Annotated in this window: 201 protein-coding genes, 4 pseudogenes and 1 riboswitch (2 of these 206 running past the window's edge); of the genes and pseudogenes, 99 read left to right on the top strand and 106 right to left on the bottom strand. The window is 72.4% G+C overall.

The annotated features are described in order from the left end of the window. Together ACIP8Z_RS02835 and ACIP8Z_RS02830 are read right to left on the bottom strand one after the other, a co-directional pair. On the bottom strand, positions 1-1,352 hold the 5' portion of the coding sequence (locus tag ACIP8Z_RS02835) for an acyl-CoA dehydrogenase (RefSeq protein ID WP_402077860.1). 25 nt of this gene lie to the left of the window's left edge; 1,352 of the gene's 1,377 nt are visible here — the first part of the coding sequence; it begins with the start codon at positions 1,350-1,352; its stop codon lies off the left edge, out of view. 216 nt (positions 1,353-1,568) lie between these two features. Next, positions 1,569-2,024 (bottom strand): Rrf2 family transcriptional regulator, encoded by a 456-nt coding sequence (locus tag ACIP8Z_RS02830; protein WP_073902335.1) that lies wholly within the window; start codon positions 2,022-2,024, stop codon positions 1,569-1,571. 437 nt (positions 2,025-2,461) lie between these two features. On the opposite strand from ACIP8Z_RS02830, the gene ACIP8Z_RS02825 reads away from it, so the two are divergent. Further along, a complete protein-coding gene (locus tag ACIP8Z_RS02825) occupies positions 2,462-3,322 on the top strand; it encodes a glutathione S-transferase C-terminal domain-containing protein (RefSeq protein WP_319312050.1) in 861 nt (286 codons plus the stop codon). Between the two features lie 74 nt (positions 3,323-3,396). On the opposite strand, the gene ACIP8Z_RS02820 is transcribed toward ACIP8Z_RS02825, so the two are convergent. Beyond that, entirely contained in the window at positions 3,397-4,434 is a 1,038-nt protein-coding gene (locus ACIP8Z_RS02820) for an NAD-dependent epimerase/dehydratase family protein (protein WP_402077856.1), read from the bottom strand. A 78-nt stretch (positions 4,435-4,512) separates the two neighbouring features. On the opposite strand from ACIP8Z_RS02820, the gene ACIP8Z_RS02815 reads away from it, so the two are divergent. Further along, complete coding sequence (locus ACIP8Z_RS02815; protein WP_402077854.1) at positions 4,513-4,824, top strand: DUF5133 domain-containing protein; 312 nt, start codon at positions 4,513-4,515, stop codon at positions 4,822-4,824. 253 nt (positions 4,825-5,077) lie between these two features. After that, positions 5,078-7,456: an ATP-binding cassette domain-containing protein gene (locus ACIP8Z_RS02810; RefSeq protein ID WP_402077852.1), complete on the top strand. Its 2,379-nt coding sequence runs from the start codon at positions 5,078-5,080 to the stop codon at positions 7,454-7,456. Positions 7,457-7,499: 43 nt separating this feature from the next. Here ACIP8Z_RS02810 and ACIP8Z_RS02805 read toward each other — a convergent pair whose 3' ends face one another. Both ACIP8Z_RS02805 and ACIP8Z_RS02800 read right to left on the bottom strand, forming a co-directional pair. Beyond that, positions 7,500-8,264, bottom strand: a complete 765-nt coding sequence (locus ACIP8Z_RS02805; protein WP_402077849.1) for a DUF6058 family natural product biosynthesis protein — start codon at positions 8,262-8,264, stop codon at positions 7,500-7,502. A gap of 218 nt (positions 8,265-8,482) precedes the next feature. Then, positions 8,483-9,775: a D-alanyl-D-alanine carboxypeptidase family protein gene (locus ACIP8Z_RS02800; protein WP_402077847.1), complete on the bottom strand. Its 1,293-nt coding sequence runs from the start codon at positions 9,773-9,775 to the stop codon at positions 8,483-8,485. A 333-nt stretch (positions 9,776-10,108) separates the two neighbouring features. Between ACIP8Z_RS02800 and ACIP8Z_RS02795 the strand changes: the two genes are divergently transcribed. Both ACIP8Z_RS02795 and ACIP8Z_RS02790 read left to right on the top strand, forming a co-directional pair. Beyond that, positions 10,109-12,043, top strand: a complete 1,935-nt coding sequence (locus tag ACIP8Z_RS02795; RefSeq protein ID WP_402078892.1) for an NAD-binding protein — start codon at positions 10,109-10,111, stop codon at positions 12,041-12,043. Positions 12,044-12,300: 257 nt separating this feature from the next. After that, the gene (locus tag ACIP8Z_RS02790; RefSeq protein ID WP_402078890.1) at positions 12,301-13,506 is read left to right on the top strand and encodes a cytochrome P450; all 1,206 of its coding nucleotides are present in this window, start codon (positions 12,301-12,303) and stop codon (positions 13,504-13,506) included. 70 nt (positions 13,507-13,576) lie between these two features. Here ACIP8Z_RS02790 and ACIP8Z_RS02785 read toward each other — a convergent pair whose 3' ends face one another. The 5 genes from ACIP8Z_RS02785 to ACIP8Z_RS02765 all read right to left on the bottom strand — a co-directional run bounded on the left by ACIP8Z_RS02785 (position 13,577) and on the right by ACIP8Z_RS02765 (position 18,616). Next, positions 13,577-13,828 (bottom strand): hypothetical protein, encoded by a 252-nt coding sequence (locus ACIP8Z_RS02785; RefSeq protein ID WP_319312056.1) that lies wholly within the window; start codon positions 13,826-13,828, stop codon positions 13,577-13,579. A 62-nt stretch (positions 13,829-13,890) separates the two neighbouring features. Next, the gene (locus ACIP8Z_RS02780; protein ID WP_402077844.1) at positions 13,891-14,370 is read right to left on the bottom strand and encodes an NUDIX domain-containing protein; all 480 of its coding nucleotides are present in this window, start codon (positions 14,368-14,370) and stop codon (positions 13,891-13,893) included. 37 nt (positions 14,371-14,407) lie between these two features. Next, positions 14,408-15,664: an FAD-dependent oxidoreductase gene (locus tag ACIP8Z_RS02775; protein ID WP_402077842.1), complete on the bottom strand. Its 1,257-nt coding sequence runs from the start codon at positions 15,662-15,664 to the stop codon at positions 14,408-14,410. A gap of 40 nt (positions 15,665-15,704) precedes the next feature. Next, positions 15,705-17,132, bottom strand: a complete 1,428-nt coding sequence (locus tag ACIP8Z_RS02770) for an FAD-dependent oxidoreductase (RefSeq protein ID WP_402077839.1) — start codon at positions 17,130-17,132, stop codon at positions 15,705-15,707. After that, positions 17,129-18,616: an FGGY family carbohydrate kinase gene (locus ACIP8Z_RS02765; RefSeq protein ID WP_402077836.1), complete on the bottom strand. Its 1,488-nt coding sequence runs from the start codon at positions 18,614-18,616 to the stop codon at positions 17,129-17,131. The genes ACIP8Z_RS02770 and ACIP8Z_RS02765 overlap by 4 nt, the downstream gene beginning before the upstream one ends. A 302-nt stretch (positions 18,617-18,918) precedes the next feature. Here ACIP8Z_RS02765 and ACIP8Z_RS02760 point away from each other — a divergent pair, with 302 nt between their 5' ends. Beyond that, on the top strand, positions 18,919-19,893 hold the full coding sequence (locus ACIP8Z_RS02760) for a hypothetical protein (protein WP_402077835.1): 975 nt from the start codon (positions 18,919-18,921) through the stop codon (positions 19,891-19,893). Between the two features lie 106 nt (positions 19,894-19,999). Continuing rightward, a complete protein-coding gene (locus ACIP8Z_RS02755; protein WP_402077832.1) occupies positions 20,000-21,535 on the top strand; it encodes an amino acid permease in 1,536 nt (511 codons plus the stop codon). 65 nt (positions 21,536-21,600) lie between these two features. Here ACIP8Z_RS02755 and ACIP8Z_RS02750 read toward each other — a convergent pair whose 3' ends face one another. Next, positions 21,601-22,359, bottom strand: coding sequence for a GntR family transcriptional regulator (locus tag ACIP8Z_RS02750; RefSeq protein WP_402077829.1), 759 nt, complete (start codon positions 22,357-22,359; stop codon positions 21,601-21,603). 184 nt (positions 22,360-22,543) lie between these two features. Between ACIP8Z_RS02750 and ACIP8Z_RS02745 the strand changes: the two genes are divergently transcribed. After that, the gene (locus tag ACIP8Z_RS02745) at positions 22,544-23,884 is read left to right on the top strand and encodes a DUF2252 domain-containing protein (protein WP_402077827.1); all 1,341 of its coding nucleotides are present in this window, start codon (positions 22,544-22,546) and stop codon (positions 23,882-23,884) included. Positions 23,885-23,972: 88 nt separating this feature from the next. On the opposite strand, the gene ACIP8Z_RS02740 is transcribed toward ACIP8Z_RS02745, so the two are convergent. The 13 genes from ACIP8Z_RS02740 to ACIP8Z_RS02680 form a co-directional block, all read right to left on the bottom strand. Beyond that, on the bottom strand, positions 23,973-25,364 hold the full coding sequence (locus ACIP8Z_RS02740; protein WP_402077825.1) for an FAD-dependent oxidoreductase: 1,392 nt from the start codon (positions 25,362-25,364) through the stop codon (positions 23,973-23,975). Between the two features lie 599 nt (positions 25,365-25,963). Next, a complete protein-coding gene (locus ACIP8Z_RS02735) occupies positions 25,964-26,500 on the bottom strand; it encodes a PadR family transcriptional regulator (protein ID WP_402077823.1) in 537 nt (178 codons plus the stop codon). Between the two features lie 32 nt (positions 26,501-26,532). After that, positions 26,533-28,548, bottom strand: a complete 2,016-nt coding sequence (locus ACIP8Z_RS02730) for an FAD-dependent oxidoreductase (RefSeq protein WP_402077820.1) — start codon at positions 28,546-28,548, stop codon at positions 26,533-26,535. A 120-nt stretch (positions 28,549-28,668) separates the two neighbouring features. Beyond that, on the bottom strand, positions 28,669-29,547 hold the full coding sequence (locus ACIP8Z_RS02725) for an energy-coupling factor ABC transporter ATP-binding protein (RefSeq protein ID WP_402077818.1): 879 nt from the start codon (positions 29,545-29,547) through the stop codon (positions 28,669-28,671). Beyond that, positions 29,544-30,293, bottom strand: coding sequence for a cobalt ECF transporter T component CbiQ (gene cbiQ / locus ACIP8Z_RS02720; RefSeq protein ID WP_402077816.1), 750 nt, complete (start codon positions 30,291-30,293; stop codon positions 29,544-29,546). The genes ACIP8Z_RS02725 and cbiQ overlap by 4 nt, the downstream gene beginning before the upstream one ends. 6 nt (positions 30,294-30,299) lie before the next feature. After that, the gene (locus tag ACIP8Z_RS02715) at positions 30,300-30,734 is read right to left on the bottom strand and encodes an energy-coupling factor ABC transporter substrate-binding protein (protein ID WP_402077813.1); all 435 of its coding nucleotides are present in this window, start codon (positions 30,732-30,734) and stop codon (positions 30,300-30,302) included. Next, complete coding sequence (locus ACIP8Z_RS02710) at positions 30,731-31,429, bottom strand: energy-coupling factor ABC transporter permease (RefSeq protein ID WP_402077811.1); 699 nt, start codon at positions 31,427-31,429, stop codon at positions 30,731-30,733. The genes ACIP8Z_RS02715 and ACIP8Z_RS02710 overlap by 4 nt, the downstream gene beginning before the upstream one ends. Before the next feature lie 28 nt (positions 31,430-31,457). Next, positions 31,458-31,665: riboswitch (cobalamin riboswitch) on the bottom strand. A gap of 128 nt (positions 31,666-31,793) precedes the next feature. After that, a complete protein-coding gene (locus ACIP8Z_RS02705; protein ID WP_402077808.1) occupies positions 31,794-32,072 on the bottom strand; it encodes a hypothetical protein in 279 nt (92 codons plus the stop codon). 195 nt (positions 32,073-32,267) lie between these two features. Then, on the bottom strand, positions 32,268-32,651 hold the full coding sequence (locus tag ACIP8Z_RS02700) for a PTS-dependent dihydroxyacetone kinase phosphotransferase subunit DhaM (protein ID WP_402077805.1): 384 nt from the start codon (positions 32,649-32,651) through the stop codon (positions 32,268-32,270). A gap of 134 nt (positions 32,652-32,785) precedes the next feature. Next, entirely contained in the window at positions 32,786-33,421 is a 636-nt protein-coding gene (gene dhaL, locus ACIP8Z_RS02695; protein ID WP_402077803.1) for a dihydroxyacetone kinase subunit DhaL, read from the bottom strand. 26 nt (positions 33,422-33,447) lie between these two features. After that, positions 33,448-34,440 (bottom strand): dihydroxyacetone kinase subunit DhaK, encoded by a 993-nt coding sequence (gene dhaK / locus ACIP8Z_RS02690; protein ID WP_402077800.1) that lies wholly within the window; start codon positions 34,438-34,440, stop codon positions 33,448-33,450. Between the two features lie 543 nt (positions 34,441-34,983). Continuing rightward, complete coding sequence (locus tag ACIP8Z_RS02685) at positions 34,984-36,090, bottom strand: serine/threonine-protein kinase (protein ID WP_402077797.1); 1,107 nt, start codon at positions 36,088-36,090, stop codon at positions 34,984-34,986. Then, positions 36,072-37,778 (bottom strand): serine/threonine-protein kinase, encoded by a 1,707-nt coding sequence (locus ACIP8Z_RS02680; protein WP_402077794.1) that lies wholly within the window; start codon positions 37,776-37,778, stop codon positions 36,072-36,074. Before ACIP8Z_RS02680 ends, ACIP8Z_RS02685 begins: the two co-directional genes overlap by 19 nt. A 1,193-nt stretch (positions 37,779-38,971) precedes the next feature. Here ACIP8Z_RS02680 and ACIP8Z_RS02675 point away from each other — a divergent pair. The 3 genes from ACIP8Z_RS02675 to ACIP8Z_RS02665 all read left to right on the top strand — a co-directional run bounded on the left by ACIP8Z_RS02675 (position 38,972) and on the right by ACIP8Z_RS02665 (position 41,247). Then, entirely contained in the window at positions 38,972-39,514 is a 543-nt protein-coding gene (locus ACIP8Z_RS02675) for a hypothetical protein (RefSeq protein WP_402077792.1), read from the top strand. A gap of 1 nt (position 39,515) precedes the next feature. Next, positions 39,516-40,061 carry a hypothetical protein gene (locus ACIP8Z_RS02670; protein ID WP_402077789.1) on the top strand — a complete coding sequence of 182 codons (546 nt, stop codon included), beginning with the start codon at positions 39,516-39,518 and terminating at the stop codon, positions 40,059-40,061. 451 nt (positions 40,062-40,512) lie between these two features. Then, a complete protein-coding gene (locus tag ACIP8Z_RS02665; protein WP_402078888.1) occupies positions 40,513-41,247 on the top strand; it encodes a VOC family protein in 735 nt (244 codons plus the stop codon). 407 nt (positions 41,248-41,654) lie between these two features. Here the strand turns inward: ACIP8Z_RS02665 and ACIP8Z_RS02660 are convergent, their stop codons facing one another. Together ACIP8Z_RS02660 and ACIP8Z_RS02655 are read right to left on the bottom strand one after the other, a co-directional pair. Next, complete coding sequence (locus ACIP8Z_RS02660; RefSeq protein ID WP_402077787.1) at positions 41,655-42,545, bottom strand: SDR family oxidoreductase; 891 nt, start codon at positions 42,543-42,545, stop codon at positions 41,655-41,657. Positions 42,546-42,672: 127 nt separating this feature from the next. Further along, on the bottom strand, positions 42,673-43,005 hold the full coding sequence (locus ACIP8Z_RS02655) for a plasmid stabilization protein (RefSeq protein WP_402077785.1): 333 nt from the start codon (positions 43,003-43,005) through the stop codon (positions 42,673-42,675). A gap of 175 nt (positions 43,006-43,180) precedes the next feature. Here ACIP8Z_RS02655 and ACIP8Z_RS02650 point away from each other — a divergent pair, with 175 nt between their 5' ends. After that, complete coding sequence (locus ACIP8Z_RS02650; protein ID WP_402077783.1) at positions 43,181-44,218, top strand: YihY/virulence factor BrkB family protein; 1,038 nt, start codon at positions 43,181-43,183, stop codon at positions 44,216-44,218. 916 nt (positions 44,219-45,134) lie between these two features. Continuing rightward, the gene (locus tag ACIP8Z_RS02645; RefSeq protein ID WP_402077781.1) at positions 45,135-46,181 is read left to right on the top strand and encodes a fatty acid desaturase family protein; all 1,047 of its coding nucleotides are present in this window, start codon (positions 45,135-45,137) and stop codon (positions 46,179-46,181) included. A 176-nt stretch (positions 46,182-46,357) separates the two neighbouring features. On the opposite strand, the gene ACIP8Z_RS02640 is transcribed toward ACIP8Z_RS02645, so the two are convergent. The 6 genes from ACIP8Z_RS02640 to ACIP8Z_RS02615 form a co-directional block, all read right to left on the bottom strand. After that, a complete protein-coding gene (locus ACIP8Z_RS02640) occupies positions 46,358-47,542 on the bottom strand; it encodes an alcohol dehydrogenase catalytic domain-containing protein (protein WP_402077778.1) in 1,185 nt (394 codons plus the stop codon). 251 nt (positions 47,543-47,793) lie between these two features. After that, on the bottom strand, positions 47,794-48,018 hold the full coding sequence (locus ACIP8Z_RS02635; RefSeq protein WP_402077777.1) for a DUF6480 family protein: 225 nt from the start codon (positions 48,016-48,018) through the stop codon (positions 47,794-47,796). A 245-nt stretch (positions 48,019-48,263) separates the two neighbouring features. Beyond that, positions 48,264-49,808, bottom strand: a complete 1,545-nt coding sequence (locus ACIP8Z_RS02630; RefSeq protein WP_402077775.1) for an FAD-dependent oxidoreductase — start codon at positions 49,806-49,808, stop codon at positions 48,264-48,266. A 620-nt stretch (positions 49,809-50,428) separates the two neighbouring features. Further along, the gene (locus tag ACIP8Z_RS02625; protein WP_402078885.1) at positions 50,429-50,827 is read right to left on the bottom strand and encodes a DUF2267 domain-containing protein; all 399 of its coding nucleotides are present in this window, start codon (positions 50,825-50,827) and stop codon (positions 50,429-50,431) included. Between the two features lie 148 nt (positions 50,828-50,975). Further along, positions 50,976-51,374 (bottom strand): DUF2267 domain-containing protein, encoded by a 399-nt coding sequence (locus ACIP8Z_RS02620; RefSeq protein ID WP_402077773.1) that lies wholly within the window; start codon positions 51,372-51,374, stop codon positions 50,976-50,978. A gap of 99 nt (positions 51,375-51,473) precedes the next feature. Then, on the bottom strand, positions 51,474-51,908 hold the full coding sequence (locus tag ACIP8Z_RS02615) for an Hsp20/alpha crystallin family protein (protein ID WP_402077771.1): 435 nt from the start codon (positions 51,906-51,908) through the stop codon (positions 51,474-51,476). Positions 51,909-52,040: 132 nt separating this feature from the next. Between ACIP8Z_RS02615 and ACIP8Z_RS02610 the strand changes: the two genes are divergently transcribed. Further along, positions 52,041-52,685, top strand: coding sequence for a type III effector protein (locus ACIP8Z_RS02610; protein WP_402077768.1), 645 nt, complete (start codon positions 52,041-52,043; stop codon positions 52,683-52,685). 422 nt (positions 52,686-53,107) lie between these two features. Then, positions 53,108-54,190, top strand: coding sequence for a magnesium/cobalt transporter CorA (corA, locus tag ACIP8Z_RS02605; protein WP_402078882.1), 1,083 nt, complete (start codon positions 53,108-53,110; stop codon positions 54,188-54,190). A 230-nt stretch (positions 54,191-54,420) separates the two neighbouring features. Here the strand turns inward: corA and xdhC are convergent, their stop codons facing one another. The 3 genes from xdhC to ACIP8Z_RS02590 are packed head-to-tail and all read right to left on the bottom strand — an operon-like array spanning position 54,421 to position 59,106. Further along, positions 54,421-55,224 (bottom strand): xanthine dehydrogenase accessory protein XdhC, encoded by an 804-nt coding sequence (xdhC, locus tag ACIP8Z_RS02600; RefSeq protein ID WP_402077765.1) that lies wholly within the window; start codon positions 55,222-55,224, stop codon positions 54,421-54,423. Position 55,225: 1 nt separating this feature from the next. After that, positions 55,226-57,634, bottom strand: a complete 2,409-nt coding sequence (xdhB, locus tag ACIP8Z_RS02595; protein ID WP_402077763.1) for a xanthine dehydrogenase molybdopterin binding subunit — start codon at positions 57,632-57,634, stop codon at positions 55,226-55,228. Then, positions 57,631-59,106 (bottom strand): xanthine dehydrogenase small subunit, encoded by a 1,476-nt coding sequence (locus tag ACIP8Z_RS02590; protein ID WP_402077761.1) that lies wholly within the window; start codon positions 59,104-59,106, stop codon positions 57,631-57,633. Before ACIP8Z_RS02590 ends, xdhB begins: the two co-directional genes overlap by 4 nt. Positions 59,107-59,962: 856 nt before the next feature. Between ACIP8Z_RS02590 and thrS the strand changes: the two genes are divergently transcribed. Both thrS and ACIP8Z_RS02580 read left to right on the top strand, forming a co-directional pair. Next, positions 59,963-61,189, top strand: a complete 1,227-nt coding sequence (gene thrS, locus ACIP8Z_RS02585) for a threonine--tRNA ligase (protein WP_402078879.1) — start codon at positions 59,963-59,965, stop codon at positions 61,187-61,189. Positions 61,190-61,347: 158 nt separating this feature from the next. Beyond that, positions 61,348-61,547, top strand: a pseudogene (locus ACIP8Z_RS02580) (short-chain fatty acyl-CoA regulator family protein); the annotation flags it as partial. Between the two features lie 51 nt (positions 61,548-61,598). Here the strand turns inward: ACIP8Z_RS02580 and ACIP8Z_RS02575 are convergent. The 7 genes from ACIP8Z_RS02575 to ACIP8Z_RS02545 all read right to left on the bottom strand — a co-directional run bounded on the left by ACIP8Z_RS02575 (position 61,599) and on the right by ACIP8Z_RS02545 (position 66,630). Further along, positions 61,599-62,369: an alpha-ketoglutarate-dependent dioxygenase AlkB gene (locus tag ACIP8Z_RS02575; RefSeq protein WP_402077759.1), complete on the bottom strand. Its 771-nt coding sequence runs from the start codon at positions 62,367-62,369 to the stop codon at positions 61,599-61,601. Next, the gene (locus ACIP8Z_RS02570; protein ID WP_402077756.1) at positions 62,353-63,591 is read right to left on the bottom strand and encodes a hypothetical protein; all 1,239 of its coding nucleotides are present in this window, start codon (positions 63,589-63,591) and stop codon (positions 62,353-62,355) included. The genes ACIP8Z_RS02575 and ACIP8Z_RS02570 overlap by 17 nt, the downstream gene beginning before the upstream one ends. Before the next feature lie 175 nt (positions 63,592-63,766). Further along, positions 63,767-64,360: a snapalysin family zinc-dependent metalloprotease gene (locus ACIP8Z_RS02565; RefSeq protein ID WP_402077754.1), complete on the bottom strand. Its 594-nt coding sequence runs from the start codon at positions 64,358-64,360 to the stop codon at positions 63,767-63,769. 268 nt (positions 64,361-64,628) lie between these two features. After that, complete coding sequence (locus tag ACIP8Z_RS02560; RefSeq protein WP_402077752.1) at positions 64,629-64,997, bottom strand: PRC-barrel domain-containing protein; 369 nt, start codon at positions 64,995-64,997, stop codon at positions 64,629-64,631. Between the two features lie 198 nt (positions 64,998-65,195). Then, positions 65,196-66,020 carry a ribonuclease BN gene (locus tag ACIP8Z_RS02555; protein ID WP_402077749.1) on the bottom strand — a complete coding sequence of 275 codons (825 nt, stop codon included), beginning with the start codon at positions 66,018-66,020 and terminating at the stop codon, positions 65,196-65,198. A 57-nt stretch (positions 66,021-66,077) separates the two neighbouring features. After that, positions 66,078-66,233, bottom strand: a complete 156-nt coding sequence (locus ACIP8Z_RS02550; RefSeq protein WP_402077746.1) for a DUF6131 family protein — start codon at positions 66,231-66,233, stop codon at positions 66,078-66,080. Positions 66,234-66,474: 241 nt separating this feature from the next. Further along, on the bottom strand, positions 66,475-66,630 hold the full coding sequence (locus ACIP8Z_RS02545) for a CsbD family protein (protein ID WP_402078877.1): 156 nt from the start codon (positions 66,628-66,630) through the stop codon (positions 66,475-66,477). Between the two features lie 259 nt (positions 66,631-66,889). On the opposite strand from ACIP8Z_RS02545, the gene ACIP8Z_RS02540 reads away from it, so the two are divergent. Beyond that, on the top strand, positions 66,890-67,168 hold the full coding sequence (locus tag ACIP8Z_RS02540; protein ID WP_402077743.1) for a hypothetical protein: 279 nt from the start codon (positions 66,890-66,892) through the stop codon (positions 67,166-67,168). A 17-nt stretch (positions 67,169-67,185) separates the two neighbouring features. On the opposite strand, the gene ACIP8Z_RS02535 is transcribed toward ACIP8Z_RS02540, so the two are convergent. Then, positions 67,186-69,093, bottom strand: coding sequence for a propionyl-CoA synthetase (locus ACIP8Z_RS02535; RefSeq protein ID WP_402077740.1), 1,908 nt, complete (start codon positions 69,091-69,093; stop codon positions 67,186-67,188). A gap of 197 nt (positions 69,094-69,290) precedes the next feature. Here ACIP8Z_RS02535 and ACIP8Z_RS02530 point away from each other — a divergent pair, with 197 nt between their 5' ends. Continuing rightward, positions 69,291-69,992: a 2-phosphosulfolactate phosphatase gene (locus ACIP8Z_RS02530; protein ID WP_402077738.1), complete on the top strand. Its 702-nt coding sequence runs from the start codon at positions 69,291-69,293 to the stop codon at positions 69,990-69,992. A 223-nt stretch (positions 69,993-70,215) separates the two neighbouring features. Continuing rightward, positions 70,216-70,419, top strand: coding sequence for a cold-shock protein (locus ACIP8Z_RS02525; RefSeq protein WP_030213732.1), 204 nt, complete (start codon positions 70,216-70,218; stop codon positions 70,417-70,419). A gap of 133 nt (positions 70,420-70,552) precedes the next feature. Here the strand turns inward: ACIP8Z_RS02525 and ACIP8Z_RS02520 are convergent, their stop codons facing one another. After that, on the bottom strand, positions 70,553-71,353 hold the full coding sequence (locus ACIP8Z_RS02520) for a TSUP family transporter (protein WP_402077736.1): 801 nt from the start codon (positions 71,351-71,353) through the stop codon (positions 70,553-70,555). 121 nt (positions 71,354-71,474) lie between these two features. On the opposite strand from ACIP8Z_RS02520, the gene ACIP8Z_RS02515 reads away from it, so the two are divergent. Together ACIP8Z_RS02515 and ACIP8Z_RS02510 are read left to right on the top strand one after the other, a co-directional pair. Then, positions 71,475-71,840 carry a DUF1801 domain-containing protein gene (locus ACIP8Z_RS02515; RefSeq protein WP_402077733.1) on the top strand — a complete coding sequence of 122 codons (366 nt, stop codon included), beginning with the start codon at positions 71,475-71,477 and terminating at the stop codon, positions 71,838-71,840. Positions 71,841-71,977: 137 nt separating this feature from the next. After that, the gene (locus tag ACIP8Z_RS02510) at positions 71,978-72,346 is read left to right on the top strand and encodes a hypothetical protein (RefSeq protein WP_402077731.1); all 369 of its coding nucleotides are present in this window, start codon (positions 71,978-71,980) and stop codon (positions 72,344-72,346) included. A gap of 7 nt (positions 72,347-72,353) precedes the next feature. Here ACIP8Z_RS02510 and ACIP8Z_RS02505 read toward each other — a convergent pair whose 3' ends face one another. Together ACIP8Z_RS02505 and ACIP8Z_RS02500 are read right to left on the bottom strand one after the other, a co-directional pair. Next, on the bottom strand, positions 72,354-73,325 hold the full coding sequence (locus tag ACIP8Z_RS02505) for a LysR family transcriptional regulator (protein WP_402077728.1): 972 nt from the start codon (positions 73,323-73,325) through the stop codon (positions 72,354-72,356). A 139-nt stretch (positions 73,326-73,464) separates the two neighbouring features. Then, positions 73,465-74,160: a type 1 glutamine amidotransferase domain-containing protein gene (locus ACIP8Z_RS02500; RefSeq protein WP_319312131.1), complete on the bottom strand. Its 696-nt coding sequence runs from the start codon at positions 74,158-74,160 to the stop codon at positions 73,465-73,467. Between the two features lie 490 nt (positions 74,161-74,650). Here ACIP8Z_RS02500 and ACIP8Z_RS02495 point away from each other — a divergent pair, with 490 nt between their 5' ends. Next, on the top strand, positions 74,651-75,001 hold the full coding sequence (locus tag ACIP8Z_RS02495; RefSeq protein ID WP_402077725.1) for an SAV_915 family protein: 351 nt from the start codon (positions 74,651-74,653) through the stop codon (positions 74,999-75,001). 14 nt (positions 75,002-75,015) lie between these two features. Continuing rightward, on the top strand, positions 75,016-76,359 hold the full coding sequence (gene lysA / locus ACIP8Z_RS02490) for a diaminopimelate decarboxylase (protein WP_402077724.1): 1,344 nt from the start codon (positions 75,016-75,018) through the stop codon (positions 76,357-76,359). Between the two features lie 222 nt (positions 76,360-76,581). Here lysA and ACIP8Z_RS02485 read toward each other — a convergent pair whose 3' ends face one another. Then, a complete protein-coding gene (locus tag ACIP8Z_RS02485) occupies positions 76,582-76,764 on the bottom strand; it encodes a hypothetical protein (protein ID WP_402077722.1) in 183 nt (60 codons plus the stop codon). 230 nt (positions 76,765-76,994) lie between these two features. On the opposite strand from ACIP8Z_RS02485, the gene ACIP8Z_RS02480 reads away from it, so the two are divergent. Both ACIP8Z_RS02480 and ACIP8Z_RS02475 read left to right on the top strand, forming a co-directional pair. Continuing rightward, the gene (locus ACIP8Z_RS02480; protein WP_402077721.1) at positions 76,995-77,822 is read left to right on the top strand and encodes a maleylpyruvate isomerase family mycothiol-dependent enzyme; all 828 of its coding nucleotides are present in this window, start codon (positions 76,995-76,997) and stop codon (positions 77,820-77,822) included. 154 nt (positions 77,823-77,976) lie between these two features. After that, the gene (locus ACIP8Z_RS02475; RefSeq protein WP_402077720.1) at positions 77,977-78,276 is read left to right on the top strand and encodes a DUF1876 domain-containing protein; all 300 of its coding nucleotides are present in this window, start codon (positions 77,977-77,979) and stop codon (positions 78,274-78,276) included. A 166-nt stretch (positions 78,277-78,442) separates the two neighbouring features. Here ACIP8Z_RS02475 and ACIP8Z_RS02470 read toward each other — a convergent pair whose 3' ends face one another. Next, positions 78,443-79,084 carry a CBS domain-containing protein gene (locus ACIP8Z_RS02470; protein ID WP_402077717.1) on the bottom strand — a complete coding sequence of 214 codons (642 nt, stop codon included), beginning with the start codon at positions 79,082-79,084 and terminating at the stop codon, positions 78,443-78,445. Positions 79,085-79,330: 246 nt separating this feature from the next. Between ACIP8Z_RS02470 and ACIP8Z_RS02465 the strand changes: the two genes are divergently transcribed. Continuing rightward, a complete protein-coding gene (locus ACIP8Z_RS02465) occupies positions 79,331-80,620 on the top strand; it encodes a YncE family protein (RefSeq protein WP_402077714.1) in 1,290 nt (429 codons plus the stop codon). 61 nt (positions 80,621-80,681) lie between these two features. On the opposite strand, the gene ACIP8Z_RS02460 is transcribed toward ACIP8Z_RS02465, so the two are convergent. The 3 genes from ACIP8Z_RS02460 to ACIP8Z_RS02450 form a co-directional block, all read right to left on the bottom strand. Beyond that, a complete protein-coding gene (locus tag ACIP8Z_RS02460; RefSeq protein WP_402077711.1) occupies positions 80,682-82,745 on the bottom strand; it encodes a discoidin domain-containing protein in 2,064 nt (687 codons plus the stop codon). Between the two features lie 134 nt (positions 82,746-82,879). Beyond that, positions 82,880-83,473, bottom strand: a complete 594-nt coding sequence (locus tag ACIP8Z_RS02455; RefSeq protein WP_402077708.1) for a TetR/AcrR family transcriptional regulator — start codon at positions 83,471-83,473, stop codon at positions 82,880-82,882. 49 nt (positions 83,474-83,522) lie between these two features. Then, positions 83,523-84,101, bottom strand: a complete 579-nt coding sequence (locus tag ACIP8Z_RS02450) for an exonuclease domain-containing protein (RefSeq protein WP_402077705.1) — start codon at positions 84,099-84,101, stop codon at positions 83,523-83,525. A gap of 39 nt (positions 84,102-84,140) precedes the next feature. Here ACIP8Z_RS02450 and ACIP8Z_RS02445 point away from each other — a divergent pair, with 39 nt between their 5' ends. Further along, entirely contained in the window at positions 84,141-84,569 is a 429-nt protein-coding gene (locus ACIP8Z_RS02445; protein ID WP_402077702.1) for a VOC family protein, read from the top strand. 36 nt (positions 84,570-84,605) lie between these two features. On the opposite strand, the gene ACIP8Z_RS02440 is transcribed toward ACIP8Z_RS02445, so the two are convergent. Beyond that, complete coding sequence (locus tag ACIP8Z_RS02440) at positions 84,606-85,277, bottom strand: GntR family transcriptional regulator (protein ID WP_402077700.1); 672 nt, start codon at positions 85,275-85,277, stop codon at positions 84,606-84,608. A gap of 81 nt (positions 85,278-85,358) precedes the next feature. Then, entirely contained in the window at positions 85,359-86,555 is a 1,197-nt protein-coding gene (locus ACIP8Z_RS02435) for a CaiB/BaiF CoA transferase family protein (RefSeq protein ID WP_402077697.1), read from the bottom strand. A 136-nt stretch (positions 86,556-86,691) separates the two neighbouring features. Between ACIP8Z_RS02435 and ACIP8Z_RS02430 the strand changes: the two genes are divergently transcribed. Continuing rightward, positions 86,692-87,900 (top strand): acyl-CoA dehydrogenase family protein, encoded by a 1,209-nt coding sequence (locus tag ACIP8Z_RS02430; RefSeq protein WP_402077694.1) that lies wholly within the window; start codon positions 86,692-86,694, stop codon positions 87,898-87,900. Positions 87,901-87,945: 45 nt separating this feature from the next. On the opposite strand, the gene ACIP8Z_RS02425 is transcribed toward ACIP8Z_RS02430, so the two are convergent. The 3 genes from ACIP8Z_RS02425 to ACIP8Z_RS02415 form a co-directional block, all read right to left on the bottom strand. Next, the gene (locus ACIP8Z_RS02425) at positions 87,946-88,449 is read right to left on the bottom strand and encodes an FBP domain-containing protein (RefSeq protein ID WP_402077692.1); all 504 of its coding nucleotides are present in this window, start codon (positions 88,447-88,449) and stop codon (positions 87,946-87,948) included. A gap of 79 nt (positions 88,450-88,528) precedes the next feature. Further along, positions 88,529-89,998 (bottom strand): PLP-dependent aminotransferase family protein, encoded by a 1,470-nt coding sequence (locus ACIP8Z_RS02420; RefSeq protein ID WP_402077691.1) that lies wholly within the window; start codon positions 89,996-89,998, stop codon positions 88,529-88,531. Between the two features lie 218 nt (positions 89,999-90,216). Then, the gene (locus ACIP8Z_RS02415; protein ID WP_402077689.1) at positions 90,217-91,623 is read right to left on the bottom strand and encodes a DUF6777 domain-containing protein; all 1,407 of its coding nucleotides are present in this window, start codon (positions 91,621-91,623) and stop codon (positions 90,217-90,219) included. Positions 91,624-91,848: 225 nt separating this feature from the next. Between ACIP8Z_RS02415 and ACIP8Z_RS02410 the strand changes: the two genes are divergently transcribed. After that, positions 91,849-93,210 (top strand): streptophobe family protein, encoded by a 1,362-nt coding sequence (locus tag ACIP8Z_RS02410; protein WP_402077686.1) that lies wholly within the window; start codon positions 91,849-91,851, stop codon positions 93,208-93,210. A 156-nt stretch (positions 93,211-93,366) separates the two neighbouring features. Here the strand turns inward: ACIP8Z_RS02410 and ACIP8Z_RS02405 are convergent, their stop codons facing one another. Together ACIP8Z_RS02405 and ACIP8Z_RS02400 are read right to left on the bottom strand one after the other, a co-directional pair. Continuing rightward, entirely contained in the window at positions 93,367-94,515 is a 1,149-nt protein-coding gene (locus ACIP8Z_RS02405; protein ID WP_402077684.1) for a hypothetical protein, read from the bottom strand. A gap of 216 nt (positions 94,516-94,731) precedes the next feature. After that, positions 94,732-95,127, bottom strand: coding sequence for a RidA family protein (locus ACIP8Z_RS02400; RefSeq protein ID WP_402077681.1), 396 nt, complete (start codon positions 95,125-95,127; stop codon positions 94,732-94,734). Positions 95,128-95,283: 156 nt separating this feature from the next. Between ACIP8Z_RS02400 and ACIP8Z_RS02395 the strand changes: the two genes are divergently transcribed. Both ACIP8Z_RS02395 and ACIP8Z_RS02390 read left to right on the top strand, forming a co-directional pair. Beyond that, positions 95,284-96,258: a helix-turn-helix transcriptional regulator gene (locus ACIP8Z_RS02395; RefSeq protein WP_402077678.1), complete on the top strand. Its 975-nt coding sequence runs from the start codon at positions 95,284-95,286 to the stop codon at positions 96,256-96,258. Positions 96,259-96,422: 164 nt separating this feature from the next. Beyond that, a complete protein-coding gene (locus tag ACIP8Z_RS02390) occupies positions 96,423-98,411 on the top strand; it encodes a hypothetical protein (protein WP_402077676.1) in 1,989 nt (662 codons plus the stop codon). On the opposite strand, the gene ACIP8Z_RS02385 is transcribed toward ACIP8Z_RS02390, so the two are convergent. The 4 genes from ACIP8Z_RS02385 to ACIP8Z_RS02370 all read right to left on the bottom strand — a co-directional run bounded on the left by ACIP8Z_RS02385 (position 98,395) and on the right by ACIP8Z_RS02370 (position 103,054). Then, positions 98,395-98,556, bottom strand: coding sequence for a hypothetical protein (locus tag ACIP8Z_RS02385; RefSeq protein ID WP_402077674.1), 162 nt, complete (start codon positions 98,554-98,556; stop codon positions 98,395-98,397). The two genes, ACIP8Z_RS02390 and ACIP8Z_RS02385, sit on opposite strands and share 17 nt — an antisense overlap. Before the next feature lie 166 nt (positions 98,557-98,722). Further along, positions 98,723-99,706, bottom strand: a complete 984-nt coding sequence (locus ACIP8Z_RS02380) for a serine/threonine-protein kinase (RefSeq protein WP_402077671.1) — start codon at positions 99,704-99,706, stop codon at positions 98,723-98,725. Next, positions 99,706-100,524 (bottom strand): hypothetical protein, encoded by an 819-nt coding sequence (locus tag ACIP8Z_RS02375; protein ID WP_402077669.1) that lies wholly within the window; start codon positions 100,522-100,524, stop codon positions 99,706-99,708. The genes ACIP8Z_RS02380 and ACIP8Z_RS02375 overlap by 1 nt, the downstream gene beginning before the upstream one ends. Before the next feature lie 4 nt (positions 100,525-100,528). Next, positions 100,529-103,054, bottom strand: a complete 2,526-nt coding sequence (locus ACIP8Z_RS02370; RefSeq protein ID WP_402077667.1) for an FHA domain-containing protein — start codon at positions 103,052-103,054, stop codon at positions 100,529-100,531. A gap of 102 nt (positions 103,055-103,156) precedes the next feature. On the opposite strand from ACIP8Z_RS02370, the gene ACIP8Z_RS02365 reads away from it, so the two are divergent. Next, entirely contained in the window at positions 103,157-103,900 is a 744-nt protein-coding gene (locus ACIP8Z_RS02365) for a TetR/AcrR family transcriptional regulator (protein ID WP_402077664.1), read from the top strand. Here the strand turns inward: ACIP8Z_RS02365 and ACIP8Z_RS02360 are convergent. Both ACIP8Z_RS02360 and ACIP8Z_RS02355 read right to left on the bottom strand, forming a co-directional pair. Continuing rightward, entirely contained in the window at positions 103,864-104,670 is an 807-nt protein-coding gene (locus ACIP8Z_RS02360) for a class II aldolase/adducin family protein (RefSeq protein ID WP_402077662.1), read from the bottom strand. The genes ACIP8Z_RS02365 and ACIP8Z_RS02360 overlap by 37 nt on opposite strands. Positions 104,671-104,815: 145 nt before the next feature. Beyond that, on the bottom strand, positions 104,816-105,655 hold the full coding sequence (locus ACIP8Z_RS02355) for a DUF3626 domain-containing protein (protein ID WP_402077660.1): 840 nt from the start codon (positions 105,653-105,655) through the stop codon (positions 104,816-104,818). A 123-nt stretch (positions 105,656-105,778) separates the two neighbouring features. On the opposite strand from ACIP8Z_RS02355, the gene ACIP8Z_RS02350 reads away from it, so the two are divergent. Continuing rightward, positions 105,779-106,519 (top strand): ThuA domain-containing protein, encoded by a 741-nt coding sequence (locus ACIP8Z_RS02350; RefSeq protein ID WP_402077657.1) that lies wholly within the window; start codon positions 105,779-105,781, stop codon positions 106,517-106,519. Positions 106,520-106,758: 239 nt separating this feature from the next. Continuing rightward, the gene (locus ACIP8Z_RS02345; protein ID WP_402077655.1) at positions 106,759-108,156 is read left to right on the top strand and encodes an NADP-dependent succinic semialdehyde dehydrogenase; all 1,398 of its coding nucleotides are present in this window, start codon (positions 106,759-106,761) and stop codon (positions 108,154-108,156) included. A 68-nt stretch (positions 108,157-108,224) separates the two neighbouring features. Here ACIP8Z_RS02345 and ACIP8Z_RS02340 read toward each other — a convergent pair whose 3' ends face one another. Both ACIP8Z_RS02340 and ACIP8Z_RS02335 read right to left on the bottom strand, forming a co-directional pair. Further along, entirely contained in the window at positions 108,225-109,250 is a 1,026-nt protein-coding gene (locus ACIP8Z_RS02340; protein WP_402077652.1) for a PHP domain-containing protein, read from the bottom strand. 101 nt (positions 109,251-109,351) lie between these two features. Further along, positions 109,352-111,433 (bottom strand): SpoIIE family protein phosphatase, encoded by a 2,082-nt coding sequence (locus ACIP8Z_RS02335; protein WP_402077649.1) that lies wholly within the window; start codon positions 111,431-111,433, stop codon positions 109,352-109,354. A 140-nt stretch (positions 111,434-111,573) separates the two neighbouring features. Here ACIP8Z_RS02335 and ACIP8Z_RS02330 point away from each other — a divergent pair, with 140 nt between their 5' ends. Continuing rightward, entirely contained in the window at positions 111,574-114,927 is a 3,354-nt protein-coding gene (locus ACIP8Z_RS02330; protein ID WP_402077647.1) for an AfsR/SARP family transcriptional regulator, read from the top strand. Positions 114,928-114,991: 64 nt separating this feature from the next. Here ACIP8Z_RS02330 and ACIP8Z_RS02325 read toward each other — a convergent pair whose 3' ends face one another. Continuing rightward, on the bottom strand, positions 114,992-115,255 hold the full coding sequence (locus tag ACIP8Z_RS02325) for a hypothetical protein (RefSeq protein WP_402077645.1): 264 nt from the start codon (positions 115,253-115,255) through the stop codon (positions 114,992-114,994). Positions 115,256-115,572: 317 nt separating this feature from the next. Between ACIP8Z_RS02325 and ACIP8Z_RS02320 the strand changes: the two genes are divergently transcribed. Then, positions 115,573-115,773 (top strand): hypothetical protein, encoded by a 201-nt coding sequence (locus ACIP8Z_RS02320; RefSeq protein WP_402077644.1) that lies wholly within the window; start codon positions 115,573-115,575, stop codon positions 115,771-115,773. A gap of 219 nt (positions 115,774-115,992) precedes the next feature. Then, positions 115,993-117,183 (top strand): acyl-CoA dehydrogenase family protein, encoded by a 1,191-nt coding sequence (locus ACIP8Z_RS02315; protein ID WP_402077641.1) that lies wholly within the window; start codon positions 115,993-115,995, stop codon positions 117,181-117,183. Positions 117,184-117,462: 279 nt separating this feature from the next. On the opposite strand, the gene ACIP8Z_RS02310 is transcribed toward ACIP8Z_RS02315, so the two are convergent. From ACIP8Z_RS02310 to ACIP8Z_RS02300, 3 genes are read right to left on the bottom strand one after another with little or no spacing between them, the layout of a single operon-like run. Beyond that, positions 117,463-118,197, bottom strand: coding sequence for an ATP-binding cassette domain-containing protein (locus ACIP8Z_RS02310; protein ID WP_402077639.1), 735 nt, complete (start codon positions 118,195-118,197; stop codon positions 117,463-117,465). Next, a complete protein-coding gene (gene pstC / locus ACIP8Z_RS02305) occupies positions 118,185-120,017 on the bottom strand; it encodes a phosphate ABC transporter permease subunit PstC (RefSeq protein ID WP_402077636.1) in 1,833 nt (610 codons plus the stop codon). The genes ACIP8Z_RS02310 and pstC overlap by 13 nt, the downstream gene beginning before the upstream one ends. A gap of 2 nt (positions 120,018-120,019) precedes the next feature. Next, positions 120,020-120,931 carry a phosphate ABC transporter substrate-binding protein gene (locus ACIP8Z_RS02300; protein ID WP_402077633.1) on the bottom strand — a complete coding sequence of 304 codons (912 nt, stop codon included), beginning with the start codon at positions 120,929-120,931 and terminating at the stop codon, positions 120,020-120,022. Positions 120,932-121,799: 868 nt separating this feature from the next. Between ACIP8Z_RS02300 and ACIP8Z_RS02295 the strand changes: the two genes are divergently transcribed. The 5 genes from ACIP8Z_RS02295 to ACIP8Z_RS02275 all read left to right on the top strand — a co-directional run bounded on the left by ACIP8Z_RS02295 (position 121,800) and on the right by ACIP8Z_RS02275 (position 126,826). Beyond that, a complete protein-coding gene (locus tag ACIP8Z_RS02295) occupies positions 121,800-123,050 on the top strand; it encodes an RCCLKC-tail radical SAM protein (RefSeq protein ID WP_402077630.1) in 1,251 nt (416 codons plus the stop codon). A gap of 30 nt (positions 123,051-123,080) precedes the next feature. Then, a complete protein-coding gene (locus ACIP8Z_RS02290; RefSeq protein WP_402077627.1) occupies positions 123,081-124,340 on the top strand; it encodes a GNAT family N-acetyltransferase in 1,260 nt (419 codons plus the stop codon). Between the two features lie 37 nt (positions 124,341-124,377). Beyond that, positions 124,378-125,484, top strand: a complete 1,107-nt coding sequence (locus ACIP8Z_RS02285; RefSeq protein WP_402077625.1) for a GTP-binding protein — start codon at positions 124,378-124,380, stop codon at positions 125,482-125,484. 19 nt (positions 125,485-125,503) lie between these two features. Next, positions 125,504-126,292: a methyltransferase domain-containing protein gene (locus ACIP8Z_RS02280; RefSeq protein ID WP_402077622.1), complete on the top strand. Its 789-nt coding sequence runs from the start codon at positions 125,504-125,506 to the stop codon at positions 126,290-126,292. Positions 126,293-126,490: 198 nt separating this feature from the next. Then, positions 126,491-126,826 carry an ArsR/SmtB family transcription factor gene (locus ACIP8Z_RS02275; protein WP_402077620.1) on the top strand — a complete coding sequence of 112 codons (336 nt, stop codon included), beginning with the start codon at positions 126,491-126,493 and terminating at the stop codon, positions 126,824-126,826. A 223-nt stretch (positions 126,827-127,049) separates the two neighbouring features. Here ACIP8Z_RS02275 and trxB read toward each other — a convergent pair whose 3' ends face one another. Together trxB and ACIP8Z_RS02265 are read right to left on the bottom strand one after the other, a co-directional pair. Continuing rightward, positions 127,050-128,048 (bottom strand): thioredoxin-disulfide reductase, encoded by a 999-nt coding sequence (trxB, locus tag ACIP8Z_RS02270; RefSeq protein WP_402078874.1) that lies wholly within the window; start codon positions 128,046-128,048, stop codon positions 127,050-127,052. A gap of 5 nt (positions 128,049-128,053) precedes the next feature. Then, complete coding sequence (locus ACIP8Z_RS02265) at positions 128,054-128,473, bottom strand: arsenate reductase ArsC (RefSeq protein WP_402077618.1); 420 nt, start codon at positions 128,471-128,473, stop codon at positions 128,054-128,056. Between the two features lie 71 nt (positions 128,474-128,544). Between ACIP8Z_RS02265 and ACIP8Z_RS02260 the strand changes: the two genes are divergently transcribed. The 4 genes from ACIP8Z_RS02260 (at position 128,545) to ACIP8Z_RS02245 (ending at position 131,537) form a co-directional block, all read left to right on the top strand. After that, complete coding sequence (locus tag ACIP8Z_RS02260) at positions 128,545-128,853, top strand: ArsR/SmtB family transcription factor (RefSeq protein WP_402077616.1); 309 nt, start codon at positions 128,545-128,547, stop codon at positions 128,851-128,853. Further along, positions 128,850-129,935, top strand: a complete 1,086-nt coding sequence (arsB, locus tag ACIP8Z_RS02255; protein ID WP_402077614.1) for an ACR3 family arsenite efflux transporter — start codon at positions 128,850-128,852, stop codon at positions 129,933-129,935. Before ACIP8Z_RS02260 ends, arsB begins: the two co-directional genes overlap by 4 nt. A 74-nt stretch (positions 129,936-130,009) precedes the next feature. Next, complete coding sequence (locus tag ACIP8Z_RS02250; protein ID WP_402077612.1) at positions 130,010-131,101, top strand: ArsO family NAD(P)H-dependent flavin-containing monooxygenase; 1,092 nt, start codon at positions 130,010-130,012, stop codon at positions 131,099-131,101. A 55-nt stretch (positions 131,102-131,156) separates the two neighbouring features. Next, positions 131,157-131,537, top strand: a complete 381-nt coding sequence (locus tag ACIP8Z_RS02245; RefSeq protein ID WP_402077610.1) for an ArsR/SmtB family transcription factor — start codon at positions 131,157-131,159, stop codon at positions 131,535-131,537. Between the two features lie 10 nt (positions 131,538-131,547). On the opposite strand, the gene ACIP8Z_RS02240 is transcribed toward ACIP8Z_RS02245, so the two are convergent. Next, the gene (locus tag ACIP8Z_RS02240) at positions 131,548-131,961 is read right to left on the bottom strand and encodes an arsenate reductase ArsC (protein WP_402077608.1); all 414 of its coding nucleotides are present in this window, start codon (positions 131,959-131,961) and stop codon (positions 131,548-131,550) included. A gap of 88 nt (positions 131,962-132,049) precedes the next feature. Between ACIP8Z_RS02240 and ACIP8Z_RS02235 the strand changes: the two genes are divergently transcribed. The 7 genes from ACIP8Z_RS02235 to ACIP8Z_RS02205 all read left to right on the top strand — a co-directional run bounded on the left by ACIP8Z_RS02235 (position 132,050) and on the right by ACIP8Z_RS02205 (position 138,124). Then, the gene (locus ACIP8Z_RS02235; RefSeq protein WP_402077606.1) at positions 132,050-132,358 is read left to right on the top strand and encodes an ArsR/SmtB family transcription factor; all 309 of its coding nucleotides are present in this window, start codon (positions 132,050-132,052) and stop codon (positions 132,356-132,358) included. A gap of 582 nt (positions 132,359-132,940) precedes the next feature. Continuing rightward, a complete protein-coding gene (locus tag ACIP8Z_RS02230) occupies positions 132,941-134,203 on the top strand; it encodes an ATP-grasp domain-containing protein (protein ID WP_402077603.1) in 1,263 nt (420 codons plus the stop codon). A 38-nt stretch (positions 134,204-134,241) separates the two neighbouring features. After that, positions 134,242-135,267, top strand: coding sequence for an S-methyl-5-thioribose-1-phosphate isomerase (mtnA, locus tag ACIP8Z_RS02225; RefSeq protein ID WP_402077601.1), 1,026 nt, complete (start codon positions 134,242-134,244; stop codon positions 135,265-135,267). Next, positions 135,264-135,956 carry a methylthioribulose 1-phosphate dehydratase gene (gene mtnB, locus ACIP8Z_RS02220; RefSeq protein ID WP_402077599.1) on the top strand — a complete coding sequence of 231 codons (693 nt, stop codon included), beginning with the start codon at positions 135,264-135,266 and terminating at the stop codon, positions 135,954-135,956. The genes mtnA and mtnB overlap by 4 nt, the downstream gene beginning before the upstream one ends. Next, entirely contained in the window at positions 135,953-136,528 is a 576-nt protein-coding gene (locus tag ACIP8Z_RS02215; protein ID WP_402077597.1) for a 1,2-dihydroxy-3-keto-5-methylthiopentene dioxygenase, read from the top strand. The genes mtnB and ACIP8Z_RS02215 overlap by 4 nt, the downstream gene beginning before the upstream one ends. Further along, positions 136,528-137,310, top strand: a complete 783-nt coding sequence (gene mtnC / locus ACIP8Z_RS02210; protein WP_402077595.1) for an acireductone synthase — start codon at positions 136,528-136,530, stop codon at positions 137,308-137,310. Before ACIP8Z_RS02215 ends, mtnC begins: the two co-directional genes overlap by 1 nt. Next, complete coding sequence (locus tag ACIP8Z_RS02205) at positions 137,303-138,124, top strand: S-methyl-5'-thioadenosine phosphorylase (protein WP_402077593.1); 822 nt, start codon at positions 137,303-137,305, stop codon at positions 138,122-138,124. The genes mtnC and ACIP8Z_RS02205 overlap by 8 nt, the downstream gene beginning before the upstream one ends. A gap of 80 nt (positions 138,125-138,204) precedes the next feature. Here ACIP8Z_RS02205 and ACIP8Z_RS02200 read toward each other — a convergent pair whose 3' ends face one another. Both ACIP8Z_RS02200 and ACIP8Z_RS02195 read right to left on the bottom strand, forming a co-directional pair. Then, positions 138,205-138,717 (bottom strand): GNAT family N-acetyltransferase, encoded by a 513-nt coding sequence (locus tag ACIP8Z_RS02200; RefSeq protein ID WP_402077590.1) that lies wholly within the window; start codon positions 138,715-138,717, stop codon positions 138,205-138,207. A gap of 117 nt (positions 138,718-138,834) precedes the next feature. Further along, entirely contained in the window at positions 138,835-139,956 is a 1,122-nt protein-coding gene (locus ACIP8Z_RS02195; protein WP_402077588.1) for a permease, read from the bottom strand. Between the two features lie 398 nt (positions 139,957-140,354). Here ACIP8Z_RS02195 and ACIP8Z_RS02190 point away from each other — a divergent pair, with 398 nt between their 5' ends. Together ACIP8Z_RS02190 and ACIP8Z_RS02185 are read left to right on the top strand one after the other, a co-directional pair. Further along, a complete protein-coding gene (locus tag ACIP8Z_RS02190; protein WP_229902042.1) occupies positions 140,355-140,684 on the top strand; it encodes a metalloregulator ArsR/SmtB family transcription factor in 330 nt (109 codons plus the stop codon). Between the two features lie 11 nt (positions 140,685-140,695). Next, positions 140,696-141,091, top strand: coding sequence for an ArsR/SmtB family transcription factor (locus tag ACIP8Z_RS02185; protein ID WP_402077585.1), 396 nt, complete (start codon positions 140,696-140,698; stop codon positions 141,089-141,091). Positions 141,092-141,221: 130 nt separating this feature from the next. On the opposite strand, the gene ACIP8Z_RS02180 is transcribed toward ACIP8Z_RS02185, so the two are convergent. The 3 genes from ACIP8Z_RS02180 to ACIP8Z_RS02170 all read right to left on the bottom strand — a co-directional run bounded on the left by ACIP8Z_RS02180 (position 141,222) and on the right by ACIP8Z_RS02170 (position 142,589). Further along, on the bottom strand, positions 141,222-141,734 hold the full coding sequence (locus ACIP8Z_RS02180; protein ID WP_402077582.1) for a GNAT family N-acetyltransferase: 513 nt from the start codon (positions 141,732-141,734) through the stop codon (positions 141,222-141,224). A gap of 104 nt (positions 141,735-141,838) precedes the next feature. Next, entirely contained in the window at positions 141,839-142,201 is a 363-nt protein-coding gene (locus tag ACIP8Z_RS02175; protein ID WP_402077581.1) for an ArsR/SmtB family transcription factor, read from the bottom strand. Positions 142,202-142,205: 4 nt separating this feature from the next. Next, positions 142,206-142,589 (bottom strand): hypothetical protein, encoded by a 384-nt coding sequence (locus ACIP8Z_RS02170; protein WP_402077579.1) that lies wholly within the window; start codon positions 142,587-142,589, stop codon positions 142,206-142,208. 180 nt (positions 142,590-142,769) lie between these two features. Between ACIP8Z_RS02170 and ACIP8Z_RS02165 the strand changes: the two genes are divergently transcribed. From ACIP8Z_RS02165 to ACIP8Z_RS02155, 3 genes are read left to right on the top strand one after another with little or no spacing between them, the layout of a single operon-like run. Next, on the top strand, positions 142,770-144,134 hold the full coding sequence (locus ACIP8Z_RS02165) for an NAD(P)-binding domain-containing protein (RefSeq protein ID WP_402077576.1): 1,365 nt from the start codon (positions 142,770-142,772) through the stop codon (positions 144,132-144,134). A 38-nt stretch (positions 144,135-144,172) separates the two neighbouring features. Then, entirely contained in the window at positions 144,173-144,640 is a 468-nt protein-coding gene (locus tag ACIP8Z_RS02160; RefSeq protein ID WP_402077575.1) for an ArsI/CadI family heavy metal resistance metalloenzyme, read from the top strand. Between the two features lie 7 nt (positions 144,641-144,647). Next, positions 144,648-145,910: an MFS transporter gene (locus ACIP8Z_RS02155; protein ID WP_402077573.1), complete on the top strand. Its 1,263-nt coding sequence runs from the start codon at positions 144,648-144,650 to the stop codon at positions 145,908-145,910. Positions 145,911-146,095: 185 nt separating this feature from the next. Here ACIP8Z_RS02155 and ACIP8Z_RS02150 read toward each other — a convergent pair whose 3' ends face one another. Continuing rightward, the gene (locus ACIP8Z_RS02150) at positions 146,096-146,377 is read right to left on the bottom strand and encodes a pyrimidine/purine nucleoside phosphorylase (RefSeq protein WP_319312257.1); all 282 of its coding nucleotides are present in this window, start codon (positions 146,375-146,377) and stop codon (positions 146,096-146,098) included. A gap of 209 nt (positions 146,378-146,586) precedes the next feature. Between ACIP8Z_RS02150 and ACIP8Z_RS02145 the strand changes: the two genes are divergently transcribed. From ACIP8Z_RS02145 to ACIP8Z_RS02110, 8 genes are all read left to right on the top strand, one after another. Continuing rightward, entirely contained in the window at positions 146,587-147,957 is a 1,371-nt protein-coding gene (locus ACIP8Z_RS02145; RefSeq protein ID WP_402077571.1) for an FAD-binding oxidoreductase, read from the top strand. Positions 147,958-148,039: 82 nt separating this feature from the next. Continuing rightward, positions 148,040-148,903 carry an oxygenase MpaB family protein gene (locus ACIP8Z_RS02140; protein WP_402077569.1) on the top strand — a complete coding sequence of 288 codons (864 nt, stop codon included), beginning with the start codon at positions 148,040-148,042 and terminating at the stop codon, positions 148,901-148,903. A 25-nt stretch (positions 148,904-148,928) separates the two neighbouring features. Further along, complete coding sequence (locus ACIP8Z_RS02135) at positions 148,929-151,247, top strand: tetratricopeptide repeat protein (RefSeq protein ID WP_402077566.1); 2,319 nt, start codon at positions 148,929-148,931, stop codon at positions 151,245-151,247. 183 nt (positions 151,248-151,430) lie between these two features. Beyond that, complete coding sequence (locus tag ACIP8Z_RS02130; RefSeq protein WP_402077564.1) at positions 151,431-153,023, top strand: phytoene desaturase family protein; 1,593 nt, start codon at positions 151,431-151,433, stop codon at positions 153,021-153,023. Positions 153,024-153,211: 188 nt separating this feature from the next. Further along, positions 153,212-154,246: an L-threonine 3-dehydrogenase gene (gene tdh / locus ACIP8Z_RS02125; RefSeq protein WP_030314723.1), complete on the top strand. Its 1,035-nt coding sequence runs from the start codon at positions 153,212-153,214 to the stop codon at positions 154,244-154,246. Positions 154,247-154,249: 3 nt separating this feature from the next. After that, on the top strand, positions 154,250-155,449 hold the full coding sequence (locus tag ACIP8Z_RS02120) for a glycine C-acetyltransferase (protein ID WP_319312267.1): 1,200 nt from the start codon (positions 154,250-154,252) through the stop codon (positions 155,447-155,449). 37 nt (positions 155,450-155,486) lie between these two features. Beyond that, positions 155,487-156,395, top strand: a complete 909-nt coding sequence (locus ACIP8Z_RS02115) for a LysR family transcriptional regulator (protein WP_402077562.1) — start codon at positions 155,487-155,489, stop codon at positions 156,393-156,395. Positions 156,396-156,474: 79 nt separating this feature from the next. Further along, positions 156,475-157,251 (top strand): alpha/beta fold hydrolase, encoded by a 777-nt coding sequence (locus ACIP8Z_RS02110; protein WP_402077560.1) that lies wholly within the window; start codon positions 156,475-156,477, stop codon positions 157,249-157,251. 173 nt (positions 157,252-157,424) lie between these two features. Here ACIP8Z_RS02110 and ACIP8Z_RS02105 read toward each other — a convergent pair whose 3' ends face one another. Beyond that, a complete protein-coding gene (locus ACIP8Z_RS02105; RefSeq protein WP_402077558.1) occupies positions 157,425-159,245 on the bottom strand; it encodes a serine hydrolase in 1,821 nt (606 codons plus the stop codon). 172 nt (positions 159,246-159,417) lie between these two features. Between ACIP8Z_RS02105 and ACIP8Z_RS02100 the strand changes: the two genes are divergently transcribed. Together ACIP8Z_RS02100 and ACIP8Z_RS02095 are read left to right on the top strand one after the other, a co-directional pair. Then, positions 159,418-160,527, top strand: coding sequence for an NAD(P)H-dependent flavin oxidoreductase (locus ACIP8Z_RS02100; RefSeq protein ID WP_402077555.1), 1,110 nt, complete (start codon positions 159,418-159,420; stop codon positions 160,525-160,527). Beyond that, positions 160,524-162,080 (top strand): acyl-CoA synthetase, encoded by a 1,557-nt coding sequence (locus tag ACIP8Z_RS02095; protein ID WP_402077552.1) that lies wholly within the window; start codon positions 160,524-160,526, stop codon positions 162,078-162,080. The genes ACIP8Z_RS02100 and ACIP8Z_RS02095 overlap by 4 nt, the downstream gene beginning before the upstream one ends. A 37-nt stretch (positions 162,081-162,117) precedes the next feature. Here the strand turns inward: ACIP8Z_RS02095 and ACIP8Z_RS02090 are convergent, their stop codons facing one another. Next, positions 162,118-163,611, bottom strand: a complete 1,494-nt coding sequence (locus ACIP8Z_RS02090) for an MFS transporter (RefSeq protein WP_402077549.1) — start codon at positions 163,609-163,611, stop codon at positions 162,118-162,120. Positions 163,612-163,836: 225 nt separating this feature from the next. Here ACIP8Z_RS02090 and ACIP8Z_RS02085 point away from each other — a divergent pair, with 225 nt between their 5' ends. Beyond that, entirely contained in the window at positions 163,837-164,541 is a 705-nt protein-coding gene (locus ACIP8Z_RS02085) for a GNAT family N-acetyltransferase (protein WP_402077547.1), read from the top strand. Between the two features lie 29 nt (positions 164,542-164,570). Here the strand turns inward: ACIP8Z_RS02085 and ACIP8Z_RS02080 are convergent, their stop codons facing one another. Then, on the bottom strand, positions 164,571-165,467 hold the full coding sequence (locus ACIP8Z_RS02080; protein ID WP_402077544.1) for a nitroreductase/quinone reductase family protein: 897 nt from the start codon (positions 165,465-165,467) through the stop codon (positions 164,571-164,573). A 153-nt stretch (positions 165,468-165,620) separates the two neighbouring features. On the opposite strand from ACIP8Z_RS02080, the gene ACIP8Z_RS02075 reads away from it, so the two are divergent. Together ACIP8Z_RS02075 and ACIP8Z_RS02070 are read left to right on the top strand one after the other, a co-directional pair. After that, positions 165,621-166,025, top strand: a complete 405-nt coding sequence (locus ACIP8Z_RS02075; protein WP_402078872.1) for a MarR family winged helix-turn-helix transcriptional regulator — start codon at positions 165,621-165,623, stop codon at positions 166,023-166,025. Between the two features lie 41 nt (positions 166,026-166,066). Continuing rightward, on the top strand, positions 166,067-167,164 hold the full coding sequence (locus ACIP8Z_RS02070) for a calcium:proton antiporter (protein ID WP_402077541.1): 1,098 nt from the start codon (positions 166,067-166,069) through the stop codon (positions 167,162-167,164). Between the two features lie 70 nt (positions 167,165-167,234). On the opposite strand, the gene ACIP8Z_RS02065 is transcribed toward ACIP8Z_RS02070, so the two are convergent. Beyond that, positions 167,235-169,700, bottom strand: a complete 2,466-nt coding sequence (locus tag ACIP8Z_RS02065) for a penicillin acylase family protein (RefSeq protein WP_402077540.1) — start codon at positions 169,698-169,700, stop codon at positions 167,235-167,237. Between the two features lie 156 nt (positions 169,701-169,856). Here ACIP8Z_RS02065 and ACIP8Z_RS02060 point away from each other — a divergent pair, with 156 nt between their 5' ends. Next, positions 169,857-171,383: a fatty acyl-CoA synthetase gene (locus ACIP8Z_RS02060; RefSeq protein WP_402077537.1), complete on the top strand. Its 1,527-nt coding sequence runs from the start codon at positions 169,857-169,859 to the stop codon at positions 171,381-171,383. Here ACIP8Z_RS02060 and ACIP8Z_RS02055 read toward each other — a convergent pair. Then, positions 171,362-173,011, bottom strand: a complete 1,650-nt coding sequence (locus tag ACIP8Z_RS02055; RefSeq protein WP_402077535.1) for a protein kinase — start codon at positions 173,009-173,011, stop codon at positions 171,362-171,364. The genes ACIP8Z_RS02060 and ACIP8Z_RS02055 overlap by 22 nt on opposite strands. Before the next feature lie 259 nt (positions 173,012-173,270). Next, positions 173,271-174,560 carry a phenylacetate--CoA ligase PaaK gene (gene paaK, locus ACIP8Z_RS02050; protein WP_402077532.1) on the bottom strand — a complete coding sequence of 430 codons (1,290 nt, stop codon included), beginning with the start codon at positions 174,558-174,560 and terminating at the stop codon, positions 173,271-173,273. Positions 174,561-174,823: 263 nt separating this feature from the next. On the opposite strand from paaK, the gene ACIP8Z_RS02045 reads away from it, so the two are divergent. Both ACIP8Z_RS02045 and ACIP8Z_RS02040 read left to right on the top strand, forming a co-directional pair. Then, the gene (locus tag ACIP8Z_RS02045) at positions 174,824-175,600 is read left to right on the top strand and encodes a GNAT family N-acetyltransferase (protein ID WP_402077529.1); all 777 of its coding nucleotides are present in this window, start codon (positions 174,824-174,826) and stop codon (positions 175,598-175,600) included. Positions 175,601-175,704: 104 nt separating this feature from the next. Beyond that, complete coding sequence (locus tag ACIP8Z_RS02040; protein ID WP_402077526.1) at positions 175,705-177,588, top strand: serine/threonine-protein kinase; 1,884 nt, start codon at positions 175,705-175,707, stop codon at positions 177,586-177,588. Position 177,589: 1 nt separating this feature from the next. Here ACIP8Z_RS02040 and ACIP8Z_RS02035 read toward each other — a convergent pair whose 3' ends face one another. Further along, positions 177,590-178,405, bottom strand: a complete 816-nt coding sequence (locus tag ACIP8Z_RS02035; RefSeq protein WP_402077525.1) for a pentapeptide repeat-containing protein — start codon at positions 178,403-178,405, stop codon at positions 177,590-177,592. 103 nt (positions 178,406-178,508) lie between these two features. Here ACIP8Z_RS02035 and ACIP8Z_RS02030 point away from each other — a divergent pair, with 103 nt between their 5' ends. Next, entirely contained in the window at positions 178,509-180,029 is a 1,521-nt protein-coding gene (locus ACIP8Z_RS02030) for an alpha/beta fold hydrolase (protein ID WP_402077522.1), read from the top strand. Between the two features lie 45 nt (positions 180,030-180,074). On the opposite strand, the gene ACIP8Z_RS02025 is transcribed toward ACIP8Z_RS02030, so the two are convergent. Then, the gene (locus ACIP8Z_RS02025; protein ID WP_402077520.1) at positions 180,075-180,425 is read right to left on the bottom strand and encodes a winged helix-turn-helix transcriptional regulator; all 351 of its coding nucleotides are present in this window, start codon (positions 180,423-180,425) and stop codon (positions 180,075-180,077) included. A 76-nt stretch (positions 180,426-180,501) separates the two neighbouring features. Between ACIP8Z_RS02025 and ACIP8Z_RS02020 the strand changes: the two genes are divergently transcribed. After that, positions 180,502-181,170 (top strand): NADPH-dependent F420 reductase, encoded by a 669-nt coding sequence (locus ACIP8Z_RS02020; RefSeq protein ID WP_402077517.1) that lies wholly within the window; start codon positions 180,502-180,504, stop codon positions 181,168-181,170. 140 nt (positions 181,171-181,310) lie between these two features. Then, positions 181,311-181,724, top strand: a complete 414-nt coding sequence (locus tag ACIP8Z_RS02015) for a VOC family protein (RefSeq protein ID WP_402077514.1) — start codon at positions 181,311-181,313, stop codon at positions 181,722-181,724. Positions 181,725-181,742: 18 nt separating this feature from the next. Here the strand turns inward: ACIP8Z_RS02015 and ACIP8Z_RS02010 are convergent, their stop codons facing one another. Then, entirely contained in the window at positions 181,743-183,386 is a 1,644-nt protein-coding gene (locus ACIP8Z_RS02010) for an acyl-CoA synthetase (RefSeq protein ID WP_402077511.1), read from the bottom strand. Positions 183,387-183,550: 164 nt separating this feature from the next. Between ACIP8Z_RS02010 and ACIP8Z_RS02005 the strand changes: the two genes are divergently transcribed. From ACIP8Z_RS02005 to ACIP8Z_RS01970, 8 genes and pseudogenes are all read left to right on the top strand, one after another. Beyond that, entirely contained in the window at positions 183,551-184,360 is an 810-nt protein-coding gene (locus tag ACIP8Z_RS02005) for a crotonase/enoyl-CoA hydratase family protein (RefSeq protein ID WP_402077508.1), read from the top strand. Between the two features lie 229 nt (positions 184,361-184,589). After that, positions 184,590-185,549 carry an OB-fold domain-containing protein gene (locus ACIP8Z_RS02000; protein ID WP_402077506.1) on the top strand — a complete coding sequence of 320 codons (960 nt, stop codon included), beginning with the start codon at positions 184,590-184,592 and terminating at the stop codon, positions 185,547-185,549. Further along, the gene (locus ACIP8Z_RS01995) at positions 185,546-186,616 is read left to right on the top strand and encodes a thiolase domain-containing protein (protein WP_402077503.1); all 1,071 of its coding nucleotides are present in this window, start codon (positions 185,546-185,548) and stop codon (positions 186,614-186,616) included. The genes ACIP8Z_RS02000 and ACIP8Z_RS01995 overlap by 4 nt, the downstream gene beginning before the upstream one ends. Beyond that, on the top strand, positions 186,606-187,790 hold the full coding sequence (locus tag ACIP8Z_RS01990; RefSeq protein ID WP_402077500.1) for a thiolase domain-containing protein: 1,185 nt from the start codon (positions 186,606-186,608) through the stop codon (positions 187,788-187,790). Before ACIP8Z_RS01995 ends, ACIP8Z_RS01990 begins: the two co-directional genes overlap by 11 nt. A 36-nt stretch (positions 187,791-187,826) precedes the next feature. Beyond that, positions 187,827-188,240, top strand: coding sequence for an ACT domain-containing protein (locus ACIP8Z_RS01985; RefSeq protein WP_402077498.1), 414 nt, complete (start codon positions 187,827-187,829; stop codon positions 188,238-188,240). 592 nt (positions 188,241-188,832) lie between these two features. Beyond that, positions 188,833-191,674: pseudogene (locus tag ACIP8Z_RS01980) on the top strand (ATP-binding protein). 56 nt (positions 191,675-191,730) lie between these two features. Continuing rightward, positions 191,731-192,231, top strand: a complete 501-nt coding sequence (locus ACIP8Z_RS01975; RefSeq protein ID WP_024757478.1) for a hypothetical protein — start codon at positions 191,731-191,733, stop codon at positions 192,229-192,231. A 17-nt stretch (positions 192,232-192,248) separates the two neighbouring features. Then, positions 192,249-192,614 carry an RNA-binding S4 domain-containing protein gene (locus ACIP8Z_RS01970; protein WP_030314775.1) on the top strand — a complete coding sequence of 122 codons (366 nt, stop codon included), beginning with the start codon at positions 192,249-192,251 and terminating at the stop codon, positions 192,612-192,614. Positions 192,615-192,660: 46 nt separating this feature from the next. Here the strand turns inward: ACIP8Z_RS01970 and ACIP8Z_RS01965 are convergent, their stop codons facing one another. From ACIP8Z_RS01965 to ACIP8Z_RS01955, 3 genes are all read right to left on the bottom strand, one after another. After that, entirely contained in the window at positions 192,661-194,859 is a 2,199-nt protein-coding gene (locus tag ACIP8Z_RS01965; RefSeq protein ID WP_402077495.1) for a germacradienol/geosmin synthase, read from the bottom strand. 159 nt (positions 194,860-195,018) lie between these two features. Beyond that, complete coding sequence (locus tag ACIP8Z_RS01960; protein WP_402078870.1) at positions 195,019-196,950, bottom strand: N-acetylmuramoyl-L-alanine amidase; 1,932 nt, start codon at positions 196,948-196,950, stop codon at positions 195,019-195,021. 349 nt (positions 196,951-197,299) lie between these two features. Beyond that, positions 197,300-198,427 carry an aminoglycoside phosphotransferase family protein gene (locus ACIP8Z_RS01955; RefSeq protein WP_402077492.1) on the bottom strand — a complete coding sequence of 376 codons (1,128 nt, stop codon included), beginning with the start codon at positions 198,425-198,427 and terminating at the stop codon, positions 197,300-197,302. A 234-nt stretch (positions 198,428-198,661) separates the two neighbouring features. Here ACIP8Z_RS01955 and ACIP8Z_RS01950 point away from each other — a divergent pair, with 234 nt between their 5' ends. After that, positions 198,662-200,155: a hypothetical protein gene (locus ACIP8Z_RS01950; protein WP_402077489.1), complete on the top strand. Its 1,494-nt coding sequence runs from the start codon at positions 198,662-198,664 to the stop codon at positions 200,153-200,155. A 286-nt stretch (positions 200,156-200,441) separates the two neighbouring features. Here the strand turns inward: ACIP8Z_RS01950 and ACIP8Z_RS01945 are convergent, their stop codons facing one another. Together ACIP8Z_RS01945 and ACIP8Z_RS01940 are read right to left on the bottom strand one after the other, a co-directional pair. Next, on the bottom strand, positions 200,442-201,911 hold the full coding sequence (locus tag ACIP8Z_RS01945; protein WP_402077487.1) for a PP2C family protein-serine/threonine phosphatase: 1,470 nt from the start codon (positions 201,909-201,911) through the stop codon (positions 200,442-200,444). A gap of 169 nt (positions 201,912-202,080) precedes the next feature. Continuing rightward, the gene (locus ACIP8Z_RS01940; protein WP_402077484.1) at positions 202,081-202,635 is read right to left on the bottom strand and encodes a hypothetical protein; all 555 of its coding nucleotides are present in this window, start codon (positions 202,633-202,635) and stop codon (positions 202,081-202,083) included. Between ACIP8Z_RS01940 and ACIP8Z_RS01935 the strand changes: the two genes are divergently transcribed. Then, positions 202,634-203,641, top strand: a complete 1,008-nt coding sequence (locus ACIP8Z_RS01935; protein ID WP_402077482.1) for a hypothetical protein — start codon at positions 202,634-202,636, stop codon at positions 203,639-203,641. The two genes, ACIP8Z_RS01940 and ACIP8Z_RS01935, sit on opposite strands and share 2 nt — an antisense overlap. 30 nt (positions 203,642-203,671) lie before the next feature. On the opposite strand, the gene ACIP8Z_RS01930 is transcribed toward ACIP8Z_RS01935, so the two are convergent. Then, the gene (locus ACIP8Z_RS01930) at positions 203,672-204,349 is read right to left on the bottom strand and encodes an NADPH-dependent F420 reductase (protein WP_402077480.1); all 678 of its coding nucleotides are present in this window, start codon (positions 204,347-204,349) and stop codon (positions 203,672-203,674) included. Positions 204,350-204,455: 106 nt separating this feature from the next. Here ACIP8Z_RS01930 and ACIP8Z_RS01925 point away from each other — a divergent pair, with 106 nt between their 5' ends. Next, positions 204,456-204,965, top strand: coding sequence for a GNAT family N-acetyltransferase (locus ACIP8Z_RS01925; protein WP_402077478.1), 510 nt, complete (start codon positions 204,456-204,458; stop codon positions 204,963-204,965). Positions 204,966-204,984: 19 nt separating this feature from the next. Here the strand turns inward: ACIP8Z_RS01925 and ACIP8Z_RS01920 are convergent, their stop codons facing one another. Then, positions 204,985-205,536, bottom strand: a complete 552-nt coding sequence (locus ACIP8Z_RS01920) for a YdeI family protein (RefSeq protein ID WP_402078867.1) — start codon at positions 205,534-205,536, stop codon at positions 204,985-204,987. A gap of 186 nt (positions 205,537-205,722) precedes the next feature. On the opposite strand from ACIP8Z_RS01920, the gene ACIP8Z_RS01915 reads away from it, so the two are divergent. Then, positions 205,723-206,661 (top strand): carbohydrate kinase, encoded by a 939-nt coding sequence (locus ACIP8Z_RS01915; protein ID WP_402077475.1) that lies wholly within the window; start codon positions 205,723-205,725, stop codon positions 206,659-206,661. Here the strand turns inward: ACIP8Z_RS01915 and ACIP8Z_RS01910 are convergent. The 3 genes from ACIP8Z_RS01910 to ACIP8Z_RS01900 form a co-directional block, all read right to left on the bottom strand. After that, on the bottom strand, positions 206,639-207,928 hold the full coding sequence (locus tag ACIP8Z_RS01910) for an ATP-binding protein (protein ID WP_402077473.1): 1,290 nt from the start codon (positions 207,926-207,928) through the stop codon (positions 206,639-206,641). The two genes, ACIP8Z_RS01915 and ACIP8Z_RS01910, sit on opposite strands and share 23 nt — an antisense overlap. 300 nt (positions 207,929-208,228) lie before the next feature. After that, on the bottom strand, positions 208,229-208,582 hold the full coding sequence (locus tag ACIP8Z_RS01905) for a DUF805 domain-containing protein (RefSeq protein WP_402077470.1): 354 nt from the start codon (positions 208,580-208,582) through the stop codon (positions 208,229-208,231). 192 nt (positions 208,583-208,774) lie between these two features. Continuing rightward, a complete protein-coding gene (locus tag ACIP8Z_RS01900) occupies positions 208,775-209,134 on the bottom strand; it encodes an SPW repeat protein (protein ID WP_402077467.1) in 360 nt (119 codons plus the stop codon). A 372-nt stretch (positions 209,135-209,506) separates the two neighbouring features. Between ACIP8Z_RS01900 and ACIP8Z_RS01895 the strand changes: the two genes are divergently transcribed. After that, complete coding sequence (locus tag ACIP8Z_RS01895; protein ID WP_402077464.1) at positions 209,507-209,875, top strand: cupin domain-containing protein; 369 nt, start codon at positions 209,507-209,509, stop codon at positions 209,873-209,875. A gap of 23 nt (positions 209,876-209,898) precedes the next feature. Here ACIP8Z_RS01895 and ACIP8Z_RS01890 read toward each other — a convergent pair. Then, positions 209,899-210,045 (bottom strand): annotated as a pseudogene (locus ACIP8Z_RS01890) (TauD/TfdA family dioxygenase); the annotation flags it as partial. On the opposite strand from ACIP8Z_RS01890, the pseudogene ACIP8Z_RS01885 reads away from it, so the two are divergent. The 3 genes and pseudogenes from ACIP8Z_RS01885 to ACIP8Z_RS01875 form a co-directional block, all read left to right on the top strand. Beyond that, positions 210,045-210,848: pseudogene (locus ACIP8Z_RS01885) on the top strand (sulfatase-like hydrolase/transferase); the annotation flags it as partial. The pseudogenes ACIP8Z_RS01890 and ACIP8Z_RS01885 sit on opposite strands and share 1 nt — an antisense overlap. 69 nt (positions 210,849-210,917) lie before the next feature. Then, on the top strand, positions 210,918-211,427 hold the full coding sequence (locus tag ACIP8Z_RS01880; protein ID WP_402077462.1) for a DinB family protein: 510 nt from the start codon (positions 210,918-210,920) through the stop codon (positions 211,425-211,427). A gap of 4 nt (positions 211,428-211,431) precedes the next feature. Next, a complete protein-coding gene (locus ACIP8Z_RS01875; RefSeq protein ID WP_402077459.1) occupies positions 211,432-211,845 on the top strand; it encodes a DUF4440 domain-containing protein in 414 nt (137 codons plus the stop codon). On the opposite strand, the gene ACIP8Z_RS01870 is transcribed toward ACIP8Z_RS01875, so the two are convergent. Next, a complete protein-coding gene (locus ACIP8Z_RS01870) occupies positions 211,836-212,201 on the bottom strand; it encodes a hypothetical protein (RefSeq protein ID WP_402077456.1) in 366 nt (121 codons plus the stop codon). The two genes, ACIP8Z_RS01875 and ACIP8Z_RS01870, sit on opposite strands and share 10 nt — an antisense overlap. A gap of 49 nt (positions 212,202-212,250) precedes the next feature. Next, positions 212,251-213,225 (bottom strand): LysR family transcriptional regulator, encoded by a 975-nt coding sequence (locus ACIP8Z_RS01865; RefSeq protein ID WP_402077454.1) that lies wholly within the window; start codon positions 213,223-213,225, stop codon positions 212,251-212,253. A 150-nt stretch (positions 213,226-213,375) separates the two neighbouring features. Here ACIP8Z_RS01865 and ACIP8Z_RS01860 point away from each other — a divergent pair, with 150 nt between their 5' ends. The 3 genes from ACIP8Z_RS01860 to ACIP8Z_RS01850 all read left to right on the top strand — a co-directional run bounded on the left by ACIP8Z_RS01860 (position 213,376) and on the right by ACIP8Z_RS01850 (position 218,740). Continuing rightward, positions 213,376-214,611 (top strand): MFS transporter, encoded by a 1,236-nt coding sequence (locus ACIP8Z_RS01860; RefSeq protein WP_402077452.1) that lies wholly within the window; start codon positions 213,376-213,378, stop codon positions 214,609-214,611. A 58-nt stretch (positions 214,612-214,669) separates the two neighbouring features. Continuing rightward, positions 214,670-216,172 carry a carboxylesterase/lipase family protein gene (locus ACIP8Z_RS01855; RefSeq protein ID WP_402077450.1) on the top strand — a complete coding sequence of 501 codons (1,503 nt, stop codon included), beginning with the start codon at positions 214,670-214,672 and terminating at the stop codon, positions 216,170-216,172. A gap of 321 nt (positions 216,173-216,493) precedes the next feature. Beyond that, positions 216,494-218,740 (top strand): sulfatase-like hydrolase/transferase, encoded by a 2,247-nt coding sequence (locus ACIP8Z_RS01850; RefSeq protein WP_402077449.1) that lies wholly within the window; start codon positions 216,494-216,496, stop codon positions 218,738-218,740. Positions 218,741-218,817: 77 nt separating this feature from the next. Here ACIP8Z_RS01850 and ACIP8Z_RS01845 read toward each other — a convergent pair whose 3' ends face one another. Together ACIP8Z_RS01845 and ACIP8Z_RS01840 are read right to left on the bottom strand one after the other, a co-directional pair. Further along, positions 218,818-219,234, bottom strand: coding sequence for a universal stress protein (locus ACIP8Z_RS01845; RefSeq protein WP_266974444.1), 417 nt, complete (start codon positions 219,232-219,234; stop codon positions 218,818-218,820). A 1-nt stretch (position 219,235) separates the two neighbouring features. Continuing rightward, positions 219,236-220,735 (bottom strand): APC family permease, encoded by a 1,500-nt coding sequence (locus tag ACIP8Z_RS01840; protein ID WP_402077446.1) that lies wholly within the window; start codon positions 220,733-220,735, stop codon positions 219,236-219,238. A gap of 324 nt (positions 220,736-221,059) precedes the next feature. Here ACIP8Z_RS01840 and ACIP8Z_RS01835 point away from each other — a divergent pair, with 324 nt between their 5' ends. Continuing rightward, on the top strand, positions 221,060-221,761 hold the full coding sequence (locus ACIP8Z_RS01835; RefSeq protein ID WP_402077444.1) for an RraA family protein: 702 nt from the start codon (positions 221,060-221,062) through the stop codon (positions 221,759-221,761). A gap of 19 nt (positions 221,762-221,780) precedes the next feature. On the opposite strand, the gene ACIP8Z_RS01830 is transcribed toward ACIP8Z_RS01835, so the two are convergent. The 3 genes from ACIP8Z_RS01830 to ACIP8Z_RS01820 form a co-directional block, all read right to left on the bottom strand. Next, positions 221,781-222,218 (bottom strand): OsmC family protein, encoded by a 438-nt coding sequence (locus ACIP8Z_RS01830; protein ID WP_073902499.1) that lies wholly within the window; start codon positions 222,216-222,218, stop codon positions 221,781-221,783. Positions 222,219-222,487: 269 nt separating this feature from the next. Further along, positions 222,488-223,327: a type 1 glutamine amidotransferase gene (locus ACIP8Z_RS01825; RefSeq protein WP_402077442.1), complete on the bottom strand. Its 840-nt coding sequence runs from the start codon at positions 223,325-223,327 to the stop codon at positions 222,488-222,490. A 517-nt stretch (positions 223,328-223,844) separates the two neighbouring features. Next, on the bottom strand, positions 223,845-224,498 hold the full coding sequence (locus ACIP8Z_RS01820) for a class I SAM-dependent DNA methyltransferase (RefSeq protein WP_402077439.1): 654 nt from the start codon (positions 224,496-224,498) through the stop codon (positions 223,845-223,847). 230 nt (positions 224,499-224,728) lie between these two features. On the opposite strand from ACIP8Z_RS01820, the gene ACIP8Z_RS01815 reads away from it, so the two are divergent. After that, positions 224,729-226,458, top strand: partial view of a molybdopterin cofactor-binding domain-containing protein gene (locus tag ACIP8Z_RS01815; RefSeq protein WP_402077437.1) — the 5' portion only. Its footprint extends 670 nt past the window's final position; the window shows 1,730 of its 2,400 coding nt (coding positions 1-1,730); it begins with the start codon at positions 224,729-224,731; its stop codon lies beyond the right edge, outside the window.

Here is a 226,458-nt window from a genome sequence, read left to right as displayed (position 1 = left end):
TGGGTGCCGTTGAGGTAGTGGTCCCCGATGTCGCGCAGCCGATGGGCCGCCTGGGTGGGGGCGGTGAGCGCGCGGGCGTTGCGCCAGAAGCGGTCGAAGCCGGGACCGCCGGCCCGGGCGTCGGCGCCCGCCGTTCCGTCGACGAGTTCGAGGATGCGGGTGGTGATGTGCACGGCCGCCCGGCCGGTGACGGTCTCGGCGGCCGCCACCAGGACGGCGATGTCGGCGCGTTCCTCCACGCCGAGCGACCAGCCGGCGAGCAGACCGTGGGTCAGCGCGTCCGTCGCCCGCTCCACCACGGCGGCGGCGGCGTGCGCGGCCGTCGCCAGCTCCCCGTACGCGAGCAGGAGGTACGGGTCGTCCCCGGCGCCGCCCGGTGCGGAGCCGTCGGAGGCGCCGCCGGAGCGATCGGCCGGTGCCGGTGCTGCGTGACCGGCGCGGCTGATGTCCCTGGCCTCGGCGAGCGCCCCCTCGGCGATGCCGAGTCCGACGTGGACCAGGAGCAGGCGCAGGGCGAGCGGGGCGAGGGTGGAGAAGGGGGCGACGGCGTGCTCGTCGTGGGGGAGCGCGCCCAGGACGTCCTCGGGTGCCACGGGGACCCGGTCGAAGGTGACGGTGCCCGCGCCGGCGAGCCGCTGGCCGACCCGTTCCGTCCCGGCGTCGGTGAACACCCCGGGGTCGGCCGGGTCCACCAGGACGACGAAGAGGTCGCCGCTGCCGCCGGGGCGGGCCCCGACGACGAGCCGGTCGGCGACCGTCACGGCGGACGCGAAGGTACGGCTCCCGTCGAGGATCCAGCCGCCGCCGGAGTCGGCGGGGGTGAGGGTGAGGCCGGCGCCGGTCTCCGGGCGCGGTGCCTCGATGCCTCCGGCGAGCAGCCAGCGTCCCTCGGTGGTGCGGACGTCGAGCGGGTGGCCGTTCGCGAGGGGGGCGCGCGCGTCCCGCGCGGGGCCGCCGAAGAAGCGGCTGCTCCAGGACAGCGCGTAGTGGTGGGCGAGGAGTTCGCCGACCGAACTGTCGGAGGCGGAGATCTCCCGTACGACCGCACACGCCGCCTGCCAGTCGGCGCCCCGCCGGTTCGGGCCCGGGGCCGTCAGGAGGGCGGGCAGGCCGGCCTCCTGGAGCCGGGCGACCTCGTCGAACGGTGCCTTGCCCGCCCGGTCCCTGGCGAGGGCGTCCACGGCGAGGTCGTCGGCGATCTCGCGGGTGACGCGGGGCCAGATCGCGTCGTCGGCGGGCCGGTCGACCGGGCTTTCGCCGGGCCGTTCGGCGGGTCGTGCGACAGGGCCCGCGGCCGGTGCGGAGGCGGTGCGTATCGCTGGTCTCTTCGGCGATTTCCTCGGCGTACTCACGTCACCTCACATGGTTCCTCGTATCCCCACTGGAATAGTAGGGATAGTGGCAGAGGGGAGGCCGTTGCCCCAAGGGGCGTCCGTAAGCTGGACAAGGTCGTCTCGGGAAGTGAGAACGGGTCACATTGCCGCAGGTCGTGCGGGGTTGGCCCGAGGGGGTGCCCTGTCGAACACACCGCGAGCCCTGGCGGATGGGCACGCCACCCCCCCCAGGGGTCAGGGGTTGGTCCAGGCCTCCGGGTCGTCCGCGAGCGCGACGATCGTGTCGGGCAGCCGGGCAGCCGCGACCTCCGCGAGCGACACCCCGAGCACCTCGCGGACGCCCGCCCGGAGCGCGATCCAGAGAGTCAGCAGCGACTCGGCCGGACCGGTGTACGACAGGTCCGGCGGCCGCTCCCCGCGGACCGAGACCAGAGGTCCCTCCACGCAGCGGATGACCTCCGCCACCGAGATCGACTCCGCGGGCCTGGCCAGCCAGTAACCGCCGTTGCCGCCGCGCTGGCTCTGGACGAGACCGCCCTTGCGCATGTCCCCGAGGATGCCTTCGAGGAACTTGTGCGAGATGCCCTGGCCCTCGGCGATGGCCTCGGCCTTCAGCGGACCCGCGTCCTGGGCGGCGGCGAGCTGGAGGGCGGCACGCACCGCGTAGTCGGCCCTGGCTGAAATGCGCATGCGCGCATTATTCCGCACGCTTCCGGTAGGTGGCCCGTACCGCACCCTTGACGTCGTCCTGGGGCGGTCGGACACTCAGGACGGGGAAGCCGAGCGAACAGGTAGGGAACCATGGGACGCAGCGGTCGACGCGACACGCCACTCGCCGCACCCCTCCCGCGCTCCCTGCCCCTCACGTCCCGCCGGCACATCGACCTGCTGCGCGTCTGCAGCGCGGCGAGTCGCGGGCACCGCCGGGTGGTTCACCCCACCCGCTGAGGGTCTGTCCGCCGAGGGGGCGTCGCCCCCGCGGGCGCAGCGCCGCGCCCCTCTCCTCCTCTTCCCGTACCTCTGCTGCCTCCGGGCCTCGTGGGGCCGGTGCCGTGGTCGCGCTGCCGCGACCGGCGCCGCGCCGCGCGCCGCCCGGACCCAGCACCGAGCACCCTCAAGGGAGAAGCATGTCCGTCGTCCCCTCCTCGCTGCTGCCCGGCTCCGCCGTGCCCGCCTTCCGGGGCCGGATCGGCCGCGACGTACACAGCGGCCACTACGCCGTACCGCACCGCTACCGCCTCCATGTCGCCCCGTACGACCCCGGCTGTCTGAGCATCGCCCTGACCCACAGCCTGCTCGGACTCGACGACACGCTCCCGCTCTCGGTACTGCCCGAGAGCCCCGACACGCCCGACGGCGGGTACGCGGCCCTCCGCCCGCTGTACGAGGCGAGCGCGCACCTCTACGACGGGCCGGCCGCGGCGCCCGTCCTCAGCGACGGGTGGACCGGACGGATCGTCAGCACCCACGTCCCCGACATCCTGCGCGACCTCGCCCTCCGCTTCCGCGGCGAAGGCCCCGAGCTGCTGCCGGAGGAGCACCGCGGCGACATAGAGGCGATCACCGACCTGTGCGAGCGGAGCATCAACCGGGCCGCCCAGCGCGCCGGTGAGCTCGGACTCGACGGCGAGGCCGCCCACCACGACCCCCTCACGGTCCTCTTCGCGGCCCTCGGCTCCCTGGAACGCCGCCTCGCCCGCCACCCGTACGTGCTCGGCGACGCGCCGACCGCGGCCGACGTGCAGGTCTGGGTCACCCTGGTCCAGCTCGACACCGTCCACCGCTGGCACCTGGACGCCGCCGCGATGGACCGGGTCGCCGGATACCCGGCCCTCTGGGCCTACGCCCGACGCCTCGCCGCGCGCCCCGAGTTCGCCCACCGCCTCGACATCGACGGCATCCTGCGCCGCCACCGCACCCACTGCCGGGGCCGCGAGGCCGCGGGCGCCGGCATCCGCCTCGTCGACTGGTCCGGCCCGACCGACTGACGCCCGGCGCGCGGGCGCAGGACCACCGGACGCGACGCGGGGTGGCCGGGGAGCAGGGCTCCTGGCCACCCTGGTCAGCCGATGCGGTGACCGGCGAGGGGGCCCGTGTCGTCGCCCGCGCCCGCACGGACGCCGCGCAGGAACGCCTCCAGGGCCTCCACGGAGCTTCTCGACGGCTCCCAGCCCAGATCCTTCCGGGCCCGCTCCGTCGCGAGCAGCGGCATGTGCCGCATCGCGTCGAAGAGGCCGGGGGACGCGGGGGCGAGCCTCAGGCGCCAGGCCGCCGCCAGCGCGCCCCGCACCGCGCCCGCCGGCACCCGCACGGGCTTGGCGTCGAGGAGTTCGCCCAGGACCGCGCCGTCGATCACCGGCTCCGCGGCCAGGTTGAACGCGCCGCGGACGTCCCGCAGCAGCGCCCGCCCGTAGGCGTCCGCCGCGTCCTCGGTGTGCAGGACCTGGAAGCGGAGCCCGTCGAACTCCGGGAGCAGCGGCAGCAGATCGGGCCGCATCAGCTGCCCGGGGAAGAAACGCCCCGCGAAGATCCGTCGCTGCCCGCTCGCCGACTCCTCCTTGAAGAGGAACGCCGGACGCATCCGGACCACCCGGATCAGCGGATGGTCCCGCTCGAAGGTGTCCAGGACCCGCTCCAGATAGGCCTTCTCCCGCGTGTACGCCGCACCCGGCCAGCCGTGCGTCGGCCACGCCTCCGACACCGGGGCACCGCCGGCCGGCCCCGGCGAGTAAGCCCCCACCGAGGAGGCGTGCACCAGGACCGGCACCCGCGCCGCCGCGACCGCCTCGAAGACACGCACCGCGCCCAGCACATTGGTCCGCCACGTCTCCACCGGATCGTGGGTCGGCCCGAACCGCCAGGCCAGGTGCACCACCGCGTCCGCGTCGGCGACGTGCCGCGCGAGCAGCGGCTCGTCGCCCTCCCGGGACAGGTCCACCTCGGCCCACTCCACCCCGGGCAGTTCGAGGCCCGGCCGGCGCCGGGCGAGACCGAGGACCGAGCCGACGCGCGGCTCGCGCGCCAGGAGCCGTACCAGACTGGTGCCCACGTTGCCGGTGGCGCCGGTGACGACCACCCGCGAGATCTCGCTCGGGTTCATGTCTCCGACCCTCCGCCATGGGCGTCGGAACCGCACTCCGGGGGCGTCCCGGACACCCGTCCGTCACCCAGCGTGTCCGTGTCGGTCGCGATTGTGGCCGACGACCGGGAGTATGGAGCGACTCAGGAGAAGGACAAGGAGGACGCGATGCTGCTGCCCGACAGGAACACGGTCGACCGGCTGCTCCGGCACTACCGCGCCCAGGAGCGGACCGTGCTGGCCAGGCCGTGCGACCTGTCGGCACGTCGGCGCTTCGAGGACACGGCGTACACGCTGTGCGTGCTGATGGGGGAACGGACCGCACGCGAGGCCGTCCATGCGGCCGAGCACTATGTGGCCGGAACCCGCCCGGCGTCGCGCCATTCCCTGGAGGGCCTGCCGGGGGCCTGATCGGGGTCGTCGATCGGGTCGTCGATCAGGACTGCCCGTCAGGGCCACGCGGTCGGGACCGCTCGGTCAGGGCCACGCGGTCAGGACCGCTCGGTCAGGACCGTTCGACCAGGATCATTCGATCAGGATTTGAGAAGCGTCCGCATCCGGCCGCCGCTAGCGTGGCTGCCATGGACCTCGCGATACGGCCGCCGTCGCTCACGCCGCACCGCGCCGGTCCGTTTTTCAGCCCCGCGCGACAGCTGGAGAGACGATGAGCAAGGCCCCCAGGGCGGACAAGCAGCCGCACCCGGCCGACCGGCACGATCTGATCCGTGTGCACGGCGCGCGGGAGAACAACCTCAAGGACGTCAGCATCGAGATCCCGAAGCGCCGGCTCACGGTGTTCACGGGCGTCTCCGGCTCGGGCAAGAGCTCGCTCGTCTTCGACACGATCGCCGCCGAGTCCCAGCGGCTGATCAACGAGACGTACAGCGCCTTCGTCCAGGGCTTCATGCCGACCCAGGCGCGGCCCGAGGTCGACGTGCTCGACGGCCTGACGACCGCGATCATCGTCGACCAGCAGCGCATGGGCGCCGACCCCCGCTCCACCGTCGGCACCGCCACCGATGCCAACGCGATGCTCCGCATCCTCTTCAGCCGGCTCGGCAAGCCACACATCGGCCCGCCCAGCGCGTACGCCTTCAACGTCCCCTCGGTCACGGCGCGCGGCGCCATCACGGTCGAGCGCGGCGACAAGAAGACCGTCAAGGCGACCTTCAACCGCACCGGCGGCATGTGCCCCCACTGCGAGGGCCGGGGCACGGTCTCCGACATCGACCTCACCCAGCTCTACGACGACTCCAAGTCCCTCGACGAGGGCGCGCTCACCATCCCCGGCTACACGCCCGGCGGCTGGAACTACCGCCTCTACACCGAATCCGGCCTCGTCGACCCGGCCAAGCCGATCCGCAAGTACACGAAGAAGGAACTCCAGGCCTTCCTCCACCACGAGCCCACCCGCATGAAGATCGCGGGCATCAACATGACGTACGAGGGGATCGTCCCGCGGATCCAGAAGTCGTTCCTGGCCAAGGACAAGGAGGGCATGCAGCCCCACATCCGGGCTTTCGTGGAGCGGGCCGTCACCTTCACCACCTGCCCCGAGTGCGACGGCACCCGCCTCGCCGAGGGCGCCAGGTCGTCGAAGATCAAGCGGATCAGCATCGCCGACGCCTGTGCCATGCAGATCAGCGACCTCGCCAAGTGGGTCCGCGGCCTGAAGGAGCCCTCGGTCGCGCCGCTGCTCACCGCGCTCCAGCTGACGTTGGACTCCTTCGTGGAGATCGGCCTCGGCTATCTCTCCCTCGACCGGCCCGCCGGCACGCTGTCCGGCGGCGAGGCGCAGCGAGTCAAGATGATCCGCCACCTCGGCTCCTCGCTCACCGACGTCACGTACGTCTTCGACGAGCCCACCGTCGGCCTGCACCCGCACGACATCCAGCGGATGAACGAGCTGCTCCTGCAGCTGCGGGACAAGGGCAACACCGTGCTCGTCGTGGAGCACAAGCCGGAGACCATCGCCATCGCCGACCACGTCGTCGACCTCGGCCCCGGGGCCGGTACGGCGGGCGGCACCGTCTGTTTCGAGGGCACCGTGGACGGGCTGCGGACCGGCGGCACCGTCACCGGCCGGCACTTCGACGACCGGGCCAGCGTCAAGGACACCGTGCGGGAACCCACCGGCAGCCTGGAGATCCGCGGCGCGACCACCCACAACCTGCGCGACGTCGACGTCGACATCCCGCTCGGCGTCCTCGCCGTCGTCACCGGCGTCGCCGGCTCCGGCAAGAGCTCGCTGGTGCACGGCTCGATCCCCGCGAGCGACGACGTCGTCTCCATCGACCAGAGCCCCATCCGGGGCTCGCGCCGGAGCAACCCGGCGACATACACCGGACTGCTCGACCCGATCCGCAAGGCCTTCGCCAAGGCCAACGGGGTGAAGCCCGCCCTGTTCAGCGCCAACTCCGAGGGCGCCTGCCCCACCTGCAACGGCGCGGGCGTCATCTACACCGACCTCGGCATCATGGCCGGCGTCTCCTCGACCTGCGAGGACTGCGAGGGCAAGCGGTTCCAGGCCTCCGTGCTCGAATACCTCCTCGGCGGCCGTGACATCAGCCAGGTGCTCGCGATGTCGGTGACCGAGGCCGTGGAGTTCTTCGGCTCGGGCGAGGCGAGCACCCCGGCCGCGCAGCGCATCCTCGCGCGCCTCGCGGACGTCGGTCTCGGGTACCTCAGCCTCGGCCAGCCGCTCACCACGCTGTCCGGCGGCGAGCGCCAGCGGCTCAAGCTGGCCACGAACATGGGCGAGAAGGGCGGCGTCTACATCCTCGACGAGCCGACCACCGGTCTCCACCTCGCCGATGTCGAGCAGCTGCTCGGCCTGCTCGACCGGCTCGTGGACTCCGGAAAGTCGGTCATCGTCGTCGAGCACCACCAGGCGGTCATGGCCCACGCCGACTGGATCATCGACCTCGGCCCCGGCGCCGGTCACGACGGCGGCAAGATCGTCTTCGAGGGGACGCCCGCCGACCTGGTGGCCGCGCGGAAGACGCTCACGGGCGAGCACCTGGCGGCGTACGTGGGCGCCTGACGGCGAGTTCCGACGTCCGATGGCGGCCCGGCGGCCCGTGTTCTCAGGCTGCCGGGCCGACGCGTGGAAACAGGGCGCGCGGCGCGTCCACGCAGGTGTCCCGGGAGGTTGGCCCGCCGAAGCGCAGCCGGTCGTACGCCGTGAAAGCGGGCTCCAGCGCGTCGAGCTCGTCCACGCGCGCGTGGAGCGCGGCGCGCCACTCGGGGGAGGGGCCGACCCCGTCCGTCCATCCGGCCGAGACCCCGCCCGCCGATCCGGCCGAGACCCCGCCCGCCGATCCGGCCGAGACCCCGCCCGCCGATCCGGCCGAGACCCCGCCCGCCGATCGGGCCGAGGTCCCGTCCGCCGTTCGGGCTGTCGCTGTCGCTGTCGCCGCGGCCAGCGCCTCGGTGATCTCCGCCGTCAGCTCGTCCTTGCGCCGTATGTGCGCCGGCGTCACCGTGTGCAGACAGACGTACTGGCCGCTCAGATACGCCTCCCACTCGGCCTCCCCCCGCGCCCGGTCCTCCCAGTGGGCGGTGAACCAGGCGTGCAGCCGCTCGGAGCCGCCCGCCGCCTCGGTGAGGCGGAACAGATCGCGCGGCACCATCTCGGCACCGTCGGAGCGCAGATAGCCCGGCAGCGGAAGCACGCGCCCGAGCATCAGCCGCCGGGCCGCGTCGGAGTCCCGCCCGAGCGAGCCGCACAGGGCCTCCAGGGGAACGAACTGCGCGGTGACGTACGCGTCGTCGGCCGCGGTCATCGGATGGTCGCCGTTCACCTCGCGGAACCGCTCGGCGATCCGCCGTACCAGCGTCGTGTCCGCCATCACATCACTCCCTGGGGAAGCCGTCCGAGCGTGCCCCGGACGGCGTTCCCGCAGGTTAGAAGCGGGATCGTGCGGCGCCCACCGAACGGTCGCCGACAGGCTGGGACGCGGTCCGGTCCGGCCTGACCAGGCTCGGTCCGGTCTGGTCCGGCTCGGCGTGGCCGGCCCCGGCCCCGGTCCGGCCAGGCTCGGCCCGCCCGGTCTGGCGCGCCCTTACGTCAGCCCGTCCGGGGGTGGGCCGTCCTGCGCCGCCATCCCCACAGTGCGAGTGCCGCCGCGCAGGCCGAGCCCACCAGGGCCAGCGGAAGACCGGCCGACGCGCCCGACGGCTCCTCCCCGCGCGCGGGGTCCTCGGCGGGCGCGGCCGCGGCCGCGGCCTCCGCTCCGGCCCGGGGCACCCGGACGTCCGCCCTCGCGTCTCGGTTCTCACGGGCCACCGCCACCGCACGATTGCCCGAAACGGCCGCCGCCTTCGTCCGTACGGGGAGCAGCGAGCCCACCGGCTGGACCCGGTCCGCCGCCTCGAAGCCCCAGTCCAGGAGTTCGCGCGCTTCCTCGTACACGGCGAGTCCGCCGCCCCTCTGCGGGTTCATCACCGAGACGACCAGCGTCCGGTCGCCGCGCCGGGCCGCCGAGATCAACGTGTTGCCCGCGTTGCTCGTGTAGCCGTTCTTGATCCCGATGAGTCCCGGGTAGCGGTCGACTCCGTTCGCGCCCGTCAGGAGCCGGTTGGTGTTGGCGATGCCGTACGACCAGGAGCCCGCCGGGAAGTCGGCGTACCGGGTCGAGCAGTACCGGACGAACGCGGGGTCCTGGAGCCCGGTCCTGCCGAACACCGCCAGGTCGTACGCGGAGGACACCTGCCCCGGGGCGTCGTAACCGTCGGGGGACACCACCTGGGTGTCCAGGGCCCCCAGTGACCTGGCCTTCTCCTGCATCTGCCGGGACATCGACTCCCAGCCGCCGTTCATCGCGGCCAGGACGTGCACCGCGTCGTTCCCGGAGCTGAGGAAGACGCCGTTCCACAGGTCGGAGACCTTGTACGTGTACCCCTCCTTCACCCCGACCAGGCTGCTGCCGTCCCCGATCCCGGTCAGCTCGGAATCGGCCACGGTGTGCTGCTCGGAGGGTTCGTGGTGGGGGAGCGCCGTGAGGGCGAACAGCGCCTTGAGGGTGCTGGCCGGCGGCAGCTTCCGGTGGGCGTCGCGCGCGGCCAGCACCTCGCCCGAGGACGCGTCCGCGACCACCCACGACAGCGCGGACAGCGAGGGCACCTCGGGCGCGCCGGGCAGTGGCTGCACCTGGGTGCCCTTCCGGTCGAGCCGGGCCCGGTCGAGGTACTGGTGCGAGGGCGGCGTGGGCTCCCGGAGGGAGGTCCCCGGAGACCCCGAGGAAGAGGTGACGGTCGCGGTCGAGATGACGGGAGATGCCGTGGCCGACGGAGCGGGCAGCACGAGCAGCACCGCCGCGGTACCGGCGGCAGCATGACGGACAGCTGACGTGACGATCATTCAGTAACCGTAGGAAGGAGGCGCGGAACGCGCAGATCGGAGTGCGCCGACCGGCGTAGCGGGCGTGGCGTACGGCGGCGAGTCGTGAGCCCGGCCGGGTGGTGACGCCCTCCCCGGCCCGCTGTCGGTGGCGCAGGGCATGCTTGTGACGTGCCCTCACACCCGTACCAGAGCAACGGCGTTCCGGCCGAGAGTGCCGGAGCGTCTCCCGCCGAACCGGTCGCCCGGTCCGTTCCCGGCCCCGCCAGGTCCGCGGGGACCTCCGGCGGCGGTCCCTTCGGCGCGCCCGCCTTCCGCGCCGAGCGGCAGCCGCGTCAGGCCGCCGCCGGGCACATGATCGTCTGTGGGGACGACGCCCTCGCCCACCGTCTCGCGGGCGAGCTGCACGAGGTGTACGGGGAGCGGGTCACCCTCCTCGTGCCGGTACGGCCCGACGCGCCGCGCACGCCCGCCGCCCGCAGCGGCCGGGCGCTGGCCCTCTTCGGACGCGTCACGGCCGCCGTCATCCGCACCACGGGCACCACCGCACCTGCGGGCGCTCCCGGCACCTCCGTCCCGGCCGCCCCGACGGCTGCCGGCGCGGACGGCGGTGAACCCACCGGCACCCTGCGCGTCGTCGAGTCCGCCGAGGCCGACGACCGGGCCCTGACGGACGCCGGCGTGGAGCGGGCCGCCGCGCTCGCCCTCGTCCACGAGGACGACGAGACCAACATCCGGGCCGCACTCACCGCCCGCCGCCTCAACCCCCGGCTGCGCCTCGTCATCCGCCTCTACAACCGCAAGCTCGGCCAGCACCTGGAAACCCTCCTCGACCAGGCCGCCGCCGTCGCCGAACCGGGCCTCGACCCCGCGCAGTTGGACGCCGCCACCACCGTCCTCTCGGACGTCGACACCGCCGCCCCCGGCCTCGCCGCGGCCGCGGTCGCGGGCACCAGCAAGGTGGTCCAGGCCGGCGGACTGCTCCTGCACGCCGTGGAGAGGCTGCCGGCCGCCGGAGAGGCCCCCGATCCGGGCCTGTGCACCCTGGCCCTGCTCTCCGCCACGGCCGGCGACCCGGCGGGCTGCGAGGGCTCCGAGCGGAGTGGCGACGCGGGCCCCCGGCTGCTGCCGGACGACCGCACGGTGGCCGCCGCCACCGGCCGCGCCGCCGTCACCCTCGAAGCGGTCACGGCGGCGGGCCCCGCCCTGGCGTCCGCGCGGCTCGCGGCCTCCGCGCTGCCCGTCGCCTCGCTCTTCTCGCGCCGGCTGCGCTGGTCCCTGGCCGGGGCGGCCGCCGCCGTCCTCGCGCTCGCCCTGGCCTCCACCTTCACCACCGGCGACCACCCGCTGCACGCCGCCTATCTGACGCTTCTCGACATCTTCGCCATCGGCGACCCGGCCGTGGGGGAGTCGACCAGCCGCCAGGTCCTCCAGATCCTCGCCGGGTTCGTCGGACTGCTCCTGCTGCCGGTGATCGTCGCCGCCCTCATCGAAGGCCTCGGCACCTTCCGTACGGCGACCACCCTGCGCCGCCCGCCGCGCGGACTCTCCGGGCATGTCGTCCTGCTCGGCCTCGGCAAGGTCGGCACCCGCGTCCTCGCCCGGCTCCGCCGGCTGAACATCCCCGTGGTCTGCGTCGAGTCCGATCCGGAGGCCCGCGGCATCGCCGTCGCCCGACGGCTGCGCGTCCCCACCGTCATCGGCGACGTCACGGAGGAGGGCGTCCTGGAGGCCGCCCGCATCGACCGCGCCCACGCCCTGCTCGCCCTGACCAGCGTCGACATCACCAACCTGGAGGCGGCGCTCTCCGCCCGCGCCGTCAGCCCCGACCTGAGGGTCGTCCTGCGCCTGTACGACGACGACTTCGCCACGGCCGTCTTCCGTACGCTCCGTACGGCCCACCCGGCGGCCCTCACCCGCAGCCGCAGCGTCTCCCACCTGGCCGCACCCGCCTTCGCGGGCGCCATGCTGGGCCGTCAGGTGCTCGGCGCCGTACCGGTCGAGCGCCGGGTCCTGCTCTTCGCCGCGGTGGACGTCGCGGCCCACCCGCTCCTGGACGGCCTGACCGTGGCGGAGGCCTTCCACCCGGGCAAGTGGCGCGTCATCGCCCTGGACGGCGGCGGCACGAGATCCGGTACGGGCCAGGCCTGGCGCCTGGACCCCGACCGCGTCCTGAAACCGGACGACCGGGTCGTCGTGGCGGCAACCCGCCGGGGCCTGGCCGAACTCCTGGGCCGAGGCGCCGACGCGCCACTCAACACCCCCCGTACAGACGAGAATCGACCGTAGGCTCAGCGCACACCAACACCCCCGGTGTGGGCGAGCGTCCCGCAGGACGGGACGGGTGGGCACACGGGACGGCACGCCTGCGTGCGCCTACGCCCCCAGGCCGCGCACCCCTGAAACCCGCACCGCCTGGCCCCGCACCACAAGGCCCCCGCACCCCGGAGGCCCCGCACCGCCCCGGTCCCGCCCGTCAGGGCCCCCAGACAGGAGCTGCCGAAGTGAACGCACTGCCCGCACCCGCCCCCCGCCCAGCCCACCGCATGGACCCCTCCGGCCGCTGCCCCCACGCGCACAACGCCCGCCTCCTCGCCGAAGGCGCCGTCGCCTCGGTGGTGCTCCCCGGAGAGATCGACGGCATGGCGGTCCTCGGCCACGACGCCCTCCGGGACTTCCTCTCCCACCCCGACGTCGCCAAGGGCCCCCAGCACTTCACCGCACTCGCCGAGGGCCGCATACCCGACGGCTGGCCCCTGCGGACCTTCGCCACCGTGCCCGGCATGATCACCGCGGACGGCGCCGACCACCGCCGCCTCCGCACCCTGGTGAGCAGCGCCTTCACCGCCCGCCGCGTGGAGGAACTCCGCCCGCGCGTCGAGGCGGTCACCGCCGGGCTCCTCGACGGGCTCGCCGAGGCGGCCAGGACCGGCGACGGCGTCGCCGACCTGCGCCGTCACTACGCGCTTCCGCTGCCGCTCGGCGTCATCTGCGAACTGCTCGGCGTCGACGCCGCCCACCAGGACCGGCTGCACCAGCTCTCCAGCCTGGTCGTCGCGACCGACACCACGCCCGCGCAGGCCGTCGCGGCCAACCGTGAACTCGTCGAACTCCTCGCCTCCATCGCCGCCGACAAGGCCGCAGCCCCCGGCGACGACCTCACGAGCGCGCTCATCGCCGCCCGGGACGAGGACGGCGACCGGCTCGACCAGGCCGAGTTGATCGGCACACTGCTCCTGCTGATCGTCGCGGGCCACGAGACCACCCTGAACCTGCTCACCAACGCGGTCCGGGCGCTCTGCACCCACCGCGACCAGCTCGCCCTGGTCGTCGAGGGCCGCGCGACCTGGGCGGACGTGGTCGAGGAGACCCTCCGCTGGGACAGTCCGGTCAGCTACTTCCCGTTCCGCTATCCGACCCGCGACCTCACCGTCGACGGCACCCTCATCCCGCGGGGCACGCCCGTTCTGGCCGGGTACTCGGCGGCGGGCCGGGACACCAAGGCCCACGGCCCGGACGCCGACCGCTTCGACCTGACCCGTACGGCGACGGTGAAGCACCTGTCGCTCGGCCACGGCCCCCACTACTGCCTGGGCGCCCCGCTCGCCCGGATGGAGGCCACCATCGCCCTGGAGGCGCTCTTCACCCGCTTCCCGGAGCTGGACCTGGCCGTCCCGGAGCCGCAGTTGCCCCGCCACGCCGGATTCGTCGGCAACAGCGTCAGGACGCTCCCGGTCCGGCCGGGCGGCTGACGGCCCCCGAGCCGTGCGGGGGCGGGGCGGGCCGCCCCCTCACTCGGCTCCCTCCGGACCCGGCCCCTCCTCACCCGGCCCGCCCCCAGGCGGACGCGGGGGAGGTGCGCAGGGACGAGACGAGCCGCAGAAGCCGCGCCTCGTTCCCCACGAGGCCGGCCGCGCGGAGCGCCTCGTCCGCCTCGGCCATCGGGTGGGTGAGCATCACCCCCGCGTACGGGGCGAGCTGGGGATCGGTCAGCACGGCCTGGGTGGATTCGAGCAGCCGCAGGTACGCCTGGGCGGCCGCGCGCTCGCTCGCGGTGATCGTGGTCGTGGTCATGTCGGGCTCCCTCTCGACAGTTCGGCGCTCACCACCCTCTCGTACGGGTCTGACAATCGCCCTCAGCCCCGCCCGTCGAGCCGCTCCACCAGCCGCTCCAGGAAGACCCGCTGACCCTCCACGAGCAGCGGCGCGGCCGCCTCCGGGGCGAACCAGCCCACCCGGTCGATCTCCGGGAACTCGCCCTGGACGCCTGAGCGCGGCGGCCATTCCATGGTGAAGGTGCCCGGCACGATCGCGGCCGGGTCGAGTGTCCCCTCGACGGCCCAGATGGTGACGAGCTTTCCGTTGCGCTGCCGGTTCTCGCCGAGGTCGAGCCACGCGCCCTCGGGCGCCGGAAGCCCCAGCTCCTCCAGGAACTCGCGGCTCGCCGCCGCCTGCGGGGCCTCGTCAGGCTCGTACTCCCCCTTGGGGATCGACCAGGCCGACTGCTCGCGCGACGCCCAGAAGGGCCCGCCCATATGACCGATGAGTACCTCGACGCCGCCACCATCCGTCGTGCGGCGGAAGACGAGCAGACCCGCACTGCGTTTGTCAGACATGCGGGCAAGTCTGGCCGAAGGTCCTCCGCCGCACGTGTCACTCCTCGGCGCTGACCACCACCGGACCGCCCCCGAGGTCCACCCCGTCCGCCCACCGCCTCGCCAACCGCACCGAACGCCACGGTACGAGCGAGCCGCCCACCCGCATCCGCCGCAGCGACACGCCGTCCTGGGAGACGGTCAGGACCGGGCGTACGAGCCGGCGCTCCGGCCGTACGAGCAGCGGCGTGGCCACCGGCCCGAGCAGACCGGGCGTCACCCACCGCAGCGGCCCCGCCGATCCCGCCGGCACTCCCACCGAACCCGCCGGCCCTCCCGTCCGTACTCCCACCGGCACGACACGCTCGGGCCAGGGCTCTCCTCCGAGCAGGTCGATCACGGCCGCCGCCACGGCGTGCCCCTCGGCGGCGGCCACCACCGCGGGCTCCACGCCGCGCAGGAGGTTGCCGACCGCGAACACCCCGGGTGCGGTGGTGCGGAACGCGCCGTCCGTCGCGGGGCCCCGCGTGCCGGGCGCGAGCGGCAGCCCGCGGGCGCGGGCGAGTTCGTGGTCCGGGATCCAGTCCCCGGTGAAGACCACGGTGTCGCACCGCAGCGTGTGCCGCGTGGCACCGTCCGCCCCGCCCCGGACCGCGACCCCGGTCAGCCGCCCGCGGCCGAGCAGCTCCGACACGACCGCGCCGGTGAGCACGGGGACAGCACCGAACGCCGTCCGCCTCGCCGGTTGTTCGCAGACGACGGCCACCACCTCGACGCCGGCGGCGCGGAGCGTCCGCACGGCGTCGCGGGCCACGGGATCGCCGCCGACGACCACCGCCCGGCGCCCGACGCGCTCCGGCCGCTCCCCGAACCGAAGGACCAGCCGCTGGAGTTCGCCCGTGGTCAGGACCCCGGCGGGCCGCGACCCCGGGACGAGCCGCGCGCTGCGGGGGCGTTCGCGGGCCCCGGTGGCCAGGACGACCGCGCGGGCCCGGACGCGTTCGAGCCCGGTCGGCGCGGTGACGTCGAGCGTGAGCGGCCCCGCCCACCCGGTGGCGGACACGCCCGTACGGACCGTGGCCCCGGCGCGCAGCGCCGCGCGCACCGAGCGGCGCGCGTAGCCCGGACCGTCCAGGGGGCGGCCCCGCCCGTCCGCGCCGAATCCCGGACGGGCGCAGTGCCGGGGGACCCCGCCGGCGGCCGGCTCCCGCTCCAGGACCTCGACGCGCCCCGCGCCCGCCGCGGCGAGGCGCGCGGCCGCGGCAAGGCCGGCGGGTCCGGCGCCCACCACGAGGACGTCGACCGTACGGTTCACCGGGCTCCTCCTCGTACGCGCACGACCATGCCCGTACCGTTCACCGCGTCCCCTCCCGGTGCTCGGCGTGCTCCTCGAACAACGCCCGTACCTCGGCGCCGCAGTGGTTCCCCTGGCACCTGCCCCCACGCGCGCGCGTGCGGCGGCGCAGTCCGTCGAGGCCGCCCGGCGGGATGGTCGACGTGAGCGCGGCCCGGATCTCGCCCCGGGTGACCCGCTCGCAGTGACAGACGATGGCACCGAAGTCCGGGTCTCGGGCGATGAGCCGGGCGTCCCGGTAGGGGCGGGGGAAGGCCTCGCCGAGGTTCGGCATCCGCAGCCGGGCGAGGGGCCGCTCGGGCCCGAGGGCGAGACCGCAGTCGGCGAGCAGCCCGCGGACGTGCTCGGCGATGGCCAGGGAGGCGGTGAGCCCGGTGGACCGGATCCCGCCCACCGTCACGTACCGGAGAGCCGGATGCGCGGCGATCCGGTAGTCCTCCTGCCCGGTGGCGGCCCGCAGCCCCGCGTAGACGGCGGTGACCTCCTCGTCGAGCAGCGCGGGGAGGATCCGGCCGCCCTGCTCGCGGAGTCCGGCGAGTCCCTCGGCCGTCGTGCCGGTGGCGGTCTTGTCGTCCAGGTCCTCGGCGGTGGGCCCGAGCATGACGTTCCCGTACACCGTCGGCGCGATCAGCACGCCCTTGCCGAGCGGGCCCGGCACGGGGAGCAGGATGTGCCGCACCAGGTCGCGCGCGAACTTGTCGAAGACGAGCAGCTGCCCCCGGCGCGGAGTGACGGTGAAGTCCTCGCGGCCGACGAGCGCGTCGAAGGCGTCGGCGTGGAGACCGCAGGCGTTGACGAGGTGCCGGGTCCGCAGCACCCCGCGCCGGGTGATCAGCCGGTGGTACGGATCGCCCGGGCGGACCTTCTCCACCCGGCAGCCGAGGTGCAGGTCGACGCCCGAGCGGACGGCCTGGGTGGCGTACGCGAGGGTGGTCGTCCACGGGCAGATCACCGACTCGCCCGGCACTTCGAGCGCGGCGAGCGCGCCCGGTCCCACATGCGGTTCGCGTGCCAGGAGTTCGGAGGCGGTGAGCGGTCGGGTCGTGCGGTGCCCGTTGCGCTCGGCCTTCTCCGCGAGGCGGGGGAGGGCGGCCCGCTGCTGCTCGTCCCAGGCGACGAGCAGGGCGCCGACCGGCTCCACGGGGATGCCGGTCTCCTGGGCGTACGAGGAGAGGAGGCGGTAGCCCTCGCGGACGAGGCGCGCCTCCAGGGTGCCCGGCAGGGCGTCGAAACCGGTGTGCAGGATGGCGGTGTTGGCCTTCGAGGTACCGTCGCCGACGTCGTTCGCGGCCTCCACGAGGGCGACCCGCAGGGGGTGGCGGGCCAGCGTCCGGGCGATCGCGGAGCCGACGACCCCCGCGCCGACGACCACGACGTCGTACGTCGCGTCGGAGCCCTCGGGGAGGGGGCCGGTGCGGGTGACACTCATGAGGACCCGGACCCGGACCCCTCGTGCGTCGGCGCCCCGGGACCCGGGCCCGTGCGCTCGACCAGCGCCGCCACCTCCGCCCGGAACCGGGCGAGGCGCTCGCCCGCCTCGTCGCCCGAGATCCGGGGTTCGTACACGGCCGAGGGCTTCCACCCCGGTACGGCCTCGCGGAGCGTGAGCCCCTGGTCGTGACCGAGCCGGGCCACCGCCCCGACGCCGAGCGCCGTGGCGTCGGGCAACGACGAGACCTCGACCGGCAGTTGGAGGAGGTCCGCCTGGGTCTGCATGAGCAGCGCGGACCGGGTGAGGCCGCCGTCGGCGCGCAGCGAGGTCAGCGGCGCGCCTCGGTCCGAGGCCACGGCCGAGGCGAGTTCCACGACCTGCGCGGCGATGCCCTCGCACAGGGCGCGGACCAGATGGCCCGGCGTGGTGTCCAGGCCGAGCCCGGTGAGCGAGCCGCGCGCGTCGCCCCGCCACCAGGGGGCGGCGAGCCCCGCGAGCGCGGGCACGAAGGCGACGCCGCCGCTGTCCGGGACCCCTCCGCCGACCGGGTCGATCTCGGCCGCCCCGCCGATGACGCCGAGGTCGGTGAGCCAGCGCACGGCGGAGGCGACGGTGTACACCTGGCCGTCCAGGCAGTGGGCGACCCGTCCGCCGAGCCGCCAGGCGACACAGCTGACCAGACCCGAGGAGGCGCGCCGGGGTGCGGGGCCGGTCTGCGCGAGGAGGAAGGCGCCGGTGCCGTACGTGCACTTGGCGGCGGCCGGGTCGTCGGCGCTCTGGGTGAGCAGCGCCGCCTGCTGGTCGACCAGCAGTCCGGTGAGCGGCAGCGCCGGACCGAAGGCGGTGGTGGTGCCGACGCGCGCGTCGCAGTCCACGACCCGGGGGAGCCGTTCGCCGCCCAGGCCGTACAGGTCGAGGGCCGCCTCCGACCAGGCGACGGTGTCGAGGTCGAGGAGTCCGGTCCGTCCGGCGGTCGCCGCGTCGGTGACGAAAGCGCCGGTCAGGCGGTGGACGAGCCAGGCGTCGCTGGTGGTCACGACGCCGGCGCCGGTGGCGTGGCGACGGATCCAGGCCATCTTCGGAGCGGCGAAGTAGGGGTCGAGGGGGAGTCCGGTCAGGTGCCTCAACCGCTCGGCGTGCGCGTCGAGCTCGGCGCAGACGGAGGCCGCTCGGCGGTCCTGCCAGACCAGGGCGTCGGTGAGCGGCTCACCGGTGGCGGGGTCCCAGGCGAGGACCGTCTCGCCCTGATTCGCGAGCCCCACGGCGACGACCGGTGCGCCGGCCTCGGCGAGTGCCGCGCGGCCCGCGGTGACCACGGAGTCGTACAGCTCACGCGGGTCGACCTCGACCAGACCGCCCGGCAGATACCGGGGCCGTACGGGAGCCGTACCGCTGCCGATGACTCCGCGCTCGGGGCAGAGGACGAGGGCCTTGGTGCCCGAGGTGCCCTGGTCGACGGCGAGTACCGGGCCGCCCGTCATCGTGCTGCTCCTGTCCCTGGACGTTCGGTGATCATCCGATCACCGAAAAGGGTCAGGGTGCCGTCGTCGTGGCGCTCCGTCAAGCCTCGGCGGGTGATCACGTCAGGTCCGCCGTCGAACCTGACAGTGAGTCAAATTCAGTCCTTGGCTTGATAATTACCGTCAGGAAAGAAAGTGGACCGGTCGGATCCAGAGCCCTCTATAGTGATCGCCGATCAACGGCCGGGACGCCCGCCGGGGGACTGACCACCCCCTCCCATCCACCGAGGACCCATGTCATCCACACCACGCACCACCCCCTGATGGCCGGACACGGCTTCCGGCCCGTCTACCACCCCGCGGGCCACGACCACGCCCTGCGCAACGCCGCCCAGGACCTACGCACCGGACGCTGGGTGGCGATGGCGCGGCTCCTCGACGAGACCACGGGCTGGGACGGCTGGACCCGGCGCACCCAGGTCCTCGCCGCCGTCGCCGCGGGCACCGACGTCGTCCACATGTGGCGGACCGAACAGCCCGGGAGCCTGGCCGCCACCGTCATGCACAGCCGGGTGACCGTCGAGCGGGCCGTACGCGCGCACCGCGCCGGCCACGCCCGCACCCGGGAGCTCTGGCAGGAGGCCTGGACCGCGTGCCGGGAGGCCGCCGACCTGGCCCCCGACGACCCGGTGCCCTGGGTCGGACTGATCGCCCTCGCCGCCCTCGACGGCCGCCAGCGCATGGAGGAGCACCGGCTGTCCCCGCCGGCCCCCATGCTGCCGCCCGGCCCCTGGGGCCTGCTCGCCGAGGCGGAGAAGCGCGACCCGCACAACCGCGAGGCGCACCACCGCATGCTCCAGTTCGTGTACGCCCGACGCCCGGGACCGCTCTCCGAGGCCGTCAACTACGCGCACTGGGCCGCCTCCTCGGCGCCCGTCGGCTCCGCCCTGCACGTCCTCCCGCTGTACGTGCGCGTCGAGCGATACCGGCGCGAGCGCGGCCACGAGCGGGCCCTGGACCTGCACTGGGTCGCCGAGGACGCCGTCCGCGAGGCCCAGCGCGCCCTCGACACCTGGTTCCTCTTCTGCGCCACCGACGAGGCCTCCCTGCTCGACCTCAACCACCTGGCGCACGCCCTCTTCGGAGCCCTCCGCTTCACCGACGCGGCCCGGGTCTTCGAATCGCTCGGCCCGTACTACACGACCCTGCCGTGGGCGTACCGGACCCCTCATCCGGACGACCGCGTGCTCGCCGAAGAGGTCTTCCTGCGGGCCCGCGCCCGCTGTCTCAGCGGCTGAAGCCTGCTCCGGGTCCCGTCCGGCCCCCTACATCCCGCCCCCCACAGGCACCCTGGCCCCGCTCACCCCCCTGACCCCGCTCACCCCCCCGTCCCCGGAGGAACGCATGTCCCGCACCGCCCCCGACCCCACCGACGCGCTGCGCAAGCCACCCCCGGCCCAGGACGAGGAGGCGCGGCTGAGGGAGCTCGGCTACCAGCCCGTCCTCGCCCGCCGCATGGGCGGCTTCGGCAACTTCGCGATCAGCTTCTCGGTCATCTCCGTCCTCTCCGGATGCATGACCCTGTACGGCTTCGGCATGGGCACCGGCGGCCCCGCCGTCATGCTCTGGGGCTGGGCCGGCGTCGGTCTCTTCGTGCTGTGCGTGGGCCTCGCCCTCGCCGAGGTCACCAGCGCCTATCCGACCTCCGGCGCCCTCTACTACATGGCCGACCGGCTCGGCGGGCGCCGCTGGGGCTGGTACACCGGCTGGCTGAATCTGCTCGGTCTCCTCGGCGCCATCGCGGGCATCGACTACGGCGCCGCGCTCTTCACCGGCGCCTTCCTCAACCTCCAGTGGGGCTTCGAACCCACCGCGGGCTCCACCTTCCTGATATTTCTCGCGATCCTGCTGCTGCACGCCGTCCTGAACCTCTTCGGCGTCCGCCTGGTCAGCGTGCTCAACTCGATCAGCGTCTGGTGGCACCTCGCGGGCGTGGCGATCATCGTCGGCGCCCTCGCGTTCATCCCCGACCGGCACCAGTCCGTCGGCTTCGTGTTCACCGAGTTCGTCAACGACACCGGTTGGGCCAACCCTTTCTACGTCGCCGCGATCGGCCTGCTCCTCGCCCAGTACACCTTCTCCGGCTACGACGCCTCGGCCCACCTCTCCGAGGAGACCTCCAACGCCTCCGTCGCGGCCTCCAAGGGCATCGTGCGGGCCATCTGGGTCTCCTGGCTCGCCGGATTCGCCCTGCTCGCCGGGCTGAGCTTCGCCATCCAGGACTACACCGCCACGCAGAACAGCGCCACGGGCGTCCCGCCCGCCCAGATCTTCCTGGATGCGCTCGGCACCGGCGGCGCCACCGCCCTGCTCCTCGTCGTCATCGTCGCCCAGCTCTTCTGCGGCAACGCCGAGGTGGCGGCCGCCAGCCGCATGGTCTTCGCGTTCAGCCGTGACAACGCCCTGCCCGGCTCGGCGATCTGGCGCAAGGTCAGCGGCCGGACCCAGACCCCGGTCCCGGCCGTCTGGCTCGCCGTGGCCGTGGCCGCGGTGCTCGCCCTTCCCTCGCTGTACTCCGCCACCGCCTACGGCGCCGTGACCGCGATCAACGTCATCGGCATCACCCCCGCCTACGCCATCCCGATCTATCTGCGCCTGCGCGCCGGGAAGCGGTTCACCCCCGGCCCGTGGAGCCTGGGCCGCTGGAGCAAGCCGATCGGCTGGACCGCCGTCGTCTGGGTGGCGTTCGTGACGGTGCTGTTCTGCCTGCCGCAGAAGTCCCCGGTGACGGTCGACACCATGAACTACGCCGTGATCGCGCTGGCCGTCGTGCTCGTCCTGGCCAGCGTCTGGTGGTACGTCGCCCGCCGCTCGTACGGCACTCCGACGGCGTACGGCAACGCCCGCGAGGAGGCCGAGATCTCGGAAGGGATCATCTGACATCTGATGGCAGAGTCGGACAGTGCCGGTTCCTGTCCCCGTACCGGACAGGAACCGGCTCGCCCTCAGGCGCTGAACTCGTACGTCCAGGCCGCCGACTGGGCCGAGAAGTCGATGTCCGTGATCTCCAGCGCGTGCCCGTGCTGATCGCTCACCACCCGGTGGACGATCAGCCTGGCCGCGCCACCGGCCGCCGTCGTGGCCGGCCCCGGCACGCCGACCGACTCCCGGTGGGTGACCCGCAGCCCCGCCTGGTGCATCCAGTGGTAGAGCAGCCGCAGATCGGGCTGTTGGCGCCAGTCCCGCCCCCGCCGGTAGCGCGCGAGCTGGGGGATCTCGGCGAGCGCGGGCCGCGAGAACCACGACACCGCCCGCTGGAGCGCCGTTCCCTGCGGCCCGAGCACCACGTGCCGGTGGACCAGCGTCGGCTCGCCCGGCGTGAGCAGGAGCCGTGCCGTCAGCGGTGTGGGCGGCGGCTCCCAGGTGAGCGAGGCCCGTACCAGCGCCTCGGCCGCGCGGGGGCCGCCGGGGAACGTCGGCCGGCGGGCGGTCAGGGCCGGGGCGACGGGTTCGCTCCCGCCCTCGGCCCCGGAGGCGGCGAAGGTGCCGCGCCGGTCGGTCACCACGAGCCGTTCGTCCCGGAGGAGTTGGAGCGCGCTGCGTACCGTCTGACGGTTGACGTGGTAGCGCTGGGACAGGGATCGTTCCGAAGGGAGCCTGGTGCCGGGGGAGATGCGGCGGTGGGCGAGGTCCTCGCGCAGCGCGGCGGCGACCCGGAGATAGAGCGGCGCGTCTGCCGCCGCCTCGGATTCGGGCTCGGCCATGATCAAACCCTCTCTTCGCTCAGCGTAACCGCATGGGTCGTGCGGGTGACCAATTCCTATCATTGGTCTAAACCATTTTGCCAGGGCTGTCCGGCAGAGTGGCCGAAACGAGCGAGTCACCTTGTAATGAGGTACCAGGTGACGGGCACGAGACCGTGACCGCTGAAGAGGCGGGTGAGGCCGGATGACGACACCGTCGGAGCGTGCCGACCGGGGCAGGGCGGCCCGCAAGCACGTCCCCCGCTCCTCCCACGGCCGCTGGATACCCAGTGCCCAGCGCCCCGACCCCATCGACGTCCTCGAACGCCAGGCCAAGGACCGGCTGCCCGACCTCGCACCCCTCCGGTACGGCCGGATGGCGGCCTCCCCCTTCGCCTTCCTCCGCGGCGCCGCCGCCGTCATGGCCGCCGACCTCGCCGCCCAGCGCCACACCGGACTCACCGTCCAGCTCTGCGGCGACGCCCACCTCCTCAACTTCGGGGTCTACGCCTCACCCGAACGGACGCTCCTCTTCGATGTGAACGACTTCGACGAGACGCTCCCCGGCCCCTTCGAATGGGACGTGAAGAGGCTCGCCGCCAGCGTCACCGTCGCCGCCCTCCAGAACGGCAGCAGCAGGGCCAAGGCCCGCCGGGCGGCCCTCGTCGCCGTGGAGTCGTACCGGACCACCATGCGCCGCCTCGCCGACCTCGGGGAACTCACCGTCTGGTACGAGCGGATCGCCGCCGACGACCTCGTCCCGCTGGTGCGCCGCGACGAACGCGCCCGATTCGAGAACCGGCTCGCCCGCGCCCGCCGCCGCACCAGCCTCCACGCGCTCGCCAAGCTCACCGAGACCGACGCGACCGGGGCCCGGCACTTCGTCGACGACCCGCCGCTGCTCGAACGGACCACGGACATCGACCGGGTCACCCTCGGCAAGATCTTCAACGACTACCGCAGCTCTCTCGCCGAGGAGCGGCGGGTGCTCCTCGACCGCTACCGCTTCCTCGAAGCCGCCCGCAAGGTCGTCGGGGTCGGCAGCGTCGGCACCCGCTGCTTCGTCCTCCTCCTCGAAGGCCGGGACGACGGGGACCCGCTCCTCCTCCAGATCAAGGAGGCCGGCCGCTCGGTCCTGGAGCCGTACCTGGAGCCGAGCCCGTACGCCCACCAGGGGCGCCGCGTCGTCTACGGACAGCGCCTCACCCAGGCCGCGAGCGACATCTTCCTCGGCTGGATGACCGGACCCGAGCAACGCCACTTCTACTGGCGCCAGCTGCGCGACATGAAGGGGTCCGCCGAGGTCGAGACCATGTCCCCGGCCATGCTGCGGGACTACGCGCGGCTCTGCGGCCGCGCCCTGGCCCGCGCCCACGCCCGCTCCGGCGACCGCATCGCGATCGCGGCCTACCTCGGCGGCTCGGACGTCTTCGACCGCGCCGTCGCCGACTTCTCCCTCGCCTACGCGGGCCAGAACGCCGACGACTACGCGGCACTCGGCGGGGCCATCGCCGCGGGGATGGTGGCGGCGGCGCCGGGGGCCTGAGAAGGAGCGTGCCGAAGGGCCCGGCCACCCTCGGGTGGCCGGGCCGGTCCGGGTCCCGCGGCCGCGGTCCGGCCGCGGGAGCCCCTCCCTACGCGTCGCGGCGCAAGGGCGGCCCCGACGGCGTCTCGGTCTCCGGTCCGAACAGCACCGCCCGCGCCACCGAGGGGGCGAAGAGGCTCGTCAGCGGGGCGGTCAGGGTGATCGCCGCACGGAACGACGCCCCCACGGCCGGATTGCCCGCGGACCGGTCCACCACCCGGCCCAGGTACCAGCCGACGACCCGGTCCATCGGGCCCGGCCGGGCCGCGTCACCGCTCGCGCCCGGCATCTTCTTGTCGGCGCCCGCCGAGATGTCCCAGGCCTGCCGGGAGGCGTCGAGCAGCGCCCGCTGCACGGTACGCGTGGTCGGGGTGCGCCTCGGGTCGGCGAGCGCCCGGCGCAGCGCTACGGCGCTGAGCGCGGCGACGGCCATGCCCTGCCCGTAGATGGGATTGAACGCGCAGAGCGCGTCGCCGATCGCGAGGAAGCCGGCCGGGCGGCGGCCCGGACGGTCGTACCGGCGCCGGATGTTGGCGGTCTTGCGGAAGCCGTACACCGGGGACACCGGCTCGGCCCGCGCCAGCCAGTCGCTGATCACCGGATGCGGCAGCCGCTTCGCGTAATCCTCGAACGCGCCCTCCTCGGTGGGCGGTTCGTGGCCGCGCACCCCCGAGAGGGTCACCAGGTGGTGCCCGTCGCCGAGGGGCAGCACGACACCGCCGTACACCTGGGCGGGGTTGGGCACGATGTAGTAGCCCGTCGCGTCCGTGCCGGGGTCCTCGGCCGGGGCGCGGTACACCCGGGTTCCGTACGCGAGACCCGTGTCCAGCGTCTCCTCGTGCGGGGCCTCCGCGCCGATCCCCGCCAGCCAGTCGGCGGCCTTCGTGGAGCGGCCGGAGGCGTCCACCACCAGATCGGCGGCGAGCGTGCGGGGTTCCCGGTCGGCCCCCGCGCCCCGCTCGCGCAGCCGTACGCCCCTGACGCGCGAGGAGTCACCCGTCAGACCCACGGTCTCGGTGCCCTCGATCAGCTCGATGCGCGGATCGGCCAGCACCCGCTGCCGCACCAGCCATTCCAGCTGGGGGCGCGGGCCGGTGTAGTGATGGGTGGTGGCGTCGGTGCGGCGGAACCACCGGCCGTTCTGCCACTGGACCATGTCGGCGGGGGCGCCCACGGTGGGCGCCCCGAGCGCGGTCAACCCGTCCGTGAACCCCGGCAGCAGTTCGTCCAGCGCCCGCTGTCCACCCGCGATCAGAACGTGCAGGTGCCTGCCCTGCGGGACGCCCGCCCGCGCCTCCGGGCCCTCGGGCAGCCGGTCGCGCTCGACGACCGTCACCCGCTCCGCGTGCTCGGCAAGCACCCGGGCGGCGAGCAGCCCAGCGAGACTTCCCCCGATGACCACCGCGTGACGTGTCGCGCGGTGACCCAAGTCGTCGGCCATACCTGCCCTTTCGTATCAGGAACTCCAATCTCCCAGTATCCACGCCGTCACGTACGGTGTCGCCCCGAGGTCGCTAGGATCGGCCACATGGCAGACGAACGGGCGTACGGGCCCACGGGGTTCAGGTAGCTGCCGGGAGGTTCCCGGCAGTGCCGACCCAAGGAGTCCCATGGCACGCACCGCACACCACATCCCCCACTCGCGGCGGCCGTTCCCGCTCGACCGCGACGGGGGCCCCTATCTTTCCCTCGTCCTGTAGGACCTCCGCCACGACGCCGCCTGCCTCACCGAGGCGGCGCGGAAGAGCGCCCGGCCCCGCCCGCGGGCGATCCGCCGTGCCGTGGCCCAGTACGACTGGCCCCGCTTCGAGCAGGACCGTACCGTGGCGCGCTGGGCCGACAAGGAGGAACGCCGGGCGCGGATGCGCCTGCGCACCCGGACGGGTCTCCTGCTGCGGCTCGTGAACCTGCCCGGCGGGACCCTCGACCTGGACGTCGCCGACGCCGTGGACGTACCCCCGGCACGGCACCGGCGCTCCGGTCTCTGGTTCGCCCAGACGCAGTGGCCCGGCCGGGTCCTGAGAGGACCCGGCCGGGCCGTCACTCCGTCCCGAGCTCCGCCAGCGCCCCCGTCAGCCACTCCACCCAGAAGCGCTCCATCTCGATCCCGCCCCGCAGGACGAGATGGCGCAGCCGGTCGGGTTCCGACTGACGGCGTTCGCTCGGGAAGTCGCGGGTCTCGATCGCGAGGTACTCGTCCAACTGCTCCTGGTGCAGCGCGAGATGACGGGACAGCTCGGCGCGCAGACCCGACGCGCCGACCACCGCGGCCGCCCGCATCCGGAGCAGCAGGGCGGCCCGCATCGGCTTCGGGTCCTCGGTCCTCGCCACCCAGGTGCCGAGCTCCTCGCGGCCCGCGGGCAGCACCTCGTACTCCTTGCGCTGTCCCCGTACCGGCACCGGGGCGGGCAGGGCACGAATGTGCCCCGCCTGCTCCAGCTTGCCCAGCTCGCGGTAGATCTGCTGGTGCGTGGCCGACCAGAAGTAGCCGATCGACTTGTCGAAGCGGCGCGTCAGTTCGAGACCGGAGGACGGCTTCTCGAGCAGCGCGGTGAGGATCGCGTGCGGGAGGGACATGAACGCATCCTAGGAGTGGCGGGCCACGGTGATCACAGGGTGGCCGCGAGGCGGGTGCCCTGGTCGATGGCCCGCTTGGCGTCCAGCTCGGCGGCCACGTCGGCGCCGCCGATCAGGTGCGCCACGCGGCCGGCCGCGACCAGCTCCTCGTACAGGTCCCGGCGCGGCTCCTGGCCCGCGCAGAGCACGACCGTGTCGACGGGCAGCAGCTGCCGCTCGCCGCCGATCGTGACGTGCAGGCCCTCGTCGTCGATGCGGTCGTACGAGACACCCGCGACCATCGCGACGCCCCGGTGCTTGAGCTCGGTGCGGTGGATCCACCCCGTGGTCTTGCCGAGGCCGGCGCCGACCTTGGTCTCCTTGCGCTGGAGCAGGTGCACCTGGCGCGGCGGCGCGCCGCGCTCGGGGGCGCGCAGCCCGCCGCGGTTCTCGTACGAGGTGTCCACGCCCCACTGGCGGAAGTACGTCTCGGGGTCCTGGCTCGCGCCCTCCCCGCCGTCCGTCAGGAACTCCGCGACGTCGAAGCCGATGCCGCCCGCGCCGATGATCGCGACCCGCTCGCCGACGGGCGCGCCGTCCCGCAGCACGTCCAGGTAGCTGAGGACGCTCGGGTGGTCCACGCCCGCGATGCCGGGGGTGCGGGGGGAGACGCCGGTGGCGACGACGACCTCGTCGAAGTCGTCCAGGTCGGACGAGGAGACCGGGGTGTTCAGACGGACGTCGACCCCGCGCTCGGCGAGCTGCACGCGGAAGTAGCGCAGCGTCTCGTCGAACTCCTCCTTGCCGGGGACCTTCTTGGCGATGTTCAGCTGACCGCCGATCTCGGCGGCCGCGTCGAACAGGGTCACGGAGTGGCCGCGCTCGGCCGCGGACACCGCGCAGGAGAGGCCGGCCGGGCCCGCGCCGACGACGGCGATCCGCTTGGCGCGGCGGGTGGGAAAGAGGACGAGCTCCGTCTCGTGGCACGCGCGCGGGTTGACCAGGCAGGACGTGATCTTCAGATTGAAGGTGTGGTCCAGGCAGGCCTGGTTGCAGCCGATGCAGGTGTTGATCGTGTCGGCGCGGTCGGCCGTGGCCTTGGCGACGAACTCCGGGTCGGCGAGGAACGGGCGGGCCAGCGAGACGAGGTCGGCGCGGCCGTCGGCGAGGATCTCCTCGGCGACCTCGGGGGTGTTGATGCGGTTGCTGGTGACGAGCGGCACGGAGACCGCGCCCATCAGCTTCTTCGTCACCCAGGTGTAGGCACCGCGCGGCACGGAGGTGGCGATGGTGGGGATGCGCGCCTCGTGCCAGCCGATGCCGGTGTTGATGATGGTGGCGCCGGCGGCCTCGATCTCCTTGGCGAGCCGGACGACCTCCTCCAGGGTGGAGCCGCCGGGCACGAGGTCCAGCATGGAGAGGCGGTAGACGAGGATGAAGTCCGTGCCGACGCGCTCGCGGATCCGGCGGACGATCTCCAGCGGGAAGCGGACGCGGTTCTCGTAGGAGCCGCCCCAGCGGTCGGTGCGCTGGTTGGTGGCGGCGGCGATGAACTCGTTGATGAGGTAGCCCTCGGAGCCCATCACCTCGACGCCGTCGTACCCGGCCTCCTTGGCGAGCTCGGCGCAGCGGGCGTAGTCCTCGACGGTCTGCTCGACCTCGGCGTCCGTCAGCTCGTTCGGTACGAAGGGGCTGATGGGGGCCTTGAGGGCGCTGGGCGCGACGAGCGCGGGGTGGTACGCGTACCGGCCGAAGTGCAGGATCTGCATGGCGATCCGGCCTCCCTCGGCGTGTACGGCGTCGGTGATCAGCCGGTGCTCGGCGACCTCGTCGGCGGTGGTGAGCTTGGCGCCGCCGTCCCAGGGACGGCCGGCGTCGTTGGGCGCGATGCCACCGGTGACGATGAGGCCCACGCCACCGCGGGCCCGCTCGGCGTAGAAGGCGGCCATGCGCTCGAAGCCGTGCTCGGTCTCCTCGAGGCCGACGTGCATCGACCCCATGATCACCCGATTGGGCAGGGTGGTGAACCCGAGGTCGAGCGGGCTCAGCAGGTGCGGGTACGGGGTCATGCGGGCGCCTCCTCGCGCAGGATCGTCGCCCTCAGTTCTAGGGGACCCCCTCCCTTTATGCAACTAGTTGCAGAAGATTCGGGACGTGATGTCTACTACTCGGTAGCTTCCGGCCCCGAGCTACTCGACACGCCCGAGCCACTCGGTACGCGGCGGGGCCGCCGCCGCACCGAGCCACGCGTCCAGCTCCTCCGGCGTACGCGGCTCGGCCGCCCCCTCCGCCAGCAGGCCGTGGGTACGGAGCAGCCGGGCCACCGCCGTGCCCCAGGGGCGGCGCAGCCGGGCCTCGTCCAGCAGCGCGTGGTCCGCGAGGAGCTCCGCGACCGGCCCGGTCCGCAGCCCCGACGGGGCGAGCACCGCCGCCTCGTCCGCCCAGCGCAACGCCAGATCCACGTCGTGCGTGGCCATCAGCACCGTCGTACCGGCCTCCCGCAGCCGCTGCAGCGCGTCGAGCAGCCGCTCCTGCCCGTGCGGATCGAGACCGGCAGTCGGCTCGTCCATGATCAGCACCCGGGGCCGCATCGCCATCGCGCCCGCGATCGCCGCCCGCTTGCGCTGCCCGTACGACAGCAGATGCGTCGGCCGGTCGGCGAGCGCCGTGATGTCCAGCGCCTCCAGGGCCTCGCGGACCCGTCGCCGGACCTCCTCCTCGGGCAGTCCCAGGTTCATCGGACCGAACGACACATCCTGCTCCACCGACGCGGCGAACAGCTGGTCGTCGGGATCCTGCACCACCAGCTGCACGGTCGTCCGCAGCCGGGTCAGCCCCTTCCGGTCGTACGCCACGTCCGTACCGTCCAGGCGCAGCGACCCGCTCACGCACCGCAGCCCGCCGCTGAGCAGGCGCAGCAGCGTCGTCTTGCCGCTGCCGTTGCGCCCGAGCAGCGCGACCGCCCGCCCCTCCGCGACGGCGAAGTCCACGCCGGACAGGACCGGGGGCCCGTCCTCATAGGCGAAGCCGGCTTTCACCAGTTCCACGACAGGGGTCGGAGACGTCACGGAAGGAGCCTTTCCAGTACGAGGGTGAGGGCGACGAGTCCGGCGAGCAGCGCACCCGTCGCGGCGAGGAACGGGCGGGAGAGCGCACCCGCGGGCACCAGGACCCGCAGCGTTCCGTCGTACCCGCGCCCGGCGAGCCCCGACTGCAGCCGCTGCGCCCGGTCGAAGGCCCGTACGAACGTGGTCGCACCGAGGCCCGCGAGGGAACGCCAGGTCGCGGCCCGTGTGGTGTGGCCGAGCCGGGCCGCCTGCGCCTGCCGGATCTTGGACATCGCGTCGAGCAGCAGGAAGATGATCCGGTACATCACCAGCGCCACGTCCACCACCGGCGCCGGCACCCCCGCCCGTACCAGCCGGGGCAGGACGTCGGACACCGGCGTCGTGAACGCGAACAGCAGCACCCCGAGCGAGGCCGAGGCGGTCCGCAGCAGCAACTCGCCCGCGTGCGTCGGACCGTCCGGCGCGAGGGCCACCAGCCCCCGGGCGCCGCCCACCTCGAAGAGCAGCGGAATCGCGCCCGTGACACAGAACCCGAGCGGGATGCGGAACGCCCGCCACAGCGCCCGGCCCGGCACACCGGCCGGACCGAGCAGCACCGTGAGCGTGGCCGCCGCGACGAGGACCGCGCCGGGCCACGGCGGCAGACCGACCGCGCACAGGGTGAGACCGAAGCCGAGAAGCGCCTTCTCGGCGGGATGGCGGCGGCGCCAGCGACTGCTGTGCGCCGCCGCGTCGATCGGCAGCATCGTCGGCTACGCGCCCGCTCCGCCGACGGATCCGCCGCCGGAGCCGCCCTCGTTGTGAGCGGTCGCGGTCGCGGCGGCCGTCGCGGTGGCGGTCACGTTCGCGGCATCGGCCTCCGCCCCGGGCTTCCCGGCCGCCTCCGCCCGGACCGCTCCTTGCCGGCGGCCGCGCCGCAGGCCGAAGTAGTACGCCAGGACACCGGCGCCGAGGGCCGCCTGAAGGGCGAACAGCGCCGACTCGATCTCCCCGGACGGCGGCTCGTACAGCGGGCTGAACCACGGTTCGTAGTCCGGCTGGAGCTCCGTGATCGCGGTCTCGGCCTCCGCGTCGGCCCCGGTGAACGGCTCCTCCTTGTGGTCCCCGAGCCCCAGCACGAGGGGCAGGACGGCCAGCGCGGCGACGACGAGCAGCAGCAGGGTGTTGATCTTCGCGTTCCGGCTCATCGCGCGGCCGCCTCCTCGCGTCGCTCCGCCGTGCGACCGGCGAGGACGCCGAGCCGGATCAGGTCGCCCTTGCTGGACTGCGTGAGCAGGCGCATCACGAGCACGGTGAGCAGGCCCTCGCTCACGGCGAGCGGAATCTGCGTGACGGCGAAGATCCCGCCGAACTTGGCGAGCGCACCGGGGATGCCGCTGCCCGGGTCGGGGAAGGCGAGCGCGAGCTGGACACTGGTCACGCAGTACGTGGACAGGTCGGCGACGAACGCGCCGAAGAAGACCGCGACCATCAGCGGCGCACCGAACCGGCGCAGCAGCAGATAGGTGCCGAATCCCGCCCAGGGCCCGACGATCGCCATCGAGAAGACGTTCGCGCCGAGCGTGGTGAGACCGCCGTGGGCGAGCAGCAGAGCCTGGAAGAGCAGGGTGATCGTCCCCAGGACCGCCATGATCGGCGGCCGGAACAGGATGGCGCCCAGGCCCGTACCGGTCGGATGCGAGCAGCTACCGGTCACCGAGGGCAACTTGAGTGCCGACAGGACGAAGGTGAAGGCGCCGGCGGCACCGAGCAACAGGGTGGACTCGGGATTCGACCGCACCTCGCGGGTCAGCGCGCGGACCCCGTGGACGACGAACGGCGCGGACGCGACGCCCCAGGCGGCCGCGTGCACAGGGGGTAGATACCCCTCGGCTATATGCATGGTTGGGAGACCCTCTCCAGCACCTCGTGGATGGACAACGCACCCTGGCCGGTCTCCTGGCTGACGGTCATTCCGCCCGACTCCGCCTTCCCACACCACGACGGTCTCCCGACGTGGTCCAGTGGCTTCCCCGAGGGTGTTCCCCGCGGGGGTGGAGCCGGACCTCCCGATCACAGTGGCGAGGGCCGCACCGGTACCGCACCGGTTTCCCGTACACCAAGGCCCTGCGACATTAGTGCGTTGACCTGCTGGATCACAACACGGTCGCCACCGGGTGCGGCCCTTCGATCACTCCCCGCAGTCGCCCCGGGGCGGCTGCGGGGTCCCGTGGGCGGCGCCGTGGATCCCCCGGATCTCCGGCCGCCTAGCTGTTCCGCCCGTTGCGCACGAAGGCCGCGATGGCGCCGGGCGCCACGACGACCGCCGCGGCGAGCGCCGCGAGCAGCATGGGGTCCGGGCCGTCGTAGTCGGCCTCCACCTCCGCATTGGCGCCGAACAGGGCCGCGCCCACCACCGCGAGGAGCGACACGCCGAGGACGCCCCTCGCCCATGCCCTGCGGGCGGACGGGGTGCGCAGGGGCACCAGCGCGATCAGGAACCAGACGAGCGCGAGAATCACCACAGCGGGCAGACTGCCGGACATTGCCCCTCCTCCGTCACCTGGCAGGGCCAGGCGGAACACGAGTGGCAGCCGGCTCCCGGAGAGGCCCGCCGCACAGCCGGATCGCGGTTGCGATCTCCCAGGGTAGATCGCGTCCAGGCCGCCCAGCGGCTGAGTTCCGGCCAAACAGTGCCTGGACGCAGCCGCTTGAGGCCGGATCACCGTCGTTCCGCGCCCTCACTCCTTGCGGTAGGCGTACGCCTCCGACGCGGCCGCCGCCACGGCGTCGAGGTCCCCGCCCGCACTCGCCGTGACCAGCGCCGCGACCGCGCCCTCGACGAACGGAGCGTCCACGAGTCGGGAGCCCTCGGGCAGTTCGTCGCCCTCGGCGAGGAGGGCCTTCACGGTGAGCACCGCGCTCCCCAGATCGACGAGGATCGCCACACCGGCGCCCCGGTCGACGGCCTCGGCCGCCTCGGCGATCAGCTCCGAACTCGTCCCGAGACCGCCGTCGGGGGTCCCGCCGGCCGGGCGGACCGGGGCGAGGTCACCGCCACCGGCGAGCCCCCGGGCCAGCTCGGCCACGGCGGTCGCGACGGCGGCGCTGTGCGAGACGAGCACGATGCCGACGGAACCGGAACCGGCTTCTCCACCGACACCTCCACCTCCACCGGCACGGGAACCGGCAGCGCCACTGGGACCGGAACTGGCACCGCCGGGTCCGACCGCACCGGGGCCGGTCCCGTTCGCCCTGCTCATGATGCCTCCTCGGCGCCCGGGCTCTCCGTACGGGCGATCTCGTGGAGCGCGGCGAACAGCAGCGCCGAGGACGTGGCCCCCGGATCCTGGTGTCCCACCGACCGCTCGCCCAGATAGCTGGCCCTGCCCTTGCGTGCCCGCAGGGGTACGGTCGCGAGCGCGCCCTCGTCGGCCGCCGCGCGGGCCGCGTCGAACGAGTCCCGCAGACCCTCCACGGCGGGCACGAGCGCGTCGAGCATCGTCTTGTCGCCCACCTGCGCGCCGCCCAGCTGGGACACGGCGGCCACGCCGGAGCCGAGGGCCTCCGCCAACCGCTCGCGGGTGACGCGCTCGTCGTCGCCGAGCGCCTTGCCGGTACGGCGGAGCAGCGTGCCGTACAGCGGCCCCGAGGCGCCGCCCACGGTGGAGATCAGCTGCCGCCCGGCGGCGGTGAGCACCGCGCCCGGCGTCGCGGGCGGGTCCTTGGCCAGGGTCTCGGTCACGGAGGCGAAGCCGCGCTTGAGATTGGCGCCGTGGTCGGCGTCGCCGATGGCCGAGTCGAGCTCGGTGAGCCGCTCCGCCTCCCGGTCGACGGCCTCGGCCACGGCGGCCAGCCAGCGCACGAGGAAGTCGGCGTCGAAGGTCTGCGTCATGTCGGTCCCCTCTTCCCTCGCTCGTCTCACCGGCCCCAGCGCAGCGCCGGCGTCTCCACCGGCGCGTCCCAGAGGCGCAGAAGCTCCTCGTCCACCTCGCACAGGGTCACCGAGCAGCCGGCCATGTCGAGCGAGGTCACGTAGTTCCCGACGAGGGTCCGGGCCACCGGCACACCCCGCTCGCCCAGGACGCGCTGCACCTCTGCGTTGAACCCGTACAGCTCGAGGAGCGGGGTGGCGCCCATCCCGTTCACCAGGGCGATGACCGGCCCGGACGGGCGGAGGTCCTCGACGACGGCGTCCACGGCGAAGTCCGCGATCTCGCGGGAGGTCATCATGGGGCGCCGCTCGCGGCCCGGTTCGCCGTGGATGCCGATGCCCAACTCCAGTTCGCCCTCGGGGAGCTCGAAGGTGGGGCTGCCCTTGGCGGGGGTGGTGCACGCGCTCAGGGCGACGCCGAAGGAACGGCAGCGCTCGTTGACCCGGCGCGCGATCGCCTCCACGCGCTCCAGGGGCGCGCCCTCCTCGGCGGCGGCGCCCGCGATCTTCTCGACGAAGAGCGTGCCGCCGGTCCCGCGCCGGCCGGCCGTGTAGAGGCTGTCCGTGACGGCGACGTCGTCGTCGACCAGGACCTTGGCGACCTGGATGCCCTCGTCCTCGGCGAGCTCCGCCGCCATCTCGAAGTTCAGCACGTCACCGGTGTAGTTCTTGATGACGAACAACACCCCGGCGCCACTGTCGACGGCGGCCGCGGCCCGCACCATCTGATCGGGCACGGGGGAGGTGAACACCTCCCCGGGACAGGCGGCCGCCAGCATCCCGGGCCCCACGAACCCCCCGTGCAACGGCTCGTGCCCGGAACCGCCACCGGACACCAGCGCGACCTTCCCGGCCATGGGCGCGTCCCGCCGCACCACGACCCGCCGCTCCACGTCGACGGTGAGCTCGGGATGAGCGGCGGCCATCCCCCGCAGCGCGTCGGCGACGACGGTCTCGGGGACGTTGATGAGCATCCTCACGGATACCTCCTGGTGAGATGAGCAGCCGAGTCGCTGAGCAGTGTTTTTACAGGTCAGAGCAGGTGAGGCCAATTGTTGATCTTGGCGGTTCGTGGCGCCCGAAGGCGGTTTCGCGGGGTGTCGGCGCGGACATTCCTGATGACATGCCAGGTGGGGGTCGCCGCGGGCGCCCTTTGCGAATGCGCATCATGGCGCAATTATCAAGGCGAGGCCGCGGTCGCGCACCGGTGCGTCGGCGATCAGTTCCGAGGGGCCCCTTGTCCTCGGCCCTGAAGACGACGAGTCAGGCAGCCCGGCATGATCGGCTGGACACCCCCTAGCGGAGCTGCGGCGCACCGACGGGGAGAGACATGTCCATCCCGGGCTGCTGCCTTGCCGCCGTGCGTGAGCCGGAAAAAGCGCGTACACCTGCAGGGTGGCGCGTCGTAGCCGTACGGGGCGCGGCCCCATCCTTCCCGGTCCAGGATGTGCGGGGTGCGGGTGATGGTCGCCACGCGAGTCACACCGTTGGCTGGACAGACCTCACGGCGGCATACGGAAGGACTACGGGGAGAGGGCGCTCACGATGACCGCGACAACGAGGATGAGCGTGAGCAGGCCTGCGGCCCCGAGGACGATCAGCGCGGTCAGGTTGGAGATCAGACTGACGGCGGCTTTCCAGCCCTGTGGCGTCAGTCCCGCGATCCGCTGAGTTCGTTCGTGGCCAGGTGCTGGCGGATCGGGGGCGTGCCGGTCCCTGAGCTGTTCCCCTTCGTTCTCGTAGTCGGACATCAGGGCGATCCAGCTGTCGGGCGGCTCGGCTGCGCCGGTTCGGTACGGCCGGTGCGCGGTTTCACATTCCTCGGCCCATTCGCGCAACTCTGTCGGGGTGGGCCGATCGGCCGCATCGGGGGCCAGGCACGCTTCTGCGAGCGGTCGGAGCGTGGCGGGAAGGTCGCTGAGATCGACCGTCGCGCGGGATACGAGTGCCAGAAGGCGCACCGGGTCGCCGGTATCGGGATAGGGGGGATGACCGACTGCCAGAGTGCTGAGTGTGGCGCCCAGGGCCCAGATGTCGCAGGCGGCTGTGGCGGGTTCCCCGCGTGCTTGTTCGGGAGCGATGTAGGCGACGGTGCCGAGCGTGACACGGGTGCGGGTCAGGTCGGAGGCGTGCGAGATGCCGAAGTCGATGAGTCGTATCCCCTGGGAGGTCAGCAGGATGTTGTGCGGTTTCAGATCGCGGTGGATCACGCCGGTGGAGTGCAGTGCTTCCAGGGCGGTGGCGCAGTCGGCGACGATGCGGGCGGCGGCGGCGGGATGAGCGGTTCCGCAGCGTGCCACGAGGTCGCCCAGGGAAGGTGCCGCGACGTACTCCGTCGCGAGCCAGGGCAGCGGGGCGTGCGGGTCCGCGTCGAACACGCGAGCTGTTCGGGGTCCGGCTGCGCGTCTGGCCATCTTGACCTCGCGGGCGAATCGGGCCCGGTCCGCCTCGGCCGTCAGGCCTTCGACCAGAAGGGTTTTGACGGCATAGAGGCCTTCGTTCCCGTTCCGGTTCGCAAGGTAGACGCGGCCCATGCCGCCCGCGCCGATGCGTCCGAGAAGCTGGTACGGGCCCAGCGAGGTGGGGTCCGCCCGGCGGAGCGGACGCAGGATCAGGTTGTCGTCAGGCACAATGTCCGCCCCCGGTCGGGAAACCTGTAACGGACCTGTGTCTGTGGCGGGCAGGCCATGTCGGACATTCCGTACTTCAGCACGCGCAGGACCGCGAGGGTGTCCGGGGCCGTATCCGAGCACTGGACGGTCGTGGCGAAGACGGGCTCGTTCCTGAGCGGCGTGACCTCGACGAGGGCTGCGGGGTCGGGCTGGGCGCCGATCACGCACTCGCCCGGGTGGAAGCGCCGTTCGAGGCAGAGACCGACGGTGGCTGCGCGGCTGGACCGGGTCCAGGCCACCGCGGCGTAGGGGGCTCCGCAGCGGTCTGGTATTTCCTGGTTGGTGGAGGCAACGACGAGCCAGTGAGCACCGGGTGCGCCGCAGTCCGTGGATTCGGGTGCGGAGGCGAGCCAGCTGCCCGCGGGATCGAGGCCGGTCCGGACGCAGTCACCGGTCCTGATTTCGGCAAAGGCCCGGTCGGCCGGCCCGGGCTGTTCGGCCTGCCGGTTTTGGTAGTAGCCGTAGGCCAGTAAGCCGCCCAGTAACAAGAGTGCGGACGCCATCAGTCCCTGTACGGCCCGCACGAAGACTCTCTCACGACGGCTCCGCGATTCTGTGGGGCGGTCGCCAGACTGCGGCGTGTCGTCCTCCGGGGTTGTGGGCAGGCGTGCCGTGCGTTCGGCGGCGGCTTCTGCGGAGTGGGCCGCTGGGCGGCCTGGGGGCAGTGTGCTTCCCTGCGATCTCGTGGATCGTTCGGGCGCGGTGCCGGCTGCGCGGGGATCTGCTGCGAGCTCGCGGCCCTGCCGTGCGTAGGCCTCGATGATCGCGGTCCAGGGACGGGGCAGCCACCCTCCCGGACTCGCCAGTGTGGGCATCTCGGCCAGTTCGGTGGTGAGGCTGTCCAGCAGGTCCTCGGCTGTCGGCCGATCTCCGGGCCTCAGGGCGAGGCACTTGCGCACCACCGGGGCGAGTTCGCCGGGCAGGCCCGTCAGGTCGAGGTTCGCCTCCGCCACGTACGTGAGCAGTGCCAGCATCTCCATACCGGCCGGGTACGGGGCGCGGCCGACGGCGAGGTGGAAGAGGGTCGCACCCAGGGAGTAGATGTCCGACGCAGCTGTTGAAGGCTCGCCACGTGCCTGCTCGGGTGAGGTGAAGGCCACCGTCCCCAAGGTCAGCTGCGTACGTGTCAGGTCAGCCGCGTGTGAGATGCCGAAGTCGATCAGCCGTGGTCCGCTCAGAGGCAGCAGCAGATTCTGCGGCTTCACGTCCCTGTGCACGATTCCGTGTCGATGGAGCTCTGCGACCGCTTCCACAGCTCCGCGCGTCACCCACCGGGCCGCTGTGCCGGCCAGCGTTCCGGCTTCTGAGACCAGTTCCGCCAACGAGGGCGCCGGAATGTATTCGGTGGCCAGCCAAGGCCGTTCAGCTTCAGCATCCGCTCCCAACACGCGTGCGGTGTGTAAGCCTTCCGCCCGCCGGGCCACCTTCACTTCACGAGCGAAGCGCCTGCGGTCGACAGTACTGACTTCAGCCTGTGCCAGGGGCGACTTGATGGCCACCAGCATGCCGTCGGTGAGTGACCGGCCCAGGTAGACCCGCCCCATGCCACCGGCCGCCAGGCGGCCGATCAACGGGAATCGGCCGAGCCGGGCCGGATCGTCGTCCTCCAGAGGCTGGATGTCCGCTCCGCTCGGCAGCTCCCCCACCTTAGGTTCCTTTCGGCGACCACGTGTCATGAGCACGGAAGCGAGATTCTATCTACAGACGGGCCGGAACTGGTGGCGTTCACCGGCGACGGGGGATCCCCGCCCCGACCCCGACACCGTGGTCATGCGACCCGCCGGGAGGAACAGCCGATGAGCGCGCAGCCCGACCACGCCCCCATGACGCCGTATGCCCTCGCCCCGGGAGCTCCAGGCGAACTCCTCGCCCAGCTGCGCGCCGACCAGCGCGCCCGCAGTAGGTGCCGGCCTTCGAGCGGGAGCGGGTGGCCGCGCTGGAAGAGTCCCGTGGCCGCCCCCCACTACAGGGCGGGCCGCATGCCCGGATCCGGTTCGAGGCACGGCGCACCGACCTTGCGGGCCGTGATGCGGACGGTCGTTTCCGTCGTCGTCCGGTGCAAGGACTACCAGGAGTTCACTGCGGCGGACCCGCGGAAGGCCGTGGAGACGTTCGCCAGACGCTCCGCTTCGTCCCTGGCCCGAGGTCTGCCCCACCAGCATCGTAGATCGGTCGGCCGGGTGCGACCGCTCGTGCGGATCGTGCACAGCCGCCGAGTCTTCCCGGTCCGGTCGGCGGGCGGGGTCGTGTGGCTCCCACGACACGCATCGTGACGCGGCAGTGGCCCGGCGCACGATCGGTTCCGCTGGGCGCTCGCCGGCTGGAAGGTACGCTCTCGGACGGGCCGTCGACGCCATCAGCGCGACGGCCCGCCCCGACGACCAGGCCGGGGCTCGAACCGTCCTCGGTGCCTCGTCGATCCGCTCGAACATCTCGACACCGGCCGGTTCGCTGCCGGCACCACTGCTTGAGCCGTGACTGGCTGGGTAGTCGCCGGACGTACGCATCGCTCAGCACAACCAGGTGAGCTGCGCGGAACGGTCCACAGAACCGCGACCGGCCCGCGCCCGCGCCGGAAGGACGCCGTTCCCCGCAAGCCCCCGGGGACAAGCCGGACCCGGGCCGACCTGCCTCTCCCACCGCGCGGCCGTCTGTGCCGGGACCTCCGGACCGACAGTCAGGCGAAGGGACCGACAGGAAGACGCGAAGCCGGTGCTCACGGTGTTCCCGGCGGTGCCCTGAGACGTCGGACCAGGACTCAGACTCCACAGCGGGCCCCGAAGGGTCATCGGGCAGCCGCATGAATGAAGTCGGACGGGCCCCAGGACGGAGGCCAACCATGTCAACCAGCATGCTCATCGCCGTCATCGCCATCGCGGCCGTCGTGGTGATCGCGCTCGCGGTCGGACTGTGGATGGCGGCGCGCCGCCGGCGTCTGCGGAACAAGTTCGGCCCCGAGTACGACCGCACGATCGAGACCGAGGGCGGCCGCAAGGCCGCCGAACGCGAGCTGCGTGCCCGCGAGGAACGCCACGACGAGCTTGAGATCAAGGAGCTGCCGCCTGAACGGCGAGACCAGTACGCCGTCGAATGGACCAGCGTCCAAGAGCATTTCGTGGACCGACCGGAAGGCTCCGTGCAGGAGGCCGACGAACTGGTGTCGCGACTCATGCGTGAGCGGGGCTACCCCACAGAGGACTATCACGGTCAGCTGCGTGATCTTTCGGTCGAACACGGCCGAACCCTGGAGCACTACCGGGCCGCACACGACGTCAAGGTGCGCAGCACCGGTCACGAGACGACTACCGAGGAACTCCGCGGGGCGATGGTGCACTACCGCGCCCTGTTCGACGACCTGCTGACTGACCAGAGGAGCCGGTGAGATGCAGAACCACGGAAGCAGCAACGAGCGAGTGGGTGACGCCGGCATCACGACGGAGGACCTCGCCCATTCGGCGTCGGCCTCGGAGTCGGAGGCCGGTACCCACACCGGCACCCATGCCGAGTCCGGCACCGCACACGGCGACGGGCGGGCGACGCCCGTGTACCCGGGGGAGGCCACCGTGGACGCGGACGCGGAGGAGCGGGAGACCCGCGGAAGCGGGGACGGACCCCCGGAGGACGGCGGTGCGGAGGCAGGGTCGGCGCGGGCCGATGTCGATGAGCCGCTGCTCGGTGCCGACGACACCGCGAAGTACCAGAAGAAGTGGGGCGAGATACAGGGCCGGTTCGTCGACGACCCGCAGGAGGCCGTCAGGTCGGCGGACGCCGTGGTGGCCGAGGTGATGCAGACCCTTGCGCGTTCCTTCTCCGCCCACAAGCAGGGACTGGAAGAGCAGTGGGGCCAGGGCGAACAGGTCGCGACCGAGGACCTGCGGCTGGCGCTGCAGCATTACCGGTCGTTCTTCAACCGCCTCCTGAACACCTGACATGCGTCGCCCGGCCCCGCGTCATCGTCCGGGCTTGTCGCCCGGCGGGCCGCGGGGTCAGGGCCCGGGGCCGCAGCTCGGGAGCGTGATCTGGCGCGAACATGGTCCTCTGCGTCCACCGCACGGGAATCCCTGCCGTACGACTTCCCGAGCTCGGCCTGTGCTGTTGCTGCCGGTGCAGTGCGCGGACGGTGTCCGAGGAGATCGTGGGCCATGGGGGGGCTCCCGCTGGGCCCGTCATGCCGCCGCCGGGTGCACTTCGCTGAGTGCGCGCACCCCGCAGCCCGGCGAGGTTCCCGCCGGCCGCGTCCGGCGCGGCGCGATCCCGCAGCGCGGCGTTCTGAGCAGACTTACGCTGGAATGATCTCCGTCTCGCACGAGTAATCCGAGGGTGACGACCGTGTCCACGTCGAGTGAAGAGATCGCGGGCGCCCCGTGCTGGGTCAGTCTGATGGCCCGGGACCTGGCATCCGCCCAGCACTTCTACGCCGGGGTCCTGGGCTGGGAGTTCCGAGCCAGCAGCCTCGGGGGCAGCTTCGCGGTCGCCCTTCGGGAGGGCATGCCCGTCGCGGGGATCGGCGCACTTGCCGAGCGCCTCGACCTGCCGGTGGCGTGGACGCCCTACTTCGCCGTCGTGGACGCCGACGTCACCGCCGCGCGGATCCGTGAACGCGGAGCGACCATGGCCGTCGGCCCCCTCGCCTTCGGCACCGGCCGGGCCGGACTCGCCGCCGACCCCGCCGGGGCAGTCTTCGGGTTCTGGCAGGGCACTGTCGTCCCGGATTGGTCGGAGGGCAGCGGCAGAGCCTCGGCCTGGCTGGAACTGCACACACGCGACGCCTTCGAAGCATCGATCTTCTACGGGGAGGTCTTCGACTGGGCCGGGGGAGGGACCGGCTGCTGCGTGGCGTCCTACGAACACGACCACGTCGTCCTGCGCCACGGCCACGACACCGTCGCGCGCATCAGCGGCGGAGCGGGCGAGGCGGCTCCGGACCCCTCGATCCGCCCGCGCTGGCACGTCCACTTCCCCGTTCCGGACCTGGAAGAGGCGATCAAGGCCACGTACGCGCAGGGAGGCGAGGCCATCTCCCCCGTGGGTACGTCCACGACGAGCCGGTGGGTGGACCTCGCCGATCCCGAGGGGGCGCAATTCACCGTCGCAGCACCTCGGGACACGCTCTGAAGCACCCGGCCGAGTCGTGGACGGTCCGGCCGTTTGCCGAGTGCAGAGCCTGGCGGGGCGAGACCGCCGGGGTTGGTCCGGGCGGGCGGCCCCGGGAGCGTCACGGGTGTCGGGAGCACGGCGGGGCGGCTCCGGCGCGCCGTCCAGGGACGGAAGCAGCCCTAGGCAACCCTCACAGCCGCCGCCGTGTCGGCCGCGCTGTTGTGCGGTTGCCGGAGCCGCCCGCGGCCCGCGTGGAGGGGGCCCCGCAGGCCGGCATGGCCTTCGAACGGGCACTCGCCACCTGCCATCGGTGTCCTGGAGCAGCTACCTGGTCTCCGCCGACTTCTGCAACCGCTCACCGCGGAACCGGCAGTCGGAACCGCCGGCTGTGGCCGCGATGGCCACCCTCTCCGTATCCCTGTTCGTCAGGGCAGCGGGGTGCCACCGGTGGCGTTGACGATCTCGCCGGTGATGTAGCTCGCCTGGGGAGAGGCCAGGAAGACGTAGGCGGGTGCCATCTCCGCCGGCTGGGCGGGGCGGCCCAGCGGGGACTGCGTGCCGAACTTCGTCGTGTCAGGCATCGTCGCGGGGATGAGAGGCGTCCACACGGGCCCGGGGGCGACGGCGTTGGCGCGGATGCCGCGTTCGGCGAGCATCTGGGCCAGGCCGTGGGTGAAGGAGATGATCGCCGACTTCGTCATCGCGTAGTCGAGGAGATGGGGGCTGGGCTGGTAGCCCTGCACCGAGGTGGTGTTGATGATCGACCCGCCTCTCGGCATATGGGCCAGGGCCTTGCGCGTGAGCCAGAACATTCCGTACAGGTTGGTCTTCATCACCCGGTCGAACTGCTCCGTGGTGATCGCCTCGATCCCTTCCGGCTGGGACATCTGGTAGGCGGCGTTGTTGACCAGAATGTCCACTCGTCCCAGCTCGTCCACGGCACGGTCGATCAAGGCCGAGCACTGGTTCTCGTCTCGGATGTCGCAGAGGACGGGCACCGCCGTCCGGCCGGCCTCCCGGACGAGGCGCGCGGTCTCGACGGCTTCATCGGTCTCTTCGGCGAGATGGGTGAAGACGACGTCCGCGCCCTCCCTGGCGAATGCCAGACATACGGCCCTGCCGATTCCGGAGTCCCCTCCCGTCACCACCGCCGCACGGTTCGAGAGCACCCCGTGGCCCCGGTAGGACTCCTCACCGTGATCAGGCCGCGGCCGCATCTCCTCCGTCGCGCCTGGGTGGTCCTGCTCCTGATCGGGGAACGGGGGGCGAGGGTGGCGTGTCACGGGGTCGGGAACCCCGGGTGCGTTCTCAGGCATGGAAGTCTCCGTAGGGCCGTCCGAAGCCAGGGCGACGGCCGAGGCGTCGGGCATGGATGCGGGGCGGCGACAGGGGCGTGGCGTATCAGCGGCGCGACGTTCGGGCAGCCGCTTCGCAGTTCACCGGTCAGTGGCCGAGGGCGTTCTTGAGCTGCTGCTTGGTCATCGTCGAGCGGCCGTCGATGCCTCGCTTCTTCGCCTCCTGGTAGAGCTCGTCCTTGGTCCGTTCGGAGGAGCCGGCGCCGCCCCCTCCGGACCTCTGACCACCCCGCTGCGAGGCGGATTTCCCCTGTGTGGAGCTACGGCCGGCCGTCTTGCTCTCTCCTGAGCGGGCGCGCTCCTTGTTGACCGTGCGCGAAGCCATCTCCTTCGCGCGGCTCTCCGACATGCCGCGCTTCTCGCCGGACTCCTTGATGTGCTCGTACTGGCGCTCGCGCTTCGGGCTGGAACCTCGAGGCATGGCGAAACCCTTCGTCGCTGAGATGTCAACGTCATAGTGCGGCTACCCGCATCGGCCCGCACTTCACGAAATACGGTCGGGTATTTCGTGGGCGCTCCCGGCGTCGCTTTCCTGCGGTCGTGACACTGACGCCCGTGTGCCGCATGAAATGACCGGCGGTGGTAAGTCGCAGGTCATGAAGCCGACGACGAATCCTGAGCGAGGGGACCGAGAGCCCGGCACCGGCGGGTCCGGCACGTTGGGGCCGACCAGCCAGGTCGAGGAGCGGGCACCGGACAAACTTTCGCAGATGCCCGGAAAATCCTGGAAGGCCGTGCTGCGTGGCACGCTGAAGGAATTCAAGGACGATGAGCTGACGGACCGCGCAGCGGCCCTCACCTACTACGGCATCCTGGCCATCTTTCCGGCCCTCCTCGCGCTCGTCAGTCTTCTGGGAATCGCGGGCGAGTCGGCCACCAGGAACGTGCTGGACAACATCCAGAAGCTTGCACCCGGCCCCGCACGCGACGTGATCACCGACGCGGTGCGGCAGCTTCAGGGCAACAGCGGTCTGGGATCCGTGACAGCCGTCGTCGGCCTGGTCCTCGCCATCTGGTCCGCATCCGGGTACATCGCCGCGTTCATCCGGACATCGAACGCCGTCTACGACATGCCGGAGGGCCGTCCCGTATGGAAGATCCTCCCCCTGCGCCTCCTGCTGACCGTGACACTCATGATCCTGCTCGTCGCCAGCGCGCTGATCGTGGTGTTCACCGGCGGCCTGGCCCAGCAGGCAGGTGACGCGCTCGGGATCGGAAGCACGGCGATGACGGCGTGGTCGATCGCGAAGTGGCCGGTCCTGGTGCTCCTCGTCACCACGATGATCGCCCTCTTGTACTGGGCCGCCCCGAACGCGAAGGGCCGCGGCTTCACATGGATCAGCCCCGGCAGCTTCCTCGCGCTCTTCCTCTGGATGATCGCCTCGACCGGCTTCGCGTTCTACGTGGCGAACTTCGGCTCGTACAACAAGACGTACGGCACCGTGGCGGGTGTGATCATCTTTCTGGTATGGCTGTGGATCACCAACCTGGCCATCCTCATCGGTCTGGAGTTCGATGCCGAGATGAGCCGCCAGCGTGCCATCGTCGGAGGCCACCCCCAGGACGAAGAGCCCTATGTACCGCCCAGGGACTCCCGGACCTGGACGGACGAGGACCGCCACCGCCTGGAGTGAGCGACGCGGGAGAACCGCGCGCTCGCCGACCGGTCCGCGCCACACCGTCGGCCGGCACGCTCGGACACACCGCGTCGTGCCGGGCCGCGCCGTCTGTTGGAGAGAGGCGGAACAGAGGCGAAGGGCTTCCGTATGACGCTGAAGCAGCCCGAGGCCATACTCGGCACCCGCTACGGTTTTGGGTTCGACCCGCGCGTGGGCCGGGACAGCAACGGCCGCCGAATTGGCCGAGACCCAGCTCGGCCGCCGGTGCTGAGGAACGTGCCACGGACGGCCGGTCGGCCCCGCCGGCCGCGGTGTTCGCCGTCGATGAGTCTGCACGGCTGACACGGTGTCGTCTGTACCGGGGTGACGAGTGGCGGCACCGGTACGCGTGGGAGTTCGTCGGGGACACGTTCCGTATGACCTCCCACGACGACAGCCCCGACGCGGCGCGGTGGCCGACCCCGCCGACGGAAGGACGGACCTCCTGGAGGCCCGGCTGAAGGAGGGACGGCGCACCACCGGCCACCCCGACCACACGGCCCGTCCGGAGGCGTCCCCCGCGAGGGGCTCTTCGTGTGGAGAGGCCGATACACCACGGCCTGGACGTCCGTAAGGTACGGACGGCCGAGGGGCGTTCGGCGACCGCGTCGTCCTGGCCGCTTCGCGTCGTCCGGGCCGCTTCGCGTCGTCCGGTGTCCGCGAGGAGGCCCTGCACCCTTGGACACCGGCGTACCGTCTCGGTGGCCGCCCGGACGCCGGGGGGGCGGAGGAGAAAGAACGGCCTGAGCTCACGTCGATTCCGGTAATCCGGGTATGCGCAGTTCAGGGGCGCCCTCACCAGGGGTGAGCCCGAGGCGCGACGGCACCCCGGAATCCCGGAGGTGCCACGCTCCCTTTTCCGTCCGGCGATCACGGAAGGCCGTTTCTGATCATGGATACCCCACAGACGGTACGCCCCCCTCCCGTACTGACGGGGACGGGGAGTGACTTCGCCCGCCTCTCCCGGAAGATCCAGGAGGCCGGGCTCATGGCACGCCGCCCCCGGTACTACGCGTTGCGCATCGCGGCCGTCACCGCCCTGTACGCCGCCGGTTGGACGGGCTTCCTCCTCATCGGCGACAGCTGGTGGACACTGCCGGCAGCCGCGTTCCTCGCCTTCGTGTTCGGACAGGTGGCGCTGCTCGCGCACGACCTCGCCCACCGGCAGGTCTTCCGGCTCCGCAAAGCCAGCGAGGTGTCCGGGCGCATCGCCGGCAACCTCGGCATCGGCATGGGGTACGGCTGGTGGCAGGACAAGCACACCCGCCACCACGCGAACCCCAACCACGAGGACCTCGACCCCGACCTCGACCCGGACATCTTCGTCTGGACCCAGGACCAGGCCCGCACGGCCAGGGGACTGCCCCGGCTCCTCGGCCGCTCACAGGCGCTCCTCTTCTTCCCCCTCCTCACGCTGGAGGGGTTCAACCTGCACGTCTCCGGTGTGCGATCGCTCTTCGACCGCTCACTCAAGAACCGCGCGTGGGAGGGATTCCTGCTCGCCGTCCACTTCGCCGCCTACCTCGGCGTGCTGTTCCTGGTGCTGCCGCCCGGCAAGGCGGTCGTGTTCCTCATCGTCCACCAGTGCCTCTTCGGCATGTACCTCGGTTCGATCTTCGCCCCCAACCACAAGGGGATGCCGGTTCTGAGGGGCACCGACCGGCCCGACTTCCTCCGGCGCCAGGTGCTGACCTCCCGCAACGTGCGCGGGGGCCGGTTCACCGACATCGTTCTCGGCGGTCTCAACTACCAGATCGAGCACCATCTCTTCCCGAGCATGCCCAGCCCGCACCTGCGCCGGGCGCAGACCATCGTGCGTCCGTACTGCGAGGAGCTGGGGGTCAGTTACCTGGAGACCAGCCTGGCGCACTCCTACCGGCAGACCCTTGCCAGTCTCCACGCGGCGGGAGCCCCCCTCCGAAGGCCGCGCACCGCCTGACGGAAAGCCGCGCGCAACCGGTTACCGGAACCGGTTGCGCGCGGCATCCCGTAGGAGATCCCTCGCGTCTCCCGGAGGCTCATGACCGTTCACCTCACAGGCTTGCGGCTTGCTCGCGATGGCCCGCAGCATGCGGTGGGTTTCGCGGCGGGCCGCGCCCGATGATCGTGAGCCCGTCAGGGTGTGAACAGAACCTTGACGGCGCCGTCCTGCTTCTTCTGGAACATCTCGTAGGCGTCCGGCGCCTGTTCCAGCGGCAGCCGGTGGGTGGCGAAGCCGTCCACGCCCAGCGGGTCTTCGTCGGTGAGGAGCGGAAGGATGTCTCCCGCCCAGCGGTGAACGTTGGCCTGGCCCATGCGCACCTGCAGCTGCTTGTCGAACATGGTCAGCAAGGGCAGCGGGTCGGCGGCGCCTCCGTACACACCGGAGACGGATACGGTGCCCCCGCGCCGGACGAGGTCGATGGCCGCGTACAGGGCGGAGAGACGGTCGACTCCGACGGTCTTCATCAGTCCCGCGGCCAGGGCGTCCGGCAGCAGGGTGGTCATCGTCTGCGCCGCGCCGGCGACCCGGCTGCCGTGCGCTTCCATGCCGACGGCGTCGATGACCGCGTCCGGCCCGCGGCCTCCCGTGAGCTCACGCACGGCGTCCGTCAGGCCGTCCTTGAACTCCCTGAGGTCCAGCGTCCGCACACCGCGGCCCCTGGCCCGCTCCAGACGTTCGGGCACGAGGTCGATGCCGATGACGGTCTCCGCGCCGTGATGGGCGGCGATGCGGCAGCTCATGTCCCCGATGGGTCCGAGCCCCAGGACGGCGACGCTGCCGCCGCGCGGGACGGCCGCGTACTCGACCGCCTGCCATGCCGTCGGCAGGACGTCGGACAGATACACGAAACGGTCGTCGGGCGGGCCGTGCGGCACCGGGATGGGGAGGGTGTTGCCGAAGGGGACCCGGAGGTACTGGGCCTGGCCTCCCGGCACCTGGCCGTAGAGCTTGGTGTAGCCGAAGAGCGATGCGCCCGTACCGTGCTCGTGCACCTGTGTGGTCTCGCACTGCGAGTGCAGGCCGCGGTCGCACATGAAGCACGTTCCGCACGACACGTTGAAGGGGATGACGACCCGGTCGCCCGGTTTCACGGCGGTGACGGCGGGGCCGATCTCCTTCACGATGCCCATGGCCTCGTGGCCCAGGATGTCGCCGACGTCGAGGAAGGCGCCCAGGACCAGGTAGAGGTGCAGGTCGGAGCCGCACAGCCCTGTGGTCGTGACCTCGACGACGATGTCGTCGGGGTCTCGGACCACCGGATCGGGCACCGTGTCCACGCGTACGTCTTGCTTGCCGTGCCAGGTCAGTGCCCTCATCGCTGCTCCTCAGCCGAACTCTCGTCACGGGCCTTGCCTTCGCTCGGCGACTGCCCTCGACGAAGAGTCCGAACCGACACGAGGGTGATTTTTTCGGCGCGCCTCCCCGACGCGGCCCGACGTGGACTTCGGGACTCCTCGGCCCCCCGCGCGGTAAGGGGCTCGGCCCGGGCGCTCGCGGCGCGCGAGGAGCGTCCCCCCGGCGGAATCCGGAGGCGCAGCGACAGGGGACCAGGGGCCGGCGGGCCGGGTCAGTCGGTGATGAGGATGATCGCGTACACGAGGAAGAACAGGGCGAACACGACGGCCAGCGACCAGATGATCAGCAGGGGCCCTGCCGCCCAGCCTCGCCGCGGCGGCCGGTACGGACCGGTGCCTGTGCTCGTACCCGACTCCGCCGGCGGTGTCGCGCCAGGCCGGGACGTGTCCTCGATGGTGTTCAAGGGGTCCGGGTCGGGATTGCTGGGGACGGTCATGACGTTCATCTCCGGGGAGTTGCCGTGGGCTGACGGACGCAGGGTCGACGGCGTTCGTCTGATGCGCACCATGCCCTGCGACTTTCCACCCCCGAGGTGTACAAAACGGTCTTACGCGACATTTTCGGAAAGGGCCGGGCGGGGGAGCGGACGGTGATGAAGGCCTTCTGGTCCTGGCCGCACGCGGAGTCGGTGTCCTGCGGGCTCCGCCGCCTCCGTTCCGCTCCTCGACGACGAACGTGGCCTCACAGTTCGTCGGGATCCCGTCGTTCGAGCGGGCTCAGCGCCGGCCCCTGAAGGATCTCGCCGTCGACGCCGAAGCGAGAGCCGTGGCAGGGACATTCCCATGTGCGCTCCGCGTTGTTGAAGGCGACGACGCACCCGAGATGGGTGCAGACGGCCGACACCGCGTGGAGCCCGCCCCGGTCGTCGCGATGCACGGCGCAGGGGCCGTCCTTCGCGCGGACCACTGTGCCTTGCCCCGGCCGCAGTTCCCGGACGGTCCCGTCGGTGCCGTCACCGAAGGTCTCCAGGCGGTCCTTGACGAAGTGCTTGCCCGTCTCCCACTGGGCCTTGAGAAGCGTCGGCGCGGAACGGACGGTAGAGCCGAGGCGGCTCGGAGCGTAGAGGTCGGTCCACGGCTCCGGCTCGCCACGCACGACGGCGGCGATGGCGGTCCCCGCCATGACACCGCCGGTCATCCCCCAGCCGGCGAAGCCGGTGGCGACGTAGACGTTGTCGCCGCCGGCGGGCATGCGGCCGATGAGGGGCAGGGTGTCCGTGGAGCTGTTGTCCTGTGCCGCCCAGCGGTGGGTGATCGTGACGTCGGGGAAGTGCTGCTCGCTCCAGTCCTGGAGACGGGCGTACCCGGCCTCGGTGTCCTCCCCGGTGCCGGGCTTGAACGCCTCTCCGGTGACGATCAGGAGCCGTCCGCCGTCCGGCAGCGGCGCTGTCCGGACGGAGCGCTTGCCGCGCTCCTCTGTGATGTACATGCCCTCCGGGTCCCGCGGGGCGGGCAGGGGACCCGCGATCACCAGGTCGCGGTGCTGAGTCAGCCTCGCGGCGAGCAGCGTGTGGTCGAAGAGGGGGTGGTGGGTGGCCACCACGACGTGCCGGGCGGAGACGGTGGCCCCGGTATCGGTGCCGAGGCGGCAGGGGTCTCCGCGGTCGAGTTCCATCACGCGGGTGCCCTCGTGGATCCTGCCGCCGAGCGCGACGAGGTCGTCGACGAGTCCGCTCAGGTACGCCAGGGGGTGGAACTGGGCCTGGTCCTCCACCCTGACGGCGCCGGCTACGGGGAAGGGCAGGCCGGTCTCCGTGACGAATGAAGCGGTGAGGCCGGCCGCCCGTGCCGCCTCCGCCTCCGCGCGCAGGGCGTCGACGCCTTCGGGCTGCTCGCAGTAGGTGAGGGCCGGGCGCCGTTCCAGGTCGCAGTTGATGTCGAGTTCGCCGACCACCTCGACGACGTGCCGCAGCGCGGCGCTCTGGGAGTCCGCGTACCAGCGGGCGGCGTCGTCTCCATGCTCGGTCCGGAGCGTGGCGTACACGCTGGTGTGGAGGGCGGTGAGTTTTCCCGTCGTATGGCCCGTGACCCCTCCCGCGATCCGGCCCGCCTCCAGCACGATGACGTCGAGCCCCGCCCGGGTGAGCTCCCATGCCGTGCTGAGGCCGGCGATACCGGCCCCGATGACCACCGCGTCCGCCTCCGCCGCCCCGGCGAGAGGGGGGAAGGACGGCAGGGCGGCCGTGCCCATCCAGTAGGAGCTTCCGCTGTCCGCAAGTCGGTTCATGTGCGGCCCCTGCCCGGGAAAGCCGCCCTGACGCGCCGGGGGAAGAGCTTTCGGGTGCAGGCGGGAGGGGCGTTGCTCACGGGGGTGGAGGCGAGTGTCAGTCCTCGCCACGGACTATCTGGGGTTCAGGGTCGGCATCCTGACCCTTGGGTTCCGCGGCCGGATCGACGTCGTACTCACGGAAGGCGGGTCGGCAGGTCCTGACCTGTCCCGTGGCCGCCTCCTCCGCCTGTCTGGAGCGGCTGGAGCTGTTGACAGCGTCCATTCCGACACCTCCTGAGGCTGGAGATCCGAACTGGTGGCCGGATCAACTAGTGTGCGGCTACCCGCTCCGCCTGGCCCGACACGCGCCCTGGGCCGTCGGCATGGCAATGGACCCTCTCCCGGAGACGTGGATCCGTTACGCGATCCTCTCGACGTGGACCGCTCCTGTCCACGGGGCGTCCCCGGCCCCTGCCCTCGACCGGACGTGCCACTGGGCGGGAAGGGCCGTCGCCGCCTTCCCGCCAGAGGCACGCCACGTGATCGAGTTCGGTATGACGGCCGGCCCGCCGTGGGCCGGCCGAAGCTCCGGTGCCGCCGCTGAGGTCGGGGGCGCACCTGCGATGCGCGGGAGGGGGTCAGAAGGAGGTGGTCCTGCGCGGCGGCTGGCGGAGTTCGGCCTTTCCGAAGAGGAGGGCGTAGCCGGAGGGGAGTTGGTTGATGATGCGGTCGAGGAGTTCGGGTCCGGCGAGCTGGGATACGGCGGCGAGGACGGAGCCGACGTTCCAGCGGGCGTGGGCCGGTGTGCTGCCGGTGTGCTCGGCGAGGTCCTTGACGAACTCCCATCCGGTGAGGGGTGTGACGGCGGGGACCTGGGCGGTGAGGACGAGGGCGGCCTCGACGGGAAGGCGTGCGGCGAGGTCGACGCGTTCGTCGCCGACGAGCTGACGTCCCAGCGCGGCGAGTACGGACTGGACGGCTTCGTCGGCGCGTTCGAGGGTGGGGTACGCGCCCTCGTAGCGCACACGCTCGAGCATCCGGGAGTAGGGCGCCGCGGTGGTGATGCTGCCGTGGGCGGGCGTTGTCGTGGTCTCGGTCTGAAGAGTCATGCCGGTGGAGATCGCCGTTCTCTTCGGGCCCGGTCGGTGGGCCGGGCGGAGCGAACACGTTTCAGGGGGTGCCGGCTCACCGGGGGTGGTGAGGCCGGCCGAAGAGGAGGTCGTAGCCCGGTGGGAGCTGCAGGAGTATCCGGGAGGTCAGTTCCTCGCCGGCCGCGTCGGCGGCGACACTGAGGACGGCGCTGACGTCCCAGGCGGCTGTCCGTTCGGTGGCTCCTTCGATCCAGGCGGCCGTCGCGCGTACGAAGCGTTCCGGCGAGAGGGGCTCGGTGGCCTGGAGCGGGTTGAGGAGCACCAGGGCGAAGGTCTCCGGCAGGCGGGCGGCGAGTGCGGCCCGCACGTCACCGACCAGGTGCGCGCCGAGCAACGCCAGCACGGTGCGGGCGGCGCGTTCGGCCTCCTGCGGCGAGCTGTAGTCGCCGCGCTCCTGGATCTTGTCGAGGAACGTCTGCCAACGCAGTCTCATGACGACCCCCTTGCGCATGCGTGAATGCGTGAATGCGGGGAGCGGAGGACGGGGGAGGGGGAAATGCTTCCGCCCTCCGCTCCTGGTCTCTCCTACGGTTCAGCCGCTGATCTGCCTGCGGTCGTCGCCCCGGCCGATGGCGATCTTGCGGGGCTTGGCGCGCTCGGCGATCGGGATGCGCAGCGTGAGCACGCCTGCCTCGTAGTCGGCCGTGATCTTCTCGGTGTCGAGGGTGTCGGCCAGCATCAGCTGCCGGGAGAAGACGCCGAGGGGCCGCTCGGACAGTTCCATCTGGACGTCGTCGGCCTTCGCGACGGGGCGGCGCTCAGCCTTGACCGTCAGCATGTTCCGCTCGACGTCGATGTCGATCGCGTCCGGCGCGACGCCGGGCAGGTCGAGGGCGATGACGTAGACGTCACCTTCGCGGTAGGCGTCCATCGGCACCGCGGAAGGCCGTGACCAGGTGCCGGCCGCGCCCAGCATCTGCTGGGTGAGGCGGTCGAGCTCGCGGAACGGGTCGGTGCGCATCAACATCGCGAAACACCTCCAGTGGGATCAGGCAGTGACTGCCAATGCGCTTCATCTGTCACCGTTGTAGCATGTCATCCGAACGACGACAAGTTGAATGTCAACGGATGGACGACATGATGAAGAGGGTGTGATCCTGTGACAGGAGCCGACCAACCGGTCACCTTTCCCGCGGCGCTTGCCGCCCTGGCCACGATCGACGAAGCGGTACGAGCAGCCCGGTCCGCGACCACCCCCGACACGACACCTCACGGCTCCTCGGAGGAAGCACTCGCCGCCCTCCTGCTCCTGCGTGAGCTGCGCGAACAGCTCGCGGCATGGGAGCCCCGCTTCATTGAGGCCGCCCGCGACGCCGGCGCCAGCTGGGGCGACCTCGCCCACCCCCTCGGCGTCACCAGCCGACAGGCCGCCGAACGCCGCTACCTCCGCGTACGCCCCGGCAACCCCGGAACCACCGGAGAACAACGCGTCCAGACCATCCGCGACCGCCGCGCCGCCGACCGCACCATCAAGGCCTGGGCCCGATCGAACGCCGCCGACCTGCGGCAGCTCGCCGGACAGATCTCCGCCCTGGACGCCCTGCCCTCGGACACACAGGCCGACCTCTCCGCGGCCCTCGCGCACAGCGACCCCACCCAGCTCCTCGAACCACTCGCACGCACCCACCCCCACCTCACCCCCCACCCCGACCTGGCCAAGCGCGTCGACAACCTGACCCGCCGCACCGAAGACCTCCGCGACGAGAGCGACCAGCGTCGCGCCCACACGCCCGAGCCGGAATAGGGACCGGCCCAAATCCAGACCGTCGCCGACGACTTCACCGGGGTCACAGACCCCCGCCCCGCCCGGACAGCGCACTGGGCGGCAGGCGGCGCCCCCTTTCGGCCCGTCCCGCCCGGGCGGGCGGGCGGCGCGGACCGTCTGGCAGCTCCGCGCGGATGCTCAGGACGGGAGTGGCGTCGTTCCTCAGGGAGTTGTGACGCGGCCGTAGGCGGTTCCGGCGTCGAGGACGGCGCAGACACCGGAGGCGGCGCCGACCTCGGCCGTCTTCACATCACGGTTCTCGGAGGCGTCGGCGGGCAGGATCTCGACGGTGGTGTCGGCGCGCTCGGCTGCGCGCCCCGGACGCGGTGTGACTGCCTGTCGTCCGCGAACGGGCTGGTGGCAGACTGTCCGGCGATCTGCCGAAGGAGCACCTCGTGTCGATGATTCACCGCCTGCGCAGCGCCGTCCGTCGCACGTACCGGCGTGCCGTGGACCTCAGTCACCCGGCGCGCTCGCCGCTCGGCAGCACGGTGGTCAACTGCGTCGTCTACCGCGACGGAGTGCGGCAGGACGGGGTCCGGTCGGCCGAGGAGGCCGTGCGGCGCGTGCGCAAGTCGGGTGACGGGTTCGTGTGGATCGGTCTGCACGAACCGGAGGAGAAGGAGTTCGCGGGGCTGGCCGAGCTGTTCGGGCTGCACCCGCTCGCGGTGGAGGACGCTGTCCACGCCCACCAGCGGCCGAAGCTGGAGCAGTACGACGACGTGCTGTTCGCCGTCTTCAAGACGGTGTGTTACGTGGAGCACGAGGAGCTCACCGCATCGAGCGAGGTGGTGGACACGGGCGAGTTGATGGCCTTCACCGGACCCGACTTCGTCATCACGATCCGCCACGGGGGGCATGGTTCGCTCGGCCCGCTCCGCGAGGCCCTGGAATCGGAGCCGGAGCAGCTGGCCAAGGGGCCCTCCGCGGTGCTGCACGCGATCGCGGACCATGTCGTCGACGACTACCTCGCCGTCGCCGAGGCCGTACAGGACGATCTGGACGCGATCGAGACCGCGGTCTTCTCCGAGCAGGGTCACCGGAGTGACGTCGGCCGGATCTACCAGCTCAAGCGCGAGCTCCTCGAACTCAAGCGGGCAGTGGCGCCGCTGGGCCGTCCGCTCCAGCGCCTCGCGGCCGAACCGTTGCCGATGGTCGCGGCGGAGATACGCGCGTACTTCCGTGACGTGACGGACCACCTGGCGCGCGTCACCGAGCAGGTCGCCTCGTACGACACGCTCCTCGACTCGATCCTCCAGGCCCACCTCGCGCAGGTGACCGTCGCGCAGAACGAGGACATGCGCAAGATCACCGCCTGGGCCGCCATCATCGCGGTCCCGACCATGGTCTGCGGCGTCTACGGCATGAACTTCGACCACATGCCCGAGCTGCGCTGGACCTACGGCTACCCCGTGGTCCTCGGCGTCATGGCCGTCGCCTGCTTCGTCATCCACCGCGGCTTCCGCCGCAACGGCTGGCTCTGACCTCGCCCGACGTGAGCCACGCCCAGCCCTCGGCCGCCGTGCCGGCCATGGCCGTACCCGGCACCACCGTGCCGGTCACCGCTGCCAGTGCGGTCGCGGTGACCAGTCGGCAGGGACCGACGGAAGCAAAGGGCTATTTTCCGCCCCCCCTCGCAGGGGTCCGGATTCCCGCCGCGTCGACGTGTTCCGGGCGCCGAAGGGAGCCGGCGCGTCCGGCCGGTCTCGACCCGTCATCCGGAAGCGACGTGCCGCATCAGGTCGGCCGCGACGCTCAGGGCGATCGTGGCGGGTTCCTTGCCGGCGATCTCGGCGATGCCGATCGGGGTCTTGATCCGGTCGATGGCGGCGGCGTCATGGCCGCCCTCGGTGGCCAGCCGCCGCCGGAACCGCGTCCATTTGGCGGCCGAGCCGATCAGCCCGATCGAGCCGAGACCGCTGGTGCGCAACGCGGCGTCGCACAGCGCGGCGTCCTCGGCGTGATCATGGGTCATGATCAGGACATGGGTGCCGGCCGGCAACTCCGTGAGTACCTCCTCGGGAAGCAGCGGTGTGTGGTGCACGTGGATCTGTGCCACGGCGTCCGCGAGCACACCGAGCCGTCCGTCGGTGAGCATGTCGGCACGGCTGTCGGTCAGGTGCAGGTCGAGGTCGTGGCGGGCCAGGATGCGTGCCAGCTCAAGGCCGACGTGCCCGACACCGAAGACCGCCACGGCCTGAACCACCGGCAGCGGTTCGAGCAGTACGGTGACGGCCCCGCCACAGCACTGCACGCCGTGCGGGCCCGTGACCTTGTCGTTGAGGGCGAACTCCATCAGCTCCGCTTCCGGATCGGGCGTGCCGATCAGCTCGCGGGCCCGATCGATCGCGACGGCCTCGATGTTGCCGCCGCCGATCGAACCCCAGGCCTCCGTCCGTCCCACGACGAGCTTGGCACCGGCCCGACGCGGCGCGTGCCCGCGCACGGCCGCGACGGTCGCGAGCACGCCGGGTTCCCGGCGGGCCCGCAGCCGCGCGACCGCGGTGACCCAGGTCATGTCAGGCATGGCTCGTGGAGCCCGCGTCGATGCGGAGCGCGTCGCCGTCGCGAGCGTGGTCCGCGTCTCGCGCGGCGCCGCCGGCGCGGGCCGCCTCGATCGCCCAGTACACCGCTTCCGGCGTGGCGGGGGAGGCGAGTTCCACGCTGACTCCGGCGGGCCCGAACGCCGCGGCGGCATGGCGCAGCGCCTCGCGCACCGAGAACGCCAGCATCAGCGGAGGCTCGCCCACGGCCTTGGAGCCGTAGACCGCGCCCTCCTCGGTGGCGTTCTCCAGCAGCCGTACGTGGAACTCCTCGGGCATCTCGGAGAAGCTCGGCAGCTTGTATGTACTCGCCGCCCGGGTCAGCAGCCGCCCGCGGTTCGGTCCGTCACCGGTGTCCCAGCGCAGGTCCTCGAGCGTCAGCCACCCCGCGCCCTGGACGAAACCCCCTTCGACCTGACCGATGTCGATCAAAGGGGAGAGGCTGTCGCCGACGTCGTGCACGATGTCCACCCGCCGGATGCGGTACGCACCGGTGAAGCCGTCCACCTCCACCTCGGCGGCGGCGGCGCCGTAGGAGAAGTACTTGAACGGTGAGCCCTGGAAGGCCTTGGCGTCCCAGTGCAGGCCTTCGGTCCGGTAGAAACCGGCCGCCGACAACTGCACCCGCTGGAAGTACGCGGTGCGCACCAGGTCGTCCCAGGCCAGTTCCCCGTCGTGGCCCAGGGCGCGCGCGACGCCCTCGACGATGCGTACGTCCGAGGCGCTCACACCCAGCTGGGTGGCCGCCACCTGCGACAACCGCCCGCGCAACTGCTCGCAGGCGTTCTTCACCGCCGCGCCGTTCAGGTCCGCTCCGGCACTGGCGGCCGTGGCGGAGGTGTTCGGCACCTTGTCCGTGCGCGTCGGGGCCAGCCGCACCTTGTGCAGCGGGATGCCCAGCGTGGTCGCGGCCACCTGCAGCATCTTGGTGTGCAGGCCCTGCCCCATCTCGGTGCCGCCGTGGTTGATCAGGACCGAGCCGTCCTTGTAGATCAGCACCAGCGCGCCGCCCTGGTTGAAGGCGGTGAGGTTGAACGAGATGCCGAACTTGATCCCGGTGAGGGCGAGCCCCCGCTTGGTGTGCGGGTGCGCGGCGTTGAAGGCCGCGATCTCGCGCTTTCGATCGGCGAGGGCGGCGTCGTCCCGCACCTGCCGCCAGACGGTCGAGATCCGGTCGGCGTGCGTCACAGGCTGCCCGTACGGCGTCGTCTGGCCCTGGCCCGGCCGGTAGAAGTTGCGCTCGCGCAGCTCCATCGGGTCCAGGCCGAGCAGCGGCGCGCACCGGCCCATGATGTCCTCGATGACCAGCATGCCCTGCGGTCCGCCGAAGCCGCGGAACGCGGTGTTGGAGACCTTGTTGGTCCTGGCGACGCGGCCGGCGACGCGGGCGTGGGGAATCCAGTAGGTGTTGTCGATGTGGCAGAGCGCGCGGGCGACCACCGGTTCGGACAGGTCCAGGCTCCAGCCGCCGTCGGCGGTCAGGGTGGCGTCCAGGGCCTGAATGCGGCCGTCGCCGTCGAAGCCGATCTTCCACTCGGCGTGGAACCCGTGGCGCTTGCCGGACATGGTCAGGTCCTGGGTCCTGTTGAGCCGTACGCGGACCGGCCGGCCGGTCAGCCTGGCGCCGAGCGCGGCGACGGCCGCGAAGCCGTGCGGCTGCATCTCCTTGCCGCCGAAGCCGCCGCCCATCCGCAGGCACTGCACGGTCACCTCGTGGCTGTGCAGGCCGAGGACGTGCGCGACGATCTCCTGCGTCTCCGAAGGATGCTGGGTACTGCTCTGGACGAACATCTGCCCGTTCTCGTCGACGAGGGCCAGCGCCGTGTGCGTCTCGAGATAGAAGTGTTCCTGGTCGGAGAACTGGAACTCGCCCGTGAACACGTGCGCGGAGTCGGCGAAGCCGGCGTCGACGTCGCCGGTCCGCATCACGGGGCGGGCGCCGTGGAAGCTCCCGGCCTCGATCGCGTCGCGCAGCGCGATCAGGGAGGGCCGCTCCTCGAGTTCCACCTCGACGGCCGCCGCACCGAGCCGCGCCGCCTCCAGGGTCTCGCCGAGCACCCAGGCGACCGCGTGGCCGTGGAACATGACCTCGTCGGGGAAGAGCGGCTCGTCGTGCTTCATCCCGGCGTCGTTGACGCCGGGCACGTCGGCACCGGTCAGCACGCGGACCACACCGGGTACGGCGAGCGCGGGCCCGGTGTGCAGCGCGATGATCCTGCCGTGCGCCTTCACGGCCTGGACCGGGTAGGCGTGCAGGACGTCCTTGGTGCGGTGGACCAGGTCGTCGGTGTAGAGCGCGGCGCCCGTGACGTGCAGGTGGGCACTCTCGTGCGGCATCGAAAGGCCGACGACGGGCTTTTCGGGACGCTCGGACAACTGACTCATGACGACACCGCCTCGGTGGTTCGCGCGTGCAGCTTCAGCAGGCTCTGGCCGAGCATCGCGGCGCGGTAGCCGGCGCTGGCGCGGTGATCGTCCATGGGGGTGCCCTGGGCCCGCAGCACCCGGGCCGCGGCCTCGACGGTCCCGGTCGTCCAGGGCTCGCCCTCCAGGGCAGCCTCCGCGGCGAGGGCGCGGAGCGGGGTGGCGGCCACGCCGCCCAGGCCGATGCGCGCCTTGCGGACGATCCCGCCCTCGATGTCGAGCGCGAAGGCGACGGCCACGCTGGAGATGTCGTCGAAGCGCCGCTTGGCGATCTTGTGGAAGGCCGCGACCGGTGCCAGCGGCAGCGGGACGCGGACCGCGCGGATCAGCTCACCGGGACGGCGCACGCTCTGCCGGTAGCCCGTGAAGTAGTCGGAGAGGGGCACCTCGCGCTCGCCGTCGGCGTCGGCGAGCACCACCGACGCCTCGAGCGCGAGGAGTACCGGCGGACTGTCTCCGATGGGGGAACCGGTCCCCAGATTGCCGCCGAGCGTCGCGCTGTTGCGGATGAGCCGCGACGCGAACTGCGGGAACAGCTCAGCAAGCAAGGGGACTTCGCCGTCGAGACGGCGTTCGATCTCGGTGAGGGTCAGCCCCGCCCCGATCTCGACATGGTCGGATGCGACGCGCAGCTCCCGCAGTTCGGGCAGCCGGTCGACGGCGACCACACAGTTCGCCCGGCGGGAGGCGATGTTGACCTCCACGCCCCAGTCCGTGGAACCGGCGACCACGACCGCGTCGGGCCGCTCACGCAGCACCCGCAGCGTCTCGGCCAGGGTGCCCCTGCGCAGGAACACGCTGTCGTCCTGGGTGTACGCGGTGGCCACCGGCTCGGGCGGGGGCAGCTCGCGACGCCGCGCGAGGGGGTCCTCCCCGGAGGGCGTACCGACGGCGAACGCGGCATCGCGAATGGGGCGGTAGCCGGTGCAGCGGCACAGGTTTCCGCTCAGCGCGTGCAGATCGAAACCGTTCGGACCGTGCTCGGGATCGCCGCTGCCGGCCGGGTCCGGGTGCGCGCAGCGGCTCGGCCGGTAGTACTCGGCGGCCATGCTGCAGACGAATCCCGGTGTGCAGTAACCGCATTGGGAGCCGCCGCGGACGGCCATCTCCTCCTGCACCGGGTGCAGCGTGGCCGGCGCGCCGGCCACGCCGGCGGTGGCGAGCCCCTCGGAGGTGACGACCTCCTGACCGTCGAGCGAGGCGACCGGGACCAGGCAGGCGTTGACCGCCACCCAATCCGTGGGCTTGTCCGTCCCGGGACGGGCCACGAGGACCGAGCAGGCTCCGCACTCGCCCTCGGCGCAGCCCTCCTTGGTGCCGGTGAGGCCACGCTCGCGCAGAAAGTCCAGCACCGTGGTGTGGGGCGCGGCCGGTGAGATCGGTGCTTCTTCGCCGTTGACCGTGACGGTGGTCGCGGGCCGCGCCGCTACCACGGAACGTCCCCGTTCGGGTGCGCGGTTGTCGTGACTATCCAAGTCGCCATTTCAGGAGCTTTCTCTCTCGGTGGCGGCGGCTCGATGACCCGGAGCGCGCCACGCAGGCACGCGACGGCGTGTCTCAGGCGGTGACAGACATGCGAAAGTGCCGGGGCCGCGATGGGCACGCCGGAAGGGGGCTGTTCAGCAGCCGTGTGCTATCAGACCCGGAGTCCAGGCGGTCTGGTGGGGGAGGCGGGACGGTTCGGAGATGTTCGACATCCGACGTCGCCTCCTTCCCGTGACTCGCGGTGACTCGGTGCGCCCGAACCTACGGTGCCGGGGTTCGCCGGTCAACCCCCCTCCTGCGGCCTGCCGAGGATGTGGCGTGCCACGGCGCGCGGCATGGAGTTGTTGACCGGACCAGCGGGCGACACGCCGGGAGCGAGTACATCCCCCGCGTGGCCTGGGGCCGTTGCGCATCCGAACGATCAAGGAGCATCCCCGCCGACGGACGGCCTCAACCGGTCGGCCTCGGCATGACCGTCTTCACCGACGCACCACCGTCTCAACTGGATGAAGGAGACCCCCGGCCACAAAGCTGATCACCCTGCATCACCGGCCCGCCCCAGGCGGCGCCGCTCTCATCCTGGGGCTGTCCGACGGATCTCCTGACCGAGAAATGACCATGTGGACCGCGGCACATCCTGCTAACGTCTGCGCCATGAAGCGCGCTGCCATGACGACGACGCCGGAGAGTGTCCCGGCGCGCTGACAGATGATCTGATCCGAAGCCCCGGGGCGAGTGCCCCGGGGCTTCGGCGTAGGCCCGGTCACTTGCTCCGCAACCAGCGAGGAGACCGCGATGACCGCCGTGCACGACCACCGCAAGATCGGCCGTGAACTGGGCCTGTTCGACACCGATCCGCTGATCGGCGCCGGCCTGCCGTACTGGCTGCCCGACGGCGCGGCCGTGAGGCACACCCTGGAGGAGTACATCCGTGCCGCCGAGCGGCGGGCCGGCTACCAGCACGTGTACTCACCGGTACTCGGCAAGCGGGAGCTGTACGAGATCTCAGGGCACTGGGCGCACTACAGCGACGACATGTTCCCCCCGATGGACCTCGGCGGAGAACAGGTCGTCCTGCGGCCGAGCCTGTGCCCCCATCACGCCGTGATCTACCGATCCCGCTCCCACAGCTACCGCGAACTGCCCCTACGGATGGCCGAACTGGGCGGCATGTACCGCTCCGAACTCTCGGGCGTGCTCGGCGGACTGACCCGTGTGCGGGCCATCCAGCTCAACGACGCACACATCTTCTGCACCCTGGACCAGGTCGCCGAGGAGGCGCAGGCAGCCCTGGAGATGATCCGCCAGGCGTACGAGGCACTCGGCATCACCCCGACCCGTTACCGGCTCTCCCTGCCGGGGCCCGGTGGCAAGTACGTTGCCGCACCCGAGAAATGGCAGCGGTCCACCGCCCTGCTGACCGACGTCCTCGACCGCTCCGGCCTGCCCTACGAGGCAGCCGAGGGAGAGGCCGCGTTCTACGGTCCCAAGATCGACGTCCAGGTCACCGACGGCTCCGGCCGGGAATCCACCCTGTCCACCGTCCAGGTCGACTTCCACCAGCCCGAGCAGTTCGACCTGCACTACATCGGCGCGGACGGCGCCAAACACCGCCCGGTCATGGTCCACCGCAGCATCATCGGCAGTGTGGAGCGAGCAGTCGCCCATCTCATCGAACAGCACGGCGGTGCCTTCCCCGCCTGGCTCGCCCCCACTCAGCTGGTCATTCTCCCGATCTCCGACGCCGAACTGCCGAACGCCGCAACCCTTGCCCAACGCTGCACCCGTCTGGGACTGCGTGCCCAGATCGCGGGACCGGACCGCGGCAGCCTGGGCGCCCGAATCCGAGGGGCCCGCCTGGTTCCCTACCAAGCCGTCATCGGCGCCAAGGAGGCCGTTGACGATCACGTCGCACTGCGCTTGCGTGACGGACGCCGACTCGACCCGCAGCCGGTCAGTGACGTACTGACCCGCATCAGCGCTCTCATCGGGGATCACAGCAACGAACTGTGGACCGACCCGGCCTCATAGCAGGCGCCGCGAACACGGTGGGCCGACCGCCCTTACCGCCGCTGCGGTGGCGGTTGGTCCACTCGTTTCTCGTGCGGCTCCACGGCTGCTTCTCCTCGCCTCCGGCCGCCTCCCCCCAGTCCGGAAAGGAGAGGCGGCCCGGGGGCATGGCGAGGCGGCAGCACGCGTCCCGGCTCGTGTACTCGGACGGGACCGATCTCGACAACGCCGGGGCGGCCACCCCGATCGCATGAGGAGCCGGCTCTGCGAGCGCCCCGACCGCCCGCAGCGCGCGGTCCCGCCCCTGGGCCGCCCGCTCGCCGTGGACGAGAACACCAGCACGTTCGTCCCGTACCGGGTGGCCGAGGGCCGGGCCTGAGACCTCGACCGCAGACGGTGGCTTCAGACGGGCGTCATCAGACAGGCGGCTTCAGACGGGCGGCATCAGATCGCTCTCGCTGATCGTGTACGTCAGCAGGGGATAGACGAAGTCCGTCTCCTGGTTCTCACGGCGCCTCAGTCCGTAGAACGCGCGACTCTGCTCCTCGTCGGCCGGCACAAGACGTGCACCCTGCGGGAGGTACGCCGCTCCGTCGCGAAACCGGACCAGGGTCTTCGACGTTCGGAAGGTCACGCCCAACCACTGGTTGTCCGCCGCCGGGACGGGCTTCTCCAGCACGATCTTGTGCCGCAGCCGCCGATTCGCTTCGACGGAGAAGACGGCGACACTGTGGTGGGCGAGCGGGACCTCGAACGTCTCGCCGGCGAACTCCTTCGATTCGAAGACCAGTTTCCTCGGCGGGCCCGCTTCGGGGTGCTGGTAGCAGGAGTAGACGGCGATGAACGATGAGTCGGCCAGATCGAGAGCCTGGTCGGAATGGCTGCCCATGGTGGTGTAGGCGTTCGTATAGGTCTCGATCAGAGCGTTGTTGAAGCCGACCGGGAGCGCCGCGGCCTCTTGGATCTGCCGCGCCAGCCGTTCGTGCACCGCCCGGAAGCGCTGCGCCGGGCTGCCGTACCGCGTCGTCGTCCGTACGAGAGGCACGCCATGCGCTTCGTCGGCCCGGGTGAGCGTGGCGCCCCGCCGGCCTTTCCCCACGTCTTCCAGGAGAGCCGACGCGGACAGCTCCGCGAAGAGATTCTCTTCGCTCGGCACAGCGCACAGGAGGACCTCGTCCGAGATCCTAGACGCGGGGGGCAAGGTAGTCCCCCGAGTTCATGCTGAAGGGAAACCTGTCGCCGTAGTCGATGAAGGACGAGGTCCTGTTCTCCTCGGCGTACAGCCTGCGCAGCTCGTTCATCCCGTCCTCGGTGGGTGGCTCCATCCTCACCAGGTCTCCGGCCACGTCGAGGAACGTCTGGCCGTCCTGGTGAACGGCTTCGGTGCTCGAACAGCGCACGACGTATCCCAGGCGTGTCGGGAGCGACGAGGCGTCCAACGCCGAGGGCCGGATCTCGTGCGTGTACAGCCGGTTGGTGGACAGCGGCATGAAGAAGACGGAGCCGGGATACAGGGTCACGGCGAACTGCGGGGGGAGCGCGAGCGCGACCCCGTCGCGATCCTCGGTCTGTTCCTTGAGGCGGAAGTGGAGCCGGGTCAGTCCGCTGACGCCCTTCACCCCCTGGTCGAAGGGGTCTTCGGTCAGGGGTTCCAGCTTGTCGAGCCCGTCATAGAACGTGCAGAAGGCCATGACGCCGTTGACGGGCATGTCCTTGGTCTTGTCGGCATGGGCCGAGATCTTGGCCTTGGACTGCTTGCGCTCGGGCGTGGCAAGGGTGTTGTGGTAGATCTGCGCGAGGACGTGATTGAGCGGTGCGTGGTCCCGGAAGACGGCGGTGGCCTCGCGGTTCAGAGCACCGACGATGTCGGTGTCGGTCGGGCCGAAGTTCTCGGTCGGCCCGGAGAGATTCGTGGAGCACCGGAGCAGGTGGAATCGCAGGGCGTCGCCGTCCTGGGTGACGGGCGTCAGATAGATGCCGCTTCGATGGGCCGTTCCGGGCTTGGTGGACTCCGTCAGGGACTGGAAGGCGTGCTCCGCACCGATCCGTCCGAAGTGATCGGCGTCGAGGTCGAAGAACCTGCGGTAGTACACGCCGGCGCCCTCGACGCGGATCGGTACGCGGCCGAGGTCGACGAGGGGCCAGGGCGAGCCGACGTTCCCCTGGTAACCGTGCGACAGCTCCCGGATGACGAACACCCGCTGCGCCGTCCGCAGTTGGCGCTCGCTGATCCCGGATACGTCGCCGCACAAGTAGACGGTCCTCCCCGCGAGGCCGGGCGAACCGGAGGCAAGGTCCTCCAGCGTGATCGTGGACCCGCAGAAGTCCCTGATCACGTCATGGTCGCGCAATGCCGAAGGCGCGACCAGGAGGTTACTCGCATCCTCGATGCGGGCTTCTGTCAGCTCTGTCGTGTACGTCACACCGTGCCCGCCTTTCGAACTCTGCTGTGAACGTCCGGACGGTACTGCGTTGTCCACGGCGGCCACAACGGGGTTCCGCTGCGCGGCGACGGCAGGGCGCCCGATCGTGAACTCCGATCGGGCGCCCTGCCTTTCGGGCCTCCGGTCGCGGGCCTCCGGTCGCGGGGCTACGTGGCTACGGGGCATCCACGAGGGTTCGGCCGTCGGTGGCGAGGAGCGAGGCGGCGCCGCCGGCGTAGGCGGACTCCACCCGGGCCTGTTCGGTCGCGTCGGGGATCGCGTTCACGCACGCCGTACCGGCGCTCGACCCCGACATCAGCTGCGAGCACGGGCCGGGCTTGGTGTCCGGGAGGCCCAGGCTGTGGCCGATTTCATGGGCGGCGATACGGGTCTTGTCGTACCCCTGGCTCACGGCCTGGCTCCCGAGTTCGACACGGACCTGCCTGCCGGGACGGACGGGGCCGAGCGTGGCCTGGGGCCAGCCGGTGGTCGCCACGATCACGATCTCGGCCCGGGTGCCCGGCGCGGCCTCGACCAGCTTGACGTTGTCGACGTGCGCGTTCCACGAGGCGACGCCGGCGGCGATGGCCGCCTCCCATCCTCCGGCCCGGCTGTCGTCGTAACGAAGTGTCACCACCGCCGCCGGCGCGCTCACCGCCGACGGCTCGGCCGTCGGCGCGGGTGCGGCGTTCGCCGTCGTGGCCGTCGCCGTGGCGAGGACGACGGTGGCGCCGACGGTGGCCGTCTTCAGCCATGTGTAGAGCGACATGCTGCTCCTTCACTCGTGGGGGACCCGGAACCTGGCGGAGCCGAGAGTGCGGGAGGAGCGGCGCTGGTACCGGTCGACCTGGGGCGGTCGGATCGCCGATCCTCCGGGGCCTTTCGACGGTAAGCTCCAGCGAGCCGATACGTCATGTACCTGTCACGCCAAATTGCGCAACTGGGCAAGGATGATGGTCAGTTGCTGTCAAGGTCCCATTGCGCGCACGACGGAGGGCCCGAACTCGAGGAGTTCGGGCCCTCCGTGGAGCGGGGGTTCAGACCAGGCGCTGGCCGAAGGGGCCGCCCAGCATGTAGTACGTGCCCAGCTCGTGGCGGTAGGCGGGGTCGTCCAGGTGCGTGTCGCGGTGGAACTCGGGAGCGTCCTTGATCTGCTCCTTGGACCCGTCGACGAAGATCTTCCGCTCGTCCACGTCGATGCGGACGACGGTGCCGGCCGGCAGCAGGACTTCCTTGCCGAAGATCCAGGGGCCGGTGTCCACGACCAGATAGGCGTCATCGACCTCGTCGGAGTGCTTGTCCACCTTCCCGATGCCGCCGTCGGTCGCCTCGACCTTGTAGCCGGTCAGATCGGTCCCGGCCAGGTGGCCAGTGGTCGACTTGTAGCTCCAGATGTGCTCGGTCACGCGAAAACAACTCCTCCGGTAGGCGGAGGGCGGCGTGCGGTTCCCCGCCGTCCTCCCTTTCCGTGCGTCGTGCGTCGTGCGTCGTACTTCGTACTTCGTACTTCGTACTTCGTACTTCGTGCGAGGCGGGTGGTGTGCCCGCCCGCACTCCGCCTGCCCCGGCCTCGGCCATCCATGCCATCGATCCAACGGCGGGGTTCACTTCCGCCGTTTCGGCGTGCGGGTCAGACGGGGCAGCTCGTCGTCGAACAGGCGGCCGGCCAGCGCGCCGCCGAACACGACCACGCCCACCGCGACGAGCCAGGTCTGGATGACCAGGAACGCTCCGAACGGCCCGTAGCTGACGGCGCTCGAAGCGATCAACGGAGAGAAGACGAGCCGGGAGAACACCCGGAGCCCCAGCAGTCCCAGCACGGTGGCCACCGCACCGGGCAGCAGGGCCGTCCACGCGATCCTGCCCCCGAGCAGGAGGTGCTGCGACCACCAGAAGAAGAGGATGCCGCTCAGCATGGTGACGACGCCCCCGGCCGGACCCTGGCGCCAGAAGGAGGCGACGGCGAGCAGGTACAGGACCCCCAGGAGGACGGCCAGCCACAGCACATGACGCCATCTGGCCCGCCAGTGGGCCGGGGGCAGGTCCCAGACCTTCTCGTAGCCGCTCTGCACCACGGTGCCGAACGAGAGCCCGAACACGGCGAGCAGGGCGAGGCCGAAAGCCGTCGTGGCCCGCCGTACCTGCCCGGGGAGCGCGAACAGCCGCTCGATCTCCATTCTGGCGGGCTCCGAGACCCCGAGTCCGTCACCCAGCCACTGCGCGAACCCTTTGCCGCTGCCCGCCCCCGCCGCGGACACGACGATCAGCAGCGGTATCAGCGTGAGGAATCCCAGCGCCGCGAACCCCAGCGCCCGCTGCCACAGTTCGAACTCGCTGACCGGCCCCCACCGGTGCCCGGCGCGCAGTCGGCGGACCACGCTTCGCGTCCGCTCCAACGGGGACCGACGCCCAGCGGGACGGGCGGTCATCAGCTGTCCCGCGCGCGAGCGGCGCCCGGCACCATCGGCCCACCGGCGGGATCGGCGTCACCAGTAGTGGCGCCGGCCCCCCACCTCGTGGCCGAGGGCTCCGAGGATCCACAGGATGGCGCCGATGACGACGAGGACGATTCCGATGGTCCACAGAATCGAGATGCCGGCGACGAATCCTATGACGAGCAGAATGACTCCGACAAGGATCATGGTGTGCCTCGCTCTCTGGAGGTGAGCCGTGCGGGGAACGGGCCTCGGCCCGAAACCGGGCGGCGTAGGGGTGTCCCGTCACCTCATGTACGGCTTCTGCCCGGCCTCAGTGCTGAGGCGCGGGCCGAGGGCGGGCCGGGGAACCCGGGGGCCCTCGTACGGACCCGCCCTGCACCGCGGACGCCCTGCACCGGCAATGCCCTGCACCGCCCATGCGCCGCACCGCGGAGGACCGGCGGCGCTAGTCCTTCATCGTGTCCTTGATCTTCTCCTTGGCCTGCCGGGCATCGCCCTTCATCTGCTCGGCGCGGCCTTTCGCCGTGAGGCGCTCGTTCCCGACGGCCCGGCCGGTCGTTTCCTGGACCTTGCCCTTGGCCTGTTCCTTCTTGGCCTTCATCTTTTCCTCGCCCGACACGGTCGTGCTCCTCTCGTGCGTCGTCGTCTACTACATCGCGGTTAGCCCGTTTTGTCCCCCGTAAACATGAGAGCGTCCCGGACGCCACTCAAGGCCCCGGTCCTCCCGCCCGGGCGTGGGGCGACCGCGCTCCCGCGCGCCGCTTCGGAACGGTTGTCGGATACTGGGTCCACCACCCTTCCCTCCTCTCGCCCACAGAGGACCGGGGCCTCGGGTGGACCGACGTGTGGCAGGAGGGTTCATGCTCATCAGCCATGTCTTCGAGGATCACGTCCTGCACGTGACGCTCCTGCGCGACCTCGATGTCACCGGCCGTGCGGCGGTCGCCCTGCACATCGAGACGCTCCTTGCCACCCATGGCCCGCGGCATGTCCGAATACAGCTCCCCACATCGGACCCTTCCCCGGCCTCTCTCAGCGTGCTCGCCCGCGCCCGCCGCCTGTGCGAAGGCCTGGGGACCCCGCTGACGGTCGTCGGGCCCACCCGGATCGCCCCGCTCTCACGGCCCGCAGCGGCGTAGCCTCGCTGGGGCTCGCTTCACGGGGTACGGGCGGCGGGACCGCCGGGATCCCCGCGGCGGAGCACGGGGCGCAGCGCGTCGATGACGCTCGCGTCGTCCACCGTGGAGGGAATGGGTTCGTCGTGTCCGTCGGCGATGCCGCGCATCGTCTTGCGGAGGATCTTTCCCGAGCGGGTCTTGGGCAGGGCGGCCACGACCGCCACGTCCTTGAGGGAGGCGACGGCGCCGATCCGGTCGCGTACGAGCTGGACGAGTTCGGCCTCGACCTCGGCCGGTTCGCGGGCGGTGCCGGCTTTGAGGACGACGAAGCCCCGTGGCACCTGCCCCTTGAGGGGGTCCGCGACGCCGATGACCGCGCACTCGGCGACGTCGGGGTGGGCGGCCAGGGCCTCCTCCATGCTGCCCGTGGACAGCCGGTGTCCGGCGACGTTGATGACGTCGTCGGTGCGGCCCATGACGAAGACATAGCCGTCGTCGTCGATGTGCCCGCTGTCGCCCGTGAGGTAGTAGCCGTCGTACGCGGACAGGTAGGAGGCGATGTAGCGGTCGTCGTCGTTCCAGAGGGTGGGGAGGGCTCCGGGCGGCAGGGGGAGCCTGACCACGATCGCGCCGTCGACGCCCGCGGGGGCCGGCTTGCCCGAGGCGTCGAGGACGCGGACGTCCCAGCCGGGCAGCGGGCGGGTGGGGGAGCCGGGTTTGACGGGGGCGGCTTCGATGCCGACCGGGTTGGCGACGATGGGCCAGCCGGTCTCGGTCTGCCACCAGTGGTCGATCACCGGGACGCCCAGGAGCGCGCTCGCCCAGCGGTAGGTCTCGGGGTCGAGGCGCTCGCCGGCGAGGAAGAGGTAGCGCAGGCGGGAGAGGTCGTGGTCCGCGGCCAGTGCGCCTTCCGGGTCCTCCTTGCGGATGGCCCGGAAGGCGGTCGGCGCCGTGAACATGGTCTTGACGCCGTAGTCGGCCGCGACGCGCCAGAACTGCCCCGCGTCCGGTGTGCCGACCGGCTTGCCCTCGTACAGGACGGTCGTGGCGCCGACCAGCAGGGGCGCGTAGACGATGTACGAATGACCGACGACCCAGCCGACGTCGGACCCGGTGAACATCGTCTCGCCCGGGCCGATGTCGTACACGGCGCCCATCGACCAGTGCAGCGCGACCGCGTAGCCACCGCAGTCACGCACCACTCCCTTGGGCTTCCCGGTGGTTCCGGAGGTGTAGAGGATGTACAGGGGATCGTTCGCGGATACGGGAACGCACGCGGCCGGCGGCGAGGAGGCCATCAGGTCGGCCCAGTCGAGGTCGTCGGGTCCCAGCTCGGCCGTCGCCTGCGGCCGCTGCAGGATCACGCTCTTCTCGGGCTTGTGGGCGGCGAGTTCGATCGCCCGGTCGAGCAGCGGCTTGTACGGGATGACACGCGTGCCCTCGATGCCGCAGGAGGCGGAGACGACCACCTTGGGCGCGGCGTCGTCGATGCGGAGGGCGAGCTCGCGCGGGGCGAACCCGCCGAAGACGACCGAGTGGACCGCGCCGATGCGAGCGCAGGCCAGCATCGCGACGGCGGCCTCCGGCACCATCGGCAGGTAGATCACCACCCGGTCGCCGCGCCCCACGCCGAGCTGGGCGAGCGCCCCGGCGAAGACCGCGACCTCGTCCCTCAGCCGCGCGTAGCTGTAGGTACGCCGGGTGCCGGTGACGGGGGAGTCGTAAGTGAGCGCGGGCTGGTCGCCGCGGCCGGCCTCGACGTGCCGGTCCAGCGCGTTGAAGCAGACGTTGAGCCGCCCGTCGGGAAACCAGCGGTAGAAGGGGGCGCCCGAGGAGTCCAGGGCCCGTCGCGGGACGACATCCCAGTCGATGCCCCGGGCGGCGTCGAGCCAGAAGGCCTCGGGGTCTTCCGTACTGGCGCGGAAGACATCCTCGTACGTTCCCATCGCGGACTCCTCTTGTCGCGTCGGGGTGCGGCGGACCACGCACACCGTATGTCGGCGGTCCGCGCGCTGCGACCGTGATCGACCGGACAGGTCGGGGCCGGCCCGCGCCCCGAAGCCGGCGCGGGCCGGTGAGCCGGACGACGTGATGCGTGCCACTGTCGGGGCACTTCGCGGCGGGCATGCGTGATCATGGCCGGATGGACGCCCGTTTCCTCGGTATCCCCGAGCTGGCCGAAGCCCCGTCCGTGGCGGTCGTGATCGACGTCATGCGTGCCTACACGGTGGCTGCCTGGGCCTTCGCCCAGGGCGCGGAGAAGATCGTTCTCGCCGAGTCGCTGGACGACGCCCTGGCGCTGAAGGCCCGTCACCCGGACTGGGTGGCGCTCAAGGACGGCCCGCCCGCGCCCGGCTTCGACGCCGTCAACTCGCCGGGACTGCTGCGGTCGGTCGACCTCGGCGGACGGACCGTCGTGCAGAAGACCACGGCCGGGACGGTCGGCGCCCTCGCGGTCAAGGAGGCGTCGCTCGTGCTGTGCGCAGGCTTCGTGGTGGCGGAGGCGACGGCTCGGATCCTGCGGTCACGCGACTGCGACAGTGTCACGTTCGTGGTCACCGGCGAGGACGGCCGGGCCGACGAGGACCTGGCGTGCGCGCAGTACATCGCCCGGAGGACGACCGAGACCACGACGGACGCGGCCGGGTTCCTCCGCCGCGCCGGCGCGTCGCGCGCCGCCACCGAGCTGACGGAGGGCGTACGCCGAGGAGCCCATCCCGACGACGTCGCCCTCTGCCTCGAACTCGACCGGTTCCCCTTCGCCATGGTGGCGACCCTGGAGGACGAGCTCATGGTCCTCCGCCCTCATGACGTGCCGTCGCCCACCGGCACAGCCGCGGTCTGATCGCCGCCGCGGTCCGGAGTCGTACGTCCCAGGCGACCGGAAGGACGCGAGATGAGCCGCCACGGGCGGCGGTGAAGGCACCATGCCGTCACTTCGGATGTAACAAGATCGGATCGGCGGGTGTAGGTGGGGATGTGCCGGGGGAAGACGGAAGTGGCGCCCGTGGAAGGGCGCCGCGACGGTCCCACCCCGGACCGTCGCCGGACTGACCAGAAGGACGAGCATGGCCAGCGGCACCGTGAAGTGGTTCAACTCCGAGAAGGGCTTCGGCTTCATCGCCCAGGACGGCGGCGGACCGGACGTCTTCGCCCACTACTCCAACATCTCGGGCAACGGCTACCGCGAGCTGACCGAGGGCGAGGCCGTGACGTTCGACATCACCCAGGGCCAGAAGGGTCCGCAGGCGGAGAACATCGTCCGGGGCTGAGCCTCGGCCGCTCCGGAGAGCTTGTCTCCCTCCTGACGGCGACCCGCTGTCGACGGCGCCCGCACCCCGTGCGGGCGCCGTCGGGCTGTCGTGACACCCGTGGCGATGACGGCGGGGGGTGACCCCAGGGAGCTCAGAAGGATCCGATGCTCCGGGCGGCGTAGAAGCCGCCGATCGCGGCGGCGAGCACGCCGAGCAGCAGACGCAGGGCCCTCTCGGGCAGGCGGGGCTGGAGGCGGGCGCCGAGATAGCCGCCGACCAGTCCGCCGAGCCCGCACGCCAGGCCGAGCCGCCATTCGGGGGCGACGTCACCGGAGCCGGCCAGGGACAGCACCACGAACGCGGCCGCACCGACGAGGGAGGTGGCGAACGTGGCGGCGAGCGCGGCCGGCGCCACCCGGCTCATGGGGAGGCCGCGGGCGGCCAGGATCGGTCCGAGCAACGAGCCGCCGCCGATGCCGTAGATCCCGCCGAACACCCCCACCGCCACGGCCAGCGCGGTGAGCACGGCCGGGCGCGGCTCCGCCGGGGCGACGGCGGGGGCCGTGGCGCGGCGCGCGGGGGCGAGCGTGCGGGCGCACAACCAGAGCCCGAGCGGCAGCAGGAGGACCGCGACCAGCAGCTGGAAGACCTCCGGGCCCGGGAGGGCGTAGACGCGGATCGCGGCGCCGAGGACGACTCCCGGCAGGGTGCCGGCGATCAGGCGCCTGGCCAGAGGGCCGCCCAGTGTGCCGTCGCGGCGGTAGCGCCACAGGGCGCCGGGTCCGGCCACCACGTTGTACAGGAGGTTCGTCGGAGTGATCGCCGGATTCGGGACGCCGAAGACGCTCAGGTGGACCGGAAGCAGGAACACCGCCCCGGACACGCCGGCCGGCGCCGTCACCACCGCGATCAGCAGCCCGGCGACCAGGCCCGCCCACACCGTCCAGTCCACCGGGCTCTCCGTTCCTCCGACGCAGCCCGGACCGTACCGGACCGCGTCCGCGGGCCGGTCGGCCAGGGGCTCGGCGGCAATGTGATGTTCATACGCCGACGGGCGTCGGTAGGCTCGTCGTATGGTCCAGAGCAACGCTGAAGACGTCGACGGCTACCTGGCCGAGGTGCCCGCGCCCCGGCGGGAGGCGCTGCGGCGGCTGCGGGAGCTGTGCCGGGAGGAACTGGTCGGCTTCACCGAGTCGATGGCGTACGGCATGCCGGTCTACGAGCGGGACGGCGTCGCCGAGATCGCCTTCGCCGGCCAGAAGCAGTACATCTCCTTCTACCTCATGCGCGGCGACGTCCGCGACGCCTTCACGGAGCGGCTCGCGGGGCAGGACATGGGCAAGGGGTGTCTGCGGTTCAGGAAGCCCGAGCGGATCGACTTCGATCTGGTGCGTGACCTGCTGAAGGCCACCGCGATCCGCCCCGGCACGATCTGCTGACGTCCCTCGCTCGGGGGGCGGTGGGGACAGACCCTCCCGGGCGTACGCGGCGAGGCGCTGGCGAGGGCCGCGGCGGCGGCCGGGAGCGCGGCGGCCGAGGGTGCCGGGGAGGGCAACACGTCGACGGGCTCGTCGAGTTGCTCACCGTGGTCGGCGAGGGGTGCGTCCCGCTCACCGGTGTCTGGGCTCCCGGGAGCCCGGGCCTGCTCCACGACCGCGCCGACGGCCCGGTCGTGGCCGTCGCCCTGGTGGCCACCAGGGCCGCGGGCACGGCGGTCGTTCTCCGGCTGGGCGGGCTGATCGCGGCGCGCGGGGCCGGTGAGGGGCTCTCCGTGCTGTTCCGCGCCCAACTCGCCGCCGTGGTCCCGGACCAGGTCGCGAGCGCCGTCAGGGAGCGCCGATCGTCCGCGCGTCGCCCGGCCGCGCGCGTGGGAGCGGGCGGACCGTTCCCCGCCGCGGGCTGCTCGGTCTCGCCTGATGATCACGAGCGGCGCCCCGCGTTCTGACACGGCGTCACCACGTGCGTCCGGCCTCCAGCAGGAGGTCCCGGACGCGGGTGACATCGGGGTTGGTGGGGCGACCGGGGCGCTGGGTGAGGTAGGCGGTGTTGATGGGCGGGTCCTCCGGGTGATGGAGGGGTACGAGGGCGCCCGAGGCCAGTTCGGCCTCGCAGAGGTAGCGGGGCAGGACCGTGAAGCCCGCCCCCGCGGTGACCGCCGCGAGGACGCCGCGCAGGTCGGGGACGGTGACGGCGGCGGAGCGGGAGAGCCGGCTGCCGAAGACATGGCGCCAGTAGCGACGGGCTATCGGCAGGTCCTCGGCATAGGTGATCAGCGGCACGCTGTGCAGCGCCGCCGGGCCCTCCACCGCCGGCCGCTCCCCGACGAGGTCGGCCCAAGCGGGCGCTGCGACGAGCACGAACTCCTCGTCCATCAGCGGTACGGAGGTCAGCGCCCGCCCCCGCGGACGGAAGGTCGAGATCACCACGTCATGGCGTCCCGCCCGGAGTTCGTCGAGGAGCGGTTCGGTGAGGCCCGGCGTGATCCGGAGCCGTACCCCTTCGGCGGCCAGTGGGGCCAGGAGCGGCAGGACGCGGGTGCAGAGCAGTTCGGCCGGGCCCGCCAGGTGCACGGGGGTGGGCCGCTCGTGGGGATCGGTGTCCTGGCCGGTCGCGGCGGCGAGCGCGTCGAGGGGAGCGGCGACACGGGCCGCGAGGTCGTGGGCGACCGTGGTCGGGGCGACCCCGCGCGGCAGACGCTCGAACAGCTCGCGGCCCGTCTGCCGCTCCAGGGCGCGGATCTGGGTCGTCACCGTGGGCTGCGAAAGCCCCAGGAGACCGGCGGCCGCGGTGAACGAGCCGGAGCGGTAGACCGCCAGGAAGGTGCGCAGCAGATTCAGGTCCGCCGGTCCCGTGCTGACGCCGCCGGGCGTCGCCGTACTGGAGCGGGGGACGCCGGCCGGCCCATCAGGATCCGTATGCCTCACAGGGAAAGCCTACTGGTATCCCTATGGTGGGGAGGGCGGGGAGGGCGGGGAGGGCTGAGACGGCTGAGACTGCCGAGATGGCGGAGGCGCCCCGCACCCTCAGGGTGCGGGGCGTCCGGGTGTCACATCAACCCGATGGTCAGCCCAGTTCCTTCAGGACCCGGTCCGCGAGCGGGGCGGACGAGGCCGGGTTCTGGCCGGTGATGAGGTTGCGGTCGACGACGACCTTCGGCGCCCACGGCTCGCCGACCTGGACGTCGACGCCTGCCTCGACCAGGCGGGTCTCCAGGAGCCACTTCGCCTTGTCGGCGAAACCGGACTGGGTCTCCTCGTCGTTGGTGAACGCGGCGACCTTGTAGCCGGCGAAGGCGTTGGTGCCGTCGTCCTTCGTGGCGGCGAGCAGCGCGGCCGGGCCGTGGCAGACGACGGCCAGCGGCTTGCCGGAGTCCAGGGCGTCGATCAGCAGCCGGCCCGAGGTCGCGTCGACCGCGAGGTCCTCCATGGGGCCGTGGCCGCCCGGGTAGAAGACGGCCGCGTAGTCGTCCAGGTCCACGTCCTCGAGGCGGATCGGGTGCTGGAGCTCGGTGAGCGAGGCGACGACGGCGGCGACCTTGTCGGCACCCTCCTGCCCGCCGTTGAACTCCGGGGCGAGGCTGCTCTTGTCGACGGTCGGGACGACACCGCCGGGGGTGGCGACGACGACCTCGTACCCGGCGGCCGTGAACGCCTCGTACGGCGCGGCCGCCTCCTCGGCCCAGAAGCCGGTCGGGTGCTTCGTACCGTCGGCCAGGGTCCAGAAGTCGGTGCCGGTCAACACGAAAAGGATCTTGGGCATGAGGGTTCTCCCGGGAGGTACGGGCCGGGTTTCGGCCCGAAGAGCGATGATCGCCCACCCGGCGCCCCGGTGCGGGGACCGTCGGTGTGGCGATGTCCTCGAACGTAGCCCCGTCCCGGAGACCTTTCCAATGCGGAATCCAATGGCTGCCATGGGAACTCCGATGGCTCCACGGGAATACGCCCATCCCCCTGGCCTGCGGAAACGGTCAGGCTGTCGCCGCCTCGGCCGCCGCCGGCACCGCGCCCCGGAAGGTGCGCCGATGGGCGAGCCGAGTGACCCCGATGGCGGCATGCGGATGCGGGCGCGACGAGGCCGCGATCGCGAGTCCGACCTTCTCCGCGACGCGTCAGCGGGGTGTATGCATTCGGCCCCCGCGCGTCAGGGCCGCGTCAGGGCGGACCGGGGAGCGGTGATCACCGGGCATAGCGTCGAAGACACCCCGGCGCGATCGTGCCGGGGACCGTGTTTCGCTCCTCAGGAGGAACCCATGGCAGACGCCCTGTACGGAGACGACCCGGAGCCTGGGGAACCGTTCCCGGCCGGACGCCTCTGCGTGCCCGTCCGGCCGGGCACCTGCGGCCTCGTGACCCGTCTGTTCCGCACGCCGGTCGGCGGCAGGACCGCCGTCGCGTTCACCGGCCCGGCGCGGCTGAGGGCCGTCCTGGGCGCCGAGCAGCCCTGGATCCCGCTGTCGGAACCCGCGCTGCGGGCCCTGACGGAGCCGCTGGGCGTCCGTGAGCTGAGGATCGACCCGGTGCTGACGGCTCCGCGGCCCGCCGCCGCCTCCGTACCCCTGCCGGAGCCGCTGCCGCGGCCCCTGACCGTGCTCGCGAGCTGACGGGAGACCCGGAGATGACCACGCTCGACACCCGGCCCCGCGCCGCGGCCGGAACCGCCCCCGGCGCGCTCTCCGTCTGGCCCGCGTCCACCACCGAGCAGCCCCACGGCGGCCTCCTCGTCGGCGGCGTGCCCCTCACCGAGATCGTCGAGAGCCACGGCACGCCCGTGTACGTCCTGGACGAGAACGAGGTACGCGAACGCTGCCGCACCTACCGCAGCGCCTTCCCCGACGCCGAGATCCACTACGCGGCCAAGGCCTTCCTGTGCCGCGCCCTCGCCCGCTGGGTGGAGGAGGAGGGGCTCGGTCTGGACGTGTGCTCCGCCGGTGAGCTGGAGCTCGCCGTCACCACCGGCTTCCCGGCCGACCGGATCCTGCTCCACGGCAACGCCAAGTCGCCGCGGGACCTGGGCACCGCACTGCGCCTTGGCGTGGGCCGGATCGTCATCGACACACCCGCCGAGATCGCGCGCATCGCCGCCGCGGTCGGTACCGGCGGCCACCAGAAGGTCATGGTCCGTGTGACGCCCGGGATCAGCGCGGGGGGCCACGAGAAGATCCGTACCGGCTCCGACGCCCAGAAGTTCGGCCTCTCCCTCCGGGACGGCCACGCCCAGCACGCGATCGCCCGGATCCTCGACCAGCCACAGCTCGAACTCACCGGGATCCACTGCCACCTGGGTTCACAGATCACGGACGTCAAGCCGTATCTCGTGGCCGTACGGCGGCTCGTCGGCCTCATGGCCCGGGTGCGTGACACCCATGGAGTCATCCTGCCGGAGCTCGACCTCGGCGGCGGTCACGGCATCGCGTACCGCCCCGGCGAGCCCGCCCTCGACCTCACCGAGCTGGCCCGCCGGGTCCGCGCCGAACTGGCCGGGAGCTGCGCGGCCGCCGGCCTTCCCGTCCCGCGCCTCGTCATCGAGCCGGGCCGTGCGGTCTCCGGACCGGCCGGAGTCGCCGTGTACCGGGTCCTCGCGGTCAAGCGCACACCCGGACGGACCTTCGTGGCGGTGGACGGCGGGATGAGCGACAACCCGCGGCCCGCGCTGTACGGGGTGCGCTACGCCCCGCGGCTGATCGGCCGCCACTCACCGGCCGGCGACGAGAGCGTGACGGTCGTCGGCCGCCACTGCGAGGCCGGAGACATCCTGGCCGAGGACGTGTCGCTGCCCGCCGACACCCACCCGGGCGACCTGCTCGCGGTACCGGTGGCCGGCGCGTACCACCTCTCGATGGCCTCCTCGTACAACCTCGTGGGCCGCCCGCCGGTGGTCGCCGTGCTCGACGGCCACGCGCGGCTCCTGGTGCGCAGGGAGACGCTGGAGGACCTCAGGGCCAGGGACGTCGGTCTGTAGCCCACGGGCGGCGGCTACCTGGCGGCGGCCGCGGCGGTAGTCGGCCGGGTCGGTACGGGCCGGGTCGGGGCGGGTCAGCGCAGGCCCGAGATCCTGAACACCGAGTCGACGGTGTCCCGTTCGACCCGTCGGGCGAGCCGGTCGAGGTCCCGTGTGCCCGGCAGCGACCCCCGCGCGTGGGAGGTCCGCGCGTCCGCCTCCACGAGCAGCCACAGTCGCGGGTCACGGAGCAGGACGCGTCACGAAGAGCAGGGTGGACAGAGCGATCCACGGGACCGCGTTCGGCAGGGTGAGAGCGTCGTAGCCGGCGTCCACGGCCAGGGACAGGGCGAGGAGCAGCCCGGCGCAACCGGCGGCCGCCCGGGCCTCACCGGCCCACGCGCTGTCGTACACGGACCCGCGCACGGCGTCGTCGCTTCGACCGGCCGGCGCCGGAGGAACGAAGGGTTGCTCCAGGCCCGGACGCTAGGACACCAGCCGCACCGGACCGCCCTCCCCCTTGACGAGGCGCTGATACGACCATGGCCAACCTTGACGCACGGCTGACGTGACCGGTGCCGATGGACCTACTCGCTGGTACGGTCCGTGACCAACCGGTGCGCCACGTGCGGCCACCGGGTCGGGAGGGGTGGGCAGTGACAGTGGGACGAGTGGGTGCGGTCGGGGTACTGCCCGAGGGGCTCGCGGAGGCGATACGCGGGACGGCCGAGGACATCGCCGCGGTGCTGCGCGCCGCGCCCGGCGGGGACGGCGCCGGACTGCCCGTACCCCGGTCCGCCTGGACCCTCGGGGAGGCGGCCGCCCACCTGGCGCAGGCCAATGCCCTGATGGCCGACCTCGCCGCCGGACACGAGCGCCCCTACGGCGACGGCACTCCCGGGAGCCTCGCCGCCGCCAACGAACGCGCGCTCGCGGGATTCGAGGAGCGGGCGCCCGGTCCCCTCGCCGAGATGATCACCGCCCAGGCCGAGGCCTTCCTCGCGTCCGTGGAGGAGCGGGATCCGGAGGAGCTCCTCTCCGCCCCGCTCGGCGCCATGCGCCCGGCCGTCCTCGGCTCGTACCTGCTGACCCACATGCTCGGCCATGGCTACGATCTGGCCCTCGCGGTCGGCCGCCCCCACATGCTGGACGCGCGCCGGGTCGACCTCACCCTGCCGTTCATGATCGAGGCGATGCCCAGGGTCACCGACCCCGCCGCCGTCGCAGGCCTGACGGCCCGATTCGCGGTACGGCTCCGGAGCGGCCCGAGCTTCGGCGTCCTCGTCACGGACGGCGCCGTCGAGACCTCCCACGAGCCGCCGGCCCGCCCGGACTGCACCATCCTGACCGAGCCGGTCGCCTTCCTCCTCCTCGGCCTGGGCCGGATGGACCCCTGGCCCGTGATCGCCCGTGGCAAGGCCCTCGGCTGGGGCCGCAAGCCCTGGCTGGCCCCGCGTTTCCCGCGCCTCTTCCGTGCCCCGTAGACCAGGGGTCGGCCACCGAGCGTGCGGGACCGTCACGGCTCCGTGAGCGCCGCCCGCGTGCGGCGTGCCGTCCGGCACGCGCCGATGGATCCTGGAGGTATCGGAAGGGGCCGCGCCTCGGTCGCGCGAGGCCGGCTGTGCGAGGAGGCAGATCATGACCCGCACCCTGGAGTGGAAGGTCGGCGTGGAGCTGGTCGAGGACGACGGCAGGACGAAGGCCGAGGCCCGGCTCCTGACCGGCAACTCGACCCTCACGGGTCACGGCTCAGCCCGCTGCAACCCGTCGGACGTCGACGTTCCGGCGATCGGTGACGAGCTCGCGGCGAGCCGGGCGATGAAGGACCTGGCCGGCAAGCTCATGCGTGAGGCCAACCGGGAGATGGAGGCGGTGGGCGCCGGGACCGTACCCCAGCACACCGGACCCGGCTACGGCTGGCCGGAGGCGGTCTCCTGACCGGCCCGCGGACATCCTGCCCGCGGACATCCTGCCCGCGGACGTCCTGCCCGCGGACGTCCGCGGGCAGAGGACGCGGCGGCACGTGAGCGAGGCGCCGGGTCAGGGGGCGGTTGCGCCCTGAACACCCCTCAGCCTCACGTGGTGCCGGCCGCCCGACCTGCGCCTACGCCGCGCCGTCCTCCGCGCCCTCGACGTTCCGCTCGTCCGCCCTATCCGCCGCGTCCTCGTACGTCAGCCGGTCCTCGACCTCCACCACCCCGTCCACCGTCTCGCACAGCCGGACGAGGATCGGGCCCATCCCCGCGCGGTCCAGCGTGCCGCTCAGCGTCACCCGGCCCTCGTCGACGTCGATGTGGACGGCGGAGGGCGAGAGGCGCAGGATGCGGACGACCACGTCCTCGCGGATCTCCTCCTGGATCGAGCGGTCCCTGCGCAGGAACAGCTGGAGCAGGTCGCTCCGGCTCAGCACCCCGATGAGCTTCCCCTCCGCGTCCACCACCGGCAGTCGCTTCACCCGGTGCCGTTCCATGAGGCGGGCCGCCTCGACGGCCGTCCAGGAGGGCCTGGCCGTCACGACGGGGCTCGACATCATGGCCTCCGCGGTGCTCGGCCCGTCCTTCGCGGTGTGCCGCCGCAGGAGGTCGGCCTCGGAGACCACGCCCACGGGCCGGTTCTCGTCGTCGACCACCGGGACGGCGGTGATGCCGTACTCGTCGAGGAGCCGCGCGATCTCCTTGAACGACGTCCCTGGCTGTACCGCCACCGCGGTCGGCGTCATCAGGTCGGCGACACTGCGGTGCCTCATCGTCCGTTCCGTCCCTTCTGGGTTCCGGAGTCCATGATCTCCTACCGGGCGCCGGAGCGGGACAAGGAGGCCACAGGGACTTGCGGGGCTTGTCATGTACATGGTTACTTCGGGTAAGTCACGCCAGGCGTCACGCCTCGAACCTCCGCGCAAGCCGCAGCTCGAATCACCGCTCAAGTCACCGCTCAAGCCGCAGCTCACGTCACCGCTCACGTCAGCCCTTCGAGCCGGAAGAAGGACCCCCGCATGCCCTCTCTCCGCACGTCGTCCACCCGCCCCCGACGTCTCGCCGCCGCCCTCGCGGTGGCCGTCGCCCTCGTCGCCACGGCCGGCGGCACCGGTTCGGCCGTCCCCGGAGCGGCCACCGCCGAGGCGCCGACGAACATCGCCGCGCTCCGCGAGGCGATGTTCGTCGGCAACAACTGGGACGGAACGGCCGACGTCATCGCCGCCCAGGGCGACTTCCACCGCATCGGCCGCGTGAACGTCATCCCCGACAAGGAGGAGCGCCTCCGCGAGATCTATCTGAACCCCATCAAGCTCGCGTTCTTCCTCGGGGTCCGCAGCGGCCCGGGGGAGGGACACGACCAGTTCGTCGACGACATGTACGCGACCCCCGACGGCTCCTCCATGGTCGTCTCCCGGCCGAGCTTCGCCGATGTCGTCTCCCTCGACCTGCGTACCGGGCGGGTCAACTGGCGCTTCCCCGTGGCCGGTTACCGGGCCGACCACATGGCCGTCTCGCCCGACGGCACCCGGGTCGCGGTCTCCGCCTCCACCGCCAACACCGTGCACGTCCTCGACATCGGCACCGGCCGCGAGATCGGCTCCTTCAAGACGGGCGACAAGCCCCACGAGAACGTCTTCACCTCCGACGGACTCCTGTGGAACATGTCCATCGGCGAGGTCACCACCGCCCTCGACGCCCCCTGGCTCGACTGGACCAAGGGCGACCGCCGTATCACCGTGGTCGACGCCGCCACGCTCAAGACCGTCCGCGTCATCGACATGCGCGAACGGCTCGACGCCTTCGGCCGCGGTGACCTCTCCGACGCCGTCCGGCCCATCGCCTTCACCCCGGACGAGAAGAAGCTCTACCTCCAGGTCTCGTTCTACAACGGCCTCCTGGAGTACGACGTCACCACCGACCGCATCACCCGGGCCAAGGTCCTCCCGGGCAACCCGAAGACCGACCCGGACCGCACCGCCTGGGTCAACGACTCGCGCCACCACGGCCTTTCGATGAGCCCCGACGGCAGCAAGCTCTGCGTCGCGGGAACGATGGACGACTACGCCACCGTGGTCGACCGGGCCACCCTCCAGGAGGGCCCGCTCGTCGAGGCGTCGAAGCCGTACTGGGCGACCGTGAGCGGCGACGGACGGTCCTGCGTCATCTCCGAGAGCGGCGCCGACCGCGTCACCGCGATCGACTTCGCCACCGGCCGACGCGTGGCCTCCGTGGACGTCGGCGACCACCCGCAGCGCGTGCGGCTCGCCCGTATCCCGGCCGACTGGGGTATGTCCAGCGGGAGTTGAGGGCCGACAGCGGGGTCGGCCGGATCGCGAGGCGATCCGGCCGGCCCCGGCCGTTTCGCGCTCAGGCCCTGTGCACCGCGACCTCGTAGAGCGAGTAGCCCCACTGGGTCGCCCGCCGCTCGCCGTGGATCCGTACGTAACGGGCCGACGTCGACGGGAACTCCGCCGTGTCGTACCCGCCGTCACCGGCGTCCGTGGACCACACCGTCCGCCAGTCCGTGCCGTTCTCCGACACGTCGATCCGGTACTGGCGCGCGTACGCCCGCTCCCAGTCCAGGGTGACCCTGCCCACCCTGCGGACGGCCCCGAGGTCCACACCCATCCACTGGTCGTCGGACCAGTCGCTGGCCCAGCGCGAACCGGTGTCGCCGTCGAGGGCGCGGCCCGGCGCGTAGCTGACGAACGGGTTCCACTCCGAGGAGCTCGCCGAACCCGGCGCGCCCTTCGCGAGGTTGACCCCCGGCTCGTGGTTCTCGGTCGCCTTCCACGTGGTCAGGTACGACTCCGCGCCGGCCGCCAGCTCGTTCACGACGCCCTGGCCGCCGCTGAGCCGGATCTGCTCGACCCAGTCCGGCACCAGGCCGTTGTGCGCCGCGCCGTCGGTGTTGAGGTCCCAGGTCCGCTCGCCCGTCACCTGACGGTCGATCACCGAGCCGCCGTCGAAGCTGCGGAAGGGGTACTTCACCGCGTTCGGCGCCCCGCTGCCCACCGGGGCCGGCCAGCCGCCGACGCCGTTCATGTCGGTGCCGTAGCCGAGGCCGACCTTGTACTTCGCGCGCAGCGCGGCCTTCTGGCCGGCCTCGCCGACGAAGCCCTCCGCGCCGTGCATGTACTGGGCCACGAAACCGCCCAGCTTGTACAGGCGCTCCGTCCAGTCCAGGTCCATCCAGCTGTGGCTGGACAGGACGCCCGGGTACTCCTCGGACTCCAGGATGTCGAGCGCCCGCCCGGCGGCCTTGACGCTCATGTGGTCCAGCTCCAGCATCATGCCGCGGTCGATCATGCCTCGCAGGGCGTGCTCACCGAGCCGGGTCAGACCACGCGTGTTGCATTTCGCGTCGGAGGCGTACGAGGGGGTGCTCACGCCCGGCGGCAGCTTGGACGCCATCACCGGGGCGGCCGCGAGCCCGATCGGGTTGTCGTGCTGCGGACCCGCGCACTTCTCCGTCGCCCAGAAGGTGCCCGTCGACAGGAACTGGCCGATGTTGACCGCCGTACCGATGGCGCCCGAGTCGAAGCGGACACCGCACAGCGCGTTGTCGAACTTGTGGCAGAGGAACATGCTGCGGACCCCGAGCCCGTACAGCTCGTCGAGACCGCGGTCGATGTCCTCCTTGCTGCACTGCGCGACATCGAGGATCTGCTTGCAGCCGAACGGCTCCGAGGTCTCGACGCCCAGGACGACCGCGAGCTTGCCCTGCTCGATCACCGAGCGCGCCTGCGCCGCGGACGTCACGATCCGGAACCAGCCCTTGCCGGGCCCGCCGTACATCCCGTCGACGTAGTCCTGGAGTTCGTACGTCTTACGGGCCTGGAGGCGGATCGACGTCATCTCGTCGCAGCTCCGGTCACGGGGCAGGATCGAGCAGATGAGGCCGTTCGTCACCAGGTCGTTGACGAGCACGCGCTGCCCGCCGCGCCAGGCGCGCTCCACCCACGCGTAGTAGTTCTGCTGGTGCGTGAGGGAGTTGTGGGCGGGCCAGTCCTTGAACGTGGGCCAGCCGACCGGGTCGTGGTGGCCGTCGGCCCCGCCGGTGATGTTCTCGAACAGCGCGCCCGAGCCGTCGGGATAGTGCTCGGGACAGTCCTTGAGCGCCTCGGCGGCGCCCGCCGTGGAGAACGTCTGGCCGCAGATGAGCCGGCCGCCGAACCCCTCGTTGGACATCAGGTGGTTGTGCGCGTCGACGAAGCCGCGCACCTTCCCCTGCGCGTCCGTTCCCGTGAACGGCGTGCCCGTGACGTTGATCTGCGAGTCGGCCGCGGGCCGGGAGGTGGGCTCCCACCACGCACCGCCGGCGGCGGCAGCGGGGACGGGACCGGAGCCGAAGAGGACGGCGGCCAGGGCGAGGAACAGCGCGAGGAGGGCGGATCTGCCGCCGGTCCTGCGCGAAATGGGTCGAGTCATGGTCAGCGATGCCTCCGGACGGTGGGGGAGTACCGGGCGCCCCGAGGATCGCGGTGTTGGAGGAGTGAGTCAATAGTCCGGGACAGATGACCTGCTGATGGTCATGAGGCTTCCCCGGGCCGAGGCGCGGGCCCCTATCCGTCGATGAGCAGCACGAGTTGATCGGCCGTCAGATCCAGCAGGGTCGCCGCCGTCTTCTCGTCCCCGACGACCAGGAACTGGAGGGTGAGACCGTCGATCGCCGCCGCGAGGTACCGGGCGATCGTCTCCACCGGCACCCGCGGTTCGATGCCCCGCATCACGCGTACCTGCTCGACGAGCGAGGCGGCCGACACCACGTACTGCTCGTACTGGGCCCGTGCCAGATGCTCGAACCCCGGCTCCCGCAGGGCGTACTGGGTGAGGTCGTACGTCAGCATGTGCTCGCCGGGGCGGGCCGTGACGTGGTCCCAGTACGACTGGAGCGCGCCCCGTACGGTCTCGCGCAGGGTGGCGCCCGGCTCGACCGCCGACATCACGCGCGCCACGTAGTTGCTGTTGATCGTCTCGATCGCGGCTTCGAGGAGGGCCTGCTTGGACTCGAAGCAGTAGTGGAAGACGCTCAGCGAGACACCCGCCTCGGCGCAGATCGACCGGGTGGTCGTCCGGGCGACCCCGTCCCTGGTCATCGCCCTGATCGCCGCGTCGACCAGCTGTCTGCGTCGTTCGGCCGACGGCATCCGCCCCATGGTTCCTCCTCGCGTCCGGCGCCAGGGTAACCGCAGGTCCCCGAGGCGCCTACGGAACGTCCACCGCGCCGGCCGGCGGCCACGCGCCCCGCTCCGCGAGCCGCAGCACCAGCGCCGCGATGTTCCAGGCGTCGTCCTCGCCCCGGTGATGACGCCCCTCAAGGGGCAGCCCCGCGACCTCCAGGGCACGCGCCATGCCCGGACGCTTGCGCAGGCCGTACGCCTCGGTGAACACGGCCTTCGCGTTGGTGTGGTCGCTCCCGAAGGGATACGGGGTGCCGGTGACCCGGCACTGGTGGGTGAACTGCTTGCGGTCGTAGTCGCCCCAGCTGGCCCAGGGCCGCAGACCCGCCTCGTACGTGGTCGCGAGCAGCCGGCAGGCGGCGGCGAAGTCCAGGCCGGTGTCGACCTCCGCCTGGGTGAGTCCGGTCAGTTCGGTGCAGAACGCGCTGACCTTCGACCGGGCCGGCCGCACCAGGATCCGGTGCCGGGAGACCCGCTCGCCCGCACCCGGATCGACCACCGTCAACCCGATCTCGATGATCTCGCTGACGGCGCCGGGCGGACGCTCGCCCTCCCAGCAGGTCGCCTCGACGTCGACGACATTGACCAATCCCCCGTGATACATGGCGAGAAGCCTAGTCGGTGCCCCTGCTAGGGTGCGCCGATGTCGTCGATCAGGGAGTTCCACGTCACCTTCGACTGCGCGGATCCGGAGCACGTCGCCCGCTTCTGGTGCGAGGTGCTGGGGTACGTCGTACCGCCGCCGCCCAAGGGGTTCGCCACCTGGGAGGAGTACGACCGCTCGCGGCCGGCCGAGGAGCGGGGGGCGTGGTTCGCGTGCGTCGATCCCTCGGGCGTGGGTCCGCGGCTGTACTTCCAGCGCGTTCCCGAGGGCAAGGTCGTCAAGAACCGGGTGCACCTCGACGTGCGGATCGCCACCGGGCTCGTGGGCGAGGAGCGCCTGGCCGCCCTGGAGGCCGAGTGCACACGACTGCTCGCGCTCGGCGCGGTGCGCGAGCGCCTGCTGTACGACGGGCACGACGCCTGCATCGGGATGCGGGACATCGAGGGCAACGAGTTCTGCCTCGACTGACCGTGCTCCCCGCCGGCGAGCACCGCTGCGGGTGACTCAGTCCCGCTCCAGGCCCAGGACCTCGCGCAAGGCCGCCACCGCGTGCGCCCGGTGCTCGTCCAGCCAGCGGACGGTGGCGTCCTCGTCGCCGTGCCGCAGCGCGGAGATGACGGCGCGGTGCTCGCGGACGGCCTGCTTCCGGTGCGGGTCCTCGGTGTAGTAGAGCGAGCGGTACGCGTCGGTGGAGTCCCACAGGGTCGCGATCAGGCGGACCAGACGCGGCATCCCCGACGCCTCGATGAGCGTGAAGTGGAAAAGCCGGTTCGCCGTGGCCATCGCCGGCACGTCGCCCTCGTCGGCCGCCTGCTCCACCTCGCGCTGGATACGCTCCAGCGTGGCCACGATGCCATCCGGCAGCCGCCGCACGGCCCTCCGTACGGCCTCCGTCTCCAGGAGCTCACGGATCCGGTAGATCTCCTCCAGATCGGCGAGCGAGAGCTCCGCGACGAAGTAGCCCCGGTGGATGTGATGGACGACCAGACCCTCGGCCTCCAGGGCCTTCAGGGCCTCGCGCAGCGGAACCCGGCTCACCTCGAACCGGGCCGCGAGTGCGTCCTGACGGATCTGCCCGCCGGGCCTCAGCTCCCCGCTGGTGATGGCGCGCCGCAGTTCCCCGAGAACGAACTGCTGGGCGGTCTGCGGCCGCCGCTTCTGCACCGCGCTGCTCATCGCCTGTGACCTTCCGATCCCTCGTGCTGCCCACCGGACGATCTCTCCACCGGTGCCGACCATCTTCCTACGCGCGCGCGGTCACGGATCTCCCGCGGCGCCCTCCTCGGCCCGCCCCAAGGAGGCCCGTACGCCCTCCGTGTGCTCGCCGAGGCGTGGGGGAGCGACGCGGTAGGTGGGCGGGGTCGCGCCGAGCCGGACCGGATGGGCCACCTGACCGGGACCGGCGGCGGACTCCGGGACGCGCGGCGCGAGCCCCAGCCGGTCGGCGAGGTCGAACGCGGCGGCCAGATCGTTGATCGGCCCGCACGGCACCCCGGCCGCGGTGAGCTCATCGAACCAGCCGTCGGCGGTACGGGTCCCCAGCGGCCCGGCGAGCGCCGCCACCAGCTCGTCCCGGTGGGCGACCCGGGCCGTGTTGGTCGCGAACCGCGGATCCTCGGCGAGCCCGGGCAGGCCGAGCCGCTCGCAGAGGACCCGGAACTGCCGGTCGTTGCCCACGGCCAGGACCAGCGGCCGGTCCCGCGCCTCGAACACCTCGTACGGAGCGATGCTCGGGTGCCGGTTGCCCATCGCGCGCGGCACGACCCCCGCCCCGAGGTGGGCGGCCGCCTGGTTGGTGAGCGCCGACAGGAGGGAGGAGAGCAGCGAGACCTCGACCCGCTGGCCCTCTCCGGTCCGCTCGCGGTGGCGGAGGGCGGCGAGCACGCCCATGCCCGCGTGCAGCCCGGTGATGACGTCGACCAGGGCGACCCCCGCCTTCGTCCCCTGTCCGTCCGGTTCGCCCGTCACACTCATGAGACCGCCCATGGCCTGGACGAGCAGGTCGTAGCCGGGCAGCCGGGCGCCCTCGTCGGTGCCGAAGCCGGTCACCGAGCAGTAGACGAGACCGGGGTTGGCCGCCCGCACGTCCTCGTACCCGAGGCCCAGCTTCTCCATCGTGCCGGGGCGGAAGTTCTCCACCAGGACGTCCGCGCGCTCCACGATCGCGCGGGCCGTCGCCAGGTCGTCGGGATCGGTGAGGTCGAGCGCGACCGAGCGCTTGTTGCGGTTCACCCCGAGGAAATAGGTGGCCTCGCCGCCGGCGAACGGCGGCCCCCACGCGCGCGTGTCGTCGCCGGACCCCGGCCGCTCGATCTTGATCACGTCCGCGCCCAGGTCGGCGAGGAGCATCGTCATGTACGGCCCCGCGAGGACCCGGCCGAAGTCGGCGACGACGATCCCGGACAGGGCGCCGGCCGCCGTCGGTCCCGGTGCGCCCGGCTGGTCTGCGCGCATTCCGCTCTCCCTCACTGGCGATCGGATCTGATCGGACCGTACGGCCGGGGTATGGGATTTTCAATACTGGATCCAATATCCGATCTGCGGCTACGCTTCGCCTCGCCGAGTTGCCACAGCCGCCAGGAGGCCGTCCGTGAAGTCGTCGCAGTCGCCATCGCCGTCGCAGTCCAGCTCCGCCCCCGTCCACCCCTTCGACCTGCTCGCCATCGACGGACTGCTGACCGACGAGGAGCGCGAGATCCGCCGGACCGTGCGCGCCGTCGCCGACCGCGAGCTGCGCCCGCACGTCGCCGGCTGGTTCGAGAAGGGCGAGATCCCCGCCCGCGAACTCGCCCGCACCCTCGGCGGCATCGGCGTGCTCGGCATGCACCTGGAGGGCTACGGCTGTGCGGGCACCAACGCCGTCGCGTACGGCCTCGCCTGTCTGGAGCTGGAGGCGGTCGACTCCGGACTGCGCTCGCTCGTCTCCGTGCAGGGCTCGCTCGCCATGTACGCCATCTGGAAGTACGGCTCCGAGGAGCAGAAGCGGCGGTGGCTGCCGAAGATGGCGGCGGGGGAGTACATCGGCTGCTTCGGCCTCACCGAGCCCGACGCCGGCTCCGACCCCGGCGCCATGCGGACCAACGCCAAGCGCGACGGCTCCGACTGGATCCTCAACGGCACCAAGATGTGGATCACCAACGGCTCGGTGGCCGATGTCGCCGTCGTCTGGGCCCGTACCGAGGACGGCGTACGCGGCTTCCTCGTGCCGGCCGGCACCCCCGGGTTCAGTGCCCCGGAGATCAAGATGAAGCTGTCGCTGCGCGCGAGCGTCACCAGCGAACTGGTCCTGGAGGACGTCCGCCTCCCGGCCGACGCCATGCTGCCCGACGCCCGGGGCCTGTCCGGCCCGCTCGGCTGCCTCAACGAGGCCCGCTTCGGCATCGTCTTCGGCGCCCTCGGCGCCGCCCGCGACTGCCTGGAGACGGCGATCTCGTACGCCCGCGACCGGACCGTCTTCGCCCGCTCCCTCGCCTCGTACCAGCTGACGCAGCAGAAGCTCGCCGACATGTCCGTCGAACTCGGCAAGGGCATGCTGCTCGCCCTCCACCTCGGGCGGCTCAAGGACGCGGGCGCGCTCACCCCCGAGCAGGTCAGCGTGGGCAAGCTGAACAACGTCCGCGAGGCCATCGCCATCGCCCGCGAGTGCCGCACCATCCTGGGCGCCAACGGCATCACCCTGGAGTACCCGGTGCTGCGCCACGCCAACAACCTGGAGTCGGTGCTCACCTACGAGGGCACGAGCGAGGTCCACTCCCTGGTCATCGGCAAGGCGCTCACCGGCGAACAGGCCTTCCGCTGAGCCGCGCCGGAAGGCCTGCCCGACGCGGGCTCGGCTGACGTCGGCTCAGCCCGACGTCACCCGGTCGACGAAGGCGTCCAGGTTGCCCGTCAGGCGGGCGACCTGCTCGTCGACCGTGAGGGACTCCTCCTGGCGCCGGCCGCGCAGCTTCGGCTGCCGCTTGCCCCGCACGTACAGGGAGCAGGCGAGGTCGGCGCAGAGGTAGATCCCGACGGTGTTCCCCTCGCGGCCCCGGGGCCCGGCCAGCGGCGCCACGAGCAGCGTGACGCCCGAGGAGGCGTGCCCGGTGAAGCACACCTGGCACATGCTCGACCTCATGGCGCTGGTCCGCCCGGCGGCCGGAACCCGCAGGCTCACGCCGACCGGGCCGTCCGCGCGGGGGACCACCAGGTGGGCGCGGAGCGGCGCACCGGGGTCGACCCAGCCGAGGAAGTCCAGGTCCTCCCACGGGAGTTCGGCGAAGTCGAGCGGCAGCTTGAGCCGTGCCGCCTCGCCCTTGGTGCAGTTCACGAAGGACGAGCGGATCTGTTTGTCGGTCAATGGTTCCACTCGGTGGACCGTACATGGATCCCGTTCGGAGAGCATCCGAATAAGCCGCCGCGGGACAGGCCGCCGCGGCGCGGGCCTCTCAGGCCACCCAGTCCGGCAGCGCCGGGTCGGTGAAGCGCCCCGGCGCCCCGTCCAGGGCCGCCGCGAGCCGCTCCGCCGCCGGTTCGTACACGTCCTCGGGCAGGGTGAAGGGAAGGCGCAGCCGGTGCTCGTGCGTGCCGGGATCCACACCGAACCGGGCGCCGCCCTCCACCCGTACCCCGTGCCGCAGACCGCGGGCCGCGAGGGCCGAGGCGCCCGGTCGGCCCAGGTCGATCCACAGGCACATCCCGCCGGGCGGCACCGTCCACCGCCACTCGGGCACATGGCGGGCCAGGGCCGAGGTCAGCGCCTCCCGGCGCAGCCGCAGCTCCGCCAGGCGCTTCGGCAGGATCACGTCGAGCCGGTCGATGAGGGCGACGGCCACCAGCTGGTCCAGCACGGAACCGGACAGGTCGGCGGTGATCCGTACCCGGGCGAGTTCGGTCACGACCCGGGACGAGGCCCGCACCCAGCCGACCCGGAGACCGCCCCAGCAGCTCTTGCTCAGCGAGCCCACGGAGACGATCTGCTCGCTGTCACCGCCCGCGGCCGCCGCCGCGAACGGCGGCGGCGCGGGCACGTCGAGCGCGATGTCCGTCAGCGTCTCGTCCACGACCAGCCAGGTCCCGGTCGCCCGCGCCGACCGCGACAGGTCACGTCGCTGCTCCTGCGGCATCAGACGCCCGGTCGGGTTGTGGAAGTCGGGGATCAGATAGGCGAGGCGCGGCGCGGTCTGCCGGAGCGCGGCATCGACGAGCCCAGTGTCCCAGCCGCTCTCGGTGACCGGCACCGGGGTGATGCGGAGCATGCGGCCCCGCATCGCGTCGAGGGCGTTGGTGTACGAGGGGTTCTCGGCGAGCACCCGGTCACCGGAACGTCCGAGCAGCGCCAGGACCAGGGAGACGGCCTGCTGCGCCCCCGTGGTGACGAGGATCTGCTCCGGGAGCGTCGGCAGGCCACGCGCCGTGTAGCGCGCGGCGACGGCGGCGCGCAGCGCGGGCAGCCCGTACGGGTGGTAGCCCTGTGTGCCGGCGTACCGGGGGAGCTCGGCGGCGGCCGAGGCGAGCGCGGCGGAGAGTTCCTCGGCGGGGGCCTCGGGCGACGCCAGTGCGAGGTCGATTGTCGCGCCGGTGGCGTCGTGGAAGGCGCCGAGCGCGGTCGGGGCCTGGCCCTCCGGGAGCGCGGTCCAGGTGCCCGCGCCCCGACGGCTGTGCGCGTACCCGCTCTCCCGGAGCAGGTCGTACGCCCCCGTGACGGTCGTCCGGCTCACGGCGAGCACCGCGGCGAGCTCCCGCTCGGCCGGCAGCCGCAGCCGCAGGGCCACCCGCCCGTCGAGCAGGGCCTCCCGCACGGCCCGCGCGAGCTCCCGGTAGCCGAATCGGCCCTCCGGGGGCGGGGTGAGGAGCGACGCCAGCTGACGGCCCGTGAGGGTCCGGTCCGCTGTATGGACCACGCGTGCCACTGCCATGCCAATCACTCCTCATTGGCTCTGCTGCCCGGGCCAATAAGGTTACAGACTCCCTTTCAGTGGCCTGGTGGTCACCTTCCACCGGGGAAAGGGGACGACCGATGTCCGGACACTTCACCGAACGTGACGAGCGGATGTGGCAGCGGCGCGCGGAGGAGCGGGCGGCCCGCCCCCTGCGGATCGGGACGCGGCTGCGGAACCTCGCCGGTCCGATCCGTCTAGCTCTCGGTGACCGGCGCGGACTCGGGACCCGACGTGGCGTCCGACGGTGACGTGTTGTCCTGCGAGGTCGTGTCGTCCGAGGGTGTGGTGTCGGACGGGGGCGCCTCGGTGGACGGGGACGTGTCCGGCGGCGATGTCGGCGGCGAGGACGTCGACTCCGAGGGGGTGAGCGTCGACGGGCACGGCGACGGTGTCACGCCGTTGCTCGGCGTCGGGGTCTCGTCGCCCGTCACCGTCACGCACGGCACCGGCGTCGACGGGGAGACGGGCGGGGACGTCGAGGTCGACGTCGAGGTGGACGGAGACGCCGAGGTCGACGGGGACTTGGTGGGCGGCGGGGAAGGCGGCGGGGTCGGCCTGTCGTTCTTGCCGTGGTCCCCGTGCTGCCGCGCGAACCAGCTGTCGGCCTGCGGGTCGTACACCACGAAGACGTTCACGACCGTCACCGACGGCGCCACCACGACCACCTGGCTGGAGTTGTAGCCCTGCCACGGTGTGCCCGTCGTCTTCGGCGACTTCTGTGCCACCGGCGGGGTCAGCGGGTTGCCGCAGGCGCAGCGGACCCTGGGCACCCCGCGGTTGTCGACGAGGACGGCCGTTCCGGCCTGGAGGACCGCCTGGTACGTGGTGGCGGCGCCGTTCTTGTAGCCGTGGTTCGTCACGCGGGTGTCGGCCCGGAGCTGAAGGGGGGTCAGGGAGCGCAGGTAGCCGGGCACCTGGTTCGCCTGGATGCCCAGGGTGGTGGCGAAGGCGGTGTTCTTCGCGGGCTCGCTGGAGAGGTAGCGGACCTGCTGTTCCACGTCGCAGCTGGCCACCGACTGCGTCCCGCCGTAGAGGCCGGGTGTCGAGCCCGACACCTCGGGGGTGGCCGAGGCGGTGCGGGGAGGCAGCGAGGCGGGTGAGGCGGAGGCCGTGTCGTTACGGGCCGTCGACTTGGTGAACGGGTCGGGGCCGGACGCGGCCGCGTTCTGGAGGAACACCTCGCCTCCGCCGGAACCCGCCGTGTCGTTCTTGTCGTCGGGGCTGTTGGTGAGCACCACGGCCAGGGCGGCGGCCGCGACCACGACGGCCGTGATGGAGGCGACCTTCGGGACGGAACGCCACCAGGGGCGCTTGCCCGGACCGCGGTTCCCGCCGGCGCCCGGAGGGCCGTCACCGGAACCGCCGGCGCCACCGGCGCCACCGGGGCCACCAGGACCGCCGGAACCACCTGAGCTGCCTGAACCGCCTCCGCCGGAAGAACCGCCGCCGCCCGCACCGCCGCCCGCACCGCTGTGGGGCGGTCCGGGGGGCGGCGGTGGGGGTCCGGCGGATCCTGGGCGTGTGCCCGGGCCCGAGAGGGGGCCCGAGGGGGGACCTGCGGGAGGAACCGACGGAGGGCCGGACGGCGGGTGGGAAGTCACGTTTTTCCCTTTCTTCCGTTCCGGGCCCATTGTGTGCGCCGAACGGTGGGGGCCCGCAAGCGGAGAACCCCGAGTGGCAGAGCCCGGCATGGAGCGGCCCCGTCCACGGCTCGGCCCGTCCACGGCTCGGCCCCGCCCGCGCCCGGGCGGGGCCGAGCGGCCGGCCGGTGTCGCCCGTACCCGTGCGGTCCCGTCCACAAGCGGCCGGCCGGCACCGGTACTAGCGTGGGCAGGGTGAGCAGTCGGCTCCCCACCTCCACGCGGCCCGCCGCGACCACCACCGGGCTTCTCGCCCGCGTCGGCCTGCAGTCCCTGGTCGCGGTGGTCGCCGGGTACGTCGCGATGGGCGTCGTCGCGGGCCTCGGCCTCTGGGCGGCGGGCGCGGCCGACCTCCCCGGCGGCTTCACCGCCGTCCTGGCCGCCGTCGTCGTCATGGCCTCGGGCGGCAAGGTCGACCTCTCCGGCGACGCCGGGGCCCTCGCCGGAACCCAGGCCGAACTGACCGCCATGCCGCTGACCGTCACTCTGGTGGGCGCACTGGTCACCGGCCACTGCTTCCTGCGGCCCTTGCGGCACCACGCCGTGACCAGCTCGCGCGAGCTCCTGCTCCGCGTCGTGAGCACGGTCGTCCTCTGGCTGGTGGCCCTGGCGGGAGTCTCCGCCGCCGCCCGCCACGACTTCCCCCTCACCCTCGGCGGCGGGGAGGAGCAGGGCGACCTGATGGACATCTTCGGCGAGCTGCTCGACGCCGTGAACCCCACCGTCGGCTTCCGCACCGACCTCGGGCCGACCCTCTTCTACGGGCTCCTGTGGATCCTCGGCGTGCTCGTCGTCGCGCTGCTCGTCTCCCGCAGGACCCCGCTGCCGCCCCGGTTCGTCCGCTACCACGAACCCGTACGGCCGGCGGCGTACGCGATGCTCCTGCTGCTCCTCGCGTACGTGGTCGTGGGCCTGGTCATCGGAGTGGTGGTCGCGGCGACCAAGGGCCACGCGGCGGAGACCCTCGCCGTCCTCCTGCTCGGCCTGCCGAACATCACCTGGCTGGCCCTCGGCGTGGGCGTCGGAGGCTCCTGGGAGGGCACGGTCGACGGCCCGTTCGGTCTGCCGATGCCACAGATCCTCGACGCCGTGCTGCGCCAGGGCGGCGGCACGGGCGACAGTACGGACCTCTCGACGATCGACCTGAGCTCGCTCGCGGCGGAGGACGCCCGGGCGTGGTGGCTGCTCCCCGTGGCGGCCGTCCTGGTCCTCGCGGCGGCCTTCGTGGCGGCGGTCCGCTCCCCGGCGAGGATCAAGCTCTGGCAGCACGCCCTGCACCTGGGAATCGCCTTCGCGCTGGCGATGCTGGTCGCGGCCCCCCTGACCCTGGTGGAGGCCCGGCTCGGCCTCTCGGTCCTCGGGATCGGCGAACTGGATTCCCTGGGCGGCGAGGTGATCCTCCGCCCCCACATCTGGAAGACGGTCGGCTTCGCCCTCCTGTGGGGCCTGTTCTTCGGCTTCCTCGGCGGCCTGCTCGCCACCCGCGTCCGCCGCAAGGGCGAGACGGGGACCGAGGCCGAGCCTCCACCGTCACGGCCCCAGAAGTAGAACGGGCCGAGCGCGCCGACGCCGCGGCCGATCGAGGCGAGCGCGATCGGCCCCAGACCTACGCGGAAGGGCTCGCGGCCAGTACCGTAAGGAAGAGCCCGGTCCCGTGCCTCCCCCGTGCACGGGACCGGGCGCCGCGCTGTGCGCCTGGTGCGCCTAGAGGGTGCCCTCTTCGGCACCCTCTTCGAGGCCCTCGTCGAGGCCCTCGTCCGCCATCATGGCGCCGAAGAAGCCGCCCATGAGCTCCTCCAGGTTCATCTCGGTGGCACCGGCCGGGGCCACCGGCTCGGTGCCGCCGCTCATCTTCAGCACCAGACCGAACTTCTTGACCTTCGCGTTCTCGGCCAGCTTGGCGAGGTCGACGTACACCTCGGTCAGCTCGCCGTTCTTGAGCGTGAAGTCCGCCGAGACCTTGGTGTCGGGGGTGTCCTTGAGGTCCTCGTCCGACGGCAGGTCCATGCCGGGCGGCAGGTCCTCGGCGAGCGGACGGAGCTCACCGATCAGTTCCGTGATCAGGGTGCGGAGCGGGGCGGTCGCGGTGATGTGTTCGGTGCCGTCCTGGCCGCCGGCGGTCTTGAAGTCGACCTCACGGGCGATGACCTCGCGGAGGGACTCCACGAGCTTCTTCTGGGTCTTGGGGTCCAGAGAGGCCTCCGGCGACGGCGTGGCCACGGGCGCCTCGCCCATCTCCTTGGCCATGTCCTCGCCGGCCTTCTTCATCTTCTCGGTGTCGAACTTGACCCACTCGCCGTCGAGCACCTTCTTGAGGCCCTTCGCCTCCGGAGGCAGCTGGTCGGCGGGCGGCAGGGGCGGCATGGCCATCGCCTTGCCGAGGGCCTTGATGTCGGACCGGACATACGTGTAGTCGCCGACGACACGGTAGTCGAGGAGGTCACCGCCCGAGGTGCTGACCTTCATGGCCATGCCGACGAAGTCCTTCTCCTCGGACTCGTCGATCGCCTTCTTCGACTCCACCGTGACGCTGATCTTCGCGCCGCTGAGCAGCTCGGCGGCCTCGTCGGGAATCTCCTCGCCGGGCGCGGGGTCCGACTCGGCGTCCATCAGCTTGAGGGTCTGCGCGTCGACGTCCAGGTCCAGCTCGAAGGAGATCGACTTCTCCTTGCCCAGCTTCTCGAAGGCCTGGTCCAGCTTCTTCCCGGCGGAAAGCTGCTCCACCGTGCCGCAGGCGGCCGAACCCGCCAGGACGGCGCCGACGACTGCCGTGGCGGTGAGGGTCTTGCGTATGGCGGTGATGATGGTCTCCTCGTGGGTGCGATCACCGGCGTGATCGATCAGGAGACCCATGACCGCGCTGAAGGGTTGTGCCGTTCTCGCTGTTGCCTGCGTCACTCCGGGCGAGGGGCCCCGACGCGGTCGTGAACTCCACGCCGACGACGTCATCGCCCGGCTCGCCGCTGCTTCCGCCCGGGGTCGCGGCTGAGCTCTCCGACCTCCGCCGCGCGCCCGGCCCGCTGCTCGTGGCGGCCGGCCGGCACGAGCAGCGGAGGCTCCACGGTCACGTCACGCGACGGCGGTTCCCTCGAGTTCGACCAGCTGGCCGGGGATCGCCAGGCGCGTCACCCCGAGCATCGTGGTGGCCGGTGCCACCCCGGCGGCGCCCAACCGGCCCGCCAGCGCGCCGTAGTGCTGGAAGAGCAGGTCGACGTCGGTCGTGTAGACGTTGAGCCGCACGAGGTTCGCGAGGGACATGCCGGCCTCGGCGAGTACGGCCTCGACGTTGTCGACGCTCAGCGCCAACTGCCCCGCCATGTCGCCCTCGTGCAGGGGCTTGCCCTCGTCGCTCATCGCGGTCTGGCCGGAGACGTACAGGGTCCGTGTGTGCCCGGAGACGAGCTCACCCTGGTTGAACCCCATCTCCACCGACCACGTCACCGGGTTGACCGCGGTTCGCTCCATCGCCACATCAGCTCCATTCGATTCGTTCGACCCATGCCGGACGCATGGGGAGTACGTACGTCCATCGCCGTGGCGGCCGCCTGCTCCGATGTCGTGTCGACGAGCCTCCCAACGAATCACGACACCCTTGGTCATGTATTCCGTTAGCGTTCTCGCATGCGCGCCGACCGGCTGGTTTCCCTGGTGCTCCTGCTGCGTCAGCGCGGTCGTCTGACCGCGGACACACTGGCCCGTGAGCTGGGGGTGTCCACCCGTACCGTGCTGCGCGACATCGAGGCGCTCTCCGCGGCCGGTGTCCCCGTCTACGCCGAGCGCGGCCGGCACGGCGGCTTCGCCCTGTTGCCCGGATTCAGGACGGAACTCACCGGGCTGAACCACGACGAGGCCCTCGCCCTGCTGACCGCCGGATCGGGGCGCGGGGAGCGGGCGTTCGGGCTCGGCTCGGCGAGGGCCTCGGCCATGCGGAAGGTCCTCGACGCGCTGCCCGAGAACAACCGGGCCGCCGCGAGCGACGCCGTCCAGCGCTTTCTCGTCGAGCCGGAGGCGGACCTGCTCTCACGGAGGACGGCCGCCGACGAGGTGCCCGGCACCACGATGATCGAGGTCCGGCGCGCGGTGCTCGCCGGACACAAACTGCGCATCCACTACGCGGCCACGGGCCAGGAACCGGAGTGGCGCACGGTGGACCCGATCGGCCTGGTCACGGTGCGCGACCGGGGCTACCTGCTGGCCACGCGAGCCGGCGCGGACCGCACGTACCGGCTGTCACGGGTGCTGGCCGCCGAGGAACTCGCCGAGACGGCCGAGCGGCCCCACCGGGTCGACCTGGACCGGATCTGGCGCGAACGCTCCGCGCGGTTCCTCAGCGACGGCCACCTCACCGTGCTCGTACGGGTGAACCCGGCGCGCCGTGAGGACCTGCTGGACACCGCGGTGGCCGTGCGCGCCGAAGAACCGGACGCGGACGGCCGGCTGCGACTGGAGCTGACCTACCAGGACGCATGGCATGCCGAATGGGCCTTGTGGCAGCTCGGCATGGACGCGGAAGCCCTGGCGCCGCAGTCCCTGCGCACCGCACTGCGTGACCGCGCCACCGCCCTGGCCGCCCGCTACGGAGGAGCGTCGGCCTGAGGCCGGGGACGCCGATCAGGACAGCGCACCTCCGGCCGGGCCCCGGATCCTCGGGACGTGCCCGAAGAGCGCCGCCGCTGGTGCCGCGCCGATGTCGGACAATCAGGGGTGTGCCGGTGGCCCGGCAGGACGATGCGGGGGTGAACGAGGCGGTGGGGACGGGGATGTTGCTGAAAGCGCTCGACGCGGTGGTGTGGGACGGCCTTGAGACGGGAAGTCCGACGGAGCCGGTCGAGGACGTCCGGCGGGCGCTTCGTCTCCTCGTCACGACAGGCGCGGCGGCCACGGAAGAGGACACCTACCCGCTCCACTCGCTCGTCGCGAGGGACGGGTGCGAGCCGCCGTCCGCGGCGGCGGTGGCCCTGCCGTTCGTCATCGCCCTCGCCGCCGACCCCGTCGTGCGGGTGAAGGCGCGCTGTGAACTCGTCGACGTGCTGGCGGCGATGCGGGCGCCCGGCCTGAACGGCGAGGACTGGTCAGGGGCGTGGGCCCTGCTCGCGGATCCGGAGCCGGCGATACGGCGGGCGGGGATGGCGCTGGCCGTCGGAACCGAGAGGCTCCTGGCGCGATGGCGGGTGGAGACGGACCCGGCGGTACGGCTGCCGCTGCTGCTCGCCCTCGCCTCGGAGGCCGCCGCCGGACGGGCCGGGGAGCAGGCCGACGAGGTACGAGCGGTGCTGGCCCACACGCTGGACACCGACGACCCCGTCCTGTGGGTCGCGGCCGTGCACGCCTCGGCGGAACTCGACCGCGACCTGCCGCTCCGGCACATGGACAGACTGATCGAGGTGCTCTCCGACCTCGCCCTGAGACCGCGGTTCGAAGAGGTCTGGTACACCCCGAACGCCGACGGCCCCTGGACCCGCGAGGCACTGGTGTGGTCGGCGGCCGCGCTCTTCGAGCACGATCCCGAAGCAGAACTCGCCTTCGTCGTCACGCTGATCGAGACGGCCCGGCGCTCGACGGACACCGCGCTCTGCAGGGAGGCCCTGGACGTGGCGTGGCAGCTCCTCACCCGGAGGGGTTCCGTGGAGGGAGCCCTGCTGCCGCTCGCGGGTGGGTTGCTGACCGATCCGGACGTCGCCGTCCGGCAGAGGGCGGCGAACATCCTCGCGGTGCTCGGCCCGCCGGCGGCCCCTTACGCCGACCGGCTCGCAGAACTGCTCGACGACGACGAGGCCGACGGCCACCTCGACGGAGCGGTCCGGGAGATCGCCCGGTGGGCACTGACCCGGATCGATGACCCGCGCGCCCTGCCGGGTCTGATCGAGCAGCTCCGCGCGCAGGCGGAGGAGCGGGGCGGAGGCTGCGTCCTCAGCGATCCGAGACGCCCGGAGATCGCGGAGGTACTGATCCCGCTGCGCGCGCACGCGGACGTCCTGCTGCCCGCGATGCTGGAGACGATCCGGCAGGGCGGGGCCCAGGCCGGTGCGGCCCGGATCTTCCTCCACGTGCTGGAGGCCTGGGGCGGGGATGCGCTGCCGGCCGCCCTGCCCGAACTCCTCCCGCTGCTCCCGGACACCCGGACCTCGGTCACGGTGCTGAAGATGCTGGCGGCGATGGGGCCCGTGGCCGCCTCGGCCGAACCCGCGCTGCGTACCTGCCGGGTCCTGGACCATCCGAGCGGCCACACCCTGGTGGCCTGGACCGCCGCGCGTATCGGCGACGACCGCCAGGGTGCTCTGAGTGTTCTCGGAGAGGCGGTCATGACGGAGGGCGGGCAGGGGCTCGGACTGCTCAGCGCCCTGGGCGAGTTCGGTCGCGACGCGGCGCCCTACGCGGACAAGGTGCGGGCTGTGATGGAGAACAGCGTGCACTGGTCTCGGCTCGACGCGGCGCTCACCCTCTGGGAGATCACCGGCCAGGTCGAACCGACCCTGCGGGTCCTGGAGGAGTCCGTCCTGCCGATCGCGGACGGGGGCGAGCACTTCTGGCTTTTCGGGCACGCCCTCCGGGCTCTGATCCGCATGGGCGAGATCAGCCCGGCGATCCGTACAGCGCTGCTGACGGTGCGGCAGTCGGACCGTCGCCTGTCCGTGGAATGGGGATACTCCAGGATCCTCCAGGACAAGGAACTGCGCGGCCTGGTCGAGGAAGCCCTCGGGTGCGCGAGCGCCGGCGTCCCGGCGGACGACGTCAGAAGAGGCCTCTGACGAAGTCGAAGAACCAGTTCACGGTTACGAACACAAGGATCGCGAGCCCGATGAGCACCACATAGAACCAGGAACAGCCGCCGCCCCCGACGTCCATCTGGTGCTCGTCCCGACCGCCGCCCAGCTCTCCGTCGAACAGGTCCACGTTCGTCCCCTCTCCCCGCCCTGGCCACTCCCGGGCCCTCCGGCCCGTAGGGACGCACTTTCGCACGCCCGGGTTCCGGGGCCGAAGGGCTCGTGTACTCAGGCGTGTACTCAGCCGCGTACTCAGGAGCAGGTCGGATACGCGGGTGGTGCGGCGGCGGAACGGCCTATCGGTCCCGGAACACCGGCCTCGCCCAAGCGGGCGGGTCCCGCGGCGGGGTCAGCGGGTCCCGGCCCTTCGTCACGACCGGCCCGCCACCGCCCGTCGTCAGCGCCGCCCGCAGCTCCGCCACGAACTCCAGGCACGTCCCGTACCGCTCCTCGGGCGTCTTCGCCAGCGCCTTCGCGAACACCGCGTCCGCCGACTCCGGCAGCCCCGGCCGGGCTTCGGAGAGCGGTGGCGGCGGGTCGTACTGCTGCGCCCACAGCACCGCCCAGTCGGTGTCACGGCGGAACGGCGGCGCTCCCACCAGCGTCTCGAACACCACACACGCCAGGCTGTACACGTCGCACCGGCCGTCCACCGGTTTCCCCGAGATCTGCTCGGGCGCCACATAGTCCAGCGTGCCCACGAACTCGCCCACCGTGGTGAACCCCGTCAGCGACAGCGACTTCTTCGTCAGGCCGAAGTCCGTGAGGTACACGTGCTCCGGATGGTCCCGGTCCGTACCCTCCGCGACCAGGATGTTGCCGGGCTTCACATCCCGGTGCACCAGGTCGTGGGCGTGCGCCGCGTCCAGGGCCGAAGCCACCTGTACGGCGATCCGCCCCGCCTTTCCCGGCGGCAGCGGCCCCTCGCGGTCCAGCAGGGCCACCAGGTCCTGCCCCGCCACGTACCGCATGGCGATGTACAGCACCCCCTCCGTCTCGCCCGCGTCGAAGACCGGCACGATGTGGGGGTGGTCGATGGAGGCGGCGACCCGCGACTCGTGCGCGAAACGCCTGCGGAAGGTGTCGTTGCGGGCCAGCTCGGGGGCGAGCAGTTTCAGAGCCACCGTCCGGTCGAGCCGCAGATCCCGCGCCCGGTACACGACCGCCATCCCGCCGCGCCCGATCTCGCTCTCCACCCGGTAGCCCGCGATCTCCCTGCCGAGGAGGCCGGAGGGACGGCCCGCCGGCAGCTCCGGTTCGTCGCGCGGCCCGCCGGCCATCACTCGTCACCGGCCGTTCGGGGCGGCGGGCGCTCCACGATCTGGGTGGGCGGTGGCGCCGCGGCCGGGGCGGGGTCCGCCTGCGGCTGCGGCACGACCTGGGTCGGTGGCGGTCCGGCGGCCGGCGGCGGGTCGGCGGCGGGCGGCGGGTCGGCGGCGGGCGGCGGGGCGCCCCGCAGCACCACCTGGGTCGGCTCGTGGTCGGGGGGCGCGGCGACGGGCTGCTCGGGACCGTCGGCACCGTCGGACGCCGCGGCTTCCTCGGGCCTCGCCGCGTCGACGGCGGGGGAGACCGGGTACACCGGGGAGGCGATCGAGGGCGCCGACGACTCCGCGTACGTACTCAGCCCCACCCCGTCGCAGTACACCCACCGCTCGTGCTCCGCGTCGTACAGCCACACCGACTCGCCGTCGACGACCATGCCCACCCGCAGCCCACGCGTCCGCAGCCGGAAGTTCTCGCCGTCGAGGCGCCCCGCCCCCAGCGCCTCCGCCGCCCGCCGGTAGCGGCCGAGCGCGTCCTCGGCGCGGGCGATCAGCGGGCGCGGGTCGGCGGTCCTGGTCAGCGGCTGCCCCGCCGCCGGCGGGTCGTCCGGGACGGTGACGAGGAGCCGCGCGTCGACCCAGGCCGTCCAGCCGTTGGAGCAGAGGATCCGCCCCCAGTCACCGGCCCGCTCCTCCAGGCGTACCGGCAGGAACGCGTCGAGCGGCGTCGTGGGCAGCCCCGGATCCGGCCCCTCCCAGGTGTCGAGACCGTCGCGCGGTACGACGTGGGTGGGCCGGAAGTCCGGCACGTACTCGGGTACGGGGACGCTCACGGGCCTACCTCCGCATGACGACCGGCTCGTGGCGGCGCAGCAGCCGCGCCACGGCCAGACCGATGACGAGACAGAGCACCACCATCATGCCCATGTCGAACAGCCAGGCCGTCGCCGTGTGGTCCATCAGCGGATCCGCCGTCTTGTCGCTCGGCGAGACCGTCCCGATGTCGACCGTGGCGCCCATCGCCGCGAACGCCCACCGCGACGGCACCAGCCACGCCAGCTGTTCGAGGACGGGCGTCCCCCGTACGGTCAGGAGCGCCCCGCAGAACACCACCTGCACGATCGCGAGGAGGACGAGCAGCGGCATCGTCACCTCCTCCTTGCGGACCAGGGCGGAGACGAGCAGACCGAGCATCATCGCCGTGAACGAGAGCAGCGCGACGGCGAGGGTGATCTCCACGAGCGGCGGCATCAGGACACCCTTGCCGCCGGGCACGTTCAGCGGGACGCCGATCAGGGCCACCAGGGTCAGGACGACCGCCTGGACGACCGTGATCACACCGAGGACGACCACCTTGGAGGCGAGGTACGCCGAGCGGGACAGGCCGACGGCTCTCTCGCGCCGGTAGATCGTGCGTTCCTTGACCAGTTCACGGACGGCGTTCGCCGCGCCGGTGAGGACGCCGCCCACACAGAGGATGAGCAGGACGTTCAGCGTCGACTCCTGGTTGAAACCGCCCTCGGACAGGGCCCGGGCCATCGCGCCCATCACGAACGGCAACGCGATCATGATGGCCAGGAACGTGCGGTCGGCGGAGAGCGCCGCGGCGTACCGGCGGACGAGCGTCCGCAGCTGGGAGCCCCAGCTCTGCGCCTTCGGCGGCGGGGCCGGCTCCCGCTCCACCGCGGAGGCCCCCGGCACGGGGACGTCCGGGCGGGCCGTCGCGTCGGCGACATAGCGGCGGTGGAAGCGGGAGGACCGGTACAGGCCGGCCCAGTCGCGGTCCCGGTCGTTCTCGAAGGCCTCGAAGGCCTCCGGCCACTCGTCGAAGCCGAAGAAGCCGAGGGAGTCGGCGGGCGGCCCGTAGTAGGCGACCCGGCCGCCCGGCGCGAGGACGAGCAGCCGGTCGCATACGTCCAGGCTGAGCACGCTGTGCGTGACGACGACGACCGTACGGCCGTCGTCCGCGAGCCCGCGCAGCATGTGCATCACGGACCGGTCCATGCCCGGGTCGAGGCCGGACGTCGGCTCGTCGAGGAAGAGCAGCGACGGCTTGGTGAGCAGTTCGAGCGCGACGCTCACCCGCTTGCGCTGGCCGCCGGAGAGGCTGTGGATCGGCTGCTGCGCGCGCTCCACGAGCCCCAGCTCCTGGATCACCTCGTCCACCCGGGCCCGCCGCTCGTCCGGCTCGGTGTCCTCGGGGAAGCGCAGCTCGGCGGCGTACCCGAGGGCCCGGCGCACGGTCAGCTGGAGGTGCAGGATGTCGTCCTGCGGGACGAGCCCGATGCGCTGCCGCAGCTCGGCGTAGTCCCGGTACAGGTCACGGCCGTCGTAGAGCACCGTGCCCCGGTCGGCGGGGCGCTGCCCGGTGAGCGCGCCCAGGAGCGTCGACTTCCCGGCGCCGGACGGTCCGACGACCCCGAGCAGGCACTTCTCGCCCACGGGGAACGACACCTCGTCGAGGAGGGTCTTGCGCCCGTGGTCGACGGTGACGGCGAGCGACTGGACGTCGAGGGAGACCTCGCCGGTGTCGGTGAACTCGACGAGCTGCCCGCCGATGAGACAGAACGCGCAGTGACCGACACCGACGATGTCGTCCGGCGTCACACGGGCGTCGACGACGGGGGCGCCGTTGAGGTAGGTGCCGTTGTGACTGCCCAGGTCATGGATCCAGTACGTGCCGTCGGGATGGGCGCGCAGCTCGGCGTGGCGCCGGGAGACGACGAGATCGGGGACGACGACGTCGTTGTCGGGGGCACGGCCGATCCGGATGCTGTGGGCGGGCAACGGCCGTACGGACGTCGGCTGCCGGAACGTACCCGTGGCTGCGGGATGCGAGACGGAGGAGGGCCGGGGCGGCGGCGCGTTCCGCGGGGTGACGGGGTCGGCGGGTACGGGGGAGGGCGGTGCGGGGGTGGGCTCCACGGGGGAGGCCGCCGGGGCCGGGGTCTGGGCGGGCGAGGGTGCGGGTGTCGGCGTCGGCGCGGGTGCCGGTGCCGGTGGCGGTGGCGGTGGCGGTGCCTCGGGAGTGGCCGGGGCCGCTCCCGACGACAGCACCGCGCGCGGTCCGTCCTCCGGATGACCGAACCGTACGACCGTCCCGGGGCCCACCTCCCGCGGCCCGTCCACCCGCAGGCCGTCCGTGAAGGTGCCGTTCGTGCTGTTCTCGTCCGCGAGGGTCCAGTGGCCGGTGGAGGCGCTGAGCACCGCGTGGTGCCAGGACGCGCGCGCGTCCGCGAGCACGATGTCGCTGGTGGGGTCGCGCCCGATGCGATAGACACGGCTCGGACTCATCCAGGTCACGTCCCCGTCGATCTCGAGGACCAGTTCGGGCGCCGCGGGCGCGACGGGTCGCTCTCCCATGCGTGAATATTATCCGCCGGTGGTCATCCGTGCCCGGGATGAGGCCGCCGGTAGGGTGGGCGTCCGCCGCAGGACGCGGCCAGGACGAAGGAGGACGTGCCCGTGCCGAAAGGTGTCACCAGGCGGCGGCCCCGTACCCGCGCGGCGCTGCTGAGAGCCGCCCTGGAGACCTTCGCCGAGCACGGCTTCCACGCCACGACGATCGAGCAGATCTGTGAGCGCGCCGGATACACGCGGGGCGCGTACTACTCGAACTTCGCCAGCAAGGAAGAGCTCTTCCTCGCGCTCTTCGACGAGCACAGCGACCGGACCGTACGGCGGCTCGCCGAGTCGATCGACGCGCTGACCGCCGAGGAGTACACCCTGACCCGGCTCGCGGAGCTCGCCGCCCGGGTCGAACCGGACGAGCGCGACTGGTACCTCGTCACCACCGAGTTCACCCTGCACGCCATCCGCGACCCGCAGGCCGCCTGGGTGCTCGCGCGCCACGACGCGCGGCTGCGGGCCGAGATCGCCCGCGGACTCACCCTCGTCCTGCGCCGGGCCGGGCGCGAACTGACCGTGGACGCCGACCGGTTCGCGCGCCTCCTCATCGCCCTGCGCGAGGGCGGACTCGCGCAGAGCTATGTGGAGCCGGCGGAGCTGCCGCCGGGCAGCCTGGAGCGGCAGTTCCTCGCCCCGCTCCTGGAGGCGTCGACGCGGGAGATCCCCGGCGCCCGCAGCGGCACCGACACCGGCACCGACCCCGTGGGCACCGGCACCGACGCGGGCACCGGCACCGGCTTCGGCAACGGCGCCGACGACGAAGGTCAGTCGAAGAGGTCCGGGTCCGACGCCGTGATCTGATCCCACAGCGGGCGCGCCTGGAACCAGCCGGCCAGATGCCCGCCGATCTGCCCGCGCGTCAGCAGAGCCGTCTCCCGGTCGATGTGCTGCGGCGTGCCCGCCGCCATCGCGAGGAGCTGCGCCTGGCAGGACCGCTCCATGGTGACGAACCACCACACGGCCTCGGCGACGGACTGCCCGACGGTCAACAGCCCGTGGTTCTTGAGGATGACCGCCTTGTGGTCGCCCAGGGCCTTGGCGACCCGCTCGCCCTCCTCGGTCTCGTTGACCACGCCCCGGTAGTCGTCGTAGATCCCGTGGTCCTCGAAGAAGGCGCAGGCGTCCTGGGTGATCGGGTCGAGCGGGATGCCGAGGCTGGAGAAGGCCTTGCCGTGCAGGGAGTGCGAGTGCGCGGCGGCGATCGCGTCGGGCCGGGCGGCGTGGACCCGCGAGTGGATGACGAACGCGGCCCGGTTCACGGGCCTGCGCCCCTCCAGTACGGTCCCCTCGTGGTCCACCAAGATCAGGTCGGAGGCCTTGATCTGGCCGAAGCTCATACCGAAGGGGTTCACCCAGAAGGCGTTCGGGTCGCCGGGGTCGCGGACGGTGATGTGCCCGGCGACCCCCTCGGAGAAACCGAACCTTCCGAAGATGCGGAAACCGGCGGCGAGTTGCTCCTTGCGGTACCGGCGCTCCTCCTCGACGGAGTCGAAGGTGGGCGGCAGGGGAAGGACGACCCCTTCGGGCAACGGCCCGACGGCGGCGGCGAGCGCGGGCGGCACGGTGCTCATGACGGCTCCTCGGTGAGCGGGTGGGGCACGGGTGGGGCGTGGATGGGGGGTGGGGAACGGCGCGCCAAAAGATACAGAGATGTATCCGATGCGACAACGGATCCGGGTATGCGCGGAGGAACGCCTCGCGGAGAGGGCCGGTCGGTCAGGAGGCCGGCGTGCCGAAGCGGGCCAGGCAGTGCCAGACCTTCTTCACGTCCTGCGGGTCGTACCGCCCCGAACCCGCCGCCTCCTGCACGATCCGGGGATCGAGTCGGCCGTCGACCGCGATCCGGGCGCCGAGCTCCACGTACTCCTGCCCCCGGAATCCCGGATGCCGCCGCAGTTCGTCGACGGACAGGCGGAATCCGTCGTGCCACTCCACCGGGCACGGCAGGCGCCGGGCCGCCGCCTCGACCTCCGTGCCCCGGTGGCTCGGGTCCAGGACCAGTGCCTCCACATCGCGCGCGATCCGCACCGGACCGTGGATCTGCGCCTCGATGTAGTCGTCGAGCAGGTCCTTGTCGGCGTCCTCGGCGAGCGCGATCAGGCCCATCCGGTCGGCGACGCCGAAGTCGGCGGGCTCCAGGAAACTGTCCGGATAGCAGAAGGTCGCCCGGTCCACGGCCGCGGCCGTCAGCCGCAGATGGGCGGAGCCGAAGCGGGGTGCGGCGCCGAACGGTCGGCGGCGGAAGTCGAGGGCGCCGTAGACCGGGCGCGCGTCCGCCGGGGCCTCGTCGTACGTTCCGCCGAAGATGCGGCTCTCCCAGCGCCAGCGGTCGCCGCCGGGGTGGGCGGTGAGACCGCCGTTGCTGGTGCCGGTGACGAACTGGGAGCGGTAGACCCCCTCCTCGGCCAGCCGGCCGAGGAAGTGCGGGTGGAAGTTGAGGGTGACCCGCAGGGCGGGGTCGATCGCCTCGCCGGTGGAACGGGCCGCCACATGGGCGAGGGCGCGCCGTGCGTGCGGGTGTGCGTGGAGGTGCGCCGCGGCGTGGATCCGAGTCATCGGGGCAGTGTGACGGAGGGCCGAGGGTTGCGGCCCGCGGTTTTCGGTGGCTACGGTCGACCTCGTACAGAAAGCGCTTGCCCCCGTCGCTCGTCCGCCGCCCTCGTCCCCTGGAGTCCCCGCGTGCCCACCTCGGACGTCCTGATCTACACCCGCACCACGGGCTACCGCCACGACTCGATCCCCGACGGGGCCGCCGCGCTCACGGAGCTGGCGCACGAGCTCGGGCGGAAGGCCGAGGTGACCGAGGACCCGGAGGTGTTCACGCCCGGGCGGCTCGCCGAGTGCGCCGTCGTCGTCCTGCTGTCCACGACCGGGAACGTCCTGACGCCGGAGGGGCGCGCCGCCCTGGAGGCGTACCTCAGGTGCGGCGGCGCCCTTCTCGCCGTCCACGCGGCCGCCAACGCCGAGCCCGACTGGCCCTTCTACGGCGAGCTGCTCGGCACCCGCTTCGACGGCCACCCCGAGATACAGCCCGGCATCGTCCTCGTCGACGACCACGACCACCCCGCGACGGCCCCGCTGCCGGCGCGCTGGGCCTGGACCGACGAGTGGTACAACTTCACGTCCGACCCGCGGGGCGGCGGGAGGCCCGGGGGTGCCGCGGAGCCCGGTGACAGCGCGGAGTCCGGGGGCGGCGAGGAGCCGGTGGACCCTGCGAAGTCCGGCGTACGGATCCTCGCCCGGGCCGACGAGACCTCGTACCGGGGCGGCACCCACGGTGACGACCACCCCCTGGTCTGGTGCCGGGAGATCGACGGCGGTCGGGTGTTCTTCACCGCGCTCGGCCACGCCTCGGAGACGTACCGCGACCCCGTCTTCCGCGCCCACCTCTCCGGCGCCCTGACCTGGCTCACCGCCTAGAACCGGCCGCCGGCGCCCACCGCCTGGAACCGGCCGCGGGCGCTCACGGCCTGGAACCGGCCGCCGGCGCCCACGGCCTGGAACCGGCCGCAGGCGCTCACCGCCCGGAAACCGGCCGTCGGTCGCGTTTCCCGAGGTCGCCGCCGTTTTCGGGTCACCCCACCGCGCCGCCCCTGTTGCGCCGAGCCCCGCTTAGCGGAAGCGTGCAGACGGGGGCCGATGTCAGGAGGAGAACCGTCATGGGCATCGCCACCGTGAACCCCGCGACCGGCGAGACGCTGCGCGTCTACGAGGCCCACCGGCCCGAGGAGGTCGAGCGGCGGATCGCCGCCGCTCACGAGGCGTACCGCCAGTACCGCACCACCTCCTTCGCCGAACGGGGCCGCCTGCTGCGCGCCGCCGCCGGTCTCCTCGACGAGGACACCGACGACATCGCGCACACCATGACCACCGAGATGGGCAAGCCCATCGCCGCCGCCCGCGCGGAGGCAGGCAAATGCGCCAAGGCGATGCGCTGGTACGCCCGCAACGCCGAGGAACTGCTCGCCGACGAGCACCCGGCGGAGAGCGACGTCCAGGGCTCCGGCGCCGACGTCGCCCGCGTCCACTACCGGCCCCTCGGTCCGATCCTCGCCGTCATGCCGTGGAACTTCCCGCTCTGGCAGGTGATCCGCTTCGCCGCGCCCGCGCTCATGGCGGGCAACACCGGCCTCCTCAAGCACGCCTCCAACGTGCCGCAGACCGCGCTCTACCTGGGTGACCTCTTCCGTCGCGCCGGATTCCCCGAGGGCTGTTTCCAGACCCTGCTCATCGGCTCCCGCGACGTCGAGCGCGTGCTGCGGGACCCCAGGGTCGTCGCCGCCACCCTCACCGGCAGCGAACCCGCGGGCAGGGCCGTCGCCTCCGTCGCGGGCGACGAGGTCAAGAAGACCGTCCTGGAACTCGGCGGCAGCGACCCGTTCATCGTCATGCCCTCGGCCGACATCGTCGGGGCCGTGAAGACGGCCGTCACCGCACGCGTGCAGAACAACGGCCAGTCCTGCATCGCCGCCAAGCGGTTCATCGTCCACCAGGACGTGTACGACGACTTCTCCGAGCGTTTCACCGCCGCCATGAACGCCCTCACCGTGGGCGACCCGCTCGACGAGTCCACCGACGTCGGCCCCCTCGCCACCGAGCAGGGCCGCACCGACCTGGAGGCGCTCGTCGACGACGCCGTACGGCGGGGCGCCACCGCCCTGTGCGGCGGCCACCGGCCGCAGGAGCCGGCGCTCGCGAACGGCTGGTACTACCGGCCCACCGTCCTCGCCGGCATCACTCCCGAGATGCGGATCCACCAGGAGGAGGCCTTCGGTCCGGTCGCCACCGTGTATCCCGTCCGTGACATCGAGGAGGCCGTGACCGTCGCCAACGACTCCCCGTTCGGGCTCAGCTCCAACGTCTGGACCCGCTCCGCGGAGGACGTCGCCTTCTTCGTGCGCGACCTGGAGGCCGGGGGCGTGTTCGTCAACGGCATGACGGCCTCGCACCCCGCCCTCCCCTTCGGCGGGATCAAGCGCTCCGGGTACGGCCGTGAACTCTCCGGGCACGGCATCCGCGAGTTCTGCAACGCGACGACGGTCTGGCAGCGCGCCTGACCGCCCGTCCACCGGCTCACCCGCGACCGCAGGACCGCCGGGGACGGTCGGCTCGCGCTGGTCAGCCCTCAGGCCCGCGTCCACTCCGTCAACCGTTCCGCCGGCCACGTGTTGATCACCCGGTCCTCCGGCACTCCGCACTCCTCCGCCCGCGCGCAGCCGAGGATCTGCCACGCCAGCTGGCCCGGCGCGTGCGCGTCCGTGTCCACCGCGAAGTACGTGCCCGCCGCCACCGCGAGCCGCAGCAGCCGCCGCGGCGGATCGAGTCGTTCCGGGCGGCTGTTGATCTCGACCGCCGTCCCGGACTCGGTGCAGGCGGCGAAGACCCGTTCCGCGTCGAACTCCGACTCCGGCCGCAGCCGTCCGCCCGCCACGAGACGGCCCGTGCAGTGCCCGAGCACGTCCATCAGCGGGTTGCGCACGGCCCGTTCGAGCCGGCGGGTCATCGCCTTCCCGTCCATGCGGAGCTTGGAGTGGGCCGAACCGACCACCAGGTCGAGGCGGTCGAGCAGCTCGGGTTCCTGGTCGAGCGAACCGTCCTCCAGGATGTCGCACTCGATCCCGGTGAGCAGGCGGAACGGCGCCCACTCCTCGTTCAGCCGCGCCACCACGTCCAGTTGTTCCAGGAGCCGCTCGGCCGACAGGCCCCGCGCCACCGTGAGCCGGGGCGAGTGGTCGGTGAGCACGGCCCACTCGTGGCCGAGAGCCGCCGCCGCACGGCCCATGTCCTCGATCGTGGCGCCGCCGTCGGACCAGTCCGAGTGGAGATGGCAGTCGCCGCGCAGCGCCGCCCGCAACGCCTCGCCCCCGCCCGTCGGTCCGGCGGTCCGCAGGGACTCCTCGAGCTCCGCCTCGAGCCGCGCCAGATACTCCGGGACCCGCCCGTCCACTGCCTCGCGCACCACGGCCGCCGTCTTCGGCCCGAGGCCCTTCAGGGACTCCAGGGTGCCCGCCGCCGCCCGCTCGGCCGCCTCGCCCTCCGGCAGGGCGGCGACCGCCGCGGCGGCCGTACGGAAGGCCCGTGCCCGGTATCCCGGGGCCTGGGCGCGCTCAAGGAGGAACGCGATCCGGTTCAGGGCGGCCACAGGATCCATGACGTCGCTCCTCGCTCTCTCGGGCCGGGCCCGTACTTCAGGCCCTCCTCAGGCCCTCCTCAGGCCCTCCTCGGGCCCTCCGGGTGCTTCCCCGGCCTTCCTCAGGCGCCGTTCACGGCGTCCGCCGGCACCTCCACCGGACCGATCTCGCACCACACGGCCTTGCCCTCGCCGCGCGGCTCGACACCCCACCGCGACGCCAGCGCGTCGAGCAGCATCAGTCCGCGCCCCGAGGTCGCGGCCTCGCCGGGGGTACGCCGCCGGGGCCAGGCGCTCGACCGGTCCTGCACCGACAGCCGTACCCGCCGCACCGGTTCGGGCAGCACCTCCAGGGTCAGCACCGCACCGCCCTCGGTGTGCAGCAGGACGTTGACGAGCAGCTCGCCCGTCAACAGCTCGGCGTCGTCGGCCAGTTCCCCCATGCCCCAGTCGCGCAGCGCCTGCCCCACGGCCGCGCGCGCGTCCGACAGGCCCTGCGGATCGGCCTGGTGGATGTACTGGTGGATGCGCGGCGCGCGGGGCGTGCCCGGGTCCGGGCTGCGCCGCAGCACCAGGAGGGCCACGTCGTCGCCCGAGCCCCAGCGCTCCCACAGCCGCTCGGAGAGGTGGTCGGCGAGCGCCTCCGCCTGCGGCGGGCCGCTGCTGATCGCCTCCGACAGCGCCGCGAGACCGGTCTCGATGTCCGACCCGGGCTGCTCGACGAGCCCGTCCGTGCACAGCACCAGGGTCTCCCCGGGGACGAGGTCGAGCCGCGTCTCCGGGAACTCCTCGTCGCCGAACACGGTCGCGAGCCCCAGCGGCAGCCCGCCCCGCAGCTTGGGCTGCCCGACCCGGCCGTCGGTGTGCCGGATCAGCGGCCCCAGATGCCCGGCCCGTACCGCCCGCAGCGTGCCGCTGCCCAGGTCCACCTGGGCGTACGTGCAGGTGGCGAAGCGGTTGGTGTCCAGCTCGGCCAGAAACCGGGAGGCGCGGGCCAGCACCGTCGAAGGGGCGTGGCCCTCACCGGCGTACGCGCGCAGGGCGATGCGCAGCTGCCCCATGATGGCGGCGGCGTGGGTGTCGTGTCCCTGGACGTCGCCCACGACGATCCCGACCCGCCCGCGGGGCAGCGGGATCACGTCGTACCAGTCGCCGCCGACCTGCCGTCCGCTCCAGGCCGCGTGGTACCGCACGGCGATCTCGCCGCCGGTGATCCGCGGGATCCGGCGCGGCAGCATCGTCGCCTGGAGCCCGGTCGCGAGCTCCCGCTCCTCGTCGAAGAGGATCGCCCGCTGGAGGGACTGCGCGACGATCGCCGCGAGGCCGAGGGCCAGGTTGCGCTCGTCGGCGTTGAACGAGGTACGGCCCCGGTAGAACAGGGCCATCCCGCCGAGCGACCGCGCCTGGGCCACCAGCGGCAGATAGCAGGCCGCCCGGAAGTCCAGCCGTGCCAGGTAGGGGGCCAGCTCGGGGAAGTCCCGCCCGAGCGAAGGGAACGAGGAGACGAACCGGGGCCGCCCGCTGAGCACCGCCTCGGCGAGCGGCATGCCCCGGTCGAGCCGCCGGACCCGGAAGTCGTCGAGCGCGTCGAGGGTTTCGCCGCTGAGCGCGATGATGTTGAGCGAGCCGTTCTCGACGAGGCCGAGGGCCAGCCCGTCCGCGCCGAGCCGGGCGAGCCCGCCGGGGCCGGTCAGGGCGGCCGTCACGTCGTCCACGGTCACCGCGCGCGAGAGCGCGGCCGTCGTCCGCTCGACGATGTTCGTCTGGACCTCGCGCCGCTTCTCCAGCTCCTGGACGAACGCGAAGCGCGTGACCTCGGCGGTCGTGTCCCGCACGACCCCGACGATCCGCCGCGCCCGCCCGTCGGGCGAGCGCAGGATCCGCGCCTGCACATGCGTCCAGTGGGGTGGTCCGTCGGCCTGCGGGATGGGGAAGTGCGCGGCGTACGACAGCTCGCCGCTGGTGACCGCCTCCCGTACGACGGCCTCCAGCCTGGTCCGCTCCACGGGGTCGAGGCGGGCGATCAGCGACACCGGGCGGCCGTCGAAGGCGTCCGGAGCCACCCCGAAGACCAGCAGCCCGGACGCGTCGACATCGATGGTGCGCGTGTCGAGATCCCAGTCGAAGCTGCCGGTCCGGTTCATGGCGAGCCACTCGGCGGGCCCGATCTCGCCATTGCGCGTACGCCGGTCTTCATCGGTCATCCTCCCCATTGTCGAACCAGCGCCCCTTCGACGCCATGGCGATGACACGGCGTGGCGCGAGTTCGCCCCGGCGGGCCGGTCGGGCGGCGCCGCGCGAAAATGCCGGCGGGCCCCGGCGCGCGGCGGGGCAGAATGGGCCGGTGCAGCCGCCCTACCGTGTTCTCGGTCCGTGCCAGGCCTTCCGTACCGACGACGGGACGGAGGCCGTCCTGGGCGGTGCCAGGCTCCGCGCCCTGCTCACCGCCCTCGCGGCGGCCGGCGGGCGGGCGGTGGGCACGCGCGCTCTGATCGCACAGGTGTGGGGCGACGCCGACCGGGCCGAGGACCCGGACCAGGACCGTACGGCGGCGCTCCAGGCCCTCGTGGGGCGTCTGCGCCGGGCCGTGGGCCGGGAGGCCGTCGTCTCCGCGCCCGGTGGCGGCTACCGGCTGGCCGCGGCCCCGGACGCCGTCGACCTCCACCGCTTCGAACGGCTCGCCGCCGAAGGCTCCGCCGCGCTCGGCGCGGGGGCCCCGGCCCGGGCCGCCGCCCTCCTCGACGAGGCCCTCGGGCTCTGGCGGGGGCCCGCCCTCGCGGATCTGCCCGGCCGGGACACCGACCCCCTGGTCGTACGGGTCGAACAACGGCACACACAGGCGCGACGCGACCGGCTCGCCGCCGGCCTGGCCCTGGGACGGGCCACGGAGGTCCTGGCACCGCTCGCAGCCCTGGCGGCCGGAGAGCCGCTCGACGAACCCCTGCAGGCCCTGCGGATGCGTGCCCTGCGGGCGGCCGGGCGGCCCGCCGAGGCGCTGACCGTGTACGAGGAGGTCCGCGCGGGCCTCGCGGAGCGGCTGGGCACGGACCCGGGACCCGAACTGCGCGCGCTGCACGCCGAACTCCTGACGGACACGGCGCCCGCGTCCGCGTCCTCGTCGGCCGTGCGTGCCTCCGCCGCTCCTTCGCCGGACGCGCCGGAGGGGAGGGAGCGGGCGGGCCGTCCTCCCGCCCGGCTGACCTCGTTCATCGGCCGGGACGACGACCTGGGCGCGCTCGCCGCCGAGTGGGGCGCCCGGCGGCTCGTCACCCTCACCGGGCCGGGTGGCGTCGGCAAGACACGGCTCGCCCTGGAGGCGGCCGAGTCGTACAAGGACGGCCCGGTCCACCTCGCCGAACTCGCCTCCGTACGCGAGGAGTCCACGGTCGTCGCGGCCGTCCTGAGCGCGGTGGGCGCGCGCGAGACGCATGTCTGGCACCGCGCGGCGGTCGCCGCGACGGACCCCGAGGACCCCTTCGCCGAGCTCGTCGAACACTGCGCCGGGCGGCGGATGCTGCTCGTCCTCGACAACTGCGAGCACCTGGTCGCCGCGGCGGCGGAGCTCGCGCACGTGCTGCTCACCCGCTGCCCCGGCGTCACCGTGCTCGCGACGAGCCGGGAGCCGTTGGGGGTGCCGGGGGAGATGGTGCGGCCGTTGGGTCCGCTGCCGAGGGGTATGGCGCTGCGGCTGCTCGGGGAGCGGGGTGCGGCGGCGCGTCCGGGGTTCGCGGTGGCGGAGGACCCGGGGGCGGCGGAGGAGGTGTGCCGCCGTCTCGACGGTCTGCCGTTGGCGATCGAGCTGGCGGCGGCGCGGTTGCGGTTGCTGTCGGTGCGTCAGATCGCGGAGCGGCTGGACGACCGGTTCCGGTTGCTGACGTCGGGGGCGCGGACGGTGCTGCCGCGGCAGCAGACGTTGCGGGCGGTGGTCGACTGGTCGTGGGACCTCCTTGAGGAGTCGGAGCGGGCGGTGCTGCGGCGGCTCGCGGTGTTCACGGGGGGTGCGGATCTGGCGGCCGCGGAGGCGGTGTGCGCGGACGGCGGGACCCCGGACGTGCTGGACCTGCTGGGCGCCCTGGTCGACAAGTCGCTGGTGGTGGCGGGCCCCGGCCGGGACGGCGAGGGGATGCGGTTCCGGCTGCTCGAGACGGTGGCGGAGTACGCGGGGGAGCGGCTCGACGAGTCCGGGGAGCGGGCCGCGACCGAGCGGCGCCATCTCACGTACTACCGGGAACTCGCCCGTACCACCGACCCCGAACTCCGCGGCTCCGGACAGGTCGCCGCCATCGCCCTCCTGGAGCGCGAGCACGACAACCTGCGCGGGGCCCTGCGGACGGCCGTCGCTCTCGGCGAGGAGCAGGAGGTGCTCTGCCTCGTCCACTCCCTCGGCTGGTTCTGGCAACTGCGCCACCACCAGGTCGACGCCCGCACCTGGGCCGTGGAGGCCGGCCGGCTCGGCCCCGACCCGTTCCAGGAGCCCGTCCGCCCGGCCGGGCCGCTCGACGGCCGGTGCACGGACGTCCCGCCGCCGTGGCACGGCGAGCGGCTCGCCGAGGCCCGGCGCGGCGGGCGGCTCTATGTGCTCGCGACCCAGGGCGGCCGCGGCGCCACCTCGTTCGAGCACCCCGACACCCGCGCCAGGCTCGCCGCGCTGGTCTCCGCGTACCGCCCCGGCCTTCCGCAGACCTGCCGCCAGCCGGCGATGATGTGGTACTTCGCCCGCCTCATGACCGGAGAGTTCACCGGCCTCGACGAGACCGTGACGGCGATCGTCGACGCCTGCCGCGACCACGCCCCCGGCTGGGACCTGGGCTTCGCCCTCCTCGTACGGGCCAAGCTCGTCGTCCTCGGACCCCGCGACGCGGCCGAGGCACTCGCCCTCTTCGAGACCGCAGGGGACTCCTGGGGCATCGCCGAATCGCTCGCCGCCCGGGGCGAGGCCTACGACCGCGCGGGCCGGCTCGTCGAGGCCGCCGACGACTTCGAGCGGGCCGCGGACGCCGCCGCCCGCGTCGGCGCGCGCTCCCAGGTGCCCCTCTACACCGCGCGCCTCGCGGCCGTACGGCTCCGGCTCCACCCGGACGGGGACCCGGCGGACGAACGGCTCCTGGCCGAAGCCGCCGACGCGGCGGGAGAGTGGGGCGCCGAGGTCGCCGGCTCCGCACGGCTGCTGCTCACCCAGCACTACGGCCACACCGGGCGCACCGGTCTCGCCCGGGCTCAGCTCACCCGCCTGGAGAGCGAGTTCGGAGACGTGACCCCGGGCCTCTTCTGGGGGCTCGCCGGAGGGGCGTGGGCCTGGCTCGACTGCCTCGACGGCGCCTACGACCGGGCCGTGGAACGGCTGGCGCACGCCGTCGCCGAGGTGGAGACGCTCGCCCACCTGGTCGCCCCGTACCTGCTCGTCACCCAGTTCGCGACCGCCGCGTGGGCGCTCGGCGGGCGGGGCGCGCCGGGCGACGCCGATACCGGGGCGCGGCTCCTCGGCGCGTACGACGCCCACGCCGGCTCCGGCACGGACGGCGGCTTCCGGCCCTTCACCCCCGAGACGGAGGCGCTGATCAGAGGGCGAGCCGAGGAGACCCTCCGCGCGGCGCTCCCCGCGGAGGCGTACACCCGCCGCTACGAGGAGGGGACGGGGCTCGCGGCGCGTACGGCCGCGGAGCTCGTCAGGAACCCCGGGGCGGCCCCGGCCTCCTGACCGCGTCCGGAACCCGCGGGAAACCCCGGCCTCCTGGCCGCCTCCGGGCGTCGCCCGGACGCGGTCAGCCGATCCAGTGGCGCCAGCGGGCCGAGGGCGGCTCGCAGCGTCCGGAGGCGACCAGGTCCTGGTAGGCGCGTTCGCTCAACTCGTCCCAGGTCACCGGCTCGCCGTTCTCGGGGAGGGGCTGTCCGTCACTGCCGGTGAACGCGGAGAAGGTGACCTCGCAGTCAGGAGGACGGACGGACCGGGTGGCGTACCACCCGAACACGACGAGGGCGAGGACGCGGACGACGGGCAGGATCCGGGCACGAGGGCGGGGGTTCACCAGCCGCATCGTAGGTCAACTGTTCGAGCTTCCTTCCGGGCGCCCGTGCCCCACACGTCCCCGTCCGCTCGGCCGGCCGCCAGACGCTCCCGGGCCTCCGCGAGGGGCCGCCGAGGGTGACATGCCGGGTGCGGGGGGTGAGGTGACGGACGGCGGCCGCACGGGGAAGCGCGGAAGCCGGAGGGCGGAGGCCGGGAGGGAGCGAGGCCGGGAGGCGGCGCGGAGGCCGGGAGGCGCCGGTCTCCGCCGCTCCCGGATGCGGACGCGGTGACCGGACACGAGAATGGCGAGTGCCGGACGAACACGTAGGAGGCGGCATGAACGCTGAGCCCGACAAGACGTCCCTGGGGGACTTCCCGACGCCCGACCGGCTGTTGCATTCCGGGTCGGAGGGCGATTTCACGGCCGAGGACCTGGTCCTCGCCTCCGGCCGTGACGTGACTCCGAAGACCCTCGCCTGGGCGGAACGCCGTATGGCGGAGAAGGGTCGCGCCTCCATGGACGAGCTGCTGCCGTAGGCCGCTCCGGCCTTGACCCGCAGTACCCCTCGACAGCCCCCTCGGTCCCGGTTCGGCAGCTGCGAACCGGGGCCGAGGGCCGTCCGGAGCCGTTCCGAGGCTTCCGCATTTGTGGAACACGTTCTACCGTGGCCGCCGTCGCGCGTCGCACCGCCCGGGTGACGCCGAGGACCCCGCAGGACCGCCGCCGCAGGACAGCCGCCACGGGAGGCCCGCCCCATGCACCTCGAATACACGCCCGCTCAGAACAGCCTGCGCGCCGAGCTGCGTGCGTACTTCGCCGAGCTGGTCCCCGAGGACGTCCACACCCGCTACGCGGACCCGGTGGCGCAGAAGCGCTTCTACCGGGAGACCGTGCGCCGGCTCGGCACCGACGGCTGGCTCGGGGTCGGCTGGCCGACCGAGTGCGGCGGGCGGGGGCTGACCCCGATGGAGCAGTTCATCTTCTTCGACGAGGCCGCGCAGGCGGGCGTGCCCCTGCCGCTGATGGCGCTGAACACCGTCGGACCGACGATCATGCGCTTCGGCACCGACGAACAGAAGGCGTACTTCCTGCCGCGGATCCTCTCCGGCGAGATCGACTTCGCCATCGGCTACAGCGAGCCCGACGCGGGCACCGACCTCGCCGCCCTGAAGACCCGCGCGGTCCGTGAGGGGGACGAGACCACCGGTACGTACACGGTGAACGGGCAGAAGATCTGGACCACGAACGGCGACACCGCCGACTGGGTCTGGCTCGCGGTGCGCACCGACCCGGACGCGCCACCGCACAAGGGCATCACCATGCTGCTCGTCCCGACGAGCGACCCCGGCTACTCCTGCACGATCATCAACACCCTCGCCTCGCACGACACCACGGCCAGCTACTACGACAACATCAAGGTCCCCGCGTCCCGCCGGGTCGGCGACGAGAACAAGGGCTGGCGCCTCATCACCAACCAGCTCAACCACGAGCGCGTCACCCTCGCCGCCCACGGCACGATGGCGATCCGCGCGCTCCACGACGTCCAGCACTGGGCCGCCGGCACCCCCCTCACCGACGGCCGGCGCGTCATCGACCTGCCCTGGGTCCGCCGCACCCTGGCCCGCACCCACGCCCGGCTCGACGCGATGAAGCTCCTCAACTGGCAGATGGTGAACGCCGTCCAGAACGGCACCCTCACCCCCCAGGACGCCTCCGCCGTGAAGGTCTACGGCTCCGAGGCCCGCCGCGACGCCTACGCGGCCCTCATGGAGGTCGTCGGCGCGGCGGGGGCCCTCAAGGAGGGCTCGGCGGGCGCGGTCCTCCACGGCGAACTGGAACGCGGCTACCGCTCCGCCGTCATCTTCACCTTCGGCGGCGGCAACAACGAGATCCAGCGCGAGATCATCTCCTGGATCGGCCTGGGCATGCCCCGCGTCCGCCGGTAGCGACATGTGACGAGGCTTTCCAGTCGGCAGCCCCACTCGCCCAGCGACGCCCCAGGCGCCCGTGAGCGCTCGGCACATCCACCTTCCCATCGGTGCCCCGGGCGCCCGCCCCGCCTGTCGGCGGCCGGACCACAGCGAACCCCTGGTCTGATCCCCACATTCCGTACGGGCCGGCCGGTGCAGCCGCCGACATCCTGATCATGTTTCTGTGCCCGCCGCCGCGGTTGCGTCGCTACGGCGGGCCCAGGTTCCATCTGACGCGGCGGGGCGTACAAGCCCTCAGACGGCCGTTGCGGAAGGCTCGCAGGTGTTCGCCAGGTCGATGCGGACCGTCCGGTCGCAGAGCCGTTCCACCTGTGCGGGGTCGTGCGAGACGAGCAGGGCCGTCCGGTTGCCCCGCAGAGCCGCCACGGACTCCTCGACCGTGTCGCGGCTCCGCTCGTCCAGGGCGCTCGTCGGCTCGTCGAGGAGGAGGGCCGCCGGTTCGAGGGCCAAGGCCCGGGCCAGACAGAGCCGTTGGCGCTGCCCGTTGGACAGCGTCTGGGCCGGCGTGTCCAGCCGGTCGGAGACCTCGCTCCACAGGCCCGCCTCGCGCAGCGCCTGCTCGACGCGGTCGTGCATCTCCGTGCGGGACGCCCTCACCAGGTGACGGAGGCCGAACAGGGCGTTGTCCAGGATGCTGCCGCCGAAGACCACGGGGGTCTGCGGCACCAGGACGACTGTGCTGCGCAGATCGGCGTCCCCCTTGCCGTGACGGACCGGACGCCCGAGGACCTCCACCTCGCCCTGACGGCGGAGCCCGTGCGGCAGCAGGTCGACCAGAGCGCGGAGCACGGTGGACTTGCCGGCGCCCGACGGGCCGCACAGGCCGGTGGTGGATCCGGCGGCCAGCTCGAACGTCACTGGTCCGACCAGGCGCTTGGTGCCGTCGAGGATCTGCAGGTCGCGGACCGCGATGACGGTCCCGTCGACCCTCTTGTCCGTGGTCGTGGCACCCGTTGTCACGTCGTCCATCGTCGTGCTCCTTCGAAGCGGTTGCGCAGGAGGACCGCCAGGCTGAGCAGGCCCGCGGTGATCAGGACCAGGACGAGGGCGCTGCCCCATGCCTGGGCGATCGCCTCGGGGGCGCCCGAGTCCTGCGACAGGGTGAAGATGTGTGTGGGCAGGGCCTGGACCGGAGCGTTGACGACGCCGGTCGGGAGGGCGGGCGCCCCGAAGAACACCGTGGCGGTGAAGATCAAGGGGGCCGTCTCGCCCGCCGCGCGGGCCAGGCCGAGCAGCAGGCCGGTGAGCGTGGCCGGCCAGGTGTAGGGGATGACCACGGAGCGGACGTACTGGGAGCTGGTGAGGCCCAGGGCGAACGCGGCCTCGGTGATCTCCGCCGGCATGCTCCGGATCCGGCCCGCGGTGGTGAGGGCGACCACCGGCACCACCACGGGCACCAGGACCACGGCGCCGGCCAGCCAGGAACGGCCCCAGCCCATGGCCGTGCAGAAGAGGACGTACCCCGCGAGGCCCAGCAGGATGGTCGGCGTCCCGCCGATCGCCACGGTCAGGGTCTCCAGGACGCGGGCGGTCTTCGCGGAGGCACGCGTACCGATCACGATGCCCGCTCCGTAGCCGAGCGGAAGTGCGATCAGCGCCGTCGTCGCGAGGAGCAGGAGCGTACCGAGGATCTGGTCGCGTATGCCGCCACCTGCCGCGCCCTCGGAAGGTGAGAACCAGAAGACCGGATTGAGTGCCGCGCCGCCGCGGGACAGCAGGATGCCGAGCATGCCGACGAGCAGGGCCCCCGGCAGCAGCAGGGCCCCGATACGGATGACGGTGGTGACCCGGTCCTTCGGAGTGCGCAGCCACGCGGAGGACCGACGGGCACGCGGGGCGCGCGTGGTCCGTCCCGTGGAGCCGCGGGTGCCCCATACGGTGGCGACGGCGACCAGGGCCAGCAGGATGACGCCCAGTCCGCACAGTGCCGCGAAGTACGGGCCGGAGGTGCCTGCCAGCATCGGCTCGGGGCCTGCCAGCTTGGTGGTGAGCGTCTGACCGGGGCGTACGAGGGAGGAGAAGATGTCCCCCAGCGATTCCGGCAGCCGTCCGTCGGCGCGGCCGATGACCATGAAGACCGCGATGGCCTCACCCAGTGCCCGGGCCAGGCCGAGGAGGACGCCGGCGCGCATGCCCGACCGGGCCTGGGGCAGGACGGCGGATCGGACGACCTCGCGGCGGGTCAGGCCGAGGGAGTACGCCGCCTCCCGGTACCGGCCGGGTACGGCGGCCAGTGCGTCCACGCTGACCGCCACGATCGTCGGCATGATCATCACGGCGAGGACGATGCCGGCGGCCAGGAGGCTGTCGCCGCCCGGTACGTCGCCGAGGTCCGCCACGAACGGCCGGATCACCATGATGCCGATCAGGCCGTAGACGATGGAGGGAACCGCTGCCAGGAGTTCGATGCTCAGGCGCAGCGGCTTGGCGAGACGGGGCGGCAGGTACTCGGACAGGGCGACGGCCGCCGCCCAGCCGGTCGGCACGGCGAGCACCAGTGCCAGGACGCATACGGCCGCCGAGCCGTAGATCATGGCCAGGCCGCCGAAGGCGAGGGTCCCTGGATTCCAGGTGGACGAGGTGAACAGGGCCGCCCAGTCGACGGTACCGCTCGCGATGCCCGTGACCAGGTAGCCGAGCAGGACCGTGAGGGTGAGCAGCACGGACAGGATGCCGCTGTACGCCCAACCCCAGACCCATCTCGCCCGGCTGCCGCGGCCGCTCCCGGAGGAGGGCCGCGACAGGGTGGGTCCGGGCGCCTGGGCGGGGCGCTCCAGAGTGAGGCCCATGGTCAGAGGCCCATCTGCTCGCGCGTGAGGTAGCCGTGCTTGGGCAGCAGCTTCTGGCCCTCGGGCGAGAGGATGTAGTCGATGTACTGCTTGACGGTCCCCTTCGGCTTGCCGTTGGTGATCATGTACAGCGGACGGGTCATCGGGTACTTGCCGGACGCCACGTTCGCCAGGGTGGGGGCGACGCCCTCCAGAGGCACGGCGACCAGTTCGGGGTGACCGTCGATGAAGCCGGTCGACAGCGGGGCCACGGAACCGCGGGTGGACTTCAGCTTGTTGCGGGTCTCCAGGTTGCCGCCGACGATCGCGTAGTTCGCGGACTTGGGCGGGGCCGGCGGCTCGTCCTTGCCGTAGATGAACTTGTCGAGCACCTCACGGGTGCCGCGGCCGGGCTCCTTGTCGTACACGAAGACCTGGAGGTCGGGGCCGCCGACCTCCTTCCAGTTGGTGATCTTCCCCTCGAACAGGCCCGCCACCTGCGCCTTGGACAGGCCCTTGACCCCGCCGTCGGCCACTTCCCTGGTGATGATGACGCCGACGGCGTCCGCGCCGATCTGCGTGGTGACGAAGTCCGTGTCGGGGTAGGCCTTGTGGTCCTTGTCGGACAAGGGCTTGGAGCTGAGGGCGATGTTGATCTGGCCGGTCCCGAGCTGGGAGATGCCGCCGGCGGAGCCGCCCTGAGTGGCGACGGTGATGTTCAGGCCCTTGGCCTTCAGTGCCTCGGCGGCGTCGGAGGCGACCGGGGCGACGGTGGTGGAGCCGCTGGCCTGGATGGCGTCCGAGTCGGCCTTCGCGGAGCCGGCGCAGCCGGTCAGGGCGGCGGAGAGGAGGAGAGCGGCGGAGGCGGCAGAGGCGCTCTGGCGGACACGCCGTCCGGTGAGACGCGATGCTCTACTGCGGATTTCGGTGGACATGAAAGACATGGCGGTGCCTTTGCGGTGAGGAAGGGGTGGAAGTCGGGGAGAGCCGTCGACGGATCGCCGCGGCCAGGGCCCCATGTGGCAAGCAGGTCTGGGATCGGGACGTAGGAGGGGCGCAGCCGTGACCGCCGATGGCAACCCCGCCGCGTGGACGAGGCGCGCGGACACCTGGCGAGCCTGCAGGCGTTTCGCGAGCGCGGCGTGGTGGACACCGAGGGTGCGGGTGAGGGCTGCCGGTGACACGCAGCGGGATGTCCTCGCGATCCCTACCGCGTTCTCCGTTGAACTCGCTCAGGACCGTTGGGCTGCCGTAGGGCGCTTGTGCCCTGAACGATGGTGCGCGGCCCACTCCCCATTGACAGGGCCTGAAGCATCGAGGCACCGGTACCGGTTCACCCGCTGACCCCGGGTGCGGACCGCGATGCCGTGGGCGAACGCTACCGCCTCGGAGTCGCCCTGGCGAGATCTTGATGGGCGAAATCATCGATGATCGGCGATTGAATTTGAGTCACACGCCGGGGCGGCGGGTGAGCTGCCGGAGGTCGGCCACGAATTCCGAAGGCGTGTGGGTCGCTGGTCGACACCCTTGCTCCACGCAGCTTCAAGCTGTGTGAACAAACGGATTCAAGCGCGTGACCTCTCTTCGCAACCAGCTACAGACGAGGGCGAATCGGGGCAGCGGTGCTCTGGGGCAACGGGGGGTCGGGGAGACGGTCTTTCAGTCATTCATCGATCTATTGACATACATCGCTCAACGCTGGCAGGGTTCCGGCCGTCGGTCGACAGCGTCGTTACCGACCTGGGCTCTGACCCGGCCCCAACTCGATCCGTCACGCTCCTTGATCACTCCCTGGGGGGAAGTGTGAGTAGTCCCCGTGTTCTGGTTGCCTCCGCGTTCGAAGCGGAGCTCCAGCCCTTGACGTCCGCGTGTGCGGCCGCCGCTCTACAGCAGCACGGCGCCGACGTCGTCGGCTGGGACGCGCACCTGCTTCCCGACGCCATTCCGGAAGGCCCCTTCGACCTCACACTCGTCTCGGTCCAGCAGTTCGAGGGTCTTGAGCGGGGAATCGCCCTGGCGCGCAGGGTCTCGGAGGCGTACGGCACCACGGTCGTGACCTTCGGCCAGTACGCGCAGATGAACCACCGGGAGTTCCTCGAGGTCGCCGACGGCATCATCATGGAGGAGCCCGAACTCATCAGCGAGGAGCTGGCCCGGCTCGCCGCCGGCACCATCGCCCTCGACGCGGTGCCCGCCCTGATGACCCGCACGGGCATGCGGCCCAAGCCCCCGCGCCGGCGCATCTCGGTCACCAAGCCCGCCCGGGACCTCTTTCCCTCCCTCGTGCACTACCCGGCGCACCACTCGCCGTTCGGCCTGATGGGCAACATCGAGGCGTCCCGCGGCTGCCACCACAAGTGCACCTACTGCTCCGTCTACGGCGCGTACGACGGCGGTGTCGCCGCCTACGACGCCGACAGCGTCCTGGCCGACGCACTGCAGCTGGCGGAGGAGGGCGTCCGGCACTTCTGCTTCATCGACGCCGAGTTCTTCAACTCCCGCACCATCGGCATCGGTGTGGTCGAGCGACTCGTCGAGGCCATCGGCCCCATCACGTTCGAGTTCACCACCCGGGTCGACCACGTCCTCGACTACACCAAGGAACTGGAGAAGCTCGTCTCGCTCGGGCTGCGCCGCGTCACCTGCGCACTCGAGTTCCCCTCCAACCGCATCCTGCGCATCTTCGACAAGCACATCGATGTCGACCACATGCGCGAGGCGGTCGACGAGGCCGAGCGGATCGGCTTCGAGCTCTACCCGACGTTCATCCCGTTCACCCCGTGGATCGAGTACGAGGAGCTCCTCGGCTTCGAGGACTGGCTGGTCGAGACGGGCCTCGCCCGCGTCACCGACCCCACGGCCCTGCAGACCCGACTGCTGCTGTTCAAGGGCTCCCCGCTGCTCTCCTCGCCCTGGATGGAGGACATCGCCACCGTCGACCGCGGCTTCTGGGTGGAGTGGACCCACCCCGACAAGCGCGTCGAGGAGCTCTGGCAGGAGCGCCGCACCGACGCCGAGGACGCGGGCAAGATCCGCTGCTGCGTGAAGTGCTGACCCACCCGCTCACAAGAAAAGGACACTGACATGGGTGGATCACCCCGCGTCGTCATCTCCACCGGCCAGGCCCTCCCGGACATGGACTGGACCGGCGAGCTCGCCGGTCTCACCGACTCGTGGCCGTACCTCGGACCCACCTGGCTCCGCGCCACGGAGAAGGTACTCCCCGACGTCCAGCCCTGGCACACCCTCGCCCACCGCGCCCGCGGCGAGCTCGCCCTCCTCCCCGGCCACATCCTCACGACCCCGCCGGTCGTCGACCACGAGCCGCGCACCTACCTCGGATGGCAGGCGCCCTCCGGCGAAGAGGTGTGCTGCGGCGCGGAGACCGACGCCGCGCGCAGCGCCGAGGTCGACGCTCTGGGGACCGAGCCCTTCTTCCCGACGCTCCTGCTCGGCTCCCCGCTGGGCTACCGCACCGAGGTCGCCTACAACTTCTGGACCCCCACCCTGATGGGGTCCATCGTCGACAAGCTCGTGCCCGCCGCGTTCGAGGCGGGCATCCGCTGCATCGTCGCCCCCTGGATCCCCAGCCGGCGCGGCAACGACGCCCTCGTCGACGCGCTCGACGCCGCCGGCGCGTCCACCACCTTCTGGGGCTACGAGGACTTCATGAGCCTCGACGCGCCGAACTGGGAAGGACACCTCGCCGCCCTGCCGCTGAAGAAGCGTCAGCGCATCAAGGGCGACGTCCGCCGCGCCGAGGCCGCCGGCGTGACGATCGAGCGCGTCGACGGCACCGACATCCGCCCCTACGTCGACCGCATCGCCGAACTCACCTGTCTCAACCGGGAGAAGAACGGGGCCGGCGAGGAGCCCGAGCACATCGTCGGCATCCTCTCCGCGCTCATCGACGAGGGCGCGGACGTCCGCGCCTACCTCGGCTACAAGGACGGCGGGCTGGTCGCCACCTGCGTCACCATCCGCAAGAACCACCGCCTCTTCCCGAAGTGGGCCGGGTTCGACTACGCCGCGATCGGCGAGCGCAGCGGCATCTACTTCGCCCTCGTCCTGGACGCGCCCGTACGCGACGCCTACGCGGAGGGGCTTCGCACCGTCGAGTTCGGAGCCGGAGCCCACCAGGCGAAGGCCCTGCGCGGCTGCACCCCGCGCGAAGTCCGTACGTCGATGCTGCTCTCCGACCCGGCGCTGCGGCCGCAGGCGAGCGCCTGGCTCGACGCCTTCGGCGACAGCAGGCGCGTCGCGTTCGGCGCCGCGTCCCCCGCCCCGGCCCAGCCCGCGAACCTGCCCCTCCTGGGCGGCTCCGGCGACAGCTGCTGCGGCTGACCCCGCCCGGCTCCACGACAAGGACGAGAAGGACCACATGATCACCTTCATCCCCCTGACCGGATTCCTCGGGGCGGGCAAGACCACGACCATGACCGCCGCCGCGCTCGCGCTCCAGGAGCAGGGCCGCAGGGTCGCCGTCATCACCAACGACCAGGGCGTCGAACTGGTCGACACCAAGCTGGTGCGCAGCAAGCTCGACAGCGTCGCCGAAGTCACCGGCGGCTGTTTCTGCTGCAAGTTCGAGGACCTCGTCGAGGCCATCGTCGCTCTGGTCGCCTCCGACAGCGTCGACACCGTGATCGCCGAGGCCGTCGGCAGCTGCACCGACCTCCAGGCCACCGTCGTACGACCGCTGCGCCAGTACTACGGCGACGACATGGTCGTCGCCCCGCTGACCACCGTGGTCGACCCGCTGCGGCACCTGGCGTTCGCCCGTGCCGCCGAGCGGGGCGAGCCGGAGTCGGATCTGTCGTACCTCTTCCGCCAGCAGGTCACCGAGGCCGACGTCATCGCCGTGAACAAGCTGGACACCATCAAGCCGGACCGGGCCGAGGAACTCCTCGCCTCGCTCCGTACGAGCAACCCGAAGGCGACCGTCGTCGGTTACTCGGCCACCACGGGCGCCCACCTGGAGACGCTGCTCGACGCGTGGCAGGCGCCGGCGACGAACGAGGACGTCGTCCTGGACATCGACTACGACCGCTACGCGGCCGCCGAGGCCCAGCTCGCCTGGATGAACCAGGAGCTCGACCTCACGGCCGCCGGGGACGGTTTCGACGCGACCGCGTGGGCCCGAACCGTCCTTCAGGAGCTGTCCGTATGGGCCGCGGAGCACGACGCCGTGATCGGCCACGCCAAGATCACCGTGGAGACGGCCGACGGCGACTTCGCCAAGCTCAGCCTGACCGAGTCCGGCGCGCAGCCCACCCTCGACCGCGCAGCCGACGCGCACGCGCCGGCCGGGCGGGCCGTCGTCAACGCCCGGGTCGCCTGCGAGCCCGACGCCCTGGACGCGGCCGTCACCGAGGCCGTCGAGGCCGCCGACCCGGCCACCGCCGTCACCTCCTCGGCGACCACCCCGGTGTCGTTCAAGCCCTCCTACCCGCGCCCCGTGCACCGCCTCGCCCCCGCCGGCGCCTGACCGAGAAGGACCACCCCTCATGAGCGACACCACCACCGCCGGCAGCCTGCAGGACGAGGTCCGGGAGTACTACCGGGCCAAGGCCGCCGAAGCCGAGACGAGCGGCGCCTGCTGCTCGCCGGACCCGCGGACCTTCGGCCCCGCCGCGTACGACGAGATCGGCCCCGGCACCGCCCCGGACGCCGCCCTCCTCGCCAGCCTCGGCTGCGGCAACCCGAGCGCCGTCGCCGAACTGCGCGAGGGCGAGACGGTCCTGGACCTCGGCTCCGGCGGCGGCCTGGACGTCATCCTCAGCGCCCGGCGCGTCGGCCCCGACGGCCGCGTCTTCGGCCTGGACTTCCTGGAGGAGATGCTCGCCCTCGCCGCCCGCAACGTCGCCGACGCCGAGATCGACAACGTCGTCCTCCTCAAGGGAACGATCGAGTCCATCCCGCTGCCCGCCGACACCGTCGACGTGATCATCTCCAACTGTGTGATCAACCTGTCGCTGAACAAGCCCGCCGTCTTCGCCGAGATGGCCCGCGTCCTCACCCCCGGCGGTCGCCTCGGCATCAGCGACGTCGTCGCCGAGGACCGGCTCAGCCCCGAGGAGCGAGCGGAACGCGGCGGGCACAGCCAGTGCATCGCCGGCGCTCTCTCGGTCGCCGAGTACAAGGAACTCCTCGACGCGGTCGGCCTGAAGGACGCGGAGGTGGTCTTCACCCAGGAGGCGGCCGACGGCCTCCACGCCGCGATCATCCGCGCCCACAAGCCGGTCGACAGCACCGCCGGCGCGCAGGAGTGCGAGCCGGGCGGCACCTGCTGCTGACCACGTCGTCACGGCCAGGTGTCCGTGGCCGGAGCCGAAGCTCGGGCCACGGACACCTGGCCACGTTGTGCATCCTCGTGCTCGCCGTGTGCCGATCCCGGCGCGCGCACCGGCCGACAGCTCTTGATCGCACGGTCGGCCGCAGCGTGCCGCGGCCGGCGCGGCGGCGGTTCTCCTCGTGGTCCGCTAAGGATTCCCATGCCCGAAACGTCGCTCGACCGGGAGACCGTCGAGGAGTACGCCCGTTGGTTCCGAGCCTTGGCCGACCCCACGCGCATTCGCATCATGCGGTTCCTGAGCGGGCGGCCGGGGCCCGTGCCCGTGGGGGAGATCGTCGACCATCTGCGGCTCAACCAGTCGACCGTCTCACATCACCTGAAAATCCTTCACGCCGCCCGATTCCTGACCCGGCGCCGTGCCGGTGCCAGCATGAGGTACGCCGTCAACCCCCGCTGCAGGACGGATTTTCCCAGCGCTGCCGACATCCTCATCGGCGCCCCGGTCCACTCCTGCCAGGAGCCGGGATCCAGCTGAAGGCCCCTCGGCCGCTGCCCTGAGAGCAGATCAGCCGGCGACGAGTCCCGTTGCCGGCTCCTTGTGCGTGCTCGTGGCCGTGGAGCAGCGGAGGACCGGCCGGAGCGCGACTCGCCATGCCGACCAGAGCAGAGGGCCAGCTCCTGCCCGCCAGGTCCGCCAACGTGGCGGGCAGGAACTGGTGTTCATGGGGAGGGCCGACAGCCTGGGCCTCGGTGTGACCTCAGGCTGTGACAGCGACGCTTGCGGCGGCCTTGCTCCTGTCGGCAAGGGCGGCGAGGTATCGCTCCGAGTCGAGCGCGGCCTGGCAGCCGGAGCCCGCGGCCGTGATGGCCTGGCGGTAGGTGTGGTCGACGACGTCACCGGCGGCGAAGACGCCGGGCAGGTTCGTGTGCGTGGAGGGCGACTCCACCGTGATGTAGCCCTCGTCGTCGAGGTCGACCTGGCCGGTGAAGAGTTCGGTGCGCGGGTCGTGGCCGATGGCGATGAAGAGTCCGGTGGCGTCGAGGTCGCGGGTCCTGCCGGTGAAGGTGTCGCGCAGGACGACGCCGGCGAGCATGCCGTTCTCCGACCTGATCTCGGCGACCTCGCTGTCGAAGGCGAAGGAGATCTTGTCGTCCGCGAAGGCGCGGTTCTGCATGACCTGGGAGGCGCGCAGGGTCGAGCGCCGGTGGACGACGGTGACGGAACGGGCGAAGCGGGTGAGGAAGGTGGCCTCCTCCATGGCGGTGTCCCCGCCGCCGACCACGACGATGTCGCGGTCGCGGAAGAAGAAGCCGTCGCAGGTGGCGCACCACGAGACGCCGCGGCCCGAGAGCTCGTCCTCGTTCGGCAGGCCGAGCTTGCGGTAACCGGAGCCGGTCGCGATGATCACGGCCTTGGCGCGGTGGACAGTGCCCTCGCTGTCGGTGACTTCCTTGATGTCGCCGGACAGGTCGACGGAGACGATGTCGTCGTCGATCATCTCGGCGCCGAAGCGCTCGGCCTGGGCCCGCATGTTGTCCATGAGGTCGGGGCCTTCGATGCCGGTGGGGAAGCCGGGGAAGTTCTCGACCCCTGTCGTCGTGGTCAGGGACCCGCCGACGAAGATCGAACTGCCGAAGAGCAGGGGCTTGAGCTGGGCTCGGGCGGTGTAAAGGGCGGCGGTGTATCCGGCGGGGCCGGAGCCTATGACGATGACCTCACGGACGTCGCCCCCGGCCGCTGCATTCGAGTCGGTCAAGTGGGTCACGCCTCCTGCTTCGCGTCGATCTCGGCGATGAGGCCCTCGATCAGGACCTTGATCTCGTCACGGATCGGACGGACGGCCTCGACACCCTGGCCGGCCGGGTCCTCCAGCGCCCAGTCGAGGTACTTCTTGCCGGGGAAGATCGGGCAGGCGTCTCCGCAGCCCATGGTGATGACGTAGTCGGACGCCTGGACGGCCTCGGTCGTCAGCACCTTCGGCTTCTGGTCGGAGATGTCGACGCCGACCTCGGCCATGGCCTCGACGGCGGCCGGGTTGACCTGGTCGCCCGGAATCGAACCGGCGGAGCGGACCTCGACGCGGTCGCCGGCCAGGTGATGGAGGAACCCGGCGGCCATCTGGGAGCGGCCCGCGTTGTGGACGCAGACGAAGAGCACGGAGGCGAGCGGAGCGGTGGTCATCGGTTCTTCCTTGCCGGCAAGAGGTCAGCCCCGGCTGGTATCAGCAGCGAGTGATGTGAGAGTATCAGTCCATGATGACGTCAGTCGACACTGACCTGATCCGGGTTCTGGCCGATCCCCTCAGGCTTCAGATCGTGACCCTGCTCGCCCGCGAGACCCTCTGCACCACCCACCTCGTCGAGGAGACGGGCGCCAAGCAGACCAACCTCTCCAACCACCTGCGCGTGCTGCGTGAGGCCGGTGTGGTGGAGACCGAGCCCTGCGGTCGCTTCACGTACTACCGCCTGAAGCCGGACGTCATCGCCCAGCTCGCCGGTCGGCTCGCCGACCTGGCCGAGTCCGCCCGTACCGCTGCCGAGAACAAGAGGGCCTGTCCGTGACCTCCACCCAAGCGCCCGCTCCGGCGGCGGATTCCTCGGTCGTCGCGAAGCTGTCGACGCTCGACCGCTTCCTCGCCGTCTGGATCCTCCTCGCCATGGGCCTCGGCATCGGGCTCGGGCGGCTGATCCCCGGCCTGAACGACGCGCTGGCCAAGGTCGAGATCGGCGGCATCTCGCTGCCCATCGCCGTCGGCCTGCTGATCATGATGTACCCGGTCCTCGCCAAGGTCCGGTACGACAAGCTCGACGCCGTCACCGGCGACCGCAAGCTCATGGTCTCGTCGCTCGTCATCAACTGGATCATCGGTCCGGCACTCATGTTCGCCCTCGCCTGGATCTTCCTGCCGGATCTGCCCGAGTACCGCACCGGCCTGATCATCGTCGGCCTGGCGCGGTGCATCGCCATGGTGATCATCTGGAACGACCTGGCCTGCGGCGACCGTGAGGCCGCCGCGGTCCTCGTCGCGCTGAACTCGGTCTTCCAGGTCCTCGCCTTCGGTGTCCTGGGCTGGTTCTACCTCGACCTGCTGCCCGGCCGGCTGGGCCTCGGCGAGGGCGAGACGCTCGACATCTCGATGGGGAAGATCGCCCTGAACGTCGTCATCTTCCTCGGCATTCCGCTGGTGGCCGGATTCCTCACCCGGCGGATCGGTGAGAAGCGGATGGGGCGGGAGTCGTACCAGACGAAGTTCCTGCCGAAGATCGGACCGTGGGCGCTCTACGGGCTGCTGTTCACGATCGTCATCCTCTTCGCCCTCCAGGGGAAGACCATCACCTCGCAACCGCTGGACGTCGCGAGGATCGCGCTGCCGCTCCTCGTCTACTTCGCGGTCATGTGGTTCGGCACCTTCGCCCTCGGCAAGGCCATCGGCCTCACCTACGATCGCACCGCGACGCTCGCCTTCACCGCCGCCGGCAACAACTTCGAACTCGCCATCGCCGTCGCCATCGCCACCTTCGGCGTCACCTCCGGGCAGGCGCTCTCCGGAGTCGTCGGCCCGCTCATCGAGGTGCCCGTCCTGGTCGGGCTCGTGTACGTGTCGCTGGCCTGGCGCAAGAAGTTCGCCCCCGCCCAGCGGTGACCCCGCCACGCCATTCCTCGGTGCCCACCCCTCCGACCGGGCGAGGCGCCGTCGTACGAAGGGAAGCCGGAGAGATGAGCAGCGCACTCGACGTCGTCGTGATCGGCGGTGGCCAGGCGGGACTCGCCGCCGGATACCACCTGCGCCGTCTCGGCGGCCTCGACTTCGCGGTCCTGGACGCTCAGCCCACGCCGGGCGGAGCCTGGCAGCGCACGTGGGACTCGCTGCACCTCTTCTCGCCGGCCGCCTACTCGTCCCTGCCCGGTCGCCTGATGCCGCCGCAGCAGGGGGAGGCGTACCCCGACGCCGCACACGTCGTCGACTACCTGACCGACTACGAGCAGCGATACGAGCTCCCCGTCCACCGGCCCGTTCGCGTCGAGGCGGTCCGCCGCGACGGCGAGCACCTTCGTGTCGAGACCGACTCCGGTACCTGGCGGGCCCGCGCCGTCGTCAGCGCCACCGGAACGTGGTCACGGCCGTTCCTCCCCGCCGTCCCCGGCCGTGACGCGTTCCGGGGGTGGCAGCTCCACACCGTCGAGTACCGCACCCCCGGCGAGTTCGCCGGCATGCGCGTCATCGTCGTCGGAGGCGGGAACTCCGGAGCGCAGATCGCCGCCGATCTCGCGTACGACACCGACCTCACCTGGGTCACGCAGCGCCCCGCGCGGTTCCTCTCCGACGACATCGACGGCCGTGCCCTCTTCGACCACGCCACCGCCCGCCGCCGTGCCCTCGACGAAGGCCGCACCGACGGCGGGGGAGTCGCATCGCTCGGTGACATCGTCGCCGTACCGCCTGTACGTGAAGCCCGCGATGCGGGCCTCCTCAAGGCGCAGCCGATGTTCACACGTGTGACGGGGACCGGTGTCGAGTGGGCCGACGGTACGCGGGCCGAGGCCGACGCGATCATCTGGTGCACAGGCTTCCGACCTTCTCTCGCTCACCTCGCCCCGCTCGGGCTCCGCGGTCCTCGCGGACACATCCCCACCCGGGGAACAGAGGCTGTCGGAGAGCCCCGACTTCATCTGCTCGGGTACGGCGACTGGACCGGGCCCGCCTCGGCCACCCTCGTCGGCGTCGGCCGTCCCGCCCGCGAAGCCGCGCGGGCCATCGCGGCCCTTCTGGGCCGAGGCGGCGTGGGTGAACGAACGGTGAACGCCTGACGGATATCGATCCTCGGATTCGCCGCGCGATCTTGTCGGCTCGTATGGTGTCAGAATGGCAATTCCTTTGGCGGGTATACCGATCGAGGACCTGAGCGCGGAGCCGTGTGTTCCATGCGCCCCGGGGCTGCTGATCGACCGCGACGAAGTCGAGATGCTGACCGCGCAGTTGAAGGCGATGGCGGACCAGACCCGCCTCCAGATCGTCCACCTCATTGACCAGTCGCCGGCCGGAGAGCTCTGCGTCTGCGACCTGACCGAGTCGCTCGACCTGGCGCAGCCCACGGTGAGCCGCCACCTGAAGATCCTCACCACAGCAGGGCTGCTGCACCGCGAACAGCGAGGAACCTGGGCATGGTTCTCGATCCGCTGGGATGCTCTGCAGGGGCTCAGGAAGCATGCCTTCCCCCGAGGTATCGACTGCTCGCCGTTCTGACCGCTCTGGTTCAACGCGCCGGCGCCGCGTCCATCTCCACGACGAGATTCTCGACGAGGCTCCTGATGGCGTCGCGGATGGGGCGCACGGCCTCCACGCCCTGCCCGGCCGGGTCGTCGAGCTTCCAGTCGAGGTAGCGCTTGCCAGGGAAGACCTCGCAGGTGTCCCCACAGCCCATCGTGACGCACACGTCCGACTCGCCGACAGCTTCCGTGGTGAGGATCTTGGGGACCTCCGCGGACATGTCGATGCCGACTTCGCGCATCGCTTCGACCGCGGCCGGATTCACCGCCGAAGCCGGGGCGGAGCCCGCCGAGCGGACCTCGATCCGGTCGCCGGCCAAGTGGCGAAGCCACGCGGCGGCCATCTGGGACCGGCCGGCGTTGTGAATGCAGACGAACAGGACAGAGGGCATCCGGGACACCTACGTCTCCTCAAATGGGTTGCGGTGCAAGGTGGTTCAGAAATCTGGTGGTTGACACTGGTTGTGCTCGGTGTGTCACGATCACGCCATGCTGACGTCGGTGAACGCGGAACTGCTGAGGGCCCTGGCGGACCCTCTGCGGCTTCGCGTCGTGTGCCTGCTTGCCCGTGAGTCGCTGTGTACGACTCATCTCGTGGCGGAGACGGGCGCGCGGCAGACGAACCTGTCGAACCATCTCCGGGTTCTCCGGGAAGCGGGTGTCGTGGAGACCGAGCCCTGCGGGCGTTTCACCTACTACCGGCTGCGCCCCGAGACGCTGGTCGAACTGGCCACATTCTTCGGTGCTTTGGCCGACGGAGGTCACGAAGCCGCTGCGGCCCGGCGGCCTTGTGGTTGAAGGTCCGGCCGCTTCTTCTTCGGAGCGCCCGCGTCGTCGCGACGTCCACTCACCCGTGACCTCGCGGGCTGCGGATCGCGATCCGTGCGCGAAGGGTACGCTCTCCCCGCCTCTCTGGCGACCCCGGTGCGGGTGGCTCGACCACACCGACGACCGCGCCGGACAGGTTGAACCGGAGTCATCCGTCCCGCCTGAATCATCGATGACCACCGATCGGTATTCGCCGGGTGTCGTACGGTCCAGGCGTCACCCTGCAGCCTTGGCGACGGAATCCACAAGAGTCGCAAGGTGCGTGGGCGCCCGCGGTCCCTCCCGGCCTCATCTGCATCAACGCCCACACTGGGTGACCTGACCGGTCAGCGCAAGAACCCACAGAGGTGGGCGAATCGGGGCAGGGGCGGCGGGTGGCGGTGACGTCCGGCAAGGGGTCCCCTTCGGCCATTCATCGATCTATTGACATACATCGCTCAACGCTGGCAAGGTTCCGGCCGTCGGCCGACAGCGCCGTTGCCGACCTGGGCGCTGCCCCGCTCCGTCGGCCGGTCTCGGCCCGACCACACGTCGACACAAAGGGTTCCCACCATGGCCGCCACGCCCCACCCGCACTCGTCTACCACCGAGGCACCGGTCCTGCTCCTCATGGGCAGCGGTGACCGCCGCTACCGGGAGTACATCGTGGCGGCCGTCTCCCGCCACTTCCGCCTGTGGCTCCTCGACGCCCACGAGCCGAGTTGGCAACTGCCGTACGTGGAGGGGGTCTCGCTCCTCGACACCAAGAACCTCGACGAACTCCTCGCCGAGGCGAAGAAGGTCATGCAACAGCTCCCCATCGCGGGGGTCTTCACCTACGACGAGTCCCTCGTGCACGCTGCCGCGTGCCTCTCCGAAGCCCTCGGCCTGCCCGGAAGCGCGCCCGATGCGGTGCTCGCCTGCCGCGACAAGGCGACCACCCGGGCACGGCTGACGGCAGCCGACGTGCCGCAGCCGGCCTGCACCCCGGTCTCCACGGCGGCCGAGGCGCGCCGTGCGGCCGACAGGACGGGTTACCCGGTGGTGGTCAAGGCCCGCGGACTCGCAGGCAGCCTCGGTGTCGTCCGGGCCGACCACGGCGACGCAGTCGAAGCGGCGTTCGAGGCGGCGAGCTCCGCCAACTGGCCCGGAGTACCCCGCTACGAGGCCGACGTCCTGGTCGAGGAGTACCTCACCGGTCCCGAGATCAGCATCGACGCGGTCGTCGTCGACGGCGTGTGCACCCCGATGATCGTGGCGCGCAAGCAGGTCGGCATGGAGCCGTACTTCGAGGAGACCGGCCACACCGTCGACGCCGCCGACCCCCTCCTCCAGGACCCTGAACTCCTCGACCAGCTGCACCGCGTCCACAAGGCCCTCGGCTTCGAACACGGCGCCACGCACACCGAGTTCAAACTCACCCCCAAGGGGCCCCGCCTCGTCGAGATCAACGCGCGCCTCGGCGGCGACTTCATCCCTCTCATCGGAATGCTCGCCACCGGGACCGACCCCGCCGTCGCAGCCGCCCACGTGGCGGCCGGACTCGTCCCCGACACCGCGCCGAAGGCGCAGAAGACCGCGGCCATCAGGTTCCTCTACCCGGAGCGCTACTGCGAGGCGGTCGAAGTGGTCGTCCGCACCGACCTCTTCGGGACCACAGTGCACAGCGCGGTCGCGACGGCCGGCCCCGGCACCCGGCTGGCACTCCCGCCCAGGGCGTACATGAATCGGTACGGCTACGTCATCGCCGTCGGCGAGGACCACGACCAGGTGACCGCCGACGTGGACGCCGCGCCCACCCTGGTCGAACTGCGGTCGCGCCCCCTGACCGACTGACCGGTTCCACTCTTCAGGCACCCAAGGAGCCGCCGCCCGTGAGCAAACCCTCCGACCAGCCGTCACTGCGCTGGGACGGCGACGCGATCGTCACCCTCGACCAGCGCGCGCTGCCCCACGAGCGGCGGCTCCTGCGCCTGGACACGGTGGACGACGTCGTCACCGCCATCACGACCCTCGCGGTACGGGGTGCCCCCTCCATCGGACTCGCGGGCGCTCTGGGAGTCGCGCTCTCGGCGTACGCCCACTGCTCGCCGGGCAGCACCGCCGACGGTCAGGCGGCCGTGCGCGCCGACGCACAGCGGCTCGCCGCTGCCCGCCCGACGGCCGTCAACCTTGCCTGGGCCGTCGACAGGGCTCTCGCGAAGCTCGGTGACGGTCCGGACGCGGTCCTCGCGGAAGCGGCCGCCATGATCGACGAGGACCTGGCGGTCAACCGGCAGATGGTCGCCCACGCCGTCCAGGCCGTACGGGACCGCTGCCCGCAGCGGTCCCTGCGGGTCCTGACCCACTGCAACACCGGCCGGCTCGCGACCGCCGCCGTGGGTACCGCCCTCGGCACGATCCTCGCCCTCGCCGACGCCGGAAGGGTCACCGAGGTCCTCGTGGACGAGACCCGACCGCTCCTGCAAGGAGCCCGGCTGACGGCCTGGGAACTGGCCGAAGCCGGTGTGCCGCACCGTGTGTGCGTCGACAGCGCGGCCGCGGCGGCCATGAGCCAGGGGCTGGTCGACTGCGTCCTCGTCGGAGCCGACCGCATCACCGCGCGCGGGGACGTGGCCAACAAGATCGGCACCTACGCGCTGGCGATCGCCGCCGCCCACCACGGCATCCCGTTCATCGTCGTCGCCCCCGAATCGTCCTGGGACAGGTCCCTCGCCGACGGCCGGGACATCGTCATCGAGGAACGCGCCGACGACGAGGTGACCTCCTACGGCGGGGTCCGCACCACCCCGCTCGGTACGCGCGCGTACAACCCCGCCTTCGACGTCACCCCGGCTTCCCTGATCACCGCGATCGTCTCCGAGCACGGTGTCCACCGGACATCCGAGGTGCGGGCATGAGCTACGCGCCGTCCACCGCCGCCGGCAAGCGGGCCGCCCAGCAGCTGGCCGACATCTCCCGCACCCTGTACGAGCGCGGATGGATGCCGGGCACGTCCGGCAACATCTCCATGCGGCTGCCCGACGAGCCGGGCCGCGCGCTGATCACGGCGAGCGGCCGGGACAAGGGCGAACTGACCGCCCGGGATGTCGTCGAGGTCGCCGCCCGCACCGGCCGGGCGTCCCGTCCCGGCCAGGAACGCCCGTCGGCGGAGACCTGTATCCACGCGGCGGTCTACCGCGTCACCGGGGCCCGCGCTGTCATCCACGTCCACTCCCCGTACGCCACCGTCGTCGCCCACCGTGCCGCTGTCCGGGACGCTGTCTCCTCGGTCCGAGTGGAGCGCTTCGAGCTGCTCAAGGGCCTGGGGCTGAAGGATTCGACCTTCGCGGACCTGCCGGTGTTCCCCAACTGGCCCCAGGTCGAACGGATCGCCGACGACGTGGCCGCCCACCTCACGGCGGACCAGGACGGCCCGCCCGGGCTCCTCCTGGCCGATCACGGCATCACCGCGTGGGGCGACTCGCTGGGCCAGGCCAAGAACCGGCTCGAGTGCCTCGAATCGCTCTGCCAACTGCTCGTGCTCTCCCACGCCGAGCTGCATGTCTCCCGTGCCGCGCAGGCACCCGACCACAGGACCGCGCCATGACACTGCTGCAGATCATGCCGGACGACGCACCGGACACCGTCCTGCTCCGCACCCGCGACGAGGACGCCATCGCGCAGGCCCTGCGCGAACGGTCGGTCTCCTTCACCCGCTGGCCGCAGCGCGCGGAGGTGACGCCGCAGACATCGTCCGAGGAACTGCTCGACGCCTATCGGGCAGAGGTCGACGAGCTGTGCGCCGACCAGGGGCTGCGCCTCGTCGATGTCGCCCGTCTGCACCCGGAGGAGGGAGCGGAGTGGCAGGAGCGTGCGGCCGAGGCACGCTCGACGTTCCTCGACGAGCACCGGCACGCCGAGGACGAGGTCCGGTTCTTCGCCCACGGCACCGGCTGCTTCTACCTGCACCTCGACGACCGCGTGTACGCCGTGGTGTGCGAAGCAGGTGACCTTCTGTCGGTCCCGGCCGGCACCCGGCACTGGTTCGACATGGGTCCGGTACCGGACTTCTGCGCCATCCGGTTCTTCGAGAAGGAGGACGGCTGGGTGGGCGACTTCACCCAGGAGCCCATCGCCGCAGGCTTCCCCCGCCTCGACGCGCTCCTTCGGGAAGGCTGATGCCGGTCAGCCGACAGGCCGGAGCTTCCGAGAACGGGTTGCGGGCCGTCGTCCTCGACATCGAGGGAACCACCGGCTCCCTCAGTCACGTACGGGACGTTCTCTTCCCCTACGCGCGTGAGCGGCTCGCTCCCTGGCTCGCCGTTCACCGCGGCACCGCCCCCTGGCGGCAGATCCTCGACGCGGTCACCACCCACACGGGGGCAGTCCAGGACGAGGCAAGTGCTCTGGCGCTCCTGGAGCAGTGGGCCGACGCCGATGTGAAGGCGGCGCCGCTGAAGACGCTGCAGGGACTGATCTGGTCCGGCGGCTACGCGGCGGGCGAGTTGTACGGTCACGTGTACCCGGACGTGCCGCCCGCGCTGGAGCACTGGAAGACACAGGGCACAGGCCGATTCATCTACTCCTCCGGCTCCGTGGCCGCCCAGCGGGACTGGTTCGGCCACACCGCCCACGGCGACCTGCGCCCCCTGCTCGACGGCTACTTCGACCTGACGACGGCCGGCCCCAAGGCGGACGCCGACTCCTACCGTGCGATCGCGGCGGAGCTGGGGCACGCACCCGCCGACCTGCTGTTCGTCAGCGACGTCGGTGCCGAGCTCGACGCCGCGGCCGCGGCCGGCTGGCAGACGGTGGCCGTGCGCCGCCCCGACGACGAACGCACGGCCGTGCCCGGCCACGAGGCCATCGCCTCTCTCACCCCACTCGTTTCCCGACCCGGCCAGGGCAGCTGGACGGCGCCGGTCGACACGCACACGCAGGAGGACCCAGACGATGAGTGATCCGTCCGACTCGGCGCCGAAGGCCGACATCGCGGTCATCGGCGGCAGCGGCTTCTACGAACTCCTGGAGTCGGTGGAGCGCGTCGAGGTCACCACCCCGTACGGCGCACCCTCCGACGCGGTGTCCGTCGGCACCGTGGGAGACCGCAGAGTGGCCTTCCTGCCCCGGCACGGCAGCCACCACGAACTTCTCCCGCACCGCATCAACTACCGCGCCAACATGTGGGCCCTGCGCTCGCTGGGGGTACGGCAGGTCCTCGCGCCCTGCGCCGTCGGCTCGCTGCGCGGTTCCCTCGGCCCCGGAAGCGTCGTCCTCCCCGACCAGCTCGTCGACCGGACCGCCGGGCGTGTGCAGACGTACTACGAGCACGGCGCCACCCACGTGTCGTTCGCCGACCCGTACTGCGCGTCGGGCCGCGCGGCCGTGCTCAAGGCCGCGGGGGAGGCGGGCGCCGACGTCCACGACGGGGGAGTGATGGTGGTCGTCGAGGGCCCCCGGTTCTCCACCCGGGCGGAGTCCCAGTGGTACGCCTCCGCAGGCTGGTCCCTGATCAACATGACCGGGCACCCCGAAGCGGTACTCGCGCGTGAACTCGCCCTCTGCTACACCTCCATAGCCCTGGTCACCGACTACGACGCGGGTGTGGAGCATGGAGAAGGCGTCTCGCAGGACGAGGTGTTCCGCGTGTTCGCGGCGAACGTGGAACGCCTGAAGGACCTGGTCCTGAAGACCGTCGACGTACTGGACCGCGAGAGGGAATGCGCGTGCGCGACGGCGCTCGACGGGATGGACCTGCCGTTCGAGCTGCCCTGACACGGTGGCCGGTACGGGCCATCTCCCCACCGATCAGGGACATCCGGGCTGATGCCGGTCACCATGGTGACCGGCATCGGTCATTCGACCACCGGGCTGCGGCGCTCCACGAGCAGGACGTCGCGCCAGGCGCCGTGATGTCGGGCCACGCGCTCCCGCCGGCCCAGCACGCGGAATCCCACGGACTCGTGCAGGGCCAGGCTCGCCACGTTCTCGGGGAAGATGCCGGCCTGGATCGTCCAGATGCCTGCCTTCTCCGTGGAGCCGATCAACGCCTCCAGAAGCGCGCGCCCCACACCGGCTCCGCGCGCTGTGGGACTGACGTACACGGAATGCTCGACGACCCCCGCGTACGCGGGGCGAGCCGAGACGCGGGACACCGCCGTCCAGCCGGCGACCCGCCGTTGCGGGTCGAGCGCCACGAGCCGGTGGGCCTGCAGCTTGGAGGTGTCGAAGGCGCTCCACGGCGGTGCGACCGTCTCGAACGTGGCGTTTCCCTCGTCGATGCCCTGCTGGTAGATCGCCATGACGGCGGACGCGTGGTCGTCCGTCATGGGGGCGAGAGCGATTGCGGTGCGTGGGGGTGTGGCCATGCTCGGCTCCTTTCCGGGTGCGCTCCTGGAAGGTGCGCACGGGCGGGTACGGCGACGCTCCTGCGGCGGCGTCTGCCGCCACAGGAGCGTGGGTGGGGGGTGAGGAGGAGTTCCGGGTCAGAGAATCGCCAGCGAGACCAGGCCGATGCCCACGCTGCCGAGCAGGCCCACGCCGAGGTAGAACGCGAAGACCTTCGCCTTGACGACGCTCTTGACGGCCACCATCGCCGGGATCGTCGTGATGGCACCGCCGAGGAGGAAGGTGACACCCGCGGCAGCGACCATGCCCTGGTCCAGGAGGCCCTCGACGACCGGGATCGCACCGACGCCGTTGAGGTAGAGAGGGACGCTGATGAGCCCGGCGACCAGGACGGAGAGAACCCCGTCCGTGCCCAGGATGCCCGACACGACGTCGGTGGGCACGTAGCGGACGATCAGGGCTTCGAGGACGATGGCGAGCAGCAGCCACTTGCCCAGGATCAGCGAGTCGCTGACGATCTCCTTGAGGATCTCGCCGGCGCGCAGGTTCTTGATGTCACGCCGGACGAGCACACGCCACGGAGTGCCGTCGTCGTCCGCGTCGTTCCGTGCGGCGGTGGAGCAACCTCCCGCCGCAGGCTCGGGCTCCTGCGCGGCGCCTCCGCAGCCACCCTCGGACGTGCCGCCGCCGGCACCGCCGCCACCGACGGTCACGGGCTCGGGGACGGTCGCCTTCGCCGTGGAGCACGCCGTCTCGGGAACGGTCACCGTCTCCTGCGAGCAGCTCTTCGCGGGCGTCTTCTCCTCAGTGGAGTCGAGCAGCGGATCGGCGAACCGCCCACGCCGTTCGAGCGCCAGGACGAGGAGACCCGCGCCGAAGCTCAGCACCAGGGCGCCGATGAGGCGGGCCGTGGCGATGGGGAGCCCGAGCTGAGCGGCGGAGAGCGCGTAGATCTCCGGGTCCATGGAGGGGGAGGCGATCCAGAACGACATGACCGCCGAGAGCGGGACGCCGGCTATCAGGAAGCGGCGGATCAGCGGGATCACGGTGAAGGAGCAGAAGGGGCTGAACGCTCCGATGGCCGTGACGATGGCGATGCCGAGGACGCCCCTGCGCCCGTGGGCGAAGCTGCGGCGCGCGACCACGTCGATCGACAGACGCTGTACGGCGATCCCCAGAACGATGGCGACCAGGAACCACGGGAGATAGTGCAGCACCTCGAACAGGATGAACCGGCCAAGGGCCAGCAATTCGTCCACAGGTGAACCTCTCTGAGACGGTGACACATGAGGGGAGCGGCGCCGTGAGGGGACGTACGGGGGACGTGACGAGCCGCGTGGGGAGGCTCGAACGGCATCCCCTTTATCGAATATCGATGATAGACGATTAAAGAGATGCTCGGCAATGGGGATCGGAGGCCCCTCGTCGCACCGAAGGGGCCTGCCCTGCGCTTTCGGAGGCGGTTGCCGGAAAGTGAGGCTTGTTCCCAGGTCGGGCTGATGCGACTGCCTTCCATGTGGCGTCTACACAGTCACGCGCGCCAGCGGTTTCAGGCGTGCTTGTGACGCCGACAGGCCTCCGCGGGCCCTCCGTAGGCCCCATCTGCGTGGAGCGAACCTTGCCGTCGCGGGTGGTCATCGAATAACATCGATGGATCATGAGCGGTACGATGAATGCCCAGCTGATCGACCGAAGCACGGCCGAGTCCTACGCAACCTGGTTCAAGGCCCTCTCCGACCCCACCCGCGTGCAGATCCTCAATCTCCTCGCGCTGGCAACCGGGCCGATGAGTGTCGGAGAGATCGTGGACCGGATGGGCGTCGGACAGTCGACGGTGTCCCACCACCTGAAGCTGCTCGCCGACGTGCGATTCGTCCTGCGCGAGCGCCAGGGGACCTCGATGCTCTACTCCATCAACGTCGCCTGTGTGGCCTGCTTCCCCAGTGCTGCCGACGCCGTCATGGGCCGCCCCGCGGCCTCGGCGTGAGGGCCGGCCCCTTGACCGAGTCGACCCCCCACATACCCGGTGCGACCCTTACCGCCTGCTGCCCGCCCCTCGTGACCGCCGCGCTGTCCGAAGGGGACGCCGAGATCATGGCCGCGATGTTCAAGGCGCTGGCCGACCCTGTCCGACTCCGCCTCCTGTCCAGAGTGGCCTCGCACCCCAACGGTGAGGCGTGCGTCTGCGACATAGCCGACGTGGGCGTCTCCCAGCCCACGGTCAGCCACCATCTGAAGAAGCTCCGGGAAGCGGGCCTGCTCACCTCCGAGCGGCGGGGCACCTGGGTGTACTACCGCCCGGCGCCCGGCGTCCTGGCCTCGCTGGGCGAGTTTCTCGCCGACACCGAGAAGGCCGGTGAGGAAGAGATCTCTCTGGCGGCCCAGGGATCCTGACGTTCGGCGCCGCCGTCCCCGAACACGGGCGGCGGCGCCGTTCTGTCGTGGTGTGCATGCCCGCATGCCCGCATGCCCGCATGCCCGCATGCCCGCATGCCCGCATCCGGGCATGCGTGCTTGCTTGCCTTCAGTCGATGTGCGGGCTGCGACGCTCCACGAGGACGGTGTCGCGCCAGACGCCGTGGTGGCGGCCGACACGCTCGCGCGTGCCGATGATTCGGAAGCCCGCACGGGCGTGGACGGCGAGGCTGGCGGAGTTCTCAGGGAAGATGCCGGACTGAATCGTCCAGATCCCGGCCGCCTCGGTGGAGTCGATGAGCGCCTTCAGGAGCCCCGAGGCGACGCCGCGCCCTCGCGCACCGGGGTGTACGTACACGGAGTGCTCGACGACTCCGGCGTACGCGCACCGGTCGGAGACCTTCGTGGCCGCCACCCATCCGAGCACCCGGCCGGCCTCGTCGACCGCGGCGAATCGGTGCTCGGGCGTCTTGGCCGCGTCGAACTGTTCCCAGGTCGGAGCGACGGTCTCGAAGGTGGCGTTGCCCTCGTCGATGCCGGCCTGGTAGATCGCGACGACCTCGTCGGCGTGATCGGCCGTGAGGGGTACGACGGTGATGGTGCGGGTGGCTGATCCGGTCATGGGGCGGAGTCTCCCAGACGGTGGTGCGAATCCGGCGCCGAGGCGGGCCTGGGAGGAGCGGCCGAACGCTGGGTGACACCCAGTGTTTCTTGCCGTGAGGTAGGTCAGGCCGAGGCCGCCTTGGTGAGGAGGGCTCCCATGGCCGCGAGCACGGTGGGCTCGACGCGGTAGTACACCCAGGTGCCGCGCCGTTCCGAGGAGAGCAGCCCGGCTTCCTTGAGCTTCTTCAGGTGGTGGGAGACCGTGGGCTGCGAGACGCCGACGTCGGAGATGTCGCAGACGCACGCCTCGCCGCCCTCGTGCGAGGCGACGGAGGAGAAGAGCCGCAGGCGGACCGGATCGCCCAGCGCCTTGAACATGACAGCCGTCCGCTCGGCCTCCTCGGCGGTCAGCGGCCGCTCGTCGAGAGGCGGGCAGCAGGGCTCCATCTCGGGCTCCAGTACCGGCAGCACCTTCACGTTCGACATGTATCTATGTTGACACATGTCGAACCAACCGCCCGAGGCTCTGTCGGACGGGGGGCCAGGGTCGCTCTGGCGCGTAGCGCCACGGCCCGTCCTCGCAGTCGATGCGCACCCCGTTCTCGTAGAAGCAGAACTTGACCCGCAGTACGTCCTCGGAGTGCGCCACGGCCTTGCCGGAGTTGCCGGAGCCGTTGTCGTCGCTCTGGTCGGAGCAGGTCAGGCCGTTCTTCCACGGAATGTGGGCCCCGATCGCGGAGCCGTCGGCGTTCCCGTCGTGCACCCGCACCCATGACTGGTTGCCGGCCTGGTCGGGGCCGTTGTCGACTTCGATCCGGTTGTCGTGGAAGGTCCACTCGCACCGCCACCCAGTACAGCCATCGGCGGTGGCCATGGGCGCCGGTCGGAACTGCCGCAGCTGTGCCGCTCGGCCGCGCGCGCACGTGCCGCCTCGCTCTGCCGGCGAGGGATCGGGGCCTTCAATTCGATAGATGTCTATGTTGACCCCTGTCGAATCAAGTGCCATGCTGAAGGCGCAAGAGATCGACGAACGTCGAATCAAAGGGGAAGATCCGTGAACGTCACCGCCATCGACCAGCTGCCCGTCGTGGTGGTCGGAGCCGGGCCCGCCGGTCTGGCCGCTGCCGCGCACCTCGTCGACCGGGGCCTGGAACCCTTGGTCCTGGAGGCCGGCGCCCAGGCGGGAGCCGCTGTACAGGAGTGGTCCCACGTGCGGCTCTTCTCCGCATGGGCCGAGGTCGTCGACCCCGCCGCCGAGAAGCTCCTGGCTCCGACCGGCTGGGTGAAGCCCGACGCGGGCACCTACCCGACCGGCGGGGACTGGGCGGCCGCCTACCTCCAGCCGCTCGCGGACGTCCTCGGTGACAGGATCCGTCTCGACGCCCGGGTCACCGGCGTCTCCCGTACCGGACGCGACCGCGTCGTCGATGCCGACCGTGAGCAGCAGCCCTTCACCGTGCACATCCGGTACGCCGACGGACGCGAGGAGCGCGTCCTCGCCCGGGCCGTGATCGACGCCTCCGGTACGTGGTCCACCCCGAGCCCCGCCGGTGGCGACGGCCTCCCGGCCCTCGGCGAGCGCGCGGCGGCCGACCGGATCTCCTACCGCGTTCCCGATCTCAAGGACCCCGCCGTGCGGGCGCGTTACGCAGGCAGGCGCACCGCCGTCATCGGCTCCGGAGCCTCCGCCTTCACCGCCCTCGCCTCGCTCGCCGCCCTTGCGAAGTCCCGGGACGGCGCGGGCACCCGTGCGACATGGATCCTGCGGCGCGCCATCTCGGGCAACACCTTCGGCGGAGGCAGCGCCGATCAGCTCCCCGCCCGCGGTGCCCTCGGCCTCGCGGCGAAGGCCGCGGTCGACGAGGGGTACGCGGACGCCGTCACCGGCTTCCGTACGGATGCGATCGAGCGCGACGGCGCGCGCCTGGTCCTGGTCGCCGAGGACGGCCGCCGGCTCGACCCGGTCGACGAGGTCATCGTCCTCACCGGCTTCCGCCCCGACCTGACCTTCCTCGACGAGCTCCGCCTCGGCCTGGACGACCGTCTCCAGGCCCCGGTCGAGCTGGCTCCGCTGATCGACCCGAACCAGCACTCCTGCGGCACGGTCCACCCGCACGGTGTGAAGGAGCTGGCGCACCCGGAGGAAGGCGTGTACCTGGTGGGCATGAAGTCCTACGGCCGAGCCCCCTCCTTCCTCGCCCTCACCGGCTACGAGCAGGTCCGCTCGGTCGTCGCCGCCATCGCCGGCGACCGTGAGTCCGCCGAACGCGTCGAGTTGGTCCTCCCCGAGACCGGGGTCTGCGGCGGAGCCGGCCTCTTCGACCAGCCCGCCGACACCACGACCGACGGCGGCTGCTGCGCGAGCCCCACGGCGCTCCGGATCGGCGTCGGAGCCCCGGCCGCCTCCGGCGGCTGCTGACCCTGAACCATCCACCCACCCGCAGCTGGAGGAACACGATGTCCCGCGTACAGCTCGCCCTGCGCGTTCCCGACTTGGCGGCATCCATCGCCTTCTACACCAAGCTCTTCGGCACCGAACCGGCCAAGCTCCGTGACGGCTACGCCAATTTCGCCATCGCGGAACCGCCGCTCAAGCTCGTCCTCGTCGAAGGCGCCGAGAATGAGGACACCCGTCTGGACCACCTCGGCGTCGAGGTCGACACCACCGAGGCGGTCCACGCCGCCACCGCCCGCCTGGGCGAGGCCGGTCTGCCGACGACGGAGGAGAACGACACCACCTGTTGTTACGCCCTCCAGGACAAGGTGTGGGTCCACGGCCCCGGCCGCGAACCGTGGGAGGTGTACGTCGTCAAAGCCGACGCCGACACCCTGACCGAGCAACAGGGCAGCGCCTGCTGCGCCGGCACAGCGGCCACCGCCGACAACAAGGCGAGTGAACCGGTCGCCGCCGGCGGATGCTGCTGATCTCTCGATGACCCACCTTCACACCCGCGGAGCCGCGACCGGAGCAGGGGACCGGTCGCGGCCCCGTGCCGTTCTCCCCGCGCTCTGTGCCACCCAGATCACCGGCTGGGGCATCGTCTACTACGCCTTCCCGGTCCTGAACCCACAGATCACCGCTGACAGCGGATGGTCCACCGGAGCCACGATGGCGGCGTTCTCGCTCGCCCTGGTCGTCTCCGGGATCGCCGGGATACGCGTGGGCCGCATCATCGACCACCGCGGCCCACGCACGGTCATGACGGCGGGCTCCGTGTCCGGGGTCCTGAGTCTGGTGATCGTGGCCCTGGCGCCGAACCTTCCGGTGTTCTTCGCCGGGTGGCTGCTGGGCGGGCTGGCCATGGCGGCCACCTTCTACCAGCCCGCGTTCGCCGCACTCACCCGCTGGTGGGCCCCTGACCACGTCCGCGCCCTCACGATCGTCACTCTTGCCGGCGGCCTCGCCTCCACGGTCTTCGCCCCGCTCACCGCGGCCCTGGCCGACCAACTGTCGTGGCGCGAGACCTATCTGGTGCTGGCGGCGATCCTCGCCGCCGTCACCATCCCGGCCCACGCGATCGCGCTCAAAGCACCCTGGCCGCCAGCACCACCCTCCTTGGCCGGTACGGACGCGAGCCCCGGCTCGGTCGCCCGCAGCCGACCGTTCCTCCTGCTCGCCGCCGCGTTCACGCTGTCGTCCTTCGCGATGTACGCCGTCGTCGTCACGCTCGTCCCGCTTCTGCTCGAACGCGGTTACACCACATCCGAAGCGGCCTGGGCTCTCGGCCTCGGCGGCGCGGGCCAGACCCTCGGCCGCACGCTCTACGCCCCGCTCGCCCGCCACACCGGCACGACAGTCCGCACCACGACCCTCATCGCACTGGGCGCCCTGACCACCGCGGCACTCGCCGTCACACCGGGCCCCTACGGCCTGGTGATCGCGGTGTCGATCGCGGCAGGCATGGTCCGCGGCAACCTCACCCTCCTCCAGGCGACCGCGATCACCGACCGCTGGGGCACACAGCACTACGGCCGACTCTCCGCGACCCTCAGCGCCCCAGCCATGACGGCCTCAGCTCTCGCGCCCTTCGCCGCAGCCACCCTTGCCTCGGTTCTTGGAGGCTACCCGGAGTTGTTCGGAGTGCTTGCCGGCCTCGCGGCGGCGTCTGCTGTCGTGGCCACGGCTACATCGGTACGCGGCAGGAGCCAGGTCCGATCCGGACGCGCGGCCGCAGATCCGCAGTCTTCATGGTGAGAACGCCTTGTGACGTGTGCTGTACCAAAGTGCCGACCAGCACTGCGACTCTGCCCCTCCGGCGCTTGGCACTGCTTGGCATCAGCGCAGGTCACGACCATTGCCTGGCGCCAAGGAGCAGTCTTGGCCACAGACACCCCGCGCGACGCCCCGGCGGCCCCGAAGCGCCGCCGGGCCGGACGGGGTCAGCGGTACTCGCAGAGGTAGGCGGTCTCCACCGCGACCCGCAGCTGGAACGTGCTGTCGCCGGGGACCTTGAAGTGATCCCCGGCGGCGAACGTCTCCCAGGCGTCGGCGCCGGGCAGCCGCACCGTCAGGGCGCCGCTGACCACGTGCATGATCTCCGCGGCGGCCGTGCCGAACTCGTACTCCCCGGGAGCCATGACCCCGATGGTCGCGGGGCCCTGCTCCTGCGTGAACGCGATCGACGTGACCGTGCCGTCGAAGTACTCGTTGACCGTAAACATGGGCATCCTCATGCGAATCGGGCGACAGGGGTGGCCGGGGCATCGTGTACCGGCCACGCGTAGGGGCACTTTATGGGCCCGGCGGGAGCCGACAAATCCCCGGCCGACCCGGTCTCACGTACTGGACGGAACGGGCGGCGTCCGTGCTCCGGTTGAGGCCCGGCGCCATCGGCGTAGCGTGGAAATGATTCGAACGAGGAGCGGTGGCCATGGGCAAGCTCTCGAACGACCAGCTGCGCGAACGGGTACGCGGGACGGTCATCACGGCCGACGACGACGCCTTCGACGAGGCGCGCACGGTGCACAACGCCATGATCGACAAGAGACCCGCCGTGATCGTGCGCTGCGTCAACGCGGGCGACGTCATGGCCGCGGTCGACTTCGCCCGCGAGAACGGGCTCGATCTCGCGGTCCGGGGCGGCGCGCACAGTGTCCCGGGCTTCGGGACCTGCGACGACGGGGTCGTCGCCGATCTCTCCGGAATGCGAGGCGTCCGCGTCGACCCCGTGCGGCGGACGGCCCGCGCGGAGGGCGGGGCGACCTGGGGCGACTTCAACGCCGCGACCCACCCCTTCGGCCTCGCCACCACCGGCGGGATCATCTCCACCACCGGCGTCGGCGGACTCACCCTCGGCGGCGGCATCGGCTACCTGGCCCGAGGGCTCGGCCTGAGCTGCGACAACCTCGTCTCGGCCGATGTGGTGACCGCGGACGGCCGGCTCCTCGTCGCCGACGAGGAGCAGAACGCCGACCTGTTCTGGGCCCTGCGCGGAGGCGGCGGCAACTTCGGAGCCGTGACCTCGTTCGAGTACCGGCTCGCGCCCGTCAAGGACATCTACGGCGGACCGATGCTCTTCGAACTGGAGGACGCGGCCACCGTGGTGCGCGCCTTCGCCGACCACATCGCCGACGCACCGGAGCAACTGGGCGGGTTCCCCGCCTTCCAGATCGCCCCGCCGCTCCCGTTCATCCCCGAGGACCGGCACGGTGACACCTTCGCCCTGGTCGTGGCGTGCTGGGCCGGACCGCTCGACGAGGGCGAGAACGCCCTGCGGCCCTTCCACGACTTCGCCCCGGTGGTCGCCGAGCACGTCGGTCCCATGCCGTACCCGGCGCTCAACAGCGCCTTCGACGCGCTCGTACCGCCCGGCCTCCAGCACTACTGGAAGGCCAACTTCGTGACCGAGCTGACCGACGACGCGATCGCGGCGCACATCGAGCACGCCCCCGGGCTGCCCGCCGTGAACTCGACGGTCCACATCTACCCGATCAACGGCGCCTGCCACCGCGTCGCCCCGGACGCCACGGCCTTCGCCTACCGGGACGCCTCGTTCGCCACCGTCATCGCCGGCATGTGGCCCGACCCCTCCGTCAACGAGGCCAACATCGCCTGGGTCCGCGACTATTACGAGGCCACCGCCCCGCACTCCGAGGAGGGCGGCTACATCAACTTCATGGCCGACGACGACCGGGGCCGGATCAGAGCCAACTACGGGGCGAACTACGACCGCCTGGTCGAGGTCAAGCGGACGTACGACCCGGACAATCTGTTCCACCTCAACCAGAACATCGAGCCCTGAGGCCCGAGCCGCCGGGTGCACGACCGGTCACGGTGAGCCGGTTCCGACGTAGCCTGAACGGTATGGGCGAGGACGACGCTTCATGAGTGCCGACCCGGGGCTCTTCGGACCCCGTTCCGTGACCTGGCACGTGCACAGCGACCCGATCATGTGGATCGCGGGCGTGCGGGCGCTGTGGCTGCAGGCGCTGCACCCCGTCGCCGTACGCGGCGTCATGATCAACAGCGGCTTCCGGAAGGATCCCTGGGGACGGCTCATGCGGACCGCGGACTTCGTCGGGACCCTGAGCTACGGGACCACCGAGGCCGCCGAGGCCGCCGGGGCCCGGGTGCGCCGGATCCACCGGCGGCTCGGCGTGGACGACCCGGAGCTGCTCCTCTGGGTGCACTGCGCCGAGACCGACTCGTACCTCACGGTCGCACGCCGCTCGGGCATCCCGCTCACCGACGCCCAGGCCGACCGGTACGTCGACGAACACCGCACCTCGGCGCGGCTCGTCGGGCTCGACCCGGCCACCGTCCCCGGATCCACCGCCGCGCTCACCGCCTACTTCGAGACCGTACGGCCCCGGCTGGAGGCCGGCGCCGACGCCCGTACCGTCGAGGACTTCCTGCGCCGGCCGCCGGTGAAACCCGTGCTCGTACCGGCGCGCGAGGTGATCTGGCGGCGCGTCGCGGCGCTCGCGTACGACACTCTGCCCCCTTACGCCCACGCGCTCTACGGCCGTCCCGCGCCACCGCCGGAGACCGTCACCCGCCGCCTCGTCACCACGGCCGACCTGCTGCGCCGCATCCCCGCCCGCCTGCGCTGGCGGCTGCCGCCCGGGCACATCCTCCGCGCCATCGACCGGCTCGGCCCGTGGACACGACCCGACCCTTACGCGTACCCCGCCCCGTACCCACTGTCCGAACCGGCGTCCATACTGGAGGAGCCGGGAAAGGCGTAGAAATCGACGGGGGCGGCAGCACACGATGGGGGACTCCAGACTGATCCAGGGCCGGTACCGCCTGCACGAGGTCATCGGTCGCGGGGGCATGGGCGAGGTGTGGCGCGCCACCGACGAGGCGCTCGGCCGCGGTGTCGCCGTGAAGTGCCTCAAGCCGATCGGACCGCAGCAGGACCCGCAGGTCCTCACCGTGGTCCGCGAGCGGTTCCGGCGCGAGGCGCGCGTCGCCGCCGCGCTCCAGCACCGGGGCATCACCGTGGTGCACGACTTCGGCGAGTACGACGGCGTGCTCTTCCTCGTCATGGAGCTCCTCGAAGGGCGCAACCTCAGCCAGCTCCTCGCCGCCAACGCCCAGCACCCGCTGCCCGTCCACGACGTCGTCGAGATCGCCGACCAGGTCGCCGACGCCCTCGCGTACACCCACCGGCACGGGATCGTGCACCGCGACCTGAAGCCCGCGAACATCATGCGGCTGCGGGACGGGACGGTGAAGATCTGCGACTTCGGCATAGCGCGCCTCGGCGCGGACGTGGGCTTCACGTCCAAGCTCACCGGCACGGGCATCGCCATGGGCACGCCCCACTACATGTCGCCCGAGCAGATCGGCGGCGGCGAGGTCGACCACCGCAGCGACCTCTACTCGTTGGGGTGCGTGCTGTACGAACTCGCCACCGGCGTCCCGCCCTTCGACCTGGGCGACTCCTGGGCGATCCTCATCGGACACCGTGACACGGTGCCGAGCCCGCCGCGCGCGCACCGCGCCGAACTCCCGGACTACTTCGACCGGATCGTCGTCGACCTGCTCGCCAAGACGCCGGCGGAGCGGCCGGCCGACGCGGGAGACCTGCGCCGCCGCATCGTGACCGGACGGGTCTCGCTGTCCCTGCCGGGGACGGAGGCCACCGGCGCGTCGCAGGCCGGGGCGACCGTCGTCCCGGGGCCGGGTTCCGCGTCCCGGTCCGGTTCCGCCCCCGGGCCCGGGCCCGGAACCCTCCCCGTCCCCGGCGCCGATCCCGGCGCGACCGCCCCCATGCCCGCGTGGGTCCGGTCGCTCACCGGCGGGCACCGGCCCGCCGACGCCGCCGGAGCGCCGCGCCCGGTCGCCCACGACCCCGCCGCGGCCGTCCTCACCACGGAGTGGACGACCGCCGCCACGGACGCCGGCGGCGCGCCCGCGCGGCACGAGCCCGCGCCGGTGCGCCCCGCCGCCTCCGCGGAGCTGATCGCGGTGCTCGCCGGCCGGTACCGGGCGGGCATGGGCCTCGGGCGGCTCGGCCGCTGGGACGAGGCCGAGTCCGTGCACCGGTCCGTCGCCGAGCACCGTTCGGCGGCCCTCGGCGAGGACCACCCGGACACCCTGGCCAGCCACTACGAGGTCGGCTTCGCCCTCGCCCGGCTCGACCGCCCCGCCGACGCCCTGCGCGTCTTCGGCATGGTCGCCGCCACCCGCGCGCGCGTCCTCGGCGAGGACCACCCCGACACCCTCGCGGCCCGGCAGGAGCGGGCGTACGCGCTCGGCCGGCTGGGACGGCACCCCGAGGCGTACGAGGTGTACGTCACCGTCCTCGCCGCACGCGAGCGCACCGTGGGCGCCGACCACCCGGACACCCTGCGCTGCCGCCACAACCTCGCCTTCACGCTCGGCCGCCTGGGCCGCTTCGAGGAGTCGTACCGCACGGCGCGCGAGGTCGCGGAGGCACGGGCCAGGCTCCTCGGCGAGGACCATCCCGACACGCTCGTGACCCGGCGCGAAGTGGCGTACACGCTCGGGCGGCTGGGGCGGGGCGACGAGGCCCTCGCCCAGTACCGCGCGGTCGCCGACGCGCGCGCCACCGCCCTCGGGCCCGACCACCCGGACACCCTCGCCGCCCGCTACGAGACCGGCGTCCTCCTCGGCCGGCTCGGGCAGGCCGCCGACGCGCTGGGCGTCTGCCGCGACCTCGTCGCCGCGCGCACCCGCGCGCAGGGCGCCGACGGTCCCGAGACCCTCCGCGCCCGCCACGCCCTGGCCGTCAACCTCGGCCGCCTCGACCGCTGGCCCGAGGCGCTCACCGAGTCCGAGAGCGTCCACGCGGACCGGGAGCGGGTCCTCGGGCCCGACCACCTGGACACCCTCCTGAGCCGCCGGGAGACCGCCGTCGCCCTCGGCCGCCTCGGCCGCTGGGAGGAGGCGCTCGCCGCGCACAGCGCGGTCGCCGCCGCCCGCACCCGCCTCATCGGCCCGGCCCACCCCGACACCCTGGCGGCCCTGGACGACGAGGCCCACTGCCTGGAGCGCCTGGGCCGCCACGCCGAGGCCGCCGCCCTCCACCTGAGAGTGGCCACCACACAGCCCCGGACCTGACCGGCCACGGCGCCGCAGCGGACCTGGGCGGCTTTCGCCCCGCCCAGGGTCGCGGCTTTCGCCCCGCCCAGGGTCGCGGCTTTCGCCCCGCCCCCGGTCCGGGCGGCTTTCGCGCCGCCGCAGACCTGAGCGGCCGTCGTGCCGGCCTCTTCCCCGGCCGTCGCCCCCGTGTGAGCATGAGCCATGACTGCCCCCGACCTGCTCCCGGATGCCCGGCCCGCCTCCCGCTCGTACGACGCCGTCGTCGTCGGCGGAGGGCACAACGGCCTCGTCGCCGCCGCCTACCTCGCCCGTGCCGGGCGTTCCGTGCTCGTCCTGGAGCGGCTCGGCTCCACCGGTGGGGCGGCCGTGTCCACCCGGCCGTTCGCCGGGGTCGACGCGCGCCTCTCCCGGTACTCGTACCTCGTCTCGCTCCTTCCGGAGAAGATCGTGCGCGACCTCGGGCTGCGGTTCGCCGTACGGAAGCGGTCCATCTCCTCGTACACCCCGAAGGGCGACGGCGGCCTGCTCGTCGGCGGCGGCGCCGACCGCACCCGCGCCTCCTTCGCCGAACTCACCGGGTCCGACCGCGAGTACGAGGCCTGGCAGGCCTTCTACGAGCGCACCGGACGCGCCGCCCGCCGGATCTTCCCCACCCTCACGGAACCCCTCCCCACCCGCGCCGCGCTCCGCGCCCGCGTGGACGACGCCGACACCTGGCGGATGCTCTTCGAGGAACCGCTGGGCGTCACCGTCGAGCGGGAGTTCGCCGACGACCTCGTCCGCGGCGTCGTCCTCACCGACGCCCTCATCGGCACCTTCTCCGACGCCCACGACCCGACGCTCCTGCAGAACCGCTGTTTCCTCTACCACGTCATCGGCGGCGGCACCGGCGACTGGGACGTACCCGTCGGCGGCATGGGAGCCCTCACCGACGCCCTCGCCGACGCGGCCCGCGCCGCCGGGGCCGACATCCGCACCGGCCACGAGGTCACCCGGATCGAGACCGACGGGCAGCGCGCCGCGATCACCTTCCGTGCCGCCGACGGCGAGGGCACCGTCGAGGCCGGCCACGTCCTCGTCAACGCCTCACCCCGCGACCTCGCCGCCCTCCTCGGCGATCCGCCCCCGCCCGCCCCCGAAGGCGCCCAGCTCAAGGTCAACATGCTGCTGACCCGGCTGCCGAAGCTCCGCGACCGCTCCGTCGACCCGCACGAGGCCTTCGCCGGCACCTTCCACATCGCCGAGGGGTACGGCGGGCTCGCCACCGCCCACGCCGAGGCCGCCGCCGGCCGGCTGCCCTCCGCGCCGCCCTCCGAGATCTACTGCCACTCCCTGACCGACCCGACGATCCTCGGCCCCGAACTCGCCGCCGCGGGCCACCACACCCTCACCCTGTTCGGGCTGCACACCCCCGCCCGGCTGTTCGCCGCCGACAACGACGGCACCCGCGCCGCGCTGCTCGCGGCGACCCTCGACCAGCTCGACGCCCACCTCGACGAGCCGATCGCCGACTGCCTCGCCCTCGACGCGGACGGCCGTCCCTGCATCGAGGCGAAGACCCCGCTCGACCTCGAACGCGAGCTGCGCCTCCCGGGCGGCCACATCTTCCACCGCGACCTGTCCTTCCCGTACGGGGCGGAGGACGTGGGCGCGGCCACGGACGCGGGCGCCGGTCGCTGGGGCGTGGAGACCCGGCACCCCAACGTGCTGCTGTGCGGCGCGGGCGCGATCCGGGGCGGCGGAGTGAGCGGCATCCCCGGCCACAACGCGGCGATGGCGGCGCTGGGACGGTGACGCCCGAGCGGACGCGTTGACGTCGCCCCGCCCCCGCCTGTGGTGTGAAGCTGATCTGCGAGCGCGCTTAAGAAATCCTCGATGGACCGCGAGCGCTCCGTACGGAAGATTCTGTTCCAGGGATCTTGGGCGCGCTGCCGTGCCCGTACCCCGCACATCACAGGACACGCACGTCGGGAGCCGTGGCATTGAAGGCGTTGGTCAAGCTGAAGGCGGAGCCGGGACTCTGGCTCACGGACGTGCCCGAGCCGGAGACCGGTCCCGGCGACGTACTCATCAAGGTGCTGCGGACCGGTATCTGCGGGACCGACCTGCACATCCGGTCCTGGGACGGCTGGGCGCAGAAGACGATCGCCACGCCCCTGACCCTCGGCCACGAGTTCGTCGGCGAGGTCGTCTCCGTCGGCCGTGACGTCGCCGACATCACCGTCGGCGACCTGGTCAGCGGCGAGGGCCACCTCGTCTGCGGCAAGTGCCGCAACTGTCTGGCCGGCCGCCGCCACCTCTGCCGCGCCACCATCGGCCTCGGCGTCGGCCGGGACGGCGCCTTCGCCGAGTACGTGGCGCTGCCCGCCTCCAACGTGTGGGTGCACCGCGTCCCCGTCGACCTCGACATCGCCGCGATCTTCGACCCCTTCGGCAACGCCGTGCACACGGCGCTCTCCTTCCCGCTCGTCGGCGAGGACGTCCTCGTCACCGGTGCGGGTCCGATCGGCATCATGGCCGCCGCCGTCGCCAAGCACGCCGGCGCCCGCAGCGTCATGATCACCGACGTCAGCGAGGAGCGCCTCGCCCTGGCGCGCAAGACGGGCGTCACGCTCGCCCTCAACGTCGCCGAGCAGACCATCGCCGACGGCCAGCGCACCCTCGGCCTCAAGGAGGGTTTCGACGTCGGCCTGGAGATGTCCGGCAACCCGCGCGCGATGCGCGACATGGTCGCCAACATGACCCACGGCGGCAAGATCGCCATGCTGGGCCTGCCCAGCGAGGACTTCGCCGTCGACTGGGCGAAGATCGTCACCTCCATGATCACGATCAAGGGCATCTACGGCCGCGAGATGTTCGAGACCTGGTACGCGATGTCGGTGCTCCTGGAGGGCGGACTCGACCTCTCGCCCGTCGTCACCGGACGGTACGCGTACACCGACTTCGAGGCCGCCTTCGACGACGCGGCCTCCGGCAAGAGCGGCAAGATCATCCTCGACTGGACTGCGGGAGCCTGACCCATGTTCGATTCCGTACGCGACGACATCCGAGCCACTCTCGACGAGATCCAGAAGGCCGGACTCCACAAGCCCGAGCGCGTCATCGGCACCCCCCAGTCGGCCACCGTCGCCGTCACCTCGGGAGGCCGTCCGGGCGAGGTGCTCAACTTCTGCGCCAACAACTACCTGGGCCTCGCCGACCACCCCGAGGTCGTCGCCGCCGCCCACGAGGCGCTCGACCGCTGGGGCTACGGCATGGCGTCCGTCCGCTTCATCTGCGGCACGCAGGAGGTGCACAAGGAGCTGGAGGCGCGCCTCTCCTCCTTCCTCGGCCAGGAGGACACGATCCTCTACTCCTCCTGCTTCGACGCCAACGGCGGTGTCTTCGAGACGATCCTGGGCGCCGAGGACGCCGTCATCTCCGACGCCCTCAACCACGCGTCGATCATCGACGGCATCCGCCTCTCCAAGGCCCGCCGCTTCCGCTACGCCAACCGCGACATGGCCGACCTGGAGCAGCAGCTCAAGGAGGCCACGGAGGGCGGCGCCCGGCGCAAGCTCATCGTCACCGACGGCGTCTTCTCCATGGACGGCTACGTCGCCCCGCTCGGCGAGATCTGCGACCTGGCCGAGCGCTACGACGCCATGGTCATGGTCGACGACTCGCACGCCGTCGGCTTCGTCGGCCCCGGCGGCCGCGGCACCCCCGAGCTGCACGGCGTGATGGACCGCGTCGACATCATCACCGGCACCCTCGGCAAGGCCCTCGGCGGCGCCTCCGGCGGCTACGTCGCGGCCCGTGCCGAGATCGTCGCCCTGCTGCGCCAGCGCTCCCGCCCGTACCTCTTCTCGAACACCCTCGCCCCGGTGATCGCCGCCGCCTCCCTCAAGGTCCTCGACCTGCTGGAGTCCGCCGGTGACCTGCGCGAGCGGCTGCGCGCCAACACCGAGCTGTTCCGGACCCGGATGACGGCGGAGGGCTTCGACATCCTCCCCGGCGACCACGCCATCGCCCCCGTCATGATCGGCGACGCGTCCGAGGCCGGCCGCATGGCCGAGCTGCTCCTGGAGCGCGGCGTGTACGTGATCGGCTTCTCGTACCCGGTCGTGCCGCAGGGCCAGGCCCGCATCCGCGTCCAGCTCTCGGCCGCCCACTCCACGGAGGACGTGAACCGGGCCGTCGACGCCTTCGTCGACGCCCGCGCCGCCCTGCGGGGCTGAGGCGGGCGCGGGCCCCGTGGCCTGCGAGACTGGGGGAATGATCGAAGCGCGGCGGTTGCACATCCTCCGTGCGGTGGCCGACCACCGCACGGTCACGGCGGCGGCCGCCGCGCTCTATCTCACCCCCTCCGCCGTCTCCCAGCAGCTCGCCGCCCTGGAGCAGGAGACCGGCCACCGTCTGGTGGACCGCAGCGCCCGCGGCGCCCGCCTCACCCCGGCGGGCGAGATCCTGCTCAGCCACGCCAACGCCGTCCTGGCCCAGTTGGAGCGCGCCGAGTCGGAGCTCGCCGCCTACGGCTCCGGCGAGGCCGGTACGGTCACGGTCGCCGCCTTCGCCACCGGCATCGGGCTCGTGGTGGCCCCGGCCATCAGGGCACTGGCCGGCTCGGCCCCCGGCATCCGGGTCCGGGTGCGGGACGCCGAGGGAGACGAGAGCCTGATGATGGTCCTCGACCGGCAGGTCGACGTGGCCGTCGCGGTCGAGTACCGGGGCGCACCGGGCGAGGACGACGCCCGCCTCACCCGCGTCCCGCTCTACGCGGAGCCCTTCGACGCGGTCCTGCCGCCCGGCCACCCGCTGGCGGACGGCGAGCGGGTCGCGCTCGGCGACCTCGCGAAGGACGCCTGGATCGGCCAGTCCGCCGGTAACCCCTGCCATGACGTCACCGTCCTGGCCTGCGAATACGCCGGGTTCACGCTGAACCCGGAGCACTCGTCCGACGACTTCCGCGCCGTCGTCGCCCTCGCGGCCGCGTCCGCCGGCGTGGCGCTCGTGCCGCGTTCGGCCCTGCGCGGCATGGACCTCACGGGCGTGGAGGTCCGGCCGATCGAGGGCGTCGCCCCGACCCGGAGGGTCTTCGCCGCCGTCCGGCGGGGCGCGGAGGACCACCCCCTGATCAGCCCCGTCCTGACCGCCCTGGGCGTGGCGTCGGAATCCGGCGCCTGACCGGCGCGATGTCGCCACACACCGTTCGGGTCCTGGCGGCGCCCCGCGGACCCCACCAGACTGGGGAACCGTGGAAACCATGGTGCGGGTCAGTCAGGGCGAGGTCTGGGCGGACGACGCGGGAGGGGACGGCCTGCCGCTGGTCCTGCTCCATCCCGGCGTCGGTGACTCCGTGGTGTGGGACCCGGTCCTGCCGGCGCTCACCGCGGGGCGCCGGGTGATCCGCTACGACGTGCGGGGATACGGCCGCTCGCCCGCGCCCACCGCCGAGTACTCCCCGGTCCGCGATCTGGAAGGGGTCCTCGACCACTTCGCGATCGAGCGGGCGGTGCTCGTGGGCTCCAGCATGGGCGGAGCCACCTCGGTCGACTTCGCCCTGGAGGCGCCCGAGCGGGTGGCGGGCCTCGCCCTCCTCGTTCCCGGTGTCTCCGGGTACGAGGGGCTGGCCACGGGAGAGTTCTTCGAGCGCCTGGAGCCGCTGGCCAGGGCCGGCGACATGGAGGGCATCGTCCGGCTCGGCCTCCGCGCGTGGGCGAAGGCCGGCGGCGGCACCCCCGAGTCCGACCCGGTCGCGGCCGCCCTCTGCCGGGCCGTGCTGCCCGCCTGGTTCAGCAACATCGGCCACCAGCTCACCGGCCCGCCCGCCTTCGACCGGCTCGGGGAGATCGCCGCCCCGACCCTGCTCGCGCTGGGTGAGCTGGACCGGCCGGAGGTCGTGCGCTGCAACGAGGAGATGGCCGAACGCATCCCGGGCTGCCGTCTCGTCCGGCTGTCCGCCTCCGACCACTACCCGACGCTCCGGGAGCCGGAGCACGTCGCCCGTCTGATCGAGGAGCTGTACGCGGAGGCGGCCTGAGCCCCGGAGGCCCAGGACCCGAGCACCTTCGGCCCGAACCTCAGGACCCGAGCCCTTCGGTACGAGCCCTTCGGTACGAGTCCTTCGATCCGAACCCCCGGCCGACGCGCGGCGCGCCCACCGGCCGCCGCCCGCCGAGGGGCTCGGTTCGGTCATCACAGGGACCGGCGGGCTCAATCGGCCGACCTGCTCCAGCCGTTCGCCTCGATCCGCGCCCCGTCCGCCGGCCGCGCCTCGTCGAACACCGGGCGCCCCGCTCCGTCGAGGAGCCGCAGCCCGTCCACGTACACGCCCCGTCCCACGTACCGCTGGTCCGTCGTGTACCGCCAGCGCAGGAGGGCGTCCGTCCCGGACAGCGGGGCGGACACGGTGTGCCAGACGCGCCCTGACCAGCCGCCCGCCGCGCCCGCCGGGTGCTCCGTGCGTCCGTCGGTGGTGAAGGGAACCGGCCGCCAGGTCGTGCCGCCGTCGGCCGAGGCCTCCAGGACGGCCGTGTCGGCGCCCGGCTCGGTGTCCCACCACAGCGCGCACTCCAGGCGTGCGGCGCGCGGTACATGAGGGAGCGTCAGGGTGGCGGTCGTGGCGCTCGCCATGCCGGAGAACCAGGACGTACGGCCACGGGCGGGGCGGACGGGGACGGCGCGGGCCAGGTTGTCCGCCGCGGCGACGCGGGGAGCCGACCCCGAGCGCCAGGAACGCACCGGGTGCACGGAGTTGCCGAGGACGATCAGGAAGGCGTCGGTGGTCGGGTCGAGGACCAGGCTGGTGCCGGTGAACCCGGTGTGTCCGGCCGTCCGGGGCGTGGCCATCGCGCCCATGTACCAGTGCTGGTGGAGCTCGAAGCCGAGCCCGTGCTCGTCGCCGGGGAAGGCGGTGTTGAAGTCGGTGAACATCAGCTCCACCGAGGCGGGGGAGAGGATGCGGGCCTTGCCGTACGCACCGCCGTTGAGCAGGGTGCGGGCGAGGATCGCGAGGTCCCAGGCGCGGGAGAAGATCCCGGCGTGGCCCGCGACCCCGCCCAGGCTGTGGGCGTTCTCGTCGTGGACCTCGCCCCGCACCATGCCCCGGTCGAGACCGGACCACGGCGGGCGGGCGTCCTCGGTGGCGGCGATCCCCGGCCGCCAGGAGAGCGGTGGATTGAAACGAGTGCGGTGCATCCCGAGCGGAGCGGTGATCTCGTCGTGGAGCAGTACCTCCAGACCGAGACCGGTGATCTTCTCCAGGATCAGCTGGAGCGTGATCAGATTCAGATCCGAGTAGAGGTACGCCGACCCCGGCGGGTTCGCCGGGACCTCGTCCCAGATCAGCCGCAGCTTCCCCTCCCGCGTCGGCGCCTTGTACAGCGGGATCCACGCCCGGAACCCCGAGGTGTGGGTGAGCAGCTGACGGACCGTGACGTCCTGCTTCCCGCCGCCGCCGAACTCCGGCAGGTACGCGGTGACCCTCGCCTCAAGCTCCAGCGCCCCGCGCTCGATCTGCTGCACGGCGAGGATCGAGGTGAAGAGCTTCGAGACCGACGCCAGGTCGAAGACGGTGTCCTCGGTCATCGGGACCTGCTCGTGCGGCGGCAGCTCCACGCCGGTGTCGGTCTTCTCGTCGTACGACGCGTACCGCACGGCCATGCCGATCGGCCGGTGCAGGGCCACCGTCCCGCCCCGCCCGGCGAGCAGGACGGCGCCCGCGTACCAGGGGTGCCTGGGGGAGGGGCCGAGGAAGGCCTCGGCATCCGTGACCAGCCGGTCCAGGTGCTCCGGCAGGAGCCCCGCCCGCGCGGCGGACCCGCGTCGCAGGATGGTCCCGCGCGCGCCGGAGGCGGCACCACCCTCGGCCGCTCCCGGGCTCCCCGCTCCGCTGCTTCCCGGGCCCGGCCCCGGTTCCGGCGCCGCCGCGGCCCCCGGAATCGAACCGATCATCAGCGCACCTCCCAGGGCGAGGACTCCGCCGCCGAACGCCCGGCGGCTCGGGCCCCGGCCCCTCCTGGACTCCTCCGTCATGCCCACCCTCTCCCACAGCCTCTTGAAAGAAAACTTCAGCCACGCCGGAAAGATCTGAAACTTTCTTACCGGAGCCGAGGGGCGTCGCGGAAGCGTCCGGCGCTCCAAAGAATCTGACGATGCATCAGAAAACCTCTTCCCTCCGTCGCGCCGCTGCGGCATCCTGCCGCCCATGAAGACGGAGCTGAGTCGCACCCTGGGGATCGAGCACGCCATCTTCGGCTTCACGCCCTTCCCCGCGGTGGCCGCCGCACTGACCAGAGCGGGCGGGTTCGGCGTCCTCGGCGCGGTCCGCTACACCGCCCCCGACGACCTCGCCCGCGACCTCGACTGGATGCAGGACCACACCGACGGCCTGCCCTACGGCCTCGACGTCGTGATGCCCGCCAAGAAGGTGGAAGGCGTCACCGAGGCCGAGGTCGAGGCCATGATCCCGGAGGAGCACCGGGCGTTCGTCCGCGCCACGCTCACCAAGCACGGCGTGCCCGAACTCGCCGAGGGCGAGGCCTCCGGCTGGCGCATCACCGGCTGGATGGAGCAGGTCGCCCGCAACCAGCTCGACGTGGCCTTCGACTACCCGATCAAACTCCTCGCCAACGCCCTCGGCTCCCCGCCCCCGGACGTCGTCGCCCGCGCCCACGACCACGGCGTCCTCGTCGCCGCCCTCGCCGGGAGCGCCCGGCACGCCCGCCACCACGCCGACGCAGGGATCGACGTCGTCGTCGCCCAGGGCTACGAGGCCGGAGGCCACACCGGCGAGATCGCCTCCATGGTGCTCACCCCCGAGGTCGTCGACGCCGTGTCCCCGCTGCCCGTGCTCGCCGCCGGCGGCATCGGCAGCGGCGAGCAGATCGCCGCCGGACTCGCCCTCGGCGCCCAGGGCGTCTGGCTCGGCTCGGTATGGCTCACCACCACCGAGGCCGACCTGCACTCCCGCGCCCTCACCGCCAAGCTCCTCGCCGCCGGTTCCGGCGACACCGTCCGCTCCCGCGCCCTGACGGGCAAGCCCGCCCGGCAGCTCCGCACCGAGTGGACCGACGCCTGGGACGACCCGGCGGGCCCCGGCCCGCTCCCCATGCCGCTCCAGGGACTGCTGGTCGCCGAGGCCGTCTCCCGTATCCAGCGGTACGAGGTCGAACCGCTGCTCGGCACCCCCGTCGGGCAGATCGTCGGCCGGATGAACTCCGAGCGCAGCGTCCAGCAGGTCGTGGACGAGCTCACCCGCGGCTTCGAGAAGGCCGTCGACCGCATCAACCGCATCGCCGGACGGAGCGAGGCATGAGCCAGTCAGCCGCAGCCACCGGATTCTGGGCCCAGGCCACCGCCGACCCCGGCCGTACGGTCCTGATCGCACCCGACGGCGAGGAGTGGACCGCCGGCCGGCTGCACGCCGAGGCCAACCGGATGGTCCACGGGCTGCGGGCGGCCGGCCTCGAACGCGGCGACGCGTTCGCCGTCGTCCTGCCCAACGGGCCGGAGTTCTTCACCGCCCATCTCGCCGCCAGCCAGGCGGGGTTCTACCTCGTCCCGGTCAACCACCACTTCGTCGGACCCGAGATCGCCTGGATCGTCGCCGACTCCGGCGCCAAGGTCCTCGTCGCCCACGAGCGGTTCGCCGAGGCCGTGACCCTCGCCGCCGACGAGGCGGGCCTGCCCGCCACCCACCGGTACGCCGTCGGGACGATCCCCGGCTTCCGCGCGTACGGCGACCTGCTCGAAGGACAGGACGCGAGCCCGCCCGCCGACCGCACCCTCGGCTGGGTCATGAACTACACCTCCGGCACCACCGGACGCCCCCGGGGCATCCGCCGCCCGCTCCCCGGGAAGCTCCCCGAGGAGACCCATCTCGGTGGCTTCCTCGGCATCTTCGGCATCCGGCCGGCCGACGGGAACGTCCACCTCGTCTGCTCGCCGCTCTACCACACAGCGGTGCTCCAGTTCGCTGCCGCCGCCCTGCACATCGGGCACCCACTGGTCCTGATGGACCGGTGGACGCCCGAGGAGATGCTCCGTCTGATCGACCGGTACGACTGCACCCACACCCACATGGTCCCCACCCAGTTCCACCGCCTGCTCTCGCTGCCGGAGGAGGTACGGAACCGGTACGACGTCTCCTCGATGCGACACGCCATCCACGGCGCCGCACCGTGCCCCGAGCACGTCAAACGGGCGATGATCGACTGGTGGGGCCGGTGCGTCGAGGAGTACTACGCCGCGAGCGAGGGCGGCGGCGCCTTCGCGACCGCCGAGGAGTGGCTGAAGAAGCCCGGGACGGTCGGCCGGGCCTGGCCCATCAGCGAACTGGCCGTCTTCGACGACGACGGGGTCCGGCTGCCGCCGGGTGAACTCGGCACCGTCTACCTGAAGATGAACACCGGCGGATTCCAGTACCACAAGGACGAGGCGAAGACCGCGAAGAACCGCATCGGCGACTTCTTCACCGTCGGGGACCTCGGCGTCCTCGACGAGGACGGCTATCTCTTCCTGCGGGACCGCAAGATCGACATGATCATCTCCGGCGGGGTCAACATCTACCCGGCCGAGATCGAGGCCGCCCTCCTCGCCCACCCCGCCGTCGCCGACGCCGCCGCCTTCGGCATTCCGCACGCCGACTGGGGCGAGGAGGTCAAGGCGGTCGTCGAGGCCGCCGAGGGGCACGCGCCCGGGAAGGCGCTCGCCGAGGAGATCCTGGCCCACTGCGCCGATCGTCTCGCCGGCTTCAAACGCCCGAAGTCGGTCGACTTCGTCCAGACCATGCCGCGCGACCCCAACGGCAAGCTGTACAAGCGCCGCCTGCGCGACCCGTACTGGGAGGGCCACGAGCGCCCGCTCTGAGGGCCCCGACGGCTCCCGGCCCGCGGGCGGCGCCCCGTCAGGGCGTGGCGCCCACGGTCGGAGGGCCGTCCTCGGGCGTCGACTTCGCCGAGAGGGGTGTCGCGATGTCCTCCAGCGACCGGCCCTCCGCCGCGACGGCGAAGAACACGGCGACCAGGCCCGCGAGGACCATGAGGGCGGCGCCGATGCAGAAGGCGATGACGGCGTCGCGGACGACCCCGCTCTCCGTCAGTTCGGCGAAGATCAGCGGGCCGGAGATGCCGCCGGCCGCCGTGCCGATGGCGTAGAAGAACGCGATCGCCATCGCCCGGGTCTCCATGGGGAAGATCTCGCTGACGGTCAGATAGGCGGAACTGGCGCCCGCGGAGGCGAAGAAGAGGACCACGCACCAGCAGGCGGTCATGGTCGTCGCGTCGAGGCTGCCCCGGTCGAAGAGCCAGGCCGTGCCGAAGAGCAGCAGACCCGACAGGATGTACGTTCCCGCGATCATGGGGCGTCGGCCGACGGTGTCGAAGAGGCGGCCGAGCAGCAGCGGACCGAGGAAGTTGCCGAAGGCGATCACGGCGAAGTAGTAACCGGTGTTGCCGGTCGGGACGTCGAAGAACTTCACCAGGATGGAGCCGAAGCCGAAGGTGATGGCGTTGTAGAGGAAGGCCTGCCCGATGAACAGGGAGAAGCCGAGGATCGCCCGCTTCGGGTACGCGCGGAAGAGCGTACGGGCGATCTCGACGAAGCCGATGGAGCGTCGCTGCTCGATGGTGATCGACCGGTCCGGCTCCGGAAGCCGGGTGTGTTTCTCCTCCTCCACCTGGTGCTCCACCACGGTCACGAGTTCCTCCGCGCCCTCCGACCGGCCGTGGATGAGCATCCAGCGGGGACTCTCGGGCACGTGCCGGCGGACGAGCAGGATCACGAGTCCGAGCACGACACCGAGCCCGAAGGTCAGCCGCCAGCCCACGTCGATCGCGAAGATGTCGGTGTCGAGCGCCACGACGGACAGCAGCGCGCCGCCCACGGCCCCCAGCCAGTAGCTGCCGTTGATGACGAGGTCGACCCGGCCCCGGTACTTGCTCGGGATGAGTTCGTCGATGGCGGAGTTGATGGCCGCGTACTCGCCGCCGATGCCGAATCCGGTGAGGAAGCGGAAGAGGAAGAACCACCACACGGAGAACGACAGCGCGGTCATCGCCGTCGCCGCCAGATAGACCGCGAGGGTGATCAGGAACAGCTTCTTGCGGCCGTAGCGGTCGGTGAGCCACCCGAAGAACAAGGCGCCCGAGCAGGCACCCGCCACGTACAGCGCCGCGGCCGTGCCGGTGACCTGCGCGTCGGTGATGGGCAGTCCGCTGCCCTCCTCCGAGAGCCGGCCGGCCATGCTGCCGACGATGGTCACCTCGAGGCCGTCGAGGATCCACACCGTGCCGAGCCCGATCACGATCATCCAGTGCCACCGTGACCACGGCAGCCGGTCGAGCCGTGCCGGGATCTTGGTCGTGACGGTGCCGATCACCACGTCGTCATGGGCACTCAAGACACGCTCCTTACCGCTGGGCGTCGAGGGCGACCGTGCCAGGCTGTCTCACACGGTGCCGGTGTACGTAAGCGGACACGGCCACCGGCTCGCGAACCCGCCACCTGGCCGTACGCCGACAGGGCCCACGGGCCTGCCGCCCGCCCGCTTAGACTTCGTGCGTGAGGAGGTCTCCCGCGGTGACCGCCTTCCCCGTTCGGCACGGAACATGAGAGGGACGACACGATGGCGGGCCGCGATCCCTTCGTACTGGACGACCCCGTGGGTGAGTCCCTCCGGGGCCGGCACGCCCCTCTCGCCCGCCGCGTCGGCAAGGCCGTCACCTATCTGCCGGACGTCTCGACCTTCGCCGCCGTGTCCACCGACCCGGACCCGGCGAAGTGGGCCGACCTCACCGAACTCCTCGGCCGGGGCGCGTTCGCCGACCTGTTCAGCTGCCCGGTTCTCCCGCCGTCGGACTGGGAGCCCGTCTTCGTCCTGGAGGGCCGCCAGATGATCCGGCCGGGCGACGGCGCGCCCGGGCGTCCGGGGGACGAGACGGACGACGGCGTGGTCGAGCTGGGCTCGGACAGCGTGCCCGAGATGCTGGACCTCGTCGAACGCACCCGCCCCGGGCCGTTCTGGGCCCGGACCCCCGAACTCGGCACGTACCTCGGCATCCGTGAGAGGGGCACGCTGGTCGCCATGGCCGGCGAGCGGCTCCGGCCTCCGGGGTGGACCGAGATCAGCGCGGTCTGCACCGCGCCCGAGGCGCGCGGGCAGGGCCACGCCGCCCGCCTGGTGGGCGCGCTCGCGGCACGCGTCGAGGCGCGGGGCGAAGGGGTCTTCCTCCATGTGGCCGAGACGAACGCCGGCGCGCGCGCCCTCTACGAGAAGCTCGGCTTCGTGACGCGCAAGCACGTCACCTTCCGCGGCTTCCGTACCCCGTAGGGCCCGTCGTCCCCGGTCCGTCGCCGAGGCTAGGGGGTGTCTTGTCGATCGGGCCGGATCAGGGCGCGCGTGAGCGCCGGGACCAACTGTGCCTCCTCGTACGTGAAGTGCTCCTCCAGCCGGGTGGCCAGCCGGTCCACCTCGGCGCGGAGGGTCGCGGGTGCGGCCCCCGAGGTGAGGAGCGCCTCCAGCTCCGCCACCGTGCGGGCGACCACCTTGTGCTCCTCGCGCATCCGGTCGAGCGAGTCGGACAGCTCCGGGAACTCGCGCTCCAGGAGGTCGAAGGCGCTGTCCTCGTTGTGGTGGTGGGCGTGCAGCGCGCCGCAGAAGGACAGGCAGTGCCGGGCCAGCCGTCCGCCGAGCGTCGGGGTGTCCCGTACCGCCGTGTCCGCCGTGTCCGCCGCGGACCCCAGCCCCTCGCGTAACGCCGTCAGCTCGTCCCGCAGTTCGGCGTGCACCTTCACCAGGTGGTCGGCGATCGCCCGGTGCCGCGCCGGGTCCCCGAGGTCCACCCGGTGCAGGGCGACGACCGGGATGACCCGGTCCGTGGCCGCCTGGTAGGCGGCGAACCCCGGGTCGCGCTCCGCCTGTTCCGCGTACAGCCGGTCCCGCTCCTCTCCCTCCGTCACCACCGCCGTCGCCCCGAAGCGCTCGACGGTCCCCTCCGGGGTGCCCAGCTCGACGGTCACGTACGGGTCGGCGCTGAGGTTGTGGAACCAGGCGGGGTGCTTCGGTCCGCCGGCGTTCGACGCGAAGACGAGCAGCCGCGCCCCGTCGCGTACGTACACGGCGGGGTTGGTGTGCGCTCGCCCGCTGCGGGCGCCCGTCGTGGTGAGCAGGAGCAGGGCCGCGCCCTCGAACATCCCGCCCACCCGGCCGCCGTTGGCGCGGAACTCCTCGATGACCTGTCGGTTGAAATCGGGCATGGCTGTGCCTTCCGGTAGCATCGACCTCGACGGATCTATTTGCTTTGAAAGCAAAGCTAAAAGGGAGGGTGCACGGTGTCAACCGCACACGAGGGGGACGAGGTCGCCGACGGGCCGGAACTCGACGAGGCCGTGCGCACGTTGCTGCTGCTCATGCCCCGGATGGTCTCGCGGGCGAAGCGGATCAGGATTCCCGAGGAGCTGCAGACGCTGACGCTCGCGCCCCGCCATCTCTCCCTGCTCGCCTATCTCCTGTTCGACGGGTCGCTGAGCGTCAACGAGCTCGCCGCCCGCCTGGAGATCGCCCCGACGACCGTGAGCCTCATGGTGGGGGACCTGGCGAAGAAGGGCGTACTGGAACGGGTCGAGGACCCCGCCGACCGCAGGCGCAAGATCGTCTCCATCGCGCCGGCGCACGCCGCCGCCATCGACGGCTGGCTCGGCCGCAGCGCCGACGCCTGGCGCTCCGCCCTCGCCCCGCTCGACGCGGCGCAGCGGCGGATGTTCCTCGACACCCTCACCGCGTACGAACGCGGCCTCAGCGACCCCCTGGATTGACCGAACCGGGCGAAAGCCCCCTTTGTGGCAGGATGCGGATCATGAGTTCGAGCACGGCGTCATTGACACGGCAGTGGACCACCTGGGGGCCGGTGGTGGCGGCGCTTGCGCTTGTCGCGGCCTGGGGTCGCGATCTGCCGGGCTTCGCCGTAGGGCTCATCGCCCTCTGCCTGATCGCCGCCGTCCTCGCCGCGGTCCACCACGCCGAGGTCATCGCCCACCGGGTGGGCGAACCCTACGGCTCGCTGGTCCTCGCCGTGGCCGTCACCGTCATCGAGGTCGGACTCATCGTCTCGCTGATGGTGGGAGGCGGCGAGAAGACCTCGACCTACGCTCGGGACACCGTCTTCGCCGCCGTCATGATCACCTGCAACGGCATCGTCGGACTCTCCCTCCTCGTCGGCGCCCTCCGCAACCGGGTCGCCGTCTTCAACGCCGAGGGCTCCGGCGGCGCGCTCGCCACCGTCTGCACCCTGGCCACGATGACGCTGGTCCTGCCGACGTTCACCACCAGCCATCCGGGCCCCGAGTTCTCCGGCGTCCAGCTCGCCTTCGCCGCCGTCGCGTCCATCTGCCTGTACGGCGTGTTCGTCGGTGTCCAGACCGTGCGGCACCGGGACTACTTCCTTCCCGTACCGCGGCCCGGCCAGGAGTCGGAGGACGAGCACGCGGACCCGCCGACCCGGCGCGACGCCTGGACCAGCCTCGGACTCCTCGTGGTCGCCCTCGTCGCCGTCGTCGGCAACGCCAAGCTGATCTCGCCGACCATCGAGGACGGCGTCCAGTCGGCGGGCCTGCCCAAGGCGGTCGTCGGTGTCGTCATCGCCCTGATGGTGCTGCTGCCCGAGACCCTCGCCGCCGTCCGCGCGGCCCGCAGGGACCGCGTCCAGACCAGCCTCAACCTCGCGTACGGCTCCGCGATCGCCAGCATCGGCCTGACGATTCCGGCGATCGCGCTCGCCTCGATCTGGCTGTCCGGGCCCCTGGTGCTCGGCCTGGGCCCGATCCACATGGTCCTGCTCGTCCTCACCGGTGTGGTGAGCGCCCTGACCGTGGTGCCCGGACGGGCCACGCTCCTCCAGGGCGGCGTCCATCTCGCGATCTTCGCCGCCTTCGTGTTCCTGTCGTTCAGCCCCTGACGGGCCCCGCCCGGGGCCGAGCGAATCGTTCAGCCCCTGACGAGCCCCGCCCGAGGCCGAGCGGAACCGTTCAGCCCCGGGCGACCACCACCCGCAGCGCCGGCGAGCGCAGGATGTCCTTCTCGCAGAACCGGGAGGTCACCCAGCGCTCGCCCGCGTACAGCCGGGTCTGGTCGCTGAAGTGCGGTGACACCGGGTTCGAGGACTGGGAGTACGAGAGCAGGGTGCGGGCCACCGGGCACCGGCCGCCGTCCCAGCCCACCGCCTGCACATGACTGGTCCCGTGCGCGACCTCCGTGTAGCCGCCGCCCGCCGGGTTCCACACGGGCTCCGTCTTGTTCCAGACCCCCAGCGCCTCGGTGCCGCCGCTCACCGGGATCCGCTGCCCGTTCCGTACGACGAACTGGTGCGCGCCGAGCGGCGCGTCCAGCGGGATCCCCGCCGCCCGCAGCTCCGCCACCGCGTCCGCCAGGGCCTTCGTGAAGCCCGGCGCCGCCGTGTTCAGGGTGTTCGGGGTACGGACCGGGTCCGCCGCCGAGAACGGCACCGTCCACTGCTGGGCCGACGGCACCGCCGCCGTGAACTTCCGCCAGAAACGGTCGAAGAGCAGCGCGCCGCCGCTGTCCGTGTTCACCGTCCGGTCCCAGGCGCCGATCACCCGGCAGGCCTCGGTATCGTCCGGGAGCGCCGTCCCGCAGGCCCGTGCCGCGTCGGCCGCCGCCAGATCACCTGCCGGAGCCCGGTTGGCGAACTGCTGCCGCTGCAGGTCGGCCACCGTCAGATCGCCGCGGGCCGCCATCGCCGCCACGTCCTCGACACCACCGCGGGTGCGCAGCGAGCGCTGGGTGGCGATCGTGCCGAAGATCCGCTCGTAGCCGGTCAACGGCCGGTCGGCGTTGGTCAGCCAGGCACTGTCGTTGGAGTTCTCCACGTACGGCGTGTCCCGCAGCACCGGCATCCTCGCCGGTCCGAAGACGCCCGGCTGCACCGCGTCCGGGTCGGAGCCGAGCGCGCAGTCCGACCGTGAGCCGTCGAGCACCGCCACCCCCGACGAGGGGTAGGTGGCCCGGCCGAGCGGGGTGGAGCAGCGCGCGGCGAGCTCGTCGGTGATCCGGGGCAGCACCTGCGACTGACTGAAGTAGGAGTGGCCCGACGAGTCCGCCGCGATCGTGTTGACCCAGGGCAGTCCCTGGGTGCGCCGCAGGGCCTCGGCGATGTCCCGCGTGGAGCGCGCCTTGCCGAAGCCGAGCGCGGTGTCGGAGCCGCGCAGATTGCTCGCGTTGGGGTCGTTCAGCGCGTACGCCGTGTTCGCCGTCCACGGCAGCGGGAGCTGTGCGCCGAGACCGCCGACGACGGGGCCGTACCGGGTCCACCACTGGGTACGGGTGACCGGGGCGCCGCCCTTGACCGGGACGGTCACCTGACGTGGGGTCATCCGCTCCGGCCGGCCGTCCACCAGGTACGAGGTCGGGTCGCCGGGGGCGAGCGCCAACTGGTGCAGGTTGAGCGGGACGCCGGTGGCGACGGTGTGGCTCCAGGCCACCTTGTCGTTGAAGCCGATGTTCACGACGGTCGTGCCGAGGAGCGAGGCGCCCGAGACGTTCAGCTCCCCGGGGATGGTCTGCTGCGACTGCCAGAAGCGGCGGCCGCCCTGCCAGGGATAGTGCGGGTTGCCCAGGAGCAGGCCGCGCCCGTTCGCCGTGCTGGCCCCCGAGAAGGCGACGGCGTTGGAACCCATCGTGGCGTTCTCGGCGGCGAAGAGCTCCCGCGCGGCCTCGGCGGCCCGCTCGGGGTCGGGCGCCTGTCCGGGCTCGCCGGTCCGCGCGGCAGGCACCGGACCGGACCCGCCGGTCCGCGGTGCGGGCACCTGCCCGTCCGCGCCGGTCCGCGTGTCGGCGGGAGCGGCCGGCGGCCGGGCGGCGGTGATGCCGTCGACGGCACGGCCCTGGCCGCCGAGCACCGAGACGGCGAATCCGCGCCGGGCCACGTCGAGGGCGGTCACCGGGCGGACCCAGTCGGCCTGCGCGCAGGCGGGATCCGTGACGCGGTTCTTCCGCAGCCAGGCGTTGTACCCGGCCGCCCAGCCCCGCATGAGCTCCTTCAGATCGCGGCTCGGTCCGGCCGGTGCCGGAGTGGCGACCAGCGCCTCGACGGTTCCGGCGTCCCTCACCCCACGGAAGTACAGGTCGCTGGAGAGGTTCGTGGCGGCGGACGACAGCGAGCCGTCCGGGGCGGCGTCCGGGCCGAAGTACCGGGACCGCTCCCCGTTCACCGTCAGGAACCCGTCCGCGAGCGTGCATATCTGGTCGGCGGCCTGGGCCCAGCCCGTCCCGAAGCCGAGGTTCGCGTAGTCCTTGGCCACGATGTGCGGGATGCCGTACTCGGTGTACCGGATGACCGCCGACAGGCCCCGGTCGGACGGGTGGTGGCCCCGGCCCCCGGCGTCGGCGGCCGCCGCGCCGGGCAGCGTGGCGGTGACGACGGCGAGGGCGGATGCGGTGAGCGTCAGCTGCTTCAGACGGGTACGGAGGTGCAAGATGCCTCCCAACGGGCGGATGAGCACTACGGGTTGGACCATGCACGCAGTCGCGGGCCCTCGTGTCAACATCCCGTTCGGTATCCGAGGTCCGGGCCTGTCCGGCGCGCCGCACGGTACTTGACCTTCCGCCCGGTACGCGCGGAGGATCACCGCATGGATCGACTCCTCAGCCGCGCCGTCGACGGTGTCCTGCGCATGAGCGCCCAGCGCGTCCCCGACCGGATCGCCCTCCGCCACGCCGACCGGACCTGGACGTACGCCGAGCTGGACGCGGCCGTCTCCACCGCCGCGGCCGTCCTGCGGGAGCCGCACCACGGCCTCGGTCTGCCCGAGACCGCCCGGGTCGCGACCTACGGCCACAACTCGGACGCCTACCTCATCGCGTTCCTCGCCTGCTCCCGGGCGGGCCTGATCCATGTGCCGGTCAACCACCACCTGACCGGCGAGGACCTCACGTACCTCCTCGAACAGTCCGAGACCTCCCTGGTCCTCGCCGACCCCGCCCTCGCGGAGCGCGTACCGGACGGTTTCGCGGTCAAGGCGCTGCGGGACGCGCCCGGTTCCCTCCTCGACGCGCTCGCGGAGCCGGAGGCGTACGACAGCGACCGTGACGCCCGGGAGTGCGTCCAGCTGCTCTACACCTCGGGCACCACCGGGCTGCCCAAGGGCGCGATGATGACCCACCGGGCGCTCGTCCACGAGTACGCGAGCGCGATCGAGGCGCTCGACCTGCACGAGGACGACCGGCCGGTGCACGCGCTGCCGCTCTACCACTCGGCGCAGATGCATGTCTTCCTGCTGCCGTATCTCGCCGTCGGCGCCGAGAACACCATCGTCGACGGACCCGATCCGGCCGTCCTCTTCGACCTGATCGAGGCGGGCCGCGCCGACAGCCTCTTCGCCCCTCCGACCGTGTGGATCGGCCTCGCCAACCACCCCGAGTTCGCCAGCCGGGACCTGTCGGCCCTGCGCAAGGCCTACTACGGGGCCTCGGTCATGCCCGTACCGGTCCTCGAAGGGCTGCGCGCGCGGCTGCCCGCACTGCGCTTCTACAACTGCTTCGGCCAGTCGGAGATCGGCCCGCTCGCCACCGTCCTCGGCCCCGACGAGCACACGGGCCGGATGGACTCCTGCGGCCGGCCCGTCCGCCACGTCGAGGCGCGGGTCGTGGACGAGGACGGCAAGGACGTGCCCGACGGCACGCCCGGCGAGATCGTGTACCGCTCACCGCAGCTGTGCGACGGGTACTGGCGCAAGCCCGAGGAGACCGAAGCGGCCTTCCGCGGCGGCTGGTTCCGCTCGGGCGACCTCGCCGTCCGCGACGCCGAGGGCTATCTCACCATCGTCGACCGGGTGAAGGACGTCATCAACTCCGGTGGTGTGCTGGTCGCTTCGCGCCAGGTGGAGGACGCGCTCTACATCCACCCCGGGGTCGCCGAGGTGGCCGTGATCGGCCTCCCCGACGAACGCTGGATCGAGGCGGTCACGGCGGTGGTCGTCCCGCGCGGCGAGGTCACCGAGACGGAACTCCTCACCCACGCGCGGGAGAACCTGTCCCACTTCAAGGCCCCGAAGCGCGTCCACTTCCTTCCGGAACTGCCCCGCAACGCGAGCGGCAAGATCCTCAAGCGGGAGCTGCGCGAGCGGTACGCGGACGGTCAGGCGGGCTTGAGGCAGTAGTCCCGCTGGAGCGTCTCGGTGTACGGGAGGCTGTCGGTACGCGCGTTCCACTCCATGCCGCAGTCGGTGAAGGCGTCCCGGGGCGCGTCGACGACCTTGACCACCTTCAGCTGCTTTCCCTCGCCGCAGGTCCGTTCCGCCCACAGCACGGTGGTGGGGAGAAACCCACCGTCGCCCTGGCCGGCGTCGAGACAGTCCCCGGCTACGACGTGCGGGGCCACGCACAGCTTCTGCGCCGTCCAGCGCTCGCCCATGACGGACCCGTTGGGGCAGGAGCCGTCCGACCCTGCCCCCATGACGACCGTCCGGGCGCCGCTTTTGCCGCAGTCGACCACACGCGGCCGACTGGGAGCGAACGTCTCCTCGCCTGTACGGGTGTTTCCGAGGCAGTCACCGACGACGGGGACCCGGTCGGCGTCGGGGTCGCCGCCGAACAGCCCCTGGCGGTATCCCACATAGCCGCCCGTCGCCAGCACCATGGCCGCCAGCACACCGGCCACCGCGCCCAGGACCCGGCGCCGCGGTCCCGGGGACACACGCGCGGGCCGCGACGGGGCAAGAGGGCCGCGGGGCGGGGCCGTACGCGTGGGCGCTTCATGGGCTCCGGCCGAGGCGCCGGGGGTCGGGGGCGCCTCATGGGCTCCCGTCGGGGTGGCGGGGGTCGGGGGCGCCTCGAGGGCGGCCTCCGGGATGTCGGGAATCGAGGACGCCGGGGCCTCGACGGCCACCGGCGCCTCGTCCGGCCGCGGTGCCACGAAGTCCTGGTGCGCCCGGATCACGGCCGTCCACGACGCCGGGAGCAGTTCGCTGCCGCCCGTCGGGTCCTTCGCGAAGCCGACGAGCAGGGCCACCGGTGTCGGCCGGTCCGCCGGGGACAGCGAGAGCAGCGGAAGGACCAGTTCCCGCAGCTCCTCCGGCAGGAGGGCATCGTCGACCTCGGCGCGCTGGACGCGGGCCAGCAGCCGGAACGCGTCGTTCACCGGCCCGTACGGGAACCGGGACGTCGCGAGATGGAGCAGCGTCGCCCCCATGGAGTACATGTCGGACGCCGCTGTCGACGCCTCGCCGCGCGCCTGCTCCGGTGACGTGAAGGCCATCGTGCCCAGCGTCAGCGTGGTGCGGGTCAGGTCGAGGGCGTGGGAGATGCCGAAGTCGATGAGGCGGGGGCCGGACAGCGGCAGCAGGACGTTGCCCGGTTTGACGTCGCGGTGGACGACACCCGCGCGATGGAGGTCCGCGAGGGCCTCGGCCATGCCGACGGCGATCCAGCGCACGGCCGGGGCGGGCAGCGGGCCCGCCTCCCGGACGAGCTCGGCGAGCGAGGGGGCGGGGATGTACTCGGTGGCCATCCACGGCTTCGGGGCCTGCGCGTCCGCGTCCATCACGGAGACCGTGAAAGCCCCCGTGACACGGCGGGCCAGCGCGACCTCACGGGCGAAGCGCCGCCGGTCGGACTCCTCGGGCACGCCGTCGGCGAGCAGCGTCTTCACCGCGACGAGCCAGCCGCTGACGGTGCGAGCGAGATAGACCCGTCCCATGCCGCCGGAGCCGATCCGGCCGATCAGCCGGTACGTGCCCAGCCGGCGCGGGTCGTCCCCCTGTAACGGCTCCAGTCGTGGCCCAACCATGCCGAGTCCCCCCGCTCCCGGTGACGCCTGGGGCCAGAGTGGTCCCACCCCTGCCGCAGACCGTACGCGATCAGGCACATCCGCAGGGGCCGTTCGCCCACGATCGGCCAGGTCCGACACCGGAACCGGGGCCGGGCAGCCAGGGCCTGTCCGGCGGATCATGGCCGGGGCCGACCCTGATCCGCCGGTCCGCCCGTCCGCCGGTCCGCCCGTCCGCCGGACCGCCGGACCGCCGGATCGCCGGACCGCCGGACAGACCTCAGGACGACTTCCGCAGGTCCACGATCCGCTTGATCTTGCCCACCGAGCGCTCCAGGGTCTCCGGGTCGACCACCTCCACGCCCACCGAGACCCCGATCCCGTCCTTGACCGCCGCCGCGATCGACCGGGCCGCCTCCGCACGCTGCTCGTCCGTCGCGCCCGCGCGCGCCTCGGCCCGTACGGTCAGGGCGTCGAGCCGGCCCTCGCGGGTCAGCCGGAGCTGGAAGTGCGGGGCCACGGCCGGGGTGCGGAGGACGATCTCCTCGATCTGGGTGGGGAAGAGGTTCACCCCGCGCAGGATGATCATGTCGTCGCTGCGCCCCGTGACCTTCTCCATCCGCCGGAACACCCTGGCGGTCCCCGGCAGCAGACGGGTCAGATCGCGCGTCCGGTAGCGGACGATCGGCATGGCCTCCTTGGTGAGCGAGGTGAAGACGAGCTCCCCCTCCTCGCCGTCCGGCAGCACCTCGCCCGTGAACGGGTCCACGATCTCCGGGTAGAAGTGGTCCTCCCAGATGTGCAGGCCGTCCTTCGTCTCCACGCACTCCTGGGCCACGCCGGGGCCGATGACCTCCGACAGGCCGTAGATGTCGACCGCGTCGATCGCGAAGGCCTCCTCGATCTCCTTCCGCATCGCCTCCGTCCACGGCTCGGCGCCGAAGACGCCCACCTTCAGGGAGGTCGAGCGAGGGTCCACGCCCTGCCGCTCGAACTCGTCGAGCAGGGTCAGCATGTACGAGGGGGTCACCATGATGATCTCGGGACGGAAGTCCTGGATGAGCTGCACCTGCCGGGCCGTCATGCCGCCCGACGCGGGGATCACCGTGCACCCGAGCCGCTCCGCGCCGTAGTGCGCGCCGAGTCCGCCCGTGAACAGGCCGTAGCCGTACGCCACATGGACCTTGTGCCCGGGGCGGGCCCCGGCGGCGCGCAGGGAGCGGGCGACGACGTCCGCCCACATGTCGAGGTCGCCGTCGGTGTAGCCGACGACGGTCGGCCGGCCGGTGGTGCCGCTGGAGGCGTGGATGCGCCGGATCCGGGACTGGTCGACGGCGAACATGCCGAAGGGGTAGTGGTCGCGCAGGTCCGTCTTGGCGGTGAAGGGGAAGCGGGCCAGGTCCGCGAGCGTACGGCAGTCGTCCGGGGTCACCCCGGCCGCGTCGAAGGAGCGCCGGTAGAAGTCCACGTTCTCGTACGCGTGGCGCAGGCTCGCCCGCAGCCGATCCAGCTGGAGGGCCGCGAGCTCCTCACGTCCGAGCCGTTCGCCGCTGTCCAGCAGTTCCGTCATCGCGCCACTCCTCCACGGTCGTAAAACGGACGACCGATCATTCGGTCGATCCGTTCCCGGTCAGTAAAACCGGAGGTACCGGGGGGTTGGCAAGGGGGCGGAGAAAAAACGTGGCCCCCGCAGGGAGAGCGGTGGCCCCCGCGGGGGAAAGGCGACCCCTGGGGGAAGGGTGGCTCCCGCCGGGGAGAGGACCCGCGGGGGAAGCGTGGCCCCGCCCGGTAAACCCGTTGCCGGCCGCGGGGCCGGGTGCTGGAGTGGCCCGCATGGAACCCCAGCACCTTCGTGACCTGTACGACCGTCAGCTCCGCCGTGACGCCCGCCCCGACGGGCCCGGCTGCCGGGTCGAGCGGGTCGGCGACGTCGTCCGCCAGACCGGGCCCGCGCACGCCTGGAACGGCGTCCTCTGGTCCGGTCTCGACGCGGGGAACGCCGACCGCGCCATCGCCGGCCAGATCGACCACTACCGCGCCGAAGGCCTGCCCTTCGAGTGGAAGCTGTACGCCCACGACACCCCCGCCGACCTCGGCGAAAGGCTCATCGCCGCGGGATTCACCGCCGAGGACCCCGAGACCCTGATGGCCGCCGAGGCCGCCGCGCTGCCCCACGACGTACCGCTGCCCGCGGGCGTCGAACTCCGCGCCGTCACCGACGAGTCAGGGGTACGTCAGGTGGCCGAGGTCCACGAACGCGCCTTCGGCACCGACAGCGCCCACCTCGAACGCCAGCTCCTGGACCGGCTCGCGGCCGACCCCGACACCGTCACCGCCGTCCTCGCCCTCGCCGACGGCGAACCCGTCAGCGCCGCCCGCCTCGAACTCTGCCCCGGCACCGACTTCGCGGGCCTCTGGGGCGGCGGCACCGTCGAGGCCTGGCGCGGACGCGGCCTCTACCGCGCACTCGTCGCCCACCGCGCGCGCATCGCGGCCGAACGCGGCCACCGCTACGTCCAGGTCGACGCGGCCGACACGAGCCGGCCGATCCTCCAACGCCTCGGATTCCTCACGCTTTCCACCACGACCCCTCACACCTACGGCGGGTAGTCCGCCCGCCTCCCCGGAGTTCCCCGGAGACGGAGCGGGCCGGCTGTCCGGAAACGGTAGGGTGCCGTCCGGCAATCGAGGTCTGCGTGGGGAGACACGAGTTCATGAGTGGTCAGCAGTCGGGTCGCGGGGGCGGCACGGGCGAGGTCTTCCAGCCGCTCGCGGCCGACGATCCCACCACGGTCGCGGGATACCGGCTCGCCGCACGGCTGGGCGCCGGCGGCATGGGCAAGGTGTACCTGTCGTACACCCCTGGCGGCCGGCCCGTCGCCATCAAGCTGATCCGCCCCGAGTTCGGCGAGGACGCGGAGTTCCGCCGCCGCTTCGCCCAGGAGGTGCGCTCCGCGCAGCGCGTCCAGGGGCTCTTCACCGCGCCCGTGATCGACGCCGATCCCGAGGGCGCGCAGCCCTGGCTTGCGACCGCCTACGTCCCCGGCCCCTCGCTCGCCGACGCGGTCGTCTCCCACGGCGCACTGCCCGTGGAGACGGTCCTCCTGCTCGTCGCGGGCATGGCCGAGGCCCTGCACGTCATCCACGGCGCCGGGATCGTGCACCGCGACCTCAAGCCGTCCAACGTGCTGCTCGCCGCCGACGGGCCCCGCGTCATCGATTTCGGCATCGCGCACGCGGCCGACGCGACCTCCCTCACCGGCAGCGGCGTCACCATCGGCACCCCCTCGTTCATGGCACCCGAGCAGGCCGCCGGGCGGAGGGTGACCGCGGCCACCGACGTCTTCGCGCTGGGGCAGGTCGCGGCGTACGCGTCGACGGGTGTCCCGGCGTTCGGCGAGGGGACCTCGCACGGCGTCCTCTACCGGATCGTGCACGAGGAGCCCGACCTCAGCGCGGTGCCCGAGCGCCTCAGCGAGCTGGTCACCCGGTGCCTGGCGAAGGACCCGGAGGCGCGGCCGTCGCTCGCCGAGATCATCCAGCTCTGCCAGGCCGCGAACGCGGCGACCGTCCTCCGTCGGCCCGAGGACTGGCTGCCGGCCCCGGTCTCCGCCGACATCACCGCGCGTGCCGCCGCTCCGGCCCCGGTCCAGACGCCGCCGCCCCCGACGACCGCGCCCACGGGCGGCGGCCACCCGCCCACCGCCCCGGCCTACTCGCCGACCGCTCCGTCGACCCCGGTCCCGCCGGCCGCGCCGCCCGGCGCCTACGGGCCGTCCGTCGGCCACCAGGCGACCCCGCCGCCCGGGCCGTACAGCACGCCCCCGCCGCACGCGGCGCCGACCCACGCCGCGCCGGCGCACATGGCACCGACCCATGCGGCCCCCGGTCATGCCTATCAGCCGCCCCAGGGGCCGTACCCGTCGGCGGCGTACCCGCACCCCGGTGCCCCCGGCGGGCCGATGGCCATGCCGCCCGGCGCACGGCGCGGCTCGGCCAGGAAGGGGCTGCTCGTCGCCGTGGCCGCCGTCGTCGCCTTCGGCGCCGTGGGCGGTGTCACCGCCTACACGCTCCTGAAGGACAAGGAGCAGACGAACGCCTCGGGCAACGACAAGCCGAGCGGCGGTACGGGCGGCGCCACGTCCTCGGGCACCACCGGCACCGACGGAACCGGTGGCACGAGTACGAAGCCCCCGACGGCGTCCGCCGCGAAGCCCGCCGACTTCAAGACGATCAACCTCACCGCCGGCTACCACCTGACCCTCGGGGACGAGGTCGTACGCCCCCAGGACGGCGAGGACGGCGGGTACGAACTCTCCTACGACACCGGCGGTTACCTCGACGCCGAGAGCAGCGGCGGCAACCTGGTGCTCCTCGACCCGGGGCAGGTGGGTTCGCTCGACGTGTGCCGCGCGGAGACCCGGTTCACCAAGGAGGTGTACGTGAACAAGCTGTCCCAGGGCCGGCAGCTCTGCGTCACGACGGGGACCGGCCACATGGGCCTCGTCACCGTCAAGGGCATCTCCCCGGAGGGCTCGCCCAGCACCTACATGACGCTCGACGTCACGGTCTGGCGCAACGCGGCCCCCACGTCGTAGATCAGGACGCCCAGTGCGCGGGGCGCTCGAAACCCTCCGGGAGGCGGGTCTCGGCGTTCCCGCGCGCCGCGTTCAGCTGGGGCTGCGTCAGGAAGAGGGCGCCGGTCAGGTCCGCACCCGACAGATCGGCGTCCCGCAGGTCCGCGCCGATCAGGTCCGCGAGCGACAGGTCCGCGCCCGTCAGATCGGCCGCGATCAGCAGCGCCCCGCGCAGGTCGGTGCCGCGCAGCTTCGCGCCGCGCAGCCGCTTGCCGATCAGGTCCGCCCCGCGCCGGCTCTTCGGCTTCCCGCCGGCCGTGGCACGGACGAGCTCGCTCGTCCGCAGGAGCAGCTCGTTCACCTCCGCGCGCACCTCCGGCACCCTCAACTTCTCCAGGTCGTCCGCCGAGCCAGCGGTGAGGTCCTCGACCCGGGCGAGCGCCGTCCGCAGCTCGGCGTGGACGGGACGGGCCGCCGGGCGGGCCAGCGCCTCCGTGAGATAGCGCAGCAGTTCGTGGAGCTGGCGCATCACGTAGAACACGTCGTACATCCGGCTCGCGGTCTCCGGTGCCTCGCGCCAGGACACACCACCGAAGGTCACCTGGGAGACCTGCTGGCCGGCGCCGAAGCAGTCGTAGACCGTGCAGCCCTGGAAGCCGCTCGTCCGCAGCCGGGTGTGGATGCCGCAGCGGAAGTCCTCCTGGAGGTTCCGGCAGGGCTCTCCCGGCGCCTTGTTCACGGCGAAGTCGGCCGACTTCGCGAAGGGCAGCGCCACACAGCACAGGCCGAAGCAGTTGGCGCAGTCGCCGCGCAGTGCGGATTCCCGGGTCTCGGGCACGGTCGAACGATTCCTTCGCTGGTCGGGGACGGTCCACCCACCGTATCGCGCTCCCCGTCAAACCCGTTGCGAAGATCGTTCGTGGTCCGTGAGGATCGGTGCCATGCCACAGTTCACCTCGTACGACGGAACCGAACTCGCCTACCGGATCGTGGGGGAGGGCGAGCCCCTGGTGTGCCTCGCGGGCGGGCCGATGCGCGACGCCGTCTACCTCGGTGACCTGGGCGGACTCGCCGCGCACCGCGCCCTGGTCCTGCTCGACGCCCGGGGGACCGGGGCGAGTGCCGAGCCCGCCGACCCCGGCACCTACCGCTGCGACCGGCAGGTCGGCGACGTCGAGGCCCTCCGCGTCCACCTCGGCCTGGAGCGGATCGACCTGCTCGGCCACTCGGCGGGCGGGAACCTGGCCACCCTGTACGCCGCCGCCCACCCCGAGCGGATCCGCTCCCTCGTGCTCGTCACCAGCCTGGGTCGCGCGCTCGGCGTCGGCACCACCGACGAGGAGTGGGACGAGGCCGTCGAGATCTTCGCCGACCGGCCCTGGTACGCGCAGGCCAGGGCCGCGCTCGACGCGATCGGCCCGGACACTCCGGAGTCCCGCGTACGTGAGATCGTCGCGCCCTTCGCGTACGGCCGCTGGGACGCGGCCGCCCAGGACCACGCGGCCCGTGACGCGGAGCAGTGGAACCGGGAGGCGGGCCCCGCGTACCACGGCGAGGGCGCGTACACGCCGGAGGCGACCCGCCGCGCGCTCACCGCGCTCACGGCGCCCGTCCTCGTGCTGGCGGGGGAGTACGACGCCGGACCCACCCCGGCCAAGGCCGCCGAGGCCGCCGCCTTCTTCCCGAACGCCGAGCTCGTCGTCCTGCCGGGCGCCGGACACTTCCCGTGGGTCGACGACGCGGAGGCGTTCGTCCGCCCCGTCGCCGCCTTCCTCGATCCGGAGGTCCGTACGGTCACGGTGGACGCCGTCCGCCTCGCCTACCGGGTACGGGGCTCCGAGGACGCCCCGCCCGTCGTCCTGGTCCACGGGCGGGGCGAGAACAGCACCACGTGGGCGCGGATCGCGGCAGAGCTCGCCGCCGACCACCGGGTGTACGCGGTCGACCTGCGCGGCCACGGCCTCAGCGACCGGCCCGGCCGGTACGGCTTCGACGACTTCCGTGACGAACTCGGCGGCTTCCTCAAGGCCCTCGGACTCACCGGCGCCACGGTCGTCGCCCACTCGATGGGCGGCGGGGCCGCGTATCTCCTCGCCGCCCGGGAACCGGACCTGATCGGGCGGCTCGTCCTGGAGGACGTCCCCGTGTTCTTCCCGCTCGACCCGCCGCGCCCCCGGGCCGAACGCCCCGAGGGTCCGCTCGGCTTCGACTGGGAGATCGTGCCGTCCACCAACGCCCAGCTGAACGATCCCGACCCGGCCTGGCGCGAGGAACTCCCCGCGATCACGGCCCCGACGCTCGTCGTGGCGGGCGGCCCGACCAGCCACGTCCGCCAGGACCAGCTGTCCTGGCTGGCCGACCGGATCCCCGACGCCCGGTTCGTCACGATCGGGGCGGGGCACCTCGTCCACACGGACGCACCGGACGAATTCCTGTCCGCACTGCGGGAGTTCGGCCTCTAGAGGGACGGGCCTCCCGCCGATCGGGTCGTGGCGACGGGGCCGCCGTCACCCGCCGTGGCGCTCCTGGGCCTCCATCACCTCGTCGCCGTGCTCGAAGGCCCACGCGCCGAAGGCGTCGATCGGACCGAGCAAGCTCCGTCCCAGGTCGGTGAGTTCGTAACTGATCCTGGCCGGAGCGCCGTCCTCCACGCGCCGCTCCACCAGTCCGTTGAACTCCAGCCGCCGCAGCGTCTCGGTGAGGACCTTGGAACTGATGCCGCCGATGAGCTCCCGGAGTTCGCCGTGGCGGCTCGGGCCCCGTCGCAGGGACCAGAGCACCACGGCGTTCCAGGTGTTCGACAGCAGGTCGAAGGCGAGGCGGGCACGGCAGTCGGCGAGATAGGCGTCGGACGTCACGTACCAGATGGTGCCCGACCGCCTTCCTAATGTCGTCCCCGAGGCGCCGAAAGCCGGCGCGGAGAGGGGACGGACGATGCGGATCGGCGTACTGGGCACGGGCAACATGGCGGACGCCCTGGCCACCCACTGGGTACGGGCGGGACACGAGGTCCTCGTCGGGGGCCGCGACGGGACGAGGGCGCGGCACCTCGCGAGCCGCCTGGGCGGCGGAACCGGCTACGGAGACCTGCGCGCGGCCGCGGGATTCGGCGACGTGACCCTCGCCGCGCTGCCGTACGGCGTGGGGGAGACGGTCGTCGGCGAGCTGCGGGCGACCCTGGCGGGGAAGGCGCTGCTGGACTGCTCCAACCCCGTGGGACCCGGCTTCCGGCTGCTCACGGACGGCGGCCCCTCGGCCGCGCGCCGCCTCGCGGACGCCGCACCCGGAGCACGGGTCGTCAAGGCCTTCAACCTGTGCCACGAGGACGTGTGGAGGATGAACCCTCCCGTCTTCGACGGACAGCGTCTCGCCGTCCCGGTGTGCGGCGACGACGACACCGCGCTCGCGTGCGTACGGCAGCTGGTGCGGGACGCGGGCTGCGCCCCGCTGACCGGGGGAGGCCTCGACAGGGCGGGGCTCCTGGAGGCGACGGCCGCGCTCTTCATCGGCCTGTGGGTCGGGGAGAACGCGGACGCCCGGGCGATGGCGCCGCCGCTGGCGTTCGCGGCGGGCCCGGCGGAGGAGACGCCGCCGGGTGCCTAGAGCCTGTCCCCGCCCATGGGCCGATCGGCCCATGGGCGGCGCGCCTCGGCCGTAGGCGCTCACGCCCGTGGAGGATCGTTCGGGCGGCGCCCTCGGACGGTGCCCGACCTCGCCACGGCGCGACATGACAGGAGCCAGGTGTGACCACGCGACTCAATCCCTATCTCAGCTTCTCCGGCGACGCGAAGCAGGCCCTGGAGTTCTACCAGCAGGTCCTCGGAGGCACCCTCGACCTCAACACGTACGGCGGGTTCGGCGCCGAGGCGCCGCCCGGCTACGCCGAAAAGATCATGCACGGCATGCTGGAGACGCCCAGCGGCTTCACCTTGATGGCCGCCGACAATCCGCCGGGCACGGAGCAGACCCCGGCGGGCGGCTTCGCGGTGAGCCTGAGCGGCGACGACGCGGACGAGCTGCGCGGCTACTGGGACAAGCTGTCCGACAGCAGCACCGTGGCCGTCCCCCTGGAGAAGCAGATGTGGGGCGATGTGTTCGGCATGTGCACGGACAAGTTCGGCATCACGTGGATGGTCAACATCACCGAGCGGAGCTGACCGGGCTCGCGCTCGCGTCTACGGCTTCGTGTCCGGGCCCGTGTTCGTGTCCGCCTCCACCGCCACCGTGCGGGCCCAGCGGTAGTCCGCCTTGCCGCTGGGGGAGCGCTGGATGCGGTCCGTGAGGACCAGCTGGCGCGGGACCTTGTACCCCGCCAGGCGGGGACGGCAGTGGGTCTGGAGGGTCTCCAGATCCAGCGGCGGGGCGTCCGCGCGGAGCTGGACGACCGCGGCGACGTGGTTGCCCCAGCGGGCGTCCGGCACTCCGGCGACCAGCGCGTCGTACACGTCGGGGTGGGACTTCAGGGCCTGCTCCACCTCCTCCGGATAGACCTTCTCGCCGCCCGTGTTGATGCACTGGGAGCCGCGCCCGAGGACCGTGACCACCCCGGTCTCGTCCACGGTCGCCATGTCGCCGAGGAGCACCCACCGCACCCCGTCCCGCTCGAAGAACGTCTCGGCGGTCTTCTCCGGGTCGTTGTAGTAGCCGAGCGGCACGTGACCGCGCTGGGCCAGCCGGCCGATCTCGCCGATGGCGACGGGGGCACGGGTCGCCGGTTCGACGACCTGGGTGCGTTCGTTGACGTGCAGCCGGAAGCCGTTGGCCGGGCCGGAGTCGTCGGTGGCGCGGCCGTTGGAACCGGACTCGGTCGAGCCGAAGTTGTTGAGGAGCAGGACGTTCGGCATCAGCTCCTGGAGCTGCGCCCGTACGGTCTCGGACATGATCGCCCCGGACGAGGACAGGCTGAACAGGGCGGAGAGGTCCGTGCCCTTCAGCGGCCCGCGCAGCGCGTCCACGAGGGGCCGCAGCATCGCGTCCCCGACCAGGGAGATGCTGGAGACCTTCTCCTTCTCCAGGGTGCGGAGGACCTCCTCCGGGACGTACTTGCGGTGCAGGACGACCCGCTGGCCGTAGTTGAAGGCGATGAACGCGGTCAGCGTGGATGTGCCGTGCATCAGCGGCGGCGCGGGAAAGAACGTGATGCCGGCGCCGCCGGCGGCGACCCGCTCGGCCAGCTCCTCGGGGCGCTTCACGGCCTCGCCCGAGGGGTCGCCGCCGAACAGCCCCGCGAAGAACAGGTCCTCCTGGCGCCACAGGACGCCCTTGGGCATGCCGGTCGTGCCACCGGTGTAGATGATGAAGAGGTCGTCGGCCGAGCGCGGCCCGAAGCCCCGCGCGGGTGAACCGGCGGCCTCCGCCTCGGCGTACGGTACGCAGTCGAGGTCGGCCGCTCCCTCGGGCGGGGTCCCCACCCGCACGAGGTGCCGCAGCTTCTCCGTCTGCGGCAGCGCCGCCGCGACCCGGTCGGTGAACTCGGCGTCGAAGACGAGTGCGGCCAGGTCGGCGTCCCGGTAGAGGTAGACGAGCTCCTCCTCCACGTACCGGTAGTTCACGTTGACCGGCACGATCCGTGCTTTGAGGCAGGCGAGGACGGTCTGCAGGTACTCGATGCCGTTGTAGAGGTGGAGGCCGAGGTGCTCGCCGGGCCGCATGCCCGCGTCGGTGAGGTGGTGCGCGATCCGGTTGGCGGCTTCGTCGAGCTCGGCGTAGGTGAGCCGACGCTCCTCGCCCGTCCCCGGATGATCGACGTACACCAGCGCCTCGCGATCGGGGACCGCGTCGACGACCGATTCGAACAGGTCGGCAAGGTTGTACTCCACCGTTCCTCCTGACCCCGGTTCGCACTGACTGGGCGGTCATTAGAGCGCCGACCGGCGACAGGGGGAAGGGGGTGCGCAGAAGAATCTGACTGAGTGTCAGAAAACTATTGAACTGGGCCCCCGGCTACTGCAACCTGTTCCAGAACTGGAGACGGGAGACCCCCATGGGTGGCACTGGTGGCACCGAACACCTCGGCGTACGGCGCGAAGGCGCCACGCTCGTCCTCACCTTGAACCGGCCCGAGGCCAAGAACGCCCTGTCGCTGCCGATGCTCGTCGGCCTCCACGACGGCTGGCTGGAGGCCGACGCCGACGACGGCATCCGCTCCGTCGTCCTCACCGGCGCGGGCGGCGCCTTCTGCGCGGGCATGGACCTCAAGGCCCTGGCCGGCAAGGGGATGGAGGGCGAGCAGTACCGGGACCGGCTCAAGGCCGACCCCGACCTGCACTGGAAGGCGATGCTGCGCCACCACCGCCCCCGCAAACCCGTCATCGCCGCGGTGGAGGGCTACTGCGTCGCCGGCGGCACCGAGATCCTCCAGGGCACCGACATCCGGGTCGCGGCCGCCTCGGCCACGTTCGGACTCTTCGAGGTCCGGCGCGGGCTCTTCCCGATCGGCGGCTCCACGGTCCGCCTCCCCCGGCAGATCGCCCGGACCCACGCCCTCGAAATGCTCCTCACCGGCCGCCCGTACTCGGCGGAGGAAGCCGCCCGGATCGGCCTCGTCGGCCGGGTCGTCCCCGACGGAACCGCCCTCGACGAGGCCCTCGGCATCGCCGAGCGGATCAACGCGTGCGGGCCGCTCGCCGTCGAGGCGGTGAAGGCCTCCGTGTACGAGACCGCCGAGATGACGGAGACGGAGGGGCTGGCCGCCGAACTGAAGCGGGGATGGCCGATCTTCGACACGGCGGACGCGAAGGAGGGGGCGAGGGCGTTCGCGGAGAAGCGGACGCCGGAATACCGGCGGGAGTGAACCGAGCTCCCACCCCGCCCCAGCCCCGAACCGGGGCTCCGCCCCAGACCCCGGTCCTCGAACGCCGGACGGGCTGGATCTGCCGCCGTGGTCCAGCCCCGCCGGCGTGTGAGGCGCCGGGTCCGGGGCGGAGCCCCCGGTCACGGGAAGGGGCGGGGCGGGGAAACGGCCCCACGCAGCGGCCCCTCGCCGCACCCACCGCCCAACACCGCTACCAAGGAGCCGTCCTATGACCGTCACCCCACCGCCGGAGGCCCTCCGCGCACCCCTCGTCGTCGAATTCCCCTTCACCCGCTCCCTCGGCCCCGTCCAGTCCGCCTTCCTCACCGGCCTCCGCGAGCAGACCGTCCTCGGCGTCCGCACCGAGACCGGTGAGGTCCTCGTCCCGCCCGTCGAGTACGACCCCGCCACCGCCGCCGAGCTCCGCGACCTCGTCGAGGTCGGTACCACCGGCACCGTCACCACCTGGGCCTGGAACCCCGCGCCCCGCCCCGCGCAGCCCCTCGCGACGCCCTTCGCCTGGGTCCTCGTCCGCCTCGACGGCGCCGACACCGCCCTCCTGCACGCCCTCGACGCCCCCGGCCCCGAAGCCGTCCGCACCGGGATGCGGGTCCGGATCCGCTGGGCCGCCGAACGGTCCGGCGCCATCACGGACATCGCGTGCTTCGAGCCGTACGACAGCGATCCGGCGGTCGAACCGGGCGCCCACGACGGCCGGTTCACCGACCCCGTCACCGGCATCGTCGCCGCCGCCCGCCTCGACTACACCTACAGCCCCGGCCGCGCCCAGACCCGCTACCTGCACGGTCTCGCCGAGCGCCGGACCGTCGGCGAGCGCTGCCCCTCCTGCGCCAAGGTGTACGTGCCGCCCCGCGGCGCCTGCCCCACCTGCGGAGTCGCGACCACCGACCAGGTCGAGGTCGGACCGCGCGGCACCGTCACCACGTACTGCATCGTCAACATCAAGGCGAAGAACCTCGACATCGAGGTGCCGTACGTCTACGCCCACATCGCCCTCGACGGCGCCGGGCTCGCCCTCCACGGCCGCATCGGCGGCATCCCGTACGACCAGGTCCGCATGGGCCTGCGCGTCGAACCCGTGTGGAGCGAGGACGGCCGCTACCCGGACCACTACCGGCCCACCGGCGAGCCCGACGCCGACTACGACACCTACAAGGAGCTGCTGTGACGCCGCACCGGCCGGACCGAGAGGTGGCGATCGTCGCCTTCGCCCAGAGCGACCACCGCCGCCGCACCGACGACCTCTCCGAGGTCGAGATGGTCATGCCCGTCCTGCACGACGTCCTGCGGCAGACCGGCCTCAGGACCTCCGACATCGGCTTCACCTGCTCCGGCTCCTCCGACTACCTGGCCGGCCGCGCCTTCTCCTTCACGATGGCCCTCGACGGCGTCGGCGCCTGGCCGCCGATCTCCGAGTCACACGTCGAGACGGACGGCGCCTGGGCACTGTACGAGGCCTGGGTGAAGCTCCTCACCGGCGAGGCCGACACCGCCCTCGTCTACTCCTACGGGAAGTCCTCGCCCGGCTCCGTCCGCGACGTCCTCACCCGCCAGCTCGACCCGTACTACCTGGCGCCGCTCTGGCCGGACTCGGTCGCCCTCGCCGCCCTCCAGGCGCAGGCGCTCGTCGACGCGGGCGCCACCGACGAACCCGCCCTCGCCGCGATCGCCGGCCGCAGCCGCGCGGACGCCACCACGAACCCCCACGCCCAGCTGCCCGGCGCCCGACCCCAGGGCGAGTACGTCGTCCAGCCGCTGCGCACCGGAGACTGCCCGCCCATCGGCGACGGCGCCGCCGCCGTGATCCTCGCCGTCGGCGACCGGGCCCGCGAACTCTGCGCCCGCCCCGCCTGGATCCGGGGCATGGACCACCGCATCGAGGCCCACTCCCTCGGCGTCCGCGACCTCACCGACTCGCCCTCCACCCGCCTCGCCGCCGAACGCGCCGGAGCCTTCGAGGCGCCCGTCGACACCGCCGAACTCCACGCGCCCTTCACCTCCCAGGAGGTCGTGCTGAGGAAAGCCCTCGACCTCGACGAGAGCGTGAGGGTCAACCCGTCCGGCGGAGCGCTCGCCGCCAACCCCGTCATGGCCGCCGGCCTCATCCGGCTCGGCGAGGCCGCCGCCCGCATCCATCGCGGCGACTCCGACCGCGCCCTCGCCCACGCCACCTCCGGGCCCTGCCTCCAGCAGAACCTGGTCGCCGTCCTGGAAGGAGAGCCGCATGTCCGGTAAGGCCGTGACATCGAAGGAGTACGTCGCCGTCGTCGGCGTAGGCCAGACCAAGCACGTCGCCGCACGCAGGGACGTGTCCATCGCCGGACTCGTCCGCGAGGCCGCCGTCCGCGCCCTGGAGGACGCGGAACTGACCTGGGCGGACATCGACGCCGTCGTCATCGGCAAGGCGCCCGACTTCTTCGAGGGCGTGATGATGCCGGAGCTGTACCTCGCCGACGCGCTCGGCGCGGTCGGCAAGCCCATGCTCCGGGTGCACACGGCGGGATCCGTCGGCGGCTCCACCGCGCTCGTCGCCGCCAACCTGGTCGCCGCCCGCGTCCACCGGACCGTCCTCACCGTGGCGTTCGAGAAGCAGTCCGAGTCCAACGCCATGTGGGGCCTCTCCCTGCCCGTGCCCTTCCAGCAGCCGCTGCTCGCCGGAGCCGGCGGCTTCTTCGCCCCGCACGTGCGCGCGTACATGCGGCGCACCGGCGCGCCCGACGCGATCGGCTCCCTCGTCGCGTACAAGGACCGGCGCAACGCGCTCAAGAACCCGTACGCCCATCTCCACGAGCACGACCTCACCCTGGAGAAGGTGCAGGCCTCCCCGATGCTCTGGGACCCGATCCGCTACTCCGAGACGTGCCCCTCCTCGGACGGCGCCTGCGCGATGATCCTCACCGACCGGACGGGCGCGGCCCGTTCGCCCCGCCCGCCCGCCTGGGTGCACGGCGGCGCGATGCGCAGCGAACCGACCCTGTTCGCGGGCAAGGACTTCGTCTCGCCGCGGGCGGGGCGGGACTGCGCCGCCGACGTCTACCGGCAGGCCGGAATCACCGACCCCCGGCGGGAGATCGACGCCGTCGAGATGTACGTGCCGTTCTCCTGGTACGAGCCGATGTGGCTGGAGAACCTCGGCTTCGCGGAGGAGGGCGAGGGCTGGAAGCTCACCGAGGCGGGGGTGACCGAACTCGACGGCGACCTGCCCGTGAACCCCTCCGGCGGGGTGCTCTCCACCAACCCCATCGGAGCCTCCGGGATGATCCGCTTCGCCGAGGCCGCCCTCCAGGTACGGGGCGAGGCGGGCGAGCACCAGGTCGACGGCGCGCACCGGGCCCTCGGGCACGCCTACGGAGGCGGCGCCCAGTTCTTCTCGATGTGGCTCGTGGGAGACACCCCGCCCACGACCTGAGCCGCGCCGCCGGGCCGGCCGCCTACCCTGGCGGCCATGAACGCGGAACGTGATCTGACCCGGCTGCTCGCCGGGATGCGGCCGGAACTCGACCCCGGCCGCTACGTCTTCACCACGGTGGACGGCCCCGCCCCGGCCGGGGTCGCCCCGGTGGTCACCGTCACCGAGGACGAGGGCCTCACCCTCGTCGTACGCCAGGAGGAGGCGGACGCCGCAGCCCTCCCGTACGACTACGTGGCGGGCCGGATCACGCTGCGCGTGCACTCCGCGCTCGACGCCGTCGGGCTCACGGCCGCCGTCGCCGGGGCGCTCGCCGGAGCGGGACTCAGCTGCAACGTGGTGGCGGGCTTCCACCACGACCACCTCTTCGTGGAACACGCGCGCGCGGAGGAGGCGTTGGCCGTTCTCGAACGCCTCGCGGAAGGCGGCGACGGCGCCCCTGGGCCCTGATCCGCCGGGCAGGCCCAGGGGCACCCTGAGGGCCGGTCGCGGGCCGGCCCGATCATGACGGACACGGCCGCGACGGCCTCGGCGAAGGTGCTCTCCACCGCTCGGCGCAGGGCGGAATATGCCACTGACGACACGACGGGATTTTGCTTGGCCGTTTGACCGTCCCAGCTCACTCCTTCGGGCGTACGCTGGGACTTTCGCGGGGCTTCCCGCTCGGCACTCCTGACCGTGCGCCGGGCGCGCGCCCCCTGTGTGGGGGTGGAACGTGGCACGTCAGGACGGCGGGTCGGCCCGTCAGGGAGTCGGCCTCTTCGAGCGCGAGGCGGCGCTCACCGCGGCCGAGGAGGCGCTCGACCTCCTGACAGGTCTGGCGGACGAGCCGCTGTGGCCGGTCGCCGTACCGTCACCCCGCGAGACGCGGGGCCCGCACCTCGTCGCCGTCCCCACGAGGACGTCCGTCCAGGACGCCGCGCCGGTGAACGGCCGGGTGGCCACGCCGTCCGAGGACGACCGGGTCGCCGGCGGCCGGACCGGACTGCGGCCCGTGCCCGACGCCGGTGCCGCGTCGCCCCCGGAACCCCGCCCCGGTTCGGTGTTCGCCTCCGCACCCGACGCGGGTGCCGCGGCCTCCGCGCGCCCCCAGGTCGTCCGCCGCGGCGGCATCCTCGCCTACGCCGCCCCCGCCGGCCTCGGCAAGACCACACTGCTCGCCGAGATCCGGCGCCGCGCCTCCGCCCGCGGCTGCACCGTGCTGTCCGCGCGCGGCGGGGACCAGGAGCAGCGGGTCGCCTTCCACGTCGCCCGGCAGCTCCTGCAGCCGCAGCTGGCCCACGCCACCGACACCGAACTGCGCGAACGCCTCGGCTCCTGGTACGACATCGTCGGCCCCGCCCTCGGGCTCCGCGCCTCCGCCGAGGGCTCGCCGCCCGACCCGCAGGGTCTGCGCGACGGACTCGACTGGGTCCTCACCCATCTCGCCGTACGCCGCGCGCCCCTCGTCGTCGTCCTGGACGACGTCCACTGGGCCGACCCCGAATCCCTCGGCTGGCTCGCCGCGTTCGCCCCGCGCGCCGAGGAGCTGCCCATGCTCCTCGTCGTCGCCTACCGCCCCGACGAACTCCCCGCCGAAGGAATGGAGTTCACCGGACGCCGGTCCGGCCGGCGCCCCCTCGACCTCGCCCCGCTCACCTCGTCCGCCGTGGCCCGGCTCGTCCGCGACCGCGTCGGCGCCCACGCCGACGACAGCTTCTGCCGCGACTTCTGGTCGGTCACCGCGGGCAACCCCTTCGAGGCGGTCGAACTCGCCGCCAAGGTCCGCGACCAGGGCCTCGAACCCACCGCCGACGGAGCCCACGAACTCCCCGACCTCTCCGCCGCCCTCAAGGGCAGCGGCCTCGTCACCCGGCTCGAACGGCTCGGACCCGCCACCGTGCGCCTCGCCTGGGCATGCGCCGTCCTCGGCACCGAGATCTCGCCCCAGCTCGCGGGCGCCGTCGCAGGTCTCGGCGGCGAGGCCGTCGCCGACTGCGCCGCCCGGCTCCGCGAGGCGCGTGTCCTCGCCGAGGCCGAACAGGCCGACGATCCGCTCCAGTTCGTCCACCCGCTCATCGCGACCACCGTCTACCGGTCCATCCCGGACGCCACCCGTGTCGCCCTGCACGGCCAGGCCGCCTGGTCCGTCGTCGACGCCGGACTCGGCCCCACCGCGGCCGCCCGCCACCTCCTGGAGACCCACCCCGAAGGCGACCCCTGGGTCGTCGGCCAGCTGCGCGCCGCCGCCGGCGAGAACCTCCGCGCCGGAGCCCCCGACGCGGCCCGCCGGTTCCTCGCCCGCGCCCTGCGCGAACCGCCCGCCCCCGACGACCGGGCCGCCGTCCTCTACGAACTCGGCTGCTCCTCGCTCCTCACCGAGCCCGTCACCACCGTCAACCATCTGCGAGCCGCCCTGGAGGAGCCGGTCAGCGACCCGGCGCTCCGCCACGGCATCGTCTACCGCCTCGCTCAGGTCCTCGCCCACAGCGACCGGCTCGTCGAGGCCTCCGAGCTCCTCGGCGAGGAGGCCAGGAAGGCGACCGACGCCCGCAGCCGCCTGCGGATGCAGGCCGAGAAGTTCATGTGGGACGCCCTGCGCGCCGACGAGCCGGAATCGCCCGCCCGGTCCCGGCGCCTCGCGGCGCTCGCCGACCGGCTCACCGGCCGTGACGTGACCGAGCGGTACATCATCGGACTGCGCGCCTGGGACGCCACCCTGCGCGCCGAACCCGCCTCCCTCGCCCTCAAGGACGCCGAACGCGCCCTCAAAGGCGGCCTCACCTGGGCCGACGAGAGCCGCGGCTTCGAGGTGCCGGTCCTCGTGGCCCTGCTCCACCTCTACGCCGACCGGCCCGGTCGCGCCGAGGAACTCTTCGCCGCCGGAACCGCCGAATTCGAGAAGCAGGGCTGGCGCGGGGCGCACCTCGCCTTCGCGTACACCCTCATCGGCTACATCCGCTTCCGGCGCGGCCGCCTGATGGAGGCCGAGGACTTCGCCCGCGCCGGACTCCGCCTCGCCGAGCGCGTCGGCGCCCGCACCCCGGCCCTCTGGTACGCCACCGGAGTCATGATCGAGGTCCTCATCGCCCGCGGCCGTACGGACGAGGCCGTGCGGGTCGCCCGCGAGCACGACTTCGGCGAACCGTTCCCCGCCGCCGTCACCATCCCCGACTGCGAGACCGTCCACGCCGAGCTGCTGCTCGCCACCGGCCGCACCCAGGACCGCCGAGGAGCTGGCCGCCGTCGGCAGGCGCCTCGACCCGCGGGGCAAGCGCAACCCCTCCTGCTGCCCCTGGCAGCTCCACCTCGCGCTCGCCGAGGCGGCGACCTCCCCGGCGAAGGGCCTCGCCACCGCCCACGAGGCCGTCGCCCGAGCCCGCCAGTACGGGGCGCCCTCCGCGATCGGCCAGGCGCTCCGCGTGACCGCCGAGGTGTCCGAGCCCGCAGACCGCGTGAAGCTCCTGGAGGAGTCCGTCGACTGGCTCGACCAGTCACCCGCCGCCTACGAGCTGGCCCGCTCCCTCGTCGCCCTCGGCGCGGCCCTGCGACGCACCGAACGCGCCGGGGAGGCCGCCGAGCACCTCTACCGGGGTCTGGAGGCCGCCCAGGACTGCGGCGCCGACGCCCTCGTCGAGGTGGCCCGCGCCGAGCTCGCGGCGGCCGGTCTCCGCCCCCGGGCGCTCCACCCCGCGGGCACGGACACGCTCACCGCCCGTGAGCGCGCCGCCGCCGATCTCACCGTCCGCGACCAGGACGCTGCCGCGATCCTCGGCGTCGACGCCACCACCGTGGCCCGGCTCCTCTCGGCCGTCTACCGCAAGCTCGGAACCGACCGCACGGGCCTCGCGCAGGCCCTCAGGAACACCGGCCGGGAGCCCCAGGACCTCGCCGGACGGGACTGACCGCCCGGAGCCGCCCGGCGCGTCGCATCGTGCGCCCGGGCACGTACCATGGCCGTATGTCCTTCCTCCGCCGCCGCAGCGCCGCCACTCCCGCGGGCCCGGACTTCGATGTCCTGGCCATGGACCCGGGGGACTGGCCCGGCAATCTCGGCGCCGGCCTGCTGCCCGCCCCCGACGGCTCCTGCCAGGGCGTCTTCCTCCGGTACGACCTGTTCGGCGGTCGCGGCCCCGCGATGATCATCGGCAACCTGCCCGAGGGCTCCCCGGCGCGCGAGCTCGCCGACGGCCAGATCCCCTTCGAGGTGGCCCAGCTCCTCGCCGCCCTCGAGAACGACGAGCCGGTCGAGGTCCTCGACACCGAGGACGTCCCCGTGATGCAGGGCGACAACCTCCTGATCGTCCGTCGCCTCAAGCTCTCCGAGAGCCGCATCTCCTGCGTCCAGTTCGACCGCAGCGACAACGTCCTCGTCACGATCGCCAGTTGGGACCGGCCGATCACCGACGACCTGTACGCGCTGCTCAAGCCGCTGCCCGCCGAGCTGTTCCAGCAGGGCTGACGGGGGAGCGGGGGCCGATGAGCGCACGCGTCGACAGCTGGATCTGGGCGGTACGCCTCACCAAGACCCGCGCCCAGGCCGCCGCGGCCTGCCGGGCCGGACACGTCAAGGTCAACGGCGAACGGGCCAAGCCCGCCCAGGCGGTGAAGCCCGGCGACGAGGTCCGGGTGTTCCACGGCGGACGGGAACGGATCGTCGAGGTCAAGGAACTCCACACCAAGCGGGTCGGCCCACCGGTCGCCGTCGAGGCGTACGTGGACAACAGCCCGCCCCCGCCGCCGCGCGAGCACGTCGCCGTCGCCGCCGTACGGGACCGGGGTGCCGGACGCCCCACCAAGCGAGACCGTCGGGAACTCGACGAGCTCCGCGGCCGTCACAGCTGACCACCGGGCGGGTGGAGCGGCCCCGCGGGCCGCTCCACCCGCCACCTCAGACCCTGACCGGCCCGAGGAGATCCGCCATCCGGGCCGCCGAGGTGCCGAGACCGGTCGGCCCGCGCCGCAGCAGCGCCGTACCGCTGCCCGCGTGCACGTCCTCCGCCGCGTAACGCCGCACCTCGCGGTGCCAGTTCAGGATGCCCGCGAGCCAGTCCTCCAGCTCCCGAAGATACGCCCGGAAGGCGGCGCGGCCCTTCGCGTCGAGCCCGAACTCCTCGTACAGCAACGGGACTTCACGCGACTTGAGGTGCTCGTACTGGCGCAGCCGGCCCCGCATCAGGTCGTCCACCATGGCCACCGCCGTCGGGTAGTCGCAGTCGAAGAACGTCTGGAGCACCAGAACGCCGTTGTGCACCTCGCCCTCGACCTCGATCTCCTTCTGGTACGAGAACAGGTCGTTGATCAGCGTCCCGTAGTCCATGACCGCGTTCTCCAGGGCGCGCACGGTCCCCGAGCGGAACAGCTTGGGCGGCAGCACGTCGTCGTGCCGCAACCGGGCCATGAGCATGGTCAGTTCGGAGCCGAAGGTGCTGCGGCGCATCTCGATGTAGTCGACGGGGTCGGGAACCCTGTGCTGCGCCTGGTTGTGCAGCTCCCACAGCCAGCTGTCCAGCATGACGTCGAGCGAGTACCGCAGTTGGGCGCGGGCCTCCGCCGTCATGGGGCCCGCGGTCCGGGCCCAGAGGTCGGCGAGCGAGCGCTCCATCGGGTTCGCGGCGAGTGCCGCACCCGTGGCCGGATCCTCCAGCGGCAGGCAGGACTTGAACCGCTCGGTCTGCTCCTTCGCGCCCCGCAGGTTGCGCGAGCGGCCGAAGACGGCGGGGTAGTAGTCGTCTCCGTACGTCCCCCAGGTCAGCCACTCGGCGCTGAGCTCCAGCTCTTCCAGGGTGGCGTCCGGGTCGAGCCCGGCCGAGCACAGCGCCAGGTCGAAGCCCTCCGCCAGCGGCCGGTCCCAGATGTCGTCCAGGAGCCCGAACCGCTCGGCCCAGTCGAGCGACAGCCGGCGCGCCTCCGCGTGGTGCGGGCTGAGGGCGAGCGGGTAGGGCAGGTCGAACTCGGGCAGCAGGGACGCCCCCACCCGCTGGTGCGGTACGTGCGTGAGCGCCCGCAGCCGCGCCGCCGCCGGGCGCCCGAAGAGGGTGCGGATGTCGAGCGCGGAGGTGCCGAGGACCCCTTCGAGGTGCGAAGGGCCTCCGACCATGCCCTCGTTCATGTACCGGCTGGAGCGCATGTGCCACTCGTGGCCACCGGACTGCCAGTCCTGCAGCCCCTTCGCGTACGCCGCGACGGCCGCGCACTCGGCCGCGTCCAGGCCCTGCTCGGCGGCGAGCAGCGGCACTTCGGTGAGGGCCGTGTTCTCGAACTGCTGGAGCCGTGAGGTCAGCAGGTCGTTGACGGCGTTCGCCGCCTCCTGGGTCGTACAGCCGAGGAACTTCTCCAGGACGAGCACGCCGTTGCTGTTCTCGCCCTCGTCCTCCACCTCGCGCTGGTACGAGAAGAGGTCGTTGCGCAGATGGACGGCGTCGGAGAAGGCGTCCCTGAGCACCCGCAGCGGCCGGGAGTACGCCACCTGGGCCGGGACCTCCGCCCCCGCCGCGTACTCGACGAGCCCCGCCGACCAGGGCGCGCCGCCCACCTTGCGCCGCATCTCGATGTACTCGACGGGGTTGGCGATCCGCCCGTCGTTGATGTTGTCGAGCTCCCAGAGCGACTCGTACAGCAGATGCTCCGTGGCCTCCGCGAACCGCACGCGCCAGCCCTCCGACATCGAGGGAACGGTCCGCAGCCAGAGGTCGGCGAGTCCCGCCTCGACGGGGTTGGTCGGCTCGGGCATGCCCGCCGCCGGATCCGCCGGCATGAACAGAGGCAGCCGGTCCAGATACGTCTTGCCGCCCGCCCGGTCCTGGGGCCGCTTGAAGATCTCCAGGAAGTGGTCGTCGAAGAAGAAGACCCACGTGTACCAGTCGGTGACGAGGTTGAGGGCCTCCTCGTCGCAGTCGGGATGGGTGTACGAGCAGAGCAGCGCGTAGTCGTGCGAGTCGAGGTCGTGCTGCTCCCAGACCCCCGAACCCTCCAGCATCCCCATCTCCCGCGCCCAGTCACGGGTGTGTGTGCGGGCGGCCTCCACATGGGGGTTGAGCCGCGCCGGATACGGAACATAGAAATCCGGCATAACGAAGGGCTGAGGCATCTGCTGAGGGGCCTTCCGGTGAGCAAGGGCTGTGTCCGGCCCACCTTTACCCGTAGCCCGTACGGCGCACGCGATCTCCTGAATAGTCCTATGAACGCCGAAGGGGTGGTGTCGGCTCGTTCATCCGGCACCACCCCGCAGGTTTCGGCCACGCCTCCGTCAGGACTGGGAAACCCACACGTCAGCGGCCTTCACAAAGGCCACCCGATGGCCGAACTGGATCTGGTAGTACTCCTCCTGCCCCCGGACGACCGTGTGCCCGCTGCTGTCGAACACCGGCGCGAAGTAGTACTCGCCCGGGGTCCGGTCGCCCACCACGTACCGCTGCCCCGCGAGCAGCTGGTACGGCAGTGGCGACACCGTCTGCACCGGCACACCCGCCGGATACGCCGATGCCTCCGGATACGCCCGGCCGTACACCGGCACCGACGCCAGCCCCTCGCGGGGCGTCAGGACGAGACCCCGCGCGTTCACGGCGGCCGGCGCCTTCGCGGGATTGTGGAACCAGGCCTTCTGTCCGAGGTACCAGATCGCCGTCCAGTCGCCCCGGCGCTCCGCCACCGCGTAGCTCTGCCCGGTCGACGCGCGTGCCCCGGTGTCGTTGACCCCGGTGGTCGACTCCTGCCCGCCCGGCCGCAGACCGATGTCCTTCACCAGGGGCGCGTCGGCGCTCGGCCCGGTGTGCAGGCGCACCGCCCCGCTGCCGTGCGGCGCGCACGCCTCGCCCGCCGTGACACAGCCCGTGTAGACCGGACGGTGGGAGCCGTACGCGGGCCGGATCGTCACCACACCGGCACGGGGACCGGCGCTCGGCGTGATCGGCCGGCCGAGCAGCGTGAAGTAGTGCGCCCAGTCCCAGTACGGCCCCGGGTCCGTGTGCATGCCCTTGATCGTGGACGTCACCGTCCCCGGCACGTTGTCGTGGCCCAGGATGTGCTGCCGGTCGAGCGGGATGTCGTACCGGGCGGCGAGATACCGCACGAGCCGCGCCGACGACCGGTACATCGCCTCCGTGTACCAGGAGTCCGGAGCGGTGAGGAAACCTTCATGCTCGAGGCCCACGGACTTGGCGTTCACGAACCAGTTGCCCGCGTGCCAGCCGACGTCCTTCAGCGCCAGGTGCTGCGCGATGTGCCCGTCGGAGGAGCGCAGGGAGTACTGCCACGACACGTACGTCGGGTCCTGCACCAGCTTCAGGGTGACGTCCCAGGTGGCCTCGGTGTCATGGACGACGATGTAGTCGATCGCCTGGGAGGCGGGCCGGTTCGCCTTGTCGTGATTGCCGTAGTCACCGTCGCCGAACTCCTCGTACGGCGCCGGGATCCACTCGCAGGCCACCGTCCGCGGACACTCCACCGGGCCGTCGGCGGGCCGACGCAGGCCGAGACCCGCGACCTGCGCGGTGTCGGGCGCGACCGCCGGGGCGGCCGCCAGCGTCACCACCTGCCCGCTGTCCGTCGTCCGCGACTCGCCGGAGCGGATCACGTCGAACACGTCGTCCGCGTAGCGGGCGGCGGTCGCCGAGTCGTCGGCGCCCGAGTACCGCGCCACCGCCCCGTACCAGTCGGCCGGGTCCGTGCTCGCCGGACGGCCGGACTCCCGCTGCGCGGCGGCGAGCAGCGCCGCCCCGCCCTCGATGTTCGCGGCCGTACGGGTTCTCAGCTCCTCGGCCGGAATCCCGGACAGCGCGGACGCCCGCTCCAGGGTGCGCAGCCGCGCGGGCAACGAACCGGTGGCCGGGACAGCGGCGGGCACGGGCGCCTCCGCGCCGGAGCGCACGGCGCGCGAGGAGTCGCCGCGCGCGTCCTCCGTACCCTCCGAATGGTGCGGGGGTGCCTCGGCCAGCGCCGTCACCGCGTCCGTCAGGTGCATCGGTCCGTAGCCACCGGTCACACTCGGCGCACCCCCGTGGGCGTCCCAGCGCGACTGGAGGTACGCGACGGCGAGCAGCACGCTCTCCGGTACGCCGTGCCGTGCGGCCGCCCGCGCGAACTGCTCCTGGAGGACACCCGCCTCGGGCACCTCGGCACCGGCCGGCGGGGCGGCGGACAACAGCGGGAACAGCAGGGCGGCGGACGCGAGGGCGCCCAGGGTCTTCGGCAGTCGACGTGACGGCGCACGTCTGAGGGACGCGGAACGGAGCAAGGCAGCCTCCAGAGGCGGGGGGTGACACCGGGGCGTGCGGGACCGAACCCGTACAGGGGTATCGGCTACCGGACGATCCGTCAATCACGCGCACGCCAAGGGAACTTCGCACGTCAGAGCGGGCATGGAGGCTGTGTGGCGGAGTTTCGCGGAGACGGGCCCCCGGCCTGGGACGCGTCAGTGGAGTGGACCATTGGCTCGCGCGCCCGAGGGCGGAAGCGTCAGTGCGCCGCGTCCCGGTGTGTCGGCACCGGGCGCACGGCGCACCCCCCGTGTCGTCGGTCGGGCCCGCCGTTCAGCGCGTCCCGACCGCCGCGCGCACGGCCCGCCGTGCCATGGCGCAGTCGTCGTGCAGCCGCCTCAGGAGCAGCCGCTGTTCCTCACCGGGGGCGAGTGCTCCCGTGGGCACCGGCACGGAACCGGCCGGCGGAGCCTCCTTCATGGTGCGCTGCACCGCCGTCTCGTAGGTCCGGATCTCCCGCGTCAGCACGATCATCAGGTTCACCAGGAAGGCGTCCCGGGAGGCCGGGCCCGCCTGCTGGGCGAGCTGACTGATCTGGCGCCGGGCGAGCGGCGCGTCACCGAGCACGGCCCAGAGGGTCGCCAGGTCGTAGCCCGGCAGATACCAGCCGGCGTGCTCCCAGTCGACGAGGACCGGTCCGGCGGGGGAGAGGAGGATGTTGGAGAGCAGGGCGTCACCGTGACAGAACTGGCCCATGCCCTGGCGGCCGCCCGCGTGCGCCAGACCGTGCAGCAGCTTCTGCAGGTCGTCCCGGTCCCGGTCGGTGAAGAGACCGAGCTCGTGGTAGCGGGCGATCCGGGTTCCGTAGTCCAGCGGCGCGTCGAACGTCCCGGCCGGCGGGCGCCACGCGTTGAGCCGGGCGATCGCGCCGAGCGCGGCCCGCACGTCGGCACGGGGCGGAGCCTCGACGGGGTGGCGCGAGAGCGCCGCCGCCCGTCCGGGCATCCGCTCGATCACCAGCGTGCAGTTCTCCGGGTCGGCCGCGATCAGCCGGGGCGCCCGCACCGGCGGACGGTGGCGGACGAAGGAGCGGTAGGACGCTATCTCGTGCCGGAACCGCTCGACCCACGCGGGGGAGTGGTCCAGTAAACACTTCGCGACCGCCGTGGTCCGCCCGGTCGTTCCGACGATCAGTACGGAACGACCGCTGCGCCGCAGCACCTGGACCGGGTTGAACTCCGGGCAGATGCGGTGGACGGAGGCGATCGCGGTCTTCAGCTGCGCCCCCTGGGGGCCGGAGAGATCGATTCTCCCGCTGATCGGCTGGGTACCCGTGCCGGCCACCCAGCGCCTCGGCCGTACGGCCTGCGGGGCGGGTGCCAAGTAGGGTCCGGCGCCGGCCGGGATGATGCGGTGCTGCGGCCGGGGCGGGGCGGACACGGAGGACGATGCTGTGTACATGGAGGTGACAGATCCCTTCGTGTGCCGACGAGTTGCGTGCGTCGCCCCGCCCGCCCCCGGTCCGCACCCTGGGGAATGAGGGCCGGTCGGCGGGGCGGGGTGGCGCGTTCCTACCTGACACCCGGGCGCGGGTGGCGGAACATCTCGCGCACCCTGGCGAAGCCTGGCGAATTGTCGCCAGGCCTATGACAGAGGGCTACTGTCAACTTCAGCCGAGAACCTGGGGGCTTAGACGTGACCGGACAAACCAACACCCGCCTGGCAGACCTGTTCGGCCTGGCCGGCTGGTCCAAGGGCGAACTCGCGAGACTGGTCAACCGGCAGGCGGCGGCCATGGGCCACCCCCAGCTGGCGACCGACACCTCGCGGGTGCGGCGGTGGATCGACCGGGGCGAAACCCCGCGCGATCCCGTCCCCCGGGTGCTGGCAGCACTGTTCACCGAGCGACTCGGCCGTGTCGTGACCATCGAGGACCTCGGGTTCGTACGACACGGGCGCAGCGGAAAGAGGCAGGACGTCAGGAAGACGGAGAACCCTGACGGGCTGCCCTGGGCACCCGATCGTACGGCGGCGGTCCTCACCGAATTCACGGGAATGGACCTCATGCTCAACCGACGCGGCCTGGTGGGCGCGGGTGCCGCGCTTGCCGCCGGCTCCGTACTCAGCAATGCCATGCACGACTGGCTGCAGACCGACCCCGCTCGCCAGGGTGCCCCCCGACGAGCCACCGATCCCCTCCACGCCGACCCCGCTGGGTTCGACCGCTACGAGGCCGCCCCCATCGGGTCGGAGGAGATCGAGGCACTGGAGCACTCGGTGGAGGTGTTCCGTGCCTGGGACGCCTCCCGGGGTGGCGGACTCCAGCGCAAGGCCGTGGTGGGCCAGCTCAACGAGGTGGGCGGCATGCTCGCCTACCGTCACGCCGACCACCTGCAGCGACGCCTCTGGGGCGTCGCCGCCAACCTGGCCGTCCTGGCCGGCTGGATGTCCCACGACGTGGGACTCGAACCCACGGCACAGAAGTACTTCGTGATCGCCGCGCACGCGGCCCGCGAGGGCGGCGACCGGCCGCGGGCCGGCGAGGCGCTGTCCCGTGCCGCCCGCCAGATGGTGCACCTGGGCAGGCCCGACGACGCCCTCGACCTGATGAAGCTCGCCAAGGAGGGCTCGGGCGAACGCGTCCTGCCGAGGACCCGGGCCATGTTCCACACGATCGAGGCCTGGGCGCAGGCCTCGATGGGCCGGGGCCAGGCCATGCGCCGCACGCTCGGCGAGGCCGAGGACCTCTTCGTGTCCGACCGGCGCGACGAGGCGAACCCCAGCTGGATGCAGAACTTCGACGAGGCCGACATGCACGGCATGCAGGCCCTCGCGTACCGCACCCTGGCGGACCACGACCCGGCCGCGGCCGTGCCCGCCCAGCGCCACGCCAAGCTGGCGCTCGAACTGCGGCGCGGCGGTCACGACCGCTCGAAGCTCTTCGACCACATCTCGCTCGCCTCGGCCTGCTTCATCGCCGACGATCCCGAGCAGGCCGACCGGTACGCCCGGCTCGCCCTGATGTCCATGGGGGAGACCTCGTCCCACCGCACGTGGGACCGGCTCCGCGAGATGTACCGGCTGACCGGGCAGTACGCGGGCTACGCGAGGATCGAGCACCTCCGCGAGGAGATCGAGCTGGCGCTGCCGAGGTCTCCGGTCAACCGGCCGCGGACGGGGCAGGCCTGAGAGGGACGAGCGCCGGGGGCCGGGTCGGGGAGCCCCACGGGCGGTCGATGTGCGCGGTCGAAGCGCGGGTTCGCCAACGGGCTTCCGCCGAGCGGCAGTCGGTGGCCAGGGCTGTCAACGTCGGTGTCCGGACCGCCGAGTTACGGGTCGTCGACGTCCGGCTTGTCGACGACAGGGTGGGTGCCTGTGATCGTGCTGCCGTGCCACAGCGTCGTGGCGCGTCAGCGCGCGAGGTCGCGGTCGTGGTCCGGCGACGACGCCCTGCGGCCGGCCGTCGCCAGGTGGTTCAGTGTCCGACCCGGACCACCATCACACAGGCGTCGTCCTCGCGTTGCTCCTCGCCGAACTCCTCGACCACCGCGCGCACACCGTCCTGGGCGTCCCGTGCCCCGATGAGCCGCCGGCCGAGCGCGAGCAGTCGTCGCGTGCCCGTGTCGTCGTCCGGACCGCTGCCCCGGGTGAGCCCGTCGGTGTGCAGGACCAGCAGGTCACCGGGGATCAGCCGGATCTCGGCCTCGCCGTACACGGCCCCGGTGGTGGCCCCGAGGAGGACGCCCTCGGGCCGCCGGAGGACGTGCCCCGTCCCGTCGCGGAACAGCAGCGGGGCGGGGTGGCCTGCCTGTGCCCAGGTCAGTGTCTGGGCGACCGGGTCGTAGCGGCAGCACATCGCACTGCCGAGCGCCGGCTGTACGGAGGTCTCCAGGAGCTGGTTGAGATGACCCATCAGGGCGGCGGGCCGGATCCCGGCCACGGCCATGCCGCGCAGCGCGCCGAGGAGCATGGCCATCGAGGACGTCGCGGCGACCCCGTGGCCCGTCAGGTCACCGACGGTGAGCAGCGCGTCCCCGTCGGGCAGGGCCAGTGCGTCGTACCAGTCGCCGCCGATCAGACCGGTGGTGGCGGCCGGGAGGTAGTGGGCGGCCACGTCGAGCGGGGCGGGGCCGTCGTGGGCGAAGCGGAGCGAGCCGCGCCACGGCGGGAGCACCGCTTCCTGGAGTTCGACGGCGACCCGTCGCTCGGTCTGCTCGATGTGGCGGCTGCGCTCCAGGCTGTCCCGGCTCTCCCGGACCGCCCGCTCGCTGCGCCGCAGTTCGCTGACATCGCGGAGCACGGCCCACATCGAGGCGGTGCAGCCGTCGGCGTCGAGGACGGGCTCGCCCGTCATGTGCACGGTCCGCACGCACCCGTCGGTCCGCACGATCCGGAACTCGCCGTCGATCGGCTTTCCGTCGATCAGGCAGTCCGTCACCATGCCCTGGAGGACGGACTGGTCCTCCACGAACACCATCGTGGGCATCTCGTCCAGCGACATCGGACCGCTCTCGCGCGTACGTCCGAAGATCTGGAACAGCTCTTCGGACCAGCTGACCTCGTCGGTCAGGAGGTTCCACTCGGCGCTGCCGACGCGGGAGAGCAGGGAGCCGGTGCGCTGCGGGGCGATCTCGCCGTACGCGGTGCCGGGGTCGGTGGGGAGCGCGGTGTCGAGGACCGTCTCGGCGGGCTCCTCGGTGACGACCTGCTCGGGGACGCCCGCGCGGAGCTGGCCCAAGTGGGCACCCAGGTCGTCGAGTTGGTGAACGGCCAGGTCGCACAGGGCGCGCTGCCAGCGCTGCTGGGGGTCGTCGTCGTTCACCACGGCTTCCCGGCGCACGGCGACGAGCTCGCCGCGCAGGCGGCGGGTCTGTGAGATCAGCGCGTCCACCGCGCCCGGCTCCGGCTGCTGGGCGGGGTGATCCGCGAACAGTGGGGACGGCATGTCGTACTCCGATACAGGCGCGGCACGGCCAGGCCAGGTGTGAAAGTGAGGCCCGCATACGACTGTTGCACAGCCCGGGACGGCCCGTAAGGGATTTGGCAACACTCGATCCGGTGGTGCTTCTGGCATATGTCAAAGGCCCAGCGATTATCGGCCAGGGCGCGACGGGTTACGGTGCGGGGGTGGTGAACGACGACGGAATCGGCACGGTGAGCACGCGCACGGCGGCCACGGGCGGGGCGGGTACGGGGACGGGAAAGGGCACGACGAGAGCCTCTGGTACGGCAGTTACGGGTGTGACGGGCGGGATGCGTACGGGGAGGTCGGAGGCGGCGGGAGCGACCGGAACGCCGGGAGTGTCCGAGGCGTCGGGTTCGGCGGTCGCGGGCGTTCGGGGCGAGCCGGGCGGCGGCGCTACGGCGGCGGCCCGGATGCCGACGGCGGCCCACGCGACCTCGGGGGCGGCGGTGACGCCGACACAGGGCGCGATGCCGACACCGGCCGTGACGCCCACGCCGGCCGTGACGCCGACACCGGCCGTGACGCCCACGCCGGGCGCGATGCCGACACCGGCCATGATGTCGACGCCAGGCGCGATGCCGGCGGCCCACGCCACTCCCGCGGTGGGCGTGGCGCCTCGGGTTCGTACCGGCGCTCCCGGAACCGCCGTCACCGGCACCGCCTTTCTGCTCGCCGCGGCGCCCGCCGGGCGCGGGCGTGCCATGGATGCCGCGTCCGTGCTGCCGGCCCTCGCCGCCGTGCCGCCCGGCGTCCTCACCGGAACCAGCACCGCCACGCTCGTCGAACTCGCCGACCCGCTCGACCCGCAGACCGTCCTCACCCGCCTGCGTGCCGCCGCGGCGAGCCCGGGTCCGCTCGTGCTCTGCCTCGCGGGGCAGCTCCATCTCGACCGCCGGCAGCAGCTGCCCCACCTCGCCCTGGCCCGCACCACCCCGGCGACCCTCCGCTACACGGCGCTGCCCTGGCACTGGCTCGCCGTCGAACTCGCCGCCCGTGCCCCCGGCACCACGACCGTCGTCGCGGACCTCGCGGCGGACCCCGCCGTATGGGAACGCCTCACCACGACACCCGACCTCCTGCGTCTGGGACCCGGTCCGACCCTCTACGGGAGGGTGACCCCCGCCCCGCGCAGGGGCGAGCCCCTCGCACCCGCCTATCTGCGGTCCTGGGCGGAACTCTGGCGTTCCGGCGCACGCCTCCCGTACGCCACGCTCCACGCGGAGTCCGCCGCCCGGACGGCCGCGGCGGTTCCGGAGGCGTTCCTCCTGGCACCCGCGCCCGCTCCCGTACCGGTCGTGGAGCAGGACCCGCACCCCGCGATCCTCGCCGCCGCGACGGCCGGGCGTCACGGCGAGGCGGCTGCGGTGGCGGCGGCCTGGGAGCGAGAGGCCCTGCGCCGCCACGGGCCCCGGTCCGCGGAGGCCGTCCACTGGACGGAGGTACGGGCCGACCTCGCCCGCCTCGCCGGAGAACCCGCCCGCAGCTGCGAACTGTGGCTCTCCGCCGCCGGAGCCCGGCTCGCGCTGGGACAGCGCACGGACGACCCCGACGTCGAGGGGGCCGTGGACCGGGCCCACCACCAGTGGGAACGGATCGTCGACCGGGCGCGGGCCCGTGCCCTCGGCCCCCAGCTCGTCGCGCTGCGGGAGCGGGTCCCGGGCCGCCGGCCCGGAGCCCTGGCCGCCCTGACGCGGCGCATGGCGGACTGAGCCGGTACGGACACCGGCGGGGGTGACCGGCTAGTGGTCGAGGCCGCTCCCGCCCGAGGTCGGGAGGACGACCCGGATGCCGAACTCGTAGGTGCCGGTCGCCACCGCGATCCCGATGAACAGCAGGGCGAAGGTCTCCTGGCCCCGCGCCGTCGCGATCCCACCCAGGTCGAGCAGCGCGTCGTCGGCCCAGCCGAGGTCGCCGACCAGACCGCGCACCACGCTCTTCGCCTCCGCGTCCTCGCCCGAGAGGAACACCGTGGCCGGGCCCTCCAGGGAGTCCGGCGCGATCATCACCTTCCGGTCGACGGTACAGAGCGTCTTCACCACCCGCGTCCCGGGGAACGCGTGCTGGATCTCCTCGCCCAGGCTGACGCCCGGATGCGAGAGCGATCCGTCATCGAGGAAGCCGACCCCGACGTCAAGAATGATCCTGCCGGCGAGCACCTCCGCGCCGATCGTGTGCAGCAGCGCCACGGAGGCCGTGCCCGGGGTGGCGTTCACCAGCACCTCGGCGTGCGCCGCCGCCCCCGCCAGGCTGTCGACCCGTAACCCCGACGCGGTGAGTTCCTTCAGCCCGGCGAGCAGTTCCGGGTCGTCCGGGCGACGTGATCCGAGGACCACGTCGTGGCCGGCCCGCGCCCACGCCGAGGCGAGTGCCTGTCCTACGTTTCCTGTACCGAGGATTCCGATGCGCATGAGCGTCATCCTGGCGCCGCCGCCACCACCCGCACCTCGGCCGTGGGACCGTACCCGCGTCCGCCCCTCGTCCTAGTTCCGGCGACCGGGTGCCGGGGCTGAGATGATCGGACGTATGGCCACCTCATCGACCTCAGTCCCGACACCGGGAACCGCCACCCTCGCCACGGAGCGGCTCCTGCTGCGGCCCGTGCGTGCCGCCGACGTGCCGACGGTCACCCGGTTGTGGACCGACCCCGAGGTCAGGCGCCATCTGGGCGGGCCGGTCGCCGAACAGGTCGTACGGATCCGGCAGCGGCGGGTCGCCGGGGCGCCCGGCGTGTACGCGGTGGTGCGGACGGCCGACGAGGTCCTGCTCGGCCTCGTCACGGTGGAACCCGAGGCACGGGAGGGGGAGACGGAGGTCTCGTACCAGTTCCTGCCCGAGCACTGGGGGCACGGCTACGCGCGCGAGGCCGTCGCCGCCGTCGTCGAGGCGACGCTCCTCGGCACCCCCAGCGTGGTCGCCCTGACCCAGGAGGCGAACCACCGCTCCCGGCGGCTCCTGGAGGCCGTCGGCATGACCCACGTCTCCTCCTTCGTCGAGTACGACGCCCACCAGGTCCTCTACCGCCGCGACCGCTGACCTCCCGGCGCCCCGCCGCTCACCGCACCTTCTCGCCGGCCGCCAGCTTCGCGATCGTCCGCTCCAGCCGCTGCGCACGGCCCTTCTCGGTGCGGGCCTGCCACAGCCTCATGATGATCAGATACTGGTCGGTCTTCCCGAGCGCCTCGTAGCCGGCCCGCGCCGCCTCGTCGGCCGCGAGCGCCGCCGCGAGGTCGTCGGGCACGGTCGCCTCCGCCTGCGAGGGGTAAGCGGAATCCCACCGGCCGTCCGCCTGCGCCGCGCGCACCTCGGCGAGGCCCGGCTCCCGCATCCGCCCCGACTCGGTGAGCACCGCGACCTTGCGGACGTTCACCTGTGACCAGAGGCTGCGCGAGCGCCGCGGCGTGTACTTCTGGAAGTAGTACGCCCCGTCCCCGCCCTTGCGCTGCCCGTCGATCCAGCCGAAGCACAGCATGCAGTCGAGGATCTCCGGATTCGTCAGCGACGCGCCCCCCTTGCCCTTCTTGGCGATCCTCAGCCAGACCCCGGGCCGGTCGGCATGATGATTTTCCAGCCACGCCTCCAGCGCCGCGGTCTCCGTGAACGTCATCAGATCGAGTCCCTCGTACTGCTCCACCGCACCGGCCCCCTGTCGTCGTCGCTCGTGGCTCCCGGACGTCGCCCGCAGCGCTCGTGACCACGATATGGGCATCGCCCGGACGACGACCGCCCCGCTCCGGTGCGGCACGCTGCCACGTACGATCTGCGGATCGTCCACGCCAAGGAGCTCCGACCCATGTCCTTCCTGGTCATCGGCGAGTGCGTCGCCGACATCGTCCGCGCCCCCGACGGTTCCGGCGCCGCCGACCGCGTCCACCCGGGGGGCAGTCCCGCCAACGTCGCCTACGGTCTGGGGCGGCTCGGCCGGGACGTCACCCTGCTCACCCAGCTTGCCGACGACGCCACCGGCCGGCTCATCGAGGCCCATCTCAAGGGCGCGGGCGTACGGGTGGAGGTCGGCGACGTGCCCGAACGCACCCCGTCGGCGGTGGTCGGCCTCGACGCGCGCGGCCAGGCCTCGTACACCTTCGACATCGCCTGGACGCTGAAGGGCGGAGCGCCGGCCGAACCGGCGCCCCGCCATGTGCACATCGGCTCGATCGCCGCCGTCACCGCGCCCGGCGCGGCCGCCGTCCTCGCCGAGACCGAGCGGCTGCGGGAGCGGGCCACCGTCAGCTACGACCCCAACGTGCGGCCCGCCCTGATGGGGGAGCACGGGTCGGCCGTGGCCCGCGTCGAGCGCTGCGTCGCCCTCAGCGACCTGGTCAAGGCGAGTGACGAGGACCTGGCCTGGCTGTACCCGGGCGAGGACCCGCGCACGGTCGCCGCCCGCTGGCTCGCCCTCGGCCCGGCCGTGGTCCTCGTCACCCTGGGAGCGGCCGGGTCGTTCGCCGTCACCCGCCACCGCACGGTCGCCGCCGAGGCGCCGCCGGTCACCGTCGTCGACACGGTCGGCGCGGGCGACTCCTTCATGTCCGCCGTCCTCGACACGCTCGCCGGGCGGGGGCGGGACGCCCTGGGCGCACTCGGCGCCGAGGACCTCGTGGGGCTCCTGGGGAGGGCGGGCGCGGCAGCGGCCGTCACCGTCTCCCGGGCCGGCGCCCAGCCGCCCGACCGGGCCGAACTGGACGCCGCCCGCGAGACGTTCGCCCTCAGGTCCGTGCGTGCGTGGTGATGTCCGAGGCGAACTGTTCGACCATCTCCGGGGTGACCGTCGGCCGGCACTCGCCGATGGCCGCCAGATAGTCCGCGGTGCTCGCCCCGGGCACCGGACCCTCGCCGCCCCGCCCGCCGACGGCGAGCAGGTCCCGCTCGAACGATGCCTGGGCGGCGATCCGGGCCGCGTGCTCGATGTCGGCCGGGGTGAACAGGTCGCTCGCCAGGACCAGTTCGTCGATGTCGACGTCCGTCCTGCCGTCGGTGTACCGGGCCCAGATCGCCGCCCGCGCGGCCTTGTCCGGCGTACCGATCGGGATGAGGTAGTCGAAGCGGCCGGGCCGCAGGAACGCCGGGTCCAGTGAGCGGATCGAGTTGGTGGCGCAGACGAGCAGCCGCTCGTCCCGCTCCCTGAACCCCGGTATCAGCTTGAGGAGTTCGTTGGTCACCCCGTGCATGCCACCGGGCTGCGCGGGCTCCGAGCGTACGGGCGCGATCTCCTCGACCTCGTCGATGAAGACGAGCACCCGCTCCAGCTCCGCGATCCGCGCGAACGCGGACCGCAGGGCCGCGGCGAGGTTCCCCTCGTCGGCGAGGCGGGACGGCAGGATCTCCACGAACGGCCAGCCGAGCCGGGAGGCGATCCCGCGCGCGAACGTCGTCTTGCCGGTGCCCGGCGGACCGAACAGGCAGACCGCGCGCGGCGGCCGCACCCCGTGCCGGCCCGCCCGCTCCGGCTCGGCGAGCGGCAGCACCACCCGGCGCTCGATCAGGTCCTTCTCCCGCTCCATGCCGGCGACCTTGGCCCACAGGTCGCCCGGCAGGAGCCGGCCGCCCAGGTCGTCGAGGAGCCCGGCGGCGGGACCGTGCAGGGGTTCCACCTTCTCGAAGTACGCGACGGCCGGCTGCCGTGTGTACCCGGCGTTGAGGAGACCCTCGCCGACGAGCTCCTCCTCCGGCAGGACGTACGCGATCCGCCCGACCCTGGCCGCCACCAGCCGCCGCTCCAGTTCCACGAGGAGCGCGCTGGCCAGACCGCGGCCGCGCCAGGCCGAGGAGATCGCGATCCGCATGACCCACGCCCGTTCGCCGGAGACGGAGGCGAGCGCGGCGCCGATGGGGACGCCCTGGTGGACGGCCACCACGGCGGGCTGGCGGGTGGTCAGGGCGCCGATGCACTCGGCCAGCGAGAACACGGACTCCTGACCGAGTTCCGCGGTGGTGTCGATCAGATGGACGACGGCGGCGAGATCGCTCTCGCGGTAGTCGTGGATGTGCCAGTTCACCGGTGGTACCGCCCCTCGTTGGTGCCGTTGCGGCGAGGCTAGGCGGGGCTTTCGGTCCGGGTCGTGCGCCATCCTGCACAAGGCGGCGGGGGCGAACGCGCCGTGGCGGCTCTATGCGGTGGCGGTGCTGTACCGCGCGACGACGTGACCCGGTCGGTACGCGGGAACGCCCTCCGGCATGCGGAAGGCCCCCGGAGGATTCCTCCGGGGGCCGCATGCGCGTACGAGGCCTTCAGCAGGTCAGGGCCTTGGGCGGGCCGGGATCTTCGGCAGGTCGGGACCCGCCGAGGGCCGGTACCGTCAGTAGGCCGGGGCCAGCTTCGGGTTCGGTCCGTGCGCGTTCTCGTGCTGGTCGCCCTCGGTGGCCGCGAAGACGATGAGGACGATGAAGCCGACGAGCGGCACCAGGCCGATGAGGACCCACCAGCCCGAGCGGCCGGTGTCGTGGAGGCGGCGGACGGTCACGCCGAGGGACGGCAGGAAGACGGCCAGCGAGTAAAGGGTGCTCAGGAGCGAGAAGTCGAGCGCGAGGCCGATGATCATCAGCACGACGGCGATGATGAAGTTGAACAGCTCGAACATCCAGAATTCCTGGCGGCGTGCCCGGCCGTTGAAGACCGCGTACTTCTTGATGACGTCGAGGTACCAGTTCACTTTGTCCCCCCAAGGACTGGGTATGCGAGCGGGAGAGCCTGTCCCTGTGGAGCAAGCTTTACGCAGAACTTAGGTGGCTGAAACCACATGGGTCAATTCGTTACCAGGCAGTGGCCGTTCCGGGGCGGAAAACAGTGAACGACGGCTCCTCCGGGGAGGGAGGGGCCGCCGTTCCGGGAGAGGATCAGAGCGTCACGTCCTTCGCTTGGTCATGAGCAGTCCGCCGGCCGTGAGGGAGAACAGGCAGACGCACGCGCCGGTGATGACGTTGCTGAGGATGGTGCCGGTGTCGGGGTTCGACCCGACCAGCCACGGGGCGATGATCAGCCACGCACCCATCAGCAGGACGACGAAGTTGAGGTCCTGGGAACGCTCGGGAACCATCGACATGCACAGGCCGAGGACCGCGAGGGCGATGCCGACGACCAGGTTGCTGATGGCGAGCGCGGGCTGGGTGGCGGAGAAGTGGACCGTCCACGCGGAGATCGCGGCGTAGATACCGGCGAGGATCACGAGTTCCTCGACCGCCGCGACACCTCGGGTCTGGAGCATACGGGCATATCGGTCCCGCATTTCCGGCGCATCGGGGTGTCCTGCGATATCACCAGGACGGTGAGAGACGTCGGCCATGCGACTCGCCTCCTTCTGGCGTCATGCATGTCTGACCGCGCTTGCGGCAAATGCTGCCGCTGCTTCATTGTGCTCTTATCTGGCCTTTATGTGTAGGTCTGCCCCATAAGGGATGGGCACAGAATTTGAGCCGCGAGTGTGCGTGGATCCACCAAATGGCGATCACCGTTCAACAAAAATTCAATTCAAATGCGAACCACTCGGCAGGGGTGTGCTGAGGTGCCCGCCGGAACGCCGCCGCGTAGCCTGGAAGTGGACTCGGGGATTCCGCCCCTCCGTCGCCGGGAGCGAACGATGACCGGCATCGTCAAGAAGAACTTCGACGCAGCGGACGAGACCCGCCCCTTCGAGGGCGACAAGGGCAGGCTCGACCTGGTCAGCGGTGCGCGTGGCGCGGTCGGGCGCGCCGTGTTCGAGCCGGGCTGGCAGTGGTCCAAGCACGTCAAACCGATCGCCGGCACCGACAGCTGCCAGGCGTCGCACGTGGGATACATCGTCAGTGGCCGGATGAAGGTCGTCATGGACGACGGCGAGTCGACCGAGTACGGCGCCGGGGACTACATGGAGGTCCAGCCCGGCCACGACGCGTGGGTCCTCGGTGACGAGGCCTGCGTCGCGCTCGACTGGACGGGCTTCACCGACTACGCGAAGCCGTCCAGCTGAGACGTCCGCCCGCGGGACGCCGGTCACACGGCGGCGGGCTCCTCCGCCGAGTCGCCTGAGGCGACACCGAACGCCGGGTCCGGAACGGACTCGGGCGCGAGGAGGACCGAGGCGCTTCCGTCCACGCCGACCGGCACGTCGCCGTCGATGGTCACGCGGCGCAGCTTGCGCCTGGGACAGCCTGACGGACAATCAGCAACGGCTCTACGCCCGTTACACGGAGGTGTACGCGGCCCTCGTCGACAACATCGACCAGAACCTCGGCCGGCTCACCGACACCCTCGCCGCCCTCGGCGAACTCGACAACACCGTCATCGTCTTCACCTCCGACAACGGCGGCACCGGCGAGGGCGGCGCCGAAGGCACCCGCTCGTACTTCAGCCGCTTCGTGCACCGCCCCAGCCTCCCCGGTGACTGGGACCCCGACGTCGACCGCGACCCCGAACTCATCGGTGGCCCCCGCAGCCTCGTCCACCACCCCCGCGGCTGGGGCATGGCCTCCAACACCCCCTTCCGCCTCCACAAGGGCCACACCGACGCGGGCGGCGTCCGCGTGCCGTTCGTCCTCTCCTGGCCCGAAGGCGTCAGGGACGGCCGGCTCGCCCTCGCGTACAACGAGTAGGGAACCCTCCACGAGACCGACGCCGGCCCCCTCGGACCCGGCCCGCACGAGATCCTCCTCGCCGCCACGGCGGAGGAGGGACTGCGCTGGCGGTTCACGATCACCGTGGACGGCGAGCACCGCGCCGCCCCCGAGAGCGTGCACCAGCTCATCGGGATGGCCCCGTTCCAGGGCATCAGCGTCGGCGTCGACCGGAAGTCGCCCGTCTCCTGGCCGCTCTTCGAACGCCACCGGTCCTTCCGCTGCACCGGCCGGCTGAGGTCCGTCACCTACCGGCCCGGAGCCCCCGGCCCCGACGCGCCCGAAGCCGTGGCCGCCGCGCTCAAGGAGGCAGCCGCAGCCTTCGAGTAGACCCGCCCCTCCTGGGGTGGCCAGGGAAAATCCCGGGCCACCCCAGGTGGACGGCGGCACAATGCCCGTATGACGATCCAGGATCACCGCACGTCCGTGCCGTACACCGGGGACGAACGCGCCGTCCTCACGGCCATGCTCGACTTCCAGCGGGACACCCTCGCCCTGAAGTGCGCGGGACTCACACCGGAGCAGCTGCGGACGCGGGCGGTCGACCCCTCGGGGCTCTCCCTCCTCGGTCTCGTCCGCCATGCCGCCGAGGTCGAGCGCGGCTGGTTCCGGAACACCCTCAACGGCGAGCGGAGCCGCAGCCCCTGGACGCCGCCAGGCTCCTCCGACTGGGCCGACTTCGACGTCGACGAGGCCGATGCCGACGAGGCGTTCGCCATCTGGCGCGAGGAGTGCGCCCGCGCCCGCGCGATCGTGGCCGCGGCCGCCTCCCTCGACGTCACCGGGACCCACGAGGGGGAGACGTACTCCGTGCGCTACGTCCTCGCCCACATGATCGAGGAGTACGCACGGCACAACGGCCACGCCGACCTGCTGCGCGAGCGCCTCGACGGCACGACGGGGGAGTGACGCGGTGACCGCCTTCAGCCCGCCCGACGATGCCGACATCGCCGAGGCCGTCGCCGGCGAACTGGCGCTCCTCGACCCGGCCGTACGCGTCTCCCGGGTGCGCGCCGCCGAACTGCTCGACCCCGAGTTCGTCGAGGTCGGCGCATCCGGCCGGCGCTGGACGTACGAGGAGATGCTCGCCGCGCTCCCCGAGATGTCCGGCGCCACGGAGGACGCACCGCGCTACGAGCCCACCGCCCTCTCGGCGACCCTGCTCGCCCCCGGCCTCGTCCACCTCACCTACGAGACGGACCTCGACGGCCACAGGGCCAGGCGCAGCTCGCTCTGGCGCCGCGACCCCGCCGCGCCGGCCGGCACGGGCCTGCGGATGTACTACCACCAGGGAACGCCCGTACCCGAGGCGGACGTTCAGCCGTAGGCGTCGGTGACGCAGTCGACCGCGCAGCGCCCGTGCTCGAACCGGCGGCGCAGCGCGGCCGCCGCGTGCCTCCGCTCCACCGCGGCGTACCCGTAACGCTCCTGCGTCGTGCGCACCACGGCCTCGACGGTGACGATCGCCGGTTCGCCCTCGCCGGCGGACCGGCGGGCCAGCGCGATCACCTGGTCGGCCGCGCGCTGCAGATCGCGGGCGTACTCCCGCTGGGCCACGGAACGCGCGCGGGACGCGGCGAACGGCCGGACCGCCCGCCCCTTCCAGAGCACGCCGGCGGTGATGAGCCCCGCACCGAGCAGGAGCACGAGCGCGCCTCCCACGGCATCATGGATCCACCGCATCACGGGCCGCCTTCCCCCTGGACCTGCCCGTCCCCCGGGCGTTCCGAGTCTAGAGCTCGGGACCACGATCCCGTGGCCGTGCCCAGGCAGGTGTCCAGATGTCGGTCTCCCGCCCTGCCGCAGCCGGGGACCCGGGCGCCTCGGGTGAGGCGGCGAGATGGTCGCGGAGGGTGAGCAGCGAGGGGTGCGGGTTGTCCACGGCCCACAGGAGCGAGTGCGGATAGACCGGAGTCGGCCCGTGCACGGCGACGCGCCGCAGGTCGTGCCCCTGCGGCCAGACGAGGCGGGTGCCCTCACCGACGAACGTCGCGAGCTCGGGGGAGTCCGCGATCGTGTCGAACAGCGCCTCGGGGCCGAAGTCCGGGCCCGTCACCTCGATGGTGAGCCCGAACCGGGCCGCCAGGTCCGCGTAGTAGGCCGCCCACTCGGTCCCGCCGACGATGCCGGGAATCCAGATCCGGTGGCCGGCGAGCCGTGTGAGCGGCACGGAGCGCGCGCCCGCGAGCGCGTGCCCGGGACCCGTCAGAAGCTGCAGCGGCTCGTCCAGGACCGGCAGCGCCCCGATGCCCTCGGGAAGCCGGCTGCCGGGCATGGTGACCGCCCGGAAGGACGCGTCGATCGTGCCGGCCCCGAGGGCGGCGATGGCCGCGTCGGCGTCGAAGAGCGTCACGACGTCCAGCTCGATCTCCGGATACGTCCGGTGGAAACCCCGCAGCAGCCCCGCGGTCGCCAGCCGCCGGCCGATCACGTCCACGCGCAGCGCCCGCTGTTCGGGCCGTACGGAGGCCATCGCCCGCGCCTCGGCGTGCAGCAGGGCCCGCGCGTGCGGCAGGAACGCCTGCCCGTCGATCGTCACCTCCGCCCCGCGTGCGGTGCGGGCGAGCAGCCGCACGCCGAGCTCCTTCTCCAGCGCGGCGATCCGCTTGGAGACGGCCTGCTGGGTGACCGCCAGCTCGGCGGCCGCCTCCCGGAACCGGCCCGAGTCCACCACGGCCAGGAAGGTGCGTACGGCATCGAGATCCACGCCCGCAGCCTAGACCGCCCACACCCCGGACCGACAACCACAGGTTGTGCCGTCCGTGCGCCCGGTTGTTTGATCTGCGGGTCCTCGGCTCGCTTTGATGGCGCCCGGCGGTCCACGGTTGTGCGGCCGGTCGGCGAGAGGGGCACGGGCATGGCGGGCGGGGTGTCCCTCGGACGGGACTTCGGGTGGCTGTGGGCGGCTTACGCGGCCGGCACCCTGGGCACCTGGGTCGCCTTCAACGCCTTCCCGCTGCTCGCGATCACCGTGCTCCACAAGGGCTCCGCCGAGGTGGCCGCGCTGGCCGCCGTGGGGGCCGCCGTCGGCGCGGCGGTGGCGCTGCCGCTCGGCCCCTGGGTGGAGTTCCGCCGCAAGCGGCCCGTGATGATCGCCATGGACCTCGTGCGGTGCGCGGCGATGCTGAGCGTCGCCGCCGCGTACGCGCTGGACCGGCTCGGCTTCGTCCAGCTCCTGGTCGTCTCCGTGGTCGTCGCGGCGGCCGACATCACCTTCGGCGCCGCCTCCGGTGCCTGCCTGAAGGCGCTCGTACCGGCGGAGGGCCGGCTCGTCGCACAGGCCCGGCTCGAATCCACGACCTGGACCGCGACCGTCGTCGGACCGCCGCTCGGCGGCGCTCTGGTCACCCTCCTCGGCCCGGTGGCGACCGTACTGGTCGACGCCCTGAGCTATCTGCTCTCGGCGGCGGGCATCCGCGCGATCAAGGGGCGCGAGCCACGCCCCGCGAGCAAGGAGGGGTCGGGGATGAGGGCCGGCGACCTTCTCGAAGGGTGGCGGCACATCCTCGCCCAGCCCGTCCTGCGCCCGCTGTTCCTCAACTCGGTCCTGGTCAACGGGCTCATCATGGCGACCGCACCCCTCCTCGCCGTCCTGATGCTCGGACCACTCGGCTTCGCCCCCTGGCAGTACGGGCTGGCCTTCGCCGTGCCCTGTGTCGGCGGGCTCGTCGGCTCACGGCTCTCCCGGCCGCTCGTCGCCCGGTACGGGCGGCACCGGGTCCTGTGGACCTCGGGCGCGCTCCGCGCGTGCTGGCCCGTCGGCCTCGCCTTCGTCCACCCCGGTGTCACCGGCCTCGTGCTCGTGATGGCGGTCGAGCTGGCGCTGATCACCTGCGCCGCCGTGTTCACTCCGGTGCTCGCCGCCCACCGCCTCGACCTGACGCCGACCGACCGCGTCGCCCGTACCCTCACCGCCTGGTCCGTCACCGCGAAGACCTCCCTCGCGGCCCTGACCGCGCTCTGGGGGCTTCTCGCGTCCGCTGTCGGACCCCGTGCGGCGATCGGCCTCGCGGGCGTCCTGTTGCTCGCGACAACGCTGCTGCTGCCCCGGCGGGAGGTACGCGCGACGGCACACGTTGACACGTGTAAGTGACCGATGGCAGGCTCCTGCCCCGGGCTTCGTGTGCCCCCGCGCAGAAGGAGCAGCACCCATGAGCACCACCGGCACGAACAGGGCCACCACCGGCAGCACAGTGATCACCGACCGCGGTCCCGTCCGTGGCGAGCGGCGGGCCGACGGCAGCCTGCGCTTCCTCGGCATCCCGTACGCGCAGCCGCCCGTCGGCGACCTGCGGTTCGCCGCGCCCGTGCCGCCGGAGCCGTGGACGGAGCCGCTGGACGCCACCGCGTACGGCCCGACGGCGCAGCGCCGCCCCTTCGCCGAGATCACCACCATCCCCGAGCCCTCCGTCCCGGGCGCCGGAATCCTCAACCTCAACGTCTTCACCCCCGGCACCGACCCCGCCGCCGCGCTGCCCGTCCTCGTCTGGATCCACGGTGGCGGCTACGTCGCCGGCTCGGCGGCCAGCCCCTGGTACGACGGAGCCGCCTTCAACCGGGACGGCGTCGTCCTCGTCTCGCTCGGCTACCGCCTCGGCATCGAGGGCTTCCTGCACCTGGAGGACGCCCCCGACAACCGCGGCGTCCGCGACTGGATCGCCGCCCTGGAATGGGTACGGGACAACATCACGGCCTTCGGCGGCGACCCCGCCAAGGTCACCGTCGCCGGACAGTCGGCGGGCGGCGGCGCCGTCCAGACCCTCCTCGCCGTCCCCGCCGCCCAGGGCCTGTTCCGCGGCGCGCTCTCCGTCTCGGGCGCCGTCCCGCGCCCCGACGGCCCCGAGGCCGCCCGCGCCGCCTCCCGGCTCCTCACCGCCCGCACCGGCGTACCGGCCACCGCCGCCGCCCTCCGCGACCTGGGCGACGACGAGATCCTCGCCCTCCAGGACCGCGTGAACGAGCCGGGGCCCGACCGCGAGGGCCTGCCGCCCATGCTGTCCTTCGCCCCCTTCGCCGACGGCGAGCTCATCCCGCTGCCCGTCCTCGACGCGCTCACGACGGGCGAGGCGGGCGCGGACGTGCCGCTGATGCTCGGCTTCACCGAGCACGAGTTCACGATGTTCCCCGCGCCCGGCCCGGAGGGCCCGCCGCTGCCCGTCCTCCTCGGCGGACTCGGCCTCGACCCCGCGCGGACCGACGCCCTCGCGGAGGCGTACGCGGAGGGCGGCCCGGAGCGGCTCTTCGGCCAGGCGCTGACCGACGCCACCTTCCGCGCCCCGAACCTCGCCGTCGCCGACGCCCGCGCCGCCCGTGAACGGCCCACCTGGCTCTACGAGTTCACCTGGCGCTCGCCCGCCGCGGACCTCGCCTTCCACTGCGTCGACCTGCCCTTCGCCTTCGACCTCCTCGACGCCGAGGGAGTCCCGGCCGTCGCCGGGGACGCACCGCCGCAGGCACTCGCCGACGCCATGCACCGGGCCTGGGTCGCCTTCGTGACGGACCAGGACCCGGGCGCCGACTGGCCCCGCTACACGGCGACCGGACGAGCCACGAAGATCTGGGACATCGAGCCCCGGGTCGCCGCGGACCCGGTCCAGCGGGTCCGCGAACTCTGGCTGGACGGAGGACAGGAGGGGTCCGGACACCTGGACTGAGCGGGGGCGGCGGGACGGGGGCGGCCCCGGGTGGGGAGCCGGTCCGGCGAGTGGTGGGGACGGCCCCGGGCGGGGAGCCGGTCCGGCGCGGGGCCGGGGCGGTCCCGGTGGGGAACCGGCCCGCGCCCGGCGGGGACGGTCCGGCTCAACAGGCGTGTGTCACACGCTTTTCATACGCCGTGCATGGTCCGCCGGGGCGGGTGCCGCCATGCTCGGCTGATGTCAGGGGCGCGACGACAGGCCCTTGCCCGCCCCTGGCATCCAGCCGTTCCCGGTATGCCCGCGCGCCGCGTCCGACTCCCCGCCCAAGGAGCCCTCACCATGTCCAGCCGCCGCCGCTTCCTCGCCGGGTCCGCCGCCACCCTCGGCCTCGGCGCCCTGCCCGCGACCGCCGCCGACGCCACGGCGGCACCGGCACCGGCCGCGGACGGGACCGGGAGCACGGCGGCACCGACCCGCCCGCCGAACCTCGTGGTCGTGCTCGCCGACGACCTCGGGTACGGCGAACTCGGCGCGTACGGCCAGAAGCTCATCACCACCCCGCGCCTCGACGGACTCGCCGCGGAAGGGCTCCGGTTCACGGACGCGTACTCGACGGCGGCCGTCTGCGCCCCCTCCCGCTGCTCGCTCCTCACCGGTCTGCACACCGGGCACGCGACCGTCCGGGCCAACCCGTCCGGGGCGCAGGGCTCCCTCACCGCCGCCGACACCACCTTCGCCCAGGTCCTCAGGGCCCGCGGCTACCGCACCGGGGTGATCGGCAAGTGGGGCTTCGGGCCGGAGAGCGCCGGCCAGGACAGCCACCCCAACGCCCGGGGGTTCGAGGAGTTCCACGGCTACATCGACCACGGCCACGCCCACCAGTACTACCCCGCCTACCTCTGGCACAACGGCGTCAAGGAGCCGATCGCCGCCAACGCGGGCGGCGCCAAGGGCGCCTACGCCCCGGACCTGCTGCGGCAGCGGGCGCTGGACTTCCTCGACCGCCACGCGGCCGAACCGTTCCTCCTGCTGCTCACCCCGACCGTGCCCCACGCCCCCAGCGACATCCCCGACCACGGCGCGTACGCCTCCCGGACGTGGAGCGCCGCCGACAAGGGGCACGCCGCCCAGGTGAGCCTCTTCGACGCCCTCGTCGGCGACGTCGTCGACCGGCTGGGCGCCCTCGGCCTCGCGGACGACACGATCGTGCTCGTCACCAGCGACAACGGCCCCCACGAGGAGGGCGGCGTCAACCCCGACCTGTTCGACTCCAACGGACCGCTGCGCGGCTACAAGCGCAACCTGTACGAGGGCGGCGTCCGCGTCCCCCTCGTCGTCTGGGGCCCCGGCCGGGTCAGGGCCGGTACGAGCGACCGTCCGACCCCGCTCACCGACCTCCTCCCCACCCTCGCCGAACTCGGCGGCGCCCCCGCGCCCTCCGACGTCGACGGACTCTCGGTCGCGCCGCTGCTCGCCGGAGGCACGGAGGCGGCGCTCCACGACCACCTGTACTGGTTCCGCGACGAGCGGGGCGTCACCTCCCGGGCGAACGCCCAGGACAAGCAGCGGGCGACCTGGCTCGCCGAGGCGCTCCGCAAGGACCGGTGGAAGGCGGTCAGGTTCGCCCCCGTCCGCGACCACGCGCTGCCGGACGACCAGTGGCAGGTGGAGCTGTACGACCTTGCCACCGACGCCGGCGAGAGCTCCGACCTCGCGTCCCGTCACCCCGCACGGGCCGCCGAACTGGTCGCGCTGATGCGCTCCTCCTGGGAGGACACCTACCCCCGCGCCGCGTTCGGCACGACCCTCACCGTGCCGTCCCTCGCCGTCCCGGGCCAGGCCTTCACCGTCACCGCCGCGCTCGGCAACGGCTCGTCCCGGCCCTGGAGCTCCGCGGCCCTCGCCCTGCGGGCACCCGCGGGCTGGACCGTACAGGCCGTCACGCCCACCTCCGCCGCGCAGCTCGCTCCCGGCGCCGGGCTCACTGTCGGCTGGCAGGTCACCCCGCCCGCCGGAGCCCCCGCCTCGACCCCGTGGACCCTGACCGCCGAAGGCACCGCCCTCGCCCCGGGAGGTCCCGTGCGGTACGAGGACGCCGGCGTCGTCACCACTCCGCCCTCGGCGCCCACCCGTGACAGCTACCTCTCCGACCTCACCTGGATCCACGCCGTCAACGGCTGGGGCCCCGTGGAACGCGACGCGTCCAACGGCAAGAACGCCGGCGGCGACGGCACCCCGATCGCCTTCGGCGGCACCACCTACGCCAAGGGGCTCGGCGTCCACGCCCACAGCGATGTCGCCTTCCACCTGGGCGGAGCCGGGAACCGGTTCACCGCCCTGGTCGGCATCGACGACTTCTCGGCCCGCCAGAGCTCCGTCGGCGCCACCCGCGCCACGGTGTACGGCGACGACCGCGCCCTGTTCACCAGCCCCGTCCTGACCGCCGCGGGCGGCCCCGTCCCGGTGGACGTGGACGTGCGGGGCGTCCGGGTCCTGCGCCTGGAGGTGGCGGACGCCAACGCGAAGACCTCCTTCGACCACACCTCCTGGGCCCTGGCCCGCGTCACGGTCCTCCCGCGCACATGAGCGGCGGGCGGGCGGACGGGGGGGTTGGGGCAGGGCCGTCCGGGGACGGGTGACGAGCGGCCCCTCCTCCCCTCCGGTCATTCCTCCGGCGGCACGCACAGCACCGGCACGGTCGACATGTGCAGCAGCTTGTGGGGTGTGGAGCCGAGCAGCGCGCCGCGCATCGGGCTCTCGCCCCAGCTGCCCACCACGATGACGCGGGCCGCGTGGCGCGTCGCCGCGTCGATGAGGGCCTGGGCCGGGTTCTTGTCGAGCACCTCGACGACGGTCGGCACACCCGCCCGGTCGGCCTCCGTGACCGCGTGTTCGAGTCCTGCCCGGCCGGTCTGCCGGATGGCCTCGTAGTGGGACCGGTACTCCTCGCCGAGCGGACCGGGCGCCGCCGCTCCGTAGACCAGCACGAGCCGCTCGTCGAAGGCGGCGGCCACCTCGACCGCGATCCGCAGCGCGCGGGCCGCGCCGGGGGATTCGTCGTAACCGAGCACGACCGACATCTCAGCGCTCCTTGCCGTGCACCAGGTCGGGGTCGGCCACGCCCGGCCGCTCCTCCCAGAAGGCGGGCGACCGCAGCCGCCAGACGATCATGACGATCACCCCGGTGAGGGCGATGCCGATACCGATGACGAGCGGCGGCCCGAGGCCGAACCACGAGGTGCCGCTGTACGAGTTCGCGGGATCGGACATGTCGGAGACCGACCTCACCAGGAGCCAGGTCAGGAGCCCGGCACCGACGAGCGGGCCGAGCCCGATCAGCAGGAAGTTGTGGACGCTCTCGAGGAGGTGACGCCGGTAGTAGACGGCGCAGGCGATCCCGGTGAGCGCGTAGTAGAAGGCGATCAGGAGCGACAGCGCGGTCAACGAGTCGAAGAGGGCGTTGGCGCTGATCTGGTTCACCACCAGGTACCAGGCGATGGCGATGGCGGCGACCCACCACGTACTCACATCGGGGGTACGGAAGCGGGGGCTGATGTGGCCGTAGTGCGCGGGCAGCGCACGACGGCGGGCCATGGAGAGCGCGGTCCGCGAGGCCGGGATGATCGTCGTCTGGGTGGAGGCGATGGCGGATGTGGAGACGGCCAGGAGCAGGACCCAGTCCCAGCCGCCCAGCACGTCGGTGGCGAGCTGGGCGAAGATGAACTCCTCCTCGCCCGCGTTCTCCGCGAGGAACGCCGGACCGGCGTACGCGACGACCGCGAACCCGACCGACACGTACGTGACCAGGAGGATGACGGTCGACCAGAGGCCGGCCTTGCCGGGAGCGGTCGCGGAGTCCTTGACCTCCTCGGTGAGGTTGACCGCCGACTCCCAGCCCCAGTAGATGAACACGCCGAGCAGCAGCCCGCCGGTCAGGGCGGCGCCTCCGGCGCCGAAGGGGTTGAGCCAGCTGAGGGCGGGTTCGACGGAGTCGTACGCGCTCGTGCCGTCGTACACCTTGTACAGCGCCACACCCACGAAGACCAGCAGGAAGGCGACCTGCGCCAGGATGAGGACGTTCTGCACGTGGGCCGACAGCTCGGTGCCGATGACGCAGATGGCCGTCATCACCAGGATCAGGAGCACGGTGAGGGACTGCCGTACGAAGGCGTTGTCCACCCAGCTGTCGAGGCCGAAGGAGAGCAGCGCGAAGCTCACGGCCACGTCGGCGAGCGAGCCGACGACCAGGACACCGGTCATCGCGATGGCCCAGCCGCCGAGCCATCCGGCCCACGGGCCCATCGCGCGCGTGACCCAGGAGAACGTCGTACCGCAGTCCTGGTCGACCTTGTTCAGGTAGTAGAACGCGGACGCGATGAGCAGCATCGGGATGAACGACGCGAACATCACGCCGGGCGCGTAGATCCCGGCGAGCGCGACGATCGGGCCGATGACGGCGGCCAGGGAGTACGCGGGGGAGGTGGAGTTGAGTCCGATGACGAGGGCGTCGACGAACCCGATCGCATTCGCCTTCAGACCCGCGGGACGGCCGGCGGGTGAGGCGGCATCCTCTGCGGCCATGGTGCCTCGCTCTGGAGAGGTATTGCCTTCATCGTAGGGAGCGCGGGCCGGGGCTGCACGCCAGGAGCACGCGGGCGGACGCCGTCCGGGCGCGCGAGGCCGGCCGGCCGCCGGGGCCGGTCGCCGGGGCCGGCGGGGCGTGCGAGGCCGGGTCGCACGCCGTCGGCCGACCGCGACGCCTCAAGCCGGTCGCGGGGACCGGACGTCAGCCGGTCACAGGCACCGGACGTCAGCCGGTCGCGGGGATGTCAGCCGGTCGCACCGGGTCACCCGATAGCATCGCGCAGCCCGCCGTACCGTACTCGTCACCGAACGGAACGCCTGATGCCGAAGGATCTGGCCGATTTCGCGGAACTCTCCACCCCTCTCGTCGCCGACGCCTGCGTGCGCCTGGGCGAGCCGCTGCGCGCCGCGCCCGCCGGGATCCTGCCCGTCGTCGCGGGGCGGCGGGTCGCCGGGCGGGCGCTGCCCGTACGCCACTACGGCAGCGTCGACGTCTTCCTGGAGGCGTTCACCCGGGCCGGGCCCGGTGACGTCCTCGTCATCGACAACGCGGGCCGCCGCGACGAGGCCTGCATCGGCGACCTCGCCGTCCTGGAGGCGGAAGCGGCGGGTGTCGCCGGGGTCGTCGTCTGGGGCCTGCACCGGGACACGCCCGACCTCGTCGAGATCGGGCTGCCCGTCTTCTCGTACGGACGGCACGCGCCCGGCCCGGTACGTGTCGACCCCCGGGACCCCGACGCGCTGACCACGGCCCGGTTCGGCGAGCACGCGGTGACGGCCGCCGATGTCGTCTTCGCCGACGACGACGGTGTGCTCTTCGTGCCGGCCGCCCGGGCGGACGCCGTCATCGAGGTGGCCCGCACGCTGTTCGGCACGGAGCGGGAACAGGCCCGTCGCATCAGGGCGGGGGAGACACTCCGCGCCCAGACCCGGTTCGACGCCTATCTGGCGGCCCGGGCCGAGGACCCCGCGTACACCTTCCGGCAGCATCTGCGCCGGATCGGCGGCGCGATCGAGGAGTGAACCGGGGGAGCGCGGGCGATCAGCCCTCGAAGCCGACCGTGCCGTCCGGCAGGATCGCCTCCACGCGCGCGCCGTGCTCCACGGTGCGGCTCACCGTGCAGAACTTCTCGTGCGTCAGACGCACCCCGCGGGCGAACACCTCGGCCGCCTTCGGGTTGTTGTCCGGCAGCTCGAACTCGTAGCTGACCCGGATACGGCCCACCCGGCCGTCGTCCTCGGGCCCGGAGACCGACTCCACCACGATCTTCAGGTCGTCGTGGTCCACGGCCCGCGCGGTCCGGTCCACGACGAGCCCGCCGCAGCCGCCCATCGCCGCGAGCAGCAGCTCGACCGGGGTGAACGAGGGCTGGGCGTCGGCGTCGTCGGCGGCGGCCATCCGGACCTCCGCGCCCCGGTCGTTCCGGGCGGTCCAGTTCCGGTACCCGGTGCGGACGGTCTCGATCCGGTAGTCGGCCATGGCGGCGGTCTCCTTCGTTCTGGGGTGCGTGCTCGTACGGTACGGCGCCCCGGTCAAGCAACCCCACCGCCCCCCGCCCGGCCAAGCGGACGCGCCGCGCGGGCACTCACCTGAGTACCCGGACGCATGCGCGCGGACGGGCCCGGGGGAGGGGACGGGGCCTTCTGGACCTTCCGCCGCCACCCGGCCCGCCGCCTCACGACGGCCGCCCTGGCCCCGGTCTCCGTCCTGCTGTTCTCTTGCCTCTTCCCGGGGCTCGTCGACAGGCCCTAGACGAGCGGACGCCACCGCCTCGCGTCCGCGTGGGCGCGGACCACCGCGCCCCAGGCCTCCGCCACCGCGCCCCAGACCGCCCGGAGTTCGGGCTCGGCTTCCCGTACCGCGGCCACCAACGCCTCCGGGTCGGTGCCCGACTCCCGCAGCCGCTCGCCGTCCTCGGCCGCCCACTCCGCCACCGTGTCCCCGCCCGCCTCCGGGTGGAACTGCACCGCCCAGCAGGCGCTCCCGACCCGGAACGCCTGGTGCGGGCAGTCGTCGCCCGTCAGCAACGGGACCGCGCCGGACGGCAGCCGGTGCACCTCGTCCCAGTGCCACTGCGCCGCGAGGGCGCCGTCCGGCACCCCTCCGAGCACCGGATCGTCCGTCGCGGCCGGCAGCCTCCGCAGCGGCACGGCGCCCAACTCCGGCCCCTGGGGACGTGTCGTGACCGAGCCTCCCAGGGCGTGGGCGACGATCTGTCCGCCCAGGCAGATCCCGAGCAGCGGTATCTCCTCGGTCACGGCCTCCCGGACGAGCGCCCGGACCCCCGGCAGCCAGGGAGCGGCGTCGTCGTCCTCGCAGTTCACCGCCCCACCGAGGACCAACAGCCCCGCGTGGCCGCCCAGGCCGGCCGGCAGCGCCTCGCCCTCCCAGGCGCGCACCACGTCGAGCCGGAGGCCGGCCCGTACGAGGCGCTCACCGACGAGCCCCGCGCCGGCCTCCTCCTCGTGCCGCACCACGAGCACGGCCGCGGGCACGGACGCTGTACCGAGCGGGGCCCGGCTCCCGGCGATCTCCGCCGCCTCCGCCACCCGCCTCGTCCCCGTCGCCTCTGTCGTCTCCGTCGTCACGGCTGCCCCGCCTCCCATGGCCCGCTCGGGAACGCCTCGTCGCGTCCGCCGACCCCGAGGATCGCGGAAGAAACGTTCGTGCGGGAGACCCCGGGGCCTGGTGCGCGATCACGTCTGAGTAGCCACCCGCGCCCGTCTGAGTACCTGGACCGATACGGCGCCGCCCGCGCGCTGCTGGACTGTCACCATGACCTTCGACGTCCGGCGCAGCCGCCCCCTCCAGCACGTCACCGCCACCGGCACGGCACTCGCCGTCGCCCTCGGTCCGGTGGTGGTCGGTGCGTTGCTCGCCCGGTCGGTGGGCGGCGACCCGATGGCATCCGTCAACGCCCTGATCGCCGGCGGCGGCCAGCGCGCCAGGATCTCGTCCGCCCAACTCCGCTCGGGTGCCCTGCGCCGCTCGGGCGCGCGGCTCCGTTCCCGGGCGGCGCGAGGGGCCGTCCGCCCGGCGCGCGGCGCCCGTACGGCACCGGTGCGCCGCCCCTCCCGTACGGCTCCGCCGACGGGCCGGGCCGGGTCAGGCGCGCGGTTTCCGCGCCAGGAGGAAGCCCTGCGGCGTCTTCTCCCGGGGGTGCGGCTCACGCACCAGGCGGGCCGACTCGACGAGCCCGGCCGCCGCCAGGTGCTCGGCGATACGGTCCGGTGACCAGCGGTACACGTCGAGCGTGACCTCGTGGCCGTACGCCTGCTCCAGGCGGACGTGCCCGTTCCCCACCTTGAAGGCGACCAGGACGTGGCCGCCGGGTGCGAGGACCCGCCGGAACTCGGCGAAGGACGCGACGAGTTCCTCCTCGGGCATGTGCACCGTCGAGTACCAGGACAGGACCCCGCCGAGCGAGGCGTCCGCGAGGTCGAGCGCGGTCATCGACCCCACGTCGAAGCGCAGCCCCGGGTACGTGTCCCGGGCGACCGCGATCATCCCCGGCGACAGGTCGACGCCGAAGGCGTCGGCCCCGATGTCCCGCAGGTGCGACGTCACCCGCCCCGTACCGCACCCGAGATCGCCCACGGTGCGGGGTCCCTCCACCGTCTCCACCGCCCTCACGAACTCCGCGAGGATCGCCCGGTCGAGCGGGGCCTCGGTCAACTGTTCGCTGAGCAGCCGTTCGTAGTCGACGGCGACGGTGTCGTACGAGCGGCGGGTGGCGGTGATGTGTGCGGCTTCGGTCATGGCGGCACCCTAGGGGGTGTCGTGCCGATCGCGCCGGGCTCTCGACGCCCGGCACCGTCCCGAGGGCCCGGGCCCACGCCCGACGGTCGCGGGGAGGGGGGTGGGGTTGACGGTGACCTGACACTCGGCGGGTCGAACGACTCCCGGTGGGCGCCCACATGAGCGATGATCACTGCATCCGAGGAGGCACCCGGGCGTCGGCCCCGGGACCATGACGAAGGGCACACCGAATGGCGAGGCGGCACCCCGTGCGGGACGACCACCCCACGACCGGCAGCGGGGACGGAACCGCGCGTTCCGAGGGTGTGGACGGTGGCGACGCGACGCGCGGTACGAGTCGGCGCCGGTTCCTCGGATACGTTCTCGCCGCCCCCACCCTCACCGTCGCCGCCCAGCTCGGCGCCGAGGCGCTCGCGCCCCGGCAGGCCGCCGCCGCGGCCCCGGCGCTCATCCCCTCGCTCCCCGGACCCGCCGAACTCCTCGACCTCAACGAGCTGCTCACCCTCGCGGCCCTGCCCACCAGCCACCTCATCACCATCCGTCTCGACGAGGACGGCACCGCCCACTTCGCGCTGCCCCGCGCCGAGGTGGGCCAGGGCATCACCACCTCCAGCGCCATGATCGTCGCCGAGGAACTCGACCTGCCCCTGGACAAGGTCAAGGTCACGCTCGCCGACGCGCGGCCCGAGCTGCTCTTCAACCAGCTGACCGGCGGCTCGAACACCACGTACTCCACCTACCACCCCCTGCGCGTCGCCGCCGCCGTCGCCCGCGGCCGGCTCCTGCGCGCCGCCTCCCTCGTCCTCGGCGAGGCCGTCGGGACCCTCACCACCAAGGCCGGCTCCGTCCTCTCCCCGGCCGGCGCGCTGCTCGGCTACGGCGAGCTCGCCGTGAAGGCCGCCGCCGTGTCCGACACCGCCGTCGAGGTCACCCTCAAGGACCCCGACCGCTTCCGGCTCATCGGCACCGGACAGCGCCGCGTCGACGCCCTCGAAGCGATCACCGGCCGCAAGAAGTTCGCGATGGACCTCCAGGTCCCGGACGCCCTGCCCACCATGGTCTGCCGCCCGCCCACCATCAACGGCACGGTCCGCTCCGTCGCCAACCTCGCCGAGGTCCGGGCCATGCCCGGCGTCACCGACGTCGTCACCGTCTCCACCGGCGTCGCCGTCCGCGGCCGCACCTTCGGCCAGTGCGTCGACGCCGTGCGCGCCCTCCGGGTCGACTGGGGGCCCGGCACCGCCGAGGGCGCCTCCGACGCGACCGTCCTCGCGAAGCTCCGCCGCGCCGAACTCCCCCTGGCCGTACCGCCGCTGCCGCTGCTCACCAAGGCCGTCGACGCCCGCTTCACCTTCCACTTCGCCAGCAACGCCGCCCTGGAGACCAACTGCGCGATCGCCGACGTCCGGGAGCACTCCGCCGAGATCTGGGGCTCGCTCAAGGCCCCGATCGTCGCCCAGGAACAGATCGCCCTGAAGCTCGGTCTGCCGGTCTCCGCCGTCCGCGTCCATGTCACCGAGGGCGGCGGCTCCTTCGGCCGCAAGCTCTTCCACGACGCCGCCGCCGAGGCCGCCGAGATCTCCCGCGCCATGGGCAAGCCCGTCAAACTGATGTGGCACCGGACCGACGACTTCCGCCAGGGCCGTACGCACCCGATGTCCACCTCACGGGTCCGCGCCACGTACACGCTCGGCGAGGTCCTCACGTACGAGCAGCGGCACACCTCCGTGGCCACCGACTTCGGGCACGGCATCGGCGAGCTCCTCACGGCGGAGGCGGCCCGGCTGCCCGTCGGCGACCTCGCCTTCTCCGAGACGATGTTCACGCTCACCCAGATCAGCCCCTACCACCTCGGGGTCACCACCCAGCTGCTCTCCGAGACCGACAAGGGCTTCAACACCGGGTCGATGCGCAACATCTACTCGCCCAACGTCCGCTGCGCGCAGGAACTCGTCATGGA

Origin of the sequence: Streptomyces sp. NPDC088553 (genome assembly GCF_044752965.1) — a bacterium.
In the GTDB taxonomy this organism is placed as follows: Bacteria; Actinomycetota; Actinomycetes; order Streptomycetales; family Streptomycetaceae; genus Streptomyces.
Note: the sequence above shows the minus strand (reverse complement) of the source record. Positions and strands in the feature narration are given on the sequence as shown.

Coding starts and splice junctions, on each gene's coding strand:
- ACIP8Z_RS02650 (WP_402077783.1), top strand. CDS start 43,181: ATGAAGCCGACGACGAATCCTGAGCGAGGGGACCGAGAGCCCGGCACC.
- ACIP8Z_RS01975 (WP_024757478.1), top strand. CDS start 191,731: ATGTCCTTCCTCCGCCGCCGCAGCGCCGCCACTCCCGCGGGCCCGGAC.
- ACIP8Z_RS02825 (WP_319312050.1), top strand. CDS start 2,462: ATGTCCGTCGTCCCCTCCTCGCTGCTGCCCGGCTCCGCCGTGCCCGCC.
- ACIP8Z_RS02785 (WP_319312056.1), bottom strand. CDS start 13,828: ATGACCACGACCACGATCACCGCGAGCGAGCGCGCGGCCGCCCAGGCG.
- ACIP8Z_RS02420 (WP_402077691.1), bottom strand. CDS start 89,998: ATGGCAGTGGCACGCGTGGTCCATACAGCGGACCGGACCCTCACGGGC.
- ACIP8Z_RS02630 (WP_402077775.1), bottom strand. CDS start 49,808: ATGAACCGACTTGCGGACAGCGGAAGCTCCTACTGGATGGGCACGGCC.
- ACIP8Z_RS02645 (WP_402077781.1), top strand. CDS start 45,135: ATGGATACCCCACAGACGGTACGCCCCCCTCCCGTACTGACGGGGACG.
- ACIP8Z_RS02250 (WP_402077612.1), top strand. CDS start 130,010: ATGAGCAGCGCACTCGACGTCGTCGTGATCGGCGGTGGCCAGGCGGGA.
- ACIP8Z_RS02215 (WP_402077597.1), top strand. CDS start 135,953: ATGACACTGCTGCAGATCATGCCGGACGACGCACCGGACACCGTCCTG.
- ACIP8Z_RS02170 (WP_402077579.1), bottom strand. CDS start 142,589: ATGGCCACCGCCGATGGCTGTACTGGGTGGCGGTGCGAGTGGACCTTC.
- ACIP8Z_RS02020 (WP_402077517.1), top strand. CDS start 180,502: ATGCGGATCGGCGTACTGGGCACGGGCAACATGGCGGACGCCCTGGCC.
- ACIP8Z_RS02625 (WP_402078885.1), bottom strand. CDS start 50,827: ATGCTCGAGCGTGTGCGCTACGAGGGCGCGTACCCCACCCTCGAACGC.
- xdhC (WP_402077765.1), bottom strand. CDS start 55,224: ATGACCTGGGTCACCGCGGTCGCGCGGCTGCGGGCCCGCCGGGAACCC.
- ACIP8Z_RS02040 (WP_402077526.1), top strand. CDS start 175,705: ATGAGTGGTCAGCAGTCGGGTCGCGGGGGCGGCACGGGCGAGGTCTTC.
- ACIP8Z_RS02465 (WP_402077714.1), top strand. CDS start 79,331: ATGCCCTCTCTCCGCACGTCGTCCACCCGCCCCCGACGTCTCGCCGCC.
- ACIP8Z_RS02405 (WP_402077684.1), bottom strand. CDS start 94,515: ATGGGTCTCCTGATCGATCACGCCGGTGATCGCACCCACGAGGAGACC.
- ACIP8Z_RS01965 (WP_402077495.1), bottom strand. CDS start 194,859: ATGCCTCAGCCCTTCGTTATGCCGGATTTCTATGTTCCGTATCCGGCG.
- ACIP8Z_RS02095 (WP_402077552.1), top strand. CDS start 160,524: ATGAGCCAGTCAGCCGCAGCCACCGGATTCTGGGCCCAGGCCACCGCC.
- ACIP8Z_RS02440 (WP_402077700.1), bottom strand. CDS start 85,277: ATGAGCAGCGCGGTGCAGAAGCGGCGGCCGCAGACCGCCCAGCAGTTC.
- ACIP8Z_RS02545 (WP_402078877.1), bottom strand. CDS start 66,630: ATGAAGGCCAAGAAGGAACAGGCCAAGGGCAAGGTCCAGGAAACGACC.
- ACIP8Z_RS02460 (WP_402077711.1), bottom strand. CDS start 82,745: ATGACTCGACCCATTTCGCGCAGGACCGGCGGCAGATCCGCCCTCCTC.
- ACIP8Z_RS02360 (WP_402077662.1), bottom strand. CDS start 104,670: ATGAGCACCGTGCCGCCCGCGCTCGCCGCCGCCGTCGGGCCGTTGCCC.
- ACIP8Z_RS02120 (WP_319312267.1), top strand. CDS start 154,250: ATGTTCGATTCCGTACGCGACGACATCCGAGCCACTCTCGACGAGATC.
- ACIP8Z_RS02540 (WP_402077743.1), top strand. CDS start 66,890: ATGCTCATCAGCCATGTCTTCGAGGATCACGTCCTGCACGTGACGCTC.
- ACIP8Z_RS02380 (WP_402077671.1), bottom strand. CDS start 99,706: ATGGCCGGCGGGCCGCGCGACGAACCGGAGCTGCCGGCGGGCCGTCCC.
- ACIP8Z_RS01990 (WP_402077500.1), top strand. CDS start 186,606: ATGTCCGGTAAGGCCGTGACATCGAAGGAGTACGTCGCCGTCGTCGGC.
- ACIP8Z_RS02515 (WP_402077733.1), top strand. CDS start 71,475: ATGGTCCAGAGCAACGCTGAAGACGTCGACGGCTACCTGGCCGAGGTG.
- ACIP8Z_RS02795 (WP_402078892.1), top strand. CDS start 10,109: ATGATCGTCTGTGGGGACGACGCCCTCGCCCACCGTCTCGCGGGCGAG.
- ACIP8Z_RS02470 (WP_402077717.1), bottom strand. CDS start 79,084: ATGAGGCACCGCAGTGTCGCCGACCTGATGACGCCGACCGCGGTGGCG.
- ACIP8Z_RS02620 (WP_402077773.1), bottom strand. CDS start 51,374: ATGAGACTGCGTTGGCAGACGTTCCTCGACAAGATCCAGGAGCGCGGC.
- ACIP8Z_RS02790 (WP_402078890.1), top strand. CDS start 12,301: ATGGACCCCTCCGGCCGCTGCCCCCACGCGCACAACGCCCGCCTCCTC.
- ACIP8Z_RS02335 (WP_402077649.1), bottom strand. CDS start 111,433: ATGACCGATGAAGACCGGCGTACGCGCAATGGCGAGATCGGGCCCGCC.
- ACIP8Z_RS01820 (WP_402077439.1), bottom strand. CDS start 224,498: ATGACCGAAGCCGCACACATCACCGCCACCCGCCGCTCGTACGACACC.
- ACIP8Z_RS02450 (WP_402077705.1), bottom strand. CDS start 84,101: ATGTATCACGGGGGATTGGTCAATGTCGTCGACGTCGAGGCGACCTGC.
- ACIP8Z_RS01945 (WP_402077487.1), bottom strand. CDS start 201,911: ATGCCGTCCCCACTGTTCGCGGATCACCCCGCCCAGCAGCCGGAGCCG.
- xdhB (WP_402077763.1), bottom strand. CDS start 57,634: ATGAGTCAGTTGTCCGAGCGTCCCGAAAAGCCCGTCGTCGGCCTTTCG.
- ACIP8Z_RS01860 (WP_402077452.1), top strand. CDS start 213,376: ATGGCGGGCGGGGTGTCCCTCGGACGGGACTTCGGGTGGCTGTGGGCG.
- ACIP8Z_RS02615 (WP_402077771.1), bottom strand. CDS start 51,908: ATGTTGATGCGCACCGACCCGTTCCGCGAGCTCGACCGCCTCACCCAG.
- ACIP8Z_RS02710 (WP_402077811.1), bottom strand. CDS start 31,429: ATGCATATAGCCGAGGGGTATCTACCCCCTGTGCACGCGGCCGCCTGG.
- ACIP8Z_RS02640 (WP_402077778.1), bottom strand. CDS start 47,542: ATGAGGGCACTGACCTGGCACGGCAAGCAAGACGTACGCGTGGACACG.
- ACIP8Z_RS02100 (WP_402077555.1), top strand. CDS start 159,418: ATGAAGACGGAGCTGAGTCGCACCCTGGGGATCGAGCACGCCATCTTC.
- ACIP8Z_RS02260 (WP_402077616.1), top strand. CDS start 128,545: ATGATGACGTCAGTCGACACTGACCTGATCCGGGTTCTGGCCGATCCC.
- ACIP8Z_RS02310 (WP_402077639.1), bottom strand. CDS start 118,197: ATGGACGACGTGACAACGGGTGCCACGACCACGGACAAGAGGGTCGAC.
- ACIP8Z_RS02740 (WP_402077825.1), bottom strand. CDS start 25,364: ATGGCCGACGACTTGGGTCACCGCGCGACACGTCACGCGGTGGTCATC.
- ACIP8Z_RS02445 (WP_402077702.1), top strand. CDS start 84,141: ATGTCGTCGATCAGGGAGTTCCACGTCACCTTCGACTGCGCGGATCCG.
- ACIP8Z_RS02665 (WP_402078888.1), top strand. CDS start 40,513: ATGGCCCGGGACCTGGCATCCGCCCAGCACTTCTACGCCGGGGTCCTG.
- ACIP8Z_RS02160 (WP_402077575.1), top strand. CDS start 144,173: ATGTCCCGCGTACAGCTCGCCCTGCGCGTTCCCGACTTGGCGGCATCC.
- ACIP8Z_RS01835 (WP_402077444.1), top strand. CDS start 221,060: ATGCCGAAGGATCTGGCCGATTTCGCGGAACTCTCCACCCCTCTCGTC.
- ACIP8Z_RS01855 (WP_402077450.1), top strand. CDS start 214,670: ATGAGCACCACCGGCACGAACAGGGCCACCACCGGCAGCACAGTGATC.
- ACIP8Z_RS01920 (WP_402078867.1), bottom strand. CDS start 205,536: ATGACGTTCACGGAGACCGCGGCGCTGGAGGCGTGGCTGGAAAATCAT.
- ACIP8Z_RS02565 (WP_402077754.1), bottom strand. CDS start 64,360: ATGTCGCTCTACACATGGCTGAAGACGGCCACCGTCGGCGCCACCGTC.
- ACIP8Z_RS02705 (WP_402077808.1), bottom strand. CDS start 32,072: ATGTCCGGCAGTCTGCCCGCTGTGGTGATTCTCGCGCTCGTCTGGTTC.
- paaK (WP_402077532.1), bottom strand. CDS start 174,560: ATGACGGAACTGCTGGACAGCGGCGAACGGCTCGGACGTGAGGAGCTC.
- ACIP8Z_RS02265 (WP_402077618.1), bottom strand. CDS start 128,473: ATGACCACCGCTCCGCTCGCCTCCGTGCTCTTCGTCTGCGTCCACAAC.
- ACIP8Z_RS02395 (WP_402077678.1), top strand. CDS start 95,284: ATGCGCGCCGACCGGCTGGTTTCCCTGGTGCTCCTGCTGCGTCAGCGC.
- ACIP8Z_RS02300 (WP_402077633.1), bottom strand. CDS start 120,931: ATGTCCACCGAAATCCGCAGTAGAGCATCGCGTCTCACCGGACGGCGT.
- corA (WP_402078882.1), top strand. CDS start 53,108: ATGATTCACCGCCTGCGCAGCGCCGTCCGTCGCACGTACCGGCGTGCC.
- ACIP8Z_RS02660 (WP_402077787.1), bottom strand. CDS start 42,545: ATGCCTGAGAACGCACCCGGGGTTCCCGACCCCGTGACACGCCACCCT.
- ACIP8Z_RS02340 (WP_402077652.1), bottom strand. CDS start 109,250: ATGGATCCTGTGGCCGCCCTGAACCGGATCGCGTTCCTCCTTGAGCGC.
- ACIP8Z_RS02635 (WP_402077777.1), bottom strand. CDS start 48,018: ATGACCGTCCCCAGCAATCCCGACCCGGACCCCTTGAACACCATCGAG.
- ACIP8Z_RS02495 (WP_402077725.1), top strand. CDS start 74,651: ATGGCAGACGCCCTGTACGGAGACGACCCGGAGCCTGGGGAACCGTTC.
- ACIP8Z_RS01870 (WP_402077456.1), bottom strand. CDS start 212,201: ATGCGGTGGATCCATGATGCCGTGGGAGGCGCGCTCGTGCTCCTGCTC.
- ACIP8Z_RS02105 (WP_402077558.1), bottom strand. CDS start 159,245: ATGACGGAGGAGTCCAGGAGGGGCCGGGGCCCGAGCCGCCGGGCGTTC.
- ACIP8Z_RS01850 (WP_402077449.1), top strand. CDS start 216,494: ATGTCCAGCCGCCGCCGCTTCCTCGCCGGGTCCGCCGCCACCCTCGGC.
- ACIP8Z_RS02755 (WP_402077832.1), top strand. CDS start 20,000: ATGTCCCGCACCGCCCCCGACCCCACCGACGCGCTGCGCAAGCCACCC.
- ACIP8Z_RS02205 (WP_402077593.1), top strand. CDS start 137,303: ATGAGTGATCCGTCCGACTCGGCGCCGAAGGCCGACATCGCGGTCATC.
- ACIP8Z_RS02290 (WP_402077627.1), top strand. CDS start 123,081: ATGGGTGGATCACCCCGCGTCGTCATCTCCACCGGCCAGGCCCTCCCG.
- ACIP8Z_RS01845 (WP_266974444.1), bottom strand. CDS start 219,234: ATGTCGGTCGTGCTCGGTTACGACGAATCCCCCGGCGCGGCCCGCGCG.
- ACIP8Z_RS02765 (WP_402077836.1), bottom strand. CDS start 18,616: ATGACGGGCGGCCCGGTACTCGCCGTCGACCAGGGCACCTCGGGCACC.
- ACIP8Z_RS02080 (WP_402077544.1), bottom strand. CDS start 165,467: ATGCCCGATTTCAACCGACAGGTCATCGAGGAGTTCCGCGCCAACGGC.
- ACIP8Z_RS02320 (WP_402077644.1), top strand. CDS start 115,573: ATGAACGCTGAGCCCGACAAGACGTCCCTGGGGGACTTCCCGACGCCC.
- ACIP8Z_RS02390 (WP_402077676.1), top strand. CDS start 96,423: ATGTTGCTGAAAGCGCTCGACGCGGTGGTGTGGGACGGCCTTGAGACG.
- ACIP8Z_RS02455 (WP_402077708.1), bottom strand. CDS start 83,473: ATGGGGCGGATGCCGTCGGCCGAACGACGCAGACAGCTGGTCGACGCG.
- ACIP8Z_RS01940 (WP_402077484.1), bottom strand. CDS start 202,635: ATGGCACGCCCGCGCCCGGCGGGCGCCGCGGCGAGCAGAAAGGCGGTG.
- ACIP8Z_RS02550 (WP_402077746.1), bottom strand. CDS start 66,233: ATGATCCTTGTCGGAGTCATTCTGCTCGTCATAGGATTCGTCGCCGGC.
- ACIP8Z_RS02670 (WP_402077789.1), top strand. CDS start 39,516: ATGCAGAACCACGGAAGCAGCAACGAGCGAGTGGGTGACGCCGGCATC.
- ACIP8Z_RS02115 (WP_402077562.1), top strand. CDS start 155,487: ATGATCGAAGCGCGGCGGTTGCACATCCTCCGTGCGGTGGCCGACCAC.
- ACIP8Z_RS02110 (WP_402077560.1), top strand. CDS start 156,475: ATGGTGCGGGTCAGTCAGGGCGAGGTCTGGGCGGACGACGCGGGAGGG.
- ACIP8Z_RS02275 (WP_402077620.1), top strand. CDS start 126,491: ATGCCCGAAACGTCGCTCGACCGGGAGACCGTCGAGGAGTACGCCCGT.
- ACIP8Z_RS02675 (WP_402077792.1), top strand. CDS start 38,972: ATGTCAACCAGCATGCTCATCGCCGTCATCGCCATCGCGGCCGTCGTG.
- ACIP8Z_RS02000 (WP_402077506.1), top strand. CDS start 184,590: ATGACCGTCACCCCACCGCCGGAGGCCCTCCGCGCACCCCTCGTCGTC.
- ACIP8Z_RS01985 (WP_402077498.1), top strand. CDS start 187,827: ATGAACGCGGAACGTGATCTGACCCGGCTGCTCGCCGGGATGCGGCCG.
- ACIP8Z_RS02810 (WP_402077852.1), top strand. CDS start 5,078: ATGAGCAAGGCCCCCAGGGCGGACAAGCAGCCGCACCCGGCCGACCGG.
- ACIP8Z_RS02355 (WP_402077660.1), bottom strand. CDS start 105,655: ATGACTCGGATCCACGCCGCGGCGCACCTCCACGCACACCCGCACGCA.
- ACIP8Z_RS01925 (WP_402077478.1), top strand. CDS start 204,456: ATGGCCACCTCATCGACCTCAGTCCCGACACCGGGAACCGCCACCCTC.
- ACIP8Z_RS02140 (WP_402077569.1), top strand. CDS start 148,040: ATGAGTGCCGACCCGGGGCTCTTCGGACCCCGTTCCGTGACCTGGCAC.
- ACIP8Z_RS02055 (WP_402077535.1), bottom strand. CDS start 173,011: ATGGTTGGGCCACGACTGGAGCCGTTACAGGGGGACGACCCGCGCCGG.
- mtnC (WP_402077595.1), top strand. CDS start 136,528: ATGCCGGTCAGCCGACAGGCCGGAGCTTCCGAGAACGGGTTGCGGGCC.
- ACIP8Z_RS02770 (WP_402077839.1), bottom strand. CDS start 17,132: ATGAGTGTCACCCGCACCGGCCCCCTCCCCGAGGGCTCCGACGCGACG.
- ACIP8Z_RS01930 (WP_402077480.1), bottom strand. CDS start 204,349: ATGACGCTCATGCGCATCGGAATCCTCGGTACAGGAAACGTAGGACAG.
- ACIP8Z_RS02200 (WP_402077590.1), bottom strand. CDS start 138,717: ATGGCCACACCCCCACGCACCGCAATCGCTCTCGCCCCCATGACGGAC.
- pstC (WP_402077636.1), bottom strand. CDS start 120,017: ATGGGCCTCACTCTGGAGCGCCCCGCCCAGGCGCCCGGACCCACCCTG.
- ACIP8Z_RS02475 (WP_402077720.1), top strand. CDS start 77,977: ATGACCCGCACCCTGGAGTGGAAGGTCGGCGTGGAGCTGGTCGAGGAC.
- ACIP8Z_RS02800 (WP_402077847.1), bottom strand. CDS start 9,775: ATGATCGTCACGTCAGCTGTCCGTCATGCTGCCGCCGGTACCGCGGCG.
- ACIP8Z_RS01935 (WP_402077482.1), top strand. CDS start 202,634: ATGGATGCCGCGTCCGTGCTGCCGGCCCTCGCCGCCGTGCCGCCCGGC.
- ACIP8Z_RS02285 (WP_402077625.1), top strand. CDS start 124,378: ATGATCACCTTCATCCCCCTGACCGGATTCCTCGGGGCGGGCAAGACC.
- ACIP8Z_RS02500 (WP_319312131.1), bottom strand. CDS start 74,160: ATGCCCAAGATCCTTTTCGTGTTGACCGGCACCGACTTCTGGACCCTG.
- ACIP8Z_RS01915 (WP_402077475.1), top strand. CDS start 205,723: ATGTCCTTCCTGGTCATCGGCGAGTGCGTCGCCGACATCGTCCGCGCC.
- ACIP8Z_RS02315 (WP_402077641.1), top strand. CDS start 115,993: ATGCACCTCGAATACACGCCCGCTCAGAACAGCCTGCGCGCCGAGCTG.
- ACIP8Z_RS02535 (WP_402077740.1), bottom strand. CDS start 69,093: ATGGGAACGTACGAGGATGTCTTCCGCGCCAGTACGGAAGACCCCGAG.
- ACIP8Z_RS02150 (WP_319312257.1), bottom strand. CDS start 146,377: ATGTTTACGGTCAACGAGTACTTCGACGGCACGGTCACGTCGATCGCG.
- ACIP8Z_RS02750 (WP_402077829.1), bottom strand. CDS start 22,359: ATGGCCGAGCCCGAATCCGAGGCGGCGGCAGACGCGCCGCTCTATCTC.
- ACIP8Z_RS02130 (WP_402077564.1), top strand. CDS start 151,431: ATGACTGCCCCCGACCTGCTCCCGGATGCCCGGCCCGCCTCCCGCTCG.
- ACIP8Z_RS02085 (WP_402077547.1), top strand. CDS start 163,837: ATGGCGGGCCGCGATCCCTTCGTACTGGACGACCCCGTGGGTGAGTCC.
- ACIP8Z_RS02525 (WP_030213732.1), top strand. CDS start 70,216: ATGGCCAGCGGCACCGTGAAGTGGTTCAACTCCGAGAAGGGCTTCGGC.
- ACIP8Z_RS02760 (WP_402077835.1), top strand. CDS start 18,919: ATGGCCGGACACGGCTTCCGGCCCGTCTACCACCCCGCGGGCCACGAC.
- cbiQ (WP_402077816.1), bottom strand. CDS start 30,293: ATGCTGCCGATCGACGCGGCGGCGCACAGCAGTCGCTGGCGCCGCCGC.
- ACIP8Z_RS02655 (WP_402077785.1), bottom strand. CDS start 43,005: ATGCCTCGAGGTTCCAGCCCGAAGCGCGAGCGCCAGTACGAGCACATC.
- ACIP8Z_RS02005 (WP_402077508.1), top strand. CDS start 183,551: ATGGGTGGCACTGGTGGCACCGAACACCTCGGCGTACGGCGCGAAGGC.
- ACIP8Z_RS02820 (WP_402077856.1), bottom strand. CDS start 4,434: ATGAACCCGAGCGAGATCTCGCGGGTGGTCGTCACCGGCGCCACCGGC.
- ACIP8Z_RS02075 (WP_402078872.1), top strand. CDS start 165,621: ATGCCCCGGATGGTCTCGCGGGCGAAGCGGATCAGGATTCCCGAGGAG.
- ACIP8Z_RS01900 (WP_402077467.1), bottom strand. CDS start 209,134: ATGCTCCAGACCCGAGGTGTCGCGGCGGTCGAGGAACTCGTGATCCTC.
- lysA (WP_402077724.1), top strand. CDS start 75,016: ATGACCACGCTCGACACCCGGCCCCGCGCCGCGGCCGGAACCGCCCCC.
- ACIP8Z_RS02030 (WP_402077522.1), top strand. CDS start 178,509: ATGCCACAGTTCACCTCGTACGACGGAACCGAACTCGCCTACCGGATC.
- ACIP8Z_RS02555 (WP_402077749.1), bottom strand. CDS start 66,020: ATGACCGCCCGTCCCGCTGGGCGTCGGTCCCCGTTGGAGCGGACGCGA.
- ACIP8Z_RS01970 (WP_030314775.1), top strand. CDS start 192,249: ATGAGCGCACGCGTCGACAGCTGGATCTGGGCGGTACGCCTCACCAAG.
- ACIP8Z_RS02805 (WP_402077849.1), bottom strand. CDS start 8,264: ATGGCGGACACGACGCTGGTACGGCGGATCGCCGAGCGGTTCCGCGAG.
- ACIP8Z_RS02070 (WP_402077541.1), top strand. CDS start 166,067: ATGAGTTCGAGCACGGCGTCATTGACACGGCAGTGGACCACCTGGGGG.
- ACIP8Z_RS02245 (WP_402077610.1), top strand. CDS start 131,157: ATGGCAATTCCTTTGGCGGGTATACCGATCGAGGACCTGAGCGCGGAG.
- ACIP8Z_RS01955 (WP_402077492.1), bottom strand. CDS start 198,427: ATGTACACAGCATCGTCCTCCGTGTCCGCCCCGCCCCGGCCGCAGCAC.
- ACIP8Z_RS02780 (WP_402077844.1), bottom strand. CDS start 14,370: ATGTCTGACAAACGCAGTGCGGGTCTGCTCGTCTTCCGCCGCACGACG.
- ACIP8Z_RS01830 (WP_073902499.1), bottom strand. CDS start 222,218: ATGGCCGACTACCGGATCGAGACCGTCCGCACCGGGTACCGGAACTGG.
- ACIP8Z_RS02345 (WP_402077655.1), top strand. CDS start 106,759: ATGGGCATCGCCACCGTGAACCCCGCGACCGGCGAGACGCTGCGCGTC.
- ACIP8Z_RS02830 (WP_073902335.1), bottom strand. CDS start 2,024: ATGCGCATTTCAGCCAGGGCCGACTACGCGGTGCGTGCCGCCCTCCAG.
- ACIP8Z_RS01895 (WP_402077464.1), top strand. CDS start 209,507: ATGACCGGCATCGTCAAGAAGAACTTCGACGCAGCGGACGAGACCCGC.
- ACIP8Z_RS02400 (WP_402077681.1), bottom strand. CDS start 95,127: ATGGAGCGAACCGCGGTCAACCCGGTGACGTGGTCGGTGGAGATGGGG.
- ACIP8Z_RS02180 (WP_402077582.1), bottom strand. CDS start 141,734: ATGACCGGATCAGCCACCCGCACCATCACCGTCGTACCCCTCACGGCC.
- ACIP8Z_RS02730 (WP_402077820.1), bottom strand. CDS start 28,548: ATGACCCCGTACCCGCACCTGCTGAGCCCGCTCGACCTCGGGTTCACC.
- ACIP8Z_RS02155 (WP_402077573.1), top strand. CDS start 144,648: ATGACCCACCTTCACACCCGCGGAGCCGCGACCGGAGCAGGGGACCGG.
- ACIP8Z_RS02145 (WP_402077571.1), top strand. CDS start 146,587: ATGGGCAAGCTCTCGAACGACCAGCTGCGCGAACGGGTACGCGGGACG.
- mtnB (WP_402077599.1), top strand. CDS start 135,264: ATGAGCTACGCGCCGTCCACCGCCGCCGGCAAGCGGGCCGCCCAGCAG.
- ACIP8Z_RS02175 (WP_402077581.1), bottom strand. CDS start 142,201: ATGTCGAACGTGAAGGTGCTGCCGGTACTGGAGCCCGAGATGGAGCCC.
- ACIP8Z_RS02190 (WP_229902042.1), top strand. CDS start 140,355: ATGAGCGGTACGATGAATGCCCAGCTGATCGACCGAAGCACGGCCGAG.
- dhaL (WP_402077803.1), bottom strand. CDS start 33,421: ATGACGCAGACCTTCGACGCCGACTTCCTCGTGCGCTGGCTGGCCGCC.
- ACIP8Z_RS02060 (WP_402077537.1), top strand. CDS start 169,857: ATGGATCGACTCCTCAGCCGCGCCGTCGACGGTGTCCTGCGCATGAGC.
- ACIP8Z_RS02735 (WP_402077823.1), bottom strand. CDS start 26,500: ATGTCCCTCCCGCACGCGATCCTCACCGCGCTGCTCGAGAAGCCGTCC.
- ACIP8Z_RS02230 (WP_402077603.1), top strand. CDS start 132,941: ATGGCCGCCACGCCCCACCCGCACTCGTCTACCACCGAGGCACCGGTC.
- ACIP8Z_RS01840 (WP_402077446.1), bottom strand. CDS start 220,735: ATGGCCGCAGAGGATGCCGCCTCACCCGCCGGCCGTCCCGCGGGTCTG.
- ACIP8Z_RS02370 (WP_402077667.1), bottom strand. CDS start 103,054: ATGGGAGAGCGACCCGTCGCGCCCGCGGCGCCCGAACTGGTCCTCGAG.
- ACIP8Z_RS01880 (WP_402077462.1), top strand. CDS start 210,918: ATGACGATCCAGGATCACCGCACGTCCGTGCCGTACACCGGGGACGAA.
- ACIP8Z_RS02045 (WP_402077529.1), top strand. CDS start 174,824: ATGGAACCCCAGCACCTTCGTGACCTGTACGACCGTCAGCTCCGCCGT.
- ACIP8Z_RS02530 (WP_402077738.1), top strand. CDS start 69,291: ATGGACGCCCGTTTCCTCGGTATCCCCGAGCTGGCCGAAGCCCCGTCC.
- ACIP8Z_RS02135 (WP_402077566.1), top strand. CDS start 148,929: ATGGGGGACTCCAGACTGATCCAGGGCCGGTACCGCCTGCACGAGGTC.
- ACIP8Z_RS02280 (WP_402077622.1), top strand. CDS start 125,504: ATGAGCGACACCACCACCGCCGGCAGCCTGCAGGACGAGGTCCGGGAG.
- ACIP8Z_RS02235 (WP_402077606.1), top strand. CDS start 132,050: ATGCTGACGTCGGTGAACGCGGAACTGCTGAGGGCCCTGGCGGACCCT.
- ACIP8Z_RS02745 (WP_402077827.1), top strand. CDS start 22,544: ATGACGACACCGTCGGAGCGTGCCGACCGGGGCAGGGCGGCCCGCAAG.
- ACIP8Z_RS02715 (WP_402077813.1), bottom strand. CDS start 30,734: ATGAGCCGGAACGCGAAGATCAACACCCTGCTGCTGCTCGTCGTCGCC.
- ACIP8Z_RS02435 (WP_402077697.1), bottom strand. CDS start 86,555: ATGCGCGCAGACCAGCCGGGCGCACCGGGACCGACGGCGGCCGGCGCC.